Raw genomic sequence first — 220919 nt, forward strand, 5'->3', positions numbered from 1 at the left:
CCCGACCAAGGCCGCTGCCCCGCCGGTGAAGCGCTATCTAGGGAGACACGCTCAAACCCGCAAGCAGTTTTTTCAACAGTGAGGGAAGTTTTCTGAGGAAGACCATTTGCAGGCCTGATCGGGCCGTTTGGCGCAAGATCCGGGGGCCCGCGGATCCCGTTCGGGCAACAATCTGACCCGGGTCCCGAGTGCCTGCCGCGAGCCGCCTCTGAACTGACGCGGGGGCAGGAAAACCTGCCCCCGCGTCACCGATCCACATCCGAGTCGGATCGGGCGGTTCAGTTGCTCTCGCCCGTCACGAAGTTGCGCTCCTGCCGGTATTGCGGCCGGATATTGCCCTGTTCGTCGTAGATCGATTCCTGGTCGCCGATGTTGAAATGGCCGACATCGGGCCCGGCCGTCTTCAGGCGCACGTATCCCAGCACCCGATTCTCGCGATCGGGATCCAGCACCAGCATCTCGCCCTCGTAGACCGAGAACTCGGTCAGCTCCTGAATATTGGTGAAGTGCGAGATGATCATCAGCGGACCGTCGGCGCCGACCGCGTCCCAGGTCGATACGCGGTTGCGCAGGTTGGTCACGTTCGGCGCCCCCTGAAGCGACAGCAGGAGATTCGTCGCCGGATCGGTCTCGATCGCTATGGTGTCGAAGACGCCGGGCTTAGCCTGCTCGTAGCCCTGCTTGATCATGTCGAGCGTCTGCTGATTGCGGCACCACTGGCTGACCACGATCTTGGCGGGCTTGATGTCGTTGAACGCCAGCAGGGCGCCGAAGTCGCGCATGTCCTTGCGCCCCTGCTCGGACAGGATTCGCTGGTCGTCGCAATCGGTGGGACCGACATTGGGAACATCCAGCTTGTCCCAATCGGTCGGGCCGTGGCGCATGAGGAAGACCACGTCGTCGCGCAGGAACATGTCCTCGAAGTTCTGGAGCGGTTCGAATCGTAGGGTGTTGTCGATATCACCGATATCGATCGACCCGTTCGGCATGGGTATCGCCATCTCGCCGACGAATCGCGTGATGGGTTGGACCATGTCCTCGGACGGGTCGGCGGTGGCGGTGCCTGCCAGCGCCGCCAGGACGGCAGCGTGGATCAACGGTCGAAAACCGGTCATGTCCCTTATCCTTTCTCGGCCGGCGACAGTCGCCGGGGCAGCTCGATTCTTGTGGCCAGGAGCACCAGGATGATCACCAGGTAGGCGAGCGGCTTGGCCTCCCAGACCTTCTGGACCATCACGTAGTGGGCGACCCCCAAAACGGAAATCACATATGTGAGTTGATGGAGTCTGCGCCAACGCACAGGTCCCAGCTTGCGGATCGACCAGTTGTTCGAGGTCGCGGCCACCGGCAGCAGCAGGATGAACGCTGCCATGCCGATGGTGATGTAGGGACGCTTGAGAATGTCGGCCCAGACGCGGCCCAGGTCCTGCACGTCCAGCACCAGCCACACCAGCAGGTGGCACAACACGTAGAAGAACGACAAAAGGCCCAGCGCCCGGCGATGCATGACCAGCGAGATGCCCGTCAGACGACGGAAGGGCGTGACGGCCAGCACGATCACCAATGTCAGGATCGCCAGTTCGCCCAGCTCGCGCTCCAGCGCGTTGATGGGTTCGACCCCCATGCCGCCCGTTGCCGCAAGGTAGAGAGACCAGAAGGGGATGGCGCCCCCGACAAGGTAGACCAGCCAGGACGGCACCTTTCGCAGCCCGACATTCGCCCGCTGTGAAAAGGTCATGGCGCGGCCGCCCTGCGACAGGTCGCCGATCTGGCTGCGCGGAAATCCACGTCAGATGTTCTCGGTCGCGGTCAGGTCCATGCCTTCGTAGAGCGACGCGACCTCGTCCTCGTAGCCGTTGAACATCAGCGTGTCGCGCCGCTTGGAGAAAAGTCCCCCGCCCACGCGGCGCTCGGTCGCCTGGCTCCAGTTCGGGTGGTCCACGTTGGGATTCACGTTGGCGTAGAAGCCGTAGACCCCCGGCGCGGCCAGCGCCCAGGTCGTGGGCGGCTGTTCGGCCAGCGCGGTGATCCGCACGATCGACTTGATGCCCTTGAAGCCGTATTTCCACGGCACGACCAGCCGGATGGGGGCGCCGTTCTGGTTCGGCATCGGCTCGCCGTAGATACCGGTCGCCATGATGGTCAGCGGGTGCATGGCCTCGTCCATGCGCAGCCCTTCGACATAGGGCCATTCCAGGATGGGATATTGCTGACCGGGCATTTCCTCGGGGCGCATGAGGGTCTGGAACGCGACGAATTTCGCCTCGTCCTGCACGCCCGCGACGGACAGCAGGTCGGCCAGCTCGAACCCGTTCCAGGGGATCACCATCGACCACGCCTCGACGCAGCGCATGCGGTAGATGCGTTCCTCGATGTCGAACTGGCTGAGGATGTCCTCCATCGAGAACCGGCCGGGATTGTCGACCAGGCCGTCGACCTCGATGCTCCACGGCTCGGTGGTCAGCTGGTCGGCGTATTTCTTCGGGTCGGTCTTGGATGTCCCGAACTCGTAGAAATTGTTGTAGGACGTGATCTCTTCCAGCGAATTCGGCTCGAGCTCTTCCTGGGCGTGGGCACGACCGGCAACACCCAACAGCGATGCGCCGCCCAGACCGGCCATCAGTTGACGGCGGTTCATGTAGACGGAGCGCGGGGTCGCATCGGACCGCGTCAAATCGTTCGTCCAGCGTCGGGCCATGGCGAATTCTCCTTCGTCGTCGGTTGGCGCGTTGCTGTGCTCGCCTGATCAGATAACGCGTGTTAGCAGATTTCCAGTGAAGCAAGCACCCCGACGGCGGGACTGCCAAGCCCGCACTCCGGCCTCCCCGATAAATCGCACACAAATAAGCGTGACTTGACGCGAAAACTGCCGGCGGCTTAGCGGCGCCGTCGATCACGTCAACGCGTGCGCCCGTCGCATCGGCGAGAATACGCACCTTAACAACCAACCTCCGGCCCCCATCTTCTATTCCAAGGACGCACACCGTCCACTCACTAGTCTGGAGGACTTTAAATGTTTCGTAGAACTCTGCTTTCGATGACCGCCGCCGCCGCGATCGCTGCCCCCGCAGCCTATGCCGGCGAGCACTCCATGAACATCGTCGAGACCGCGCAGAACACCGAGGGCTTCAGCACCCTCGTCGCCGCGATCGAGGCCGCCGGCCTTGCCGAGACGCTGTCGGGCGAAGGCCCGTTCACCGTCTTCGCGCCGACCGACGAAGCCTTCGCCGCGCTGCCCGAGGGCACGCTCGACGAACTGCTGATGGAGGAAAACCAGGAGCAGCTGGCCGCGATCCTGACCTACCACGTCCTGCCGCAAGCCGTGATGGCGGGCGACATTTCCGGTGACATGGAAGTCGAAACCGTCAACGGCGCCGAGGCGTCGGTCAGCACCGGCGGTGGCGTGACCTACGAGGGCGCCAATGTCGTCGATACCGACATCGAGGCCAGCAACGGCGTGATCCACGTGATCGATAGCGTCGTGCTGCCGCCCGAAGACATGTAATCGCGCTTGCCCCTCGGGGCGAATGTGGGGCGCACCTTCGGGTGCGCCCTTTTTCGTGCGGTCCCGGTGACGTCCCGGCTCGACGGGGCCGCGGGCTTGTGGTCAGGATGTCGCGGATGAACCGAAGGGGCCCGCCATGCTGATCCTCACCGCGATCATGTCCTACCTTCTGGGGTCGGTTCCCTTCGGGCTGGTCATCGTCCGCGCCATGGGGCTGGGCGATCTGCGCCAGATCGGGTCGGGCAATATCGGTGCGACCAACGTCCTGCGAACCGGCAACAAGCCGGCCGCGCTGCTGACGCTGATCTGCGACGTGGGCAAGGGCGCCTTCGCGGTGATCGTGGCGCGGCTGACGCTGGGACCCGATGCCGCCCTCGTAGCCGGGGCCGCTGCGTTCCTGGGCCATTGCTACCCACTTTACCTGGGATTCAAGGGCGGCAAAGGGGTGGCGACCTTCCTGGGCACCACCCTGGCGCTGGCCTGGCCGATCGGTCTCGCGGTCTGCGCCACGTGGATCGCCGTCGCCGCGATCTTCCGCATCTCGTCGCTGGCCGCGCTGGTCGCCGCCGCGCTGTCTCCGGTCTATGCGGCGATCTTCGGGATGCCGGCCCTGGTGGTGGTCATGGCGGCGATGGCGGCGCTCATCTTCCTGCGGCACCGCGCCAATATCTCGCGCCTTCTGGCCGGGCAGGAGCCGCGGATCGGAAACAAATGACCGACCGCTTCCGCGCGGCATTCGACGCGCTGCCGGAAGGAAGCTTCGACGCCATCTACGATGGTCGCCGCTACGTGGTCGCGAAGACCCGCTTTGCCCAGGGCCGGAGTCACAAGCTCGAGGCGTGGGAGCGGGGTGGAACAGACTACATCAGCCTGAACCTCTACGACCTGTCATCGGGGAAGATGGTGCTGAACCCGTGCGAGATGCCGGCGGAAAACGTGCGCCGCTTCGTCGAAAGGGTTCGGCCGGAGTGATCGCCCCCGCCCTGATGGACGGAGACGATCGGGTATTCGATCAGTTGCAGGGCGCGGTGTAGCGCTGGCCGCTGGGATACTGATAGACGCACTGGCCCGACTGGGTCTGACCGATGTAGTTGCCGGCCGCCGCGCCGACAGCGCCGCCGATCAGCGCGCCCGCGGCGCGATCATCGCTGCCCGACACCGCCGCGCCAGTGGCCGCGCCAACGGCCGCACCGGTCAGCGCGCCCTGATTCTGCACACAGCCGGCGAGAAGACCGATGGTCGGCAGGATAATAAGCAGTTTCTTCATTGGATACTCCAAAGCATGTTCATACTCCGCACATGGTGCAAGGTATCGCGCCGCCCCACCGCGGCAAGCGTCGTCGGCGAAAATCCGCGACATTCCGCCGCGCGGGACCTAGTAGGAGTGCGTCGCGAACACCCGGGTCACGTCTCCGTCCCATTCACCTTCGTAAAGCTGCAACAGCTCATCGGCGGGCACCTGGCCAGACGCCACGCTTTCACGCAGGGCATTCAGGAAGTGGGTCTCGTCCGGGATCAGCCCGCCGGCGCCGGGCCGGGCCCGCGCCTGCAGGCCGGCAGTGGCGATGTCGATGCATTCGCGGGCAACCTCGTGCATGTCGATGCCATCGACCCGGGCCTGCAGCCCGTCCTTCGACGCCGCCACGCGCAACGCCTCGCGCTGCTCGGCGGTCCAGCCCTTGCAGAGATCCCACGCGGCATCGAGCGCGCCCTGGTCGTAGGTCAGCCCGACCCAGAAGGCGGGCAGCGCGCACAACCGGCGCCACGGCCCGCCATCGGCGCCGCGCATCTCGATGAAGCGCTTCACGCGCGCCTCGGGAAACAGCGTGGTCAGGTGGTCGGCCCAGTCCGACAGCGTCGGCTTCTCGCCCGGCAACGCGGGCAGCTCGCCCTTCAGGAAGTCGCGGAATGACTGGCCCAGCGCGTCGATATACTTGCCGTCGCGGTAGACGAAATACATCGGTACATCGAGCGCGTACTGCACCCACGCCTCGAACCCGAAACCGTCCTCGAAGATGAAGGGGATCATGCCGGTGCGGTCGGGATCAAGGTCGCGCCAGATGCGCGATCGCCAGGACTTGTGCCCGTTGGGCTTGCCCTCGAGGAACGGCGAATTGGCGAAAAGCGCGGTGGCCACCGGCTGCAACGCCACGGCCACGCGCATCTTCTGCACCATGTCGGCCTCGGAGCTGAAATCGAGGTTCACCTGAACGGTGCAGGTGCGCCGCATCATCTGAAGCCCCAGCGCCCCGACCTTGCGCATGTAGCCGTCCATCAGCTTGTAGCGGCCCTTGGGCATCAGCGGCATGTCGTCATGGGTCCAGTGCGGCGCGGCGCCAAGGCCGATGAAGCCGACGCCGATCTCGTCCGCGACGGATTTCACCTGCGCCAGGTGGTCGTTCACCTCGTCGCAGGTGCCGTGGATCGTCTCCAGCGGCGCGCCCGACAGTTCCAGCTGCCCGCCCGGCTCGAGCGAGACGTTGGCCCCGTCCTTTTCCAGCCCGATCAGCTTGCCGCCCTCTTCCACGGGCGCCCAGCCGAACCGGTCGCGCAGGCCCGACAGCACGGCATTGATCGACCGCTCGCCGTCATAGGGCAGCGGCTTCAGCGTGTCCTTGCAGTAGCCGAACTTCTCGTGCTCGGTCCCGATCCGCCAGTCTTCCTTGGGCTTGCACCCGTCGGCCATGTATTGCGCCAGCTGATCGTGGTGTTCGATCGGGCCGCCGCCGGACTGGGGAATGGACATGGATGGACGCTCCGCGGTTCAGGTGGGGTGGGAAGTGGGCCGGTGCGTTTGCGAAGTCAATGCAGCAGGCGCGGTTTGTCCGCACCGGGTTTGCGCCAGAGGACGAAGCGGCCGGTCGTGCCGCCGCCTGCCGCGCGGATCGCGGTGGGGTGGTCGGCCCCGGGCAACACGGCCAGCGCGTCGAACATCTTGTCGGCCCCCCGCGCGTCGCCGGGGATGTGCAGGGCCTCGCCCCCCTCGGGCGTGACGATCCAGAAGACGTCCGACTGGTAGGGACCATCGCGCCGCGCCTCGATCTCGACTTGCAGCAGGTGGTCGAGGCTGACGGCGCCGCCGCCATGGCCCGAAAGGTATGTCAGCTGCCGCTCGGTCAGGTCGACCACGCCCGGCCCGGCACCGGTGGCGGGCCGCAGGGCCCGGCTCCACCCCTCGCGCGCGATGGCGAGGCCGCCCAGCACGAAGGCCACGCCGACCCAGCGCAGCACGCCCGGCTCGGTCCAGATCCACCAAGCGCCCAGCGCGGCGGCACCCAGCCCGATGGCGGCCTCGCGCCAGCGCAGGATCGCGGCCAGCGCCTCGGGCCGCAGGAAACTCACGCCCAGTCCCCCAGCGTCGTCTGCCAAAGGGTCAGTGCGGCGACGGCCGCGGTGTCGGCGCGCAGGATCCGGGGCCCGAGGCTGACGGCATGGGCCTGCGGCAAAGCGGCCAGGCGCGACCGCTCACCCTCGGAAAACCCGCCCTCGGGGCCGATGAGCACCGCCCACGGCCCGGCGTCACGGGGCAGGGTCGCGCCCGCGCCGGCCAGCCCCTCGTCGCAGAACATCAGCCGCCGGTCCTCGGGCCAGTGATCCAGCAACGCGACCAGCTTCTCGATCTCGGCCACCTCGGGCACGAAGGTGCCGCCGCATTGCTCGGCCGCCTCGACCGCGTGGGCCTGCAAGCGGTCGCGGCGGATGCGCTCGGAATTGGTGAAATCGGTCTGCACCGGGCAGATCCGCGCGGCCCCCATCTCGGCCGCCTTCTCGACGATGAAGTCAGTGCGCGCCCGCTTGATGGGCGCGAACAGCAGCCACAGGTCGGGCGGATCGCGCTGGGGTCGCACCTGCGCCATCACCCGCAAGGCGCCCTTCTTCTTGCCGGCCTCCACGACCTCGGCATCCCAGCCGCCCGAGCGGCCGTCGAAGACCTCGACAACCTCGCCCGTGCCCTTGCGCATCACGCCGAACAGGTAGTGTGCCTGGTCGGGCGACAGGCGAAGGGTTTGCCCCTCCTGCGGTGGCTGGGCTACATGAAGGCGAATTTTCGATGCCATGGGCGACTTTCACGCGATGAGCGAAACATCCCAGACACAAGGGCAGGTGGCCGATGCCGTCAAGGGCAACTGGGTCGACCGGCTGGCCCCCGCGCCCACCCGTCCCTTCCTGCGGCTCAGCCGCGCGGACCGGCCCATCGGCACGTGGCTGCTGCTGCTGCCGTGCTGGTGGGGGCTGCTGCTGGGGGCGGGGCAGACCGGAACCTTCACCCTGCACGATGCATGGATCGCGCTGGGATGTGCCATCGGTGCCTTCCTGATGCGCGGCGCGGGCTGCACCTGGAACGACATCACCGATCGCAACATCGACGACAAGGTCGCGCGCACCCGGTCCCGCCCGATCCCGTCGGGACAGGTCAGCGTGCGCGCGGCGCTGGCATGGATGGTCGTGCAATCGCTGGTTTCGTTCGGGATCCTGCTGACCTTCAACTGGGCGGCCATCGGGCTGGGCGTGCTGTCGCTGCTGCCGGTCTGCGTCTACCCGTTCGCCAAGCGCTTCACCTGGTGGCCGCAGGTGTTCCTTGGCCTCGCCTTCAACTGGGGCGCGCTTCTGGCCTACACGGCGCATACCGGGTCGCTGGGCTGGCCGGCCGTGGCGCTGTATGTCGCCGGGATCGCGTGGACGCTGTTCTACGACACGATCTACGCCTTCCAGGATGTCGAAGATGACGCGCTGATCGGGGTGAAATCCACCGCGCGGCTCTTCGGCGACGCGCCGCGCCCGTGGCTGCGGGGCTTCATGGTCGCCGCGACGCTGCTGATGGCCCTGGCGGTGATCGGTGCGCTGGCGCCGGGCGGGAACATCCTGGCGCTGGTCGTCGGGCTGGGCGCCCCCTGGGCCTTCGCCTGGCACATGGCGTGGCAATTGTCGCGGCTGGACCCGGGCGACGGCGGTATCTGCCTGCGGCTGTTCCGGTCGAACCGGGACGCGGGTCTTCTGGTTCTGCCGTTTCTTGCCGGTGCCGTCGCGCTCTGATTGCGGCCCGGGCGCCGGGGCGGTAAGCCAAGGCGTTGTCTGAACCAGGGGATCCCACATGGGAAAACGGTCGTTCCTTCCACTGATCCTGACCTTCGGGGTGGCCGGCGGCGCGGCGGTCTTCGCCGCCACGGTCGCGGTCGAACAGATCGAGCAGCAATCCGTGCTGGGCACCCAGCGCGCGCTGTCCCAGGCCGGGCTCGACTGGACCACGGTCGAAGCCGACGGCCTGCGCCTGAAACTGGCCGGCACCGCCCCGGACGAAGCCGCGCGCTTCCGCGCGCTGAGCGTCGCCGGCAACATCGTCGACGCCGCCCGGGTGGATGACCTCATGGCCGTCGAGAAGCGCGACACGGTCGAGGCGCCGACCTTCTCGATCGAGATCCTGCGCCAGCCGGACGAGATCACGCTGATCGGCCTCGTGCCGCAGGACATGGACCGCCAGGCGCTGATCGAAAGGGTCGCCCGCGCCGCCTTCGAGACGCGCATCACGGACCTGCTGGAAGTCGCCTCCTTCCCCGCGCCGCCCACCTGGTCGGACGCGGTGGATTACGGGATCGAGTCGCTCGAAGGCCTGACCTCGGCAAAGGTCTCCATCGGCGAGGCCTCCGTCAGCCTGACGACCCTGGCCGAAAGCGCCGCCGCCCGCGACCGTCTGGAACGGGATCTCGACCGTGCCGCGCCCGAGGGGCTCGACGTGACGCTCGACATCCAAGCCCCGCGCCCCGTGGTCGCGCCGTTCATCCTGCGGCTGGTGAAGGATGGCGAGGGGATGCGCTTCAATGCCTGCACCGCCGGGACCGAGCAGGGCGCCGCGCGGATCCTGTCGGCCGCGCAGGAGGCCGGCGTGCCTGCGGGCGACGATTGCCGCCTGGCGCTGGGGCTGCCCAGCCCCGACTGGGCGCGCGTCGGGGCCCGCGCCATTCGCACCCTCGGCACGCTGGACGGCGGGCAGCTGACCATTTCCGACCTGCAGGTACGGCTCGAAGCGGCGCAGGGCCAGGAGCCCGCCGTGTTCGAGACGGCCGTCTCGGACCTGCGCGCCGACCTGCCCGACGCCTTCACCCTGACCGCGACCCTGCCCGACGACAGCGCGGTCGAGCCCGAAGCCGGGCCCGCGCAATTCGTCGTGACCCGCAGCCCCGAGGGGCTGGTCCAGATGCGCGGCCGCGTGGGGTCCGAGCGGGCCCGCGAAGCGACGCTGGCCTATGCCCGGTCGCTCTTCGGGGTCGAACAGATCGACAGCGATCTCGAGGTTCTGCCGCAAGTGCCCCAGGGCTGGTCGCCGCGGTTGCTGGTCGCGCTGGACAGCCTGTCGATGCTGACCAACGGCGCGGTGATGGTGGACGAGTCCCAGGTGGATATCTCGGGCACCACCGGCACCCGCGACGCGGACGATGAAATCGCCCGCATCCTGGCGGGCCGGATGGGCGAAAGCGGCAGCTTCAGCATCGACGTGTCCTACGACGAGCGCGCCGACCCGACCGCGGCCCTGCCCTCGCCCGAGGAATGCGTCGAACAGATCAACGCGATCCTGACCGAGCGGCAGATCACCTTCGATCCCGGCTCGGCCATCATCGATGCCGAATCGCGCGCCAGCGTCGACGCCATCGCCGACGTGGTGAAGCAATGCGAAGGCGTGCCCATGGAAGTCGGCGGCTTCACCGACAGCCAGGGCCGCGAGGAAATGAACCAGCAGCTCAGCCAGCAACGCGCCGAGGCGCTGCTGGCCGGGCTGATGGCGCGGCGGGTGCTGACGTCGGACCTGGTCGCGCGCGGCTATGGCGAAGAGAACCCGATCGCCGACAATTCCACCGCCGAGGGCCGCGAGGCCAACCGGCGTCTTGAATTCCGGCTGCTGGATGGCGAAGAAAGCGCGTCAGACAGTGCCGAGGACGAGGCCCCGCCGGAATGAGCCCTATCGCATGAGCCGCACCGAATTCATCGTGGTCACGGCCATCATCCTGTTCGTGGCCTTCGCGCTGGGCTGGTTCGCCAACTGGCTGGTGCACCGCCTGACCCGCGTCAGCCAGGCCGACCTGGGCGAGCTCGACAACATGGCGCGGGCGATGCACGACGCCGAACAGGCCCGCGACCAGGCCATCGCCTACCTGCAGGAGCGCGAGGCCGAGATGACGAACCAGCTGCACCAGACCGAGGCCGAGCTGCGCGCCGCCATGGACGGCCTGCGCGATGCCCGCACCGAGGCCGAGGAACTCCGCGCCCATATCGAGCGGATGAACCAGCAGGTCTGACCTGCCCCGATCCGCACCAAGGTCTTGCCGAAACTCATGATGTCGTCATGCCGGACGCTGTCCGGATTGGCGCTCCCGATCGGCCGTATACTCACGCTGCGATGCGGTGCGTCGAGTATTTCTGGACCAGTGATGCCATGGGCGACGCCTGCCGCATCACTGGTCTTCAAATACTTCCAGGACACTCCATAGGCGCCGCGCGACACGGGCAGCGGCGCGGCTACCAGCGGTCCAGCGCCGCCTCGTCGGTGTCCTTGGCGGCGACCCATTCGGCGCCGTCCCCGGTGACTTCCTTCTTCCAGAAAGGTGCGCGGGATTTCAGGTAGTCCATCAGGAAATCCGCAGCGGCGAAGGCGGCGGCGCGGTGGGCGCCGGCGGTGGCGACCATCATGATCTGCTCGCCGGGGCGCAGCTTGCCGTGACGGTGAATGACCAGCACGTCGCGCAGGTCCCAGCGGGCCTGTGCCCGCTCGGCGATCTCGGTCAGGGCCTTGGCGGTCATGCCGGGATAATGCTCGATTTCCATGTGGCGCAGGCCGCCGTCGTCGCGCACCAGGCCCGAGAACGTCACCACCGCGCCGCTGTCGCCCCGCCGGGCGGCGAAGCGGTTCAGCTCGGCGCCCGCATCGAAGGGCTCGGCCTGCACGCGGATATCCATGGCTCAGCCGCCGGTCATGGGAGGGAAGAACGCGACCTCGCGCGCCGTGCCCAACGGCGCGTCGAAATCGGTGAGCTCCTGGTCCACGGCGACCCGCAACGCCTTCAGGTCCTGGAACGCCACCGCGTAGCGATCCTCGCGCGCGGTCAGCTCGGCCACCAGGTCGGCCACGGTGGCGGCGTCGGTCTCGACCCGCTCACGCGGGAGGCCGATACGTTCGCGCAGCCAGGCGAAATAGAGAACGTCCAGGGTCATGCGGGCTCCTTCAGGAACGGCAGGGCCTTGCGGAAATAATCCCACCCGGTGATCAGCGTCAACGCCGCCGCGACCCACAGCAGCGCGAGGCCGACATACCCGGCCGCGTCGCGCGCCTGGGCCAGCCAGAGCAACCCGACCTCGTCGGCGATGGACCCGTCGAGGATGCCGGACAGCGTCGCGTCGTCCATGCCGATGGACCGGTCGATCATGTGATGCAGGAAGATGTCGCGCGAAAACAGCACCGCGATCGCCACCATCTGCGCCGTGGTTTTCCACTTGGCAAGCTTCGTGACCTGCAGCAGCTTGGCGTCAGCGCCAAGGAATTCGCGCAGCCCGCTGACGAAGACCTCGCGGAAGACAATGAAGGTCGCGGGCAGCACCAGCCAGGGCGACATCGAGGAATAACCAACGATCACCAGCAGCGCGATCACCACCATCGCCTTGTCGGCGATGGGGTCGAGCATGGCGCCGAAGCGGCTTTCCTGTTGCCAGCTGCGCGCGAGATAGCCGTCGAACCAGTCGGTGATGGCCGCGCCGAGGAACAGCACCAGGGCGAACCAGTCCGCCCAGGGCCGGGTGAAGTACAGGAACATGACCGCCACGCCGGGCGCGGCCAGCAGCCGCAGGACGGTCAGGATGTTCGGAAGGGTCCATTTCATGGGCGATTGATAGACGTGCGCGCCCTGGGTGGAAAGGGGTCAGGCGAGGGGCGCCGCCCCTCGCGCTCCCCGGAGGTATTTCGGGAAAGATGAAGGAGGCGGTGGCGTGTGACTCGGGGCCGGCTCTTGGTGAATGGGCGAAGCCGCGGCTTGCGCCAAATTGACGGATTATCGGGGCACCGCCCGTTCGGTTCCGGATGCCCTATCTGGGCTCCGCCCGTTCGCGGCTTGATCGCTCCACTGGAGCGATCATCGGCTACGCCGAACCGCCGTGTGTCGGGGCTCCGCCCGTTCGGTGCTGAAATCGCTCCACCGGAGCGATTTCCGGGCGCACCTCACCCCCTTTCATGAAAATGATCGTAGATCTTCTCGGCGAGCGAGGCGCTGATGCCGTCCACGGCCTTCAGGTCCTTCAAGTCGGCGCGGCTGACGGCCTTGGCCGATCCGAAATGGGTCAGCAGCGCGCGCTTGCGGGTGGCGCCGACGCCGGGCACGTCGTCCAGCGGCGTGGCGCTGACAGACTTGGCCCGCCGCGCGCGGTGGGTGCCGATGGCGAAGCGGTGCGCCTCGTCCCGCAGACGCTGCACGAAATACAGCACCGGGTCGTTGTGGCGCAGGGCGAAGGGCTGTTTGCCCGTGCGGTGGAACTCTTCCTTGCCGGCGTCCCGGTCCAGCCCCTTGGCCACGCCCACCATGGCCACGTCCTCGACCCCGTGTTCCTCCATGATCTGGCGCACGGCGCTGACCTGCCCCGCGCCCCCGTCGATCAGCAGCAGGTCCGGCCACAGCCCCTTCTCGCGGTCCGGGTCATCCTTCAGCAGGCGCTTGAAGCGCCGGGTCAGCACCTCTTTCATCATGCCGAAATCGTCGCCGGGGGTCAGGTCGTCGCCCCGGATGTTGAACTTGCGGTACTGGTTCTTCAGGAACCCCTCGGGTCCCGCCACGATCATCGCGCCCACGGCATTGGTCCCCTGGATGTGGGAGTTGTCGTAGACCTCGATCCGCTCGGGCCGGGTCTCGAGATCGAAGGCCTCGGCCAGCCCATCGAGCAGCTTGGCCTGGGTGGCCGTCTCGCTCATCTTGCGCCCCAGGCTTTCGCGGGCGTTGCGCAGGGCGCCAGCGACCAGGTCCTTCTTCTCGCCCCGTTGGGGCACCTCGATCCGGACCTTGCGGCCCAGCTTCTCGGTCAGGGCGCCCGCCATCAGGTCGCTGTCCTCGATCTCGTCCGACAGAAGCAGCAGGCGCGGCGGGTCCTTGGTGTCGTAGAACTGCCCGATGAAGGCCTGAAGCACCTCGGCCGCGTCGGCGCCCGCGCCGGTGCGGGGATAGAAGTCGCGGTTGCCCCAGTTCTGGTTCGCCCGGATGAAGAAGACCTGCACGCAGGCCTGCCCCCCTTCCATGTGGAGCGCGATGACATCGGCCTCGGCCACGCCCTGCGGGTTGATGCCCTGCCCGCCCTGCACGTGGGTCAGGGCGCGGATCCGGTCGCGCAGGGCGGCGGCGCGCTCGAACTCCATGGCCTCGGACGCCTTCTCCATCTCGCCGGCCAGCTGGGCCTGCACGCGGGTTGTCTTGCCCTGCAGGAAGTCCTCGGCATCGGCGACCGAGGCCGCGTAGTCCTGGGCGCTGATCTTGCCGACGCAGGGGCCGCTGCACCGCTTGATCTGGTACAGAAGGCAGGGCCGGGTGCGGCTTTCGAACATGGTGTCGGTGCAGTTGCGCAGCAGGAACACGCGCTGGAGCTGGGTGAGCGTCCGGTTCACCGCGCCGGCGCTGGCGAAGGGGCCGTAATAGCTGCCCTTGTCGCGCTTGGCGCCGCGATGCTTGCGGATCTGCGGATAGTCGTGGCCCGAGACGAGGATGTTAGGGAACGACTTGTCGTCGCGCAGCAGCACGTTGAACTTGGGCTTGAGCTGCTTGATCAGGTTCTGCTCGAGCAGCAGGGCCTCGGTCTCGGTCCGGGTCGAGAGGAACATCATCGACCGCGTCTCGCGGATCATGCGGGCGATGCGCGGGCTGTGGCCGCTGGGATTGGCGTAATTCGCCACGCGCTTCTTCAGGTTGCGCGCCTTGCCGACATAGAGAACCGCCTGCCGCTCATCCAGCATCCGGTAGACGCCGGGCGAGTTGTCCAGCGTCCTTAGGTAGGACTGGATCAGCGCGTGGCCGGTCAGCGGGCTGTCGTCGGTCATCGGGATCTCGCGATTCTGGTGCTGGGCTGCAAGTTATGCGCGGGAGCCACAAGCGAAAAGACGTCCCCAAATTCTGTGGATAACCCTGGGGGCAAACTCAGGGATTGCCGGAAAAAGCCTTTTCTACAGGGGCGTTCGCTGGTTCGCCCAAAAATACAGCAGTATTGTAAAGCGCTGAATTCCATTGGGAAATATTGTATACCGGGCCTATCTCATTGAGGCAGAAGGAAATTATGAAGGATTCGTGACGAATGGGATAACGTAGGGTCATCCGGAGCCGCGCGGCTCGGACCGGAGCTGCAGGACCTGCCCGGTGATCGACGGTGTCGCGATCAGGTATCGCAGGCTGGGCGCAAGGTCCTCCGACGTCAGGGGCAGACGGCTGTCGATGGTGACGAGTCCGGCGTGCGCATCGCCGTTTCGCACATGTGCGGTGTGGTCGGCCGGGACGATCGCGTTGACCCGCAGGCGCGGCGCGAATTGCTGGGCGCCGATCCGCACCATGGACACCAGTGACGCGGCGGCCATCGCTAGGCTTGCCTGATCGGGCGTGGCCGAGTTCGGTGGCTGGTCAATGACGTGGATGATCTGGGTCATGGGTCGTGGGCCATCCGCGTCGTTGCCCGGGGGCAGAGCTTGCCGCGCGAACGCACGCGACAGCGCGGCGAGGTCACGCGGCACGCGAAGAACGGCGTCGTCCAGCCCTTTGTCATCGTCGAGCCGGTCCTCGGTGGTGGTGCCGGTCACACAGATCAGCAGGTCAGGCCAGTTGCCAAGCTCGGCCCGCGCCCGTTCCATCGCTTCGGGTCCGTCGGCGATGCAACAGGGAACGCCACAGGCCCCGGCCACCACGCGCACAAGCGCGGGCGCGTTGCCCGTCACCAGCGCATGGGTCACGCCATCACCAGCCGCGCGAGATAGACTGCATAGGCCGCGCAGAAGATCACGCCCCAGATCCGCCCCATGTACCAGCGGCGGAAGACGAACGGGATGAGCAGCAGGGACGCGCCCAGCATCACCCACAGGTCCAGGGCGAGGAATTCGCGACCGATCGGGATCGGCCCGACGATCGCGGTGATGCCCATGATGGCCAGCAGGTTGAACAGGTTCGACCCGATGACGTTGCCCAGCGCCACGTCGGCCTGCCGCCGTATGGCCGCGATCACCGTCGTCGCCAGTTCCGGCAAGGAGGTGCCGATGGCGACCAGTGTCAGTCCGATCACCGCGTCCGACAGGCCGAACATCTTGGCGATCTCGGTTGCAGATCCGATCAGGATCTGCGCGCCCAGCGGCAGGCCGACCAGTCCGACCACCAGGAAGGCCGCGATTTTCCAGCCGGAAAGCGCGGGATCGGCACCTTCGAGATCCTCGACCAGGTCCTCGACGGGCTCCTTGCGCGCATCGTTGCGCGACGCCAGCCCCTCGCGCAGCTGGTCGCCCAGCACAAGCGCCAGCGCGGCCAGAAGGACGAGGCCGTGCCACCAGGTCAACGGCCCGGCGAAGCACAGCCCGATGAACAGCAGCGTTCCGCCCAGCATGGTGACGAAGCTTTTGCGCGTCTCGCAATCCTTCATCGAGATGCCCGAGATCAGCGCGGGCACGCCCAGCACAAGCAGGATGTTGGCGGTGTTCGATCCCACGACATTGCCCAGCGCGATGCCCGGAACCCCGTCCAGTACCGCACCGACCGAGATCAGAAGCTCGGGCGCCGATGTGCCGAAGGCGACCACGGTCAGGCTGACGATCAGGGCGGGGATGCCCAGCCGCAACGCGAGGTTCACGGCGCCGCGCACCAGCGCGTCGCCCGCAAGCAGGAGGATCGCCAATCCGACGATGGCCCAGACGAAAACCATGCGCTCAGCCCTTTCCGCAGGCGCAGGGGCCCTTGCCCAGGCGATACCGGCCGCAGCGGTCGCATTTCATGGATTGCAGCCGCTTCTGCCCCGGAAAGCGCAGCCTTCCGAACATGGCGAGAACCAGCATGCCGATGAGGAACAGCGATACGATCTTGATCATGCGATCAGAGCCCGAACCGGGCGAAGGCAAGCTTGTCCTCGACCGCGTCCGTTCCCGCGCGCATCAGCGAGGCGCCGAAACGGCTGAGGAAGGGGCGGCGCTGCTTGTACTCGACGAAGCGCGTCTTCTGCCCGAACCGTTCCTTCATCACCGGTGAAAGATGACCGATACCGTCGGCAAGGCCCATCTCGCACGCACGCTCGCCGACCCAGATCTCGCCAGTGAAAAGGCGGTCGTCCGCGGGCAGCTTGGCACCGCGCCGGTCCTTCACGTGGGAGATGAACGACTCGTGGATCTGGTTCTGAAGGTCCTTCAGCCGCGCCACGTCATCGGGGTTCTCGGGCTTGAACGGGTCCAGCATGCTTTTCGACTTGCCCGAGGTATAGACACGCCGTTCGATCCCGTTGCGGGCGATGAACTCCGAGAGCCCGAAACTGGCCGAGATCACGCCGATGGATCCGACGATGGAATTGCGGTCGACGAAGATCTCGTCCGCCGCAGTCGCCAGCCAGTAGCCGCCCGAGGCGGCGACATCCTCGACGAAGGCCACGACCGGCACGCCTTTCTCGTCGGCCAGCCGCCTGATGCGCGCGGCGATCAGCGAGGATTGCACCGGGCTGCCGCCGGGCGAATTCAGCACCAGGGCCACGGCCTTGGGCTTGCCGCGCCGGAACGCGCGTTCGATCAGGCTGGACAGGCCCGCATCGTTCAGCCGCGCACCCGCGCCGCCCGCCGCGATGACACCCTGCAGGCGCACGACGGCCACCAGCGGATCGGAATTGAGAAAGGGGATGAAGCGTTTCATCCGCCTGATGTAGGCGCCACCGCGTCCGAGGCCAAGCCCGCCCCGCGCGACGTCAGTCGCGCAGGCGCCAGCCGGTCCGGAAGATCAGCCCGATGATGAAGATGCAGGCCGCCGTGAACCCCAGGATCGCCAGCAGCGACCAGCCGATGGGCACATCCGCCAAACCGTAGAACGACCACCGGAAGCCCGACACCAGGTAGACCACCGGGTTGAAGTAGGTGACCGTCTGCCACAGCTCGGGCAGCATCGAGACCGAGTAGAACGCACCACCCAGGAAAATCAGCGGTTGCAGCACCAGCAGCGGCACCAGCTGCAACTGTTCGAAGTTGCCCGCCCAGATGCCGATGATGAAGCCTAGCAGGCTGAACGACAGGCAGGTGAGCAGCAGGAACGCCAGCATCCAGACCGGGTGCTGGATCTGCAGATCGACGAAGAAGAATGCCGTCGCGAGGATGATCAGCCCGATCGCCAGCGACTTGGTCGCCGCCGCCAGCACGTAGCCGGCCGTGATCTCGAGGAAGGACGCGGGCGCCGACAGAAGCTCGTAGATCGTGCCGATGAACTTGGGAAAGTAGATCCCGAAGGCCGCGTTGGTGACGGATTGGGTCAGCACCGTCAGCATGATCAGCCCCGGCACGATGAACGCGCCATAGCTCACGCCCTCGACCTGGTCGATGCGGCTGCCGATGGCGGCGCCGAACACCACGAAATACAACGACGTGGACATCACCGGCGCCACCACCGATTGCAGCAGCGTGCGGAAGGTGCGCTTCATCTCGAAGATGTAGATGGCCTTTATGGCGATCAGGTTCATCGCGCGTCCCCCTTGGTCAGGTCCACGAAGATGTCTTCGAGGCTGGATTGCTCGGTGCGCACGTCGCTCATCTGCAGGCCGGCGGCCTGGAGGTCGTTCAGCAGGCGCGTGATGCCCGTGCGATCCTTGCGGCTGTCGTAGTGATAGACGATCTCGGACCCGCCATCCGACAGGGTCAGGTCATATTTCCCCAGGCTCTCGGGGATACCGTTCGCCCGCTCGGACAGCTCGACCACCAGCTGCTTCTTGCCCAGCTCGGCCATCAGCGCCTCTTTCTCGCGGACGAGCTTGATCTCGCCCTTGGCGATGATGCCGATGCGGTCGGCCATCAACTCGGCCTCCTCGATGTAGTGGGTGGTCAGGATGATGGTGACGCCGTGGGATTTCAGATCCTTCATCGTCTCCCACATGTCGCGGCGCAGCTCGACATCGACGCCCGCCGTGGGCTCGTCCAGGAACAGCACCTTGGGCTCATGCGCCAGCGCCTTGGCGATCAGAACGCGGCGCTTCATGCCACCGGACAACTCCTTGGTCTGGGCGTCTTTCTTGTCCCACAGGCTCAGCTGCCGCAGAATGCGCTCCATGTGGGCGTCGTCGCGCGGCTTGCCGAACAGCCCGCGCGAGAAGGTGACGGTGTTCATCACCGTCTCGAACGGCTCGAGGTTGATCTCCTGCGGGACAAGGCCGATCAGGCTGCGCGCGGCCCGGTAGTCATCGACCGTGTCGTGGCCGCCCACCTTCACCTGGCCCGACGTGGCCGTGGCGATACCGCAGATGATCGAGATCAGCGTCGTCTTCCCGGCGCCGTTCGGGCCCAGCAGGGCCAGGACCTCGCCGTCGCGGATGTCGAGCGACACGCCTTTCAGCGCCTCGAACCCGCCGTCATAGGTTTTCTGCACGTCCTTGACGGACACGATGGGGGTCATGGCGCACCTTTCTGTCTGTCCGCCCGATCTAGTGCCCCGGATGGCCGCCGCCAAGCCATGCCATGCGCACACCCCGCGCTGCCGTCCCGCACCTTGCGCTGGAACGACCCCGCGGCCTGTGGCAGGAGCGCGGACATGGAGACACGCGCGCTGATCATCGGGGGCGGCCCCGCGGGGTTGATGGCGGCCGAGCAATTGGCCGATGCGGGCCACGCGCCGCTGGTGGTTGACGCCATGCCGTCGCTGGGCCGCAAGTTGCTGATGGCGGGCAAGTCCGGCCTGAACCTGACCAAGTTCTCGGACGAGGATTTGGCAGAGGTCTACGGCCCCGGCGCCGGACCGATCCCCGCCATGCTGGAGGACTGGGGCCCGGTCGAGCTGGCCGGCTGGGCCGAGGATCTGGGGGTCGAGCTTTTCACCGGGTCGACTGGCCGGGTCTTTCCCAAGGCGATGAAGGCCTCGCCGCTTCTGCGTGCCTGGCTGCGGCGGCTGTCGGACCAGGGGGCCGAGATGCGCACGCGCTGGCGCTGGACCGGTCTGTCCGATGGCGGCTTCGCCTTCGACACGCCCGATGGCCCCCGCGTGCTGCACCCCGAGGTCTGCGTGCTGGCGCTGGGCGGGGCGTCGTGGCGGCGGCTGGGATCCGACGGCGCATGGGTTCCGTGGCTGCGCGCGGCAGGCGTGACGATCGCCGACTTTGCGCCCGCCAATGTGGGCCTGCGCGTGGAGTGGTCCGAGCACATGGATCGCGTGATGGGCCAGCCCGTGAAGGGCACCGCGCTGCACGCGGGCGACGCCGTGCACCGTGGCGAGTACGTGATCTCGAAACGCGGGCTCGAAGGCGGCGGGATCTACGCCGTCAGCCGCGCGGTGCGCGAGGGCGCAGCGCTGCACGTGGACCTGATGCCGGACTGGGACGCGGGAAAGATCGCCAGGCGCCTGCGCGGGGCCAAGGGTTCGCTGCCGAACCGCCTGCGCAAGGGGCTGGGGCTGGATGCTGCGCGCGCGGCGTTGCTGATGGAGTTCGGACAGCCCCTGCCCGACGACCTCGCCCCGCTCATCAAGCGGCTGCCAATCCGCCACGACGGACTGCGCCCGCTGGACGAGGCGATTTCAAGCGCGGGGGGCGTCGCGTGGGACGGGCTGGACCGTCATCTGCAACTGAAGGCGTTGCCCGGCACCTTCGCCTGCGGCGAGATGCTGGATTGGGAGGCGCCCACCGGTGGCTGGCTGCTGACCGCCTGCATGGCGACGGGCCGTGCCGCGGGGCTGGGGGCCGCCCGGCTACTGGGCCGGTAGGGGCGGCGGCGCGCGGTCCTCGTTGATGGGCAGGTGGATGATGGCCGAGAAGGCGCCGACCGCCACGCCCAGCCACCAAACGAAGGTGTAGTTGCCCGTCACGTCGTACAGCCACCCGCCCAGCCAGACGCCGAAAAAGCTGCCCAGCTGGTGCGACAGGAACACCACGCCGTACAGCGTCCCCATGTAGCGCAGCCCGAACAGGTGCGCGACCAGACCCGCCGTCAGCGGCACCGTGGCCAGCCACAGCGCGCCCATGACGAAGGCGAAGGCCAGCACCGTGCCGGGCGTGATCGGGAAACTGATGAACAGCGCCGCCGCCACGGTCCGGCCCGTGTAGATCCCCGCCAGCAGGTACTTGCGCGGGAACCGGTTGCCCAGCCAGCCCGCCGCCAGCGTCCCGCCGATATTGGCGAGGCCAATGAGCGAGATCGCCACCGCGCCCAGCGCGGCGGTGTCCACGATGCCGAGCCCCGCAAGGAACCCCGCGGGATCGATCGACGCGCTCATCTCGGTGACCATCGCGGGGAAATGCGCGGTGACGAAGGCCAGCTGGTAGCCGCACGAGAAGAATCCCACGAACAGCATGACGTAGGACGGATCGCGCGCGGCCCGGCGCAGCACCGCGCCCAGCGATTCCTCGAGCTCGACCTTCGACACCGGCGCGGGGGCGCGCATCATCGGCAGGACCGCGAGGCTGGCCAGGACGGCCGCCGCGAAGATCACGAAGACGGTCTGCCACGGGAAGAAGCCCAGCAGCCACTCGGCCACCGGCGCGCCGAAGACCTGCCCCGCGCTGCCCGCCGCCGTCGCGATCGCCAGCGACATGGCGCGCGTCTCGTTCGACGAGGCCCGCCCGACGACCGCGAGGATCACGCCGAAGCCCGTGCCGGCGATGCCGAAGCCCACGAGCACCTCGAGCAATTGGTGCGCGCCGGGGGTGACCGCGAAACTACTCAGCACCAGCCCGGCTGCGTAGGTCAGCGCGCCCAGGATGATGGCCTTGCGGTCGCCGATCCGTTCGGCGATGGCGCCGAAGATCGGCTGGCCGATACCCCAGGCGAGGTTCTGGATGGCGATGGCCATGGAGAACTCGGCCCGGGCCCAGCCGAACTCCTCGGCCACGGGGATCTGGAACACGCCGAAGCTCGCCCGGATGGCGAAGCTGACCATCAGGATCAGGCAACCGGCGACCAGGACCGGCGTGACGAGGGGCGCGCGCGTGGTTTGCATGGCGCAGCATTGGCCGCAGGCGGCGAGGCTGTCAAAACGCAATCGGTGATGCGTGCCATGCGACGCCGCGAATTATCGCGTTTTCCCTGCCCCGGCACAGGCGTTATGCAAGGGGCATGGATGATCACGACCCAGACCTGATGCGCGCGCGATACGCGCCAGCCCTGCAGGACGAACTGGCGCAGATCGCCGCCGCGTCGGACAGCACCCGTGCCGACCGCGCGCCCGTGACGCTGGACCAGCAGAGCGTCGGACGGCTCAGCCGCATGGACGCGCTGCAGAACCAGGCCATGGCCGCCGGAACCGAGGCTCGGCGCGCCACCCGCACCCGCGCCATCCAAGCCGCGCTGACCCGGCTGGACGAGGGCGAATTCGGCTGGTGCGACGAATGCGGCGAGCCGATCCCGCTGAAGCGGCTGGACCTCGACCCTTGCGCGACACGCTGCGTGGGATGCGCCGGCTGATGGCACAGGATTTCGAGTCGATCTACGACGCCGCCGTTGCGCGGGACGAGGTCCAGGACGACCCGGCCCAGCGCGGCGTTCTGCCCGAGTTCACCCGCATCGCCCAGGCGCTGGACTCGCAGCCGGCGCGGCGCGGCTGGTTTTCACGCAAGCAGCCCGAGGCGGTGAAGGGCCTCTACCTTTGGGGCGGTGTCGGACGCGGCAAGTCCATGCTGATGGACCTGTTCTTCGTTCATGTGGAGGTCGAGGGAAAACGCCGCGTGCATTTCCACGCCTTCATGCAGGAGGTGCACAAAGGCATCACCGCGGCCCGCAAGCGCGGGGTGGACGACGCCCTGGCCCCGGTGGCGGACGACATCGCCGACGGCCTGCGGCTGCTGTGTTTCGACGAAATGCAGATCGGCGACATCACCGACGCGATGATCGTCGGGCGCCTGTTCCAGCGGCTGTTCGACGGCGGCGTGACCGTCGTCGCCACGTCGAACCGCATTCCCGACGATCTCTACAAGGACGGTCTGAACCGCCAGCTGTTCCTGCCCTTCATCGACCTCATCAAGGACCGCATGGCGGTGGTCGAGCTCGCCTCGCCCCGCGACTGGCGGCAGGACCGCATCGCCGGGTCCGACCTGTATTTCAGCCCCGCCGATGCCGAGGCGCGCGCCGCCATGGACGCGCTGTGGGACCGGCTCGCCGACGGGCCGGGCGAACCGATGGAGCTGACCGTGTCGGGCCATTCGGTGGAGATCCCGCGCTTTTCCTCGGGTGTCGGCCGCGCGCGGTTCTGGGACCTCTGCGGCAAGCCGCTGGGCGCGGCGGACTACTTGGCCATCGCCGAGCGTGTCCGGGTCCTGATGCTGGACGACGTCCCGCGCCTGGGGTCCGAGAACTACAACGAGGCGCGACGCTTCGTAACTCTGATCGACGCGCTTTACGAGGCGCGCACGCGGCTGATCCTGTCGGCAGCCGACACGCCGGAAAACCTGTATATCGAGGGCGCCGGATCCTTCGAGTTCGAGCGCACGGCATCCCGCCTGCGCGAGATGCAGAGCGCCGACTGGGGTACGTGAGCCGGTCGCGCCACGGCCACGGGGCGGCGCGGTCTGATCGCTTCGGATGAGTATTTGGAGACCAGTGATGTGAAGCGCGCGCCTTGCGGCTTGTCCGTGCGGCGATCTGCCGAAAGCGCTCAGGCGTTTTCGCGCAGGACCCGGCCGGCGAGGTAGAGCGAGCCGCAGACCAGGATGCGGGCGTGCGGGTCCTGCGCCGCGATGGCGCGAACCGCGTCCAGGACGCTGTCGGCCGTGGTGGCCGCCAGGCCCACGCCGCGCGCGACCTCGGCCGTGCGGTCGGCGGGCAGCGTGTTCGCCTCGCCGGGGATCGACACCGCGGTCAGGCTGTCCGCGTGCCGCGCGAGCGGACGCAGGTATCCCGCGATATCCTTGGTGTTGAGCATCCCGCAGACCAGGTGCGTGCCGCGCGGTGGCAGCGCGGCGAGAGTGGCGGCGATGGCCGCGCCCGCCGCCGGGTTGTGGCCGCCGTCCAGCAGGATCTCGGCCCCCGGCGCCGCGTCGACCAGCGGACCGTGCCGCAGCCGCTGCATCCGGGCGGGCCAGGTCGCGTCGGTCATGGCGGCGGCGCAGGCGGGCTCGGTCAGGCCCAGCGCGCGCAGCGCGGCGATGGCGATGCCCGCGTTTTCCAGCTGGTGTGGCCCGGCCAGCGCGGGCCGCGGCAGGTCGAGAAGGCCGGTTTCGTCCTGGAACACCAGCCCGTCCCGCTCGGGCGCCACGTGCCAGTGCTGACCGTGGACCTGTAGCGGCGCGCCCAGCCGCGCGGCGCGCGCCTCGATCACCTCGAGCGCCGGCTCCGCCTGGCGGCCGATCACCCCCGGCACACCGCGCTTGAGGATGCCGGCCTTCTCGCCCGCGATCTGGGCCAGCGTGTCGCCGAGGAAGGACTGGTGGTCCAGGTCCACCGGCGTGATGACGGTGAGCGCGGGGGTGTCGATCACGTTGGTGGCGTCGAGCCGCCCGCCCAGACCGACCTCGAGCAGGGTGTAATCCGCCGGCGTCCGCGCGAAGGCCAGCAGCGCGGCGGCGGTCGTGACCTCGAAGAAGGTGATGGGTTCGCCGCCGTTCGCCGTCTCGACCTCGTCCAGAAGCGCCGCGAGGTCGGGCTCGGAGATCAGCGCGCCGTTCAGGCGGATCCGCTCGTGGAAGCGCGCCAGGTGGGGCGACGTGTAGGCGTGCACCCGGTGGCCCGCCGACTCCAGCCCCGCCCGGATCATCGCCAGGGTCGAGCCCTTGCCGTTGGTCCCGGCGATATGGACGACCGGGGGCAGCGACCGCTCGGGGTGGCCCAGCTGCGCCAGCAGCCGGTGCATCCGGTCCAAGCTCAGGTCGATCACCTTGGGATGCAGCGCCATCAGCCGATCGAGGATGGCGTCGGAACCCGCCGTCATCCGGCGCACCGGGCCGAAGGGTCGTGGTCCATGGGTGTCAGGACTTCGCGGCTTCGGGCCGCGCCGGTTCGGGCAGGGCCTCGGGCAGGTCGCCCGGGGGCGGCAGGTCGCCCTGGGTCGCGGCGGGCATGCCCCGGATCATCCGCAGGATGGTGATGAGTTCCTCGCGCAGCTCGCGCCGGTCGGTCACCCGGTCGAGCATGCCGTGGTCCAGCAGGTACTCGGCCCGCTGGAAGCCCTCGGGCAACTTCTCGCGGATGGTCTGTTCGATCACCCGGGGGCCGGCGAAGCAGATCAGCGCGCCCGGCTCGGCGATTTGGATGTCGCCCAGCATGGCGTAGCTGGCGGTCACGCCACCGGTGGTCGGGTGGGTGAGCACGACGATATAGGGCAGGCCTGCCTCTTTCAGCATGTCCACCGCGACGGTGCTGCGGGGCATCTGCATGAGGCTGAGGATGCCTTCCTGCATCCGGGCGCCGCCGGCGGCCGAGAACAGGATCAACGGGCAGTTCAGCTCGACCGCGCGGCGCGCGGCGGCCAGGATCGCGTTGCCCACGTACATGCCCATGGATCCGGCCATGAAGCTGAAATCCTGTCCGGCCGCGACGATGGGCACGCGGCCCAGTTCGCCCTCGGCGACCAGCATCGCCTCTTTCTCGCCGGTCTGCTTCTGCGCCTGCTTCAGGCGGTCGGGGTATTTCTTCTGATCGCGGAACTGCAGCGGGTCGGCCGGGGGCGCCTTGACCGGCACCTCCTTGAAGGCGCCGCCGTCGAACAGCGCGCTGAACCGCGCCCGCGGGGTCAACGGCATGTGGTGGCCGCAATTGGTGCAGACGTTCAGGTTCTCGGCGATCTCGCGGTGGAACAGCATGGTCCCGCACTCGTCGCACTTCGTCCAGAGGTTCTCGGGCACCTCGCGGCGCGAGAAGAGCGAGTTGATCTTGGGGCGGACGTAGTTCGAGATCCAGTTCATCGGGCGGCGTGTCCTGCGTCTTGGTATCGCGAATTGACCTAGTGCGCGGTCCGGCGGAATGCAATCAGGGCCTGAGCGCGAAGCGCAGCACGCCCCAGACCAGCGAGACCAGCGCCAGGTCGGCCATGAGCAGCGGCCCGGTGATGGTGACCTCGTCGGCGGCGTAGGGTGTCAGGAACAGCGCGAGCCCGGTGATCGTCCCCTTGGTCGAGATCAGAAGCAGGGCCACGACGTTGTTGGCGAAATGCAGCCCCCAGGCCGCGCCGATGGTGCCGGTCACCACGGTCAGGTCGGCGGCGATCAGCCCGAAGAACGCGGTCGACCCCACGACCGCCCAGGCATTGGCGCCCATGGTGGCGGGATCGAAATGCAGCATCCCGAACAGCAGCGACGGCACCAGCATGTAGATCAACGGCGAGGCAAAGCGCGCGGCCAGCTGTTGCAGCAGGTAGCCACGAAACAGAAGCTCTTCCGCGCCGGTCTGCACCAGCACCCCCAGCAGCGCCAACGGCAGCAGCGTCAGCCACAGGTCGGGGGGTAGGTTGGGCTCGCCGTCGAACTGCACGGTCCAGACGGCCAGCGTCAGGCCGTATATCGCCCCCGTCGTGCCTACCGCGACAAGGAAGTGCCGAACCGTGCGGCCGCGTCGCCCGACCAGGCTGCCCACGCGGCGCCGGTGAAGTAGCCTGACGGCCACGACCGGCCCCAACGCCATGCCGACGAAGGTGGCCAGCAACAGAAGGGTGGCGCGCGGGGTCGTCGGCTCGGCCATGCCCTGGAGCAGGCCCAGCGCCTCCTGTTGGCCGATGACCAGGACAAGCAGGCCGAACAGCGCGGCCAGCCACAGCACCATCGCCAGCACGCAGATGACCAGCCCGAGCACGAGCCGCCAGATCTGGGGCCTGCCCCGGGCCGGGGAGACGAAGGTCTCGAAAGGCATCGTGTCCGGCATGGTTCGGCCGATCCAACTCGTGAGGGTGAAATGGTACCTAGCCCGCCCAACCGTCGGGTGCAAACCGACGCCGGCGCCCGGCCAAATCCCTTGTGTGCAGGCGCACCGTCCCATATGCGATGGAAAACACTGCCTGCCGGAGCGTCACCATGTTGAAGTCGAAAGCCGACAAGTCCAAGCTGCCCAGCCGCCACGTCACCGATGGCCCGGCCCGGGCGCCGCACCGGTCGTATTACTACGCCATGGGCCTGACGCAGGAAGATATCGACGCGCCCTTCGTCGGCGTCGCGACCTGCTGGAACGAGGCTGCGCCGTGCAACATCGCGCTGAACTGGCAGGCCCAGACGGTCAAGCTGGGCGTGAAGGCGGCAGGCGGCACCCCGCGTGAATTCACCACCATCACCGTGACCGACGGCATCGCCATGGGACACGAGGGTATGCGCTCGTCCCTGGCCTCGCGCGAGGCGATCGCCGACACGGTCGAGCTGACCATGCGCGGCCACGGCTACGATGCGCTGGTCGGGCTGGCGGGCTGCGACAAGTCGCTGCCGGGCATGATGATGGCGATGATCCGGCTGAACGTGCCGTCGGTCTTCATGTATGGCGGGTCGATCCTGCCGGGCAAGGTGCCCGAGGGCGCCGACGTGCCCGAGGATTTCGCCACGCGCGACCTGACCGTGCAGGACATGTTCGAGGCCGTCGGCCGCTACCAGGCGGGCGAGATGACCGATGCGCAACTGGCCGTGCTGGAGCGTGTCGCCTGTCCCTCGGCCGGCGCGTGCGGCGGACAGTTCACCGCCAACACCATGGCTTGCGTGTCCGAGGCCATCGGGCTCGCCTTGTTCAACAGCTCGGGCATGCCCGCGCCGTTCGAGTCCCGCGGCCAGTACGGCGAGGCCTCGGGCGGGGCCGTCATGCACCTGGTCGAACAGAACATCCGCGCCCGTGACATCGTCACCCGCAAGTCGCTGGAGAACGCCGCGCGCGTGGTGGCCTGCACCGGCGGGTCGACCAATGCCGGCCTGCACATGCCCGCCATGGCCCACGAGGCCGGGATCGATTTCGATTTGATGGATGTCTGCGACATCTTCCGCGACACCCCCTATTTCGTTGACCTCAAGCCCGGCGGCCAGTTCGTGGCGAAAGACCTTTACGACGTGGGCGGCATTCCGGTCGTGATGAAGGAGCTGCGCAAGGCGGGGCTGATCCACGAGGACTGCATGACCGCGTCGGGTCGCGCCATCGGCGAGGAGATCGACCGGGTCGAACGCGAGGCCGATGGCCGCGTGATCTATCCCATCGACACCCCCATCACCAAGACCGGCGGTGTCGTTGGCCTGAAGGGCAACCTCGCGCCCGAGGGGGCCATCGTGAAAGTGGCCGGCATGAGCGCCGAGCAACAGCTCTTCACCGGCCCCGCCCGCGTGTTCGAATGCGAGGAAGACGCCTTCGCCGCCGTGAAGGCACGGTCCTACCAGGAAGGCGAGGTCCTGGTCATCCGCAACGAGGGCCCCGCCGGCGGCCCCGGCATGCGCGAAATGCTGGCGACCACTGCCGCGCTGTCGGGCCAGGGTATGGGCAAGAAGGTGGCGCTGATCACCGATGGCCGCTTCTCGGGCGCAACGCGGGGCTTCTGCGTGGGCCATGTCGGCCCCGAGGCTGCCCATGGCGGGCCCATCGCGCTGCTGGAAGACGGCGATATGATCACCATCGACGCGATCGAGGGCACCCTGTCGGTGGACCTTCCGGCCGAGGTGCTGGACGAACGCCGCGCCGCATGGTCCGGCCCGCGCGAGACGATCTATGCCAGCGGTGCGCTGTGGAAATACGCGCAGCTCGTCGGCGACACCCGCAAGGGCGCGGTCACACATCCCGGAGGCAAGGCCGAGAAGCACGTCTACATGGATCTTTAAGGCTTCCGTGACACGGGACCACGTGTGGTCGACGGAGGGGCGCAGGCGATGAGGCTCATGGGCAGGCTGGACCGATTGGCCCATCGGCGCGCGCTCAGGCACTGGACGCGGGTCGGTCGCGATGCGGCCGCCCTCGATCCGGAGGTCCTCGGCAAGCTCGGTGACAAGGCGCGTGGCCTGCGCGGGGCGCTGGACCAGGTGATTGCCGCGGCGGAGCGGTCGACCACGCCCGTTTCGGGGCAGCTTGCCCCCGCAGCCGCCGATGACTGGACCTGGCGCCCGGCCGCTTGGGAAGCCGCCCAGCCCGGCGCGACGCTGGTCGCGCCCGCCACCGGCACCCCGCTGGGCACGACGCTCAAGCTGTTCCACGATTGCACCGATCCCACCTTCAGCGCCCGGCAGGAGCTGTCGCCGCCACGCCCTCCGAAAATCGCGCTGGAGTGTTTCCAGTTCGACGGCTCGTTCCTGAGCCTGGTCATGGACCTGCCGGATCACGGCCTGACGGATCTGAAACGGCACCATATCATCGAGGTGCGGATGTGCGCGCGGCGCGAGCGGCCGATCGAGATGCTGGCGCGCCTGAACCTGCGGCACGGCCTCAACACCGAGCAGATCGTGCACGAGATGGCACCGGTTCCCGAGGCCGAGGATACTTGGGGGCTTGCCTTCGACATGGCCTATGCGGGGATCGATCAGGCGCGCATCTCGGGCGCCTGGATCGACCTGATCTTCGACAGCCCCGCCATGAACCGCATCGTCATCCAGGACCTTCTCGTGACCCGCCGCGTGCGGTCCGAAGTCTGACCGGAGAGGGCCGAACGCCATGACCGACATCCAAAGATCCCGCTGGACCGTCAGCACCGCGTCGCTCGACTCGGGGACTTGGCAGGTGACGCTCGCACCGGTCGGCCACGCCGGCGACAGCGCGCCGCGCCTCAAGGCCACCCACCGCAGCCGGCCCGTCGCCCTGCCCGATTTCGAGCGCGCCGAGACCGGCTGGTCCATGCGGCTGCGCCTGCCCGACGCGATGCTGTCCGACGGGGTGCAGACCCTGCTGCTGACCGACGCCGAAACCGGGGCCGCGGTGGGCAGCTGCCACGTCTCGGCGGGGCGCGCGTTGGACGGCGATCTGTTGGCCGAGATGTCGCAGCTGCGGGCCGAGCTGGATCTTCTGAAACGATCCTTCCGCATGCACTGCGCCGACAGCGGCGAATGACGCCGCGTATGGGGTGACAGCTTCGCGCCAGCTGCGCAGACTGCGCCTCACACCGCTGCGGAGGAGCGCCCGATGTCCGACTACCCACACCTTCTGGCCCCGCTCGACCTGGGCTTCACCACGCTGAAGAATCGCGTGCTCATGGGCTCGATGCATACGGGCCTGGAAGAGACAAGGGACTGGAACCGGGTGGCCGAGTTCTATGCCGCACGCGCCCGAGGCGGTGTCGGCCTGATGGTGACGGGCGGCATGGCCCCCAACCGCGAGGGCGGCGTGTTTCCCGGCGCGGCGGGGCTGTTCAACGACCAGGACATCGCGAACCACCGGGTGGTGACGGACCGGGTGCACGACGCGGGCGGCAAGATCGCCATGCAGATCTTGCACGCCGGCCGCTATGCCTATTCCCCCGACTGCGTAGCGCCCTCGGCCATCAAGTCGCCGATCTCGCCCTTCCCGCCCAAGGAACTGGACGAGGACGGCATCGAGAAGCAGATTGCCGACATCGTCACCGCCGCCGCGCGCGCCCGCGAGGCCGGTTATGACGGGGTCGAGGTGATGGGCTCCGAGGGCTATTTCATCAACCAGTTCCTGGTCGAGCACACCAACCATCGCACCGACCGCTGGGGCGGCAGCCTGGAAAACCGCCAGCGACTGCCGGTGGAAATCGTACGTCGGGTGCGCGAGGCGGTCGGTGACGACTTCATCGTCATCTACCGGCTGTCGATGATCGACCTGATCCCCAAGGGCCAGACCTGGGACGAAGTCGTTCAACTGGCCCGCAAGGTCGAGGCCGCGGGCGCCACCATCATTAACACCGGCATCGGCTGGCACGAGGCACGCGTGCCCACCATCGCCACGTCGGTGCCGCGCCGTGCCTTCGCCTGGGTCACGAAGAAGCTGATGGGCGAGGTCGGGATCCCGATCATCACGTCGAACCGCATCAACATGCCCGACGTGGCCGAATCCGTACTGGCCGATGGCTGCGCCGACATGGTCTCCATGGCGCGGCCCTTCCTGGCCGACCCGGACTTCGTGGCCAAGGCCGCGGCAGGCCGGGCCCACGCGATCACGCCCTGCATCGCGTGCAACCAGGCCTGCCTGGACCACACCTTCGGCGGCAAGCTGTCGTCGTGCCTTGTGAACCCCCGCGCCTGCCACGAGACCGAGCTGGTGGTCGGGCGCGCCGAAACCCCCAAGCAAATCGCAGTGGTCGGCGCGGGCCCCGCCGGCCTGTCGGTCGCGCTGACCGCCCGCGAACGCGGCCACGACGTGACGCTGATCGACCGCGCCGACCAGATCGGCGGGCAGTTGAACATGGCGAAGGCCATCCCCGGGAAGGAAGAGTTCATCGGCCTTGTCGACTACTACGTCCGCGCGGTGGACGACGCGGGCGTGTCGCTCAGGCTGGGCACCGAGGCCACGGCGGACATGCTTTCGGGCTTCGACGAGGTGGTGATCGCCACGGGCGTCGCGCCTCGGGACCCGCAGATCCCTGGACAGGACCATCCCAGCGTGCTGGGATATATCGACGTGCTGCGCGACAAGGCACCCGTGGGCAAGTCGGTGGCAGTGATCGGCGCGGGCGGCATCGGCTTCGACACGTCCGAGTTCCTGGTCACCGAGGACAGTCCGACCGAACACCTGCCCGAATGGTTGCGCGAATGGGGGATCGAGGATCCCGCCGACGCGCGCGGCGGGCTCGACCCCGATGGTCCGCACCCCGACGCCCCCGCGCGGCAGGTCTACCTGCTGCAACGCAAGACCGAGCGTCCGGGCAAGCGGCTGGGCAAGACAACGGGCTGGATCCATCGCGCCGGGCTGAAGATGCGCGGTGTCCGGATGATGGCCGGCGTCACCTATGACCGGATCGACGACGACGGGCTGCACATTACCGTGGATGGCGCGCCGCAGATCCTGAAGGTCGACAATGTGGTGCTGTGTGCGGGCCAGGTCCCCCTGCGCGACCTGGCTGACACGCTCGAGTCCGCGGGCACGCCCTGCCACGTCATCGGCGGCGCGGATGTGGCGGCCGAGCTGGACGCCAAGCGCGCCATCGACCAGGGCACGCGCCTGGCCGCCAAGTTGTAGCCCCGCGAAGCCACGAATTTTATTCGGCTTTTTGCCGAGCGCCCTGAAACTTGCCGTCCGGCGCGCGCGTGTTTCGGCTTGGGGAACGATCCGACAATTACCCCCTTATTGTCGGTCCCGCACCGCAATCCTGCCCGATTGTCGGGCCAGATTGTTCCCTGAACCGGAACAGCCAACCAAGGTAAGGCGCAATGGACCGACTGACCGAGATGGAAGCTTTTGCCACGGTAGTGGATCAGGGTGGATTCACCGACGCGGCGAAGAAGATGGGGATCTCGAAATCCGCCGTCTCGAAACACGTCTCGTCGCTCGAGGCGCGGCTGGGGGCTCGCCTTCTGAACCGCACCACGCGCCGGGTCAGCCCGACCGAAATCGGCCTGGCCTATTACGACCGGGCGCGGCGCGTCCTGAACGACGCGGGCGAGGCCGACAGCCTCGTCACCTCAATGCAATCGGCGCCGTCGGGCCTGCTGCGCATCAGCGTCGCAACCGATTTCGGCGTGAACCACCTCAGCCCGATCCTTGGTGATTTCCTGTCGGAATTTCCCGAGATCACCGTGAACATGGTGCTGAACAACCGCTATGTGGAACTGATCAGCGAAGGCTTCGACATGGCCGTCCGCATCGGCGAGCTTGAAGACAGCACCCTGCGCGCCCGCAAGCTGACCGAGACGTCCAAGCGGATGATCGCGTCACCGGCCTATTTTCAGAAGTTCGGGCGGCCGATGAAGATCGACGACCTGAACGAACACAAGCTTCTGCACTATTCCAGCCAGTCCAACGGATCGGTCTGGAAGCTGACTGCGCCCTCGGGCGAGAAGCGGCAGGTCCGCACCGCGGGCTGGCTGTCGGTCAATGACGGGCAGTCGCTGCTGAACGCCGCGATCTCGGGGCTGGGCATCGCCTACCTTCCCTCGTTCCTCTACGCCGAAGCCATGGCGCAGGGTCTCGTGGAAGAGGCGATCCCCGACTTGCCGCAGGAGATGCAGGGCATCTACGCCGTCTATCCGCCTGGCCGGTTCACCCAGCCCAAGGTCCGCGCTTTCATCGATTTCCTGGTGCACGCCTTTGCCGAGAAAGGCCCCGACGCCTGGTGAGGCTTTAGTCAGTACGTAATTCGCACCACCTCGACACGGCGGTTGGCCAGGCGGCCTTCGGCCGTGTCGTTGGTCGCGCGCGGCGCCAGGAACCCGACGCCGTGGGCCGTGACCTGTCCCGGGTCGACGCCGTAGTCCTCGACCAACGCATCACGCACAGCCTGCGCCCGGCGACGCGATAGCGCAACGTTGGGATCCAGCCCCCCTTCCGTATCTGTATGGCCGACGATTGCCACCCGCATCTCGGGCCGTTCGGACAGGTGATCCGCCAACGCCCGCAGCGATGACGACTCGCCCGGGTCCAGCGTGGCCGCGCCGGTGGCGAACAGCAGTCCCTCAAGCACAGCGCGCCCGTTTCGCCGAAGCTCATCGATGACCGTTGCGGAGTCCCCGGCGGCGGACGTTCCGGGGTCCAATGCGGGCGCCTGGGTCCCGCCCACCGGAGACGAGTCCGACACTTCGGGGCTGGCGCCGCCCTCGGGCGCCACGTGGGTCAGCTGCACGAAGGCCGATCCGCCACCGCGGCTGAGCATCAGCGACAGCCGCGCGCCGGTCCCGTGCTCGGCCAGCAAGTAGCGGAAATTCCCCAGGTCCACGTACATCGCGGGCGCCGGCAGCGCGTTCGAGGCGAAGCGGAAATCATAGCCGCCGCACACCCGGTCGCGGCACTCGAACGTGACGGTCCAGCCCTCGGCCTGAAGCTGCGGAACAAGGGCATCGCGCAGCTGCAACGGCGTGATCATCTGCCCCCGCAACTGCCACGCGGTGCGGGTCACGGTGCCCGCGGCGCGCGTCACCGGCACCTGTGCCCCGTCCCACGCCCCGCTGGGCAGCCGGACGCTGGCGCCCTGCTCGACCCGCTCGGCGGTGCGGACGGCGTCGCCCGGCAGGTCCAGCGTGACCGCACCCGCCACGCCCGCCAGCGCCGAAAGAAGCGCCGCCAGGACGGCCGGTCGGATCATCGCGCCTGCGCGTGGTATTCGGGGTTCGGCGCCATCTCCGACGCGCTGGCCACGCGGTTGGTCATGTTGAAGAAACCGGCGACCGAGGCAATGTCCCAGATATCGCGATCGGTGAAGCCCACGTCGCGCAGCCCCTTGCGGTCGGACTCGCCCATCAGGTGCGGCGTCTCGGTCAGCTTGGTGGCGAAGGCCAGCATCGCGGTCTGCCGCGCGTCGAGCTTCGCCACCCGCCAGTTCATCACCATCTGTTCGCCCAGAGCCGGATCTCCCGACAACTGCCGCACCGCCGCGCCATGGGCGACAAGGCAGTAGTAGCACTTGTTCACCGACGAGACCGCCACCGCGATCATCTCGCGCTCGAGCTTCGACAGGCCCGAGTCGGCCAGCATCAGGTCGTTGTAGAGCGCGGTGAAGGCGTTCAGCTTGTCGATGTCGAACGCGTAGGCCCGCAGGACATTGGGCACCATCCCCAGCTTGTCCTGGCAGATGTCGAAGTATTTCTGCGTTTCGGGCGGCAGCGGATCCACCATCGGCAGGTCCAGCGCGGTCGGGGCGTCGTCGTTCATCGGGGCCTCATGGTCTGATGCGGTAGTGGTAGCATGGCTGTTCCGCCATGCCGAGCGAACGGTAGAGCGCGTTCGCGGGATCGTTGGCGCGCGTGACCAGCAGCGTGAGCGTCGTGGCGCCGTTCTTCCGCGCCCAGTGGGCCGCGTGACTGATCAGCGTGCGCCCGGCGCCGTTGCGGCGCAACTTGGGCCGGGTTTCCAGCGCGTGGACCATGGCGATGTCGTCCGCGACGGCGACGAACACCGTCGCGGCGGGCTGATCCCTGGCACGGCCGAGGATGGCGATCTTCGGCACCGTGACCCGCTCCATCACCGCCACACGGGCGGGACCGATGCCGCCCGCCGCCCAGATGTCGCGCTGGATCTGCAGCGGCGGCCACGCGCCGAAGCCGGTGACCGGCGGCGGTGGATCCCCCGCCACCTGCGCGACGGGGGCGTGATACAGAACCGTCGGGTCCACGGTCAGGTAGCCGCGATCGTCCAGGCGCGCGTCCAGGTCGGACCGGTCGGGCCGCACCTGGAACAGCGCCTGCTGGCCCGCGTCGTCCATGGCGGCCTCGGCGGCGGTGATGTCCCGTTCGCCCACCGTGGTGTCGGTGGTGGCGGCCGAGACCCGCTTGCCGCCGCCCGCCCCGTCCCGCAGGGTCCAGGGCCCGTGCTGCCAGCTGCGGAGGGGTGGCCAGGTGGCGGCCAGCGTCGCGTCGATGTCCGCCTGCGGCAGGTTCACTCGGCCGCCTCGGGAAAGTGGGATTTCAGCGCGCCCATAGCCGCCTCGAGCCGGTCCACGTCCGAGCCGCGCACGACGACATTCACGCCGAAGCGGCCCTTCTGTACGAAGGGATAGGAGCCGACGGAAAGGTCCGGGTAGTCTGACGCGACCTGGCCCAGCGCCTCGGCGATGTCGCCCTCGCCCCGCTCCACCCGGATCGTGCGGCTTTCGACGCGCGCGCCGCCGGTCAGCGTCGGCAAAAGGCCCGCGACCATCGCCTCGAAGATCTGCGGCACGCCGGCCATGACGTGGATGTTGCCCAGCGAGAATCCCGGCGCGGCGGAAACCGGGTTGTCGATCAGCGTCGCGCCCTCGGGGATGCGGGCCATGCGCAGCCGCGCATCGTTCAGGGTGCCGCCCTGCCGGTCGTAATGGGCCTGAAGGATCGCGCGCGCATCGTCGCGGACGCCGATGGGCACGCCCTTGGCGCGCGCGATGCATTCCGCGGTGATGTCGTCATGGGTGGGACCGATCCCGCCCGAGGTGAAGACATGGTCGAACGCCTCGGACAACGCGCGCGCCGCCTGTTCGATGGCGTCCGCGTCGTCGGCCACCACGCGCACCTCTCGCAGGTCGATCCCGTGCTCGGTCAGCCGCCCCGCCAGGTGGTGCATGTTGCTGTCCCGGGTGCGACCCGACAGGATCTCGTCCCCGATGACCAGCATGGCGGCGGTTGGGTTGGGCATGGCACGCTCCTTGAGGGTCGGTTGCCAGCGTTGTAGGCCCGGCCCATGCGCTTTCAAACCCCTCTTGTCCGCGCCCGGCTGGTCCGCCGCTGGAACCGTTTCCTGAGCGAGGCGACGCTCGAGGACGGGACGCTGGTGCGCGCCCACTGCCCCAACCCCGGCACGATGATGGGGCTGAACGCGCCAGGCACGCCGATCTGGCTGGAGCCGAACGACGACCCGAAGCGCAAACTGAAATACGGCTGGCGCCTGGTCGAGCTGGGGGACGGCGAATGGTCGGGCATCGACACCGCCGTGCCGAACCGCGTGGTCGGCGAAGCCCTGCGCGCCGGTCGGATCGCCGAGCTGGCCGCCTACCAGGGCGTGAAACCCGAGGTGAAATACGGGCAGAAAAGCCGCGTGGACTTCCTGCTGAGCCAGTCCGGCCTGCCCGATGCCTATGTCGAGGTGAAGAACGTCCACCTGCGCCGCAACGGCGACCTGGCCGAGTTTCCCGATTGCGTCACCGCCCGCGGCGCGCGGCACCTGGACGAACTGGCCGACATGGTGCGCCAGGGCCACCGGGCGGTGATGCTGTACCTGGTGCAGCGCACCGATTGCGCGGCCTTCGACCTGGCGCGCGACCTCGACCCGGGCTACGGCGCGGCCTTCGACCGGGCCCGGGCGGCGGGGGTCGAGGCGATCTGCTACGATACCGCCATCTCGACCGCGGCCATCACCCTGCGCCGCCCGCTACCCATCCGCGCCTGAACCGGCGGCGGGTGGTCAACGCCGCCCCGCGCGCCTATGTTCGCTGCGACGCAAAAAGACGAAAGCCAGACCCGTGGACGACACCAACCGTGGCCGCCTGACCAAGGACGGCATCCGCATCCATCACCCGGACGACTTCGCCGGCATGGCGAAGGCCGGTGCCCTTGCGGCCACCATCCTGGACGAGCTGATCCCCCACGTGCAGCCGGGCGTCACCACCGCCGCGCTGGACAAGATGATCGAGGACCGGATCGCGGCGGCCGGCGCGACCTCGGCCACCATCGGCTACAAGGGCTACCAGCACGCCAGCTGCATCAGCGTGAACCACGTGGTCTGCCACGGCATCCCCGGCGAGAAGGTCCTGAAGGACTGCGACATCCTGAACATCGACGTGACCGTGATCGTCGATGGCTGGTTCGGAGACACCAGCCGCATGTACGTGGCCGGCAAGCTCAGCCGCAAGGCCGACCGGCTATTGCAGGTGACGCACGACTCGCTGATGAAGGGCATCGAGGCCGCGAAGCCCGGCAACACCTTCGGCGATATCGGCCACGCGATCCAGAGCTACGTTGAAAGCCAGCGCATGTCGGTGGTTCGCGACTTCTGCGGCCACGGGCTGGGCCGGGTGTTCCACGCCCCGCCCAACGTGCTGCATTACGGTCGCCCCGGCACCGGTCCCGAGCTGGAAGAGGGCATGTTCTTCACCATCGAGCCCATGGTGAACCTCGGCCGACCCGAGACCAAGGTGCTGGCCGATGATTGGACCGCCGTGACCCGCGACAAGTCGCTGTCGGCGCAATACGAGCATTCCATCGGCATCCGTGCCGACGGGGCCGAGATCTTCACCCCCTCGCCCGCGGGCCGGTTCCACCCCACCTATGGATGACACGTCAGGCGGTCACCGCACGGTGATCTGGAGCCTCTCGGCCTCGAACTTCGTGATCGGGATGGGGGCCTTCGTGCTGATCGGGCTGGTCACGCCCATCGCCGACGACATGGACCTGTCCCCGCCGCGCGTGGGCGCGGCCATGACGACATATGCCATCGCCTACGCGTTGCTGTCGCCGTTCCTGGTGTCGCTGACCGGCGCGCTGGGGCGCCGCCGGGTGCTGGCGCTGGCGATGACGATTTTCGCCGGCGGCAACCTTCTGACCGCGCTGGCGCCGTCCGAGTTCGTTCTGCACCTGAGCCGCGTGGTCGCCGCGGCGGGCGCGGGGATGTTCACGCCCGTCACGTCCTCGGTCGCCGCCGCGCTGGCGCCGCCGCAGGCGCGCGGCCGGGCGCTGGCCAATGTGATCGTCGGCCTGACCGTGGCGCAGGTGCTGGGCGTGCCCGTGGGCAGCTTCGTGGGCTACACCTTCGGCTGGCGGGCCGGCTTCCTGATCGTCGTGGCGCTGGCGCTGCCCTGCCTGTGGCTGATCTGGACGCGCGTGCCCAAGGGGCTGGAGGTCGCGCCCGCGTCCCTGCGCCAGCTGGGCCGCACGCTGCTGGACGGGCCGGTGATCCTTGCGGTGCTGTTCACGGCCAGCTTCCTGGGCTCGGTCTACGTGCTCTACACCTACCTTGCGCCGCTCCTGGAGCAGACCATGGGCTTCGGCCGCAACGGCGTGACCGCCGCGCTGGTGGTCTTCGGCCTGGGCGCGGTGATGGGCAACATCCTGGGCGGACGCATGACCGACCGGTTGGGGCCGGTCCGCACGCTGGTGATCCTCAGCTCGGCCCAGATCCTGGTGATGCCGGTCTTCTCGCTGCTGCCGGTGCCCGCGCCCGCCCTGTTCGCGCTGCTGCTGGTCTGGTCGATCTTCGGCTGGTCCTTCATGGCCGGGCAGCAGGTGCGCATCATCGGGCTGAACCCCGGGGCGGCGAGCGTGATCCTGTCGCTGAACGCAGCGGCGATCTACGTGGGCGCGGCGCTGGGCTCGGCCGTGGGCGCGTCGGTCCTGGGCGGGTTCGGCATCGGTGCGCTGGGGCTCGCGGCGGGGCTGTGCGCGGTCGTGCCCCTTCTCCACGTCCTGGTGTCGCGCTGGATCTCGGGGCGTTGAGCACGCGGCAGACGGTGCGCCGGAGTATTTGAAGACCAGTGATGCAATGGGCCGCGGCGCTTCGACCCCGCCGGGATGCGAGCCGGGCCTCGCGCGCGGGTCAGAGGCCGGCGGCGACCATGGCGCGGGCCAGCTGCGGCACCGTTTTCGTGCTCAGGCCCGCCAGGTTCACCCGGCCGTCGCACACCATGTAGATCCCGTGATCGCGGCGCATGGTGGCGACCTGTTCGGGCGTGGCGGGCAGGCGCGAGAACATGCCCTTCTGCGCGGCGAGCCCGTCGAACCGGTCGGAATTGGTCTGCCGGCGCAATTCCTCGGCGAGGGTGCCGCGCAGGTCGCGGATGCGGTCGCGCATATGCGCCAGTTCCTGCTGCCACGCGTTGCGCAGCGGTCGGTCGGTCAGCACCATGGTCACCAGCCGCGCGCCGTGGTCGGGCGGGAAGCTGTAGTTCTGGCGATTCAGATGCTCCAGCGTGCCCTGCGCGCGCCGCGCCATGGTCGCATCGGGCGCGAGCGCCACGAGCAGCCCCACCCGTTCGCGGTAGAGCCCGAAATTCTTCGAGCAGCTGGCGGCGATCAGCATCTCGGGCAGCTGGCGCGCGAGGTGCCGCAGGCCGGCGACGTCGGCGTCGAGCCCGTCACCGAAGCCCTGGTAAGCCAGGTCGACCATGGGGATCGCGCCGCGGTCCGACAGGATTTTCGCGATACGCTCCCAAAGCGCCATGTCGGGATCGGCGCCGGTGGGGTTGTGGCAGCAGCCGTGCAGCAGCACCACGTCTCCCTTGGCGAGGCCCGCCAGGTCAGCGGCCATGCCGTCCGCGTCGACGGCGCCGGTGGCGGGGTCGTAGTAGCGGTAGGTTCGATGCGGGCGGCCCAGATGCGCGAGGATCGACAGGTGGTTGGGCCAGGTGGGCTCGGGCACCCAGACGGTCGCCTCGGGCGCGGCGAGGCCGACCAGTTCCAGTCCCTGCCGCACGGCGCCGGTTCCGCCGGGCGTGGCGATGGCCGCGCGCCGGTCGCGGCCCGCCGCATCGCCCAGCACCAGGTCACCCAGCGCGGCGGCAAAGGCCGGATCGCCGGCCAGCCCGGTATAGGACTTGGATTTCTGCACTTCCCAGAGCGCCAGCTCGGCCTGCTTGATCGCGCCCATGACCGGGGTGATCCCAGCATCGTCGCGGTAGACGCCCACGCCCAGGTCCAGCTTGTCGCCACGCGGATCGGCGGCGAAGTCCTGCATCAGCGACAGGATCTTGTCCGCGGGCTGTTCGGCAAGCCGGCCCAGCATGGCCTAGGCGTCGCCCGTCGCGACGGGCATGTCCTCGTAGGCGCCCCATTCCGACCACGACCCGTCGTAGAGCGACCAGTCCGCGTGGCCCAGCCGCGCGAGGCCCAGCGCCAGCACCGCCGCCGTGACGCCCGACCCGCAGGTGGTAATCACGGGTCGATCCAGGTCGATGCCCGCAGACTCGAACGCGGCGCGCAGACCGTCCGTGTCCTTCATCGTGCCGTCATCGTTCAGAAGGTGCGTGAAAGGCAGATTCTTCGAGCCCGGGATATGCCCCGCGCGCAGGCCGGGGCGCGGCTCGGGCGCTTCGCCGCGAAACCGCTCGGGCGCGCGGGCGTCGAGGATCTGCGGCTCGGCCAGCTTCTGCGCGGCGGCCACCTGCGTCACGTCCCGTATCAGCGCGTTCTGGCGGCTGACGGTCATGTGCCGGTCGCGCACGATGGGGGCCATGTCCTCGACATTCCGTGCTTCGGCCTTCCACTTGGGCAGGCCGCCGTCCAGCACGGCGACATCCGTCTTGCCCATCAGGCGGAACAACCACCAGACACGCGCGGCCGAGAACAGCCCGGCGCCGTCGTAGACCACCACCTGGTGCCCGTCGCCCACGCCCAGCGCGCGCATCCGCGACACGAATTTCTCGACCGGTGGGGCCATGTGCGGCAGGTCCGACCGCTGGTCCGAGATCTCGTCGATGTCGAAGAACCGCGCCCCCGGGATATGCGCCGCGTCGTACTCGGCGCGCGGGTCGCGCCCCGCGTCGGGCATGTACCAGCTGGCATCGAGGATCCGCAGGTCTGGATCTTCGATATGCTTGGCCAGCCAATCGGTGGAAACCAGGGTTCGGGGATCGTCGCGCATGAAGGGCCCTTGCCGCTAGAGTGTCCGCTTCTGAGTAGAAGAGGCCGCGCCAAGAGGCAATGGCGCAGCGCTTAGCGGGCCATGAGGTTGCGCAGGCCGCCCACCAGAGCCACGAAGGCCGCCCCGCCGGCGAGCGCGACCAGCAGCGCGGGCCACTGCGTATACAGGTCGCCCGAAAGCGCGGGGTCGGCGCCGGGGAGCAGCAGAACCCGCAATTGCTGCGCCAGCCCGCCGCCCGCGACGCCGACGACGGCGTTCACCGGAAATCCGAAATCCAGGCGGCGCACCAGGCGCCCCGCCAGCGCGCCGCCCAGGGCGCCGAGGAGGATGACCGGAAGAAGGGCCATCGCCGGCGCGCTATCCCAGATCCTTCAGCAGCCGCTGCTTCTGGCGTTGCCAGTCGCGCTTGGCCGCGGTTTCGCGCTTGTCGGGGGCCTTCTTGCCCTTGGCGATGCCGATCTTCACCTTGGCGATGCCGCGGTGGTTGAAATAAAGGACCAGCGGCACGAGCGTCATGCCCTTGCGCTGCGTCTCGTTCCACAGCCGGGCCAGTTCGCGCCGGTTGACCAGCAGCTTGCGGCGGCGCCGGTCCTCGTGGCCGAACATCGCGGGGTCGTAGGGCGCGATATAGCTGTTCACCAGCCACAGCTCGCCATCCTCGACCGCGGCATAGCTTTCGGCGATGTTCGACTGCCCGGTCCGCAGCGATTTCACCTCGGATCCCTGCAGCACGATCCCGCATTCCACGTCATCCTCGATGGCGTAGTCGTAGCGGGCGCGCCGGTTCTCGGCGATCACCTTGTAGTTCGGATTGTCCTTGGGCTTGGCCATGGCGACCGAGATAGGGATGCGCGCCGCCGCTGTCCAGCGGCGCGCGGGTTCAGCCCAGCAGGCCCAGCCGTTCCATCTCGGATTTCAGCATCAGCTTGGTGCCGTCCGTCAGCCCGACCAGCGGCAGGCGCACGTCCTCGCGGCAGCGGCCCAGAAGCGACAGGCCGTATTTCGCGCCCACCAGCCCCGGCTCGGCGAAGACGGCCTTGTGCAGCGGCAGAAGCCTGTCCTGCAATTCGAGCGCGCGGGCCCAGTCGCCGTTCAGCGTGGCGGTCTGGAACTCAGAGCAGAGCTTGGGCGCGATGTTGGCGGTGACGCTGATGCAGCCCACGCCGCCATGAACGTTGAAGCCCAGCGCCGATGCATCCTCGCCCGACAGCTGGCAGAAGTCGGGTCCGCAGGCGGCGCGCTGTTCGCTGACGCGCACGATGTCGCCGGTGCTGTCCTTCACACCGACGATGCGCGGCAGCTCGGCCAGGCGCGCCATGGTGTCGACCTTCATGTCCACGACCGACCGGCCGGGGATGTTGTAGATGATGATCGGCAGGTCGGCGGCGTCGTGGACGGCCTTGAAATGCTGGTAGAGCCCCTCCTGCGTGGGCTTGTTGTAATAGGGCGTGACCACCAGCGCGGCATCGGCGCCGACCGAGGCGGCGTGCTGGATCAGGCCGATGCCCTCGGCGGTGTTGTTGGACCCGCACCCGGCGATCACGGGGACCCGGCCGGCCGCCGCCTTGACGACCTCGGCGACCACGGTCTCGTGCTCGTCGTGGCTCAGCGTCGGGGTCTCGCCGGTCGTGCCCACGGGGACGAAGCCATGCGTGCCCTGCTCCACGTGCCAGTCGACCAGACGTTTCAGGGCGTCGAGATCCAGCTGGCCGTCCTTGAACGGCGTGACCAGTGCGACGATAGAACCCCTGAACATGCTGCGTGCTCCCTTGCTGGCGGTGGCGGGCGGCCCCGCGGTTGCGCGCCGCCCCTATACGCGCGCCCGGGCGTGTTGCCAAGTTCGTGTCTTGGCCAAGGCCGGGCCGCGGCATATGTTTCCTCGGATGCTGCTGCGCCCCCTGATCCTTGCCGTCTCGCTTTGGGCGGCCCCGAGCCACGCGCAGGTCGCGGCGCCCGAGCCCATCGCCTCGGACCCGTCCGCGGGCCTGGCCCAGGCGTTCGCCGAGCTGCGTGCGGGCAGCTTCACCGACGCGCTGGACGCCGCCGCGCGGTCGGGGCCTGTGGCGCGCGACGTGATCGAGTGGCTGCGCCTGCGCGAGGGACAAGGCAGCTTCGACGACGCGCTGTCGTTCCTGACGCGCAATCCCGACTGGCCGGGACTCGATCTGCTGCGCCGCCGTGCCGAGTCGAACCTGCCCGACATCATCGCCGATGCCGATGCCGCCGAGCGGGTGCTGGCCTTCTTCGACGGCACGCCGCCCGCCACCGGCCAGGGCACCGTCGCGCTTGTCCAGGCCTACCAGATGCTGGGCCGCGAAGGCGACGCCGAAGCGCAGGCGGCCCTTGCCTGGGTCGAACGGTCCATGACCTCCGAGGCCGAGCGCTGGCTCCTGTCGCGCTACGCCGAACTGCTCGAGCCGCTGGAGCCGCAGCGGATGGAGCAGATGTTCTGGGACGGCGCCGACGTGGCGCTGCGGCGCGCCATCGCGCGCGACAGCGATACCGAGGCCGCGCGGGTGGCGCAGGCGCGGCTGAGCAACCGGGTGCCCGACGACCTGGAGGACGATCCCGGCGTGCGCCACCACGCGTTCCGGCAAGCCATGCGGGGACGCGATTTCGACGAGGCGCAGGACATCATCCTGTCCGCCTCGACCGACGCCGAGGGGCTGGGCCGTCCGCAGGCCTGGGCGCGGGACCGGCGGGACCTGGCACGGCGGCTCATGCGCGCGGGCGAACCGGCGCAGGCCTACGCCGTCGCGTCTTCGCACTGGCTGGAATCCGGTTCGGACTACGCCGACCTGGAGTGGCTGTCCGGGTTCCTGTCGCTGCGCCGGCTGGATCAGCCCGAACGCGCGGTGAGCCATTTCCGGCGGTTCGCCACGGCGGTCGAGACGCCGATCTCGCTGGGCCGTGCGGGCTATTGGACCGGGCGGGCGCTCGAGGCCGCGGGCCGCGAGGACGAGGCGCAGACGGCCTACGGCGTCGGCGCGCAGTTCCAGACCAGCTTCTACGGCCTGCTCGCCGCCGAACGCCTGGGCCTGTCCATCGACCCCACGCTGACGGGGCGCGAGCCTTTCCCGCCCTTCGCCGATGCGACCTTCCGGGGCAGCACGGTGTTCGAGGCGGGTCTGGCCCTGCTCGCAGCCGGGGAGCGTGACCTGGGCGAGCGGTTCCTGACCCACCTGACCGAGAGCCTCGAGAGACCCGATATCGGCACGCTGGCCAATCTGGTCCTGGGTTTGGGCGAACCGCATGTCGCATTGCTGATTGCCAAGCGCGCGGCCCGCGCTGGCCTGACCCTGCCGCACGCCTATTTCCCGGTGGTCGAACTTGGCGTCGAGAATATGCCCGTGTCGGCGGAACTGGCGTTGGCCATCGCGCGCCGCGAGAGCGAATTCGATCCCGGCGTGACCTCGGGCGTGGGAGCTCAGGGGTTGATGCAGCTGATGCCCGGCACCGCGCAGGACGTGGCCCGCGCGCTCAGCCTGCCCTACCAGCGCGCACGCCTTTACAGCGACCCGAGCTACAATGCGACGTTGGGAACGGGCTACCTGGCCGGGCTGATCGACCGCTTCGGCGACAACCCGGTGCTGGTCTCGGCGGGCTATAATGCCGGGCCGGGACGGCCCGCGTCGTGGATCGAGGACAACGGCGACCCGCGCGATCCGGACGTGGACGTCGTCGACTGGATCGAGATGATCCCATTCGACGAGACACGCAACTACGTCATGCGGGTGGCCGAATCGATCCCGGTCTACAGCGCGCGTCTTTCGGGTCGCTCTGCCCCGTTGGAATTCACCGATCTGCTGAAAGGACGCTAGTCAGCTTCAGGATCGGCGGATTCTTGTGGCTCGACGGTGTCGGTGATGCCGATCTCGGATGCGGTGGCCACGGTGCCGACCGCGGCGTTGCTGGGACAGCGTTCGTACTTGAAAGCATATCCGTTCCAGATCAGGAACAGCCCGCCATCGGCTGCGGTCATGAACATGGCCCGGTCGCTCCAGCTGCGCGTCCGGGTCTGCGATTCGCCGTCGATTTCAACCTGTTCGTCTGACGAGCAGGCCATGTCGTAAAGGATGGCTTCCATGTCGCGGACATTAACCGGGGTCGTCATCTCACACCGACTTTCGACACCGAAAAGAACGTTGTCCTCGATCTTCAATGCACTGGCCGGCGTATCGGTGAAGGCGCATTCGGCGGTGGGGTTCGCCCGCCACAAACCATCGTAGGCGCCGGCAATTCCTTGCCCACCGGCGACCAGGCAAAAGGCACAAATCTTGCCGAAATGCTTCATTCATTCCTCCCCTTTGTGGACAATCGGTCGGGAGACCGTTGCCAGTGCTCATTAAGGACAGATAAACACCAGCCAGGCAAATCATACGCCAAATCCTGGAGCACCCCCCGTGAGACCCAGCATCGATACCCGCCGCGGCTTGGACGAACTACGTCAGACGCGTGCAGAAAGCCGGCGTCTATTCTGGGCGGTCGGCGTTTTCAGCCTGTTTGTGAACCTGCTGATGCTCACCGGTCCGCTTTACATGTTGCAAGTCTACGACCGCGTTCTCGGTTCCCGGTCCGAGGCGACTCTGGTCGCATTGACGGCGCTGATGGCGTTCCTGTTCCTTATCATGGGCGTACTGGATTTTGCCCGTGGCCGAATTTTGGCGCGGGTGGGGGCGCGGTTCCAATCCAATCTGGATCGCAGGGTGTTCGCGGCGATGGTGCGCAAGGCCGCCATCGCGCCAGACTCCGAGTCCGAGCAAAATAACCTGCGGGACCTGGAATCAGTGCAGCGCCTCTTGTCCTCTCCGGTGCTGACCGCGTTCTTCGACATGCCTTGGACGCCGATCTTCCTGATCGTGATCGCGATCCTGCATCCCTGGCTCGGGCTGCTGGCGCTTTTCGGATCGCTCGTGCTGATCGGGATCGCCGTCCTGAACCAGATTTACACGATTCGCCCGCAGGCCATGGCCAGCGCGGTCAATATCCGCGCGGAACGGATGTCCGAACAGATCCGGCAAGAGGCCGAGATGGTCCGGTCGCTTGGCATGCAGCAAGCCACGTTCAGCCGCTGGCAGCAACTGCGGGAGAACTCGCTGAGTGAAACCATCTCGGCCAGCGACATGGGCGGACGCTTCACCACGATGACCAAGACCTTCAGGCTGTTTCTCCAATCCTTGATGCTGGGCGTGGGTGCCTACCTGGTATTGCAGAACCAGATGACGGCGGGCGGTATGATCGCGGGCTCGATCCTGCTGGGTCGCGCGCTTGCGCCGGTCGATCTGGCACTCGGGCAATGGGCCCTGGTGCAGCGCGCCCAGCAGGGCTGGCGCAATCTCGCCGAATTGCTTTCGACGGTGGGCGAAGAGCCGCAGCGCACCGCGCTGCCACGCCCCAAGGCCAACCTCTCAGTGAACCAGGTCACGATCATCCCCCCCGGTCAGAACCAGGCATCCGTCCGGATGGTGTCGTTCGACCTGAAACCGGGCGAATCTCTGGGCATCATCGGGCCTTCGGGCTCGGGCAAGTCGACACTGGCCCGCGCCATCGTCGGCGTCTGGCGGGTTGCGGGCGGCAAGATTCGGCTCGACGGCGCATCACTGGACCAGTTCGAACCCGACGTCCTGGGGCAGCATATCGGCTATCTTCCCCAGCGCGTGCAGCTGTTCGACGGCACCATCGCCCAGAACATCGCACGGATGCAGCCCGACGCCCGTGACGAGGACATCGTCGCAGCCGCGCAGAAAGCCGCGGTCCACGAGATGATCCTGCAACTGCCCGATGGCTACGACACGCAGGTCAGCACAGCCGGCGGTCGCCTGTCGGGCGGGCAAATCCAGCGCATCGGTCTGGCCCGCGCCATGTATGGTGATCCCGTCCTCCTCGTTCTGGACGAGCCGAACTCGAACCTCGACAATGAGGGCTCGAACGCCATGAACCGGTCGATGGAAATGTTGAAAGAAGCCGGCGGAGCGGTAATCATCATGGCGCACAGGCCCTCGGCCATCCAGACCTGCGAAAAGCTGCTGGTGATGGATGGCGGGATGCGCCGCGCCTTCGGACCGAAAGAGGAAGTGCTTCGCGAGATGGTCAAGAACCACAAGCAGCTGATCGACGGGCCGCAGGTTGGGGGCGTGTCGTGAAGCCCCCCGCCAAGGCGCCGGTTGGCAAGATCGAGCCCGTCAAGCAACGCCCCGACCAGGCGCGCAAGGCAGCCATGGCCGAGACCAGTCGACGCTGGACCGCGCGCTGGCCGCTGACGGTGGGCGTGCTGGCGCTGACCCTTCTTGTGGGCGGCCTGGGCAGCTGGGCCTTCATGACCGAGATCTCCGGCGCGATCATCGCCACCGGCCAGGTCGAGGTCGAGCGGAATCGCCAGGTCGTCCAGCACCCCGACGGCGGAGTCGTCACCGAGATCCTGGTGAACGAGGGCGATCGCGTCGAGGCAGGCGACCCGCTGATCCTGCTGGACACGGTTCTTCTGAACACCCAGTTGGCCACCGCACGCGGCCAGCTGTCCGAGCTTCTCGCCCGGCAGGCCCGGCTTGAGGCCGAGCGTGACAATGCGGACGAAATCGATTTCTCGGAGCTGATTGAATTCGCCGGCGACACGGAAGAGGCCCAGGAACTCATGCAGGGCCAGTCCAACCTGTTTCAGGCCAGGAACGAGAACCGCACCCAGCTGGTCCGCCAGCTGAACGGGCGCCGCGCGCAGATCGACCGCCAGATCGACGGGATCACCGCCCAGCGCGACGCGCTCGAAGTGCAATTGGGGCTGATCCAGACCGAACTCGAGGATCAGCAGAGCCTTCTCGACCAGGGGCTGACCCAGGCCAGCCGCGTGTCGTCCCTGCGCCGGGAGGAAGCCCGGCTCCTGGGCCAGGTCGGCGAGTTGGAAGCATCTGCCGGCGAGGCGGCCGAGCGCATCAGCGAAATAGAGGTCCAGCTTCTGACGCTGGATACCCAGCGCCGCGAAGAGGCCATCACCCAGCTGCGGGATCTGCAGTTCCGCGAGGTCGAGTTTCGCGAGCGGGCGAATGCCCTGCAGGAACAACTCAGCCGCACCGCCATCACCGCGCCTGTCTCCGGCGTGGTATACGGCCTGACAGTCTTCGCAGAACGCAGCGTTGTCCGGCCCGCCGATCCGATCCTTTACATCGTGCCGCAGGATCGGCCCTTGATCATCGCCGCCCAGGTGGACCCCATCCACATCGACCAGGTCGACGTGGGGCAGGAGGTGTCCGTTCGCCTGTCGGCCTTCGACGCGCGAACCACGCCGGAACTGTTCGGAACGGTCACCCAGGTATCGGCCGACAGCTTCACGGACGAGGGCAGCCGTTCGTCCTTCTACCGCGCTGAGATTGCCCTGAACCCGGGCGAGCTCGATCGCCTGCCACCGGAACGTGTCCTGATCCCCGGCATGCCGGTGGAGACCTTTCTGCAGACCGAGGATCGGACGCCGATCGCCTACCTGGTGAAGCCGCTGACCGACTATTTCAACCGCGCCTTCCGCGAGAGCTGAGACAGGAGAGCCCCCGATGAACACGATCGAGACACGCCTTGCCGACCTTGGGGTCACCCTGCCCGATGCGCCTGCGCCCGCGGCCAATTACGTTCCCTACGTTCAGGTCGGCGACCTGGTGCATGTCTCAGGCCAGATCAGCATGCAGGATGGCCAGATGATGACCGGCAAGCTGGGCGACACCGTGTCGGTCGAGGACGGCGCCCGGGCCGCCCGGGCCTGCGCGATCAGCCTGCTGGCGCAGCTGAAGGCCGCGTGCGACGGCGACATCGACCGTCTGGTCCGGGTGGTGAAGCTGACGGGCTTCGTGAACTCCACCGCCGATTTCACCGACCAGCCCAAGGTGATCAACGGTGCGTCCGATTTCCTGGTCGAGGCGCTGGGCGATGCGGGGCGGCACGCCCGCTCGGCCGTCAGCGCGGGATCCCTGCCCCTTGGCGTCTCGGTCGAGATCGAAGCGATCTTCCAAGTCCGGTGACCCTGCCCCGCACCTTTCTCGATCGTCCCCTGGCGCATCGCGGTCTTCACGACCTGTCCGCGGGCGTGGTCGAAAACAGCATGGCCGCGTTCGAAGCGGCGGCCGACGCCGCCTACGGGATCGAGCTGGACGTCCAGATCAGCGCCGATGGCGTGCCCGTCGTGTTCCACGATCACACGCTGGACCGCGTCACCGACCGTACGGGTCCGGTGAATGCCCTGACCGTCGAAACGCTGGGCAAGACCCGGTTGGCGGGCAGTGACGACACGATCCTGACGCTGGAACAGGTTCTGGACCAGCTAGGCAACCGCACGCCCGTCGTGGTCGAGATCAAGGACCAGTCCGACAGCGCGCTGGCGGGCGCCGCGCTGGACCAGGAGACCGGGCGCGTCCTGCGCGCCGCGCGCGACCGCCACGGCAGCGACGTGGCCGTGATGTCCTTCAACCCGCAGTACATCGTCGGGCTGTCGTGGCTGGGCGAGGATATTCCGCGCGGCATCACCTCGGGCACGATCGACGATTACGCGACCGACCTGCCCGAACAGGTGCGGCGCGACCTGGCCGCGAACCTGTATTACGAGGCCGCCGGCGCCGGGTTCGTCAGCCACAATCACCGCGACCTCGCCAATCCGCGCATCGCCGAGCTGAAGGCAAGAGGTGCCGCGATCCTGTGCTGGACGGTGCGAAATGCATCCGAGGCCAAGACCGCCCTGCGCATCGCCGACAACATCACGTTCGAGGGCTTTCGCCCCGCTTGAACCCTGCGGGCACCGGCCCAGTTATCCACCCCATGGATGACACCCCGATCGAGCTGCGCGCCCATGCCAGCCTGTCCGAAATCGACCCCGCCGAATGGGATGCCTGCGCCTGCCCCGAGGCGGCGGAGGGCCGACCGCGTGATCCGTTCACCACGCACCGCTTCCTGCTGGCGCTGGAAGAGTCGGGTTCGGTCGGGCCCGGCACCGGCTGGCAGCCGCAATACCTTGCCGTGCGGCAGAGTGACCGGCTGATCGCCTGCGCGCCGCTTTACGCCAAGGGGCACAGCCAGGGCGAGTATATCTTCGACCACAACTGGGCCCACGCCTACGAGCGCGCGGGTGGACGGTACTACCCCAAGCTGCAGATCGCCGTGCCCTTCACCCCCGCCACCGGCCGCCGCCTGCTGGTGCGCGAAGGATATGAGGAGACGGGCCGCGCCGCCCTGTTGCAAGGCGCGCTGCGCATCGCCACCGACAACGGCCTGTCGTCGCTGCACATCACCTTCTGCACCGAGGCCGAGGCAATCGCGGGCGAGGATATGGGCCTGCTGCGCCGCGCTGGGCAGCAATACCACTGGCTCGACGACGGCTACGGCGATTTCGGCGGCTTCCTGGCCGCGCTGAGTTCGCGCAAGCGCAAGAACATCCGCAAGGAACGCGCCACCGCGCAGGCCTTCGGCGGTGAGATCGTGCACCTGACCGGCGACCAGATCGAGCCGCACCACTGGGACGCTTTCTGGCGGTTCTACCAGGACACCGGCGCGCGCAAGTGGGGCACGCCCTACCTGACGCGCGACTTCTTCGACCGCGCGCACGAGACCCTGCGCGACGACATCCTGCTGATCCTTGCCCAGCGCGACGGCGTGCCCATCGCGGGCGCCCTGAACCTGATCGGGCGCGAAACGCTTTATGGCCGCTACTGGGGCTGCGTCGAGGATCACAACGCGCTGCATTTCGAACTTTGCTACTACCAGGCCATCGACTGGGCGCTGGCCCACGGCCTGACCCGGGTCGAGGCGGGCGCGCAGGGCGAACACAAGCTGGCGCGCGGCTATCTGCCCGTGCCCACCCATTCGCTGCACTGGATGGCCGACGAAGGCTTTTCGCGCGCCGTCGCCGACTACCTCGAGGCCGAGCGGCGCGCCGTGGACGAGGAGATCGAGGTGCTGACCAGCTACGGCCCGTTCCGCAAGGTTGAAGGAGAGCCAGAATGACCGAGAAACTTGAAAAGGGCGCCCGCGACGAGGCGCTGTCGCCGCTGAAAGACGCCGGCTGGGAGATGGCCGCTGACCGCGACGCGATCACCAAGACCTTCCGCTTCGACAGTTTCGTCGACGCCTTCGGCTGGATGGCGCGGGCCGCGATCCTGGCCGAAAAGATGAACCACCACCCGGAATGGTTCAACGTTTACAACAAGGTAACCGTCACATTGACAACCCATGACGCCGGTGGTCTGTCGCATCTCGATATCGACCTTGCCAACAAGATGGACACGCTCTCGCGATGATCGAAACGATCCTGAACACGCCGCTGATGAACGGCACCTCCTTGGGCGACCTGCTGTCGCTGGAATTCCTGATCGCGCTTCTGGGCGACGTGCTGACCGCCATCGTGATCCTGATCATCGGTTACCTGCTGGGCGGCTGGGCCGGGCGGCGCATCCGCTCGATCGGCACCAAGGGCAAGCACCTGGACGAGACGCTGTTCAACTTCCTGGGCAACATCGTCCGCTACGTCTTCATCGGCTTCTCGTTCCTGTTCGTGCTGAACACCTTCGGGGTGCAGACGACCAGCGTCGTCGCCGTCATCGGTGCCGCCGGTCTTGCCATCGGCCTTGCCCTGCAGGGAACACTGTCGAACGTGGCGGCGGGCGTGATGATCATCTTCTTCCGCCCCATCAAGAACGGCGATTTCGTCGAGATCTCCGGCCAGATGGGCACGGTCAAGGACATCTCGCTGAACTTCACCGAGCTGGCCAGTATCGGCAACGTGCAGATCATCATCCCCAACTCGCAGGTCTGGGGAAACACCATCGTCAACTACTCGGTCTACGAAACCCGGCGGGCGGAGTGGACCTTCGGCGTGGGCTACGGCGCCAACCTGGCGCAGGCCGAGAAGGTCATCCGCGACACGATCATGGCCGACGAACGCTCCATGTCCGAGCCCGAGCCCTTCATCCAGATCAACAACCTGGGCGACTCGTCGTGCGATTTCCTGGTGCGGGTGTGGTGCAACTCGGCGGACTATTTCGGCTACCAGGCCGACATGAAGCGCCGCGTGAAGGAAGAACTCGACCGCAATGGCGTGCCGATCCCGTTCCCCACGCGCACCGTCTGGATGAACGAGGGCGACAGCCCCACGCCCCACCACGGTCTGACCTCGTCCAGCGACGAGGACGTGGTCAAGGCCGACTCCGAGCTGACCTGAGGCCAGACCGGAGACGCGCTATCCTACAGGGTGGCGAGGATCGCCTCGCCACCCGAGGTCTCGCAGACGCCGGGGTTCTCCTCGGCGTGCAGGGTGACGATCTTGTTGTCGTCCACCACCATCGCGTAGCGTTTCGAGCGGTCGAAGAACCCCACGGGCGGCGCGGTGAAATCCATGCCGGCGGCCTTGGTGAACTCGGCCGAGGCATCGCCCAGCATGGTGATCCCCGCCACGTCCGCGCCGGTGGAGTCCGACCACGCCTTCATCACGAAGGGGTCGTTCACCGCCACGCAGATCACGTCATCGATCCCCTTCTCGCCCAGCTGGTCGCGCACCCGCATGAAGCTGGGCACGTGGGCCGAGGTGCAGGTCCCGGTAAATGCGCCGGGCAGGCCGAAGACCACGACCTTCTTGCCGCTGGTCAGGTCGTGCAGCTGCACCTGTTCGGGGCCATCCGCCCCCATCCGCAGCAGCGTGGCATCGGGAAGCGTATCGCCTGTGGTAATGCTCATCGGTTCGTCCTTCCGGTCGGTTGTTGGCACCATATTCCGCCGACGATATACGGTGCCGACACCGATCCGCCAGCGGGGACACTTCAATGACACATATCGTCGTGATCGGCGCCGGCCAGGCCGCCAGCTCGCTGATCGGCACGCTGCGGGCCAAGGGCTTCGGCGGCGCCATCACCCTTGTCGGCGCCGAACCCGTGCCGCCCTACCAGCGCCCGCCCCTGTCGAAGGGATACCTGCTGGGCGACGTGGCCCGCGACCGGCTGTTCCTGCGCCCGGCCAGCTGGTGGGATGACCACGATGTGACGCTGAAACTGGGAACGCCGGCCAGCGATATCGACACGGCGGCGCGCACGGTCCGGGTGGGCGACGAGACGCTGTCCTACGATCAGCTGGCGATCTGCACCGGCCTTGTCCCGCGCGCGCTGCCCGCCGATCTCGGCGGCGTGCTGGACGGCGTGCACACCGTGCGCAGCCTGGCCGACGTGGACGCGATGGCCGACCCGCTGAAGGCGGCCCGGCGGCTGCTGGTCGTGGGCGGCGGCTATATCGGGCTCGAGGCGGCGGCCGTGGCCCGCAAGCTCGGCGTCGAGGTCACGCTGGTCGAGGCCGCACCGCGCATCCTGTCCCGCGTCGCCGCGGACGAGACGGCGGCCTATTTCCGCGACCTGCATCGCGGCCACGGGGTGCACCTTGTGGAGGGCGCCAGCCTTGCCCGGCTCGAGGGCGAGGCGCGCGTCACCGGCGCGGTCCTGGCCGATGGGCGCCGGATCGACTGCGATATCGCCATCGTCGGCATCGGCCTGCTGCCCCGCTGCGCCATCGCCGAGGCCGCCGGGCTCGACGTCGATGGCGGGGTTGCGGTCGACGACCGGGGCCGGACCTCGGACCCGCGGATCTGGGCGGCGGGCGACTGCGCGGCGCTGCCCCTGCCTGGCGGGCGGATGCGGATCGAGTCGGTGGGCAACGCCATCGACATGGGTGCGGCGGTGGCGGCCAACATGCTGGGCGCCGATGCCGCCTACGATCCGAAACCGTGGTTCTGGTCGGACCAGTACGACGTGAAGCTGCAGATCGCCGGGCTGAACACCGGGCATGACCGTGTCGTGGTGCGGCCCGGCGCCCGCGACGGCGAGGGATCGCACTGGTACTTTGCCGGCGACCGGCTGCTGGCGGTGGACGCCATGAACGACGCGCGCGCCTACATGATCGGCAAGCGCCTGATCGAGGCGGGCCGGTCGGCCGACCCCGAGACACTGGCCGATCCCGCGGCCGACCTGAAGGCGCTGCTGCGCGCATGAGGCGGGCGTCGTGAGAATCGTCGGCGGCCGGTTCCGGGGCCGCGCCCTCGCGGCCGTGGGCAAAGGCGATCCTGCCGCCCACCTGCGCCCCACGACCGACCGCGTGCGCGAAAGCCTGTTCAACGTGTTGTCGGGCGGGAAATTCGGCGATCCGGTCACCGGTGCCGCGGTGCTCGACGTGTTCGCCGGGACCGGCGCCCTGGGGCTCGAGGCGCTTTCGCGCGGCGCGGCCGCCGTCACCTTCCTCGAGAAGGGGCGCAAGGCGCAGGCCATCCTGCGCCGCAATCTCGACCTGCTGGGTGTAGAGGCCGAGGCGACGCTGATCTCCCGCGACGCCACCCGCCCCGGCCCGGCGCCCGGCGCCCACGACCTGGTCTTCCTCGACCCGCCCTACGGCACCGGCCTGGGCGAACGGGCCATGACCGCGCTGCTGGACGGCGGTTGGATCGCGCCCGGCGCTCTGGTGGTCTGGGAAGACCCGCGTGCGCCGACGCTGCCTGCCGCACTGACCCAGATCGACCAGCGGCGCTATGGCGACAGCATGATCACCTTCGCCCGCCACGACGAGCCCAACGCCTGACCCGCCGTCCGGGCCCGAACGGGCCGGGAAACCCCATCACTGGTCCGTAAATACTCATGGCCGACCATTTCCGGTCGGGCGCGGCGTCCGGGGTGTCGCGATCCATTCCCACGACCAGCCCGGCCCAGTCCATTCGCTTAACGGCCCATCATCACTGGTCCGAGGATACCTCTGCCGAAGGTCGGAGACTGGCGCGACGCTGCCGTGGTGGCGCCCACGAAAAAACCCCGGCGCGGGAGGATGCGCCGGGGTTCAGTGTTCACCTTGGGGTGCAAGGGAGGAGGAATTACCCCTTGGTGAATTCCGGGTAGGCTTCCATGCCCAGCTCGCTCTGGTCGAGCCCGGCGATCTCGGCCTCTTCGCTGACGCGGATGCCCATCACGCCCTTCAGGATGAAGAACAGGACAAGGCTGACCACGAAGACGAAGATCCCGATGGCCGCGAAGCCGATGATCTGGGTGATGAAGCTGGTGCCGTCGGTGTAGAACGGAACGGCCAGGGTGCCCCAGAAGCCCGCGATCAGGTGGACCGGGATGGCGCCGACGACGTCGTCGATCTTCATCTTGTCCAGCATCGGCACGGTGAAGACCACGATCACGCCACCGATGGCACCGATCCACAGGGCACCGAAGAGCGTCGGGTCAAGCGGCCCGGCGGTGATCGACACGAGGCCGGCCAGCGCGCCGTTCAGCACCATGGTCAGGTCGACCTTGCCGTAGGTCAGCTGGGTCAGGATCAGCGCGGCCACCGCACCGGCCGAGGCGGCCATGTTGGTGTTGGCGAAGATCCGGCCCACGTCGGTGATGTCGCCGACGGTGCCCGCGGCCAGCTGCGAGCCGCCGTTGAAGCCGAACCAGCCCAGCCACAGGATGAACGTGCCGAGCGTGGCGAGCGCCAGGTTCGAGCCGGGCATCGGGTGGATGCGGCCGTCCTTGCCGAACTTGCCAAGGCGCGGACCCAGCACGATGGCACCGGCCAGGGCGGCGAAGCCACCTGTGGCGTGCACCAGGGTCGAACCGGCGAAGTCGCTGAAGCCCATCTCGCTCAGCCAGCCGCCGCCCCACTGCCACGACGCCTCGATCGGGTAGATGAAGCCGGTCAGGATGGCGACGAAGATCAGGAAGGGCCACAGCTTGATGCGCTCGGCCAGCGTGCCCGACACGATCGACGCGGTGGTGGCGCAGAACATCAGCTGGAAGAAGAAGTCGGACGCGACCGACGCGTAATCCAGCGCAGCGGCATCGGCGCCGAGACCCACGGGCTCGAGCGAGGTCGGCGAGATCAGGATGCCGATATAGCCCGCGACGGTCCAGCCATCACCGGGATACATCAGGTTGAAGCCCACGAACCAGTACATGATCGACGCGATGGAGAAGAGCGCGATGTTCTTGGTCAGCTGCGTGGTCACGTTCTTCGACCGCACGAGGCCGGCCTCGAGCATGGCAAAGCCCGCCGCCATCCAGAACACCAGGAAGCCGCCCACGAGGAACAGCAGCGTGGTCATGATGTAGGGGCCGATCTCGTCGAAGCCCGGCGCGGCGGCGTCCTGGGCAACGGCCGCCAGCGGCACGAGCGTGGCCACGGCGGACAGGGGGAGAAGTTTCTTCAGTTGCATTCGTCGTTATCCTTCAGGCTGTGCCGTTTAGATGGCATCGTCGTTGGTTTCGCCGGTCCGCACGCGGATGGCGCTCTGGACGTCCAGCACGAAGATCTTGCCGTCGCCGATCTTGTCGGTCTTCGCGGTGGTCGCGATGGTGTCGACGACCTGATCGACCATGCCTTCGCTCACCACGATCTCGAGCTTGATCTTCGGCACGAAGTTCACGGCGTATTCGGCACCGCGGTAGATCTCGGTATGGCCCGACTGCGACCCAAAGCCCTTGATCTCGGTGACCATCATCCCGCGCACGCCGATTGCGGTCAGCGCCTCGCGGACCTCCTCGAGCTTGAACGGTTTGATCGCTGCAATGATGAGTTTCACGTGTCTGTCCCTTGTCGTTGCGATGAGCCGGCCCACGGGCCTTGCACGTGAGAGAGAGTGAAAGCCCCTGAATCGGCAAGAAAGCGCCCCATGCGCGGACGCCTCAGAAAGGGACAAACGCACAATTTTTGCACAAATTAGTCGGACAGTCTAAAAATTAGGCGGAAACGAATCCGCCATCAGGCTTGCATCCGCGTTCCGCATCGCCAGATCAGGCGCTATGCTCTCGCGAAAGAGCAGGACAGATAAAAGGGATCGGCCATGGCCAGTTCCGGCAAGGGCAAAGGCCCCCTCGTCGCGCATCGCCGCACCCGGCAGGCGAACAAGACAAAGCCGACCAAGCGCAAACCGGCGCGCGCCACCGCGCGGCGGACGCGCCGCCGTGGGCCCCTGGGCTGGATCGCGGCCCTTTTCTCGTGGGTGCTGCGCCTATTCGGGCGTCTCGTGCTGCGCGGCGTGGCGGTTGTCGCACTGCTCGTCGGCCTTGCCACTTTCTATATCTACACGACCCTGCCCCCGGTGACCGAGGTGCTGGATGGCCGTGCCAAGGGATCGGTCACCATGCTCGACCGCGACGGCGACGTTTTCGCCTGGCGGGGCGAACAGTTCGGCGGCCAGATCGATGCGCAGACGATCTCGCCCCACCTGAAGAACGCCATCATCGCCACCGAGGATCGCCGCTTCTACAGCCATTTCGGCGTCTCTCCGCGCGGCATCGCCAGCGCCGTGCGCATCAATCTGCGCGAAGGCCGCGGGCCGCTGTCGGGGCATGGCGGCTCGACCATCACGCAGCAGTCGGCCAAGCTTCTGTGCCTCGGCGTGCCCTATGACCCAGATACGTGGGAGTCCGAGGCCGATTACGAGGCCGACTGCCGTCGCGGGTCGCTGTGGCGCAAGGCCAAGGAGGCGATCTACGCCCTGGCGATGGAAGCCAAGTATTCCAAGGACGAGATCCTGACCATCTACGTGAACCGCGCCTTCCTCGGCGCCGGGTCGCGCGGGTTCGAGGCCGCGGCGCAGCGCTATTTCGGCAAGTCCGCCAACGATGTCACCCCGGCCGAGGCGGCGATGCTGGCCGGCCTTTTGGTGGCGCCCACCCGCTATGCCCCGACCAACGACCTCGAGCGCAGCCAGGACCGCGCGACCCTGATCGTCAGCCTCATGGAGGAACAGGGGTACCTGTCCGAGGCCGAGGCCCAGCGCGCCCGCAACAATCCCGCCGTCCTGTCCGAGGCGGCCGAGGCGCGGGCCGGCGGCTATTTCGCCGACTGGGTCATGGGCGCGGCCCCCGATTTCCTGACGCGCAAGACCACCGAGGACGTGATCCTGCGCACCACGTTCGACCCGCGCATCCAGACGGCGGCCGAATCGGCCCTGCGCGAGGTGTTCGAGACCAAGGTCTCACCTTCGTCGAAGGCGCAGGCCGCCATCGTGGTGATGAGCGCCGACGGCGCCGTGCGTGCCATGGTCGGCGGGCGCAAGTTCAAGGGCGTTGCCGGGCAGTTCAACCGCGCCACCATGGCCAATCGGCAGCCGGGCTCGGCCTTCAAGCCGTTCGCCTATGCCGCCGCGCTGGACATGGGCTATTCGCCGCTGGACCAGATCGTGGACGAACCGATGTCGTTGCAGATCCCCGGTTCGGGTGACTGGTCGCCGCAGAACTATACCCGCGACTTTGCCGGTCCGATGACCATGGCCGACGCCCTGAAGGACAGCCGCAACATCCCCGCCATCAAGGTGACCGAGGCCGTGGGCCGCGACGTGGTGCGCCGGGTGGCCAGCGATTTCGGGCTGGAATCGGACCTGGCCTCGGGCCCCGCGCTGGCCCTGGGCGTTTCCGAGACGACGCTGCTGAACATGACCGGCGCCTATGCCGGTATCCTGAACGGCGGTACCTCGGTCGAGCCCTACGGCATCCTCGAATTGCGGCTGAAGGCCAACGACGAGCCATTGATGGGCCAGGAAGGCGGTCTGGGCGAGCGCGTGATCTCGGAAAATGCCGCGCGGCAGCTGGTCTGGATGATGTCCCGCGTGATCGACGAAGGCACCGGCCAGCGCGCCCGCCTGGACGGGCGCGAGGCCGCGGGCAAGACCGGCACCACGCAGGAGGCGCGCGACGCCTGGTTCCTGGGCTTCACCGCCGATTACGTGGTGGGCGTCTGGATGGGCTACGACGACAACACCCCGCTGACCGGCGTGACCGGCGGCGGCCTGCCCGCCGACATCTGGCGCGAGACGATGGTGCGCATCAATCGCGACGTGCCCCCGCGCCCCCTGCCGATGAGCCCGCCGGCCGGCGTGTCGGGCCAGGGACAGGCGCCGCGCTACGAAGGTCAAAGCGCCGGTGCCCAAAGCGGCGGTCAACCGCAGGGTCAGCCGCGCAACCTCGGCCCGGTGCGACAGCCCAGCGTGGGCGACGTGGCCGACCAGATCATCAACGACGTGCTGGGCAAGATTTTCGGCAACTGACCCGGCGGGTCCGAATTCTCGCAGAGGATTCGCGCGTCCGGCTCTGCCCTAGCTGCGGACCGACGTGCATTTCAGACCGCCGCCCTCGTCGTCGCGGGCCCAGGCGTCGCTGCGCGTGAGGCCGCCGGCCTCGGCGAAGCGGCGACCGTCCTGCACCGCGCCCAGGGCGGGCGTGCCCATTCCGGGCGTCAGCCGCGCGCGCAGGAACGACATGGGGTGGCGGCGCAGGGTCAGGCGCATGGCGACGTAATCCTCGATCACCTGCTCGCCCTCGGTCATCTGCGGCAGGTAGGCGGCGGGCTCGACAATGCCCTCGCCGTCCATGTCCCCGCCGAACAGCGGCAGCGGCTCGGTCCCGTGCAGCGCCTTGGCGGCCCAGATGGCCTCGCGCCGGCTAAGGCCCAGCCCTGCGAAGGCGTCCGCCTCGGCCAGCGCGCGCAGCGACCGCTGGCACAGCCCCGCGCGGCGCCACAGATCCTCGACCTGCACGTAACCGTTGCCGCGCGCCGCGGTGATCCAGTGCGCCTCGGCCTCGCGCATGGCCTTGATCTGGCGGAACCCCAGACGCAGCGCCAGACCACCCTTGGCGTCGGGTTCCATCACGTTGTCCCAGAAGCTGGCGTTGACGCAGACGGGCCGCACCTCGACCCCGTGTTCGCGGGCGTCCCGCACGATCTGCGCGGGGGCGTAGAACCCCATGGGCTGCGCGTTCAGCAGGGCGCAGGCGAAGATGCCGGGATGGTGCCGCTTGACCCAGGCCGAGGCATAGACCAGCAGCGCGAAGCTGGCCGCGTGGCTTTCGGGGAAACCGTAGCTGCCGAACCCCTCGATCTGGGCGAAGCAGCGTTCGGCGAAGTCGCGGTCGTAGCCGTTGTCGCGCATCCCTTTCAGGAAGCGGTTCCGGAACTCGCTGATATTGCCGAGCTTCTTGAAGGTGGCCAGCGCCCGGCGCAGGCGGTCGGCCTCGTCCGGAGTGAAGCCCGCGCCGATGATGGCGATCTGCATCGCCTGCTCCTGGAACAGCGGCACGCCCAGCGTCTTGCCCAGCACCCGGCCCAGCGCGTCCGAGGGGAATGTCACCTCCTCCTCGCCCGCGCGGCGGCGCAGGTAGGGATGCAGCATGTCGCCCTGGATCGGGCCGGGCCGGATGATCGCCACCTCGATCACAAGGTCGTAGAAGGTGCGCGGCCGCATCCGGGGCAGGAAGTTCATCTGCGCCCGGCTTTCCACCTGGAAAACGCCAAGGCTATCGGCCTTGCACAGCATGTCGTAGGTCGCGGGATCCTCGGGCGGCAGGCTGGACAGCGTGTACTCGGTCCGGTGATGCCGCTGGATCAGGTCGAACGCCTTGCGCAGGCACGACAGCATCCCCAGCGCCAGCACGTCGACCTTGAGGATCCCCAGGCTGTCGATGTCGTCCTTGTCCCAGCAGATGACCGTCCGGTCCTCCATGCTGGCATTTTCCACCGGGACCAGTTCGTCCAGCCGGCCCTCGGTGATGACGAAGCCGCCCACGTGCTGGCTCAGGTGGCGCGGGAAGCCGATGATCTGGAAGATCAGTTCAAGCGTCAGGCGCAGCCGCTTGTCGCGCGGGTCGAGCCCGATTTCCGCCATGCGGTGCGCCTCGAGCCCGTTGGTGCCGAAGAACCCCCAAAGCTGCGACGAGAGCGATGCCAGCGTGTCGTCGGTCAGGCCCATGGCGCGCCCCACCTCGCGGATGGCGCGCTTGGCGCGATAGTGGATCACCGTGGCGCACAGCCCGGCGCGGTGGCGGCCGTAGCGGTCGTAAATGTGCTGGATCACCTCCTCGCGGCGCTCGTGCTCGAAATCCACGTCGATATCGGGCGGCTCGTCCCGCGCCTCTGAGACGAAACGCTCGAACACCATGGTCCCGATCTCGGGGGAAACCGAGGTCACGCCAAGGCAGTAGCAGACCACCGAGTTCGCCGCGCTGCCCCGCCCCTGGCACAGGATGTCGCGCGACCGCGCGAAGCTGACGATATCGTTCACGGTCAGGAAATACGGCTCGTATCCCAGCTTGCCGATCAGCGTCAGCTCGTGCTCGAGCAGCTGGGCCACGTGGTCCGGCGCGCCCGAGGGATAGCGCCACTCCAGCCCCTTCAGCGCCAGCCGCCGCAGCCGGTCCGACGCCGATTCGCCGTCGGCCACCTCGGACGGGTATTCATAGCGCAGCTCGTCCAGCGAGAAGGTGCAGCGCGCGGCCAGCGCGGCGGCGCGGTCCCATGCCTTTTCGTGCTCGCCCAGCAGGCGCCGCATCTCGGGGCCCCCGCGCAGGCGCTGCTCGGCATTGGCCAGCGACGCCCGGCCCAGCGCGTCCACCCGCGTGCCGGTGCGGATCGCGGTCAGCACGTCGGCCAGCCGCCGCCGCGCGCCGTGGTGCATCATCGGCCGTGCGCTGGCCACCGTTGGCACGCCCAGATCCGCGGCGGCGCTGGTGGCGCGGGCCCAGCGCGCGGGGTCCTGCCCGTCATAGCGGGGCGACAGGCACAGGCTCACCTGCCCGGGAAACCGGCCCGCCAGCCGCGCCGCCTGCTTGCGCCAATCGGACGGCCCGCCGGGATGGACGATCAGCTCGCAGCCCGAGCCCCAGTCCAGAAGATCGTCAAGACGAACCTGGCAGCTGCCCTTCTCGGCCCGAAGCCGCCCGAGCGAAATCAGGCGGCACAGCCGGCCCCAGCCGTCGCGGTCGCGGGGGATGACGGTGACTTGCAAGTCACGGTCGGTGTCGATGCGCGCCGCCGGGATCAGCCGCGGCACGGTGGTGATGTCTGCGCTGGGCGGCCTGGGCAGGCCCGGTGGCGCGGGCGGGCCGATCAGCTCGGCCTCGGCCCTGAGCTTCACCATGCGCCGCAGCTCACGCGCGCGGGTATGGGCGCGCACGATGCCGGCCACGCTGTTCTCGTCGGCGATGGCGATGGCCGACAGCCCCAGCAGCCCCGCCCGGTCCACGTATTCCTCGGGGTGGGACGCCCCGGTGAGGAAGGTGAAGTTGGACGTGGCCGACAGCTCGACAGATGCGGTGGCGGGGCGACTCATGCCGCCAGTATGTTCTATTTTTGTTCTTCGGTGGAGTCGTTTTGCCGCGCCCCGCGACACGATGCCCCAGACTCTAGCCGTCGGTGTCGCAGGCCCCGCCCGTGTGGCAGTCGGCGACCCGGGCCACCTGCTCTGAATTTGGGTTCTGGAACAGCCATTGCGGGCAGGGGCCGAGATCCAGCACCAGCCGCCCGTCTTCGTGGCGCAGGAAGATCAGCAGGTCGCGATCCTGCGGCGGTGGCTGTCCGCACCACTCGGACAAGCAGGTGATGTTCAGCTGGACGGGCCGCGCAATGGGGCGCGCGAAGCCGTCAGGGCCCAGCGCGCGGCCCCGCATCCGCGCGGCGATGCGCAGATCACGCGAGGGGGTGTGCGAAGAGATCGGGGTTCCGGCCCTGATGCGGCCCAGAACCACCGTGTAGAAATCGTCGGAGGCGTCCGCGTCGAGATAGCTGCGCACCACGTCCGGCGCGCGGCAGGACAGCGCCAGGGCCGGTCCCGCCGCGAGGCAGGCCACCAGGGCGCCGAAGATCGCCGCCCGGATCACAGCCTGTCGCGGAAGGCGGCGAACACGGCGTGGTAGATGTCGCGCTTGAAGGGCACGATCTGGTCGATCAGCGCGTCGGGATCGGTCCAGCGCCACGCCGAGAACTCGGGGTGGTCGGTGTCGATGCGCACGTCATCGTCGCTGCCCCGGAACCGCAGCAGGAACCATTTCTGCTTCTGACCGCGATACTTGCCGCCCCAGACCTTGCCCAGCAGGTCGTCGGGCAGGTCGTAGAACAGCCAGTCGTCCGTCGCCGCCTCGACATCGACAAGGGCGGGCGCGATGCCGGTTTCTTCCTGGAGCTCGCGCAGGGCGGCGGTCTGCGCGTCCTCGCCCGGGTCGATCCCGCCCTGCGGCATCTGCCATGCGCCCGAAGCGTGGTCGATCCGCTGGCCCGCGAAGACGTGGCCGGCCGGGTTGGCCAGGACCACGCCCGCGCAGGGACGATAGGGCAGATCTTCGGCTTTGACGGCCACGCTTACTGGCCGCCCGGGCTCAGCGCCGACAGGCCCTTGAGGATGTCGATGGCATAGGCCAGCTGGTAATCCTCGTTGCGCAGCTCGGCGGCCTCCTCGGCGGCTTCCTGCTCCTGCAGGATGATCTCGCGCTGATCGTCGGTGACCGAGTCGTTGCTGATCGCGCCGCGCAGGTCCGCCTCGGACCGGCGCTGGAAGGGGCTCGTCTCTTCCTCGGACTCGTCTTCCTCGGGGGTTGCGGCGGGCTGCTGCACCACGATGTCGGGCGACACGCCCAGCGCCTGGATCGACCGGCCCGACGGGGTGTAGTAGCGCGCGGTGGTCAGGCGCATGGCGCCCTCGCCCCTCAGCGGCATGACCGTCTGAACCGAGCCCTTGCCGAAGGACTTGGTGCCGACGACGATGGCGCGGCGGTGGTCCTGCAGCGCGCCGGCGACGATCTCGGACGCCGAGGCCGAGCCGCCGTTGATCAGCACGACGATGGGCTTGCCCTCGGTCAGGTCGCCCTCGGTGGCATTCACCCGTTCGCTGTCCTGCACGTCGCGGCCGCGGGTCGAAACGATTTCCCCTTCTTCGAGGAACGCGTCGCTGACCTGGATCGCCTGGGTCAGAAGGCCCCCGGGGTTGTTGCGCAGGTCGATGACGAAGCCGTTGACGTTCTGCATGCCGCCGGCGGCCTCGACCTGCTCTTCCAGGCTCTCGACCAGCTTGGGATAGGTCTGGTCGCTGAAAGTGATGACCCGCAGCACCACGGTGTCGCCCACCAGGCGCGACCGCACCGCCGTCAGCTCGATCGTGTCGCGGATGATCGACACGTCGAAGGGTTCGTCGACGCCCTCGCGCACGACGGTGACGACGATCTCGCTGCCCACCGGGCCGCGCATCAGGGCCACGGCGTCGTCCAGGGTCAGGCCCAGAAGAGACTCGCCGTCGACATGGGTGATGAAGTCGCCGGCCTGCATGCCTGCGGCGTCGGCTGGGGTGTCGTCCATGGGCGACACGACCTTCACGAAGCCCTCTTCCTGGGTCACCTCGATGCCGAGACCGCCGAATTCGCCGCGCGTCTGGGTGCGCATCTTCTGCGCGTCATCGGGCGAGAGATAGCTGGAATGCGGGTCGAGCGAGGTCAGCATCCCGTCGATGGCGGCCTCGATCAGGTCACCCTCGTCGACCTCTTCCACGTATTGCGCGCGGATCCGTTCGAAGATGTCGCCGAACAGGTCCAGCTGCTCGTAGACGCTGGAGCGATTGGCGTTTTCCTGCGCGATCAGCGGCCCTGCGATCTGCGTGGTCAGAAGCACCCCGGCCAGCGTCCCGCCGAGGGCGGCCATTACGAACTTTCTCATTAGCCTCGTCCTATTCTTCCTGCGCGGTGAACCAGTCTGCGGGGTCCACCGGGCCGTCATCCGATCTCAGTTCCACATAAAGCCTTTGTGGCGCCGTTTGACCAGCGCCGGCTTCGTCGCGGGCTTCGTCAGGGGCCGGGGTCTCGGCACCCGGCATCAGGCCCAGCGGCGCATCGGCCCCGACGATTTGTCCGGGCGCACCGTAGACCACGTCGAGCCCGGCAAGAACCAGCAGATAGCCTTCGGCGGGCTCAAGCAGCATCACGTTTCCGTAGTCGAGAAGCGGGCCGCGATACCGGATCGTCGCAGGCCATGGCGCCGTCACAAGCGCGCCCGGCGCGGTGTCGATGACCCAGCCCGGCCGCGTGATCCCCGCCGCGTCGCGGTCGCCGAATCCCAGCCGCACCCGTCCCGCCACCGGCAGGTCCAGGCTGCCTTTCGCGCGCAGGAAATCGGCCGCCTCGGTCGCGGCCGGCCCGGCTGGCAGGTTGGCGGCGAAATCCCGGAGACTGCGCGCATCGGTCGCAAGGCGGGCCATGGCGGTCTCGTCCTCGGCCACGCGGTCGGGACGGTCGACGCGATCGGCCACCGCCTTGGACAGTGCGGCGCGCGCCGTCTGGATCTGGGACAGGCCGTCGGCCAGGTCGGCCTCGGCGCTTTGTTGCACCGCGCGCAGGCTGGCGATGTTGCGAAGGTCGGTGGTCAGCGCCTCAAGCCTTGCGGCCAGCGCGGGCGTCAAGTCGGCCATCAGGATACCCGCGCGGGCCGTGTTCACCGGCCCCTCGGGATGCAGCAGCAGCGACACCTCGGGCGCGCCGCCCATGACCTGCAACGCGCCAAGGAGCCGCCCCAGCTGATCACGCTCGGCATCCAGCCGCGCCGTGATGCGCGCCTCGTCCTCGCCCGCGCGGCGCAACCCGGCGCGCAGGGCGGACAGCCCGTCCTCGTAGGCCTGCACGGTGCGCGTCAGCGCGGCCACCCGGTCGCGCGACGACTCGGCCGCCTCAAGCGACTCGGCGGCCCGCGACAGGGCCTGCGCCGCGCGATCGGCCATGCTGGCCGCGTCGGATTGCGCCACGGCCGGACCGGCCAGGCAAAGCGACAGGCAAAGCGCGCGCAGCATCAGCGGATCAGGCTTTTCCCGGTCATCTCGTCTGGCTGCGGCAGGCCCATGAGCTCCAGCAGTGTCGGCGCCAGGTCCGCCAGCCGGCCATCGGCCAGCGCGGCGCCCTCGGGACCGCCGACCAGCATCACCGGCACCAGGTTGGTGGTGTGCGCGGTATGTGGCCCGCCCGTCTCGGGATCGGTCATGACTTCGCAATTGCCGTGGTCGGCGGTGACGATCATCGCGCCGCCGGCCTTCTCCAGCGCGTCGAGCACGCGGGCAAGACCCTGATCCACCGCCTCGCAGGCGGCGATGGCGGCATCCAGGTCACCGGTATGACCCACCATGTCGGGGTTGGCGTAGTTGCAGACGATCAGGTCGTAGCCCTTCTCGATCGCCTCGACGAAACGGTCGGTGACCTCGGCCGACGACATCTCGGGCTGCATGTCATAGGTCGCGACCTTGGGCGACTTGGGCATGGCGCGATCCTCGCCGTCCTCGGGCGATTCCTTCCCGCCGTTCAGAAAGAAGGTGACGTGCGGGTATTTCTCGGTTTCGGCCAACCGGAACTGGCTGAGCCCGTGCTTGGCCACCCACTCGCCCAGCGTGTTCACCAGCTTGCGCTTGGGAAAGACGGTCGAGAAATAGGCGTTGTGGTCCTGGCTGTACTCGACCATGCCCAGCCGTGCGTTCAGCTGCGGCCGGTCCGAGACATCGAAGCCGTCGAAATCGGGCGCACCGATGGCGGCAAGGATCTCGCGCGCGCGGTCGGCGCGGAAGTTCAGGCAGAAGAACCCGTCACCATCGGCCATGCCCGCGTAATCGCCGATGACCGTGGCCGGGATGAACTCGTCGGTCGTGTCCGTGTCGTAGGCCTGGCTGACGGCGGTGTCCGCATCGGCTGCCGTCGCTTTGCCCTTGCCGGCGACCATCGCGCGGTAGGCGGTTTCAACCCGTTCCCAGCGGTTGTCGCGGTCCATGGCGTAGTAGCGCCCGATCACCGTGCCGATGCGGGCACCTTCGGGCAGGTTGTCCTGCAGGTGCCGCATGAAATTGCGGGCCGATTTCGGCGCCACGTCACGCCCGTCTGTGATGGCGTGGATGACGATGGGAATGTTCGCATTGGCAATGATACGCGCCGCGGCAAGGACGTGGTCCACGTGCCCGTGTACGCCCCCGTCCGAAACCACGCCCATCAGGTGCGCCGTCCCCTCGGATGCGCCCAGGTTGGTGATATAGGCCTGCAAGGCCGGGTTCTCGGCAAAGCTGCCATCCTCGATCGCCAGGTCGATCTGGCCCAGGTCCATCGCCACCACGCGGCCCGCGCCGATATTGGTGTGACCGACCTCGGAATTGCCCATCTGGCCCTTGGGCAGGCCGACGTCGGGGCCGTGGGTGGTCAGCCGCGCCTCGGGGCCCGCGTCGCGGATCCGGTCGAAATTGGGGGTCTTCGCCAGCGCGGGGGCGTTCGCGTCGGTCTCGTCCCGCGCGCCCCACCCGTCGAGGATGCAAAGGACGACTGGCTTCGGTGCGGTCATGGCTTGCTTTCCCGTCTTTGGCTGTGCCGCCGTTCTATCGTGCCGGCCGCCGGGGTGAAAGCGTCGCGCGGCCTATTCGCGATGGTAGGGCGCGCCCGACAGGATCGACACCGCGCGATACAGCTGTTCGGACAGCATCACGCGGGCCAGCATGTGCGGCCAGACCATGCGCCCGAGGCTGAGCCGCGCATCGGCGCGCTTGCGCAAGTCAGGGTGCAACCCGTCCGCGCCGCCGATCAGGAAGGCAGCCGCGGGCCGGCCCTCGTCCCGCCAGCGGGCGAGCAGGTCGGCGAATTCGGGGGAGCTGAGCGTCTTGCCGCGTTCGTCCAGCGCGCAGATCACCGCACCGTCCGGGATGGCGGGGGCCAGCGCGTCGGCCTCGGCCTCCATCCCGCTGGTCTTGCGGGTCTCGACCTCGTGCTCGGCCAGGGGACCGAGCGACAAGGGCCGTCCGGCGCGGTCGAAGCGGGCCGCGTAATCGTCGATCAGGCTGCGCTCGGGGCCGGGCCGTATCCGGCCCACGGCGCACAGATGGACCTTCACCTGGGGGTCAGGCGCGGCCCAGGGCGTCGGTCGGGCCGAGCCACATCTTTTCCAGCTGGTAGAACTCGCGCACCTCGGGTCGGAACACGTGCACGATCACGTCGCCGGTATCGATCAGCACCCAATCGCCGCCGTCCTTGCCCTCGACCTTGCAGAGCCGACCGAAGTCGTGCTTCAGCCGATCGACCAGCTTGTCGCTGATCGACGCGACCTGGCGCGACGAGCGGCCCGAGCAGATGACCATGAAATCGGCCATTTCGGATTTGCCGCGCAGATCGATCTGCACGACCTCCTGGGCCTGGTCGTCATCGAGGGATTTCAGGATTTCCGCCAGCAGCGCATCGGGCTGCAAGGGCGTTTCGGACAGGGGCGCGGACGTGCGCTGATCCGGGTGTGCGACCTGGCTGGTCGCGGTCTGGGTAGCAGACAGGACGATGTCCTCCTTCGTGGCTGCGCCGTCTGGCCACGACGCGGGCATAGGCAAAGGATAATCATCGCGTGGCGCGATTCCAACAGCGGCGTTCGCCGAGATCGCGGACGCAGCGGGTATTTTGCGCCAATTATGCACCTTTCCGCCGCCCATCCGGCCATCCGGCTGGCCCAGCGGCTGTTTCGGGCCACGATAACCCTATGTTAAGCTCTGGAAGTAACGATCAGAACGGAGGCCGCCATGGCCACCATCCTGGGCCCGGGGCTGAACTGGCGGATCTGGTACCATGCCGCCAAGGGTGTGTTTTTCGAGCTGAACAACAACAACCTGGGCCTGATTTCGGCCGGGGTGGCCTTTTACGGCATGCTTGCGATCTTCCCCTCGGTCGCCGCGGTCATCGCGATCTGGGGCTTTTTCGCCGATCCGCTGACCGTTGCCGAGCAGTTGGATGTTCTGCGCGGTTTCGTGCCCGGCGATGCCTACGCCATCCTCGACCAGCAAGTCAGTGCGCTGATCAATGCCAACTCGAGCACGCTGGGATGGGCCACGGTGATTTCGCTGGGCGCCGCCATCTGGTCGTCGCGGGCGGGTGTCGCCGCGCTGATCCGGGGTCTGAACGCCATCTACCGCGAAAGGAACCGCGAAGGCCTGCGCCAGATCGCGGCGGCCTTCGGCGTGACCTTCCTTCTGATCGGTGTCGCGCTGATCGCGCTGGCGTGCGTCGTGATCCTGCCCATCGTGCTGGCCATCCTGCCGCTGGGGCCGATCACGACTTTGCTGATCGCATCCGCGCGCTGGATCATCGCGCTGGGCGTCGTGGTCGGAGCGCTGGGCGTGGTCTATCGCTATGGCCCCAACCGACGACATGCCCGTCCCGGCTGGCTGACGCCCGGGGCGATCGTGGCGATCATCATCTGGGGCGCGATTTCCTACGGGTTCTCGTATTACCTGTCGAACTTCGGCAACTACAACCAGATCTACGGCGCGCTGGGCGCGGTCATCGCGTTGCTCATGTGGCTGTATCTCAGCGCGTTTTCGGTCCTTCTGGGCGCGTCGCTGAACGCCGAGCTCGAGCTGCGCACGCGCGAGGACAGCACCAAGGGTCCCGAGCGGCCCATGGGCGAACGCGAGGCGCGGGTCGCCGACACCCTGATCGAGGATTGAGGCTCAGATCAGGGGGCGCACCTTGCTCTCCATCTCGTCCATGACGGCAAGCTGGCGCAGACCTTCCCGGTCGAAGATACGCACGACACCCTCGGCCCAGCTGGCCAGCCCCCGGTCACGCAGTTTCGCAAGGGTCTTGTTGGTGTGGACCAGTGACAGGCCCAGCGCGTCGGCCAGGTCCTGCTGGCGGAACGGGAAAGAGAATATCCCGTTATCGACACGGCCCAGTTGCCGGAAACGGTCGTGGATGACCACCAATGCCCAGGCCAGGCGTTCCAGGGCGGACCGCTGCCCCACCGTCGCCAGGGCCGAGCCCAGGAAATGCTCCTCGCTGCAGACCAGCCAGGTCATGTCGAAGGCCCGTTCGGGATGGTTGCGGAACAGGGTCCAGATATCCGAGCGCCGGAAAACACATAGCGTCATCGGCGTGGTCGCCTCGATCGAGTAGCCGATATCATCGAGCATGGCGTCCTGCATGCCGATGAAGTCGCCCGGCATCACGAAATTGGTGATCTGCCTCCGCCCGTCTTCCAGCGTCCGGAACCGCACGCCCATGCCGTCCAGCACCGTGAAAAGCTGCGGGCTTTTCGCCCCCTCGATGACCACGGCCTGCCCGGCACTCACGTCGATCTCGCCCACCTTGAAGTGCGACATGAACTCGAGTTCTTCCGGCGAGAGGCTTTCGAAGCCCGGAAGGCGACGAAGTGGGCAGTTGCTACAGTCGGTCGGCATGAAGTTTCTCGTTGGGATACGTCATACTTTAATGCAAGGCTTCTCGCGGTCTATCAAGAAGCGATAAAAGCGCTCGTACCAGACACCATTCCGGAAATTGCCCATGCCGATCGTTCTCATTGTCGAGAATGTTCCCGTCGTTTCAGAAGATATCGCCGAAACCGTTCGAACCCAACTGCCCGACGCCGAGACCATGACCGCCACGTCACTGAAGGATGCGGAGGATATCGTCGTGACCGGAACCGATATCCGGCTCTGCATCGTGTCGGGATCTGCCGCGGCGCCGCGGCTCGAGGGTCTGGCCCGGGCCCTGGCGGAACGCCAGGTGCCCACCGTGGTGATGACCAATCACCAGGTCGTCGTCGACATGTTCGACGAGCGGGCCGAGATCCTGGGCAAGCCGTTCTCGACCCAGATGCTCAGCGACGCGCTGCGCAACCTCAATCTTTCCGACTGATCGCGCGCGCGACCGACAGTCCAAGCATGAAGGCCTGTGCGACATTCGCCGCCGTCAGGGCGCGGGCGCTCGTCTCGTCGGTGGCGGCGTCGGTGGATTTCGTGGGATCCGCCATCTGGCGCGCCTGCTCGCGCGGGATCGCGCGCGGCGGGATCTTGGAATAGGCCAGGATCAGAAGACCGATCACGAAGAAGACGCCGCCCACGATGAGCGACGCGATCAGGCCACCGTAAAGATCGATCAGGTAGATCATGCCGGCGCTGGCGAAAAAGCCGACACCGACCAACGCGAAAAAGCCGCCCAGCGTACCGTACACGGCACGCCGGGCGACGCGCTTGCCCATCAACTGGGCGCGCAGAAGAATCGGGGCGAACACCGATCAGCGGCGGGTCAGGAAGCCGACGATCAGGCCCACCAGGGCGGCGATGCCAAGGGCCGTGGCCGGGTTTTCGCGCACGTATTCCTCGACCTCGTCGACCTTGTGCTCGGCCTCGCTGCGCATGGCGTTGGCCCGGCGGCGCGCTTCGTCGCTGTAGGCGCGGCCCTTGGCGACACCCATGTCCTTGATGGTATCCGTCAGGCGGGCGATGTCGCCCTTCAAAAGCTCGACCTGGCGCGACAGCTCCTCGGTCGACGGCTCCGGCTTGTTGGTGTTCTCAACCATGAAAAAAGTCCCCTTGAACGTCTGAATTCAAGGGGACAATCACTTGGGCTGCGACAAAGTTCCGCAGCGGTTGGGCTCACATCTGTTTGGCCGTCGTTTCGTCGCCATCCGCGGCCAGGCTGGATGCGCGCTCTTCGCCGCGGCGGCGCTTGCGCAGGTGGTGATCGGTCCGCTCCTTGCTGACGATTCCGAAGATCGTCACGGCCCCGAGGGTCAGGAGCGCGAGAAGCACGAGAAGGTAGGTCAGGTCCATAACTGGTCCTTTCAGGTTGCTGGTCGTTGGCTGCCCAATCCACGACAGCGCCCGCCGTTCCGGAACCGCGACGGTCTGTGCGGGTTTGCCACAGGCAGGCACAAAGGAAATATTATGACCATCACCGCACGCACTCTGATGGCCGCCAAGGCCAAGACCGAGGATGGGGATTTCCCGGTGCGCGAGCTGTTCTTCTCCTCGCGTGACTGGACCTTGCGCCACGTGCTGGTCGATCTCGGCGGATGGCTGAGCCGGGAAGAGGTGCTTGTCACCATCCGGCGGTTCGAGAGGCCAGACGACGCCGGCTGGCCCCTTGCCATGTCACGGGCCGAGCTCGACGACGCCCCCATGCTCGACCCGGCGTCCGAGCCTGCGCCCGACCTGCCGCCCGTGGTGATCGGGCCGTTCGGGAACACCTTCTCGCCCCTTCTCGCGGCAACGGTCGGCATGGAGGAGTCCATGCCTGAGACGTCCGGAGACGATGCCCCCTCGGACGTCATGCGCGATGGCAGCGGCCGCGTGTTCCGGTTGGAACGGATGTCCGAGTGGATCGGGCGCGAGACGTTCGGCCCCGAGGGCCCGCTGGGCGAGATCACCGACTTTCGCATGACAGATGATTTTCGCATGACCGACGCCCTGCTGAAGGGCGACGGCATCGTGTCCCTGTCGCGGTTCCGGCGGCTGGCCGACCAGGGCCACGCCGTTTTCGGCTAGACCGGGGCCGCGTCCCGGACCGCGCTGATCTGGTCGCGCGCCTCGTAGCGGGCGGCCGCCGCGTTGACCAACGCCCGGAAGATCGCCCGCTGGCGGTGGGCGTAGAACAGGTGCTCGGGGTGCCACTGCACGCCCAGCGCGAAGGGCGGTTCGACCCGCTCCACCGCCTGGATCATGCCGCCTTCGTCGTGCGCGGCGACCTGCAAACCGTCCCCGAGGACCGACACCGCCTGGCTGTGCAGCGCGTTCACCCGCATGGGCGCCGTGCCCGAATGGCGTGACAGAAGCGTGTCGGGCCGAACGTCGATGTGCTTCTTCGGCAGGATGGTCCAGTGCCGTTCGCTGGCCGTGTAAGTGCCGTAGGCGTCTTGATCGAGCAGCCCGCCCAGCGCGACGTTGATCATCTGCGCACCACGGCAGATGCCCAGGACGGGCTTGCCGGCCGCCATGGCCTCGCCCACCAGGCGCTGCTCCAGCGCGTCCCGCTCGGGGTCGAGCCGGGCGGACGAGATGATCTTTCCGCCGAACAGGTCGGGCGAGATGTCGTCACCGCCGCCGATGATGACGCCATCCACCGCGTCGATGTCGTCGGGCCGGTTGACCCCCCAACGCACCGCACGCCCGCCCGCCAGCCAGACGTTCAGCGCCACCAGCGGGAAGATCCGCCAGCCCGAGCGTTGCGAGGTGGTGACGCCGATCAGGGGTTTCCTCATGGGTGCATCCCGGCGTCGTTCAGGATCTCGGCCGCGCGGTCCCGCCAGCCCCCCGGCAGGTGCAGCACGCCGGAACGGTGGTCCCGCCACGCGGCGCACAGCCGGTCGAGCAGGTCCGCGTCCGCGCCGATCCGCTCGATGGCGCACCAGCGGTTCCATTCCAGCGTGACCGACCAGGCGGGATCGTCGATCCGGCAATCGGGCAGTCGATAATGCCAGGCCGGCCGGGCGGACTTGTGGTCCATCTGCGGAACGGCGGCGACGACGCGGTCGGGCGCGTGCTGCTTCAGGATCGGCAGCAGGTCCAGCGCGTGGTTCCGGCTGGCCGCGTGTTCCAGGTAGGCGTCGGTCAGGGCGTCCATGTCCCAGTCATCGGCCTCGGGCGCGCAGATCGCATCTGTCAGCGCCGCTGGCATGGGGTCGACGAAGGGCAGGATGCGACGGGCCGGATCGATATCCATGCTGTCGCGCAGGCATTCCTCGACCAGGCAGAAGGCGCGCAGGGTCGGCAGGATCGCCGGGACCGACATCGCGGGCAGCGCCACGTTCAGATGCACCCCGAAGCCCAACGCGAACCCGTCCTGCGTGCCCAGCGCGCCGGCGGCGACCAGGGACTCGTTCACCGCCTCGATACGGGCCAGCTCACGCGGTAGCACCGGCTCGGTCACGTATTCCACCGGGATGACCGCGCGGCCCAGGTCGAGGCCCATCTGCGCGATCTTCGACGAGGCGTGATCGCGCAGCTTGGTGTCGAGCAGGATTTCCACCGTGCCCAGGTCCGATCCCTCGACGGTCCATTCGTAGTCGCCGGTCTGCCGCTCGGTCCCGCCAAGGCCATTGGCCAGGATATGGGTGACGGCCCGCTCGTCCAGGCCCCCGAGTTCGACCTCGACGCCGACGCGGCGTGGCGCGCCGTCGTCGGTCTCCGGGCGCGGCAGGTCCTGGGCTTCGGGATGATTCTCGGTCATGGCCTGCCAATCCCGGGCGGCAACGCCCGGTTCCCCGCTCAGACGATTTCGCCCGGAACGCCAGGCAGGGGCATGCCGAACTTGCGGGCCGGACGCACGTCGTAGGGCAGAAGAAAGCTTTCGCGGTTCTCGGGCTGGCGGAACCGGTCTTCCTCGGCCCAGCCGCGGACCTGTTCGATGGCCGAACGCTGCGGATCGAAGGCCCGCTGCCCGGCCCAGTGGGTCAGGGCGCGAGACAGAACGTTGCGCGCGAAATCGCCATCCTTGGTCAGGACGCCGGCCTCGGTGTCCCAGTGCAGCGACCGACCGTTCAGGTTCGCCGACGAGACCAGCGTGCTGCGATCGTCGAAGACACACAGCTTGGCATGGACGTAGATCAGCGGGGCGCCGTCGATCACGTCGCGACCCGGCGGGGGACCGGGCAGTTCGCTGCGCGGCTGGGCGGGCGAGGCGAAATAGGCCCGGTCGCCGAAGGCCTTGGACACCTGTCTCACGCAGCGCGCCTGGAGATACTCGCCGAAGCGCGCATCGACCTTGGTGCGCCGGTGAAAGGCGACATCCTCGGGCGCGGCCGGCAAGACCATGAGCAGTTTGAGATCCGGATGCTGCCCCGCAAGGTCGGACAGGTGCCGGGCCAGCGCGCGGTCGCGGAAGAACTGCGTCTCGAAATAAATCAGATCCCGCGAGGCGGCGGCTTCCTCGAAGATCGTGTCGTTGATCTCGGTCAGCAGCTGGCTGGGCCCGAACGCCGTCAGCGGCCGGTGACGCCGCTTGGACAAGGTCCGCACGAAGCCGCCCTCCCCCGGCGTCGGATCGGCGTCGCCGCGCGTCACGTCGGCCATCGCTTCCAGATGCGCCTCGGCGGCCGCGGCGGCAGGCCCTTCGACGATCATTTGCACGTCGTGCCAGGTCTGTTCGCCCGGGCCGCGGTGCTGCCGCGTGTCGTAGCGGCGCCCGTTCAGGTCCAGCCCGCCGATATAAAGGACGCGCCCGTCCATGACCGCCAGCTTCTGGTGATGCGACACCGGGTGCAGCGGGAACGGCCCGCCGCTGTGTTGTTCGACCAGGTGCTTGGCGCCCACCCGCAGCCAACGATGCGCCCGCCGCAGGTGGCGGAAGCGGGTCAGGCGCGCGGGCGCTTCCAGCCCGTTCAGCGTCTCGCGCAGTTCGGCCAGTTCGCGCGCGACACGCGGCCAGAGCGCAAAGCCGGTCAGCCATCCCACGCGCGCGGGATGCATGGCCGCGCGCGCCCGCAGCGGCGCGGCGTCGGGGCCGGCAAGCTCGGATATCGACGCCATCTGGCGCATGGAAGACCAGCAAACCGCGTGCATCTCGGGCGAGACGATCGGGTCGAAATCCGAAAGCGTCAGGTCGATGCGCACGCCGCGCCGAAGGGTGTGGATCAGCAGGTCGAACCAGTCCTCCCCGATCTCGCGCGCGTTTTCGGAACGCAGCTTGGTCTGCGCGTCGAACACGCGGAAGCCCATGACGATCCGGTCCTGCGCGGCCAGCACGGCCTCTTCGAAGGCGGGAAAGGCTTCCTCTGCCGTCAGCAGCAGCCGGGGGGCGGCCGTGTCTGTCATAGCTCGTCCGTGAATTCGCTGGTGTCGAAGACAAGGGTGACGGTATGGCGTCCTTCCGACTCGCGCACCGTCATCCTGCCGTCCAGCTGCATGACGAACGCCTGCATGAGCTGCGACCCCAGGCCCGAGGCCCCAAGCCCCGCATCGCCGGCGAATCTCGGCCCCAGCGAATTTTCGCAGCAGAGCGTCACCGTGCCTTCGGACTCGGTCAGCCCCAGCTTGATCCAGGGCCGTTCATCCTTTTGCGATCCCACGTATTTGAACGCGTTGGTCAGCGTTTCCGTGACCAGCAATGACAGCGGCACCGCCTGGTCCGGATAGAGCGCCACGGACTGGATGTCGGTCTGCAGGTCGATCGCCCCGTCGCTGACATCCGCGTTGGCGGTGATCTGGTCCACGAGATCGGCGATCAGTTGTGCGCTGTCCACCCGGCTGAGCACGTTGGCGCGATAGAGGTTCCGGTGGATCGTCGCCAGGCCCAGCACGCGGTCCTGCAGGCGGCGGATCAGGCTGCGCGTCTCCTCGGACGTGGTCTTGCGCAACTGCATGTTCATCATCGACGAGATCAGTTGCAGGTTGTTCTTCACGCGGTGGTGGACCTCTTTCAGCAGCACGTCCTTCTCGTGCAGGCTGTTCTCGAGATCGGCCTCATCGCGCAGGATGCGTTCGGTCAACTGCTCGAACGCCTCGACCACCTCGCGCAGTTCGCTGGGCAGGTCGCCGCCGTCGCGGAACGGCAGGACGCGGCGCGTCGTGGTGAAGGCGCGGATGCGCAGCCGCAGCTGGCGGATGTGGCGCACCACCAGCCGGTGCACGGCGAAATAGGCCACCCCGATGCTGACCAGCCACATGAGCAGCGGGAACAGGATCGCGCTGGCCGCTGTCAGCCCCCCCGTCGAAACGGCCGAGGACCGCCAGATCGACATCGCGAAGATCTCGCCGGGGATAATTGGGACGGTGGTGTAGATGTAGGACCTGCCGTCCGGCCCCTCCTCGACGATCTGTCGGGCGCCACCGAAGATCGCGCCTCGGAAACGGTCGAAATCGGGCAACAGGGGCAGAATGTCGGTCATGCTTGCAGCGCTGGCGAGGCTCAGGACCTCGCCCGTCCGCGTCATGGTGAGGGTGGCCAGGGGCGACTCGATCCCGGCCTCTTCGCTTCCGATATTCAGCGGTGCCTGCGGGATCGAGACGCCGAAGAACCCGATCGATCGCCCATCGATACGAACGGGCTCGACGACCGAGACGACGGGCATGCCCGAGACTGCGCCCTGGGACGAAGCGAAGAAGCCGGCATCTTCCGAGATCCAACGACGGTAGACCGGGTTGTCGGACAGGTCCGTGCCGATACCGGAGGACGCGCACCGCACCAGGCCATCGTTGTCCACGTAGCCCGCGAACGACACGGACGGGAACCGCCTGGTGAACCGCACCATGTTGGCCGAGCACGCGTCCTGGTCCTCGAGCGACGTCGCGACGATCTCGGCAGCGATGCGGGCCGCGCCGCGCATCTGCACCAGAGCTTCGCGCTGGTCGGTCACCGCGTTGACCGTGTGCCCGATCAACGCCGCGCGCGCGACCTCGTCGGCATTGTCGATCACGCGGTAGGTCTGCACCATGGCGATGAGGCCAATGGGCAAAAGGGCGAGGCCCAGAAGGGCCACGAGCCGGACATCAAGACGGTCCAGACCGTCAATTCCCCGCCCGCCAGGTAGCATGACTTAGCCCTGCCGCGTATGCGATGTGGTGATGACGGAATCGTTGGTTGAATCCTGGATCACCGGATCTTCGTCCGGGTCCAGCTCCATCAGTTCGGCAAGCCGGCGGCGGCCGCGATTGGCGCGGCTCTTGATCGTGCCGACGGCGACGCCGCACATCTCGGCGGCCTCTTCGTAGGCAAACCCGGACGCGCCCACCAGCATCAGCGCCTCGCGCTGTTCGTCGGGCAGTTTTTCGAACGCCTTGCGGAAATCGTTCATGGCGAGACGCCCGTCATGGTGCGGCTTCTCGGACATGCCCGCGGCCATCACGCCGTCGACATCCGCGACCTCGCGTTTGGCCTTGCGGCGGATCGAGTAGAAGGCGTTACGCTGAATCGTGAACAACCACGCCCGCAGGTTCGTGCCGGGCTGGAACTTGTCCATGTTCTTCCACGCCTTCTCGATGGTGTCCTGCACCAGGTCGTCGGCGGCGGCGGAATTTCGGGTAAGGGACATCGCGAAGGCACGCAGGGCACCAAGGTGTTCGATCAGCTCGTCCCGGGGGTCTTGGATATCATTCATCCGGTTCGACCTGCCCACCGGAACCGGCTTCCTGTTCCTTGAGCTGCTGAAGCAGTCGCTTGAATCGATCAGGCACATCTTCGCCGGCATCCTGGCGATACACACGCCTGAGGTTCTCATCGATCTGGCGCATGACTCTATCGGGCTTCTTTTCTGACGACATAAAGGGTTCGCTGTGCAGGACCTGACGGAATTTCTACTTGGCCCGGAACAAACGCCGCTTCCCGCGTGTTGTTCCAGACAAAATCAGGGACACAGTAATGACTACCAACAACCCCACGCTGGACCTGTCCGATACCATCGCTCAGGACCTGCCTTACTTGCGTCGCTACGCGCGCGCTCTGACAGGGTCGCAAAGGACCGGGGACAATTACGCCGCCGCTACCCTAGAGGCGATTCTGCAAGAGCCTTCTATCTTCCAACGCGATGCCGAGCCAAAGGTTGCACTTTTCAATGCATTCCATCGGATCTGGTCGACCGCGGGCGCGCCCACGGCGGACACAGAGGATCCGCGCACCCGCATGGAAAGCGCCGCGCTGGACCACATGGCCGGGCTGACGTCGAACACGCGCGAGGCGCTTTTGCTGTCCACCATCGAGGGGTTCAGTTTCGAGAACGTGGGCAAAATTATGGGCATCGACGCGTCGGAAGCCTCCGGCCTCGTCGATATCGCAATCGCCGAGATGGAACGCTCGATGGCGGGCAAGGTCATGATCATCGAGGACGAGGCGATCATCGCCATGGATATCCATTCGATCGTTTCCGAAATGGGTCACCAGATCACTGGTATCGCCCGGACCCGGTCCTCGGCCGTGGACCTGGGCGCCAAGGACAAGCCGGACCTGATCCTGGCCGACATCCAGCTGGCCGATAATTCCAGCGGCATCGATGCGGTAAACGATATCCTTGGCCAATTCGGGGATATCCCGGTGATCTTCATCACCGCCTTCCCCGAACGTCTGCTGACCGGCGACAAGCCCGAACCGGCCTTCATGATCGCCAAGCCCTATTCCGAGGAGCAGGTCCGCTCAGCCGTGAGCCAGGCCATGTTCTTCGCCAGCACCGAGTCGCTGAAGGGAACCTGATACCGTCGCGGCCGGCCGCGAGCACTACCGCACAAAAAAAGGGAAGGCCGAGGCCTTCCCTTTTTCTTTCGAGCAGCTTCTGCAGCCTTAGCGGTCGTTCGCCACCTTCATCGCGAACAGGATCAACGACGTCAGCAGGCACACGAAAAAAGCGATCTGCGCCAGGCCCGCTACCGCGCTTGCCAGGCCACCAAAGCCCAGCAATCCCGTGGCAAGTGCAGCCATGAAGAAGATCAGTGCAAGATAAAGCATTCAGGCGCTCCGAAGTGGCGTCTATCAGGTTATGTCATTTGACAAACGACCGCGGCGAGGACCGGTTCCGAGTGAATCCGAAAATCCATGCCGGAACGGTTCATGTGGCTAAAATGTCGCGGCCCGGTCAGTAGTCCCGCTCGAAGAAGATGCCCAGCGAGGTCTCGCCGCTGTTGCTGGCACCGCCGCGCACGGTGATCGAGTTCGTGACGTCGAGATTGAGATTGATCTCGGCCTCGCCAGTCGCGTCGACCGTGACGTCCGTATACAGGTTCTCCGACAGGTAGGCTCCGGCCCGGACACCCACGTTTCCATCCTCGTCAGTCGTAATATCAAGATCGTCCAACCCGGTGCTCTGCCGAAGGTTCCCGATGATTCCGTCGCCGCCCCGGCCCGCCAGGGTCGCGACGGCCGAGGCCAGCTGCGCCGCCTGCAAAGGCGAGATGTTGTCGATCGACCGACCGAACAACAGCCGGGACAGCACCTCGTCCTCGGGCAATTCGGGGTCGGACAGGAAACTGATCTCGGGGCTCAGCGCTTCACCCTCGACCACGATCCGCACGGTCACGTCGCCCGCGTCGGTTTCGGCCACCAGTCGGATCCGGGGCGTGAAATTGCCCGCCAGGGTCACCTGGCCCTCGGTCAGGTTGAGCCGCTGTCCCAGAAGATCCAGACGACCGCGGATCAGGTCGAACTGCCCCGCCGGGATGATATCGGCGGTCGTGCCGCGCACGGTCAGCTGGCCGCCAAGCTCGGCATCCAGGCCGCGGCCCCGCACGAAGATCCGGTTCGGCGCGGAAATCGTCAGGTCGAGCGGATAGGCCACGCCGCCACCGCCCCCCGATCCGGGCTCCTCGATCAGCCCGGCGCGGGCGCGGGTGGCGCGGACATCGGCGGGCTCGTTCCGGTGAACCAGCCCGTCGGGGATCGGTCCCGTCGCACCCAAACCGGTCGACGGAATCCGCAGCTCGGTCTCGCCGATCTGGATGCCGCCGGCGATGCGCGCGCCGCCGGTCAGCGGGCCGTTCACGTTGATTCGGCCGTCGAGCGACGTGGTGTAGAGACGCGGATCTTCGAGCGCGAAGCCCAGGAGTTCGACCAGGAGATCGGCGTTGAACCCGCCGCTGAGGCCGATGGGCCCCGACACGCGCAACTGCCCGCCCTCGGGATTGCTGGCCGTCGCGTTCAGCTGGACCGAGTTGCCGTTCAGCCGCGCCGTCGCATTCAGGTCGGCCAGCGTCAGCGGCACGGAGGGCACGACGAACCGGCCGCCGCCCACCGTGACCTGCCCCGTCACCGACGACAATTGCAGCGGACCGTTCAGCGCCACGTCGAAATTGGCCTGCCCGGTGATCGAGTTCGAGCCGAGGAACGGGTTCGCCAGCCGCAGGGGAGACGATCCGTTCACCCGCAGGTTCGCGCTGTCGAAGCTTTCCGCCACGCGGCCATCCACCTGCGCGGTGATCCCTTGCGGCCCGGTCACGCCGATATCCAGCGTGAAGGACGACCCCGCCTGCCCCGCCCGGCCCTGCGCCGTGACGGGGCCGCTGATCTCGGGAACGAAGGCGCCGAGATTGGCCAGCCGCGCGTTGAAGGTCAGGTTGCTGTTGCCCCCCAGCAGCGTGCCCTGCGCCGAGGCGTCCAGGCCGGGGCTGTCCAGGTTGAAGGTCCGCACCCGGATCGGGGCATCGGCGCCATCGCGGCTGGCGACGGCGGCCAGGGTCGTGCGCCCGGCCAGCAATTGGTCGACCTGCGGGATCCCCACGGCCAGCCGGTTGGCGGTCACGTCGGCCATCACGTCGAAGCGGCTGCCATCGACCGTCCCGCTGCCCTCGGCCGTCAGGTCGACCGCGCCCCGCAGGTCCCGGTTCGCCAGCCGGCGGAAGCGCGACAGGTCGGCGGCGGTCAATTCGACCCGGCCATCGACGCGGGGCGTTTCGGTCAGGTCGGCGACCTCGGCCATGGCCGACAGGTCGACCCCGGCGCCGGTGCCGTCCAGAGACGCCTGCCAGATCTCGCCCACCTCTTCGGCGAACAGGTCGACGCTGCCCGGTCCCGACATCTCGGGCACGATATCGCCCAGGTTCGGGAAATTCACGTTGGCCTGCACGGCGCTGTCACCGGGGCCGTACTGTCCGTTCGCATCCACGCTGATCTGCGGGTTGCTGAGCGTAAGGTTCGGAACGCGGATCGCGTCGCCGTCCTTGCTGGCCTCGGCGGCCAGTTGGGTCAGACCCGCGAACAGGCGGTTGAGCTCGGCCTGGCCCAGCGCGAGGTTGCGTGTCGTCCCCTCGACGGTGCCGCTGGCCTGCGACAGGTCGAACCGCGCCTCGCCCTCGGCCGACAGGTCCACGGTGCCGCCCAGTTCGCGCCGTGCAAGCTCGGAGAAAACCGACAGGTCGTCGACGGCCAGGCTCAGATCGCCGGCGGCAAGGGGTGATGTGTCCTCGGCGTTCAGGTCGGTGACCCGCCCGTCCGCGATCACCCGCGCCCCCGCGCCGGTGGCGTCCAGGTCGACGGTCCAGCCGGTGGCGTCTTCGACCGCGTCCAGGACGACGGAGGCCGGGCCGCTCATGGACGGCACGACTTCGGACAGGTTGGGCATGTCGATCCGCACGTCCACGGTGCTGTTCTGCGGCGCGATGCCCGCCGAGCCTTCCAGCGTGATCTGCGGGTTGCTGACCAGCAGCTCGGGCAGATCGATCTGGCTTTGCAGCTTCGACAGTCGCAGCGCGATCTCGGTCACGCCGCGCAGCAAGCGGTCGGCCTCGGGCTGGTCGATGGTCACGTCCCGCGTCTGGCCGGAAATCTCGGCCTCGACCAGCGAGGTGTCGAGCCGCGCCCGGCCGTCCAGCGCCAGGTCGACCGATCCACCCAGGTCGCGCCCGACGAAGGGGGTGAACTGCGACAGGTCGCGCGCGATGATCTCGGCCGTACCCTCGGCCAGGGGCGAGTCGGCCTCGAGATCCGAGACGGTGACATCCGCGGTGACATCGGCCCGGGCGCCCGAGGCGGTGAGGTCGATCTGCCAGGCCTCGCCCGGGTTCACGGCCTCGAGGGAAACCGTCGCGGGGCCGGCCAGTTCGGGATCGATCCGGCCGAGATTGTCCACCGTCAGATTGATGCGCGCCTCGCCCTGCTCGGACGTGATCCGCGCGTCGCCGGTCAGGTCGATCGCCTCGTTGTCGATGCGCAGCACGGGAACGCGGGTGCCTTCGCTGTCGCGAATGGCCTGCAGCTCGAGCAGTGTTCCGCCGCGCAGAAGCGGGTCAACCTGGTCGATGCCCAGCGCCAGGTCCTGCGCGCTGCCATCCAGCGACAGGTCGAAAGCCTGGTCCTGCAGCGTCGCCTGAAGCGCGACATCCGCCGACAGCCCGCCCGACAGCGGCCGTCCGGCCAGCGCAGCGAAAACGGCCAGGTCATCGGCATCAAGCCGCGCGTCCAGAGCGACCGGGATGTTCTCGCCGTCCGGATCCACCTGGCCCGACCCCTGCAACTGGAACCCCGCACCGGCCAGGCGCAGCGTCTCCAGAAGGATGGGGTCGCCCGCGTCGTAGTCGACCTCGACCCGGCCATTCAGACGGTCGCCCACCGCCTCGGCCAGGCCGGGGTCGTCGAAAGACAGGCCCGCGGCCGAGAAGTCCAGGTCGGCGGTGACCGACAAGCTTTTGCCCGCGCCCGCGATGACGCCGCCGCCGTCCAGGGTGACGTTCGCGATCTCGATCCCGGGCTGGTCCAGGCCGGCGATCTCGATCAGCGCGTTCCAGTCTTCGGACTCGCTGGCATCGAATTGCAGGTCCAGGCCCACGCGGTCGACCTGCGTGCCTTCACCCACGGGAAGGGTCACGGCACCGTCTTCGCTGGCGATCTCGCCCGTCACGTCGAAGAAATCGGGCACGCCGTCGGCGCCGATCCGGACCTGGCCTTGCAGGTCCAGCGACCGCGCCTGCAGGCGGAACTGGTCCAGTGCCACCGCGCCGTCGCTGCCGCGCTGCCCCTCGGCCACCAGCTGGATGTTGGGGCCGAAGAACGGGCGGTATTGCGGGGTGAAGACCGGCGCGATATCGCCCGACAGGTTCGCGACGAAGCGCTGGTCGCCCTCTTCCTCGATCAGCTCGACCGTGCCGTCCAGCCGCGGCTCGCCCGCGGTCTGCAGGGCGATGTCGGCGGTGAAATCCGAAAGCGGGCCGTCGCCCTCGACCCGCAGTTCCAGCGACGGGCGGCCCGGCAGATCGATCAGCGAGGCTACGATGCCGTCCTCGCCCTCGTCGACCAGCAGGTTCACCGACAGGTTGCGGGATTCGTTCTCGTAGCTGCCCGACACTTCGAACACGCCGCGTTCGCCGTCCAGACGTTCGGCGCGGATATCGACCTCGCCCTCGCCGCCGGCCAGCGAGGCCGAACCGTCAAGGCTCAGTTCCGCGGGAACACCGATGACTGTTTCGCCCAGCTCGACCCGGGCCGCGCTGATCTCGCCGATCTGGATCGACACCGGAAGGTCCGGCAACGAGAACGGCTGTGCCTCGGGGTTGGGCACATCGACGGTTTCCTCGCCCTGCGGCAGGCGCGGCACGAGGATTTCCTCGGCCGACAGCTCGTTCACCGACAGGCGCCCGCGCAGCAGCGCCGCGCGGTTCCAGTCTAGCGCGGCGTTGTTCACGGTCAGCCAGGGGCCGTTGTCATCCGATATGACCAGCGATTCGATCGTGGCGCGCGACGACAATGCGCCTTCGAATCCGCGCACGCTGACCTGGAATCCGGGGCCGGACAGCTGATCCTCGATCAGGTTTTCCAGGAAGCCGCCGCCATCATCCTCGTCGGCGTTGTCCTGCGCGGCGACGGGAAGGGCGCAGAGCGTCAGGGCCAGCGCGGCGCGGCGGAGGGTGCGTTTGATCGTCATGCTCTAGAATGCCTGTCCGATGCCCACGTAGACTTCGACCCCGGACGGATCGCCCGGACCGCTCAGCGGAGCGGCGACGTCCAGCCGGATCGGCCCGATGGGCGTGAGATAGCGCAGGCCCAAACCCGCGCCGGAGTGACTGTCATCGCCGCTGGACGGAAAGCCGTCGCGCCCGACGATGCCGTAATCGTAGAAGGCCACCAGCCCGATGCTGTCGGTGATCCCGGCGCGCAGTTCGGCCTGGACGGCGACGAAGGATGCGCCGCCCGACTCGATCCCGTTCAGCATGACGTCCAGCGACTGGTATTCCTGGCCCCGCACGGTGCCGCCCCCGCCCGAGTAGAAGCGGTAATCGTTGGGCACCCGGTCCAGTTCGGCACCAAGGATGCTGCCCCCCTGGACGCGGCCGGCCAGGGTGATGCGATCCTCTTCGCCAAAGCTCAGGTAGCTGCGCGCGTCGAAGGTGGTGCGCACGCCCGAGCCGGTCGAATCGTTCAGCCCGGCGAAGGGCGTGACGTCGAGGTTCAGATACAGCCCGTCCTTGGCGTCCAGCGGCTGTTCGCGCGTGTCGTAGATCGCGGATAGCGGCAGAGTCGCCAGCGCATAGTCGGTGGTGCCGGCGTCGTCCTCGATCTCGCTGAAGCGCAGGCCGAGGCCGTAGGAGATCGTCAGGTCGTCGTTCACCCGCCGCTCGATCCCGATGCCCGAGGACACCAGGTTCGATGAATAGTCGTCCTCGTTCAGTCGCGCGACGCGGCCCTCGATGACCAGGGTGTTTTCCGGGGCGAAGGTGGCCGGACGCTCGAACCGGCCGCCGAAGCTGTAATCGGTGCCGCCCGTGGTCGATCCGCCGATGCCCGCGATCTCGCCGTCGATGCGCAGCCGCTCGGCCCCGCCCAGCAGGTTGCGGTGCAGCCAGAAGCCGGTGAGCGTCAGGCCGTCGATGGACGACAGCTCGGCGCCGAAACCGATGCGCCGCGGCTCGCGCGCGGCCAGCTGCGCGATGATGTCCATGCTGCCATCGGGGTTGATCGTCTCGGCCTCGGTCAGGGCGACCGACGAGAACACGCCGGTGCGGCGCAGGCGGGCCGAGGATTCTTCCAGGTCGGCGGGGCTGAAGACCTGGCCTACCGGAAGCCCGGCGATCTCGCGCAGGCGTTCGGGGCGCACCGCTTCGCTGCCCTGCAGGATCAGGTTGCCGAACGTGACGCGCGGCCCAGGGGCCAGCGCGATCTGAACGTCCAGCGTGTTCGCGTCGTGCTGCGCCAGGACGCGCTGATCGGCGATGTCGGCCTTGGCGTTGCCCTGGTCGCGCCAGCCCGACACGCCGGCCGCCGCCGCGTCGGCGATGATGGGCGACCGGGCCGTCTGGCCGATGGCGAATTCGTCGGGCAGCTCGGTCCCCGGCGCCAGCGGCGCGATCTCGGCGCGCGAGAACAGGTAGCTCGGCCCGGCCTCGACCCGTACCACCACGTCGTTGATCGCGCCGATGCGCGTCAACGGCGAGATGCGGTCGGCCTCGGTCCCGTTGACGAGGATGTTGATGACCCCGCCGTAATGGCCCTGGTTGTAGAGCGACCCGATCAGCCGGCCGTAATCCGCGCGGGCGGCCGACAGGATCTCCTGCGGGTCGGTGACGCCTTCCTCCTTGGCGGCCACCAGCAGCGACGAGTTGCGCAGCTGGTCTTCCAGATCCTCGCCGCCCTGGACGACGAAGGACAGGTTCTCGAAGGCGAATGCGGGCGCTGCCAAAAGGCACAGGGCGCACGAGATCCCTGCGCTGGAACGGTTTACGATCACGACGGCCCCCCGCTTTGTCTACCGCACGATAGGCAATGCGAGGATGAGTTGCCACCGCCCGCGCATCACATTTGCCGTGACGGTCGCACTATTCTTCGACTTCGGCCTTGACCTGCCCCCAGGTGATCAGCGCGAAAACCGCGGTGCCGCCGACCACGTTGCCGAAGAAAACCGGGATAAAGAAGCCGAAGACCGCCTGCCCCAGGCCCATGCCCCCGTGCATCAGCATGTAGGCCATCTCGACCGACCCGGCGATGATGTGTGTGAAGCCGCCTGCGGCAATCAGCCACGTGAAGACGAGGATGATCATGAAGGGATTGTGCGGCTGCGTCGGGATCATCCAGACCACGGCGGCGATCAGGACGCCGGCCGGGATGGCCTTCGCGAACCCTTCCAGCGGCGGCATGGTCGTGGCCTTTTCGCTGATCTCGTGGATGGCGGCCAGGATCTCGGTCGGGAAGGCACCGGAATAGCCCATAAAGGCCGCGGCGATGAAAGCACCCACGACGTTGGCGGCCAGAACGATCAACCAGAGCCGCAGCACCAGCCAGATATACTCGAAGCAGGGATTGGCTATCAGCGGCAGGACGGTGGTGATGGTGTTCTCGGTGAACAGTTGCATCCGCCCCAGGATCACCAGCAGGAAGCCCAGCGTGTAGCCGAGGCTTTCGACCAGCGGGACCCAGGCCGGGCCCTTGGGCAGGTGGGCCAGGAAGATCGCCTCGCCCAGCACCGAGAACGAGATCAGGATACCGGCGGCCAGCCCCGAGAAGATCAGCGACGTCTTCGGGCGCGTGATCTCCTCGGCGCCGTCGCGGCGCACGACCTCGTAGATCAGCGGCGCGGTCAGCCGCTGGGCCTTAGTGACGGACTTTTCTTCCTTGCTGTTGGTATTGGCAGACTGTTCGCTGTCGCGTTTGAAATTCTCTTCGGTCTCGCCCATTCGGGGTTGGTCCTTGTCGATCTGTGGGAACCCGCACTGCGCAGGGCCCGTTCGGCAAGGAAATAGCGCGGAGCCCGAGATGACCAAGGATCATGGACCGTCCGTAAAGGACGACGAAACCTACAAATCCCTGCGCGAAGACGGTGCCTCGAAGGAAAAGGCCGCCCGGATCGCCAATGCCCAGGCCAACGACGACATGGACCCGGGCGAGAAGGGCGGCGAAACGCCCCCCTACGAAGAGTGGACCAAGGACGACCTGTACGACCGGGCGCAGGAGATCGGCGTCGACGGACGGTCGGACATGACCAAGGACGAGCTGATCGAGGCGCTGCGCAAACACTAGCAGCCGCCCCGCGCGCGGGTTAAGTCCGGCACGACACCGCGTCCGAGGAGAGATCATGGCCAATACGCTTTATCAGAACGACCTGCCCGACGGTCTGGACCTGGGGCCGGTCGTCGCCATCGACTGCGAGACGATGGGCCTGAACCCGCATCGCGACCGTCTGTGCGTGGTCCAGCTGTCGGGCGGCGACGGCAACGCGCATCTCGTGCAGGTGGCGCCCGGGCAGGACAGCGCACCCAACCTGGAACGGCTGCTGCGCGACCCGGACGTCCTGAAGCTCTTCCACTTCGGCCGCTTCGACATCGCCGCGATGTACCACGCCTTCGGTGCGCTGGCGGCCCCGGTCTACTGCACCAAGATCGCCAGCAAGCTGACGCGCACCTACACCGACCGCCACGGTCTGAAGCAACTGCTGCAGGAACTGGCGGACGTGGACATTTCGAAGATGCAACAGCAAAGCGACTGGGGCGCCGAAACCCTGAGCGATGCGCAGGTCGCCTATGCCGCGTCGGACGTTCTCTACCTGCACACGCTGCGCAACCGGCTGGACGAGCGCCTGGCGCGCGAGGGCCGGACCGAGCTGGCGCAGGCCTGCTTCTCGTTCCTGCCCAGCCGCGCGCTGCTGGATCTCGAAGGCTGGCCCGAGATCGACGTCTTCTCGCACTGACCGGGCCGAATTGGCAGGTGTTGCCGGGGCGGATCACACCCTATCTATCGGGCATGACCCCGGACACGCACTTCCATGGCCGTCTTTGACAACCGCCATACCCGCCGCGTCGCCTTCCTGAAGGTGGCGCTGCCGCTGGTCGCGCTGGCGATCCTGTCGACCCTGTTTCTCGTGGCCGACCGGCGGGGCACCGGTAACGAGGTGCCGTTCTCCAGCGTCGAGATGGACCGCCTGATCGTCGACCAGCAGATCTCGGGACCGAACTATGCCGCCGTGACCGACGATGGCGGTGCGGTGACCGTGACCGCCCGGTCGGTCTCGCCCGGCGCCGAGGGCACCCAGCGCGGCACGGCCGAAAACCTGCTCGCCACGCTCGAAGACCCGTCGGGCAGCCGCATCGATCTGTCGGCCCCGGGCGGCAATTTCGACCCTGTGACCGGGGACGCCACGCTGAACCAGGGCGTCGCGCTGCGCAGCTCGGACGGCTACCGGCTCGAAGCGGAGGGCTTCGATCTCGACGCCGCGCGGATGCGCGTCACCAGCGAGGGCACTGTCGAGGGCACCGGACCGCCGGGCGACCTGACCGCCGGCAAGCTGACGGTCCGCCGCGAGGACGGGGCCTATGTTCTGAATTTCACCGACGGGGTGAAGCTGGTATACGACCCCAAAGCCGCGAGGGGAGAGTAGCATCGTGAGACGATTTCTGGCCGGTCTGGCCCTTGTCCTTGTCCATGCCGCGCCCGCCGTGGCGCAGGAAACCGCCATCAAGTTCGGCGGGCTGGCGCAGGACACGTCCCTGCCGGTCGAGGTCGCGTCCGATGCGCTGGACGTGAACCAGGGCGACGGCACCGCGGTGTTCACGGGCAACGTGCTGGTCACCCAGGGCGAGATGAAACTGTCGTCGCAGCGGCTGCGCGTGATCTACGGCGATGGATCCGACGGCGCGGGCCGCATATCCGAGCTTCGGGCATCGGGCGGTGTCACGCTGGTCAACGGGGCCGAGGCGGCCGAGTCGCGCGAAGCGGTCTACAACATCGACGCGGGCGAGGTCGTGATGACGGGCGACGTGATCCTGACGCAGGGCCAGAACGCGCTGTCGTCGAATCGGCTCGTGATCGACCTGAACAACGGCACCGGCACCATGGACGGTCGCGTGCGCACCGTGTTCCAGCCCGGCGCCGACTGACATGGACGGCACCCAGGGCGATTCTTCCGCCGGCAGCGGGGGGCTGGTCGTCAGCAACCTGCAGAAAAGCTACAAGCGGCGGCCGGTGATCCGCAACGTCAGCCTGCGGCTTGGCCGGGGCGAGGTCGTCGCGCTGCTGGGTCCGAACGGATCGGGCAAGACCACCTGCTTCTACGCCATCGCCGGGCTGATCGTGCCCGAAGGCGGCCAAGTCATGGTCGACGGGCGCGAGGTCACGTCGCTGCCCATGTATCGACGGGCCCGCATGGGCATCGGGTATCTGCCGCAGGAAATGTCCATTTTCCGGGGCCTCTCGGTCGAGGACAACATCCTCGCCATCCTCGAGCTGACCTTGAAGGACCGCGCCGCACGGCAGGATCGCCTGAACAAGCTGCTGGCCGAGTTCTCGATCGAGCATTTGCGCCGCACGCCCGCGCTTGCCCTGTCGGGGGGCGAGCGGCGCCGCGCCGAAATCGCCCGCTGCCTCGCCGCCGGACCCAAGTACCTGCTGCTGGACGAGCCCTTTGCCGGCGTCGACCCGATTGCCGTGGGCGACATCCGCGCCCTGGTCGCGGGCCTGACGCAGCGCGGGATCGGTGTGCTGATCACCGACCACAACGTGCGCGAGACCCTGTCGATCGTGGATCGCGCCTATATTCTGCACGACGGCACCGTGCTGATGGACGGCCCGCCCGAGGCCGTCGTGGCCGACGAAAACGTGCGCCGGGTCTACCTCGGCGACAGCTTTTCCCTGGGCTGATCGACCCCCCGTGTTTGCAGCTGCAGCGAGGGCAAAGCTTGACAGCGGGACCGCAAATGGCGCCAAATACGTGGGATGAAGAGACCGACCAACATTGGCAATCTTCGCAGACTTTCCTGCCATACCAGAGACTTGACAGGCATTCGCCCCATGGCGAGCGCCGGTTGAGTGCGCGGTTTCCGTCCCGGCGCGATGCCCGGGTCGACCCATGACCATTAGCGAAGGATCCACCATGCGTTACCAGATCAGCGGCAAACAGATCGACATCGGTGAAGCCCTGCAGGCCCATTGCAAGGCCGAGATCGAGGGCGTGATCGCCAAGTATCCCGGTCGTCCGACCGACTGCCTGGTGGTGTTCTCGAAGGACGCGCATGAATACGCCTGCGAGACCGTGGTGCACCTGTCGTCGGGGCTGAGCGTGCAGGCGAAAGCCAAGGAGACCGAGATCTACGCCGCCTTCGACGCCGCGAACGAGAAGATGGAAAAGCAGTTGCGCCGCTACAAGCGGCGGTTGAAGGACCACCATCGCGAACGTCCGAACCCCGTTGAACTCTCGGGAGGCTCCGCGTATATCCTCGCCGCGAATAGCGATAACGACGCGGACGAGCCGGAAACGCTTCAGCCCATCATCGTCGCTGAAATGGAAACCCGCATCCCGTCCCTGTCGGTCGGAGAAGCGGTTATGCAGATGGAGCTGGCTGGCGTCCCGGTCCTGGTGTTCCGGAACGAGAAGCAGGCCAACGGAGTGAACGTGGTCTACCGCCGCGATGACGGCAATATCGGGTGGATCGATCCCAACACAACGTCCTGACCGCGGCGTCAGGCCCAGCGATACAGGCTGACATGACACTTGCAGATTTGCTGACGCTCGAGTCCGTGCGGGTCGTTCCTGCACTCAGCAGCAAGAAACGGCTGTTCAACACGCTTGGCGATCTGGCCGACGAGGTGTTGGGGCTGGATTCCGACCGTGTGAGCGAAGCCCTGCTGGACCGCGAGGGGCTGGGCCCCACAGGCGTGGGCCACGGTGTGGCGCTGCCCCACGCGCGGCTCGACGACCTGGACAAGGTGCGTGGCCTGTTCCTGAAGCTCGAGCGCCCGCTCGATTTCGGCGCCGTCGACCGTCAGCCCGTGGACTTGGTCTTCTGCCTGATCGCCCCCAGCGATGCCGGGGTCGAGCACCTGAAAGCCCTGGCCTCGGTGTCGCGCACGCTGCGCGACCCCGACCTCTGCGCCAAGCTGCGCGCGAACGACCATGCCCAGACCCTGCACGCGGTGCTGACCGACCGCAGCGTGACCCGCGCGGCCTGATCGTCGCCGGTCTGTCGCCGCGTCTCAGGCGCGGTCGCCGAACCCGAATATCATGAAATCCCGCTGGTAGGTGTCGCGCACCGCCCGGTCGACCTCGTCGCACCAGATGGCATCGAGGCTGTGGGGCACCTCGGGCGCGTCGGGGACATAGGCCTTCGCCTTCGCACCCAACTGGGTCGCAAGGCGCGGCAGTTCCTCGGGCAACTCGTCCTCGCGGAACACGCGGTCGGGCAGGACGAACTGGTTCATGCCCTGAAGCGTCGTCGCCTGCGTGGCCCAGGCCGGATCCACCCGCAGGCTGGTCTGCCCGCCCAGGTTGCCGCGCAGGAAATGCAGGAACGACAGGAACGCCGCCCGGTGCGCGTCGGCGTCATAGCCCCGGCCCGGCGCGCCCTCGGGGATCGGCAGCGTATAGCGCGCGCGCAGGATCGCGCGAAGGTCGTCGAAACAGTCGGGTCCGGGCACCAGTATGTGGCGGCAGAAGACGGCGTGGGCCCTGTCGGCGGGGTGCCGCAGGACGGTGAAGCTGCGATGCCCGGGATGGGTGCGCTTCCAACGCCGCAGGCCCTTCTGGTTCAACCCGGTCTCCAGCGTCTCGGGCGCAACATCGTCCAGCTCCGCCAGCCAGCGCGTCACGCTGTCCTCGGGGCCGCCCTTCACGGGCATATAGACCAGCGGCGCGGTGGCGCCGAAGACGTAGGATGGTACGGCGGGCCCCCGCCGCGGCTCGAAATTCGGCGTGCGGCCCAGGCCGAAATGGTCGATCCCGCCCAGTTCGGCGACCATCTCGTCGTAGTTCGTGACCTTGTCCCGCAGGGGCGCGGGGTTTTGCACCTTGGTCCGCTCCGACAGCGCATCCAGCCGCCCGTCCAGACCCAGCCACGCGGCGAGGCCGTTGATGACGTCCAGCGCACCCACGTCTTCGTAATCCAGGTAGAATGCCGTCTGCCCGCTGGATTGCAGGCGGTGCAGCAGCATCCGCTGAAACGCCTGCAACTGCGCCAGGTGCGACGCGAATCCGGCGCTGTCGAACGCCACGCTGGCGCGGCGCGCGTCCTTGGCATCGCCCAGTCGCCACTGGTTCGTCTGGCGGGCGATCTGAAGGCTCACGTAGCTTTCCAGCGGGTTGCGCGTCAGAACCACCTTGGCGCAACGCGGATCGGCCAGGCAGGTCTCGAGCACGCGGGGGTCGTGGTCGTGAAAGAACCGGAATCCCGGCAAGCCGTCGGTCTGCTCGGCCAAGGCCGAGAGCAGCTTGCCCGGATCCCGCTCGCGGTCGTCCAGCGAGACGCCGGCCAGTTCCGACCGGCCCGCATGGCCCACGAAATGCGGGTTGAACGCCTCGCCCCAACACGTGAGACCCGGCAGAAGATTGAGGTTCTCTTCCAGGAAATTCGAGCCGGTCCGCATCTCGGCCAGAACGATGAAACTGTCGAAGGGACGGGCCATGGATTACCGGACGATATAAGGTTTGCGGATCTCGGGCTGCTCCAGTTCCGGGCCATCCCCGGACGAGAAATCGCCCATCATGTAAGGGTTCATCCCCTCGTTCTTGAGGTTCTGCAGGAACTGGCCGAACCCGGTCAGGTCGACCATCCGCGGCGCCTCGGTCAGCTTGCGCGACTGCCAGACGCCGGTCTCCTCGGCGATGCTCTGCAACGGCTCGAGCGGGGATTCCACGAAGTCGGCCATGGACCAGACCCGTACGCGCGCCTTTACGTGCGGGTCGCGTAACAGGTCCACATGCGCGGCTTCGATCTTCTGGAGGCGCGCCGCCTCGCGCCGGACTTCGCTGAAGGGCGCGTCGGACTTGAACAGCGGCACGGCCCAGCACCCGGTGATGATCAGAATCTCGGCGTTGCTGTCATAGGCGATGAACTCGGCGATGCGCTGGTTGTCGCGGGGGCCGAACAAGAACGCCTGCCGGTCGCCCCGTGTGTTCCAGATAAGGTTCGTGAGAAATGCGCGCGGGTTGTAGTCGCGCAGCGACGCGCTATCGGACAGGGCGCCGGCATAGCTGCGCTGATCGTCGGTGAACTCGGCCCGCTCGGGGGCGAACAGGTGTCCGTGGGCGCGGACGCCGGTGGCGCGCTGGAGCCATCCGGGAAAATCGTGGAAAAGGTCGCCGAAGCCTTCGAAGACCGTGTAGCGCGCGCAGGTCCGACCGGACTCGTAATCCTTTGGCGGGAACCGGCTGGCCATGTAGAGCCCGGCCCGACCGCGAACCCGCCGCTCGGTCGCCTTGGTGAAGATGCGGTCGATCTTGCCCGGGTTCGGCTCGGACAGGGTGGCCGAGGCCGGACGGTCGGTCAGGAACGTGTCGTAGAGCCGGTTCGCCTGCGGCCAGATCTTGCGCGCCACGAAACAGTCAGACCGCCGTAGAAGCTGCAAGTGATCGTCGTAGAAGATGTGCGGCTTGCCTTGGAAGTCGAACTTGGACAGCGTCAGCGACCGGCTTTCGACCCGACCGGGATGCAGTCGCACGAGGGTCTGAAAATAGGATTCGTCCGGGATCCAGACCCGGCGGAAATAGCGTTCGAACTCGCCGCGCCGCGGATCCTCGAGGATCGCCTTGAGCGCACGGCGGCTGAGGCACCACCACTGCGATCCCATATGCGGCCGGATGCCATAGGGGATCCGTCGCTGCACGCCCATGCGCCGTTGCAGCCGCACGTAGGCATCGAACAGCCGCCGCTGCCGTTTCCACGAAAACGGGAAGCGCAGGGTGAAGCGTTCGGAATCCAGGCCACCCTTGGTCCACGAGACATCGGCGGTGGTGACGCTTTCGATGAAGCTCGTGTCAGGGCGGTCGGCCAGGTACGTCTTCAGGTCCGCCACGCTGCGCAGCGGCAGGCAGGTGCCCGACACCATGAAGACGTGTTTGGCCTCCGGGAACCGGTCCAGCATGACATCGGCCGCGCGCAGCGTCGCCGAAACGAGCGACCAGGTCCCCCATTCGCAGGCGACGCGGCTGGAAAAGACGATGTTGTCGTGCCGGGCGAGCGCCGTGCGGAACCGCTCGAACCGGGCGGCCGACACGCGCTTGTCCACGTGGATCACCAGGGGGCAGCCGCGATCGGCCCAGTGGCTGGCCACCTGCGCGGCGCGGTCCAGCGCCTCGTGGCACAACATGATGAAACCGACGGTCACGCCCAATTGCCCTTCGACATCAGGCCCAGGATCTCGAGCTGGCGCCAGTTGATGTATTTCTCGGACCATTTGCACCACAGGTCCGGATCGTCGCGCAAGGCGTCGGCATAGGCGCGATACTCGGCCGCGCCGCGATAGTGCTCGGCGCGTGCCACCTCGGCCTGCGACTTCTCGAGGAACGCGTCGAGGAACTTGACGTGCAGCAGGCACCCGCAGGCCTTTTCGCCCCCGCGGTCGTCGAAGACCAGGTTCAGCCCCCGGGGCAACAGCATGTGGGTCGAGCTGACGAAGACGTTGCCGCGCCCCCATTTCACCAGCGGCACCTTGTTCAGGGCCGGCGCGCGGTAGGGCGTTTCGGCGAAGAACTTGCGGGCCCGCGGCCCCCCTTGGATCCACAGCGACGCATAGTCCCAGTTGCGGCTGATCATGTAGTTGCCCGCGTCGAACCACGAGCAGATCTCCAGCGGGTCCTGCCCCGGCTGGTAGACCACGTCGGTCATCGCGCCCTTCGGATACATGTCCAGCATCATCGCGCCGAAGGACCGGATCTCGGCCGCGTCCAGCCAGTCGGTCAGGGCGCGGATCGGTCGCGTGTCGCAGAACGGGTAGATGAAGAACTCGTCCACGTCGACGGTCAGGATCCACTTGCCCAGCCCGTACCGGCGGGCCAGCCAGTTCACCCAGTCGACGCCGAACCGCGCGCGCCGGTAGCTGGCACCGGTCGACCACAGCGACACGTCGGGCTGTTCGGCAAGGTATTCGCACGACCCGTCGGTCGAGCCGTTGTCGACCATCAGGAAATGGCGAATGCCCAGGTCGCGGTAGTATTTCAGGAAGAACGGCAGGCGCTTGATCTCGTCGCGCAGCACGGTGACGACCAGGATATCGCGCGTCTTGATCGCCTGGGTCCGGTCGCGCACGCATTCAAGCTCGCGCCGCTTGCGGATGGCACGCAGGTACAGCCGCCTCCGGCGTGCGCCCCGCTTGTACGCGTCGAGAATGCTCACCTAACGGTCCTGCCCAACATCCATGTCCCGGGCGGCGGACGTATTCTCGCCCCGATCCGCGCCGACCCTGCTCGGGAACGCCTTTAACACATTCTGCCTTAAAGAAACATTCCAGAAGGACGCGGCGCTCATATCCAGCCACCCCGTGACATGAGGCCCAGCGCCTCGAGATGGCGCCAGCCGCGGTACCGGGTCGAATGCGGGGTCCAGAGCGTCGGGTTCTCGGTCAGGGCCTGGTAATACCGGTCGTAGAGCGCGGAGTTCGCGAAATGCTCGCCGCGCTGACGCTCCTCCGCCGACTTTTCCACGATCTGGTCCAGGAACTTGGTGTGCAGAAGAACGCCCGACAGCTCGGCCCCGCCCTCCCCGGAATAGACGCGGTTCAACCGCTGGGGCAGCGCCGCGTGGGTCGAGTTGAGGTAGGCATAGCGCCAGTGCCAGCGGATCAGGGGCACCTTGCCCATGGTCGGCGCGCGGCGCGGATCGTCGGCGAAGAAGGCCCGCGCCCGGGGGCCACCCTGGATCCACAGCGCGTCCTGCTTCGGCTGGCGTCGGATCATGTAATTGCCAGCGTCGAACCAGCCCAGCGCCTCGGTCGGGTCGGTGCCCGGCGGGCAGGCCGCATCCGCCAACCGGCCCTGCGGATACATGTCCAGCATCAGCGCGCCCATGCTGGCGCGGCCGCGCCGGTCCAGCTCGGCGCACAGCGCCGGCAGCGGGCGGGTCTGCCAGTAGGGATAGACCAGCAGCTCGTCCGCATCGAGCGTCAGGCACCAGTGGCCCGAGCCGTGGCGCATCTGGAGCCAGGTGATCCAGTCCAGCCCGAACCGGCTGAGGCGATAGCTGTGATCGGTGGACCAGACCGACACGTCGGCCGCGTCGCGCAGCAGGTCCAGCGATCCATCGGTGCTGCCATTGTCGACGGCCAGCACGTGCGCGACACCCAGCCTGCGGCAATGCTCCAAAAAGAAGGGAAGGCGCGCCGCTTCGTTCCGCAGGCAGATGAAGCCCAGGATGTCGCCCGGCGCGATGGCGTCGGTGCAATCCACGACAGGGCGCAATTGCCGGCGTTTGGCGATGGCCCGCGCCAGGAGCCGGCGCCGGGCAAATCGCCAGCGATAGGCCTGCCAGAGATCCGGTGTACCGCGATGCGTTGCGGGAAGGGGCGGACCGCTTGGATCTCGGGGGCCGATCAAGCGGCGAGGCCTCGCCGCCGAAGGATAACGCCGTGCAAAGGAAGGGAGACGGCGCCGTCACGCAGAAATGGGACGGCGCCCCGCACGCTACTTCCCGAAATCGAGTCCGCGCAGATAGTCGCGGAAATCGGGGCCCAGGTCGTCCCGCGCCATGCCGAAGGCCACTGTCGCCTGAAGGAAGCCGCCCTTGTTGCCGCAATCATACCGCTCGCCGTCGAAGATCAGGCCGGAAACGCCCGGATCCTTGCCGATCTGCGCGGCGATGGCGTCCGTCAGCTGGATCTCGCCGCCGGCACCGGCATCGGTCTCGTGCAGCTCGTCCAGCACCTCGGGGGTCAGGATATATCGGCCGATCACTGCCATGTTGGACGGCTGTTCGCCCATGGGCGGCTTTTCGACCATGCCCTTCACGTTGACCACGTTGCCGTCGCGGTTGTCGATGTCGAGGATACCGTAGGCGCTGGCCGCCTCGGGCTCGACCTCCATCGCGGCCATCATGCAGCCGCCGATCTCGTTATGGGCCTCGATCATCTGGGCCAGGACCGGCTCGTCGGCCATGATGACGTCATCGGGCAGCAGCACCGCGAAGGGCTCGTCCCCGATCAGGCGCCGCGCGCACCACACGGCATGGCCCAGGCCCATGGCCTGCTGCTGGCGCACGTAGGAAATGGCGCCCGACGGCATGTTGGTGCTTTCCAGCACCTCCATGAGCTTGTTCTTGTTCTTCTCTTCCAACGCGTGCTCGAGCTCGGGTGCGCGGTCGAAGTAATCCTCGAGCGCGGATTTCCCGCGCGAGGTGACGAAGATGAAATCGGTGATGCCGGCCGCCCGCGCCTCGTCGATGGCGTATTGGATCAGGGGCCGGTCGACCAGCGTCATGATCTCTTTCGGAATCGACTTGGTAGCGGGCAGAAACCGCGTCCCCAGTCCCGCGACGGGGAAGACGGCTTTGGTGACGGGCTTGACCATTTCATTGTCCTTGTTCGGTTCACGTGCTGCGGCATTCGGCCGCGATACTCGTTGCGGTACGTAACCTGTCTCAGCCGGTCTTCAAATCGACGCCCGGCGCATAGGCAATGAAAAACGGGTTCGCGAACTCGGATTTGCCGTAGCCCAGATCGGTATGATCGTCGAACCGCACCACGCGGCCGCCGGCCCCGATCAGCACGGCATGTCCGGCGGCGGTGTCCCATTCCATCGTGCGTCCGAGACGGGGATAGAAGTCAGCCTCGCCCGTGGCGACCAGGCAGAACTTGAGGGACGATCCGGCACTTTTGGTGTCGGCAGTCGCGTACTTGCCGATGTAGTCGTCGGTCGCCTGGTCCCGATGGGATTTCGACGCGACGACGCGCAGCGCGGAGTTGTCGGGTTGCGAGACCGAGATCGGTGCCAGGTCTCCGACGGTATCGGGGTCGAGCGCGCCGTCCTCCTCGACCGCCTGGCCGTCCGGCAGGGTCAGGAACATCCGCTTCTTCGCCGGGGCGTAGACCACCCCCCGCACCGGCGTACCGTCTTCGACATAGGCAATGTTCACCGTGAAATCGCCGCGGCGCTTCACGAATTCCTTGGTCCCGTCCAGCGGATCAACGATCAGGAACGTGGAAACACTCTGACCGTGCGAAGCCGATTGTTCCTCGGTCACGAGCGGCACGTCGGGAAAGGCCACACGCAATCCGGCCGAGATCAGGTCGTCGGCGGCCCGGTCGGCGGTGGTCACGGGGCTGTCGTCATCCTTGCGGTCGACATCGAAATCGTCGCGGTCGTAGATCTCCATGATCACGTCGCCCGCCTGCAGGGCCAGCCGCCGCATGACGGTGAAAAGCGTGTCGTAATTCAATTCCCAGCCCTCTGTCGCGTTATTGATCGCGCTCGCGACCGACCTTATGGTTCAGCGTCAAGAAAACAACAACATTCCACGGTATAGCCACGGGCAAGCGCGCCACCGCGGCGCGATGGTACAGGCGGAACGGCACCCGATGTTCAAACAAGACGCCAAGGAGACCCGGCTCAAGTCGGCCACGACCGTGGCCGACCTGATCTATCACATGACCGTCCAGTCGGTGCGCAAGACCCACGCCAATGCACTGATGGCGATCGGGCTGAACATCCTGCAGACGGTCATCTTCGTGATGGCGTTCTACCTGCTGTTCGTGGTGCTGGGGATGCGCAGCGCGGCCATCCGCGGCGATTTCCTGCTGTATATCATGACGGGCATCTTCCTTTACATGGTCAACACGCGCACCGTGACGGCCGTGGTGGGGTCCGAAGGGCCGTCCTCGCCGATGATGAAGCACCGGCCGATGACCACGGCTGTCGCCATCGGCGCGGCCGCGCTGGGGTCGCTTTATACCCAGGTGCTGTCGATGATGGTTGTTCTCTACGTCTACCACGTGGGCTGGGGGCCCATCAGCATCCACTACTGGCCCGGCGCGTTCGGCATGGTGATCCTGGCCTGGTTCTTCGGCGTCGCGGTGGGGATCATCCTGCTGGCGATCAAGCCCTGGTTCCCGCAGTTCGCCGCCACCACTGCCACGATCTATACCCGGGTGAACATGATCGCCTCGGGCAAGATGTTCGTCGCCAACTCGCTGCCCGGCTACATGCTGGTCTGGTTCGACTGGAATCCGCTGTTCCACACCATCGACCAGGCGCGGGGATTCACCTTCGTGAACTACTTCCCCCATTTCTCGGACTGGCACTACGCGCTCTGGACCACGTGCGTGCTGCTGCTTCTGGGCATGATGGGCGAATTCTACACCCGCCGGCACGCCTCGCTCAGCTGGGAGGCGCGGCGCTGACACCCGCCACGCGCAGGGTGACGTTGATCCGGCCCCCCTGCGGCAACAGGCTGCTCGATCCGAACCGTGTCCGGTCGATCCCGTGATAGGCCAGCCGCGCGTCGCCGCCGATCACCGCCACGTCCCCCGAGGACAGCCAGACCGATTTCGTCCGCCCCCCGCGTTCGGTCCCGCCCACGCGGAACAGCGCGTCGTCACCGAGCGAAAGCGACAGCACCGGGAAGTCGAACGACGCCTCGTCCCGGTCCTGGTGCAGCCCCATGCGCGCGCCTTCGCCGTAGAAGTTGATGAGGCAGGTGTCGGGGGGCGTCGCGCAGTCCGCCAGCCGGTCCCACAGCGCCAGCAGGCGGTCGGGGATCGGCGGCCATGCCACGCCGGACGGGTGCGCGGGCTCGTAGCGATAGCCGCGACGGTCGCTGACCCAGCCCACCGCCCCGGCCGAGGTCATCCGCACGCTCATCTTCCGGCCGCGTGACGTTTCGGGATGGAACAGCGGCGCGGCGGAAACCACATCGCGCAGGTCCGCGACCAGCGCCTCTTGCGCGGCGTGGTCCAGCGCGCCGGGATGGATCGTGACCCCGTTCAGATCCATTCCGCGGCGCCCCGTTCACACACCCGAAAAAGCTTCACGTTTCTGTGCATTCGCGTCCCCCACATCGCTTGCAGCCCCCAGAGGCCATTCCTATATAGCCGTTCAACGCCGCCCCGCGGGCGCTAAACCGGGAAAATTGGGATCGTCGGTCGGGTGCCGCACCGGGCCAGACCGCACATACATCGCCTAACGAAGAGGACCAGACATATGGCCAAAGTCATCGGCATCGACCTTGGGACCACCAACAGCTGCGTCGCCATCATGGATGGCAGCCAGCCGCGCGTCATCGAAAACTCGGAAGGGGCGCGCACCACGCCCTCGATCGTCGCCTTCACCGAAGAAGAGCGGCTCGTCGGCCAGTCGGCCAAGCGCCAGGCCGTCACCAACTCGGAAAACACCATCTTCGCCGTCAAGCGCCTGATCGGCCGCCGGTTCGCCGACGAAGGCCTGGCGAAGGACAAGAAGAACCTGCCCTACACCATCGTCGACGGTGGCCAGGGCGACGCGTGGGTCCAGGCCCGCGACGAGAAATACAGCCCCTCGCAGATCTCGGCCTTCATCCTGCAGAAGATGAAGGAAACGGCCGAGTCGTATCTGGGCGAGGAAGTGACCCAGGCGGTCATCACCGTCCCGGCCTATTTCAACGACCAGCAGCGTCAGGCCACCAAGGACGCCGGCAAGATCGCGGGCCTCGAAGTCCTGCGCATCATCAACGAGCCGACGGCCGCCGCGCTGGCCTATGGCCTCGACAAGAAGGAATCGAAGACCATCGCCGTGTATGACCTTGGCGGCGGCACCTTCGACATCACCATCCTGGAAATCGACGACGGCCTGTTCGAGGTGAAGTCGACCAACGGTGACACCTTCCTCGGCGGTGAAGACTTCGACATGGCGATCGTCGATTACCTGGCCGACGAGTTCAAGAAAGAGCACGGCTCGGACCTGCGGAACGACAAGATGGCGCTGCAGCGCCTGAAGGAAGCCGCCGAGAAGGCCAAGATCGAGCTGTCGAGCTCCAGCCAGACCGAGATCAACCAGCCCTTCATCACCATGGGGTCGAACGGTCAGCCCCTGCACATGGTCATGAAACTGACCCGCGCCAAGCTGGAAAGCCTGGTGGGCGACCTGATCAAGCGCTCGATCAAGCCCTGCAAGGACGCGATCAAGGATGCCGGCCTGTCGGTGAACGAGATCGACGAGGTCGTGATGGTCGGCGGCATGACCCGCATGCCCCGCGTCGTGGAAGAAGTGACCAAGTTCTTCGGGAAAGAGCCGCACAAGGGCGTGAACCCCGACGAGGTCGTCGCGCTGGGCGCCGCCATTCAGGCCGGTGTGCTTCAGGGTGACGTGAAGGACGTGGTCCTGCTGGACGTGACCCCGCTGTCGCTGGGCATCGAGACGCTGGGCGGCGTGTTCACCCGGCTGATCGACCGCAACACCACGATCCCCACGAAGAAGAGCCAGATCTTCTCGACCGCCGAGGACAACCAGAACGCGGTGACGATCCGGGTCTTCCAGGGCGAGCGTGAGATGGCGGCGGACAACAAGATGCTCGGCCAGTTCAACCTGGAAGACATCCCGCCCGCGCCGCGCGGCCTGCCCCAGATCGAGGTGACGTTCGACATCGACGCCAACGGCATCGTGTCGGTCAGCGCCAAGGACAAGGGCACCGGCAAGGAGCAGAACATCACCATCCAGGCGTCGGGTGGCCTGTCGGACGACGAGATCGAGAAGATGGTCCGCGATGCCGAGGAGAACGCCGAGGCCGACAAGGGCCGCAAGGAGCTGGTCGAGGCCAAGAACCAGGCCGAAAGCCTGATCCACTCGACCGAGAAGTCGCTGGAAGAGCACAAGGACAAGGTCGACCCGACCACCGTCGAGGCCATCGAACTGGCCATCTCGAACCTGCAGGAGCAGCTCGAGACCGACGATGCGGGCAAGATCAAGTCCGGCATCCAGAACGTGACCGAAGCGTCCATGAAGCTGGGTGAGGCCATCTACAAGGCCGAGCAGGAAAAGGCCGATGGCGGCGACGATGACGGCGCCGACGGCCCGTCGGACGCGGATGACGACGTGGTCGACGCCGACTTCGAAGACCTGGACGACGACAAGCGGGCCTCCTGATCGCCCCGTCGCACTAATCGAAGGGTCGGCCTGAGCCATCGGGCCGGCCCTTTACCGTGAAGGATCATTCCTATGGCAAAACGCGATTTCTACGAGGTTCTGGGCGTCTCCAAGGGCGCCTCGGCCGATGAGATCAAGAAAGCCTATCGCCAGAAGGCCAAGGAACTGCACCCCGACCGCAATGCCGACAACCCCAAGGCCGAGGCCCAGTTCAAGGAAGCGAACGAGGCCTACGAGGTTCTGAAGGACGCCGAGAAGAAGGCCGCCTACGACCGCTACGGTCATGCGGCCTTCGAAGGCGGCATGGGCGGTGGCGGCGGCGCGCGTCGTCCCGGCGCCGGAGGCCAGGGCGACTTCGCCAGCGCGTTTTCCGACGTGTTCGACGACCTGTTCGGCGACATCATGGGCGGGCAGCGCCGCGGCGGCCAACGCGCCACGCGCGGCAGCGACCTGCGCTACAACCTGAAGGTCACGCTGGAAGAGGCGCACAAGGGCCTGCAGAAGACCATCACCGTGCCGACCTCGGTGCCCTGCGACACATGCTCAGGATCGGGCGCCGAGGGCGGAGCCGAACCGACGACCTGCCCCACCTGTTCGGGCATGGGCAAGGTCCGGGCGCAGCAGGGCTTTTTCACCGTCGAACGCACCTGCCCGACCTGTTCGGGTGCCGGCCAGATCGTCAAGAATCCCTGCAAATCCTGCGGCGGCGCCGGCCGGGTCGAGAAGGACCGCGCGCTCAGCGTCAATATCCCCGCGGGCGTCGAGACCGGAACCCGCATCCGCCTGGGCGGCGAGGGCGAGGCCGGCTTGCGTGGCGGACCGTCGGGCGATCTCTACATCTTCATCGACGTGACGCCCCACCCGCTGTTCCAGCGCGAGGCCGAGAACCTGTATTGCCGCGTACCGGTGAGCATGACCGACGCGGCGCTGGGCGGCGATATCGAGGTGCCCACGATCGATGGCGGCCGCAGCCGCGTGAAGATCCCCGCGGGCAGCCAGTCGGGCAAGCAGATGCGCCTGCGCGGCAAGGGCATGCCCCACCTGCGCGGCGGCGGCTCGGGCGACATGTATATCGAGCTCGCGGTCGAAACGCCGGTGAACCTGACCTCGAAGCAGAAAGAGCTCCTGCGCGAGTTCGACAAGCTGTCCGAGGACAACAACCCGGAAAGCTCGGGCTTCTTCAAGAAGGTGAAAACCTTCTGGGACGGCCTGAACCAGTAAGACAGAGCCCCGGCCATCGCGCCGGGGCTTTTCGCTTGGTGGACCCGGTGGCGTGCACCGGCCCGCCCCCGCTTAACCTGGCTTTAACCATGCCCGGGCAAGCATCGGGCATGGCGCATGACAGGATCTCTTCCTCCGACCTGCCGCTCTTCGGTCTTGCCGAGGCACAGGCGCAGCCCGCCCGTGGCGACAAGGTGCCGTCCTACCTGCGCGACCATCGCGCCCGGCTGCGCGAGCGGTTCATGGAAGGCGGCGGCGCGCCCATGCCGGATTACGAGCTGCTGGAATTGCTGCTGTTCCGCGCCATCCCGCGCCGCGATGTCAAACCGCTGGCGCGCACACTGATCGACACCTTCGGCGACCTGGGCTGCGTCCTGGCGGCCAGCCCCGCGCAGCTGAAGAAGATCGAGGGTCTGGGCCCCGCCGTTCTGGTCGAGCTGAAACTGGCCGAGGCGATCGCCCACCGCATCGCCCGCGCCCGCGTGATCGGGCGGCCGGTGGTCAGTTCATGGCAGGCGCTTCTGGATTACTGCCACACCACCATGACCAACCGCGCGACCGAGCAGTTCCGCATCATGTTCCTGGACACGAAGAACGCCGTCATCGCCGACGAGGAACAGGCGCGCGGCACCGTCGACCATGTGCCCGTCTACCCGCGCGAGGTCGTCAAACGCGCGCTGGAGCTCGACGCCAAATCGCTGATCCTGGTGCACAATCACCCCTCGGGCGATCCCACGCCCAGCCAAGCCGATATCGCCATGACCGACCAGATCGACCGCGCCTGCCAGGCGCTGGGCCTGACGCTGCACGACCACCTGATCATCGGGAAATCGAACGAACTCAGCTTCCGGGCGCAGGGCTACCTTTAGCGGCCTAGTCCAGCCAGACCTCGACCCTGCGGTTGACGCCGCGGCCCCATTCCACGTCATCGCAAGCCATGGGAAGGGCTTCGCCGAAGCCAACGACGTCCAGCGTGATGCGGCTCGGGTCCATGGTGCGGGCGGCGGTCCGCACGGCATCGCGCACCACCTCGGCCCGGTCGCGCGACAGGCGGCGGTTCGCGACCGCATCGCCGGTGCCGTCGGAAAATCCGGCGAAGGTCAGGCGGCGGTCGTCGAACAGGCCACGCTCCAGGGCCTCGGCCAGCAGCGCGACGTTCGACCGGCTCTGCGCATCCAGCAGGGTCGAGCCCCCTTCGAAGCGAAACGAGATCGTCAGGCGCGACCGCCCTTCCAGCGTCGCGATCATGTCCTTCAGGTCCGACAGCGACACCTCGGTCCCCGCATTGCGGATCGCGTTGGCAAGCCGGGCGCCCTGCGCATCCAATGACACCGCCTGCGGGAACTGGTCGACGAACCCCGCCCGCGCGATCACCGCCTGGGCCGCGGGCGAATTGGCGTAGGCCAGGAAATCGCGCGCCAGTCGCGGCAGGCGCCGCGCGGGCGTGTACAGGAAGATCGGCGTGGTCAGCGGATAATCCTCGGACTTCAGCGCCATGGCATTGGCCGCACTGCGCCGCCCGCACGGCCCGCGCAGATCGACCGGCTGCGCGTTGCCGATATCCGAGAAGGCCGCAAGGCCCAGCGCCAGGGGATCGTCCGAGACCTCGGAGACAAGTGTGCCATCGTCGTCATGCACGACCGTTCCGTCAGGCAGCGCGACGCTCTCCCGCCGCAGGACGCGCCGCATGAAGGACTGGAAAAGCCCGGTCGACGGGCGGGTGATGTGCAGGACGATCGGGCCCGGCTCCTGCCCCAGCTCGGCCCAGTCGGTGAGCCGGCCGGTCACGATACCACGCAGATCTTCGAGCGTGATGTCCGGCAGCGGGTTCTCGACCGCGATGACCGGCACGATCGCGTCCAGCGCCAGGATACGCGACCGTCCAGGATCGGTCAGCGTGCCGCGGCCCGCCTGCCGCGCCAGGACGGCCTCGTCGCGGCTGACCGCGCGGCGCGAAATCACAAGATCGGCCTCGTCGGCGATAAGGTCGGCGAACCCTTCGTCCGACGAATTGAGGTTGAAGATGAATTCGCCCGAGGTTTGCTCGGACCCACGCTCGGCCAGCACGAATGTCCGCTCGCCATTGGTCCCGTCTTCGCGGATCACGTCGTACCCGTTCCGCACGGCAAAGGTTTCCAGGAGGATAGGCAAGAGCGTCGCGCCTACGCTCGCGCTGCCCGAAATGCGAAGCCGGGCGACGAAGTTCAGAAGATCGGGGCAGCCCGGCCCGTCGCAGGTGACTCCGGATCCATCGAGCGTCAGTTCTCCATACTCGGTATCGACGCGGTAGAATTCACCGTCGAAGCCCAGCAGCGTGCCGTCGATGGACAGGCTGCCGTCCCGGGCGCTGAGCGTGACGTCATCGGCGCGCGCCGGCGCGGTAACGATCGCCAGGATGGCCAGCATCCAGGCGAACCCGACCACCAAACACGGCGGCCTCCGATCTCGTGGGCTGGCGCGCGACGTGTGGTCGGCCGCGCCGGTGGCCCTGCTGAATGATGCAGGCAAACCCGGTGCGGCGCCGAGGGTCAGACCAGCTGCCCGTGGCAATGCTTGAACTTCTTGCCCGATCCGCAGGGGCAGGCGTCGTTGCGGCCGGGGTTGCCCCAGGTCGACGGGTCCGCCTCGACGAAGCCGGGCGCGGCGGCTTCGGCCTGCGCCTCGCCCTGCGGGGGCGTGGCCTGTGCCTCGGCCTCGACCTGCTTCCGCTGCTGCTGCATCTGCGCCAGCATCGCCTGCTGTTCCTCTTCGGTCAGCGGGCGGATCTGGGCGAGCTTCTGGGTCACGTCTTCGCGCAGGCTGTCGAGCATGGATTCGAACAGCTGGAACGCCTCGTTCTTGTATTCGTTCAGCGGGTCGCGCTGCGCGTAGCCGCGGAAGCCCACGACCGACCGCAGGTGTTCCAGCGTCAGCAGGTGCTCGCGCCACTTCGCATCGATCGTCTGCAGAAGGATCTGCTTCTCGATCATGCGCATGTTTTCGGGGCCGAACTTGGCGGCCTTCTCGGCCATGAACTCGTCCGACGCGGTATAAAGCCGCTCGCGGATGACCTCGTCGTCGAGGCCGTCTTCTTCGGTCCAGGCGATCACCGGCATGTCGATGCCGACCTTCTCCAGCACGGCCACGTACAGGCCCTCGCCGTCCCATTGGTCGGCATAGGTCTTGGGCGGGATGTACTGGTCGACCAGGTCATCGATCACCTGGTGGCGCATGTCCTGCGCGATCTCGCCCAGGTCCTCGGCCTCCATGATCTCGCGGCGCTGGGCGAAGATCACCTTGCGCTGGTCGTTCATCACGTCGTCGAATTTCAGCAGCTGCTTGCGGATGTCGAAGTTGCGGCCCTCGACCTTCGCCTGCGCCTTTTCCAGCGACTTGTTCACCCAGGGGTGAACGATGGCCTCGCCTTCCTTCATCCCGAGCTTCTGCAGGACGTTTTCCAGCCGCTCGGACCCGAAGATGCGCATGAGGTCATCCTCGAGCGACAGGAAGAACGAGGACCGGCCAGGGTCGCCCTGGCGGCCCGACCGGCCGCGCAGCTGGTTGTCGATCCGACGGCTTTCGTGCCGTTCGGTGGCCAGCACGAACAGGCCGCCGGCCTCCTTCACCTTTTCCTTCTCGTCCGCCGTCTCGGCCGCTATGCGGGCGCGGACTTCCTCGGGGTCGGCGTCGGGATTTTCCGCCAGCGCCTGCATGACCTTCATGTCCACGTTGCCGCCCAGCTGAATGTCGGTGCCGCGGCCGGCCATGTTGGTGGCGATGGTGATGGCGCCGGTCTTGCCGGCATCGGCAACGATCTGCGCCTCCTGCTCGTGCTGGCGCGCGTTCAGGACGTTGTGCGGCAGGTCGGCCTTCTTCAGCAGGTCCGAAAGCTGCTCGGACTTCTCGATCGAGGTGGTGCCGACCAGCACGGGCTGGCCCTTCTCGTGGGCCTTGCGGATGGCTTCGACGATGGCCTGGTACTTCTCGCCGGCGGTGCGGTAGACGGCGTCGTGCTCGTCCTCGCGGGCGATGGGCTTGTTGGTTGGCACCTCGACCACGCCCAGGCCGTAGATCTCCTGGAATTCCTCGGCCTCGGTCAGGGCGGTGCCGGTCATGCCAGCCAGCTTGTCGTAGAGCCGGAAGTAGTTCTGGAACGTCACCTGCGCCAGCGTCACGTTCTCGGGCTGGATGTTCACGCCTTCCTTGGCCTCGATGGCCTGGTGCAAACCGTCGGACAGGCGGCGGCCCGCCATCATGCGGCCGGTGAACTCGTCGATCAGCACGACCTCGCCGTCGCGGACGATGTAGTCCTTGTCCTTGGTGAACAGCTTGTGGGCGCGCAGGCCCTGGTTCACGTGGTGAACGATCGTCGTGGACTCGGGGTCGTAGAGGGTCTGTTCCTCGGGCAGGATGCCGGCGGCGTGCAGGTGCCCCTCGAGGAACTCGTTCCCCTCGTCCGTGTAGGTGACGTTGCGCGTTTTCTCGTCCAGCGAGAAATGCTCGTCCTGCAGGTGCGGGATGACCGTGTCGATGGTCTTGTAGAGCTCGGACCGGTCCTGCGCGGGCCCCGAGATGATCAGCGGCGTCCGCGCCTCGTCGATCAGGATGCTGTCGACCTCGTCCACGATGGCGAAGTAATGGTCGCGCTGGTACATGTCCTTCAGCTCGGACTTCATGTTGTCGCGCAGGTAGTCGAAGCCCAGCTCGTTGTTGGTGGCATAGGTCACGTCGCAGGCATAGGCGTCGCGCTTCTCGGCGTCGGGCTGCTGCGGGTAGACGACGCCGCAGGTGATGCCCAGCGCGTCATAGACCTTGGACATCCATTCGCTGTCGCGCTTGGCCAGGTAGTCGTTCACCGTGACGATGTGCACGCCACGCCCCGTCAGCGCGTTCAGGTAGGCCGGGAAGGTCGCGACCAGGGTCTTGCCTTCGCCGGTCTTCATTTCGGAAATGTTGCCCTGGTGCAGGAAGATGCCGCCCATAAGCTGCACGTCGAAGGCCCGCAGGCCCAGGGCGCGTTTCGCGGCCTCGCGGCAGTTGGCGAAGGCCTCGACCAGCAGATCGTCCAGCGACTCGCCCCCCTCGGCGCGGGCCTTCAGCGACTGGGTCTTTTCCTTCAGCGCGTCGTCCGACAGCGCCTCGTACTCGGGCTCGAGCGCGTTGATCGCATCGACGATCGGCCGCGTGGCCTTCACCTTGCGATCGTTCGGTGTGCCAAAAACCTTTTTGGCGACGGAACCCAGACCCAGCATTGTCTCTCCTGACGGCATCGTGTGTGGGGGACATGCTTGCCCGCATCCGGGCGGGCGCATAATTAGGGCGTCAAGCCGGCCCCCTTTTCAAGCTGTTAGCGATGTAAGGGGCGCCTATCACAGTGTCAACGCCGGGGCCCGCTGGACCCTTGCCACGAAGGACGAAAGCATGAATCGACTGATCCCCATCGCCACCGCCTGCACCCTTGCCATGGGCGCCGCCCTGCCGTCCCACGCGCAGGAGGCCGATACCGTCGTCGCCACGGTGGGCGATACGGCGATCACGCTGGGTCACGTGGCGGCCTACCGCGCGTCGCTGGGCGAGCAGGTGAACCAGATGCCCGCGCAGCAACTTTATGACGCGGTGCTGGATCAGCTGATCTCCATGGCCGTCCTGGCCGACGGCCGCGAGGTCGGCGAGGTCGAGCAGATCTTCATCGACAACGAGCGCCGGTCGCAGCTTGCCCGCGCCGCCGTGCTGGACCTGCAGGAGCAGCCCGTCGAGGATGCCGAGGTGCAGGCCGCCTACGAAGAGATGTTCGGCGATTTCCAGTCGAGCCCCGAATTCAACGCCTCGCACATCCTGGTCGAGACCGAGGAAGAGGCCGCCGACCTGATCGCGCAGCTGGAAGACGGTGCCGATTTCGCCACCCTGGCGCGCGAAAACTCCACAGGCCCGTCGGGTCCTTCGGGGGGCGAGCTGGGCTGGTTCGGCCCGGGCCAGATGGTTCCGGCCTTCGACCAGGCCGTGCAGGAGATGGACGTGAACGCCATCGCCGGCCCGGTGCAGACCCAGTTCGGCTGGCACGTGATCAAGCTGAACGACGCGCGCCAGACCGAGGCGCCGTCGCTGGACGAGGTGCGCGACGAGCTGGCCCAGCAGGTCCTGAGCGAGCGCATCACGAACGAGATCGAGACGCGCCGCGAGGCCGCCGACATCACCATCGCCGAGGATGCCGTCGACCCGTCCGTCATCAACGACCCGTCGATCCTGGCGCGCTGATCCATGCCCGCGCTGTCGCCGCTGGCGCCCGAACGCTTCCCCGAACTGCCCGCCATCGACGGGTTGCGCTTGGCCACGGCGCAGGCGGGCGTGAAATACCGTGACCGGACCGACGTGATGCTGGCGGTCCTGGACCCCGGCGCCACGGTGGCGGGCGTCTTCACACGCTCCGCCACGCGCTCGGCGGCAGTGCTGGATTGCCAGGCCAAGATCGGCGGCGACAGCGACGCTGGCGCGGCGATCCTGGTGAACTCGGGCAATTCCAACGCCTTCACCGGCCGCGCGGGCGAGGCATCGGTCGCGCGGATCTGCGCGGCCGTGGCCCGGGCCTGCGACGTGCCCGAAGACCGCGTTTTCACCTCGTCCACCGGCGTGATCGGCGAACGGCTGCCCGACGACCGCATCACCGCGGCCATCGACGGGCTGGTCGGGGGCCTTGCACCCGGCGGGATCGATGCCGCCGCCCGCGCCATCATGACGACCGACACCTTTCCCAAGGGCGCCGTGCGCTCCGTCGAGATCGGCGGCGAGACGGTGACCATCGCCGGGATCGCCAAGGGCTCGGGGATGATCGCGCCCGACATGGCGACGATGCTGGTCTACATCTTCACCGATGCCAGCATCCAGCGGGCGCTGCTACAGGACATGCTGGGCGACCTGACCGACCGCAGCTTCAACGCGATCACGGTGGACAGCGATACCTCGACCTCGGACACGCTGCTGATGGCTGCCACCAACAAGGGCTCTGCGGTTCACGACCGCCACGGCCCGTTCGAGGACGCGTTGGGTGACCTGATGCTGGACCTCGCCCACCAGGTCGTGCGCGACGGCGAGGGCGCGACCAAGTTCATCCAGATCGACGTCTCCGGCGCCGAGAGCGACGCCGACGCCCGCAAGGTGGCCAGCGCCATCGCCAACTCGCCGCTGGTCAAGACGGCCATCGCGGGCGAGGACCCGAACTGGGGCCGCATCGTCATGGCGGTGGGTAAGTCCGGCGCCGCCGCAAACCGCGACACGTTGCGCATCACCTTCGGCGACATCGAGGTGGCGCGCGACGGCTGGGTCTCGCCCGACTATACCGAGGCGCGGGGCGCCGAATACATGAAGCGCGACGAGATCACCATCGGCGTCGACCTGGGGCTGGGCGACGGCGCGGATACCATGTGGACCTGCGACCTGACCCACGCCTACATCACGATCAACGCGGATTACCGGTCGTGAAGACGGTGCTGGTCTCCGCGGTCGCGCTGATCGACGTGGACGGGCGCGTGCTGCTGGCGCAACGCCCGCCCGGCAAGTCGATGGAAGGCCTGTGGGAGTTTCCCGGCGGCAAGGTCGAGCCGGGCGAAACGCCCGAGGCCGCCCTGATCCGCGAATTGCACGAGGAGCTGGGAATCGACACATGGCAATCGTGCCTGGCGCCGCTGACCTTCGCCAGCCATGGCTACGATGATTTCCACCTGCTCATGCCGCTGTTCGCCTGTCGCAAGTGGCAGGGCCAGCCGACGGCGCGCGAGGGGCAGGTTCTGAAATGGGTCCGCCCGCGCGAGATGCGCGACTATGCGATGCCGCCCGCTGACCTGCCCCTGATCCCCATTTTGAGGGACTGGCTCTAGCGGGCCAGTTCCGGGAAAGTCTGGAGGATATCGTCGCGCGTCAGGCACACCGGAGCCTGAGCCAGGCTCGCGTCCGAGCGTTCCGATTGTCCGCCCAGCAGTCTTTCCAAGATACGCGCCATGTCCCAACTCCGTCCGTGTCTATCAACTTGATAAGAAGCACGGGGGCTGCGGGAAAAGTTTCGCGGGAATTAATGATTTCTTAACTTTTTTGGCTGCTCGCGGGATGGGCGAACGCAAAGGGCCCGCCGGTGGATGCCGGCGGGCCCTTGTTTTTCTGGCGTCGAGCGGGCTCAGAGGTTCCGCTCGACCTCTTCGCGCTCGAAGATCTCGATGACGTCGCCGGGGCGGATGTCTTCGTAGTTCTCGAAGGCCATGCCGCATTCCTGGCCCGACTGGACCTCGGACACCTCGTCCTTGAAGCGCTTGAGAGTCTTCAGCGTGCCCTCGTGGATCACCACGTTGTCGCGCAGCAGGCGCACGCCGGCCGAGCGACGGGCGATGCCCTCGGTGACGAGGCAACCGGCGACGTTGCCGACCTTGGAGACCTTGAAGACCTCCTTGATCTCGGCGTAGCCGATGAAGTTTTCGCGCACCTCGGCCGACAGCAGGCCCGAAGCCGCCGCCTTCACGTCGTCCACCAGGTCGTAGATGACCGAGTAATAGCGGATCTCGACGCCCTTCTGGTTCGCGGTGTTCCGCGCCGAGGCGTTGGCACGGACGTTGAAGCCCATGATCGGCGCGCCGGACGCTTCGGCAAGACCGACATCGGTCTCGGTGATGGCACCCACACCGTAGTGCAGGACGCGCACGCGGACCTCGTCGTTGCCGATCTTTTCCATCGCCTGGACGATGGCCTCGGCAGAGCCCTGCACGTCGGCCTTCACCAGGATGGGCAGCTCGGCCACGTTCTCGTCGGCCTTGGCCTGCGCCATCATCGCCTCGAGCGTCGTGGCGGCACCGGCCGCGGCGCGCTTGTCCTTGGCCTGCTGCTGGCGATACTCGGCGATCTCGCGGGCCTGCGCCTCGGTCTCGACCACGTTCAGGACGTCGCCCGCCTCGGGCGTGCCGTTGAGGCCCAGGACCTCGACCGGGACCGACGGTCCGGCCTCGTTCACGCGTTCGCCCTGGTCGTTCTCCATGGCGCGGACCTTGCCCCACTGTTCGCCGACGACGAAGATGTCGCCGCGACGCAGGGTGCCCGACTGGACCAGCACGGTGGCCACGGGGCCGCGGCCCACGTCCAGCTGCGCCTCGATCACGGCGCCTTGGGCGGCGCGGTTCGGGTTGGCCTTCAGTTCAAGAACCTCGGCCTGCAGCGCGATGGCTTCGAGCAGTTCGTCCAGGCCCTGGCCGGAAATGGCCGACACCTCGACATCCTGCACGTCGCCCGACAGCTTCTCGACGATGACCTCGTGCTGAAGTAGGCCGGTGCGGACCTTGTCCGGGTCGGCGGCCGGCTTGTCGATCTTGTTGATCGCCACGATCATCGGGACGCCCGCCGCCTTGGCGTGATTGATCGCCTCGACCGTCTGCGGCATGACCGAATCGTCGGCCGCCACGACCAGCACCACGATATCCGTCACCTGAGCACCACGCGCACGCATGGAGGTGAAGGCCGCGTGGCCCGGCGTGTCGAGGAAGGTCAGCGTCGCGTCGCCCTGCTGCACCTGGTAGGCGCCGATATGCTGGGTGATGCCGCCGGCCTCGCCCGCGACGACGCGCGCGTTGCGGATGGCGTCCAGCACGGACGTCTTGCCGTGGTCCACGTGGCCCATGACGGTGATGATCGGCGCGCGCGGTTCCATGTCCTCGGGCTTGTCGTCGACCTGGTCGATGACCTGTTCCACGTCCGAGTCGCTGACGCGAACGACGCGGTGGCCGAATTCCTCGATGATCAGCTCGGCGGTGTCGGCGTCGATGGTCTGGGTCTGGGTCGCCATGATGCCGTTCTGCATCAGCGCCTTGACCACGTCGGCCACCTTCTCGGTCATGCGGTTCGCCAGTTCCGAGACGGTGATCGCCTCGGGCAGCTGCACGTCGCGGGTGACCTTTTCGCGGTCCTGCGTCTGGCCCATGGCCTTCTTGCGGGCACGCTCCTGCTGGCGCTTCATCGACGCCATCGACCGCTGCCGGCCGCCTTCGCCGCCGCGCAGGGCCTGGTTCACCGTCAGCTTGCCGGAACGGCGCTTGTCGTCGCCACCCTTCGCAGGCTTGCTGGGCTTGTCGCGCTCGCGCTCGGGCGCCTTCTGGGTCTGTTTCTGCGGCTTGGCTGCGCGCGCCTCGGCCTCGGACGGATCCGGGGCGGGCGCGTTGGCGCGGGCCTTGGCGTCGGCCTCTTCCTGGAGACGGCGGGCGTCTTCCTCGGCCTTGGCCTTCAGGGCCTCTTCGCGCTCGCGCTCCTCGCGCTCTTTCTCTTCCTGCTCGGCCCGGCGGCGCTCACGCTCTTCGGCGCGGGCCTGCTCCTCGGCGGCACGCTTCTCGGCCTCTTCGGTCTCGCGCGCCTTGGCGGCGGCGAGGGCCTTCATGCGGCGCTCGAGCTCGGCGTCGGAAATACCGGCGGGACGCTTCTTTGGGTCACCCCCGGCCGGCGCGGCGGACTTCGATCCTGCCTCGGCCTTCGAGGCCGCCGGCTTGGGCATCACGACCCGCTTACGCTTCGTCTCGACCACGACATTCTTGGTGCGGCCATGGCTGAAGCTCTGCTTCACCTGCCCCGAACGGGGCCCGCTGCGAACACCAAGCGTCTTCTTGCCGTCATTCTCACTCATCGGGTCTTCTTTACCTTTCCGGGAACCGGATCGTTCCCGTCATCTTGCGTTTCGCTTGTCCGAACGCCCGAAAGCCGCACGGCGTCATCCCTGAACAAATCAGCGAGTCTGCCTGCGGCAAGCGCCGCATGTATCACACGTTCGCGTCCGAAGGACAAACCCAATTCCTGAGCCGTCAGGATGTCGAAGAACGATCCCCGACCGCCCGGACGATAGAGCTTGGACTTGCCGCGCTCGGATCCGTCACTGGCTTGCAGAAGGATCGCCGCGCGGTCGCGGTCGAGCCATTCCTTCACCCGTTCGAATCCCGCGACGGCGTCACCCGCCTTGCGCGCCATGCTGATCCGGTCGAGCACCCGGCGCACCAGCGCCTGCTCGACCTCGTCGATCAGCCCGTCCGGCAGGCTGACCTGCCGTTTCGCGCCCTTCGAGAACAGCCGCTTCTTCACGGCCGTGTCGAGCGCGGCACGATCGGCCGCGACATACATCCCCCGACCGGGCAACTTGCCCGCCACATCAGGGTAGATAGTGTCGTCCGGGCCCAAAACAAAGCGGATGAGGCCACGTTTCGGCGAAACCTCACCGCTGACCAGGCACTTGCGCTCGGGGTCGGTTATGTGGGCAGGGCGGCTCAGGCTGGGGCCTCCTCGGTTTCGCCCGCGTCATCCGCGTCGGCGTCTTCGGCGTCGTCTTCCTCGGACGCCAGGTCCTCGGGGTCGACCCAGCCCAGCTGGATCCGCGCGGTCATCACCATGGCCTGGGCTTCTTCCAGGTCCACGCCGAACGGTTCCAGCACGCCGTCATCCTTGTGACGCTCGCCGTCGACCACGGTCCAGCCGCCGGCCAGTTCCCAGTCGGCGCAGGTGGCGAAGTCTTCCAGCGTCTTGACGCCGTCCTTGGCCAGCGCCTCGATCATCTGCGGGGTCAGGCCTTCGAACTGGACGAGGCTATCCTCGACACCCATCTCGCGGGCGGCCTCGAGCGCCTTGGCGTTCTGCGCCTCGATGAAGTCGCGCGCACGGGCCTGGAGCTCTTCCGCGGTCTCGTCGTCGACGCCGTCGATGACCGTCAGCTCGTCCAGGTCGACATAGGCGACTTCCTCGAGATTGGTGAAGCCCTCGGCCACCAGGAGCTGGGCGAAGAACTCGTCCAGGTCCAGGGTGTCGACGAACAGCTTGGTGCGCTCCTCGAACTCGGCCTGGCGGCGGGCGGATTCCTCTTCCTCGGTCATGATGTCGATGTCGAGACCGGTCAATTGCGACGCCAGCCGCACGTTCTGGCCGCGGCGGCCGATGGCCAGGCTCAACTGCTCTTCGGGCACGACGACCTCGATCCGCTCGGCATCCTCGTCGAGCACGACCTTGGTCACCTCGGCCGGCTGCAGCGCGTTCACGAGGAAGGTCGGCATGTCCTCGTTCCACGGGATGATGTCGATCTTTTCGCCCTGAAGCTCGTTCACGACGGCCTGCACGCGGCTGCCGCGCATACCGACGCAGGCGCCGACGGGGTCGATGCTGGAATCGTAGGAGATCACGCCGATCTTGGCGCGCGAACCGGGGTCACGGGCGACGGCCTTGATCTCGATGATGCCCTCGTAGATCTCGGGCACTTCCATCTTGAACAGTTCGGCCATGAACTCGGGCGCGGTGCGGCTGAGGAAGATCTGCGGGCCGCGGACCTCGCGGCGCACGTCCTTGATGTAGACGCGAATGCGGTCGTTCGGACGATAGCTTTCGCGGCCGATCTTCTCGTTGCGGCGCAGAACTGCCTCGCCCGCGCCGATGTCGACGATGACGTTGCCGTATTCCTCGCGCTTGACGACACCGTTGATGATGGTGCCGGCGCGGTCCTTGAATTCCTCGTACTGGCGGTCACGCTCGGCTTCGCGGACCTTCTGCAGGATCACCTGCTTGGCCGATTGCGCGGCGATACGGCCCATCTCGACCGGCGGGACCTCTTCGACATAGGTGTCGCCGACCTTCGGGTCGTCCAGGTACTGTTTGGCGCTCTCGACCGTCATCTCGGCCTGGTAGTTTTCCAGCTCTTCTTCCTCGACCACGGTGCGGACGCGGGTGAAGGTCGCGCGGCCGGTCTTGCGGTCGATGGACACACGGATGTCCATCTCGCTGCCGTAGCGGGACTTCGCCGCCCGGGCGAGGCTTTCTTCCATGGCCTCGACCACCAGGGCGGGGTCGATCATCTTCTCGCGCGCCACCGCCTCGGCGGTCTGCAGCAGCTCAAGCTGGTTGGCGGATGTGATGGCCATGTCAGTGGTCCTTTTGCTCGGGAAGACGGGCGTCGTCTTCGCTGTCGATAATGGTTTCGATCTCGTCGAACTGGCTTTCGTCGATCTGGCCCGCGTCCTTGCGGGATTTCAGCACATCGCGGATCAGGTCGTCGGTCAGCACCAGCTTGGCGTCGTTCAGCCAGTCGAACTGCAAACCGATGGTGCCCTCGTCGATCTCCAGCAGGATCTCGCCGCCCTCGACGCCGGCCAGGATGCCCTTGAACCGGCGGCGGCCGTCGATCAGCTCGTCCGTCTCGATCTTGGCGACATAGCCTTCCCAGGCTGCGAAATCCTTGAGCCGGGTCAGCGGCCGGTCGATGCCGGGCGACGAGACTTCCAGGTTGTAGGCGTCCTCGATCGGGTCCTCGACGTCCAGGTGCGCCGACACGGCGGTCGAGATCCGGCCGCAATCGTCCACCTCGATCCCGCCCTCGGGCTTGTCGGCCATGATCTGCACGGTGGGCGTCTTGCCGCCCTGGTACCGCACGCGCACCAGCTCGAACCCCAGATCCTCGATCACGGGGGTGATGATTTCGGCCAGACGCCGGTCGATGCTGGCCTTTGCGATCAGATCGGACATGATGTCCCCTTCAAGCACAAAAAAACGGGCCCGCGGCCCGTTCGTGTCGTTCGGTGGGCGCCGGGTTTGGACCCCAGCGCGCCGCTGTTGAAACGCATTTAGAGAGTCCGGCCGCGCATTGCAAGGGTCGTGCCGCGCGCCTCAGTCCCGCAGGCGGTCCATGACCTTGACCAGCGCGGCGCTGATCCCCGGCTCGGACAGGGCGTGACCGGCGCGCGGGATCAGCTGGAGGTCCGACGCGGGCCACCGTTCGTGCAGGGCATAGGCCGAGCCGGGCGGGCAGATCATGTCGTACCGCCCCTGCACGATATGGCCCGGGATGTCGGCGATCTTGTGAGCCTGGTCCAGGAGCTGCCCGTCGTAGTCCAGCCAGCCCGCATGGGTGAAATAGTGATTCTCGAGCCGGGCGAACGCGCGGGCGTAATCGGCCGGGCTGTCGCCGCCCGCGCCGTCGTTTTCGATCGAGGCCAGCGTGTTCTCCCACGCGGCCCAGGCCCGGGCATAACGGGTCTGGGTCATCAGATCGTCGCAGAACAGCCGCTTGTGGTAGGCGGCGATCAGGTCGTCCCGTTCGTCCTCGGGAATCAGCTTGGTGAAACGCGCCCACATGTCGGGCCAGAACTTGCCCGCACCGCCGGCGTAGAACCACTGAAGCTCGGCCTGGGTCATCAGGAAGACCCCGCGCAGGATCAGGTGGCGCACCGCCTCGGGATGAGTCTGGGCATAGATCAGCGCCAGCGTCGCGCCCCAGCTTCCGCCGAAGACCATCCAGCGGTCGATGCCCAGCGTTTCGCGGATCAGCTCGATATCGCGGACGAGGTGCCAGCTGGTGTTGTTCGTCACCGATGCGTGGGGACGGGACCGTCCGCATCCGCGTTGGTCGAACAGCACGATGCGAAACACCGCCGGGTCGAAATACCGTCGCATCGAGGGCGAACACCCGCCGCCGGGGCCGCCGTGGAACACCACGACCGGCTTGCCCTCGGGGTTGCCGCACTGCTCGACATAGACGGTGTGACCGTCCCCCACGGACAGCATGCGCTGGTCGAACGGGTCGGTCCGCGGATAAAGAAAGCCTGCGACGCCCTGCTGTGCTGCCATCCGGTTCATTGGTGACCTATATAACCTGAGAAACGGCCTCGCCATGGGGCTTTCGGAAAAAATGAGGCCCGACTTGACCAGCACCGTCGACCCGCAGGAAATCGAGAAGTTCAGCGCCATGGCGGCCGAGTGGTGGGACCCCGAGGGGAAGTTCAAGCCGCTTCACATGATGAACCCGGTCCGGCTGGATCACATCTGCCGCCAGGTTGCCGTGCAGTTCGACCGTGACCGCGCATCGGACGCGCCGTTCCGGGACCTGTCGCTGCTGGATATCGGGTGCGGCGGCGGCCTTCTGTCCGAGCCCATGGCCCGGCTGGGCGCCACGGTCACCGGCGCCGACGCGGCCGAGCGCAATATCGAGGTCGCCCGCGTCCACGCCGCCGAGCAGGACCTCGCCATCGACTATCGCGCCCGGACGGCCGAGGCGCTGGCGGCGGAGGGCGCGCGGTTCGACGTGGTGCTGGCCATGGAAATCGTCGAGCACGTGGCCGACGTGCCCGCCTTCCTGCGCGCGTGCAACGACCTGCTAAATCCGGGCGGCCTGCTGATCGTATCGACCCTGAACCGAACCACGAAAAGCTTCGGTGCGGCCATCCTCGGCGCCGAGTGGATCATGCGCTGGCTGCCGAAGGGCACCCATGACTGGTCGAAATTCATCACCCCGGACGAGCTGGACGGCCACCTCCGCGCGGCGGGGCTGTCGCCCGTCGACCGGACGGGGTTCGTCTTCAACCCCATCACCTGGGGCTGGCGGCTGTCCGACCGGGACTTCGCGGTGAACTATGCCATGACGGCGGTCCGCGACTAGGGCGCGTCGAAGGGGCGGTCGTGGGTCAGGCTGGGCACCTTGCCCCGCGCTTCGGCCACCTGTCCCAGATCGAGGTCCACCATGGTGACGCCGGGCGCGGTTCCCGCGTCCGCGATCACCTCGCCCCAGGGGGCGACGGCCAACGAATGGCCATGCGTGCGCCGCGCACGCCCGGCGCTGGCGGTGTGCTGACCCGTCTGGGCAGCGGCCAGAACGAAGCACCCCGTCTCGATCGCGCGGGCGCGCAGCAGGACCTCCCAGTGGGCCTGCCCCGTCAGCGGCGAGAAGGCGGCCGGCACCAGTAGAACCTCCGCCCCCGCCTGCCCCAGCGCGCGGTGCAGCTGCGGGAACCGCAGGTCGTAGCAGATCGTCAGGCCGAAGGCGGCCAGCGGCGTTTGCGCCAAAACCGCCCGGTCGCCGGGACGGTAGCCGGCCGATTCGCGGTAGGTCTCGGTCTCGCTCACCTGCACGTCGAACATGTGGATCTTGTCGTAACGGGCGGCGATCCCGCCATCGGGTCCGATCAGGAACCCCCGGTTCGCCAGGCGCCCGTCCGCGTCACCGCTGGCGATACCCAGCGATCCGATATGCAGCCAGACGCCCAGCCGCGCCGCGTCTTCGCGCAGGGCGGCCAGCGTCGGGTCGTCTTCCTCGGTGGTCAGCACGCGCTGCTGGTGCGCGCGGTCCGCCGACACGCAATTGGTGACCTCGGGCGTGGTGACGAATTCCGCGCCATCGGTGGCCGCACGCGCCACTAGCCCGCGCGTCACCGGCAGGTTCGCCGCCGGGTCATCGCTGCTGGTCAGCTGGATCAGCGCGGCGCGCATGGCTCAGGCGGCCAGCATCGGGTCCAGCTTGCCCTGCCGTTCCAGCGCGGCAAGGTCGTCGAAGCCGCCCACGTGGGTGCCGTCGATGAAGATCTGCGGCACGGTGTGACGACCGTTCGCGCGGTCCATCATCTTCTGGCGCAGCTCGCCATCGCGCGAGACGTCGATTTCGGTGAAGCCGGCGTCCTTGCTGTTCAGCAGGCGCTTGGCGGCATGGCAGAAACCGCAGAGCGGCGTGGTGTAGATCTCGATCTGGGCCATTTTGGATCCCCTCGGAAAATGCGTGTTTCCCGGTATCTAGGGGTCCTTCACCGCCCGTGCCAGTGTCACCACGTCGACACGCGCCGCGCCGCACGCCAACGCCGCCTCAGCCGCGGCGGCCAGCGTCGCGCCCGATGTCATGACGTCGTCGACCAGCAGGACGGCCCGCCCCCGCAGCACACCGCCATGTTTCGGATGCACGGTCATGCAGCCTTCGAGGTCGGAAAAGCGGCTGGCAAGGGTCTTGCCGTCCTGCACCTGCGTGCGCCGGGTGCGGACAAGGGCGCTTGGCGCGGTCGGCAGGTCCAGCGCGCGGGCCAGCGCCCCGCCAAGCTCGGCCGCTTGGTTGAAGCGGCGCGCCAGCGTGCGGCTCCAATGCGCGGGCACGGGCACCACGAGGCTGTCGTCGCGGACCAACTCCTGCGCACGGCGCGCCATCCACGTCCCGGCCCCGGGCACCAGGTCCAGCCGGTCGCCATGCTTGATCGACAGGACCACCTGCCGCCCCCGGTCGCTGTAGAGCAGGGCAGACCGCCCCCGGCTCCACGGCCGGGCGATGGACAGGCAGTCGTCGCAGGTGACCGGGCGGTCGTCGTCACCGGGCAGCGGTGCTCCGCAGGTGTCGCAGCCAAGGCCCAGGATGAACGGCGTGTCGCGCCAGCACGGCCCGCACAGCGCGCCCACGGTGTCGACGGTCGCATCGCAGGTTGCGCATTGCCGCGGAAAGACGGCATCGATCACCGATTGAACCAGCATGGAAGGTGCTTACCTCCAACCCCATGACCCGCGAGACACGCCGCCTCACCGACCGCGACCGCCTTCAGCAGTCCCGCCGCCGCACCCGCGCCGATGCGCTGTTCCTGCACGGCTATGCCGCGGACCAGCTCGAGGAGAGACTGGAAGAGGTTAACAGAACCTTTACCGCCATCGCCGTGGTGACCGGCCACCCGGAATTCTGGTCGGCGCGCTTCCCGGACGCGACCATCGTGACGGATGACGAGGTTCTGGCGCTGGAGCGTGGACGCCACGACCTGGTCATCCACGCCATGGCGCTGCACTGGGCCGATGACCCGGTGGGCCAGATGGCCCAGTGCCGCCTGGCGCTGCAGCCCGACGGCCTGTTCCTGGGGGTCTGCTTCGGTGGCCAGACCCTGTCCGAGCTGCGCAGCGTGCTGGCCCATGCCGAAAGCATCGTCAGCGGGGGGATCGCCCCGCGCGTGCTGCCCATGGCCGAGATCCGCGACCTGGGTGGCCTGATCCAGCGGGCGGGCCTGGCCCTGCCCGTGGCGGACACCGACCCGATCAAGGTGGACTACGCCGACCTGGCTGCGCTGGTCCGCGACCTGCGCCACATGGGCGAAGGCAACGCCATGGCCGCGCGCGACCCGCGCCCCCTGCCCCGCGCTGTCCTGCGGCAGGCCGCGCAGACCTATGCCGCCAGCTTCCCGGCCAGCGACGACGCCGACCGCATCGTGGCGACCTTCGAGCTGGTGTTCCTGTCGGGCTGGGCCCCCGACGAAAGCCAGCAGAAACCGCTGCGGCCGGGGTCGGCCAAGGCGCGGCTGGCCGATGTACTGGGCACGGACGAGACAAGCCTGCGCGACGATTCGCGCCGGTCAGGCGATTGACCCCCGTGGGAAAGCCTTTATCTGAGCCTGCGTTGTCGAGAGGATGAAGACCATGCTGGATGCACGCGCCCCCGATGGGACCCCGATGTTCATCGAAGAGGGGGCGACCTGCCCCGTTCATGCGCCTGACGACCACCCCAAGATCCCGCCAGCCAAGACCGGCGTGCTTTTGGCCAACCTCGGCACGCCCGACGGCTACGACTACTGGAACATGCGCCGGTATCTGAACGAGTTCCTGTCCGACAAGCGCGTGGTCGACTACTCGGCGTGGATCTGGCAGCCGCTGCTGCAGGCCGTGATCCTGACCAAGCGGCCCTTTTCCAGCGGGGCCGCCTACAAGTCGATCTGGAACGAGGACGCGGGCGAAAGCCCCCTTCTGACCATCACCAAGGCGCAGGTCTCCAAGATCAGGGATCGGCTGGTCGACGCCCATGGCGACAAGGTCATGGTCGATTTCTGCATGCGCTACGGCAACCCGTCGACCCGGTCGAAGGTGCGCGAGATGATCCAGGCGGGTTGCACGCGGATCGTGTTCTTCCCGCTCTACCCACAATACGCCGGCGCGACGACGGCAACGGCGAACGACCAGTTCTTCCGCGCCCTGATGGCCGAGAAGTGGCAGCCATCGGTCCGCACCGTCCCCGCCTATTTCGAGCACCCGAGCTATATCGACGCTCTCGCCAAGTCGGTGGAGCGGGCCTATGGCGCGATGGAGACGAAGCCGGACGTGCTGGTCGCGTCTTATCATGGGGTGCCCCAGCGCTACCTGATGGAAGGCGACCCGTACCACTGCCAGTGCCAGAAGACCTCGCGCCTGCTGAAGGAGCGGCTGGGCTGGGCGGATACCGACATCGTCACCACGTTCCAGTCGCGATTCGGTCCCGAGGAATGGCTGAAGCCCTATACCGTGGAAGAGGTCGCGCGCCTGGCCGAGCACGGCAAGAAGCGCATCGCGGTGATCGCGCCCGCCTTCTCGGCCGACTGCATCGAGACGCTGGAAGAGATCAACGAAGAGATCCGCGAAAGCTTCGAGGAAGCGGGCGGTGAGCACTTCACCTACATCCCGTGCCTCAACGAGGACGACGCCCACATGGACGCGCTGGTCGAGGTGATCGAGGAAAACCTGGCGGGCTGGGTCTGATCGACCCAGGCCATGGGCTTGGGTGTCGTTGGAGCCGTCGCGGCGCCCGAACCCCCTGTTTCAAAAGGAAAACGGCCGGGCACTGGGCCCGGCCGTCTCCAAAAGCGTAATACCGTTCGACTGGATCAGTCGGCAGCGGCAACAGCCACGACGGCCAGCAGCAGCAGCGGGATAACGATCCCGGCCGACGAGCTGGACGATTCTTCAACGACGACGGCCGGCTCCATCATGGGCTCGACCATACCGCCCGCAAACGCACCGGTGGCGGCGACGGACAGGGCAGCGGCAAGAGCAATCTTCTTCATGGTGTATCTCCAGTAATTAGCCTGGTGCCTAGTTTGAAACGAGGCGGCAGCAGGCACCCAAGACTGTACCTCATCGACGGTATAAGCAACATCGACAACGTATTGCAAAGAATTGAAACGCTTGAACGGTTCCCACGCTCCGGCAATTCGTCAAATTAGCAACACTTGGGTTCCGGACTTGGCGAGGCCGTAAAGCTCTTCGATATGGTTGTTGTACAGGCCGATGCAGCCGTTCGACGACCGCCGTCCGATCTTGCGCGTGTCCTGGGTGCCGTGAATCCGGTAATATTGCCACGAAAGATACAATGCGTGCGTTCCCAGCGGATTGTCCGGGCCGGGGCCGATGAAGTCGGGCCACTCGGGATTCCGCTCTTTCATGGCCGGCGTGGGCGCCCAGCTCGGCCCCTCGACCTTGCGGATGACCTCGGTCCGGCCCTTGCGGGTCAGGTCGTCGGTCTGCGGCACCGAGGTCGGATACAGCTTGTAGATCGATTCGTCCTCGTTCCAGTAGTGCAGCGCGCGCGAGGTGATATCGACAAGGATCGCGCCATTGGCCAGCGAATCGAAGTAGGGCCGCCAGTGCAGCGTCCGGAAGCTGGACGCGTTGCGGCGGGTGACGTCCGAGATCTGGGACCGGAATTCGGTCGAATTCGACGTCTGCGCGATGGCGGGCGCCGCCAGCGTGGTCGCTGCCGCGGCTGCGCCGCCCAGGAACCAGCGGCGGTTCAGGATATCCGATGGGTGACGGGTCATGGCGTGTCGCACCTTTGTGATCTTGGCTGCTTCAGGCGTGCAAAATAAGGAGGCCGGCGGATCCTTGCAAATCAAACCGGCGTCAATCCGCGCAACGGCGCCGAAACGGAAAATGGCATCCCGGTCGCGTTACCGCTATTGAGACGCGAAGGGATTACAACGGGTTCGGCATGTATCGAATTTTCGCACCATTGGCCATCGGCGTCGCGGTCCTGTCGGCTTGCGCGGCACCACCACCGCCCGCGCCGCGCGTTGCCGCCGACGGACGACCGCTGCCGCAAGTCTACCGGATCAGCGAAGCGGATTCGGACCGGGTCCAGATCCGGTTCCTCGACGGGATGAACGCCGTGCGCCAGGCCGCCGGTGCCCCGCCCGTTGCGCTGAACGCCGAACTCACGGCCGCCGCGGCCACCCACAGCCGCGACATGTCGGTCCAGAACCGGCCCTGGCATTTCGGGTCGGACGGATCGTCGCCGCTGGAGCGCGTGCGTCGCGTGGGCTACCGCGGCGAGCTGCTCGGCGAAAACATCTCGGAAACCTACGAGACCGAGCTGGAAACCCTGTCGGCCTGGCTCGAATCGCCCGACCAGCGCGACATCATCACCGATCCGCGCGCCCGCGACCTGGGGTTCTCGTGGTTCCAGGAGCCCAGCGGCAAGATCTGGTGGACCATGGTCACCGGCGCCCCGCAGACCTTCGCCCAGGCCAACGGGTTCTGAGCCAGCCTCGCGGGCTGGCCGAGACCCGGTTCAGGGGAAGATGCTGATCGGCGTGCCGTCTTGAACCATGGCGTAGATCTCTTCGATCTCGTCATCGGTGACGGCGATGCAGCCCCAGGTCCAGTCGCCCGTCGCGCCCTTGGGCACGTTCTCGCCCCGGCCGTGGATGAAGATGTCGCCCCCGGCGGGACGTCCCAGACCGCGTGCGACCTCGATATCCCGCGCATTGGGGTACGAGATGCCCACCGACAGGTGATACCGGCTGTTGGGGTTGCGGCGATCGATCATGTAATGCCCCTCGGGCGTCTTGCCGTCGCCTTCGACCTGCTTGTGGCCCTCGGGCGCGAAACCCAGGCCGACATTGTAGACCTTCAGGGGCGTCCCGTTGTGCAGCAATTGCAGCTGACGCGCCTCTTTCAGCAGAACGACGCGGGTGACTTCCGGGCCGTCATAACTGCGGAATTTCGATGGCGCTGCGCATCCCGTCAGGATGACCAGCGACAGCGTGATCAGAACGGATCTGATGATGGACATGGGGTCTGCTCGCCCTTGGATGTGCCTCGATGGCGCGGACCATAGCAAACTCCCACGCGACACCGAATATCCCTTGCCTCTCACATAGGCGTGAGCGGCGGGCACGTTGCAAAATCAGCGCGACAGGTGGGCGACGAGTTCCACGTGGGGCGACCAACGGAACTGGTCGACGACCTTCACCGATTTCAGCCGATAGCCGCCGCGCTGCGCGATCGCCACGTCGCGGGCGAACGTTACCGGGTTGCAGGACACCGCGGCGATCACCGGAACCTCGCTTTGGGCCAGTTCCGCGAACTGCGCCTCGGCCCCGGCGCGGGGCGGGTCGATAACCACGGCGTCGAGGCGGCCCAGCTCCGAGGCCAGCAGCGGGCGCTGGAACAGGTCGCGCGTCTCGGCCTCGAGCGCATGCAGCCCGCCGGCCTTCTGCCAGGCGGCGCGGGTGGCGTCGGACAGGCTGCGCAGCCCTTCGACCGCGACGACTTCGGCCTGGCGGGACAGGGGCAGCGCGAAGGTGCCGCAGCCCGCGAACAGGTCGGCGACACGCTTCGCGTCGCCCACGATGTCTCTGACGGCGCGCCACAGGGCGGCCTCGCCCGACTTGGTGGCTTGCAGGAACGCGCCCGGGGGCGGCACGCAGGCCACGTCGCCGAACATCTGGTGCGGTGGCCGCGCCTGGGCGATGGGGATGTCGCCCCATGTCAGCCGCGCCAGGTCGGCCGTCCCGGCAATGCGCGCCAGCTCTTCCGAAAGGGCGCGATCCGGCTCTTTCCCGCCCGACACCACCACGTCCAGCCCGGCAGGCCCGTGGGTCACGGCCAGCGACAGGGTGTCCTTGCGCCCCGCGCCCGCCGCCACGAGGTCGGAAAGCACCGGCAGGGCCTTCACGATCTGCGGGACCAGCACCCGGCAATGGGGCACGGGCACGATCCGGTCCGACGCCCGTTCGTGGAACCCGATCTCGACCCCGTCGCGGCTGCGCCGGGCCGACAACACGGCGCGCCGGCGCGAGGCGGGCGGCGAGGTCGCGATGCCGGTGATCGGCGCGGGCAGGCCCTGCGCAGCCAGCGCCTGCGCCACCACCCGCACTTTGAACCGTGCCACGAAAGTATCCGAGGCATGCATCAGCGCGCAGGCCCCGCAGCGGTCGTAATGCGGGCAGGCGGGCGTCACGCGCTCGGGCGACGGCGTCACGATCTCGGGGATCGGCATCCGGTCGCCCATGACGCGGCCGCGCACCGTCTCGTTCGGCAGGGCGCGCGGGACAAAAACGGGGCCAGGGGCGATGCCGTCGCCAAGGTGGCCCAGGCGGGTGATGGTCACGGTCTCCATCGGGCGGCCCTAGCCTATTCCGCGGCCTCGGAATAGCCCATGAACCCGCCCGACTGCCGCTTCCAGTAGCGGGCATAGGTGCCGCCCTGCGCCAGCAGCGCCTCGTGGGTGCCTTCCTCGACGATGCGGCCCTGTTCCAGCACCACGATCCGGTCCATCCGGGCGATGGTCGACAGGCGGTGCGCGATGGCCAGCACGGTCTTGCCCTCCATCGCGCGCTCCAGCGCGGCCTGGATCGACGCCTCGACCTCGCTGTCGAGCGCGCTGGTCGCCTCGTCCAGCACAAGGATCGGCGCGTCCTTCAGCAGCGCGCGGGCCAGCGCGATCCGCTGCCGCTGCCCGCCCGAAAGCTTGACCCCCCGCTCGCCCAGATGCGCGTCGTAGCCGGTGCGCCCCTTGAAGTCCTGCAGGTCGAGGATGAACTCGTGCGCCTCGGCCTTGCGGGCGGCGGCGATCATCTCGTCCTCGGTGGCGTCGGGCCGTCCGTAAAGGATGTTCTCCCGCGCCGAGCGGTTGAACATGGCCGTTTCCTGGGTGACCATGCCGATCTGGCGGCGCAGGCTTTCCTGCGTCACGTCGCGGATATCGCGCCCGTCGACGGTGATGCGCCCCCGCTCGGGGTCGTAGAGCCGCAGGAGCAGCGCCACCAGCGTTGACTTGCCTGCCCCCGATGCACCGACGACGCCGATCTTCTCGCCCTGCGCGACGGTCAGGTCCAACTGCTCGATCCCGCCCGCGCCGCGCCCGTAGGTGAACCGCAGGTCCTCGAACCCGATCGCGCCGCCATGGGGCAACGCATCCGCCGCGTCCGCGTCGGTCAGCGTGTGCGGCGGCGTCAGGGTGTTCATGCCATCCTCGACCTCGCCCACGTTGGAATAGATCGCCATCAGCGTGAACGACACCCAACCCGTCATCTGCGCGATGCGGATCGAGATCGCACCGGCCGCGGCGATGTCGCCCGGCGTCGCGATCCCCTGCGTCCACAGCGCGATGGTGCCGCCGATCAGCAGGATCGGCAGGATGCCGGCCAGCGCCATGAGCGAGAAGCGGAAGCCCGCGGTCAGCAGGCCGAAATCCACCACCTTGTCGCGGAACGTGGAAATCGCGCCCAGCGCGGCACGGTCCTCGTGATCGGCATGGGCGAACAGCTTGACCGTCTTGATGTTGGTGATCGTGTCGACGACCTGCCCCGACACCATGGCCCGCGCGCCCGCCCGGGCCTTGGCCCGCACCCGGATGCGCGGCATGAACCAGCGGATCAGGGCAAAGTACCCCACGCACCACACGGCCAGCCCGACCGCCATCCACACGCTGATCGTCGTCAGCAGGAAGACCGAGCCGATCAGGGTCGCAAGAGCGAAGGCCACCACGTTGATCATCTCGGACGCCACGTCGGTGATCGCGCGGCTGGTCTGCATCTGCTTCTGCGCGATGCGCCCGGCGAAATCGTCGTCGAAGAAGGTGACGGCCTGGCCCAGCGTCCAGCGGTGCAGGCGGCTCAGCACCAGCGGGTTCACGTTGGGCGACACGATGACGGCGTTGGCCGTCGCGCTGGCCCCGAACAGGGCCGGGCGGACGACGACGAAGAACAGCAGCGCCCCGACCAGCAGCGTGGCGTTCTCGGCCAGGTATCCCGGCGTCGCGGTCCCGGCGGCCGAGTCGATGATCCAGCCCAGAAGCAGGGCGGTCACCACCTCGGCCCCGCCGGCCAGCGCCGACACCACGGCGGCGATCGACAGCCACGGCCAGGCCCCGGCCAAAGCCCAGCCCATGAACGCGCCCAGCGTCCGCGGCGGGGGGCCGTCGGCGGGCGCGAAGGCGTCGATCAGGTCGGAAAGCGGGCGCAAAAGGCGCGTGGGGCTGAAACGGTGCAATGACATTCCGGGCAACATAGGCGATGCGTCCGCGATTGCGCGCACGATCCCGTGTTCAGGTCAAAGAAAGACGGCCAACGCCGACAGCGCAAGCGCGGCGGCCATGATCCGCAGGAAGACGGCCCAGGCCGCGTCGCTGGACAACAGGGCCGTCAGCAGGTGGCCCGCACCCGTCCAGAACAGGCAGACGCCGAGGTTGATCCCCGCGAAGGCAGCGCCCAACCGCGCGCCTTCGGCAAGGGGCGGTAGGCCCGCGGCATAGCCCGACGCGGCGGCCAGCGCGACGGCCCAGACCTTGGGGTTGACCCACTGGAACAGCACCGCCTCGACCAGCGTGAAGGGCCGGTCGCGGCCTTCGACACGCGGCCGCCGGGCGCGGCGGGCCAGACCCCAGGCCATCCACAGGATCCACGCGCAGGCGGCCAGTTTCAGACCCCATTCCAGCGCCGGGCGCCCCAGAAGGACCGCGCCGATGCCCGCGCCCGTCAGCCCCGCCGTGATACCCACGCCCAGCGCGACGCCCGCCACGTGCGGCAGCGTCCGCGCCATGCCGAACCGCGCGCCCGAAGCGGTCAGCAGGATCACGTTGGGGCCGGGCGTGAAGAGACCCGCGAAGACGAACAGGTAAAGCGGGTCGATCATCCCAGCAGGTCGTCGCGGCTGGCCGTCATGCCTGACGCGATCCAGCGGCGTTCCAGCTCGGCCAGCTTGCGGCCGATCTCGGGGCCCTTGTAGTCGCCCGCCAGATCGGCGCCGCGCACGGGAAACCGCGCAGTCGCACCGCGCGCAATCCGGTCGCCCAGATCGGCCGGTAGCGGCGCAGAGAAGCTGGCCGCGCGCAACAGCTCGACATCGCGGGCGGTGTCGGCCCCGTGACGCCAGGCCAATTCCGCCGTGCCGGCCTCAGCCCCGATCCCGTCGCGCAGCAGCGCCAGCCGGGCCGCCTGCTTGCGTGACAGGCGCAGCCGTTCGGACGCCTCATCCCCGCCCAGCACGGCAAGCCGGCTCAAAGGGTCCGGCGCGGCTTCGAGCGTGCCTTCAAGGTGGACGAGAACCGCCAGCAGTCCGGGATCGGCCCCGGGAAGGATCCGCGCAAGGATCCCCGATTGCGCCATCGAGGCGACAGCGGGCGCCGGGTCGGGCGCGGAGAGAAGCTTCAGCGTTTCGGCGCCGACCCGTTCCGCCGAAAGCTGCTCCAACCCCTCGGCCAGCGCGGCGCAGGCGGCCAGCGCCTCGGCGTCGACGCCGTGCTCGGGGTCGCCGTACCAAGCGTGGAACCGGAAATAACGCAAGATGCGCAGGTAATCCTCGCGGATACGCTGTTCCGCGTCACCAATGAACCTGACCCGCCGGGCGTGAAGATCCGGCAGGCCGCCCAAGGGGTCCAGCACCGTGCCGGTCGCATCGGCATAAAGCGCGTTCATGGTGAAATCGCGCCGGGCCGCGTCCTCTTCGATCCGGTCGGAAAACGCGACCGTGGCGTGACGGCCGTCTGTGTCCACGTCCTTGCGGAAGGTGGTGACCTCGTAGCCCTCGCCCTCCACCACCACGGTGACGGTGCCGTGGTCGATGCCCGTGGGCACCGGTTTCAGGCCCGCGGCCTCGGCCAGGGCGATGACCCGCTCGGGCACCGCGTCGGTGGCGATGTCCACGTCATCCACCGGCGCCCCGATCAGCTGGTTTCGCACGCAGCCGCCCACCGCCAGCGCCTGGTGGCCCGCCCCGGTGAGCGTGGCCAGGACGCGCTGGGTGCCGTCATCCGCCAGCCACTGTGCGCCAGTGATCTTCATGCCGATACCCTCTGCGCCAGTCCCCGCAGGATCCGCGCGGTGGCGCCCCAGATGTAATAGGGACCGTAGGGCACGGTGTAATAGAGCCTTTGCTGCCCCCGCCAACGGCGCGACTGAACGCTGAACCGCGCCGGGTCGGTGACGTGGTCGAATGGCACGTGGAAGATCTCGGCGACCTCGCCGGGTTCGGGGCGCGGCTCGAACGGGCGGGTGATGAACCCGAGGACGGGATGCATGGCGAAGCCCGTGACCGTTTCGTGGGGCGGCAGCGCGCCGATGATCTCGACCGCGTCGCGCGGCAGGCCGATCTCTTCCTCGGCCTCGCGCAGGGCGGCATCGGTGGCGTCCCGGTCGCCGGGGTCGATCTTGCCGCCCGGGAACGCGATCTGGCCGGGATGCTGGCTGAGCTGGGACGACCGCTTGGTCAGGATCACGCTGCCGGTGCGAACGCAGACGGGCACCAGCACGCCGGCCCCGCGCAACCCCGTGGTCCGGGGCCGCGCGGGCGCGTTCAGATCGAAATCCGACGACGGCCCGGTGTCGCGCGCCAGCGCGGCCTGCAGCCGGGCGCGCAGGTCATCCATCATCGCCCGGTGCGATTTCCGCCTCGAACCCCAGCGTGCGGGGGTCGAACTCGTAATGAGCGCCGCAGAACTGGCAGTCGGCGGTGACCTTGCCATCCTCGGTCGTCATGTGCGCGATGTCGCGGGCCGAGTAGATCGACAGGCTCTGGCGCACGCGATCGGCCGAGCAGGTGCATCCGAAAGTCACCGGTTGCGCGTCGAACACCCGTGGCTTTTCCTCGTGGAACAGGCGCACCAGCAGGTCGGTGGGCGCGACATGGGGGCCGATCAGCTCGGTCTCTTCCACGGTGTCCAGCAGCATGTTCGCGCGCTTCCAGTTCTCGGCCTCGTCGCCATCCAGGACATCCTCGGCCTGCATCACGCCCGCGTCGCCCGAGCCGCCTTCGCCCTTGGCCATCAGCGGCGACGCCTTGGGCATGTGCTGCAGCATGATGCCGCCCGCGCGCCACGCGGTCAGCTGGCCCGGCTCCTGTGCCTGCCCGAAGGCGGGGGCGAACCGGGTCGGCAGCTGCTCGGACTGGGCGAAGTAGGTCTCGGCGCAGGCCGACAGCGACCCGCCGGCGATGGGCGTGATCCCCTGGTAGGGGTGGGTGCCGTCGCCCTGGTCCATCAGGACCGCGAAATAGCCCTTGCCGATCTGGCTGAAAGGGTCGACCCCCGATTGCAGCTTGTCGGCATCGTAGCTGGCATAGGCCCGGATCTGCGCGGGCGAGCCGTCGGCGCCCGGCGCGTAGTAGTCGGTGGCGATCAGCCGGGCGGGCCCGTCGCCGCGAACCTGCAATGACAGTTTCCAGCGCAGCTTGATGGTCTGGCCGATCATCGCCGTCAGGAGCGTAGCTTCGGCGACCAGCGCTTCGATCTCGGGGGGGTAGTCGTGCTGCTCCAGCACCCGCTCGAGCGTCGAGTCAAGCCGCGCGACACGGCCGCGGATGTCCGAAGCGTCAAGCTGGAAGGGCAGGACGGTATCGTCCCAGGCGATTTTCGTGCTGAGTGTCATGGGCTTCCTTTGCCGGATGGCGTTGGGCGTCAGCCCGCTATATAGGGCCGGGACACAAATCCTTGAACCCCGGGGGACCCGCCGCGATGATCCCGCGTTTCGACCTGCCGCCCGAAGCCGACCGCCGCTACGTGTTCCGGCCCGGCGCCTATGCCGTGTTGCTGCGAGGGCGCGACATCCTTCTGACCCGCCAGAACGGGTCCGACCGGGCGCTGCAACTGCCCGGCGGCGGCATCGATCCGGGCGAGACGCCGCTGCGCGCGTTGCACCGCGAGGTCTTTGAGGAAACCGGCTGGCGCATGGCGGTGGACCGGCGGCTGGGCAGTTTCCGCCGCTTCGCGTTCATGCCCGAATACGGGATCCACGCCGAGAAGCTGTGCCACATCTTCCTGGGCCGCCCCGGCCTGCGCATCGGGCCGCCGGTCGAGCCGGATCACGATGCGGTCTGGATGGATGCCGACGAGGCGGTGACGCAGCTGGACAATGCGGGCGACGCCTATTTCCTGGCGCGGTTCCTGCGCTCAGGCCGGGGCGCGGTCGATCACCGCCATTGACACGTCGTCGGGCGGGTCGCCGCCCTCGAGCAGGGCCGCAAGCTCGCCGCGCAGGGCCTTGAGCAACCCGCGCCCCGGGGTCCGCCAGTGACGGGCCAACAGCCGGGCGAGACCATCCTCGCCCAGCAGCCCGCCGCCGGGATCGGGACATTCGGTGACCCCGTCGGAATGGATCAGCAGCCGGTCGCCGGGCAAAAGGCTCACGGACACGGTTTCGAACGCCGCGTCCTCGACCAGGCCCACCGGCATGCCGCCCTGGCCAACCGGGCTCAGACCACCATCGGCGCGGACGAGGATGGGGTGCGGATGCCCGGCCTGGCACAGATCGACCCGGCCACTGTCGAAATCGACTTCGGCAAGAATCATGGTGGCGTAGTGGTCGGTCTGGAATTCCGACAGGAACATCCGGTTCAGCCGCGCGCAGATCATGTCGGGTCGCCGCATGGCCACGCGGCCCCCGCGCCGCTCCAACGCGACGTTCTTGCCCGGGTCCCCGCCCGTCAGCCAGCCCGAGACCCGCGCGGCAACGAGGGCCGAGGCCACCCCGTGACCCGAGATATCGAGAGAGAAGACGCCATGCCGGGTGTCCGAGATGGGAAAGCCGCCGACGAGATCGCCGCCCACGGGACCCGAGGGCTGCAACAGGTAGGACACCGATCCGCCCGCCAGCCGGGCAGAGCTGCGCGGCACCAGTGACATCTGAAGCTTGCGCGCCTCGGCCAGGTCGCGGTTCAGCGCATCGTTCAGCCGCTGAAGGTCCGACGCGGCGCGGCAGGCCTCGCGGCTGCGCAGGACCAGCTCGCGCTCGATCCGGACCACGCGGGCGGCGGCATGCAGACGCGCCAGCAGCTCGTCGGGGCTGACCGGCTTGGTCAGGAAGTCGTCGGCCCCCGTTTGCAGCGCCATGGCGATCTCGTCCTTGCCGCGCTTGGCCGTCAGGACGATGAAATAGACGTATCGGTCATCGCCGAAGCTGCGGACCCGGGCGCACAGGTCCAGGCCGGACAGGCCCGGCATCATCCAGTCGCTGAGAATGATATCCGGCGGATCGGTCCGGCAGAGGATCAGCGCCTCTTCCGCCGAGCCCGCCTCGATCACGCGATATTCGCTGCCCGAGAGGCTTGATGCCAACATGCGCCGGTGAAGCCGGCTGTCGTCGACGATCAGCAAGGTCAGGGTCGGTCGGCGCGGGGGCGTCAGGCCCTCATTCGCCGGACGGGTGGCTTCCTTGGGCACAGCGCCGGTGGATCCTTTCGCGGTCACACCGGGTCTAGCGGTCCGATCCTAAGGAATGGTGAAGGCCGTATTGACCGATCCTTTACGGACGGCTGCTATCCTGAGCGGTGATGACCGGCGAGAGTGATCTTCTGAACCTTGAAACCGTCGCCCTGCTCCAGCGGGAATTCGCGCCCGCGGTCCTGGCCGAACTGGTGGACCTGTTCGCCGTCGAGGCCGCGCCGATCCTGGCGCAGATCGACAGTGGGCATGATCCATCGGCCGCCGACTTTCACAGCCTGCGCGGGGCCGCCCTGGCGCTTGGTCTGACCGGTGTGGCGGCGGCCGCGCAATCCTGCGAGGAGCGGATCGCGGCCGGCCGCCCGGCCCAGACGGAGGGCTTGCGTGGACTCATCGATCGGTCGGTCGCCGCCCTGTGCGACCGGATCGGCGCGGATCAGACGAGGAAGTCTGCCAACGTCTCGTCCTCGGTGATGTCACGATAGACGAAGTCGGCCGCGTCGAGCTTGTCGAACAGGGTGGCGAAGTTCTCGGGCCGCGAGGTTTCGATCCCGATCAGGACGGACCCGAAATTGCGCGCGGATTTCTTCAGGTACTCGAACCGGGCGATATCGTCCTCGGGGCCGAGCATCTCGAGGAAATCACGCAGGGCGCCCGGCCGCTGGGGCATCCGCAGGATGAAGTACTTCTTCACGCCGCCATAACGCTGGGCGCGCTCCTTGACCTCGGGCAGCCGCTCGAAATCGAAGTTCCCGCCCGAGGTCACGCACACCACCGTCTTGCCCCGGATCTCGTCCGCCATCTGCGGCAGCACGTCCAGGGCCAGCGCCCCTGCGGGCTCGAGGACAATCCCCTCGATATTCAGCATCTCGATGATGGTGGCGCAGATCCGGTCCTCGGGCGCGGTCAGCACCCGCTCGGGCGGCACGTCGCGCAGCACCTCGAAGGTCCGCGCGCCGATCCGCGCGACAGCCGCGCCGTCCACGAAGCTATCGACCTTGGGCAGTGTGACCAGCTCGCCCTTGGCCAGCGCGGCGGTCAGGCTGGCGCCGCCCGTCGGCTCGACCAACCAGATCGGCATCTCGGGCGCCATCTGGTCAAGATAGCGTTTCATTCCCGACGACAGGCCGCCGCCGCCCACCGGCAGGATCACCATGTCCGGCGCCCGTTCCATCTCCGACAGGATCTCGACCGCGACCGAGCTTTGGCCCTCGATCACGTGGTCATCGTCGAAGGGCGACAGGAAATGCCCGCCCCGCTCGGCGCAGAATGCCTGCGCCGTTTTCAGCGTGTCGTCGAAATAGTCGCCCACCAGCCGGATCTCGACCGCGTCACCGCCGAAGGTTCGGGTCTTCTCGACCTTCTGCGCGGGTGTCGTGACGGGCATGAAGATCACGCCCTTCACCCCGAAATGCCGGCAGTTGAAGGCGACGCCCTGCGCGTGGTTGCCCGCGCTCGCGGCGACGAACAGGTTCTGGTCGGGATCGGCCTCGCGCGCCTTGCGCATGGCGTTGAACGCGCCGCGGATCTTGTAGGACCGGACTGGGCTGAGATCCTCGCGCTTCAGCCAGATGTCGGCGTCGTACTTGGCGCTGAGGTAATCGTTGCGCTGCAAGGGCGTGGCGGGAAACAGCCCGCGCAGCCGGGCCGTCACGGCCAGGGCGGTATCTGCGAAATTGCTCATGGTCAGCAGCTATGCCCGCCCGACGTCCCTGCGGCAAGGCCACCTTGCGATTGGCCCCGAAAGCCTCTACCCACGCGACGATTTGACCCGTGATGGAGACTTGGCCCATGTCCGCCCCGAAAAAAGTGGTGCTTGCCTATTCCGGCGGGCTCGACACCTCGATCATCCTGAAATGGCTCCAGACCGAGTATGGCTGCGAGGTCGTGACCTTCACCGCCGACCTGGGCCAGGGCGAAGAGCTCGAGCCGGCGCGCAAGAAGGCCGAGCAGATGGGCGCGAGCGACATCTACATCGAGGACCTGCGCGAGGAATTCGTGCGTGACTTCGTTTTCCCGATGTTCCGCGCCAACGCGCTGTACGAAGGGCTGTATCTGCTGGGCACCTCGATCGCGCGGCCGCTGATCTCCAAGCGGCTGGTCGAGATCGCGGCCGAGACGGGCGCCGACGCCGTGGCCCACGGCGCCACCGGTAAGGGCAACGACCAGGTGCGGTTCGAGCTGGCCGCCTATGCCCTGAACCCCGACATCAAGGTGATCGCCCCCTGGCGCGAATGGGACCTGTCGAGCCGCACGAAGCTGATCGACTTCGCCGAGAAGCACCAGATCCCGATCGCCAAGGACAAGCGCGGCGAGGCACCGTTCAGCGTGGATGCAAACCTTCTGCACACCTCGTCCGAGGGCAAGGTGCTGGAAGATCCCGCCGTCGACGCGCCGGACTATGTCTACCAGCGCACGACCAACCCCGAGGATGCGCCCGATCAGCCGCAATATGTCGAGATCGGGTTCGAGCGGGGCGATGCCGTGAGCATAGACGGCCAGGCCATGTCGCCGGCCGAGATCCTGACAAAGCTGAACGAGCTGGGCGGCGCCCATGGCTGCGGCCGCCTGGACCTTGTCGAGGGCCGGTTCGTCGGGATGAAGTCGCGCGGCATCTACGAAACGCCGGGCGGTACGCTGCTGCTCGAAGCGCATCGCGGGATCGAACAGATCACGCTTGACCGCGGGCAGGCGCACCTGAAAGACGAGCTGATGCCGCGCTACGCCGAGCTAATCTACAACGGCTTCTGGTTCTCGCCCGAGCGCGAGATGCTGCAGGCCGCCATTGATCACAGCCAGCAGCACGTCACCGGCACGGTGCGGCTGAAGCTGTACAAGGGGTCGGTGCGTTGCGTCGGTCGCTGGTCGGATCACAGCCTCTATTCCGAGGCGCACGTGACCTTCGAGGACGATGCCGGCGCCTACGACCAGAAGGACGCGGCCGGATTCATCCAGCTGAACGCGCTGCGGCTGAAGCTTCTGGCCGCCCGCAAGCGGCGTCTGGACGGCTGAAACGAACGGGGGCCGCGTCTGCGCCGCGACCCCCTAGAGCCAACGTGACAGGGACGTTGACCCTGATCCGTACTTGACGACAACTCGTTACATCGCGGGCTCCCGAAACACGGGCGGCCGGATCGGCCGGAAAACGATCGCTGCCGATCTTGCTTCCCATGAGGGTGAGTCGCTTCGACCGACAGAGGCACAGGCGGTGTCGCCGCCGCCTATGCCCAAGACCATTTTCAGCCCGCATCTTTGCGGGATCACCTGCAGTCACGTAGGCAAGGCGACAAAGTTTCGGGCCGTCGCAAAAAAAATTTTGACGTCGATCGCGGGGCCATGACGGGGCCTGTTCGCCCCCTGAAACAGCCGCGCCGGCGCATGACAGCGCTTCACCCTTGCGTGACAACACGACCCATTTCATTGAAACCGATCCCGCTTGTCGCGACCTTTCCCGTCAAAAGGGAGATCACGATGATGAACGGATTTGCGAAAACGAAATACGCGGCACTCGGCGCCGCCGCGCTGCTCGCCACTGCCCTCGGGGCCCCCGCGGCCAAGGCCGAGACGGCCCTGGTCGCCGGTGGCTGTTTCTGGTGCGTCGAGGCCGATTTCGAGAAGGTCAAGGGCGTGAGCGAGGTCGTTTCGGGCTTTGCCGGCGGCGATGTCGCGAACCCGACCTACAAGCAGGTCACCGGCGGCGACACGGGTCACCTGGAGGTCGCGCAGATCGAGTTCGACGAAAGCCAGGTCAGCTACGCACAGATCATCGACCTGTTCCTGCGCTCGATCGACCCGTTCGACGCGGGCGGACAGTTCTGCGACCGGGGCGAAAGCTACTCGACCGCGATCTTCGCCCTGAACGACCGCCAGGCGCGGATCGCGCAGGAACGGGTTGCCGCGGCCGAGGCCGAACTGGGCCGCAAGATCGTGACGCCCGTGCGCGGCGCGGCCGAATTCTATCCGGCCGAGGACTACCACCAGGACTACTACAAGGGTGACGACCTGGTGCTGACCCGCCGCGGCCCGAAATCGAAGGCCAACGCCTATGATTTCTACCGCGATGCCTGTCGCCGCGACGAACGGGTTCGGGATATCTGGGGCAATGACGCCCCGTTCACGGGCTGAAGCGAGCCGTGCCGCGGCGCGTGGGCAACGGGTCCCGCGCGCCGCAACGCATCATCGCATCCGCCACCTCGGGTCGCGGCGCGTGGACACGGGCGGCGGCTGTGGATATGACCGGCCCATGGCCGAGCCCGCACCAGACACCGCCCCGACGCCCGCACGCGACGCCCGCGCCATCGCGCGGGACGTGTTGCTGACGGAAAGCGACGGCCTGCGCCAGTTGGCCGACAGCCTGAGCCCCACCATCGCCGAGACCGTGGCCCAGCTTCTGCAGACGCCGGGCCGCATCATCGTGTCGGGCATGGGGAAATCGGGCCACGTGGCCGCCAAGATCGCCGCCACGCTCGCCTCGACCGGCAGCCCGGCGCAGTTCGTCCATCCCGGCGAGGCCAGCCACGGCGACCTGGGCATGATCACCCGCAGCGACGCGGTGATCCTGATCTCGAACTCGGGCGAAACCCGCGAACTCGGCGATATCATCGCCCACACCCGGCGGTTCCGCGTCCCCATGGTCGCGATCACCCGGCGGGCCGAGTCGACCCTCGCGCAGCAGGCCGATCATTTGCTGCTTCTACCCGACGCGCCCGAGGCCTGTGCCATCGGCATGGCACCGACCACATCGACCACGATGACCATGGCGCTGGGCGACGCGCTGGCCGTCGCCCTGATGGAGGCGCGGGGCTTCGACCGCGACAGCTTCCACGTCTTCCACCCGGGCGGCACGCTGGGCGCCCAACTTCTGAGCGTCAGCGCCGTGATGCATCGCGGGGGCGCCCTGCCCGTCGTGGCGCCGGACACCCCCATGGGCGAAGCGCTGATCGAGATGACGGCGAAAGGCTTCGGCGTCGCCGCGGTGGTGTCGGACGGACGGCTGCGCGGCGTCATCACCGACGGCGATTTGCGGCGGAACCTCGAAGGCCTGATGGGCCGCGTCGCGGGCGACGTGGCGACGCCGGACCCGCAGACCATCGACCCCGAGGCGCTTCTGGCCGAAGCGCTGGGCATCATGAACGAGCGCAAGATCTCGGCCCTGTTCGCCGTCGACGGCGACGGGATTCTGCAGGGCCTTGTCCATATCCACGACGCATTGCGGGCAGGTGTGAAATGAGCGTGACCGTCTTCATTCCCGCGCGCTATGCCTCGTCGCGCTATCCCGGCAAGCCGCTGGTGGACCTGACCGGCGCCACCGGCCGCAAGGCGTCCCTGATCCAGCGCAGCTGGGAGGCGGCGCAGGGGATTCCCGGCGTCGACGACGTCTATGTCCTGACCGATGACGACCGGATCGCGGATGCCACCCGTGCGTTCGGCGGCGCGGTCCTGATGACGTCCAGCGCGGCCCGGAACGGTACCGAACGCTGTGCCGAGGGGCTGGCCCAGCTCGACACCGCGCCCGAGATCATCGTGAACCTGCAGGGCGACGCGCCGCTGACGCCCGCCTGGTTCCTCGAGGCGCTGATCGCGCATATGCAGGCCAACCCGGACGCGCAGATGGCGACGCCCGTTCTGCGCACCGATGCCGAGACGCTGGAAAACTTCGTCACCGACCGCAAGGAAGGCCGCGTCGGCGGAACCACGGCGGTCATCCGCGGCGATGGCACCGCTCTGTATTTCTCGAAAGAGGTGCTGCCCCACGTGGCAAGCCTCACCAAGCCGCCCGAGGTCTGGCACCACGTGGGCGTCTATGCCTACCGTCCCGCCGCGCTCGACGCATATGCAGGGTGGCCCGAAGGCCCGCTCGAGCGCGCCGAGGGGCTGGAGCAGCTGCGGTTCCTGGAAAACGGCTGGCCCGTTGCCTGCGTCCCGGTGGACGCGCGCGGCCGGGTGTTCTGGGAACTGAACAACCCCGTGGACGTGGCCCGGATCGAAGCCGTGCTGAAAAAGGAAGGCATCGCATGAAGACCGTTACCATCGGCGACATTTCCGTCTCGAACACGGCGCCCTTCGCGCTGATCGCCGGGCCCTGCCAACTCGAGTCGCTGGATCACGCCCGGATGCTGGCCGAGCGGATCGCCACCGCCGCCGACGCCGCCAACCGGCCGTGGATCTTCAAATCGAGCTACGACAAGGCCAACCGGTCGTCGCTGAAGGGTAAGCGGGGCCTCGGGATGGACGAGGGCCTGTCGATCCTGTCGAAGATCAAGGCCGAGTTCGGCGTGCCGGTCCTGACCGATGTGCACGGCCCCGACCAATGCGCCCCGGTGGCCGAGGTCGTGGACGTGCTGCAGATCCCGGCCTTCCTGTCGCGCCAGACCGACCTGCTGCTGGCCGCGGGCGAAACCGGCGCCGCGATCAACGTGAAGAAGGGTCAGTTCCTTGCCCCGTGGGACATGGAGAACGTGGCCGCCAAGATCGCTTCGACCGGGAACGAGCGGGTGATGCTTTGCGAACGCGGCGCGTCCTTCGGCTATAACATGCTGGTCTCGGACATGCGGTCGCTGCCGATCATGGCGGGAACCGGCTATCCGGTCGTCTTCGACGCCACCCATTCGGTTCAACTGCCCGGCGGACAGGGCAGCGCGTCGGGCGGACAGCGCGAATTCGTCGAGCCCCTGGCCCGCGCGGCGCTGGCCGTGGGCGCGGCCGCGGTCTTCATCGAAACCCACGAAGATCCCGACAACGCCCCCAGCGACGGACCCAACATGGTGTTCATCGACAAGCTGGCCCCGCTGCTGCAAGGGCTGGCCGCGATCGACGATCTGACTAAGTCCCGGTGAAAGACACACCGGAGGAACTCCCATGAAAACCGAAGAGACGGACCAAGGCACCTTGGAGACCTGGACCGTGGACGAGGTGGCAAAAGCGCTCGACGCAGGCGAGATCGCGCTGATCGACGTGCGCACCCCGGCCGAGTACAGCTTCGAGCATATCGAGGGCGCGCTGCTGTCGCCCCTGTCGCATTTCCGCGCGGACCGACTACCGTCGCAGCAGGGCAAGCGGCTGGTCTTCCACTGCGGCAGCGGCGTGCGGTCCGAAAAGGTCGCGCGCAAGTGCCTCGAGGCCGGGATCAGCCCCGTGGCCCACATGGAGGGCGGCTTCGGCGCGTGGAAATCGGCAAAACAGCCCCACATCGCCACCGACATGGCGTCGGGCGGTCTGAAGCGGGTCGAGGCCGGCTGAGACTCAGCCGATATCCACCGCCGCGATGGCCGCCATGTTCAGGATGTCGGTCATGTTCGATCCGGTGGACGCGATCTGCACGGGCTTGCGCAGGCCCGTGAGGATCGGGCCGATCACGGTCGCGCCCGCCATTTCCTGCATCAACTTCACCGAGATAGATGCCGAGTGCCGTGCGGGCACGACCAACACGTTCGCCGGGCCGGACAGGCGGCAGAACGGATAATTCTTCATGGCCTCGGCGTTCAGCGCCACGTCGACCGTCATCTCGCCATCGTACTCGAAATCGACCCCACGCTTGTCCAGCACGTCCGGCGCGACATGCATCTTCTCGGCGCGCTCGGACACGGGATAGCCGAAAGTCGAAAAGCTGACGAAGGCCACCCGCGGCTCCAGCCCCAGCCCCCGCGCGACATCGGCGCCGCGTTCGGCGATATTGGCCAGGTCGTGCTGGTCGGGCCATTCATGGATCAGCGTGTCCGCGATCAGCACGATCCGGCCGCGCGACAGGACGGCGGTGATCCCCACGGCGCCATCCTCGGGCCGCGCATCGAACACGCGGTTGATCAGCTCCATCACCTGCGCGGATTTCCGTGTCGCACCGGTGACCATCCCGTCGGCGTGACCATGAGCCAGCATGAGGGCCGAGAACACGTGCCGGTCCCGCGCCGCCATCCGGCGAATATCGTGCGAGTCGAATCCGCGCCGCTGGAGCCGTTCGTAGAGGAAGGCCTTGTAGGTCGAGAGATGCTCGGTCGTGGCGGCGTTGACGATCTCGATGCTGTCGATGGCGGGTTCGAGCCCTTCGGCCCGCAGAAGCTCTCGGATCTCGGGCTCGCGGCCCACGACCACGGATTCGCCCATCCCCTGCCGGGCATAGGCCACGGCGGCCTTCAGTACGCGGATATCGTCGCCCTCGGCAAAGACAATGCGGGCCTGTTTCGCCCGGGCGCGGGCATAGATACCTTCGAGAATCGACGCGGTGGGGTCCATCCGCTGTTTCAGCGTGGCCTCGTAGCCGTCCATGTCGATGATGGGCCGCCGCGCCGCGCCGGTGTCCATCCCCGCGCGTGCCACCGCAGGCGGCACCTGCCAGATCAGGCGCGGATCGAACGGCGTCGGGATGATGTAGTCGCGCCCAAATTTCAGTTTGCGACCATAGGCGACGGCGACCTCGTCAGGCACATCCTCGCGCGCCAGCGCGGCCAGGGCTTCAGCGCAGGCGATCTTCATCTCGTCGTTGATGGCCCGCGCGTGGATATCCAGCGCACCCCGGAACAGGTAGGGAAAGCCGAGGACGTTGTTCACCTGGTTGGGATAGTCGCTGCGCCCGGTCGCGACGATCACGTCCTCGCGCACGGCGTGGACATCCTCGGGCGTGATCTCGGGATCGGGGTTCGCCATGGCGAAGATCACGGCCTCTTTCGCCATGGACATGACCATGTCCTGCGTGACGGCGCCCTTGGCCGAGCAGCCCAGGAACACGTCGGCCCCGTCCAGCGCCTCGGCCAGCGTGCGCGCGTCGGTCTTGACGGCGTGGGCAGATTTCCACTGGTTCATGCCTTCGCTGCGGCCCTGGTAGATCACGCCCTTGGTGTCGCAGGCGATGCAGTTCTCGTGCCGTGCCCCCATGGATTTCAGCAGCTCGAGGCACGCGATGCCCGCCGCCCCCGCACCGTTGAGCACGATCTTCACGTTTTCGATGCGCTTGCCCGAAAGATGCAGCGCGTTGATGAGGCCGGCGGCGCAGATCACGGCCGTTCCGTGCTGGTCGTCATGGAAGACGGGGATATCCATCTCTTCCTTCAGGCGCTGCTCGATCATGAAGCACTCGGGCGCCTTGATATCCTCGAGGTTGATGCCCCCGAAGGTCGGCCCCATCAGTCGCACGGCGTTGCAGAAGGCGTCGGGGTCTTCGGTATCCAGCTCGATATCGATGGAATTCACATCGGCGAAGCGCTTGAACAGCACCGCCTTGCCTTCCATCACGGGCTTCGAGGCCAGCGCGCCAAGGTTGCCCAAGCCCAGAACCGCCGTCCCGTTCGAGATCACGGCGACGAGGTTGCCCTTGTTGGTGTAGTCGTAGGCGCGGCCCGGCTCGGCCGCGATCCGGTCGCACGGCACGGCGACGCCCGGGGAATAGGCAAGGCTCAGGTCACGCTGGGTGGCCATGGGGACCGACGCGGCAATGTCGAACTTGCCCGGCCGCGGTTCCATGTGGAACTGCAAGGCCTCGTTGTCGGTCACTTTCTTCTGGGTCATCGGTCGCGTCTCCTCCGGCGTGGCGCAATTCGTGGCACAGGCCCCCGGGGGGTTCCACTGCAAAAACCGCCCCTTCATGCCCCGCGCCGCATTGGCTAGGGTGTCGCGACCTCGCGCCGGGAAACACGCCATGAACACCGCCAAACCCGCCGTCACGCCGATGATGGCGCAATATCTCGAGATCAAGGCAGGCCACGAAGGGGCTCTGCTGTTCTACCGGATGGGCGACTTCTACGAGCTGTTCTTCGACGACGCGGTCGCGGCGGCGGCGGCGCTGGACATCGCCCTGACCAAGCGGGGCAAGCACCAGGGCGACGACATTCCCATGTGCGGCGTCCCTGTCCACGCCGCCGAGGGCTACCTGCTGACGCTGATCCGCAAGGGGTTCCGCGTGGCGGTCTGCGAACAGACCGAGGATCCGGCCGAGGCGAAGAAGCGCGGATCGAAATCCGTCGTGCGGCGCGAGGTGGTGCGGCTGGTCACGCCCGGCACGCTGACCGAGGACACGCTACTCGATGCGCGGCGGCACAATTTCCTGGCGGCCTATACCGCCATGCGCGGCGACGGTGCGCTGGCGTGGTGCGACATGTCCACGGGCGAACTGTCGGTCACGCCCTGCCCGCCCGTCCGGCTGGGCCCCGAACTGGCCCGCCTCGCCCCGCGCGAAGTCCTGCTGAACGAGGCGCAGGAGGCTGATTGGGCCGAGATCGTCACTGAATCCGGGGCGTCACTGACCCCGCTATCGCGCGGGTCGTTCGACAGCACGGGCGGCGCGGCGCGGCTCTGCCGGGTGTTCGACGTGGCGACGCTGGATGCGTTCGGCACCTTTTCGCGCCCCGAGATCTCGGCCATGGCGGCGCTGGTCGACTACCTCGAGATCACCCAGAAGGGAAAGCTGCCGTTGCTGCGCCCGCCCCGGCGCGAGGATGCCGATGGCGTCATGCAGATCGACGCCGCCACCCGCGCCAACCTGGAGCTGACGCGCGCGCTGTCGGGCGGGCGCGATGGATCGCTCCTGTCGGCCATCGACCGCACCGTGACGGCGGCGGGCGGACGCCTGCTGGAACGGCGGCTGACCGCTCCGTCCCGTGACCTGGCGCTGATCCGGTCCCGCCACGATGCCATCGCCGCCGCCGTGGACGCGCCCGACCTTGCGCAGGCCCTGCGGGAACAGCTGCGCCACGTCCCCGACATGGACCGTGCCCTGTCGCGCCTGTCGCTGGAACGTGGCGGACCGCGCGACCTGGCTGCCATGCGCGACGGTCTGGCCCGCGCGGCCGAGATCGCAGACCGCCTGGCGGGCGGTCCGGCGGATCTGCTGGATACCGGGCTGGAATCGTTGACCGGCCACGAGGATCTGATCGACCGTCTGTCCGATGCGCTGGTGGCCGAACCGCCGATCCTGGCCCGCGACGGCGGCTTCATCGCGCCGGGCTTCGATTCGGCGTTGGACGAGGCCCGCAGCCTGCGCGACGAGGGGCGCGGCGTCATCGCCGGGATGCAGGCCGATTTCGTGAAACAGACCGACATCTCGTCGCTGAAGATCAAGCACAACAACGTGCTGGGCTATTTCATCGAGGTCACGGCCACCCACGCCAAGAAGATGCTGGCCGAACCGCTGTCCCAGACCTTCATCCACCGCCAGACCACGGCCAACGCGGTGCGCTTCACCACCGTCGAGCTGAGCGCGCTGGAGACCAAGATCCTGAACGCGGGCGGCCGCGCGCTGGAGATCGAGAAACGGCTGTTCGCCGAGCTTTCGGTACAGGTCCTGGACCACGCCGGCCCCATCGGCGACACCGCCCGCGCGCTGGCCGCACTGGACGTGACCACCGCCATGGCGGACCTGGCGGTGGGCGCGAGATGGTGCCGCCCCGACATGGTGTCGGGTCGCGATTTCCAGATCACCGGCGGCCGCCACCCGGTGGTCGAACAAGCACTGCGTCGGCAAGGCGGCGTGCCCTTCGTGCCGAACGATTGCGCGTTGTCGGATGGAGCGGACAGCGCCGCGCTCTGGCTGCTGACCGGGCCGAACATGGCCGGTAAGTCGACCTTCCTGCGCCAGAACGCGCTGATCGCCCTGCTGGCGCAGATCGGCTCCTACGTCCCCGCCGATGCGGCGCGGATCGGCGTCGTCAGCCAGCTGTTCAGCCGTGTGGGCGCGGCGGACGACCTGGCGCGCGGACGCTCGACCTTCATGGTGGAAATGGTCGAAACCGCCGCGATCCTGAACCGCGCCGACGACCGCGCGCTGGTGATCCTGGACGAGATCGGGCGCGGAACGGCCACCTATGACGGATTGTCCATCGCTTGGGCGACGCTCGAACACCTGCACGATGTGAACCGTTGCCGCGCGCTGTTCGCCACCCATTACCACGAGATGACGCAACTGGCCGACCGGCTGAGCGGCGCGCAGAACGCGACCATGTCGGTCAAGGAACACGACGGCGAGGTCGTGTTCCTGCACGAGGTGCGCAAGGGCGCCGCCGACCGGTCATACGGGGTGCAGGTGGCCAAGCTCGCCGGCCTGCCCGCGGCGGTGGTGTCGCGCGCGCGGGATGTTCTGACGATGCTGGAAAAGGGCGAGGCCGAGGGCCGCAAGACGACCCTGATCGACGACCTGCCGCTGTTCTCGGTGGCGGCGAAACCCGCGCCGAGCGCCCCTGCGACAGACCCGGTGGCCGAGCGCCTGTCGCAGGTCCAGCCCGACGAATTGAGCCCGCGCGAAGCGCTGGACCTGGTCTACGAACTGCGTGCGCTGGCGGCCGGGTCGAAATGACAGCGCCCCGGACTCGATCCGGTGCGCTGCAAAAATTCGGTACGGAGGCGGGTCGCCTCAGCCTTTCGGAGTCGAGCTCACACCGACCTTGGCGGCGCGCAGCAGCCGGTCGTGAAGCATGAAGCCCTCGCCAGTCACCTGAATGATCTCGCCGGCCTTCGTGCCGGGCACCGGGGCCTCGAACATCGCCTCGTGAACGTTGGGATCGAACTTGTCGCCGACCTCGGGCGCGATCATCTTGATGCCATGCTTCTGGAACACGCTCAGAAGCTCGCGCAGGGTCAGCTCGATCCCCTCGATCAGGGCCGCGTTCGCCTCGCGCTGCTCGTCCGAGATCGACCCGACCGCGCGCTTGAGGTTGTCGAACACGGGCAGCATGTCGCGGCTCAGCTTCGAGCCGCCGTAATTCTCGGCCTCGCGCCGGTCACGGTCGGACCGCTTGCGGCTGTTCTCGGCATCCGCGAGGGCGCGAACGAACTTGTCCTTGTACTCGTCCCGTTCGGCGCGCAGCTGCTCGAGCTCTGCGCTGTCGACGGTCACGTGGCTTTCCACCGTCGCGTCATCGCCTTCGGGGCCATCGACATCGTCCAGCGGGCTGGTGCCGGGATTGTCGAGATCGAAGACGTCATCCTCCTGCGACTTCACGCGCGGCTTGCGCTTGACCTTGTCGGCCTCGGAGGTGTCGCCCTTCAGCATCTCTTCGATCGCGGCTTCGATGTCGCTTTCGTTTTCTTTCGCCATGTTTCACCCGGTTATCGTTGGCCCGACAGCAATTTGCCGACCAGTTGCGCTGTATAGTCCACGATGGGCACGATCCGTCCGTAGTTCAGCCGCGTGGGGCCGATCACGCCAACCGCGCCAATGATCTTTCGGTCAGCGTTCATATATGGAGAGACCACCAAAGAGGAACCCGAAAGTGAGAAGAGTTTGTTCTCGGAACCGATGAAAATTCGAACACCTTCGCCCTCGTCCGTCAGCTCTAGGAACTCGGCGATGTCGCGCTTGCGTTCCAGATCGTCGAACAGGTTGCGGATGCGGTCGAGGTCCTCGGCGGCGGTGCCTTCGTCCAGCAGGTGCGACCGGCCGCGCACGATCAGGCGTTCGTTCGGCTCGCCCGCGTCGTCCCAGATCGCAAGACCCGACTCCACCAGCGTCTGCGCCAGGGCGTCCAGCTCCTGCCGGTGATTCGCGATCTGCTTGGCCATACCGCTGCGCAACTCGGTCAGGGTGCGGCCCGCCGCGATCGCGTTCAGGAAGTTCGCGGCCTCGCGCATCGACGACGGGGTCTGGCCGGGTGGCGGCGCGAAGACGCGGTTCTCGACATGGCCATCCTCGAACACAAGCACGACCAAGGCACGGTCGGGCCCGAGCGATACGAACTCGATATGCTTGATCGGCGCTTCGTGCTTCGGCGCCAGAACAAGGCTCGCCCCGCGGGTGGCGCCCGACAGGGCCGATCCGACGCGGTCCAGCAAGGTCGACACGTCGCGTTCGTTGCTGGTGAGACTGGTTTCGATCTGGCGGCGGTCGCTATCGTCGAGATCCCCGACCTCGAGCAGCCCGTCCACGAACATCCGCAGGCCCAGGTTCGTGGGCATCCTTCCGGCCGAGACATGCGGCGCGTTCAGCAGGCCCATGTACTCAAGATCCTGCATGACATTGCGAATGGTGGCGGCGCTGACCTTCTCGGTCATGTCGCGGGTCAGGCTGCGAGATCCCACCGGGCTGCCTGTTTCCAGGTAGCCCTCGACAACGCGGCGAAAGACTTCGCGCGTGCGGTCGTTCATCTGCGCCATCATGTCGTGGCGTTCACTGGCGGATTTCTGGTCGCTCATTTGCATCGGTGGTAACAGTCTTGCACCGGGATCGCACCGGTGCCAATCACGCGGAGCACGCAAAAACAGGAGCTTTCATGCGCCCTTCCGGTCGAAACCTAGACACGATGCGCCCGATTTCAATCGAGACGGACGTCACCCGCCATGCCGAGGGCTCTTGCCTGATAAAATGCGGCGACACCCATGTCCTGTGCACCGCGTCGCTGGAAGAGCGCGTGCCGCCCTTCCTGCGCAACACCGGGCAGGGCTGGGTCACGGCGGAATACGGGATGCTGCCCCGCGCCACCCACACCCGCATGAACCGCGAGGCCAAGCGCGGGCAGTCCGGCCGCACGCAGGAGATCCAGCGCCTGATCGGGCGGTCCCTGCGCGCCTGTGTCGACCGCAACGCCCTGGGTGAACGGCAGATCACGGTGGATTGCGACGTCATCCAGGCCGATGGCGGCACCCGTTGCGCCTCGATCACCGGCGGATGGGTCGCGCTGCGGCTGGCCGTGAACAAGCTGATGAAGGCCGGTGACATCGTGACCGATCCGCTGACCGATCACGTCGCTGCCGTCAGCTGCGGCGTCTACGCCGGGCAGAACGTGCTCGACCTCGACTACCCCGAGGATAGCGAAGCGGGCGTGGACGGCAACTTCATCCTGACCGGCGCCAAGCGCCTGATCGAGGTACAGATGAGCGCCGAGGGCGCGACCTTCACCCGCGAGCAGATGAACGGGCTTCTGGATCTCGCCGAAAAAGGCGTGGACGAGCTGGTCGCCGCCCAGAAGAACGCGGTGGCCTGATGCGCCGTTTCACGGGCGAAACGCTGGTGGTCGCGACCCACAATCGCGGCAAGCTGGAAGAGATCCGCGATCTTCTGGCGCCCTACGGCGTCTCGACCACCAGCAATGCCGACCACGACCTGCCCGAGCCGGTCGAGGACGGCACCACCTTTGTGGAAAACGCGCGGATCAAGGCCCACGCGGCGGCAAAAGCGACCGGCCTTCCTGCGCTGTCGGATGACAGCGGGCTCGAGATTGTCGCGCTGGGCAATGCCCCGGGCGTTTATACCGCCGACTGGGCCGAAACGGGCCAGGGCCGCGATTTCGACATGGCGATGCGTAAGGCCCACGACGCGCTGATCGCGAAGGACGCACCCCAACCCTGGCGCGCGCAGTTCTGTTGCACGCTGGTCCTCGCCTGGCCCGACGGTCACGACGAGGTCTTCCCGGGCACCATGCCGGGCCAGATCGTCTGGCCCATGCGTGGTGAGCAGGGCCACGGCTACGACCCGATCTTCCAACCGGACGGATACGACCAGACCTTCGGCGAAATGGACCGGTGGGAGAAGAACAAGATCTCGCACCGCGCCGATGCGTTCCGCAAGCTGATCGCGGGTTGCTTTGACTGAACCCGCTTTCGGCATCTACGTCCATTGGCCCTTCTGCCAGGCGAAATGCCCCTACTGTGATTTCAACAGCCACGTGGTCGCGCAGATCGACCACGATGCCTGGCGGCGCGCCTATCGCGCCGAACTTGCGCGCATCCGCGACATGACCGGCCCGCGCAATGTTGCCTCGGTCTATTTCGGTGGCGGCACGCCCAGCCTGATGGAGCCGCAGACGGTCGAGATGATCCTGGCCGATATCCAGCGCCATTGGCAGATGACCAATGACGTGGAAATCACGCTCGAGGCCAACCCAACCTCGGTCGAGGCCGACCGCTTCCGCGATTACCGGCTTGGCGGCGTGAACCGCGTCTCCATGGGCATCCAGGCGCTGAACGATCCCGACCTGCAGCGGCTCGGACGGCTGCACTCGGTGGCCGAGGCGCGGGCGGCGTTCGATATTGCCCGCAACACGTTCGACCGCGTCAGTTTCGACCTGATCTACGCCCGTCAGGACCAGTCTCTGCCCGCATGGGAGGCCGAGCTGCGCGAGGCATTGACGATGGCGGCCGATCACCTGTCGCTTTACCAGCTGACCATCGAGCCCGGCACCGCCTTCGGCGATCGCTTCGCCCGCGGCGGCCTGCGCGGACTGCCGGACGAAGATCTTGGCGCGGATATGTTCGAGCTGACCCAAGCGCTGACGGCGGAGGCCGGGCTGCCCGCCTACGAGATCTCCAACCACGCCCGCCCCGGTGACGAGTCGCGCCACAACATGGTCTACTGGACCGGCGGTGATTATGCCGGGGTCGGTCCCGGCGCGCACGGTCGCCTGACACTCGCGTCGGGACGAGTGGCCACGGAGACTGAGACGGCGCCGCTCCACTGGTTGCGCGGCGCGCTTGACGGTAAGGCACCCGAGATCATCTCGCCGCTCTCCACCGAGGATCAGCTGGGGGAACGGCTGATGATGGGGCTACGGCTCCGGGACGGGATCATCGTGGACGATCTGCCCCTGAATGATGATTTAACGAGCAAAATCAATAGCTTGGTGTATGACGGTTTACTGACGGCTTCTGCCGGCCGGGTCCGGACAACCGACCGCGGTCGCCCCCTTCTGAATGCGATCCTGCGCGAGCTGTTGGCCTAGTCACCGCCGCCCGACAGCATCCGGCAAAGGTCGTCCAGCTGGTCCAGCGACTTGTAGCTGATGGTCAGCTTCCCATTCTCGCCATCCGAACTGTGATCGACCGACACCTTCATCCCAAGGTTCGCGGAGAGATCCTGCTCCAGCGCCCGCGTGTCGGCATCTTTCTCTTTGGGAGCCGCCGAGCGGGTGGATTTGGCGGGCTTCGGGCCCTTCGCCAGCGCCTCGGCCTCGCGCACCGAAAGACCCTTTTTCACGATCTGCTGGGCAAGCGCCTCGGGGTTCTCGGCGGTAATCAGCGCCCGCGCGTGCCCGGCGGTCAATTGGCCGGAGGCCAGGTAGGACTGCACGCCCTCGGGCAGGTTCAGAAGCCGCAGGGTGTTGGCGATGTGCGACCGGCTTTTGCCCAAGGCCTCCGCCATTTGCTCCTGCGTGCGGCCGAAACGGTCCATCAGCTGCCGATAGCCCGCCGCCTCATCCACCGCGTTCAGATCGGCGCGCTGGATGTTCTCGATGATGGCGACTTCCAGGACCTCGGTATCGTCGAACTGCCGGATGATCGCGGGCACTTCGTGCAGCTGCGCCATTTGCGCTGCGCGCCAGCGACGTTCGCCCGCGACGATCTCGTATTCCTCGGGCTTGCTCGGATGCGCTCGCAGGATAAGCGGCTGGATGACACCCTTGGTCGAAATCGACGCGGCAAGCTCTTCCAGGCTTTCCGCGACGAATGTCCGCCGCGGCTGATCCGGGTTCGGATGGATCCGCTCGATTGCGATCTGCACCTCGGCGCGACGCGGGTTTTCGCCCTGCTGCGGCGCGTCCCCGACATCCGCCATGAGGGCTGACAATCCACGACCCAGCCCGCGACGTTCCTGCTTGCGTTCCATACCCTGCCCTTTCGTTATTCTTAGACCGCGCGGCTGGTCAGCTCGTGCGCCAGTTCGCGATACGCGATGCTGCCCTTCGACATCGGGTCGTAATCCAGAACCGGCTGCGCGTAGGACGGCGCCTCGCTGACGCGAACATTGCGCGGCACGATCGTCTTGAACACCAGTTCGCCCAGCGTGTCCTTGGCGTCGGCGAGAACCTGCTGCGCCAGACGGTTGCGGCCGTCGAACATGGTCAGGACGACGCCCTCCATCCGCAGATCCGCGTTTGCGGACTGTCGGACCTCGCGCATGGTCAGCATCAGTTGCGACAAGCCCTCGAGCGCGAAGAACTCGCTCTGCAACGGGACCAGAACGGAATGCGCCGCGACCATCGCGTTCACGGTCAACAGCGACAGCGACGGAGGGCAGTCGATCAGAATGAAATCCAGATCCAGAGTTTCGACGTCTCTCGCATTCAACGCGTCTTTCAAAAGAAAGGATCGCTTGCGATTGGAGTACATCTCGATATCCGCAGAGCTCAGATCCGGCGTGGCCGGAACGATCCGCAAGTTTTCGTAAGCTGTCGGGGCAAGGACTTCGGACAGCGCGCGTCCTTCAAGCAGCAACTCGTAGGTGGTCAGCTGGCGATCCTCGGGCTCGATCCCCAGACCGGTAGAGGCATTCCCTTGCGGGTCCAGATCGATCAGGGCCACGCCGTACCCATCTTCGGCCAACGCGGCGCCGAGATTGATCGCCGTTGTGGTTTTGCCCACCCCGCCCTTCTGGTTCACGATTGCGATGATCTTAGGCGACCGGCGGCGGTCAGACATCTTGGATATCCTTGATTCTCAGAACAACCGAACCCGCGGAAATCTCGCTGGGCAAGATCTCGACATCGAAGCGGAAATCCATCCTAGCCCGTTCGATTTCCTCTTGGAAGCTGTTCCCCTTCGGAAACAGGCAAAGACTGTCCGGTCTGCCGTGGTAACGGGCAAAGCCCAGAAGCGTGTGCAAAGGCGCGAGAGCTCGGGCGCTGACGATGTCGGCCGCCTGCTGTGACGCTGCTTCGATGCGCTCCGCGAGCACCCTCAGTCTTAGGTCTTGTCGCGTTGCCATATGGCGCAGAAAAGTTGCTTTGCGCTGGTCGGACTCGACCGCGACGAACTGCGTGTTCTCTTGCTTCCGCATGATCGCAGCGACAACGACCGGAAGGCCGCCCCCGCTCCCCAAGTCCACCCACTTGGCGATCTCAGCCGGCGCAGCCTTAACTACCTGGATGGAGTCCGCGATATGGCGTTCGGCGATGTCTGCCGTGGTGGACCGACCGATGAGGTTTATTTTCGCGGTCCAGCGAAGCAGCTCTTCCGCGAAATCTTCTAGGCTTTCGGATGTTTCACGTGAAACATTCGGATAAGTCATCCGTGGGTTCCGGTTTTGGCCTTCACCCGCAGCGCCAAGAGAATCGCGTTCAGACCCGCCGGCGTCATGCCCTCGATCTTGCTGGCATGCGCGATTGTCGTCGGCCGGGCACTTTTCAGCTTATCCTTCAACTCCGATGAAAGTCCGTGAACGCCAGCGAAATCGAAGCCACCGGGAATCTGCGTTGCTTCGTCCCGGCGGATCGCCTCGGCCTCGCGGGTCTGGCGATCCAAGTAATTTGCGTAAACGGCCTCTTTGGAAATCTGGTTCAGGTCTGCCGAGGAGAACGACGAGACGTTCGGCACCAATTGCTTGATGTGCTCGATCCCGACGGACGGGATGCTGAGAAGCTCGAGCGCCGTTCTACGCGCACCGTCGGAGGACAGGGCAACTCCCACGGCATTAACCTCCTTGGGCGTAAAGGCCTCCGAGGACAGGACTTCCCGCAATTGCGCCAAGCGGTCCATCTTGGTCTCAAAAGCCTGCCGCCGGTGTTCCGCCACGAGACCCCGCGCGATCGCCAGAGGGGTCAAGCGCTGGTCGGCGTTGTCCGCGCGGAGTTGAAGGCGGAACTCGGCGCGGGAGGTGAACATGCGATAAGGCTCGGACACCCCGCGGGTCACCAGATCGTCGATCATCACACCGATGTACGCCTCGGTCCGCGAGAATTTGACCGGCGCATCGCTGCTGACTGCGGCCACGGCATTCAGTCCAGCGACCAGGCCTTGCGCCGCGGCCTCTTCGTATCCGGTGGTTCCGTTGATTTGACCCGCGAGGAACAGACCCCCGAGGGCGCCGAGCTGCAAACCGTGGTCCAGGGCCTGCGGGTCAACGTAGTCGTATTCGATTGCGTAGCCCGGTTGCAGGATTTTCGCCTGCTCGAGCCCCCGGATCGATACAACATAGGCCTCCTGGATATCGACAGGCAGCGACGTTGAGATCCCGTTCGGATAGACGGTTGGATCGTCCAAACCTTCTGGTTCCAGGAAGATCTGGTGCGAATCCTTGTCGGCGAATCGACCGATCTTGTCCTCGATAGACGGGCAATAGCGCGGTCCCACACCACTGATGTTCCCGCTATACATGGCGGAACGCGACAGGTTGGCGCGAATGATGTCGTGGGTTTCGGTGTTGGTGTGGGTGATCCCGCAACTGACCTGCCGCGCCGCCGGGCGATCGGACATGAAGGACAACATCACCGGGTCATCGTCGCCCGGCTGGCTTTCCAGACTGTCCCAATCGATGGTTCGACCATCAAGCCGCGGGGGCGTGCCCGTTTTCAACCGACCCATGGGGAGATCCATGGCATACAGTCGTTCCGCGAGTCGCAGCGCGGCGTTCTCACCCTGGCGTCCACCGCTCCGTTGTTCTTCACCAATGTGAAGGACACCGTTCAGGAAGGTTCCGGTCGTCAGGACAACTGCATCCGCATCCAGGGTGCTTTCATCCTCCAGGACAACGCCGGTGACGCGATTATCCTTCAGGACAAGATCGACGACCTGCCCTTCCACCACGCGGATATTCTCGTGCCTAGCGATGGAGCTTTGTACGGCGTGACGATAGCGGGCGCGGTCCATCTGTGCGCGAGGGCCCTGTACGGCAGGCCCCTTCCGACGATTCAGCAGTCGGTACTGGATCCCTGCATAGTCCGCGGCGACGCCCATGATCCCGCAGAGCGCGTCGACTTCGCGGACCAGGTGACCTTTGCCTAGACCCCCGATCGCGGGGTTGCAGGACATGGCGCCGATTGCATCGGCCTTCAATGTCACGAGCTTGACCTCGGCGCCCGCGCGGGCAGCTGCGCTGGCGGCTTCGACGCCGGCATGGCCACCCCCAACGACGACGATGGACGGCTTGCGATGTTTCACGTGAAACATTTTATTTCCCGATGCAGAAACGCGAAAAGATATCACCCAGTAGATCGTCCACATCGACGCGGCCGATCAACATTTCAAGGTCCGCAATCGCCCGCCGAAGATATTCGGCGGCCAGAACGCTGTCGCCGATCTCTGTAAGCGTCGCCCGCGATTCGGACAAGTCGGACAGCGCGCTTTGCATCGCCTGCGCGTGCCGATCGCGAATAGCGGTCGATGCCTTGGCAACGCGGCTGAGGAGGATTGTCGTCAGCCGATCGATCAGATCGCTGACGCCCTGCCCCGTGAGACCGGAAATATCGCCCTGACCCTGATCCGCTTTACCGACGAGGACGATGTCGTCGTCCTGGGCGAGCGCCGGTCTGTCCTCACCATTCCCAACAAGGAACACGCGCAGATCAGCCTCGGCCGCGCGGTCACGGGCACGCGCGATTCCAGCGGCCTCCAGCGGATCTTCGGTTTCCCTCAGGCCGGCCGTATCGAGGAATAGCACGGGCACGCCCTTCAGATCCGCCCGCACCTCGATCACGTCGCGCGTCGTGCCCGCGATTTCCGAGGTCAGCGCGACGTCTCGCCTGGCGATCGCGTTGAGAAGCGTGGATTTCCCGGCATTGGGTGCCCCCAGGATGGCGATTTCGAACCCATCCCGGATGCGTTCGGACGCCCCGAAGCCGTTAACCTCGTGCTGCAATGCTGCGGTCACGGTATCCATGTGGGCCAGGACGTCGGGCGTGACATCCACCGGGACTTCTTCGTCGGCGAAATCGAGGGTCGCCTCGATCAAGGCCGCGGCTTCCACCAGGTGGCGCCGCCATTCCAAGACCTTTCGGGACAGGTCACCGGACAGCACCTTCTGGGCTTGCTGGCGCTGGAACTCGGTCTCGGCCTCGACAAGGTCGGCGAGTCCTTCGACCTGCGTCAGGTCCAGGCGGTCGTTTTCCAGCGCGCGGCGCGTGAATTCGCCCGGCCCGGCAGGCCGAAGGCCGTCGATCCGCCCCAGCGCCGACAGGATTGCCGCGACGACTGCGCGGCTGCCATGGCATTGAAGCTCGACGACCGTTTCGCCGGTAAAGCTGGCGCCCTTGTCGAACGCCAGGACCAAGGCTGTGTCCAGAACTTCGCCATTAGGATCACGCAGCACACGTAGGGCCGCGCGGTGCGAGGGGGGCAACGATCCGCAAAGGGAACTGCCCGCCTCGAACGCGCGGGGTCCCGACAGACGGATGACCGAGACGCCCGCTTTGCCCGGCGCCGTGGCCTCGGCAAAGATGGTGTCCATGGCCAACCTGTCAGGTGTTCATCGAGTCGAAGAACTCGGAATTGGTCTTGGTCTGCTTAAGCTTGGACAGCAGGAACTCGATCGCGTCGGTCGTGCCCATCGGGTTCAGGATCCGCCGCAGCACGTAGGTCTTCTGCAGGTCCAGCTTGTCGACCAGAAGCTCTTCCTTCCGGGTGCCGGATTTCAGGATATCCATGGCCGGGTAGACGCGCTTGTCGCTGACCTTGCGGTCCAGCACGATCTCGCTGTTACCGGTGCCCTTGAACTCTTCGAAGATGACCTCGTCCATCCGGCTGCCGGTATCGATCAGCGCGGTGGCGATGATGGTCAGCGACCCGCCCTCTTCGATATTCCGTGCGGCGCCGAAGAACCGCTTGGGCCGTTGCAGCGCGTTGGCGTCCACACCGCCGGTCAGCACCTTGCCCGAGCTGGGAACGGTGGTGTTGTAGGCGCGGCCGAGACGCGTGATCGAGTCGAGCAGGATCACGACGTCGCGCTTGTGTTCAACCAGGCGCTTGGCCTTCTCGATCACCATTTCCGACACAGCCACGTGGCGCGTGGCGGGCTCGTCGAAGGTCGAGCTGACGACCTCGCCCTTCACGCTGCGCTGCATGTCGGTGACTTCCTCGGGCCGCTCGTCGATCAGCAGCACGATCAGGTAGCACTCCGGGTGGTTCGCCTCGATGCTGTGCGCGATGTTCTGCAGCAGCACGGTCTTGCCCGTCCGAGGCGGCGCCACGATAAGCGAGCGCTGACCCTTGCCGATGGGCGACACCAGGTCGATGATCCGGGCCGACTTGTCTTTGACGGTGGGATCCTCGATCTCCATCTTCAGACGCTCGTCGGGATAGAGCGGCGTGAGGTTGTCGAAGGCGACCTTGTGCCGGGCGCGCTGGGGATCTTCGAAGTTGATCGACTCCACGTCGACCAGCGCGAAGTATTGCTCGGTATCCTCGGGGCCACGGATGACGCCCGATACCGTGTCGCCGGTGCGCAGCGAATAGCGACGGATCATGTCGGGGCTGACATAGATGTCGTCGGGACCAGGAAGGTAATTGGCCTCGGGCGAGCGCAGGAAGCCGAAACCGTCCTGCAGCACCTCGAGCACGCCGTCGCCACCGATGACCCATTCCTCGTCCGCGCGCTCTTTCAGGATCGAGAACATCATCTCGCCCTTGCGCATGGTCGACGCGTTCTCGATCTCGAGCTCTTCGGCGAGCGTCAGCAGGTCCTTGGGGCTTTGCGCCTTGAGGTCCGCCAGGTTCACGCGATCCTGGGTCATGGGAAATCCTCGTGCCGCCGCGAACGGGCGGTCATCATGTCTTTGGCATAGGGAACAGGCTGAACCGGACGGCCAGCAGTTTTCCGTTACGCGCGCCGACCGGTTTTGTCAACGATGGCTCAGATCGGCCGGACGATCACCGAAACGACGATGACGATCAGCAACAGCGTCGGCACCTCGTTCATCATCCGGTAACGGCGCCCGCTGGTCGACAGGTCCCCGGCCGCGAGACGCTTGCGTTGTCCCGCGCACCACATGTGGAACCACGTCATGGCGATGACCGCCAGCGCCTTGGTCCAGGGCCAGACGGCCGCCCAATCGACCACTCCCGGCAATCCCGCCATGTAGAGCCCGCAGAGCCACGTCACGATCATGGCGGGGTTCATGATGACCTTCAGAAGCTTCCGCTCCATCGTCACTAGCATCGCTGCCTTGTCGGGGGCGTCCTGACCCTGCTCGACGTGGTACACGAACAAGCGGGGCAGGTAGAACAGGCCGGCCATCCAGGCCGTGAAGGCCACGATGTGAAGGGCCTTGATCCAAGGGTAAAGCGCGAAGAGCAGGTCTGACATGCGCCCCTCTTAATATAATAAATATTTTTAAGAAAAGTGGTGTTTGTTAGTAGGGGCCGTGGATAACCGGGATAACTGAGTTGTCCGGCCCTTATCCCCACGAGAGGACAGGATCTGGTGGTTCATCCCATGGACGCGAATATGTCTATATTTTTATTTATTTTCAATGCATTATAAAAGATCTGCCATGTGATCAGAACGGTGGATAACTTCCCGGCGGACCGGAATAACCCGTTTCTGTCCCTCCCGCGATCGTGGGGTTCGCACACGGGGATGAAACCGGGCGGCGGGTGGTGTAGATCGCCGCTTATCCGGCGGCCGACACGTTTCCGCGGATTCACCCTGTCTTCGCCCGACCCTTATCCCGGACTTATCCCATGAACCTCATCCTCGCATCCGGCTCGACGATCCGAGCGCAGTTGCTTCGGCAGGCTGGCCTGAACTTCGAGACAGTGGTCGCACGCATTGATGAAGAGAGTGTGAAACTTTCCCTAGCGGCCGAAGGCGCCGCCCCGCGGGACATCGCCGACGCGCTGGCCGAGGCCAAGGCGCGCAAGGTATCGCTGAAGAATCCCGGAGCGCTGGTGCTGGGGTGCGACCAGGTGCTGTCGCTGAAGGGCGAGATTCTATCGAAGCCGCGCGATCCCGATGATGCCCGCGCCCAGCTGCGCCGCCTGTCGGACATGCGGCACAACCTGCTGTCCGCCGTGGTCGCATACGAGGACGGAGAGCCGCTCTGGCGCTTCGTCGACACCGTGCGCCTGTCCATGCGGGCGCTCAGCGACGATTACGTCGACGACTACGTGTCGCGGAACTGGGACAGCATTCGCCACAGCGTGGGCGGATACAAGCTCGAGGAGGAGGGAATGCGCCTGTTCCGCGCCGTCGACGGCGACTATTTCACGGTGCTGGGCCTGCCGATGATCCCGCTCTTGTCGTGGCTGATCGACCGGGGCAGTTTGACCGTATGACAGACGAAAAAATCCCCGTCGCCGGCGTCATTGGTGCGCCCATCGCCCACTCCAAGTCCCCTGCCCTGCACGGCTACTGGCTGAAGCGGCACGGGCTGCGCGGGCACTATGTTCCGCTGCATGTCGAGCAGTCGGACCTTGCGCAGGTCCTGCGCACCCTGCCCCGAATGGGGTTCCGCGGGGTGAACGTGACCATCCCGCACAAGCAGTCGGTGCTGGACCTGGCCGATCACGTGACCGACCGCGCCGCCCTGATCGGCGCCGCGAACACGCTGACCTTCCGCGACGACGGGCGGATCCACGCCGACAATACCGACGGGTTCGGCTTCATCGAGAACCTGCGCCAGAACGCGCCGGACTGGCGCGCGTCGGACGGGCCCGCGGCCCTGTTCGGCGCAGGCGGCGCGGCGCGGGCGGTCATCACCGCGCTGATCGACGCGGGCGTGCCCGAGATTCGCATCACAAACCGCACCCGCACCCGGACCGAGGCGCTGCGCAAGGAATTCGGCGCCAAGCTGACGGTTTACGACTGGGTGCAGGCCGGCAACACGCTGGATGATGCCGCGACCGTCATCAACACCACGTCTCTGGGCATGACCGGCAAGGCCGATTTCCGGGTGCCGTTGGATGGGTTGTCGCGCGACGCATTGGTCACCGACATTGTCTATACCCCGCTTGAAACCGCCCTGCTGGAACACGCGCGCATGCGCGGCTGTCGCACGGTCGACGGGCTGGGTATGCTGCTTTACCAGGCGGTTCCGGCTTTCGAGCGGTGGTTCGGCGAACGCCCCGAGGTGGACGAGGACGTTCGGCAGGCCGTTCTTTCAGCATGAGCCGACCGTTCCTGATCGGGCTGACCGGCTCCATCGGCATGGGCAAGTCGACGGCCACCGCAATGTTCCGGGACATGGGCGTGCCGGTCTGGGACGCCGACGCCGCGGTGCACCGCCTGTATGCCGAAGGCGGGGCGGCAGTCGATCCCATGCGCGCCCTGCACCCCGCCGCGATCAGCGACGGTGCCGTGGACCGCGCCGCGCTGAAGGAATGGATCGCGACCGACCCGTCCGCCCTGCCCCGGATCGAATCCGTGGTGCATCCGCTGGTGGCCGAGGATCGCGCGGCCTTCATCGACGCGTGCGATGCCGATATCGCCGTCCTCGATATCCCGCTGTTGTTCGAGACCGGATCGCCCGACGCGGTCGACCTTGTCGCCGTCGTCTCCGCCCCGCCCGACGTGCAACGCGACAGGGTGCTGTCCCGACCGGGCATGACCGAGGATCACTTCGACCGCATCCTGTCGAAACAGATGCCGGACAGCGAGAAGCGTGCCCGCGCCGACGTGATCATTCCCAGCTTGAACATGGACGATACGCGGGCGACCATTGCCACGCTGATCGACGACATCCGGAAAGGCCGCCATGCGCGAAATCGTTCTTGATACCGAAACCACCGGGTTCGAGCCCGAGCAGGGCGACCGGATCGTGGAAATCGGTGCGGTCGAGCTGATGGGGCATGTGCCCACGGGACGGACGTTTCACGAGTACATCAACCCGAAGCGTTCGATGCCGCAATCGGCCTTCGAGGTGCACGGGCTGGGCGACGATTTCCTGCGCGACAAGCCCGTCTTCGAGCAGGTGGGCCAGGCGTTCCTGGATTTCGTGGGCGACGCCAAGCTGGTGATCCACAACGCCGCCTTCGACATGAAATTTCTCAATGCCGAACTGGGCTGGATGGGCGCGCGGCTGCTGCCCATGGATCAGGCCGTCGATACGCTCGCGATTGCACGGCGACGTTTTCCCGGGGCGCCTGCGTCGCTGGACGCGCTGTGTCGGCGTTTCGGGATCGACAACTCGAACCGTACGCTGCACGGCGCGCTTCTCGACTCCGAGATCCTGGCCGACGTGTATCTCGAGCTTATCGGGGGGCGTCAGCCGGATTTCGGCCTGGGATCGGACGAAGGGTCGAAGGACGACGGCCAAATGCGTGATACGTGGCGTCCGCGCCCGCGGCCCAGGCCGCTGCCATCGAAGCTGACGGAAGAAGAAAGCGCCGCCCACACGGCCTTCGTGGCCAAGTTGGGCGACGCTGCAATCTGGTCCAAGGCCTGACGGCCGACCGGGTTCAGTTGGCGGGCGTATCCGTCGCCTGCGCCTGTTGGGCTGCTTGGCGCTGAGCAATGCCCTGGCGGTAGAGCGCGACGAAATCGATGGGCTCGAGGTTCAGCGCGGGGAAACCGCCGTCGCGGGTGACGTCGGACACGATGCGGCGGATGTACGGGAACATCAGCCGCGGGCCCTCGATCAGCAGGAACGGGTGCAGTTGTTCCTCGGGCACGTTTTTCGCCTCGAACACGCCACCGTATTCCAGCTCCATCAAGAACAGAGTCTCTTCCGAGCCCTTGTTCTTCGACGTGATCTTGAACTTGCCGATGACCTCGTACTGGCCGCTGTCCTCGCCACGCTTCTTCGCGTCGAGGCTGACCTGCACGGACACATCCGGCTTTACCTCGCCCGAGACGGTCTTGGAGACCAGGATGTTCTCAAACGACAGGTCACGGATGAACTGGCCCAGCGGGCGCAGTTGCGGCTGCGCGGGGGTCTGTCCGTTGGCGTTGTTCTGCGGGGCTGCGGTCGTATCTTGCGGTTCGTTTTCAGCCATGGGGCTCCTCCGGGAAAATTCTCGTCGCTTAGCTAGCAGATGGCTATGAGCGCCTCAATGCCGTGTCCAGCCGGACGGACGGCGGTTCGGATCGGGGTCCTTGATCTCGACTTCCTCGTAGTCGCCTTCGATCACGCCGTCGCGTCTCGGCTGCCCACCGCGCCGCCGCGGATCCGGACCGGGGCCCTGCGGGCCGGGGCCTTGGGTGAATTGCCGCACCTCGATCCGGTCTCGCAGGAACCGGAACACGGCGCGCCTGACGGCCGGCACCAGAAGCGAGAACCCGACGGCGTCGGTAAAGAAGCCCGGTGTCAGCATCAGAGCACCGGCGAACAGGATCATGGCGCCCTGCGCCAGGGACTCGGTCGGATCACGCAAGTCGTTGAAAGACCGACGGATTTCGTTCATCGCCAGCGCGCCTTGCGATCGGACCAGCGCGGTGCCCGCAAGGGCGGTCAGCACGACGATCGCCAGGGTCCAGCCAAGGCCGATAAAGCCACCGATCTGTATGAACAGTGCGATCTCGATCAGCGGAATGCCGACGAACAGCGCAAACAACCACATGGCGGGCTCCTTCACAGGCGGGGGGCCGGTGGACTCGACCCTTTCGTGACCCTACATAGGGAGCAAGCCCGGGGTATGCCATGACGCGCCCCCGAAAACGCGGATTCGAGGTCCCATGAGTTCTGCCGTCATCCAGTTGCTGGTACTTGCCGGTATCGCGATTTTTCTGATCCTGCGCCTGCGCAATGCGCTCGGCACGCGCGACGGGTTCGAGAAGCCACCCCTGACCCGCGAGGAGACCGAGAAGTCTCTCGGCCGCGGTCGTCGTGATTTCGAAGTCATCGAGGGCGGCCCGGACCGGGACATCACCGATCACGTCGAGGAGGACTCGGAAAGCGCCAAGTCGCTGGCGGGCATGAAGATCGCCGAGCCGGGCTTCAACGTGGGCGAATTCCTGGGTGGCGCACGCGGCGCCTACGAGATGATCCTCGGCGCGTTCGAGAACGGCGACATTTCCGAGGTGCGCGGATTTCTCGACCCCGACGTGGCCGAGGCGTTCGACCAGGTCCTGGCTGATCGCAAGGAAAAGGGCCTGACCGTGCAAAGCGAGATCGTGGGCGTCCGCGATGTCGAACTGTACGAAGCGCGGTACGATCGCGACACCAAGGAGGCCGAGCTGACCGTTCGTTTCCTGGTCGAACTGACGGTCGCCGTGCGAGACAGCGCGGGCGAGATCATCGAGGGCGACCCGAACGAGATCAAGCGCCAGCGCGATACCTGGACGTTCGCCCGCACCATGGGCTCGGACGACCCGAACTGGGTGCTGGTCGCGACGGGCGAGTGATGCGGCGGCTTCTGGCCGCGCTATTTCTGACCGTGCCTCTCGTGGGCACGGCTTTCGCAACCGAGCCGCCCCGGCCCGAGCCGACCCGCACGATCCTGCGCTTCGACGATCTGAACGGCTGGGCGCAGGACGACCACGGCGCGGCACTGGACGTTTTCCTGAACACCTGCGGCGACATGCGCGATCTGGACTGGCTTGCCCTGTGCCGTGTTGCCGCCGACCAGACCGACGCCCGCCGCTTCTTCGAGATCTTCTTCCGACCGGTCCTGATCGAGGACGGTGAGCCGATGCTGTTTACCGGGTATTACGAGCCCGAGCTTCGCGGCTCGCGCTATCGCGGCGGGCCGTATCAGTACCCGCTCTACCGGGTCCCGGACGAGGCGCGCGAGGGGCTCTGGCTCAGCCGTGCCGAGATCGAGGAGGGCGATCTGCTTGCCGGACGCGGGCTCGAGATCGCATGGATCGATGACCCGGTGGACGTATTCTTCCTGCAGATCCAGGGGTCGGGCCGCGTGCGGCTGGACGACGGCACCGCGCTACGCGTGGGGTATGGCGGCAAGAACGGACACGACTACCGTTCGATCGGAATGGAACTTGTGCGTCGCGGCGAATACGAGCCGCACCAGGTCTCGGCTCAAGTGATCCGAAGCTGGGTGCGCCGGAACGGCGAAGAAGGCCGGCGGCTGTTGCACCACAACCCATCCTACGTGTTTTTCCGTGAAGTGACCGAAGTTCCGGCCAATCGCGGACCGCTGGGCGCGATGAACCGCTCGATCACCGACCTGCGGTCGATCGCGGTCGATCCAGCCTACGTCCCCCTCGGCGCGCCGGTATGGATCGAGAAGGGAGGAAAGGATCCGCTGAAACGCCTGACCATCGCGCAGGATACGGGGTCGCAGATCAAGGGCGCACAGCGGGCCGACATCTTCTTCGGCACCGGCGAAAAGGCGGGCCTACGTGCCGGACGCGTGAAGGATACGGGCCGCATGATCGTCCTGCTCCCCATCCAGCGGGCGCTGGCGCTGGCCGAGGAATTCTGATGTCCCGCCGCAAGGAACCCCGCCGGCTGCGCCCCGACGAAGAGGCGTTGTGGCAGCAGGTCGCCCGCCAGACCGCGCCGATGCATCCTGACCGGCGGTCCGAGCGTCCGGCCCAACCGGCAACGCCGCCGAGGGCCGGCACCGCCAAGGCCCCCGCGCGTCCCCACACCGACCTCAGCGGTTTTCGCATCGGCGGGGCCGCACCGCAGACCGCGGCGCGTCACGACCTGCACCCCGGCCTTTCGGACCAGCTGCGCGCGCAGCCCGTTCGGATGGACGCGAAAGCCTTCGGCCGGATGAAGCGCGGCAAGCTGCGGGTCGAGGCGCGGATCGACCTGCACGGGTTGACCCTGGCCGAGGCGCATCCCCGGCTCAACGGCTTCATCCTCGACGCCCACGCGGCGGGCAAGCGGCTGGTGCTGGTCATCACCGGCAAGGGCCGGGATCGCGACACCGACGGCCCGATGCCCATGCGGCGCGGGGCCCTGCGCCACCAGGTCCCACAATGGTTGGGGCAGGGGGCCTTGCGCAACGCCGTGCTGCAGGTGACCGAGGCGCATCGCGCCCATGGTGGCTCAGGGGCGTTCTACGTGTACCTGCGCCGCCCGGGGAAGTGATCCGGCGGACCGTCCCACGCCCATGGCGACCAAGCCTGCGGCGAACAGCATGTAGGCGGCGATCCCAAGCATCTGCTGCGGCAGGTCGAAGCCCAGGTCGATAAGCGCCCCGGTCAGCGCGGGGCCGATGGCCGTGCCCAGCACCATGATAGCGGTGGCCAGCGCCTTGATGGCGCCCAGGTGCCGCGTGCCGTAAAACTCGGCCCAGAAGGCGTTGGGTACGGTGTTGTTCAGACCTTGCGTGAAGCCCATCAGCCCGATGAACACCGCGGCCCAGGGCAGCGACGGCGCGAAGGCCAGCCCGGCGAAGCCAAGGGCCATGGGCAGCACGACGGTCGGCATCAGCCGCGCCGTTCCGATCCGGTCCACGATCCAGCCAGAGCCGAACATGGTCACCGTCGCGCAGGCGGTGAAGATCGGGAACAGCGCGACAAGGCCCACATGGCTCCAGCCCTTGGCGTCGGCCAGGTGCACCTGGTGGAAGAAGAAGGCGGTGCCGAAGGCGGCGGGCGCCAGCAGGGCAGGGACCATGAGCCAGAACAGACCGTGCCGCAGCATCATGGCGCGTGACCAGTGCAGATCGCGCATCCCGAAGCTTTGGTCGTCCATCGCAATGGATTGCGGCGTGCGTTCCAGCCGCAGCAGCGGCAGCAGCACCGGCACGAAGGCTAGCACGCCGACAGCGGACCACATCCACAGGCTGCGCCACGGGATGTCCGCCATCAGCGCCACGAAGATCAGCGGCAGGAACGCCTCGCCCAGCGACACGCCCAGCTTGCTGATCGAAAGGGCCTTGCCGCGCGACATGACGAACCAGCGGGCCATCGCCACCGTCGCGACCAGCGTCGCCATGCCTTGCCCGCAGAAGCGCAGGGCGAACACGGTGAAGACCAGCGCCCACCAGCTTTGCGCCATCGCCATCGACAGGCACGCCGCCGCCAGCAGGATCAGGACCAGAGGCCCCAGCACCCGCACCCGGAACGTGTCGGTCAGGATGCCGGTCCAGACCATGACAATGGCCGAGGCCGTGGTGCCCACCGAGTAGAGGAATCCCCAGTCGCCGTTCGACAGCCCGAACTCGTCGCGGATCTGCCCCGCGAAGACCGAGATGAAGAAGGTCTGCCCGAAGGACGAGCAGAAGGTCAGCAACACGCCCACGGTGAGAAAGGGCGCATTCGCGCGAAGAAAATTCAAAAAACCCATGGCCCGCTATCGCGCCGGACGCGGGCAATGGAAAGACCCGAAACGGGGACCCGGGTCAGATTCCGCGCTGCCCGGGCCGGTACAGCAAAGGCCTACAGCACGTAGCGCGACATGTCGGTCGAGCGGCTGAGTTCGCCCAGGTGGTCCTCGACGAAGGCGGCATCCACCGTGATCTCGGTGCCTGCCTTGTCGGGCGCCTCGAAGGACAGCTCCTCGAAGGTGCGTTCCATCACGGTGTAAAGGCGCCGGGCGCCGATGTTCTCGACCGACTGGTTCACCTCGGCCGCGATGCGGGCGAGCGCGGCGATGCCGTCCTCGGTGAAGGTGATCTTGACCTCCTCGGTGCCCATGAGCGCGGCGTATTGCCGGGTCAGGGCGTTGTCGGTTTCGGTCAGGATGCGGACGAAGTCCTCTTCGGTCAGCGCGCGCAGCTCGACCCGGATGGGCAGGCGGCCCTGCAGTTCGGGCAGCAGGTCGCTGGGCTTGGCCACGTGGAACGCGCCGCTGGCGATGAACAGGATGTGGTCGGTGCGGATTGGCCCGTGCTTGGTCGATACCACCGTGCCCTCGATCAGGGGCAGCAGGTCGCGCTGCACGCCCTCGCGGCTGACCTCGCCGCCGCGGGCGTCCTGCCGGGCGCAGACCTTGTCGATCTCGTCCAGGAAGACGATGCCGTTCTGCTCGACCGCCTCGACCGCGGCCTTGGTGACGGTTTCGTCGTCCAGCAGCTTGTCGGCCTCGTCGCTGAGCAGCAGGTCATAGCTGTCGGCGACGGTGACGCGCTTGCGGACCGTGCGGCCCTGGAAGGCTTTTCCGAACAGATCGCCCAGGTTCATCATGTTGCCGCCGGGCTGCATGCCGGGGATGTCCATGCCGCCCATGGGGTTCGACGTTTCACTGACCTCGATATCGATCTCGGTGGCGTCCAGCTCACCGGCGCGCAGCTTCTTGCGGAACATCTCGCGCGTTGACTCGCGGGCATTCTCGCCGGCAAGGGCCTCGATCACGCGATCCTCGGCCCGGGCCTCGGCGGTGGATTTCACCTCGTCGCGCATGTGATCGCGGGTCATGGTAATGGACTGTTCCACCAGGTCACGGATGATCTGCTCCACGTCCCGGCCGACATAGCCGACCTCGGTGAACTTCGTGGCCTCGACCTTCAGGAACGGCGCACGGGCCAGCTTGGCCAGGCGGCGGCTGATCTCGGTCTTGCCGACGCCGGTGGGTCCGATCATCAGGATGTTCTTTGGATAGACCTCGGCCTGCATCTCGGGCGCCAGCTGCTTGCGGCGCCAGCGGTTGCGCAGAGCCACCGAGACCGCGCGCTTGGCGTCCTTCTGGCCGATGATGAAGCGGTCGAGCTCCGAGACGATTTCGCGGGGGGTCAGGTCGGTCATGCGCGGTCCAGTGCCGTTGAGTGTTGCGCATACCTAGTCATCGGCGCGCACCGTGCAACCGGCATGGCGACCGGTTGCACCATGGCTCAGGCCCGCCGGACGCTGTCGGGCGCGTTCTCCAGCGCGTCCTCGTCGGCCTTTTCGCGGCCCCAGAACACCCCGCGCTTGCCTTCGCCGGCCCGTTCGAGCAGCGCGTAAAGCGCCGGGATGATCAGGATCCCCAGGAAGGTCGCCGCCGCCATGCCGCCCAGCGCGGCGGTGCCGATGGCATTGCGTGCCGCGGCGCCCGCACCGGTGGCAAGGACCAGTGGGACCATGCCGAAGACGAAGGCCAGCGCCGTCATCATCACCGCGCGATAGCGTTGCCGCGCGCCGAGGATCGCGGCCTCTGTGATGGGCATGCCTTCCTTGTGTCGGGCTGAGGCGAATTCGACGATCAGGATCGCGTTCTTCGCCGCCAGACCCACTAGCATCACCATGCCGATCTGGGCGTACAGGTTCGCGGTGAACCCGGTCAGCAGCAGCGTCACGGCGGCGCCGGCCATAGCGACCATGACCGAAAGCATGACGGCCAGCGGTTGCAGCCAGTTCTCGAACTGCGCCACGAGGAAGAGGTAGGCGAAGATGAAGGCCAGAACGAAGGCATAGACCGCCGCGTTGCCGGCCTGCTGCTGCTGGTAGGACGCGCCCGAGAACTGGTAGCTGTAGCCATCGGGCAGCTCGGCCTCGGCCACCTCGACCAGCGCCTGCAGCGCCTCGCCCGACGATGCGCCCTGGGCGGGGTTGCCGCTGATCGACGCGGTGGTGAACAGGTTGAAGCGCGGCAGGATATAGGGCCCGAACTCGGTCCGCAGGGTCGCGATGTCGCTGATCGACACGTTATCGCCTGCCGCGTTCTGGACGTAGAGCGAGGTGATATCCTCGGGCTCGGACCGGAAGGGCGCGTCGGCCTGGATCCGTACCTGGTAGACGCGGCCCTCGTAGATGAACTGGTTCACGAACCCGGTGCCAAGGGTCTGTCCCAGCGTGGAATAGACATCCGCCACGCTCAGCCCCAGTTGCGCCGCGCGGTCGGCGTTCACGTCGACGAAGATGCGCGGCACGTCGGCCGAGAACGTCGTGCGCACGCCGCCGATCTCGGGGCGCTGGTTGGCCGCCTGCACGAACGAACGCGCGACCTGCGCGACCTCTTCGGCGGGCTGGCCCTCGGTCGCCAGAACCTCGAAGCTCAGGCCGCCGACGCTGCCGGTGCCGGGGATCGCGGGGGGCGGGAAGGCGGCGATCTGCACGCCGGGGATCGTCTGAAACTGCGCATTCAGCTGCCCCAGTATCGGGAACAGGTCGCGCCGCGTGCCCCATGGCTTGAGTGTCGCGATGGCGATGCCCACCGAGGACCGCGACCCGCCGAGAAAGCTGAAGCCAGCCACCTGGATGACCGAGTCCACGCCGTCGGTGTCCAGGATGATGTCGCCGATCTCGCGCATCGTCTCGGTCGTGCGTTGCAGGGACGCGCCGTCGGGCAGGGACACGTCGACGAAGATGGCGCCCTGGTCCTCGGACGGGACCAGTTCCGTCGGCAGCGAGGTATAGGCCCAGCCGGCCACGGCGATGGCCGCGCCCAGCGCCGCCAGGGTCAGGATGCCCTTCGTCACGAAGAACTCGACCACCCGCGCGTAACCGTTGCGGGCCTTGTCTAGCCCCCAGTTGAACGGCTTGAAGACCGCCCAGGGCTTGCCCGTGCTTTGCAGAAGCCACCCGCACAGCGCCGGGGTCAGCGTCAGCGCCACTAGAGACGACAGCAGGACCGAGATCGACAGCGTCAGCCCGAATTGCCGGTAAAGCTGCCCCGACAGGCCCGGCAGCAGCGTCGTGGGCAGGAACACGGCCAACAGGACCAGCGTGGTCGAAATGATGGGCCCCGTGATCTCGCCCATGGCCTTGGTCACCGCCGCCCGGCCGGTCAGGTCGGATTCCTCCATGATGCGGCGGGCATTCTCGACCACCAGGATGGCGTCGTCCACCACCAGCCCGATGGCGAGGATCAGCGCCAAAAGCGTGATGACGTTGATCGAGAACCCGATGGCCAGCAGCAGCGCGAACGTTCCGATCAGCGACACGGGAATGGCGATCAGTGGGATGATCGTGGAGCGAAATCCCTGCAGGAACACGAACACCACGACCACGATGATCCCCGCCGTCAGCAGCAGAGTCTTCAGGATCTCCTCGATCGTGATCCGGACATAGTCGGTCGTGTCGTAGATGACCTCGTAGCTCAGCCCCTCGGGAAACGAGTCCTGAAGCCGGTCAAGCTCGCCCTGCACCTGCTCCATCGTGTTCAGGGCATTGGCGCCCGGGGCCTGGTTCACCTGCACGGTCAGGCTGGGCCGCTCATTCAGGAACGAGTTGCTGGAATAGTCCTGCGACCCGAGCTCGACCCGGGCGACGTCGCGCAGCCGCACGATGCCGCCGTTTTCGCCCGATCGCAGGATCACGTCCTCGAACTGCGCGGGGTTCGAGAACCGGCCACTGGACGTTACGGTATAGACCAGCGCCTGTCCGTCCACGGCGGGTGCGGCGCCCACCTGCCCCAGCGCGGCGGCCAGGTTCTGGCTGCGCACGGCATTGGTGATATCGGCGGGCGACAGGCCCAGCGCGCTCATCTTGCCGGGGTCGGTCCAGATCCGCAGCGCGTAGTTCGACGGTCCCAGCACCGATGCGTTGCCCACGCCGTTGATCCGTTGCAGCGCGGTGGTGACGTTGGTCGAGACGTAGCTGGCCGCGTCGATCAGGCTCAGGTCACTCTCGGCGTCCACGGGGAAGGCAACGGCGGCCAGGAAGTTCGGGCTTTGCGTGGTCACCGTCACACCCTGGTCAACGACCGAGGTCGGAAGCTGCGGCGTGGCCAACTGCACGCGGTTGCTGACATTGACCTGCGCGATGTCGGGGTCGGTGCCGATCTCGAAGGTGATCGACAGCGAATAGGTCCCCTGGTTCGACGACGAGGATGACATGTAGATCATCCCGTCCACCCCGTTGATCGCCCGTTCCAGCGGGGCGCCGACGGTTTCGGCCAGCACGGTACTGTCGGCGCCGGGGTAGGCGGCGCTGACCTGCACGGTCGGGGGCGAGATGTTGGGATATTGCGTGATCGGCAGCGCGAAGACCGAGATGCCGCCCGCGATGACCAGCACGAGGCTGATGACCGCGGACAGCCGCGGCCGGTCGATGAACAGTTTCGAAATCATTGCCCCGGGGCCCCGTCCATGCCCGTGCCCCGGCGCGGATCGACCGTCGCGCCGTCCTGCAACCGCATGGAGCCGCGGGTGATGACCCGTTCGCCACCCTCGAGACCCGATGTCACCGCGACCATGCCGGGCATGCGGGCCGCGGCGGTTTCGATCGGCAGGCGCGTCACCGTGTCGTCGTCGCGCACCACCCAGACGGCGCGCCCGTCGCGACCCAGCTGCACCGCGGCCTGCGGGATCACGGGCAGTTCGGGCGGATCTGCCTCGGTCACCCTCAGCGTTACGTTCTGGTTCGGCAGAAGCAGGCCGTCGGGGTTGGGAAACTCCACCCGCACCTCGACCGTGCCGGTCTGCGGATCGACGCTGTTGCCGACGAAGGACAGCGACCCGGCGGCGTCGTAGGGCGATCCGTCGGGCAGGATCAGGTTGAGATCGTATTCCGAGATATCAGGCGTGTCGTCCCCGGCCGAAGCGGACCCGGCTTCCGCAGTTGTTTCGCCGCTGGTTGCCTTGGTGTCGTCGCCGATCGGGGCAGTGTCGCCCTGACCGATGCCCAGCCGCTGCCACGCGATCAGGCGGTTCTCGCCCAGCGCGAAGACCCCCCAGATCGGGTCCATCTGGATCAGGTCGGCCAGAGGTCCCTCGGCCGCGCTGACATAGTTGCCGCGCGTCTCGAACGGCTCGGACATGCGGCCGTCGATGGGGGCTTCGATCGAGGTGTAGTCCAGGTCCAGCTGCGCCTGCCGCACCGCCGCTTCGGCCTGCAAGAGCGCGCCGCGCGCCTGCTCGAACGCGGCCTGGCTTTCGTCCAGCACCGCCTCGGCGATGGTGCCGGATTCGCGCAGGCCGCGGTCCCGTTCCAGGCTGCGTTCGGCGTTTTCCAACCGCGCCTGTGCCGCTGCACGCTGCGCCTCGGCCGATTGTAGCGCCGCGTCGTATTGCGCGGTGTCGATCTGGAACAGAAGGTCGCCCTCGGCCACGTCCTGTCCGCCCTGAAAGGCGACCTCGTCGATGAAACCGGGCACGCGCGCCTGGACCGAGACACGTTCGATCGGCTCGATCCGGCCCAGGAACTCGAACACCTCGCCGACCGATCTCTGCTCGGCCACCTCGAAGACCACGGCGGGGGGCGCCTGCTGGCCCTGGCCTTGCTGCTGGCCTTGGGCCTGCGCCTCGATCCCCAGCAGTTCGCCGATGAAGGCGGGGACCGGGACCTCGCCGACGAGCGGCAGCTCGATGGACGGGTCGGAGGCGGACGATTGGTCCTGCTCCTGGGCGGGAACGGCGAATGCGGTGGCGATCAGCCCGGTTAGGGCTGCGGCCGAGAATAGTCTGGAAGTCACGGGGACGGATCCTGGCGGCAGGTGCGGTTGCCCAGTGATCTAAGCGGGGCCGTGCCTTTGTCGAAAAAAACGTCCCGGCGGGAACCGGCCTGCACGCTTCGCAACCCCGCGCCGATTGGCGGTCCGGGATTACTCCGGAACAGTGATTGAAATCTTTTTCTTTTCGCGGTCTAGCCGAAGATTTGCCGGGACCGTCCGCGATGGTACATCATGGCCGAAGAAATTGGCTGGACGAGCTTCTAGTGAAAGCCGGACCGATGCGTCCCAACCAGCCGCCCCTGAACACGCTGCCCAACCACAGTATCGACTGGCTTTGCCTTGCGATACTGGTGCTGGCCTTGATCTACGCCGTCGCACAACTGTTCGTGACCGGCCAGTCGAACAGCGAACCCGACTACTTCGCGGCCGCCGTGTCGGTGGCTTAGCGGCCGGGATCCAGGCTGATCCCGCTGCTGTCCAACAGACCGGCCATCAACGCGAACGTATCCTCGTCGCCGGGCACGTCATGCGGCCCCTGGGTGAGGAACGGATCGACCCGCGCGGCCAGCTCGATCGCGTGGTCGAGATCGGGATTGCTGCCCGGCTTGTAGGCCCCGATCCGCACCAGTTCGGCCATGTCCTCGTAACTCGCCAACGCGGCATGCGCGGCGCGGCGCACCGCGTTCTGCGCGTCGGTATGCGCAGCGGGCAGGGTCCGCGACACCGATGTCAGCACGTCGATGGCCGGATAGCGTCCCTTTTCCGCGATGGCCCGATCCAGCACGACGTGCCCATCGGTGATCCCGCGCACCGCGTCGGCGATCGGGTCGGACATGTCGTCGCCGTCCACCAGCACGGTGAAGATCGCGGTGATATCACCCGCGTCGCCCGACCCGGGGCCGGCCCGTTCCAGAAGCTGCGGCAGTTCCGAAAACACCGTGGGCGGATAGCCCTTGGTCGTCGGCGGCTCGCGGCTGGCAAGACCGATCTCGCGCTGGGCCATGGCGAAGCGGGTGACGCTGTCCATCAGCAACAGCACGTGCTTGCTACGGTCGCGGAAATGCTCGGCCACCGCCATGGCGGTCCACGCGGCCTGGCGGCGGGACAGGGGCGCCTCGTCGCCCGTCGAGACCACCAGCACCGACCGCGCCAGACCTTCTTCGCCCAGGTCGCGGGTGATGAAGTCCTGCACCTCGCGGCCGCGTTCGCCCACCAGCGCCATGACCACGACGTCTGCCTCGGTCTCGCGCGCGATCATCGCCATGAGGGTCGACTTGCCCACCCCCGAGCCCGCGAAGATGCCGATGCGCTGACCCTGGCAAAGCGGCGCGAAGATATCGAGCGCACGGATGCCGGTGCGCAGTTTCGGCCCGATGCGGCGACGGGCGAAGGCATTGGGCGGTTCGGCACGAGTGGGCCGGGACCGCGGTCCTTCGTGCAGGTGGCCCTTGCCGTCGATAGGCTGCCCGGCGGCGTTGATGACCCGGCCCACCCAGCGGTCATCGGGGCGGATCGCGTCGCTGACCGGATCGACCTCGACCGTGTCGCCCGCGCTGACCCCCTGCCACGACCCGAAGGGCAGAAGCTCGGTTCCGCGGGGGCCGATGCCCACGACCTCGGCCCTGACGGCGCCGCGGCGGCCGCGCACGATGCAGCGCGCGCCGATGCCCACCGCGCGCTCGATTCCCGTGGCCGTCAGGCTGATGCCGGTGATCGACGCCACCTCGCCGCTGATCCGCGCCTCGCCGGCGTTGCGCGCAAAGCTCGTCAGTTCCGAGAAGGTCGTGCTCATGAATAAATCCTAGACCGACGAGGCTATTCATGGCATTTAAAGGATAGATACAGGATAAAATCAAGATGAGCATCACCGATCTATCCTTTTTCAACTTGGCGTCCGACCGGCTGAGCTGGCTTTCGGCGCGCCAGAAGGTGACGGCGGAAAACATCGCCAACGCCAATACCCCCGATTACCGCGCCAAGGATGTCAGCAGCTTCGCCGAGATGTTGCAGGGCAACCGCACCGGCAACGTGCGCCTGGCCACGACGGACCCGCGCCACATCACTGGATCGGGTGGGCCGGTGAACGCGAACGTCCGCGAGGGCACCGACCGCGCATCGGTGATCCGCACCATCGACGGCAACGGCGTGGACCTGGAAGACCAGGCCATCCGGGCGGCCGAGATCGCCGACCAGCACCGGCTGGCGACCGAGCTCTACCGCAAGGGGTTCGAGATGCTGTCGATGTCGGTGAGAAAGAGGTAACGAGACATGGATCCGCTCAGCGCCATCGCCCGCATCGCCGCCTCTGGCATGACCGCGCAGACCGAACGTCTGCGCATCGTGTCGGAAAACGTCGCCAATGCCGACAGCACCGGCACGACGCCCGGTTCCGATCCCTATCGCCGCAAGACCGTGACGTTCGAGCAGATGCTCGACCGCGACACCGGTGCCACGGGGGTCGAGATCGGCCAGGTGGGTCGCGACGACAGCCCGTTCCAGCTGCATTTCGACCCCAGCCACCCGGCGGCCAATGCCGATGGCTACGTGAAGCGGCCGAACGTCGACCCGGTGCTCGAGATGGCGAACATGCGCGAGGCATCGCGTAGCTACGAGGCCAACATGAACCTGTTCGAAGCCGGCCGCCGCATGCGCGGCCAGATGCTCGACCTGCTGAAGTAAGGGGCGCGCGATGACCGATCCGTCCATGATCTCGTCCGGCCTGGTGCGCGGCGCCTATGCGTCGTCGCGCTCGCTGCAAGGGGGCGAGTCGAACGCGGCCAAGGACGCCGCTTCGGGTTTTGCCGAGATGGTGCAGGATGCGGCGCAGTCCGCCGTGGAAAAGGTGCGCAGCGGCGAAGAGGTCGCGGCCGCCGGATTGCGCGGCGAGGCCGGCACGCAGGAAGTGGTCGAGGCCGTCCTGGCGATGCAATCCACCGTCGAAGTCGCCGTGTCCGTGCGCGACCGCTTCGTCGAGGCCTACCAGGAAGTGCTGAGAATGCCGATCTGATGACCGAGACGCAGGCCTACGACATCCTGTCCGACACCGTGTGGGCCGTGCTGCTGGCCTCGCTTCCGGTGCTGGCGATCGCGCTGATCATCGGCCTGGGAATCGCGTTTTTCCAGGCGCTGACGCAGATCCAGGAAATGACGCTGACCTTCGTGCCGAAGATCGTGGCGATCTTCTTCGGCCTGCTGCTGTCGATGCCCTTCATGTACGCGACGCTGAACGGCCTTTCGGACACGATCTTCGACCTGATCCGCCGGGGCGGGCTGTGAGGCTGCTGGCCGTCACCCTGCTGGCCCTCGCGCTGGCCGTTCCCGCGCAAGCCGCCGATGGCTGGCGCGCCTTCTACGGCGCGAAACCGACCGCCCAGTCCGGTCAGACCGTGCGCCGGGGCCACAACATGACCGCTTCCGAGGCGACCGGTCCGCACGATACGGCCGAAATCGCCGCTGGGACCGTCTGCCTGCGTGAAATCCTGGCGGCACAAACCCGACACAACATCCCCAACAACCTGCTGCTGGCCATCGGTTTGCAGGAGGCGGGCACGACCCATCGCGGCAAGACCACCGTCTGGCCCTTCGCCGTCAACGCGGCAGGTGAGGGCCGGCTGTTCGACACCGAGGCCGAGGCGCAGGACTTCGTCCGGTTGCGCCAGTCGCAGGGCGTGAACTCGATCGACGTGGGCTGCATGCAGATCAACCTCCGCTGGCATCCCGATGCCTTCGCCGACCTGGACGAGGGCTTCGATCCGCAGCTGAACGTGGAATATTCCGCCCGTTTCCTGAAGCGCCTGGCGGTCGAGCTGGGCAGCTGGCGCGCGGCCGCGGGCGCCTATCACTCCCGCGCGCCCGAATTTCGCGACAAGTACCTGGCGCGGCTGGACGGCAATGTGGCGCGCGCGCAGTCCCGCGTGGCCGAGATCCGCGAACGCGTGGCCGCCGCGCCGCCCTATCGTCGTCGCAGCGCCCCCTCGGCCCATTTCGGCGTGGTGGGCTGGGGCGCGCAGCTGGGCGGCGGCGGACGCGGCACGCTTTATTCCGGGGGCGAGGTCAGCCCCCTGCTTGCGAGCGTGAACAGATGAGCATGGCGCCCGATACCATCGGCGCCCGTTTCCTGCGTCTCGGCGTGGGCAAGGACGTGGGCTTCGCGCTGGCCGTCATCATGGTGCTGGCGATCCTGTTCCTGCCGCTGCCGCCCCTGCTGCTGGACCTCGGGCTGGCCCTGTCGCTGTCGGTCAGCGTGCTGATCCTGATGGTTGCGCTGTGGATCCCGAAACCGCTCCAGTTCAACTCGTTCCCGACGCTGCTGCTGGTCGTCACCATGCTGCGGCTGTCTCTGAACGTCGCCTCGACCCGGCTGATCCTGTCGGAGGGGCACACCGGCATGTCGGCGGCGGGGGGCGTGATCGAAGGCTTCTCACGCTTCATCGTGGCGGGCAACTTCGTGATCGGCGTGGTGATCTTCGTGATCCTCGTCGTCATCAACTTCGTGGTCATCACCAAGGGCTCGACCCGGATCGCCGAGGTGTCGGCGCGGTTCTCGCTTGACGCCATGCCCGGCAAGCAGATGGCGATCGACGCCGACATGGGCGCCGGGCTGATCGACGAGGACGAGGCCCGCCGCCGCCGCAAGGATCTGGAGGACGAAAGCGCCTTCTTCGGCGCCATGGACGGTGCGTCGAAATTCGTGCGCGGCGACGCGGTGGCCGGCATCATCATCGTGCTGATCAACGTGCTGGGCGGCATCGCCATCGGCGTGCTCCAGCGCGGCATGCCCGTTGGCGATGCGGCCAACGTCTTCACCTCGCTCACCATCGGCGACGGGCTGGTCAGCCAGATCCCCGCGCTGGTCGTGTCGCTGGCCGCGGGCCTGATCGTGACCAAGGGCGGAACCGAGGGCGCGGCGAACGAGGCGGTGCTGGGCCAGCTGTCGAGCTTCCCAAAGGCCATGTACATGTCGGCGGGCATGCTCTTTTGCATCGGCCTGCTGCCAGGATTTCCCACGCTGATTTTCTCGATGCTGGCGGCCGGGCTCGCCGGTATGGGCTATGTCCTGCAGGACGCGGCCACCGCCCGCGCCGCCGTGGCCGAGCGCGAGGCCGCCGCGAAGGACGCCGCCGCGGCGGCCCAAAGCGAGGAGAAGGCCGACGACCCCGCCAAGCTGGACGAGCTGCGGCTCGTGATGGGCGAGGGGCTTCTGAGCCTCGCGGGAAAGACCGGCGCGATCCTGCCTGGCAAGATCAAGTCCCTGCGCAGCCATTTCGTCGAGGATTTCGGCTTCCACATGCCGTCAGTGCGCATCCGAGACGACGCTACACTGCCCAGCCGGACCTACGTGGTCGAGATCCACGGGGTCGAGGTCGCCCGGGGCGAGATCCGGGCCGAGGGGATGATGGTCATCAACCCCGACGGCGCGCCGCTGGACCTGCCGGGCGAGGCCACGAAGGAACCGACCTTCGGCTTGGATGCGCTGTGGGTGGACGACAAGACCGCGCAGGAGGCCGAGCGGCGCGGCCTGACCGTGGTCGATCCCGAAAGCGTGCTGATCACCCACCTGACCGAGATCGTGAAGGACAACATGTCCGACATCCTGACCTACGGCATGGTCAAGGACCTGATCGACGGGATGGACCGCAATTACCAGAAGCTGGTGACCGACCTTCCGGCCACCAGCCCCGCGATCCTGCTGCAACGGGTGCTGCAGAACCTGCTGCTGGAACGCGTGTCGATCCGCAACCTGCCCCTGATCGTCGAGGCCATCGCCGAGATCGCGCGCCAGACGACCAATGTCGACCTCGTGCTCGAGCATGTGCGCAAGCGGCTGTCGGCGCAGATCTGCAAGGACCTGATGGGCGACGACGGGTTCATGCCGGTCATCACCATGTCGCCCGCCTGGGAGACCGAATTCATCGAGGCGATCCGCGTCACGGGCGACGAGCGCAACTTCGTCATGTCGCCCAAGCGCGTGCAAGAATTCGTCCTCGCCGCCCGGCAGGAGATCCAGTCCTTCGCCACGCAGGACCGCTGGCCGCCGATCATGGTGGCGCCCGAGGCGCGCCGCTTCGTGCGGTCGATGCTGGAACGGGTCAGCCCCATGACGCCCGTGATCTCGAACGGCGAAATCCACCGCAAGGCGGCACTGAAGACCGTCGCCACCATCGGGTCGTGACCCGATGAGCTGGCTCGAGGCCTTCGCGACATCCACCATCCTGGGATTCTTCGTGGTCTTCGCCCGGCTGGGATCGGCCCTGATCTTCATGCCCGGTTTCGGTGAAACGGCGATCCCCGTGCGCGAGCGTCTTCTGATCGCGCTGGTGCTGGCCGCGTCTCTGTATCCCGTCATGGGCATCGGCCCGATGGAGGAGGGGCGGCCCATGGCGCTGGCGCTTCTTTTCGGGGCCGAGGTAACGGTGGGGCTGTGGATCGGGCTGGTGGCGCGGACGTTGCTGTCGGCGCTGCAGTTCGCGGGCTACCAGATCGCGCTGATGTCGGGCCTGGCGAACGCGCTTGCCCCCAATGTCGGCGCCTTCCAGGGGGCCACGTCGCTGGCCGCGATGCTGCTGATGGGGGCCGTGGCGCTGATCTTCATCACCGACCTGCATCACCTGATCATCGGCTCGCTGGTCATGTCCTACGAGGTTTTCGCCGTCGGGCAGCTGCCCATCGCGGGCCTTGCCGACCAGTTTGCCCGCGCGGCGCAGTTGAGCCTTTACATCGGGCTGTCCATCGCCGCGCCGTTCTTCGTCGCGGGCGTCGTGCTGAATATCGGCATGGGTCTGGCCAACCGCATGATGGCGACGCTCCCGGTGTTCTTCGTCGCCCAGCCTTTGCTGATCGCGGCGGCGCTGGGCCTGATGGTTTTGGCGATCCCGGCGATGATGATGGGTTTCCTCCAGCCGTTCTCGGACTGGCTGACGACGTTCGGGTTCTGAGCCATGTCTGACGATCAGGACAAGTCACAGAAGACAGAGGAACCGACCGACAAGAAATTGCGCGACGCGCGCAAGAAAGGCGACGTTCCGCAGTCGCGCGAGACCGGGACGGCGATGGTGGTGTTCGCGCTGCTGATGGGCGTGATTTTCGTCGCGCCGGCCGCGATGACGCGGCTGTCCGGTCTCTATCACGGCCTGATCGTGCAATCGGGGCAGATCGGTCTCGGCACCCACGCGGCCGGCGTGCGGGACGTGGGCGGCGTGATGTATTCCCTATCGGTGGGGTCTTTCCTGGCGTTGGCGCCGCTCCTGGGGATCATGGTCGCCGCCGCGCTGTTCGGGGTCATGGTGCAGGGCGAGACCGTCGTCGCGCTGGAACGGATCAAGCCCAAGCCCGAGAAGCTGAACCCGCTGTCGGGCTTCACGAAGCTGTTTTCACCCGATGCGCTGGTCGAGTTCGGCAAGAACATGGGCAAGGTGCTGATCGTCGGCGTGATCTCGGGCTGGGCCCTGATGGATTTGGCCGGCCGACTGGCCCAGTCGGAATCGCTGGTGCCCGAGACGCTGACCGCCGAAACCGGCGCCTCGGTCCGGTGGATCCTGTTGATCACCGCGTCGGTGCTGGTGCCCATCGCGCTGGCCGACATCCTCTGGAAGCGGTCGTCGTGGAAGAAGAAGCAGATGATGAGCCTGAAAGAGGTCCGCGACGAGCACAAGGACAGCGAGGGTGACCCGCAGATCCGCGCCCGCAGGGCCGAGCTGCGGATGGCCCGCGCCCGCCAACGTATGGCGCAGGCGATCCCGACGGCCAGTGTCGTTCTGACCAACCCGACCCACTACGCCGTCGCGCTGAAATACGAGCAGGGCGTCGACCAGGCGCCGTTCTGCGTCGCCAAGGGTGCCGACCACATGGCCGCCCGGATCCGCGAACTGGCCCGCGAACACGAGGTGCCCATCGTCGAGAACAAGCCGCTGGCCCGCGCGTTGCACGCTGCGGTCGAGCTCGACGACCAGGTGCCGGTCGAACACTGGCAGGCGGTGGCCGAGATCATCGGCTTCATCATGGGCCTGAAACGCGACAGCCGCCTTGCCCCGCCCGAAGGCTCGCGCCTGCGGGAAGAGCTGTAGACACGGCACCAGGCGGACGAATTTCCCCAGACTGGATATCGAAACATCCAGATCGGAAGGATTGCGGCGCACCTATCTGCCGACTTGATCATTACCCTCGCAACGGTGGGCCCGGCACGGGCTCACAGGGGGAGGAGATCAGTATGAACCTGTCGAAACCGGATCGCATGGCCGGAGGTCCCGCGTGAGCCGCGTCGGCTTCGCCGGGCTGGGGCGGATGGGTGGCCACATGGTGCGCAACCTGTCGCGCGCGGGGCATGATCTCGTCCTGTGGAACCGCTCGCCGGACAAGGCCCAGGCGCTTGCGGCCGAGATTGGATGCGCCGTCGCCGATAGCCCCGCCGATCTCGCCTCGAAAGCGGACGTGGTCATCACGATGCTGGCCGACGATCCGTCGTCCCTGGCCGTTCACATGGGTCCTGACGGTCTTTTCGCCGGGAACGGCGCCACGATCTTCGTCGAGATGGGCACCATGAGCCCCGATCACATCGCCGATCTCGCCGCGCAGGCGCCGGAAGGAACGCAGGTCATCGACGCCCCGGTATCGGGCGCGACCCAGGCCGCCGCCGACGGCGCGCTGATGATCATGGCGGGATGCACCGATGCGGACGCAGACCCCCTGCGCCCGCTTTTCGACGCCATGGGCAAGCAAACCATCTGCCTTGGCACGGTCGGGTCGGGCGCGGTGATGAAGCTGGCCGTCAATTCCCTGATTCACGGTATCAACCAGACCCTGGCCGAGGCGATGACCCTGGCCGAGGCCACCGGGATCGCACCCGAGAAGGCGTTCGACGTGATCGAGGCGTCGGCGGCCTGCGCGCCCATGCTGAAATACCGCCGGCCGCTTTACCTGGACGAGGCCGCGCACGACGTGACCTTCACCGTCTCGCTGGCCGAGAAGGACATGTCCGTCACAGCGGCGCTGGCCGACCGGCTGGGCATCGCGATACCGCAGGGTAAGGTGACGCTCGCCAAGCTGTCCGAGGCCAGCGCCGCCGGTTTCGCCGAGCGGGACATGGCATCGATCCTTAATTTCATGCGGGAGAAGAACAAATGAAGGCAGCCCTGTTCGTCGGCGGCTGGGAAGGCCACACGCCGACCCATTTCGCGGACTGGTATGAAGCCCTGCTGAAGGACAACGGCTTCGAAGTCGCGATCTACGACACGCTCGAACCGCTTGAACGTCCCGAGGATCTTGCCGATCTGGACCTGATCACGCCCATCTGGTCCTCGGCCCGATCGGGCCACCAGGAAGAGTTCGGCAACATGACCAAACCGCAGGAGGACGGCCTGCTCAAGCTGATCGGCAACGGGTGCGGTCTTGCCGGGTGGCACGGTCACATGGGCGACGCGTTCCGCGACCGGCCGACCTATCACTTCCTCATCGGCGGACAGTTCGTGGCCCACCCGCCGGGATGGCCCGACAACCTGCAACCGCGTGAGGATTACATCGACTACGACGTGACGATCTGTAAACCCGGTCACCCGCTGGTCGAGGGCATCAAGAGCTTCCGGATGCGGTCCGAGCAGTATTACATGCTGGTCGACCCCTCGAACGAGGTGCTGGCGACCACCACCTTCTCGGGCGATCACCTGTGGTGGATCGAGGGGACCGTGATCCCCGTCACCTGGACCCGGCGGTGGGACAGGGGGCGCGTCTTCTACTGCTCCATCGGCCACGAGCTGGACGATCTGAAGGTGCCCCAGGTCACCGAAATGATCCGCCGCGGCGCGATCTGGGCGGCCGAGGGAAAGGCTGCGGCGGGCTGAAGGCGGCCCGGGGCTACTGAAGCTTCAGCCCAGACAGGTTCTGGTCGCCGGGCAGGCGCGAGCGTTCGAGGATGATCTTCGAGATCGCCCGCGCGCGGTTCAGGTTCAGCTTGCCCAGGATCTGGGCCGCGTCACGTTCGGGCATGGCCGACAGAACCAGCGTCGCGGTTTCGATATCCATCTCGTCCATGATGCCCGACGCGATCTCGGGCTTCATGTTCTGATACAGCGCGACGAGCTTGGTCAGGTCTTGGTTATACGCCTCTTCCACCCGTGCGATCTGGCCCTCGATGGCGTCGCGCAGGGTGGCCAGCCGCTCGCGCTCGGCCCGCAGGCTGTCCTCGGCCAGCTGCGCCTCGGCCTCGCGGTCGGCCATTTCCTGGCGCTGGCGGTTCAGAAGCTCGCGTTCCTCGGCAATGGCGGCGACGATGGCATCCGAGCTTTCGCAGACCGGCGCATCGATGATCGACTTGGCGGCGGGCTGCGCGGGAAGGGCTTCCTCGGCGGCGAATGCCTGGCCCGACCGGGCGATCCCGTCGGTGAGGGTCGGCATCAGGACCGCTGCCGCCTTGACCCCGACGACGCAGAGAAGACCGGCGATGACCAGTTTCGGGGGGCTCATTCGCATCACGACCCGTCCTTTTCGTTCGATTTTCCATCCCGCGTCATGTCGAAGAACGTGCGCACGAGGTCAGATTTCCCGTGCGGGCGAGGGGGCGCGGCCTTCCTCGCCGCCTTGGGGCTTTCCGTCTGACGCGGGGTCGCGGACGACCCGGTGTCGGCCTTCGCCGGACGATCGCTCAGGTCGCGCAGGGCGGCGACGGATTGGGCCGAGCGGTCGACGGCGTCCGAGAACTCCCCGACCATCGGCTGGATGTCCCGCAGCGCGGCCATCAGGGCTTTCAGCTTGCGGTCGAGCAGGTAGGCGTAGCCGATCGTGCCGACCAGCAGCACCAGGATCACGGTATCAATCAGTCCGGGAAACATGCTTCAACGCCTCCTCGCTCGTGACAAGTCGTTCGGTCACCCGCAGCGCCAGGGACCCGTTCGCCCGGTGCCCGAAGGCGCCGCGCAGGGCGGGCGTGCCGTTCACGGTGCCGGTGATCGGCTCTTCCGGCGTGACACCCAGGTCGATCACCTGGCCCTTCTGCCACGCCAGCACCTCGCTCAGGGACACGCGGATATGGGTCAGGACGGCGGTCAGCTTCAGCTCGGCATCGGCGATGGTCTGGCCCATCTCGCTGTCCCAGCCACCGGGCCCTTCCTCGAGCCCGCCGTGGAACGGTGCGGCCAGGATGCCGCGCACCTCGCCGAAGCTGCCGTAGGGGATCAGCAGGCTGACATGACCGCGCCGGCCGTCCAGGTCGATGGCATAGCGCGCCAGGAAGGATGGCGTGCCGGGTTGAGCGAGAACCAGCGCCTTGGGCATGGTTTCGACCAGATCGTGCTCGAACGTTGTCTCGAGTACGTGGCCAAAGCAATTCTGAACCACGTTCAGCACCAGTTCGGCCACCTTCAGTCCGATCGACCGTTCGATGGCGGTAAAGCTGCGCGGTTTCCAGTCGCCCGGCTTGCCCTTGGATCCGCCCAGCATCAGCTCGAGCACCGAGAACAGAAGGTCCGGCTCGACCACGCAGGCGACCCGGCCGGTCCACGGATGCGCCTTCACCACGCTGATCAGGCAGGGCTGCGGCAGGGTCTCGACGGCGACGTCGCAGCGCATGTCCTGCCGGCTTTTCTCCTCGATCTCGGGAAGGATCGACAGGAAGCTCTTGAACGCCAGCGGCAGCGCGATGGCGAACCGGTCGAGGATCATGTCCAGCGTGGGAAGCTGCTGGGGGTTCTCGCGCGCGTGGCGAATGATCTCTTCTTCCAGGTGCAGGGTCATTGGATCACCAGGTCGGAAATCAGGATGTCGCGCGGTGCGTCGGTGTGGCCCACGGCACGCGCCCGGCGCAGAAGCTCGGATTTCAAGAGCGCGATCCCGCGCGCACCCTGAAGATCGGCCACGTTCAGCGAGCGCAGGAAGCTCTGGAACGCGTCCCGGATATAAAGCTCGCGCGCGGTCAGTTGCGCCGCGCCCGGTGCGGTTTCGTCGAACACCATGAGCAGGTTCACCTTCAGGAACCGGCTGGTCTGGCGTCCGTCGGCGGTGGTGTCGGTGACATTCACGATCATCTCGGGGAACGGCATCAGCGGCATGTCGCTTTGCGTGATCTGCGGCGCGTCGGGCCCACCTTCGCCGTCCTGACCGCCGTCGGATTCGTCCGCGTGGTCAGTGGAATTATCCTTGGCCTGTTCTTGCTCGTTCTCTGCGGGATCGCCGCCCAGGCCGACGATGGCCATGGCGCGCTCGGGCCCCACGGCCAGCACCGCGCCGCCCGCGACGAGAACCGGCGCCAACAGCGCAATAATCGGTATAAGGAGCTTTTTCTTCATCGCTCGACGTATTTCCGACGCAGTCCGGTTGCAGGCTTTGGCTATGTCCCGATCGTCACGATATTCTCAAGTTTTGCAAGGACAGAAATTTTTATCCTTGCTTGTGCGACCCTTTTGCCGGAGCCTACAAAGAAAAAGAGGCAGGTTCGGGGCGACAGATGAAAGATCTGATCGAGAACATGAAGGCGCTGGGCGCGCGCCGGCTGGCCATGCTGGGCGTGGTCGGTGCCGTGATCCTTGGCGGCGTCCTGTTGGGCGCGACCACGGTTTTCGCGCCGGTCTACACGCCGCTCTACTCGCAAGTGTCTCCCGCCGCCGCGTCGCAGATGGTCCAAAGCCTTGAGCAGAGCGGCATCCCCGTGCGGCTGTCGCGCAACGGCGACATCATCTCGGTGCCCGAGGGGGACCTGGCCCGTGCGCGCATGGCCATCGCCGACAGCGGCCTGCCCAGCGAAGGCACACCGGGGTGGGAGCTGTTCGACGACATGTCGGGCATGGGCATGAACACATTCATGCAACGGGTGAACAAGCTTCGCGCGCTGGAGGGCGAGCTGGCCCGGTCGATCCAGACCATCAACGGGATCGAGGCCGCGCGCGTGCACCTTGTCCTTCCCGAGCGCGAGGCATTCTCCCGCGAACGGGCGCAGCCCTCGGCCTCGGTCATCGTGCGCACGGGACCGAACCGGTCGCTGTCGCGCCGTCACGGCCAGGCGATCCAGGCGCTGGTCGCCTCGGCCGTTGCCGATCTCGACACCAGCGGGATCACCGTTCTGTCGGCCACCGGCGAGACGATCGTGGCGGAAGAGGATACCGGAAGTTCCGACACGTCGCTGACCAGCCAGCGCGCCGAGATCGAGGAGCGGCTGGAAGCCAGCGTCGCGTCGATCCTGAACGCGCGCGTGGGTCCCGGCAACGCCCGGGTGCGGGTGAGCGTCGACCTGACCAACGAACGCGAGGTGCGCCGCACCACCAGCTATGACCCCGGCCAGCAGGTCGCCCGCTCGGTCGAGACGCGCAGCCAGTCCTCGGACGAGACCGACCCCGCCGACGGCGCCGTGGACGCGGGGAACAACATCCCCGAGGCCCTGCAGGACGAAGGCGGGGGCGGGCAGGGGACCCGGTCAACCAACTCGAGCGACGAGATCATCAACTACGAGATCGGCACGGTGCAGTCCGAAACCGTGCGCGAACCCGGCGACATCGAGCGCATCACGGTCGCCGTTCTGGTCAACGGTCTCTACGAAGAGGTCGACGGCGAGACGGTGTTCAACGACCGCAGCCCCGAAGAGCTGGCGCGTCTGGAAAACCTGGTGAAAACGGCCATCGGGTTCTCGGCCGATCGCGGTGACGAGGTGCAGATCGACAGCCTGGAATTCCGTGGTTACGACGGTGACCTGACCATGCCCACGGGCGGCGGGGTCGGCGGTTTCGTCAGCGACAACGCCACCACGATGCTGCGCGCGGTGTTCGGCCTTGCCGCCATCGCCATGGTCCTGTTCCTCGGCCGTCAGCCGTTGCGCATGGTGCTGGATGCTGCCCTGCCGTCGCCGGAGTTCGCCGGGGTGCCCGCCGGGGCGCTGGAGGGTGGCGGACCGTCGCAAGCCGATGGCGGACAGGGGCAGCGGGCCCTGCCACAGGGCCAGTCGGCCCCGCGACAGATCACGGGCCCGACGGCGGACGATCAGCGTCAACTGGCGGGTGAGGTCCTGAATTTCGACGATCCGCGCGGCAAGGAGTTGGTCCAGGTAGCTTCCGTCGATGGCGGCGTGGCGCGGTCGCAGCTGAAAACCGTCAGCGCCATGGCCGAGCAGTATCCCGACGAGGCGCTGCGCGTCCTCAACTCCTGGCTGACCGAGAGGTAACGTTATGATTTCCGCCATGCGGCTCCAGAATTTCGACGAGGATCCGGCCAAGGCCGCGCGCCGCGCGTCCGCCGGCAAGTCCTACGACGAGGATGAAACCCGCGAGATGGTCCGCGCCGCCTACGAGCGTGGCATGCGCGAAGGCCGCAGCCAGGGTCATGCCGAGGGCCGCGCCGAGGCCGAGGGCGAGATGGACGCGGCCCTTGCCGAAAGCCTTCAGGCCACCGCTGCGCAACTGGACGAGCTTGCGCGCGGCGCGGGCGATCACCGGGCCGCGCTTGAGGCGCAGGTGCTGGAATTCACCCTGTCGGTCTGCGACGCGGTCTTCCCCGAGCTGGTGGCCAAGATGTCCGCCGAACGCGTGGGCGCGCAGGTGCGCCGGGCGCTGAAGATGGCCATCGGCAGCCAGGCCATCCGCATCCGCCTGTCGCCGCAGACCAAGGACGTGCTGGCCCGCGAGCTGGGTCACCGCATGGAATACTACCGCATCGAACAGGCCTGCCGGATCGACGCCGACCCGGACCTGGCGCCCGGCGACGTGCGCATGGAGTGGGACAGCGGTTCGCTGGAATACGCCTACGAGACCGTGACGGGCCTGATCCTGGAAGAGCTGCGCAAGACCCACGCCGCCAGCCAGGCCGCACAGAAGGAAAGGGGCAAAAATGGCCGCTGAGAAACCGGAAACCGATGAAAAGGCGAGCGCGAAGGACACGGCGGGGGCCAAGCCCACGGGCGCCGAGGCCGCCGTCATGCAGAGCCTGGATGACCATCCCGAGGCCGAGGGCAACCTGCCCGCGGTGATCGAGGCGGCCGCGCAGGACAGCCGCGCCGTGAAGGCGATGCTGAACGTGGGGCTCGAGGTGGTGGTCGTGCTGGGCTCGACCCGGATGCCCATCAACCAGCTGCTGGAGCTTTCCCGCGGCTCGATCGTCGAGCTGGACCGCAAGATCGGCGCCCCGGTCGAGCTGCACGTGTCCGAACGGGTCGTTGCGCGCGGCGACCTTGTGAAAGTCGGCGAGGACCGGCTGGGCGTCAGCCTGACCCAGATCGTCAAGGACCACGTGGGCGACTGATGCAGGCGCGCCTCGGCATAACGCTGGGCCTTGGCCTGGCGCTGTGGGCGGGGCCTGCCCTGGCACAGGACGCCGGCGGCTTGCTGCAGGACCTGTCCGACGTGCTGTCGGATGCCGAGGCCGGCAGCGACGACGCGGCCAACCTGTCGGGCCGTATCCTCCAGTTCATCGCGCTGGCCACGATCCTCAGCCTCGCGCCCGGGCTTCTGATCGTGATGACCAGCTTCACCCGCTTCGTGGTGGTCCTGTCGATGCTGCGCTCGGCGCTGGGCCTGAACCAGACACCGCCCAACATCGTGCTGACCTCGCTGGCGCTGTTCATGACGTTCTTCGTCATGCAGCCGGTGTTCGAGGACGCCTACGAGAACGGGGTCGAGCCGCTGCTGAACAACGCGATCATGGAGGAACAGGCCATCCAGAGGATCGGCGAGCCGTTCCGCGGCTTCATGTTCGTGAACACCCGTCCCGAGGATTACCGCCTGTTCCTGGACCTGACCACCGAGGAAGGCGCCGAGGCCCTGCCGATGCCCGAAGTGGCCGAGGACGCGTCGTGGCGGATCCTCGTTCCGGCCTTCATGATTTCCGAGCTGCGCCGCGCCTTCGTCATCGGCTTCCTGATCTACCTGCCCTTCGTGGCGATCGACCTGGTGGTGGCGTCGGTGCTGATGAGCGCGGGCATGATGATGCTGCCCCCGGTTCTGATCTCGCTGCCGTTCAAGGTGATCTTCTTCGTGCTGATCGACGGCTGGTACATGCTGGCCGGCAGCCTGATCGAAAGTTACGCGCCGCTGGCCGGCGGGTGAAGTAAAGGAGTTTCCCCATGTCGACCGCAGTTGCGACCCGCGCCGTGACCGAGCCGATCAAGCTGGGCAACCGGACGCTGAAGGGCCCGACCAAGGCAGCCATCGTTTTCCTGTGCCTCGGCGAAAAGGTCGGGTCCGAGCTGATGCGCAAACTCGACTCGACCGATATCGAGCTCATCACGCGGGCGATGACAAACCTGGGCTCGATCCCCTCGGAGGTCGTCGAGGCTGTGCTGGGCGAATTCATCGCGCGGGCTGCCGAAGGGTCGCGTGCGGTGGTCGGCTCGATCGCGTCTGCCGAGGCGATGCTGAAATCCTTCCTGCCCGAAGAAGAAGTGGCCAACATCCTCAGGAGCGCGGGTAACAAGCCGGGGGAAGGCGACATCTGGCGTCGCTTCGCCGCGCTGAACGAGAACGTCATCGCGAACTACCTGAAGGGCGAGCACGATCAGACGGTGGCCGCGATCCTGAACAACGTGGATACCTCTGTCGCGGCGAAGGTCCTGCCGCTCCTGGGACCCGAGCGAATGTATGACGTGGCCGAGCGGATGATCGTGCTCGAGCCGCTGACCATCCAGGTGATGCGCCAGATCGAGGAAACGCTGAAGGAAGACATCATGTCCGAAGGCACCTCGGGCAGCGCAAGCCAGAACCAGCAGCGCATGGCCGAGCTGTTCAACAAGCTCGACATCGCGGCGTTCGAGGACCTGTCCGAGCAACTCGACGCGCGCATTCCCGAGACGTTCGAGGCGATCAAGAAACGCATGTTCGTGTTCGAGGACTTCTCGCGCCTCCCGGCCACCGACCTTGCGATGGTCATGCGACAGCTCGATGGCGACCTGTTGCCGCTGGCCCTGCGCGGCGCGAAGAAAGAGCTGCGCGACCAGATGCTGGAATGTCTCCCGCAGCGGTCGCGCCAGATGCTGCTGGACGAAATGGCACAGATGGGACCGGCCCGCGGCCGCGACGTGCGCGCGGCGCAGTCGGCCATGATCGACACGGCCAAGACCATGGCCGACGAAGGCATGATCGAACTGCCGAAGGCCGGCGAGGAAGAGGACGAGTTCTTCGAGTAACGCTGCTAGCGATACCGGCTGGCGCTGCCCATCCGCTGTATCGCGTCGATATCGATCAGCACCGGTGCAAAGCCGTTGGAAAGGTTCACAGCGCCCTGCATCAGGGTCAGCGTGGGCGACGACGCGGGTTGAACCGGGTTCAGTGCGTCATGGATGGCCATGAACTTGCCCACCAGCTTGTCGACCTTCTCGGGATCCTTCAGGTCTTCGAGGTCGAACTTCGCCTTGAAGATGGAAACCTGCTTGTCGATGTCCAGCTGAACGATCTCTTTCGGCAGGCCAAGGGCGGTGCGCATGAATTCGGACACGTCGCGGTTCTTGAGCACGTCGAACCAGTTGTCGATCTTGCTCACGCGATTGCGGAATTCCAGCACGAGTCCGGCGCCACGGCTGCCCTCGTCGGCGTTGTTGATCAGCATGCGCTCGGCGAACCGGTCCACGATGCCCTGTTTCCAGTCCTCGCTCAGGACTTTGACGCTCAGCTGGGACTCGGGATTGAAGGCGAAGGCCTGGTGCAGTTCGCGCAGACGGGGATCGGTCAGCCGGTTCACCAGCGCTTTGGGGTCGCTGATGTCCGACTCCAGCATCTTGCGGATCATTGCCTTTCCGAAGATCTGATCTTCCAGATCGAAGGCACGCATGACGAAGGTATAGACCTCGGTGTCCTCGACGAAATCGGCAGGCGAGCGAATGTCGCCGACACGCTCCTCGAAGGCTTCGATCTGGCGCGCGTTCAACGCGTCGCGCCGGATCAGGTCAAGCTGTTGGGGCCGGGTGCTGTCGACCAGACGGACCGCCAGAGGCGTGCCGAGCCCCGCGAGCGAGATCATCCCGCCGCCGCGCGCCCGGGCTCTGCCTCTTTCGGCCGATGCACGGGTCCAAGTGCGAGAAGCTCGGCCTCGTAGGACAGGACCGGGCGAAGTTTCGACAGCGCCTTGTAGAAGTCGCCAGCCGAGACATGGGTGGCGGCTTCCATGATGTGGCCGCGGGTTTCCGCGCCGAAACAGGTGGCCAGCTGGGCCAGCTGCCGCTGGATCTCGGGGATCAGCTTGTCACGCGTGTTGGCGCGGATCAGGGCCGTCTGGACGAAATAGTAGGTGCGCGACACCGGCGTGGCGGCGGCGCTTTCGTCTATCAGGTCCTTTTCGCGGATGATGTCGGCGTGGTTCTCGAAGACAAAGCTGTGACGGCGGTCGCTGTTGCGGATCACGCAGCCGTTCACGACGACGCATTCGCGGGGGCGCAGGGTGACTTTGAGCATGACTCAGGCCTCCTCGAGCTTGGCGGGCGCCTGTCCGGCCAACCCTGCAATGATGTTCGAATTGACCTCGACCAGCGCGCCGATGCGCGCCTCGCCGGCCAGGGCTGCCTGACTCTGACGGTCGACCCACAGCGAGATCGAGATCAGCTGCGCCTTGAGCGCGTCGGGAATGGTGTTGCCGGGCGTGGCAAGATCGTTGCGAAGTGCGGCCCAGATGGTCTGGTTGCGCTGCAGGGCGTCGCGCAGGCCATCGGCAAGGATCGCGAGGCGATCGGACTTGTCAGTGGCGGCGTCGAATTTCTTGGCGTGGCGCTCGATCTCGTGCGTGGCCTGCGACAGCACGCGACGTTCGACCTGGCGGGGGGATTCGCTTTCGCGGATCGTTTTTTTGTAGGCAGCGAGGCTCATTCTGATCCCAACCCTTTATTTCTGTTCGCTGGTCCGACGTGAGCCGGCCCGCCCAGGGGGCGGGCCGGACCCTGTGTCTTAGCGGAACAGGCTGAGGATGTTCTGCGGCGCCTGGTTGGCAATCGACAGCGATTGCGTCGCCAGCTGCTGCTGAACCTGCAGCGACTGAAGCCGTGCGGCTTCCTCTTCCATGTTGGCATCGACCATCGCGCCGACACCCGCGTCCAGATTGTCCACCAGGTTGGTGAGGAACTTCTGCTGGGTCTCGATCGCCTTTTCGGCCAGGCCCAGATCGGTCGCCGCATCGATGGCGCTCGACTGGATTGTCTCGGCCGACGCCAGGGCGCCGTCGAGGAAGGCCGCACCGGTGGTTGCGTTGCCGCCGTTGGTGGCAAAGCCCGTCGCGATCAGTTCGAAATCCTCGGCCAGGACGCTCAGGTCGACGGTGTCGACATCAAGCGTCGTGGTGGCCAAAGAGCCCGAACCACGCGACACACCGGTCACGATGGTATTGGTTTCGGTCACGCCGACGCCGGCCGTCACCACACCGGTGGTGGCGTCGATGGTGCCCGCGGTGCCGACGGTGCCGGCAGAGTTCACGTAGTCCGACCCGTTGAACGTCGACTGGCTGATGGTCGTTTTCATCTGCTCGACGAGGTTCGTCAGTTCGGCTTCGACCTCTTCAAGGCCACCTTCTGCGCCTTGCGCGAACGCCACACGCTCGACGAATTGCGTTGCAAGATCCTTGAACGAGTCGGCGCCTAGGCGTCCGGTCGCGATGGAGTTCTTGGTCAGCGTCAGGCTCTCGTTGATCGCCTTGTACATCGAGCTGTCGCCCTTCATCGTCTCAGAGATCGAGAAGTACGACGCGTTATCCTTCGCCGAGTTTACCTTCAGACCGGTCGAGATACGACCTTGGGTGTCATTCAGGTTGCTGTTGATGTTGCGCAGGGTCGACAGCGCAGACATGGCGGAGTTGTTTGTCAGGATAGAAGACATGGTAGTTACCCATACTATTCTTAGTATTTAATGCCGTCCTTCTGACAGCTGCGGAATTCTTTCCGCTACGTTCGCAGTTTACTAACCTTTGTGGCCGGAATTGGACCGCATTTAGAAAACTTTGTTCATCCCCGCGCCGGGTGCGGTTTTTTCGGCACGCTTTTTGCCGGTTGGTCCGTATTTTCCATTGATTGTCAGGGCTTTGCGCGCCTCGATCACTTCTTTCGCGGCGGTGCCGGTGGCCTCCATCGCGGCCGTCAGTCCGACCGCGTTGCGGTCGAGCAACTGACGCAGGCCGAACAGTCGGTCACGGCTTATGGCGCCGGGATTCTCGGAAAGGGCGTTTTCCAATTCCGCGCCCTGAGTTTCTTTTTTCTGGCGTGTTTCCACCAGCGTTTCGAAATCGCCCCGCTCCATCGCCGCGATTTCGCGTTTCAGTGTCGTCTCCAGCGCGTCAAGCGCGCGTCCCGCGCGGCTCATGTCGCACCGCCCTGGCGGTAGCGGGCGATGGCGCCCTCGATCTGCGCGGCGATCCCGGTTCCGTCGCCGCGGGCCATCTCGGCGCCGATGGCGTCGGACAGGAAACTGCGCCAGGTTTCCTCGGCGTGGCCGCCGCCGAACGTGCCGGTTTTCACGGTCGCCATCATGCTGTCGACCATCTGTCCCAGCATCATGGCTTCGAATTCGCGCGCGGCCTCGCGGGCCGCCGGATCGACCGGGGCCGGGGACGCGGACATCCGCGGTCCGGCGATAGATGTGATGTTGCTGAACTCCATGGCCCCCGCCTTTCCCGGCTCAGATGATTTCCAGATCGGCGTGCAACGCGCCCGCCGCCTTGATCGATTGCAGGATCGAGATCGTCTCGGTCGCGCCGACGCCGATCGCGTTCAGCCCGTCGACCAGCGCCTGCAGGCTGACGGACCCGTCGATCACGGCGAACTTGCCGAGGGCCTCTTCCACCGAGACCGAGGTATCGGGGACGACCACGGTCACCCCGCCGATGCTCAGCGGTTCGGGCTGCGACACCTGCGGAGTCTCTTTCACCGACACGGTCAGACCACCCTGGCTGACGGCCACGCGGTCGATCCGGACGTTGGCGCCGATGACGATAGTGCCCGACCGCGCGTCGATGACCACGCGCGCGACCTGGTCGGGCTGGACCATCAGCGGCTCGATGCTGGCGATGGTTTCGGCGATGTCGGCCTTGGGCGCGGTGTGGATCTGTACCGTGCGGCTGTCCAGCGCGCGTGCGGTGCCCGATCCAAGGGAGTCGTTGATGACCTGCTCGATGCGTTGCGCGGTGACGAAATCGGGATTGCGCAGGGCCAGTTTCACGCGGTCCAGTTCGGCGAAGGCAAAATCGACCTCGCGTTCCACCGTGGCGCCGTTCTCGATACGCGCGCCGGTGGGCACGCCCTCGACGATGGAGGCATTCAGCCCCTGCGCCGCGAAGCCGGCCACGGCGATGGGGCCCTGGGCCACGGCGTAAATCTCGCCATCCGCGGCGCTCAGCGGCGTGACGATCAGCGTGCCGCCCCGCAGGGAGGTGGCGTCGCCCATGGACGAGACAACCACGTCGATGGTCGACCCCATGCGTGCGAAGGGCGGCAGGTTCGCGGTGACCATGACGGCCGCGACATTTGCGGTGCGCATGTCCTCTTCGCTGAGGTTGCCGATCCCCAGCCGCTCGAGCATTCCCTCGATGGCCCGCTCGGTGAAGGGCGAATTCCGCAGGCTGTCGCCGGTGCCGTTCAGTCCCACGACCAGGCCGTAACCGACAAGCTGGTTCGACCGGACGCCTTCGACGGTGACGATATCCTTGATGCGGACCTGCGCCTGTGCTGGCGCGGTCCCGGCGACGAGGGTGACGGCAAGGGCCAGGAGAAGGCGGATCATGCTCAAACCTTTCGTCACAGGAAGTTCAGGAAGGACAGGCGCGACAGGCGCGCGGTGACGGCGTAGTTCGCCTCGAGCTGGCTTTGCAGCAGGGTCAGACGGCTGGCGGCGTCGTATTGGTCAACGCCCTCGATGTTCTGGCGCTCGCGCTGCAGGAAGGCGCCGCGCGTTTCCTGGGCGTCGGCGACATCCCCCACGCGGTCGCGGCGCAGACCGGTTTCGACCTGCAACTGCGCAACGCCGGCCAGCCCGTCGGACAGGGCGCTGGTCGCCTCTTCCATCCATGCCGCGTAGGCGTCGGGGTCGGCGATCTCGGTCACGTCCACAGCCGAGACCATGGCCAGGCCGCGAAGCAGGTTGCGCATCGCCGGATCGTCGGCCTGAAGAGGCTGCGACAAGGTCTCGGTCTCGGACAAACGGAACGAGAGATTGGGGTTGACGTTCCCCGCGCCATCCTGCTGCGGCGTGCCGTTATAGAAGGTGTTCTGGAAATTATGCGCGGCGGTCGCCGACGTGCCGTCGAATGCGGCCCTGAGGGCGTCGATCTTGGCTTGCGCGTCCGCCGCGTCGCCGATGGCGCCGCCGGTGATGTCGTCCAGAACCGATTGCGGTGTGACACCCGAGTTGGGAGAAACATCGCTCCAAGGCGTCAGGGGCACCTGGTTCGTGGCGGTTCCGGACAGCGCGTAGCTGCCATTGTGGCGGATGGCCGAGGCGTTGGTGATCGTGGCGATCGCCGCTTGGGCGATGGTGGACAATGTCCGCGCTGTGGCCTCGGGCCGGTTCACCGAGAAGACGGCGATGTCCATGACCTCTTGACCGGCCTCGCGGATCGACGCCAGCGAGGACTCGATCTGCTCCAGCCGTCCGTCGAGCACGCGGTTCTGGACCAGGAAATTCTCGTTCCGCTCCAGCTGCGTCCGGATGGCCAAAGCGTCGGCGCTGCGTGCGCCCAGGCTGTCCCAGGGGTCGGACCGCAGACCGGTCGTCACCTCGCGCGAGGTGGCTTCGATCTGGGTCGTCAGTTCGGCCGCGATCTGGCGCTGGCGCAGCGACGTAAGGGCGGTCGGAACGGTGCGGGCGATTTCTGCCATCTCACTCTTCTCCTCAGAACGCGGCCAGAAGGTCGTCGACCATCGAGCTCAGTGACGACAGGACCTTGGCGTTGGCGGAATAGGCCTGCTCGATCTCCAGGAGCTTCTGCAGTTCCTGGTCGACATTCACGCCCTCGATCTCGCCCCGCGCGGATTCGAAGGCGCGCAGGGACACGGTGGCCTGCTCGGCGTCGGCGCGGGCGCGGACGCCCACCTTCTGCTGATCGCCGACCATCGAGGCCGCATAATCTGACAGTCTCTGGGGTGATCCCAGGCCAGTTTCGGGCGCAACCGCGAAGGGCGTGTCGAGAGCGCGGATAAAAGCGTCAAGCTGGGCCGCGTCGCCCGCCGGGCCCTGAGCCGCCGCCCCCATGCCATCGCGCAAACGCCAAAGCGCTCCGCCCGTCTCGGGGCGCACGGCGTCGTTGACGGCCAGCCGTCCCGCCAAACCGTCCAGATTGGCGGCGTTGAAGGCATTCCCGCCATCCGTGAACAGCCCCGCGGCCCCGGCACCAAGCGACTCGTCCGCGTCCTCGAACGCCTGGACTAGGGCCGACGCCATCTCGTCGAGTTGACGTTCCATCTGGGGAAGATCTTCGCTCAGGAGGGCAAGGTTCCCGGCAATCCCGCCGCTGGAAAAACCGCGTGCGCCGTCGCGGGCCGGGGTGATGTCGATATCGCCCGCCATGATCGTCAACCCGACGAAGGAGACCTCGACCGCATCGGTCTGGACCAGAAGCTCGGTGCCCTCGCCGGTCTGCACGTTCACCCGTCCCGTCGCGTCGTAGCGGGCCGTGATGTCCATGTGCTCGGACAGGCGCGACAGCTCCAGGCTGACTTGGTCCATGATGTCGGGTGACGACCCGATGCTGCTGCCCGGAGTGATCTGGGCGTTCAGCTGTGCCAGTGTCTGCAACGACCGATTGACCTGTTCGACGCGGGTAAAGGTGTCGTCGCGGGTCGACGCGCGGACCTGGTCGAGGTTCATGGAGGCATCGTTCAGCGACCGCACCAGCCCGTCCGCCCGGTTCAGCACATCGCGCTGCACCGATGTGTCGGCCGGGTTGTTCATCAGCAGGTCCATGCCGGCGGTGAAAGTCGATAAGCGGGCCGCGGGCGACAGGGCGTCGTTCGGTTCGCCCAGGCTGGTCAGATAGCTGTTCAGCATTTCGGCCCGGGTTTCGTGGTAGGACACGTCCGACTGGGCCGACCGGCTCATGCCGACCAGACGCTCGTCCACGCGGCGGACCACCTGCACATCGACGGTGCGTCCGTCGCCGCCCGCCCCGACCGAGGTTTGCTCGACCCCCCGGCGCACATACCCCTCGGTCTGTGCATTGGCGATGTTCGCAGACACCAGGCCGGCGCGCAGTTCGGTTGCGCGCAGCCCGGATTGCGAGATGAGGAGAGAGGACGAGATGCTCATTCAGTTTGCCTTTTACCGCTTGATACGCAGGGTCTCGTCCAGCATCTCGTCGCTGGTGGTGACGATCTTGGCGTTCGACGAATATGCGCGCTGGGTCTGGATCAGGTCGGTCAGCTCCTGCGCGATGTCCACGTTGGAGGATTCCAGCGCGCCGCCCTCGATCGTGCCCGCGGTGCTGCCCGCTTCGGCCAGGCGCAGTGCGCCCGACGCGATGGTCGGAGAATAGGCGTTGCCGTTGACCGACCGCATCAGGTTGGGGCTGGTGACCTGGGCCAGCGGGACCTCGAAAAGGGCGCGTCTCTGCCCGTTGTCGAACAGCCCGTAAAGAACGCCGCCGTCGCCCATTTCCGCCCGTACGAGGCTTCCGGTCGCAGCGCCGTCCCCATCGAAATCGGGCGCGGTGTAATCGCCCGAGAACTGGGTCAGGCCCGTGAATGTGCCCGGTGCGCCGAAGTTGAGTTCAATCGTCTGCGGCACGGCTCCGTTGGCGATCGTGATGGTAGCGACGCCCGTGGCGGGGTCGATGGGCAGGGTCCCCGCCGTATAGGTCGCCGGCGCACCGGCCAGGGCGCCGCTGTCCGTGAAGCTCATGCTGGCGGTGCCAAAGTCGGTGCCGTCGGCCCCGGTCACCGTCATCGACCACTCGTTCGCGTTCGCCGTGGGCTGCCACGACAGCGATAGCTCATCCGACCCGCCAAGCTGGTTGACGTAGCGCATGGTCGACACGAACGGATCGCCTGGCGTGGCAAGCCCCGTTGTCTGCGCGGGCAGGTTGGCCCCGATGTCCACGCGATTGGTCGCCGAGCCGGGGGTCTGGAACTGTCCGACATTCACCGTGCTGAGGCTGGCCACGCTGTTGCGGTCCACCGCGCCGACTTCACCCTGGGCGTCGGTCTCGAACCCCGAAAGGTAGTATCCGGCCGAGTTCACGAGATTGCCCTCGTTGTCGGGCTGGAAGGACCCGGCGCGCGTCAGAAAATAGTTCGACTGGATCGGATCGTTGGGCTGACGCGACACCACGAAGAACCCTTCGCCCGAGATCGCGAAATCGGTCAGCCGCCCGGTGGCCAGCAGGGTACCGTTGCTGTCGATCTCGGCCCGTTCAACCGCGCGCACGCCGGCCTGGGTGTCGGTGGTATTCTGAGTGACGAAATCCGAGAATGTCCGGCGAAAACCCACGGTGTTGGCGTTCGCGATGTTCGACGAGATCTGGCTGGTCTTCGACGAGTTGGCCGACAGGCCGCTGACGCCGGTTTGCAGTGCGTTCGAGATGCTCATGATTCGTTATCCTTGCTGGTCTTGAGGAAGCGACCCGTGGATGGCCTGAATGTGTCGTTACTTTGGATTCTTTGCGCGAGTGACTTCAGGGCCGCACCCCGTCGGTGAGGGTGGCGGCCGCGTCGCTGGCCCGCGCTGCGCGCTCAAGCGATGCCAGCGTGCCGGCGTTCGACAGGACACGGCGCGCGGGGTCTTCGGGGGGCGCCAAGGCGCGGGTCAGGCTCTGGGCGATCTCGTCCCATTCCGGTAGCTCGGTCAGTTGCGGGATCTCGGCGCTCAGCCGGGCCACGGTATCGGGTCTCTCGCTGCGATAGGCGGCGATCATCAGGCGCACGGCGTCGCGAAATGCGAAGCTGTCCGGGCGCGCATCCCAGTAGTCGGAATAGAGACTGTGGGCGGTTTCGAAATCTTCCGCCTCGAACGCGCGTTCGGCCCGAGTCCGCAGCGCGCGGGCGCCGCCCTCGACCGGGGCGATGCCGCCACGCGCGGCCAGTTCGCCCAGCAAAGCCGCCAGATCGGGGTCGTTGACGGGAAGGGGCAGAGCCGACGCCAATTCGGATGCCGCGTCGATCCGATTGCTTTGCAGGTAGGCCGCAAGCTCGGTCCTGATCAAGGCCCGTGCAAGCTCGGGCGCGGGGTCCATGGCGCCAAGCTCCTCGGCGACAACCATGAGTTCGCGCAGGTTCCGGGCCTCGCGCGCGGCGGCGGCTGTCATCCCGCGGTCGAGAAGGATTTCGGCCAGCCGTCCCGCATGGGCGTGGAACATGCCGTCCAGTCTCCACTCCGCTTCGATACTGCTGTGCCCGTCGAGAAATGCACTGAGCCCGATCTCTCCGCTGGCGCCCGCCCCGTAGAAGGCGGCGACCATGGTTTCGGCCCGTGCGCGCGTGTTGTTGCGCACCGCCGGATCGTCGAAATCACGCAGGATTTGCGCCAATGCGGACAGCGCGCCCAGCGGGTCGCCCGCCTCGCGCGCGACCTCGGCCAAAAGGGACAATCCGTCCAGCGCGACCTCGTCGCCGCGCCAGGCCCAGCGGATCTGGTCCAGAAGGGCACGCTGCTGATCCGGTGCCAGAGTTCCGGTACTGCGACCCAGGCGAACCAACGCGATGCGGGCCCGCTGGGCGTCGGCATCGTCGCCCCGCGAAGCGCGCAGGTAACCTTCGAAAGCTGTCAGCGGATCGTCGCGAAGCTCGGCCACGCGACCGAGCCGCAGCCAGTATCCGGGCTGATCGGCAAGTGCCGGGATGTCAGGGTATGCGGCGGCCAGCGCGGCGCCCGTGTCCCAATCCTCGGCCGCGATGGCGATGTCCAGGAGCGTCGGCAGAACCAGGGACCGCAGCTCGACCGGCAGACTGGGCAACGAGTCCTGCGCGGGCTTCAGAAGTGCGCGCGCCGCGTCGGTGCGCCCCATCTCCTGCGCTGCGTGGGCGCGCAGGGCCGCGGCGTCATCCCATCCCTCGGTCGCGTCGAGCAGGGCGGCATCATCCCGGTCCCCATCCAACATCGAAAGCGTAGCGTGAAGGACCGAAAGCCGGGTCTGCGTGTCCGCCGGCAGTTTATTATTGCGCAATTCTTCTACAATCGATCGCGATTCGGGAATCATGCCGCGGGACAGGTAGAGTTCGGCCAGCCCGACCATCGGCTTGATCGCGTCGCGATCCCCGTTCAGATCACTCAGAAGGGCGCGCTCTCTATCGAGAAAATCAACGTTTCCAGCGTCTTGTAATGCGATGGGTCCGGTGGGCGCGGGCAGGGTCACGGCCCCCGCCGGAAGGGCCGCCCATGCAAAAACACAACATGCCAGACGCATAAACATATCAGGACGATTTCATTTATTCTTGAATTCGTCTAGGGATTAATCCATGAATTGAAGGACAGTGTTGCAATTAATCCTTGTGATGCCAGTCCGACCGGGTGCCGGCGCAGGAGGCCTGCAATGAGCGAAACAAGTTACGTCGGTCTGTCCCAGCTGCGTGTTCTGCAACGCAAGCTGGACATTACCGCGAACAACATTGCCAACGCGAACACCGCCGGATTCAAGGGTGAACGCCCGGTTTTCGAGGCGGTCGAAGGCACGCGGGCCACGGGCCCTTCGGACACGCCGTCCAGCTTCGTGCTGGACCGGGGATCCTATATCGACACCTCGGCCGGCGCGATCATGCGCACCGACAGCCCGCTGGATATCGCGCTGGGCGGCGAGGGCTGGCTGCAGTTCCGCACCCCCGAAGGCGAACAGGGATTCGGCCGCGACGGGGGCCTTTCGCTGGACCCCGAGGGCACGCTTGTCACCAGTGCAGGGGCTCAACTGCTCGATGCCGGCGGCGCGCCGATCGTGGTTCCGCCGGGCGCCGGCCAGATCTCCATTGCGCGCGACGGGACGGTGACCACCCAGAACGGCAATGCGATCGCGCGCGTCGGCGTCTTTGACGTGCCGGACATCCAGAGCTACCGCCGTCTCGGCAACGGCGTGCTGGTGCCCCCGGATGGCGGCGCCCCCCAGGCCGACGAGTTGGAGAACCCGGTGGTTCTGCAGGGGATGCTCGAGTCCTCAAACGTGAACCCCGTGCGCGAGATGACGCGACTCATCGACGTGCAACGTGCCTACGAGCGCGCGAACGCCATGATCGACAATGCCGACAACCTGCAGCGCGACACGCTGCAGCGCATCGGCCGGTCGTAACCAGGAAGGATCGACAGGATGAAAGCCCTTGGAATCGCAGCCACCGGCATGATGGCCCAGCAGACCAATGTCGACGTCATCTCGAACAACATCGCCAACGCGAACACGACCGGCTTCAAGTCGTCGCGCGCGGCCTTCCAGGACCTGATCTACCAGTCCATGGAGCGCGCCGGCGCCGCCACCTCCGAGGCCGGCACCGCCCGGCCCATCGGTGTCGATATCGGCCTGGGCGTGCAGACGGCAGGCACCGTGCGGCTGAACACCCAGGGCGGGCTGGTGCGCACCGACAACCAGACGAATATCGCCATCGACGGGCAGGGGTTCTTCGAGATCGAGATGCCGGATGGCACCCCCGCCTACACCCGCGACGGCACCTTCCAGCTGTCCGCCGAAGGTGAGTTGGTGACGATGCAGGGCTACCGCGTGCAGCCCGGGATCGTCTTCCCCGAGAACACCGTGTCGATCGAGATCAACGAGGAAGGCACCGTCCTGGCCTACGAGGACGGGGATCCCAACGCGATCGAGCTGGGCCAGATCACCATGGCGAACTTCATCAACCCGGCGGGCATGCGCGCCGTGGGCGACAACTTCCTGCTGCAGACCGAGGCCTCGGGCGAGGCGCAGGTCGCGGTGCCGGGCGATCCGGGCTTCGGCGTGCTGCGACAGGGATTTGTCGAGTCGTCGAACGTCGACGTGATCCGGCAGATCACCGATCTGATTCAGGCGCAAAGGGCCTACGAGATGAACTCGAAGGCCATCGAGACCGCCGACCAGATGCTGAACGCCGCGAACCAGGTGCGGTGATGCGGCTGCTGACGATCCTCCAGGTCGCCATGGCGATCCTGCTGCTGCAGGCGACCGGCGCCTTTTCGGCGCCGCTGGAAGTGCTGATCGAGGAACGCGCGCGCCAAAGCTACGGCGCCGAGCTGCACGAGGCCGGGCAGTTTGCGATCACCGTCAAGGATCCGCCGGTCGAGGACGTGGTCATGCTGGCCGACTTCTGGATGGATCCCGTCACCGGGCAGTTCCTGACCAACGCCGTCTTTCCCGACGGTGACGTGCGGCGCCTGTCCGGCCTCGCGCTGATCACCCTGCCGGTTCCGGTGCCCGTGCGGCGTATCATGCCGGGCGAAATCGTGACCGAAGCCGACCTGGACGTGGCCGACATGCCGCTGGGCCGTGTCGGCAGCTTTGCCGTCACCGACCGTGCCGCGATCGTCGGGATGGAGGTGCGGCGGATGCTGTCGCCCGGACGACCCGTGCAGGTCCAATCCGTGATCGAGCCGCGCGTCATCGAACGCGGCGACCGCGTGGAAATCAGGTTCACCGACGGCGCCCTGTCGCTTACCGCGCCGGGCCGCGCGCTCGCCGATGCTCATCGCGGGCAGGACGTGCGCATCGTCAACCTCGTCAGCAACAAGCCCGTGAACGGCATCGCCGCCGCAGAAGGCATCGTGGAGATCGTGAGATGAGTCCCAAGACCCCCCTGTTACTGGTCTGCCTGCTGGCGGGATGCTCCGCCGGACAGCATTTCGGGCGCGATCCGCACACCTCGGACCTGGTGCTGTCGCCGCAGACCATGCCCGAGGTCGCGCGCGTCTCCGTCCCCATGCCCGAGGCGGTGCAGGCCCCCACGCCCGTGGGCGCGGCGCGTGCGTCGCTCTTTGCCCGTTCGACCGACAGCCTGTTCTCCGACCAGCGGGCGGACGACGTGGGCGACATCCTGACCGTCATCATTTCCATCGACGACGAGGCGCGGCTGCGCACCGCCTCGGACCGTGAACGCGGCGGCAGCGCCTCGGCCGGGTTCCCGACCTTCTTCGGGCTGGCGGGACGGATCGCCGAGCTTGTCCCCGGTTTCGACGATCTGCCCGCCGGCGAGGACGTGATCGAGGTCGGGGCGCGGTCTTCGGCTTCGGGCGAGGGGTCCATCGCCCGCAACGAGGAGATCAACCTCAAGGTCGCCGCGCTGGTGGTGCAGAAGCTGCCGAACGGCGCGCTGGTGGTCGCGGGACGCCAGGAGGTCAAGGTCAACAACGAACTGCGCGAGCTGCGCATGGCCGGGATCGTCCGGCCCGCCGACATCCGCAACGACAACACGATACCCTATGAGCGTATTGCAGAGGCGCGGATCGCCTATGGCGGGCGCGGGGCCCTGTCACGGACCCAAAGCCGCGGCTACGGAGAGGACGCGATGGACATAGTCTTGCCCTATTAATTCGTCCTTCCGCCACCGGATCTGACAGGATCCGCCGCATTGATCGGCCACCTTCGTCGCCACACGCGACCCAGGGGGCCTTTCTCGCATGAAATTGACGATCGTGATTCTAGGCGTCCTGGGCCTGTCGCTGGTCGGCGCGGGATACGGTGCCGCGACCGTGCTGGCCCCGCCGCCGGCCGAAATGGAATCCCACACGCCCGAGGCGGATGAGACCCACGCGACCGAGACACCCAAGGAAGAAGCGCACGGTCCCGAGCCCGTCGCCTCCAAGGACAGCTACGAGGTCGCCCAGGATCGCCTTCTGGTACGGATCGGCCAGGTGAACGTGCCGGTCCAGAAAACGCGGATCGTGTCCTACGTGGTGGCCGATATTGCCCTCAAAGCCGTTGATGCCCGCGCGGCAGATATTCTGACCCGGGTCGAATCCGCCGTCCGTGCGCGTGACGTGATCCTCGCCGAGATGCACGCCCTGGCAGAACGACCGATCCTGCGCGGCGTCAATATCGACGACCGGGCGCTGGGGACCGCGCTGACCGAAGCGCTGAAGCCCGAGTTCCCGGGCGTCGAGGATGTGGTCTTCGTCAACCTGCTGAAGCAGGACGTGCCGCGGATGTAATCGAACCCGCCGGGTTCAGATCCACCGCTCCGATATCTGCAATTCGTGGTGCGGCCTAGCGGACGCTGCGCACGGCGAGGGAATTGACCTGTGCGCCTGTCGCAAGGTGCAAAGAGGCGCCGGTTTGCGCGAAGCTGACACCTTCGACGCGGGTGCGCGCCAGCGTTTCCGACGAAACCTGCGCGCCTTCCGAGTCCAAGGCCGTCAGTTCGACCCTCAGACTGCCCGGGGGCACCGGAAGGCCCTGGCTGTCGCGCCCGTTCCAGGTCAGGTCATGGATTTCGCCCGCATTCGCGGCGCCGAGATCGAGCTCGCGCACGAGGGCGCCGTCCGACGCCAGGATTCTCGCGGTGACCGAAGCGGCATCTTCACCAAGCTCGAAGGCGGCGCCGAAACCCGCTTCGTCCAAGGTCGCCGTGTCCGATGCGACCAGCACGTCGCGGCCCATCAGATCGAGATCGGAGCGGGCGGTGGCGCCTTGGAGCTGTTCTAGGACGGCTTCGAGATTGCGGTTGGTGGCGACGCCCTGCTCGACCTGGCTGAGCTGCGCCAGCTGCGACACGAACTGGGTCGAATCCATCGGTTTCAACGGATCCTGGTTCGAGATCTGCGCGGTCAAAAGGGTCAGGAACTGCTGATACTGTTCGTCCAGCTTGTCCGATGCCTTCTGAGCGGCGGTCTGGGACGTGGCCCCGGCACTGGCTTGGGTCGCTGTGCTGTCGATCATCGTCGGCTCCTTCAGGTGAGGATATTCAGGCCGCGCGCGGAGGGGATGCGCGCGACGGGAGACAGTGTGTCTTCGGGCGCGGCGGGATCACTGCCCAGCACGGCGGCGTCGCGGGTGAACGGCCCGTCGCGGTGGGGTGTCCCTTGACCGTTGCCCCGGTCAAACCCCTGAAAATCAAGGTCAGCGGCGTCGGTTTCCAGTCCGCGCGCGTGAAGGGCCTGCATCAGCGCGTCGCGGTCGTTGCGGATCATGGCGAGCACCGGGGCCTGCTCGGCGCGGACGACGATCTGAAGGCGGCCGGCTTCGGACTTGGCGATCTCGATCTCGAGCTCGCCAATGCCGTGGGGGCGCAGTTCGATGCGCATCTTGCCATCACCGATCTCGGCCGAGCGGATTTGGCGCGCCACGTGCTGTGGCAACTCGGGTGAGGGTGCTGTCGGTGTCGGGGGCGCCGGAGCCGTGGCCTGCGTCGGGAGCGGTTGCTGCGGACGGGGGGCGAATTCGGACGGCGGGAGGGGCGCGGGTCCTCCGTCGATCGGCGGCTGGGCTGCGGCACCGCCCGTGCTCTGTTGGGCCACGAATTGTGCAAACCCCGTCGGCATGGCGTCGGACTTGGGTGCAGCAACCGGCATAGGCTGTGCGCCCTGCGGCATAGGCTGTGCCCCGTCCGGCGCAATCTGTGCAGCCGTCGGTGCGGATTGTGCAGCGTTCGGCACGGGGTGTGCACCGGCTGTCGGCTCTTTGGTGGACACCTGCACAGCGACCGGAACGGTCGATTGCGTGCCGGTCTGTCCCGTGGCGGCTTGCAGGGCGAGCGGGCTTGAGGCGGCGACCTGGGGTCTGCCGGTGGCATCCGACCGCTCGGGGCCGCGCGGGGCGACGGGCGCGATACCCATCGGGGGCGAGAACGCGGTGGGCGTCAGTGCGGCGAGTTTGGGCGCGATGAGCCGGGTCAGTGACTGGGCGAGGTCCGTGCCTTCGGGCAGGGACAGCGCGCCGGTGACCTCGGCCTGCACGGATCCGTCCAGCGCCGCGATGGCCGCGGCAAGCTGCGTGCCGAGCGTTTCGGCATCCGGCACTCCGCCATCGCCCATTCCCTCGATCCCCGCAAAAACCTGCTCTCGCAATTGGTCGAACAGCTCGGTGGGCAGGGCCGACAGCACTTCGGCCAGCATGGTATCTAGCGCGTCGGAGTCCGTCTTGGGAGTGCCGGTCTCGCCGGTCGTCGTGCCCTTCTCGGCGGAGCCGGCCACCCCGGCCACCAGAGCGTCGAATCCGGTGGCGGCCTGGGCGATAGTATTGCCGGACGGCCCGCTTGCCGCGTTGCCCGCCGTGGGGGAAAGAATGTTCATGCGACGCTCACGGCATCAGTTGATCCGGGACCGGGCATCCCCATCCGCCGGGCTGCGGTTTGCCATGGCATAGCGCGTCGCGATTTCGGTGCTGAGGTCCTGGAACGACAGGCGCGCCCGGCTCGCAGGCAGCGACGGACGCCCACGGGCCGCATCGGTCCGCGGTGCGTTGCCACGGACGGTTCCTGCGCGCGACCAATGGGCCCGGAACAGGTCGGACATGCCCTTACAGAAAGACACCGGATCGAGCCCCAGCGCGCGGGCGGCGGCGCCTTCGGCCTTGAGCGCATAGAGAGACGCAAGCTCCATCAGCACGGCATCGCGCCGGGCCGCCGGAAGGGGCGCGCGGGCGACCATGGCGATGGCGAGCTCCGCCACCGCCTGGCCTGCCGCGTGGGACAGATCGTCGATTGCAGCCTCATGGCGGATCAGAATGACGGCACCGTAGGGAACATCGACGTCCAGCTCTTCGGCAACGGCGTCGCCCAGCGTGATGCCCGACACCAGATTCGTGTCTTCGGACAGGGCGCGGGGTTGGGCCATGGTATCGTCGATGGTCAGCAGCACGCAGTTGACCGGCACGAAATGGGAAAGAAGCCGATCAAAGGTTTCCGCCCGGCACGGCGCACACGGACGCACCGCACCATCCCACAGAGCGTGGAGAAGGGTTTTCATTGTCATTGTGACCGCCTGTATGGTCTGCCTTTATGCCGCGCCTTATTTTTGTTCTGACGCGATTGCTCTGAACATGGCGAAATGCTGCCGACAAATCCAACCATTACGAGCGGGTCTTTACCTGACGCGTCGAAAACGTTGCGACTTTGTCACGGGCGACCGGAAAGACGGCGGCCGAGAAACGATTTCTGTGTATAAATCGCCCGGGAAATCCAATCACCTTGCGAATTCACGCGCGCCTTTCCAGGGCCTGTACACTCACTGCGGCGCGCGAAGTCCCATCAGTTGACGGCGTTGGAGATCCGGATCGAGATTCGGCGGTTCTCGGCTGCGAAGGGGTCGGCCAGGTTGGCGGGCTGGGTCGCGGCCACGCCGCTGACGCCCCCGATCTGCGTGACATCGACACCGGCTTCGATCAGTAGCCGCCGCGCCACGTTGGCCCGGTCGGCCGACAGTTCCCAGTTCGAGTAGCCGGAGCCGTCGCCGAACTGCGTCGCATCGGTATGACCGATGATCTGCACCGCGCCGTCTTCATCCGCCAGCGATTCGCCGATCGCCAGGATCAGCGCGCGGGCGTCGGGGCGGATGTCGGATCGGCCCCGGGCGAACAACGACCGGCGCTCCACGTCGACGACCTCGACGATCATGCCGTTCCCATCGCGGCTGAGTTTCACCGACGCCGCCAGCTCCTCGGGGAGGTCGGCCTGTTCCAGCCGTTCGAGGATCTCGGTGCGCATCTGGTCCAGCCGTTCTTCCGCGGCGGCCTCGGCCCGTTCGCGGGCTTCTGCCTCGGCCTGCTCCTGTTCGGTGCGGCGATTGCTTTCATCCAGCATCTGGGCGGCAGGGTTGGCGGGATCCTCGCTCGAGGGCAGGTATTCGACCACGACATCGGGCGGCGTGTCGCGCATCCGGCTGTCGAAGACGCGCAGGGGCGAGCCCTCGCCGAAAGAGGGCCCGGCGCGGCCGCCATCGGCCGGCCCGCCATCCAGCAGCGCCCCGGGTGACACCATGGGGCGCAGGTCCGACCCGTCCCCGGCGGCCTTGCCGGTTTCCGACACGGTCGGCGTGAAATAGTTGGCCAGCCCGCGCAGCTTTTCCTCGTCGGATGCGGCGAGGATCCAAAGCAGAAGGAAAAAGGCCATCATCGCGGTCATGAAGTCCGCGTAGGCGACTTTCCAGCCGCCACCGTGGTGACCTTCGTGCCCGTCTTCCTCGACGCGCTTGATGATGATCGGGGCGTTCGTTTTGTCAGGCATGACGGCGGCCTTTCACTGGCACCGGCTGGACCGGCGTGTCAGGAGGCGCTGCGGCCGCTACGCTGGCTTTCGCGCTGGTACGTGCCGAGCCCGGCCTTGCGGGCATACTCGGCCTTGCGCTCGGAATAGGACGGCGCAACCAGCGGCATCGACGCGGGCAGGTTGAACGCCGCGCGGTATTCATCCTCGGTCATGTCGTGCTCGGCGCCCAGGTGCCGCTTGAGCATCTTGAAGCCCTTGCCGCAGCACAGGCAGTAGATCTTGTCGTTGGTGACGGACTGCTCGACCGGCAGCGCGGGGGTGCGCGGGATCGCGAGGCCCGCGGCGGCGGGCTGGGTCACGGCCGGTTGCGCCGGGATGGCGGTGCCGCCACGCAGGCGATGCACGAATTCGATGATCTGGTCTTGGGTAACATCGCTGCGCTGGGCGTAGCCCGCGGCAATGATCGCGATACAGTCGTCGCTGAGGGGGGAAATGGACATCAGAATGCCTCCGATAGACGATTGATCATGCATTCTGCAATCATGGGTGCCGGAACACCGCGCTGCGATCCGTTTCGTTCTTGTAGGACCGCATCAATACTTGATCTACTCTACAGATATTCTTGTCCGTTTCAACTTAATCTTGCCACTATTTTCCGGTTACCGAGTTTGTTGCGCAGTGAACACGTCAAGCCCGGGCGCGCGGCCCGACCAGAGCGACCCGTCGGCGTCATCGGTAACGGTGTGCGCGACCATCGCGCTGAGAAATCCGGTGGCGACAAGGCTCATCGCCGCGAGAAACGGCACCCGCAGGCCGTGGCCCAGGCGGCGGGTGACGGCGCGGGCGCCGTGGGGCAGGGGGAAGCCCAGCGGTTTCGACGGCGTGACGAAGAGGCCTGACTGCAGCACGGCCACCCGCGCGCGCCGGGGGGTGTCCGTTGCGAAGTCGGCGGGGAACAGCTCGGCCGGCATGTCGATGGCGGTAAAGCGCAGGTCGGTGCTGCCAAGCGCCGCGGCGGGGACGTGGATCGACCCCAGGTCGTCCCGGAGCATGACGTCGCGGACAAGGTGCGGAACGCCGTTCGACGTGTCGCTTTCAAGGCGGATCCGTTCGCCCACGCGGCGCAGCGTGGCGCGCAACTCGACCGGTGGGGCGGGCGGCGCCGGCGGTGCGGGCGTTTCCGGCGCGGCAGTTTGCGGCGCCCGGTATCCCTTGGGCGGTGACGGGGACGTAGGCGGGACCGGGCTGCGCCGTTCGGCCAGGGGGAAGATCTTGCGGACCGACCGGCGGGCGGACAGCGAGCGGGACCCGTGCGACGACGGGTCGACATCGGCACAGACCTCTTCCGGGTCGAGCCCCTCGTCCCGGGCGAAGCGGAAGTTCAGGTCGTAGTCGACGGCGCGCTCCAGCAGGTCGGCGTCACGGCTCAGGATCCGCAGCAGGGCCGATTCCTGCGAGAACAGCAATGACCGCTCGGGGAAGCCATCGACCGCGGGGTTTGTCTCGAACCCGCCCATGGGGCGGTCCAGAACCCGGGCGATGCGCGCCAGAACCGTGTCGGACTCGTCCTCGTGAAACAACACGAATTCGCACGTGCCCTCGGCATCCAGGCAGACGGCCAGGCGGATGTCCTCGGGCCAGTCGCGCGCGGCCTGCGCCACGTCGGCCGGATCGTAGAAATAGGCGAACGCGTCCAGGGGGTCCTGGGCATCGCCCTCTTTTCTTGCAGAAACAGCACTATTCATAACGGTGCCCTTCGTTTTGGCCGATTTATTCTTGATTTATCCTTCTACATCAAGATTTTTATCTTCAGAACCGTCGATCACATGGACAGGCGCTGCACTTATGACACTCATCCTTGGAATTCTGATCGTGTTCGGCTTGGTCTTCGGTGGCTTCATGCTGTCGGGCGGCAAGATGGACATCGTTATTTACGCCCTGCCCTACGAAGGGATGATGATCGGTGGCGGGGCCATCGGGGCCTTTGTCATCGCCAATTCGTTCGGGGTGGCCAAGCAGTCGGCCAAGGGCATCATCCGCGTGATAAAGGGGCCGCAGTGGAAGGCGCAGGATTACAACGACCTGCTGAGTCTGATGTACGAGCTGGCCCGCGTCTATCGGCAGAAGGGCATCGTCGCCATGGACCCGCATGTGGAGGACCCGCACAGCTCGGAGATCTTCCAGCGCTATCCGAAGATCCTGAAGGATCACTTCGCCATCGACCTGATCACCGACAGCTTTCGCATGGTATCCATGCAGTTCGATGACCGTTACCAGATGGAAGACCTGGTCAACCGCAAGATCAAGAAGCACCACCACGAGAGCCTGGTTCCGGCGAGCGCGATCCAGACCATGTCCGACGGCCTTCCCGCCATCGGCATCGTCGCGGCGGTGCTGGGCGTCATCAAGACCATGTCCTCCATCGACCAGCCGCCCGAGGTGCTGGGCAAGATGATCGGCGGTGCGCTGGTTGGTACCTTTCTGGGCGTGTTCCTGGCCTATTGCATGGTCGCCCCCATCGCCGGGCGCCTGAAGCAGATCGAGGAAGAGGACGGCGCCTTCTACGCCGTGATCCGCGAAGTGATCGTGGCCATCGTCTCGGGCCATCCGCCGTCGGTCGCGGTCGAGATCGGGCGCGGCAACATCCCGACGGTCAAGCAGCCCGACTTCTCGACGGTGGAAGAGGCGCAGCGCGCCCTGCCGGCGGCGTGATCCGCGCGGCCGTCCTTCTGGTCCTGTTGTCGGGCGGGGCGGCCTTCGCCGCCGCGCCCGAAGCGCCGCCGACCGACGGGACCGATGCGGCCGAGGAAGACGCCGCACGGGGTCTTCCCGCGTCGATGCGCAAGCACGGCGTCATCGGGCATATTCCGTCGGAAGGCGATTACAACATTCTCGACCCCGGCATCCTGACCGACATGCGGTCGGCCCTGATCTTGCTGGGTGAAGGCGCGGCCGAATGAGCCGCAAGCGCGGATCGGGGCTCGAGACCCTGATGCGCCTGCGTCGCCACCGGGTGCAGGAGATCGGGCGCGAGCTGGTCGATCTGGACGCGGCGATCAGGCGGCACGAATCCGACAAGCGCGCGCTGGCCGAAACCCGCTTTGAACGGGCGGACCAGGATCTGCCCGAGGCCGCCCGGTTCACCGCCGATTTCGTCCGCCACGCGGGTGAATTGCTGCGCGCGCAGGAAGCCGAGATCGAGAAGCTGGAAGAGACCACGCGCGAGGCGCAGGCGCAGTTGCGCGATGCGTTCATCGACCTAAAGCGGATCGAGTTGACGCACAAGGCGCAGCAGGCCCGCGAGCGGCGCCAGCGCGACCGCCGCGAGACACAGGTGATCGAGGAACAGACCCTGATGCGCTGGGGCCGCGACGATTGAGCCGCGGCCCCGGGAAGCGATCAGGCCGAGAGGGTTTCCACCGTCAGGTTGCCGTTGGTGTAGACGCAGATATCCGACGCGATATCCATGGCGCGGCGGGCGATGGCCTCGGCGTCCATGTCGCTGTCCATCAGCGCGCGGCCGGCGGCCAGGGCATAGTTGCCGCCCGACCCGATGGCCGCGATGTCATGCTCGGGCTCGAGCACGTCGCCCGCGCCGGTAATGACATAGAGATCCGACCCGTCCGACACGATCAGCATCGCCTCGAGCTTCTGCAGGTACTTGTCGGTGCGCCAGTCCTTGGCCAGCTCGACCGCCGCGCGCTGCAACTGACCGGGCGTCGCTTCAAGCTTGGTCTCGAGCCGTTCGAGCAAGGCAAAGGCATCGGCGGTCGATCCCGCGAAGCCGGCGATCACCTCGCGGCCGCCCGGGCTGATCCGGCGCACCTTGCGCGCGGTGCCCTTGATGACGGTGTCGCCCAGGCTCACCTGTCCGTCGCCCGCGATCACCACGCGCCCGCCCTTGCGCACGCCGACGATGGTGGTGCCGTGCCAGCCGGGAAAGTCGGTATCGGCCATGAAAGCTCCTTTCGGGAATTCGGTTGGCTTTCATATGGACCCGGGCCGACGGCTTGCCAACCGGCGTGCATCGCGGAGGCGCGCCATGGCTGACGCGCGCGTGCTGCGGATCTTCTACCACCGGCAATTGCTGGAGCGTGCGCGGGCGGGCGGGCACAACTACACCAACCGGATCGACGCGGCGCTGCGTTCGCGCGGGTGGCGGGTGGAATTGTGCCTGGACTCCGACGCGGCGCGGGTGGCGTCGCTGGCGCGGCCGGGACGGTCGCTGTTCCACATGGCTCCGCCGCTGGGCGCGCGGTCGCTGACCACGCGGCTGGCCTACTGGTATCCGTTCTGGCGGATCGAGGCATCGGCGAAGCGGTGGGAATGGGACGTCGCGCAGGCAAGGTTCGACCCCGAGGCGGTGGATCCCGAGGCGGCCGCGCGGTTTCGCACCTGGCGGCGGGGGCAGCACCTGAAGGGCGTGCAGGCGACCGGCGACGCCGTGTTCGTCCCGCTTCAGGGTCGTTTGCAGGAGGCCCGGTCGTTCCAGACCATGTCGCCGCTGGCCATGCTGGAGCAGACGCTGGCCCATACCGGCCCGCGCCGCGTGGTGGCGACCCTGCACCCGAACGAGACCTATTTGACGGCCGAGCGCGCGGCGCTGGACGATCTTGCCGCCCGCCACCCGCGATTGCAGGTCAGCGACGCGCCCGCGGACCGGGTGCTGGGCGAGAGCGGGCTGGTGGTCACCCAGAACTCGTCGGTGGCGCTGCTGGCCTACCTGCTGGACCTGCCGGTGATCCTGTTCGGACAGATCGACTTTCATCACATCGCTTTGAACGTGGCCGAGCTGGGCGTGGCCGGGGCTTTCGCCCGCGCGGCGGACCACCGCCCCGATTGCGCGCGCTACCTGTTCTGGTTCTTCCGGATGAACGCCATCGACGCGGCGGCCGAGGATGCCGAGGCGCAGATCCTGCGCCGCTTCGCCGATCACGGTTGGACGTTCTGAGCCCGCAACGCAAAAGCCCCGGCGCGATGGCCGGGGCTTGAGGAATTCCGCGATCGGGGCCGGATCAGATCGATTCGGTGATCCAGTTCTGCAGCGCGGCCTTGGGGGCGGCGCCGATCTTGTTGCTGACGACCTGGCCGTCCTTGAACAGGAACAGCGCCGGGATGCCGCGAACGCCCATCTGGGCGGGGGCGTTGGGGTTCTCGTCCACGTTGACCTTCACGATCTTAACGCGGCCTTCCATCTCGGACGAGATCTCTTCCAGGGCGGGGCCGATCTGTTTACAGGGGCCGCACCATTCGGCCCAGAAATCCACCACCACGGGCAGGTCTGCATTCTTCACTTCGGCGTCGAAGGTGTCGTCGGTGACGGCTACGGTGGCCATTGGTCTCTCCTTCAGGAACGGTCGTTCCGAGATAGGGACCGGCAGCGGACGGGTCAAGATTGCCCGGCGCGGGCGAAGGCGGTTCGCACCAGCTCGGGGGGGAGCGGCATCAGCCGCGCGGTCGCGGTCCAGAGCAGCGCCGTCTCGATCCGGCGGCCGGGATAGATGGCCGCCAGCGCGGCGTCATAGGCGCCCATCTGCCGCAACAGGCCCTCGGGCACGGTCTGGGGCGTGTCGGGCACCTGTGCGTTCGACTTGTAGTCCACGGCCAGCACCCGGTCAGGGTTGACCAGAAGGCGGTCGATGGCGCCGGTCAGGGCGCGACCATCGGGGAGGCGTCCGGCGATGGGCACCTCGGTCAGCGCGTCGGGGGCGAAGAGATCGGCCAGCCCGGGCGCGTCGATGACGGTTCGCGCGGCGGCCAGGCGGTCGTCGCGCTCGGCCTCGCCGAGGTCCGGCAGCAGCGCGGCGGCGACACGGTTCCAATCGGCGCGGGGCGCCTGGGGCAGGTATTCCAGCAGCAGGTGCAGGTCGGTGCCGCGCGCGCGGGCCGCGTCACTGTCCAGCGCATCGGCGGGGACTTCGTCCGACAGGACCTTGGCGCCGCCCAGGTCCGAGGGCCGCAGCAGCACCGGCGCGGCGGGCGGCGGACCGGCGGGCGTGTCGATCCAGCCGGGAAGGTCGTGTTGGGGCGTCTGAGGGTCACGGGTGGGGTGCTGCACCTCGGTCAACCCGGTCCAGTCGCCCGTGGCGAACCGGAGCCCGTCGCCCGCCGGCGTGTCCAACGGCGCGGTATCGAGCCTTCCCAAGCCCGCTGCCAGCTGGGGATACCACCGGCCATCGGTCTTCTCGGCATCCCCTGCGCCGCAGAGGATCAGCCAGAACTGTGCGCGCGTCATCGCGACGTAGAGCAGGCGGTCCCGCTCGGCCGCCGCGGCCTGGTCCAGCGTCGCGTGGGCGTCTTTCAGCACGGCCGGGCGCACATCCTTCCCCTGTTTCAGCAGCCGTCCCGTCCCGTCCGGCACGGGCCAGAGCGGATCGTCGATATTGCGCGGCTTGCCCGTGGTGTCGGGCAGGATGACGATGGGCGCCTCGAGCCCCTTGGCCCCGTGCACCGACATGATCCGCAGGTTGCCGCCCGCCGATTCCGACTGCCGCTTGATCGCGATGTCGTCGCTGGTCAGCCACGACAGGAAGCCGGTGAGGCTGGGGATCTCGGACCGCTCGTAGCCCAGCGCCTGCGACAGGAGCGCGTCGATCGCCTCTTCGCATTCGGGGCCGAGGCGCCCCACCAGCCGGGCCCGACCCCCGTGGCGCGTAAGGATCCGGTCGATCAGCTCGAACGGGCGCAGGAAATCGGCCTGCCGGCGCAGGTCGTCGATGATCGCCATGGTTTCGGGATAGGCGTCGCGCCCGTCGCGCAGGGCGTGCCACAGGATGCGGCTGCCGCGATGCGCCGCCAGCGTGAAGAGGTCCTGTTCGCTCCATCCGAAAAGCGGCGAGCGCAGGGCTGCGGCCAGCGAAAGGTCATCCTCGGGCGTGGCGAGGAAGGACAGCAGGGCAGCGATATCCTTGACCGCCAGTTCGGCCATCAGGGTCAACCGGTCGGCCCCTGCCACGGGGATGCCGCGCGCCTTGCAGGCCCGGATCGTCAGGTCGAACAGCGGCCCGCGCGATCGGAACAGGATCAGGACATCGCCCGCCTGCACCTTGCGGCGTTCGCCGTCGCGCGCGGGGTCGGGGATGGTCTCGGTCCCGATCATGGCGGCGATGGCATCGGCGACATGACCGGCGAGGATCGCGCGTTCGTCCCGCGGGGACACGCGGTCCAGCGGATCGTCGAAATCGGTGGGCGGGTCGGTGTCGGGTTTCGGCACCGCGGGCCAGAGATCGACGCGACCGGGCAGCTGGTCGCGGAAGGCGATATGCTCCATCCCCTGCCCGTCGAACACCGCGTCCACGGCCCGCAGGATCGCGGGGGCGGAGCGGAAGGAATGCAGCATGTCGCGCCGGTCCATCCGCCCGTCGCCCAGCTGGGCGGAGAACCGGTCGTGCATCCGGTCGAAGCCCTCGGGGTCGGCGCCCTGGAACGAATAGATCGACTGCTTCTTGTCGCCCACGACGAACAGGGTGCGGCGGGTCGCCTCTTCGGTCCCGTCGCCGGCGGTGATCTCGCCCGCCAGCGCCTCGATCATCTGCCACTGGGCCGGGGAGGTGTCCTGCGCCTCGTCCACCAGGATATGGTCGATCCCGCCATCCAGCCGGTAGAGCACCCAGCGCGCCACGTCGCTGCGTGTCAGCAGGTCGCGCGCGCGCAGGATCAGGTCATCGAAATCCAGCCAGCCACGCGCGGTCTTGGCCCGCTCGTAAAGCGGCAGAAAGGCGGCCGCGAAGTCCTGCAGGGCAAGATTGCGGGCGACCTCGGCCAGGCCCATGCGCGCGTCCCGCGCGGATTCAACCCGCGTCATCAGGTCGTTCAGCGCGTCCACATCTGCGGGGTCCATCGCCTTGCGGCAGCCCGCCGTTGGGATGCTTCCGATCTTGGCGCTGAAGGGTTCTTTCGCGCTTGAGCCTGTCAGGAGGATGGACTCGAGCGCCTCGCAGGCCACAAGCGTCCCGGTGCCCGCCGCGCGCAGCTTGTCGGCATTGCCCTGGTCCGTCGGCTTGTCGCTGGCGGCCATGGCCGTGACCACCCGGTCGATCAGGTCCACCGTGCCCGGGTCGAAGACCTGCGAAACCAGCCGATCCTCGGTCAGCGTCTCGGGGATCTCGAACAAGCGGCACAATTCGGGGCGATCCAGCGGCGCGCGAAAATGGTCGCGCTGGGCGACAAGCGCCGCGACCGTGCTGCCGATGTCCGAGCCGCCCAGGGCCCTGGCCAGCGCGCGCACCGTGTCGGGCTGCCGTTCGGCCAGGTCCTCGAGGCAATCGCCGCGCAACAGCTCGCCGCTGCGGTCGTCCATCTCGGCGAACTGGGGGCTGACCCCGGCTTCGACAGGGAAGCGGCGCAGCAGGATGGCGCAGAACGAGTGAATGGTCTGGATGCGCAGGCCGCCCGGCGTCTCGACCGCCTTGGCGAACAGCCGCCGGGCGGCGGACAGCGCGTCGTCGGTGACGGTTCCACCGCCGGTCAGGCGCTGCAGCGCCGCGCGCAGGTCGGCGTCGGGCAGCATCGACCAGCCGCCCAGCGTCTTGAACAGCCGGTTCTGCATCTCGGACGCGGCGGCCTTGGTGTAGGTCAGGCACAGGATGTTCTGGGGCGCCGTGCCGCCCAGCAGCAGCCGCGCAACCCGGTCTGTCAGCACCCGCGTCTTGCCCGACCCGGCATTGGCCGACAGCCAGGTTGAGCGGTCGGGCTGTGCCGCCGCGATCTGGCGGCGGGTGGCGTCGTCGATTGAGGGGCCCGTCATGTGAGCTTTTCCGGTGTGGCCGGGTCCGAGATGTCCCATTCGCCGTAGCGCGCCAGGTGATCGAAATCGAAGGCGTAGACCATGGTTTCCATCGCCCGCCGCGACTGGAAGCCCTTTTCGGGGTCTGCATAGGCCTGAAGCAGCCGTTGCAGCATCTGCGTGGCCTCGTCCGGGTCCAGCCGAACCTGCTTCTCCTTCGGGTCTTCACACCGCAGCGGGAACAGGCGCCACTTCGCGGGGCTGCCCAGCTGCACGTGGCCCGCGTGCGAGACCTCGCGCGCCGGCAGGTCGGTGAAGGCGCCGGCCTCGGCCATGGCGGCTTCGATCAGAACCTGCGGGTCGTAGTGGCGGATCTGCTTGTCGGTGGGCGCGGTCCCGGTCTTGTAGTCCAGAACGACCAGCGTGCCGTCCTCGTGCAGGTCGATCCGGTCGGCGGTGCCGCGCAGGGTGACATCGGTGCCCGGCACCCGCCATTCGCCCCGGATCTCCAGCCCCGCCGGGCGGGTGACGGAGCGGTGCGCGGCGTCGGCATCGACGAACCAGGGCGCCACCTGTTCCAGCCGCGTCAGCCAGTTCAGGCGCGTGGCGACCCACGGCACCTCGGTCTTGAAGTGCGCGCGGGCGAGGTCGACCAGTTTCGCGGCGGCGTCGGGATCATCGGGGGCGACGGTCTGGACGTAGTCCTCGAAGATCGCGTGGGTCGCGGTGCCACGCAGCCGCGCGTCGGGGTCCTTGCGCAGCGGGTCGAGCGCGCGAAGCCGCAGCACCCGGCTGGCGTAGATGGCGTAGGGGTCGCGCACCAGCTTCTGGATGTCGGTGACGCTGAGCCGGGTGGGACGCGCGGCGGCGGGCGGGCAGGGCGCGGGCCGCGGTGTGGTGGGCACCCGGGTCACCCGCGCCTCCATCCCCTGCGCGTGGTCGAGCCAGATCCGCCCGCGCCCGCGCATCTGCGACACGGCGTCGGGGCCCCCGGTGCCGGGCAGGCCCGCCATCAGGTTCAGAAGCCGGTTCAGCCAGCGCGACATGACGGTTTCCGCCTCGGCGTCGCGTGTCGCGCGGGTCATCAGGACCTCGCGTCCGCAGACTGCCTGCTGGAAATCGTGCGCCGACAGGCCGATGCTGCGTTCAGGAGACAACAGGCCCAGTTCCGCCCGCATCCGGCGGTTCAGCCACGGATCGGGGCCGGGCGGTTCGGGCCATGTGCCCTCGTTCAGGCCGCCCAGAACGACCACGTCGGCGCCCTGCACCCGCGCCTCGAGCGTACCCCAGATCAGGACGCGCGGATCGGCGGTGACGGCATCGCGGACGGGTCTTGCGCGCAGGATGGCGTCGATCAGCGCGCGGTAGTTGGCGAGTGTCATTTCGCCCCCTGCCGCCGCCTGCTCGGACAACGTGCCGATCTCGGCCAGCGCAGCTTCTCCCGCGGTCTCTTGCCACAACTCGCCCGTACTTGCGCCCGCCGGGCCGCGCGCCAGGGCCTCGGTCAGGGCGACGTGATAGGCGACCATGTCGGCCAGCGGCCCGGTGGTGCAGTCCTCGGCGGCCAGCACCGTGTCGCAGATCCAGTCCAGCCACGCGTCCGCGCCCTCGATCCCGGCGGTTTCGGCCCATTGCCGCAGGTCGTCGGCGGTGGGGCGCGGCGGGCCGGCACGGCGCAGCCACAGCTCCAGTTCGCGCGTGCGGCGCAGGTGGGGGCCGCGATCGGCGCCGGTATGGACCAGCGGGTGCTTCAGCACGGTCAGCAGCGTCTCGGGCGTCGCCGCGCGGCCCAGCAACCCGGCGGTGTGGCGCAGCAGGCGCCCCGGCGCCGAGAGCGACAGGGGCTGCCCCGCGCTGTCGTCCGGGGTGATGCCCCAACGGTCCAGCGCGGCGGTCACCTGCCGGGCAAGCGTCCGGTCGGGGGTGATGAGCGCGGCGGTCTGTCCCGCGTCCACCGCCGCGCGCAGACGCAGGGCGATGGCCAGCGACTCGGTCCGGGGATCGGGCGCTTCGAGCAGGCCAAGACCCTGGCTCGCCACCATGAGGTCGCCCAGGCCAGGGCCGTCGCGCAGCCATCCGTCGGTGACCGGGGCCGGGCGCAGGGCCATCGAGACCAGGGCGCGACGGGCCGGAACAGGGTCTGTTTCGGTCCAGCGCGCCACCGACCGGGGCGGCACGTCCAGCGCGCGGGCCAGGTCGGCAAAGCGGTATTGCGGGTGGTCCTCGGCGCCGGTGTCGCGGGCCAGCCCGTCCCACAGGTCCGGCCCCATTTCGAAATCGAAACCGGGCAGGATAACCGCCCCCTGCGGCAGGCGCGCCACGGCCTGCATGAGCAGGGATGTCGTGCCGCGCGACCCGGTGGAGCCCGCGATGAGGATCGGGTCCGAAGGCGGCGTTGCGGCCCAGCGGCGGATCAGGCCCTCGACCAGCTGACGCTGGCGCGCGTCGGGATCGGGCGTCGCGCCGGGCTGGAAGTAGCGTTGGACAAGGTCGATGAAGGCCAGCGCGCGTTGCCAGTGGCCGGACTGGTCGCTGATATCCAGGTCGCGCAGGGCGCTTGGGCCGACGCCTTCGACCTGCATTTCCGACATGAGCGAGGCAAGGCTGTCGGCCAGGTCATACGCGGCGCTTTGGGCCGCGAGGTCGGGCGAGGTCTCCAGCAGCCGGGCGGTCAGCTGGGCCAGTTCCAGGCGCCGGCCCAGCGGATGGGCGGGCTGCGGCAGGCCCGCCATCACCGCGTCGGCGCCCGGGTCGGTGATCAGCTCGACCCGGGGCAGGATGCGCAACGGCCGGTCGACGAGCCGTGCGATGACCGCCGACTGCATCCGGGCGCTGTTGACGATCAGGCGGACGCGCGCCCAATCCTCGGGCGCCCGATCCTGCATCCGCGACTCCAGCCCCGCGACCAGTTCGGCCGCGAAATCGGCGCCCGGGGGAAGGCCGAACAGGCGTGGGGTGTCCTGCGGTTCAAACATCGCGCAACAGGGCCTCCGCCGCCGTGATTCCCTCGGGGTGGCCCACATCGGCCCAGTGGCCGGGATGCTCGATCCCGTGCAACGCGCCGCGTGCGGCGAGGTCGGTCCAGACCTGCGATAGCGAGAAGACGGCGTGGGGGTAGTCGCGCAGCACCGCCGGGTCGATGATCTGCGCGCCGGTGAAGACCAGGTCGCCGCCACGCGACAGGTCGCCTTCGGGGGACATGGCAAAGTCGCCTGCGCCGTCACGGCCACGGGTGCGGGCAAGCGGCACGGTCATCAACAGCGCGCCCATGCCGGGGCGCCACGACTGCGCCAGCGCGGCCAGCGGGTTCGGTCCCGTCCAGACCGCGTCGGTATTCAATGTCATCACCGGACCATCGCCCAGCAGCGGCAGCGCGTGGCGCAGGCCCCCGCCGGTGTCGAGGATCTCGTGCGTTTCGTGCGAGGCCGCGACATCGCGGGAAAGCAGGTGCGGGATGATGGCGTCGGGCTTGTAATGCACGTTCGCCACCAGCCGGGTGGCCCCGGCGGCGCGGCACAGATCGATGGCGTGGTCGATCAGCGGACGACCCGCGACCTCGACCATGGGCTTGGGCCGGTCCTGGGTCAGCGCGCCCATACGCGTGCCGAACCCCGCCGCGAACAGCATCACGGGAAAGGGAAAGGCTCCGGTCATCGGGCGGGCGCCGGGATCAGTGACAGCACGCGGTCGCGCACGTCGTGCAGCGCGGGATGGTCGAGATCGCATTGCAGGTCGGCCCAGACGCGGGGCAGGTGGGCGAGGTATCCGGGCTTGCCCCGATCCTGCGCCAGCCGCGCAAAGATCCCGAGGATCCGCAGGTGGCGCTGGGCGGCCTGCGCGGCATAGGCGGCGCGGAATTCTGCGGTGTCCAGCCGGCGGGCGCGGGTGAAGCGGTCGATCATCTCGTCCTCGATACCCGGCGCCGGGCTGCGCCGCGCGTCCTGCAACAGCGAGGCGAGGTCGTAGGCCGGGTGCCCCGCCACCGCGTCCTGGAAGTCGAGCACGCCGAGCCGCGCGAGACCCCGTTCATCGGGGCGCCACAGCAGGTTGTCGGCGTGATAGTCCCTGTGAACGAGGACCGGGATGCCGTCGTCGTGGCGGGACAGGCACTGTTCCAGCGCCGATTCCAGCTCAAGCCACGCGGGCGAGGGAGGGTCGTCCTGGCCCAGGTAGTGTTCCCAAGTGAGCCGGATCGCGCGGGCCATCTCGGCGGGGCCATAGCGCGGCAGGGCCGCCGGTGGCGGCGCCGATTGCATCTGCACCAGCGCGTCGGTTGCAGCGGCGTAGAGCGGTTTCTCAAGACTGGCGTCGTGGGCCACGAGACGCGAGACCAGCCGGTCGCCCAGATCCTCGAGCAGCAGGAGCCCCGCGTCGAGATCGGCGGCCAGCGCGGCGGGTGCGCCAAGACCCAGCCCGCGAAGATGGTCGCCCAGACGCAGGAAGGCGTCCTGCCGTCCGCAGGTTTCGGGCGGCGCGTCCATCAGGATGACGGTCGCACCGTCGCGCGACAGGCGGAGATAGCGACGGGCCGAGGCGTCGCCGGCCAGGTCCATGCGCACGGCGTCGCCCCAGCCTGCGCCCCGCAGGAAAGCGTCGATCTGCGGCACGCGTTCAGTCACGGAACGCGGCCTCGATCGCGCCAAGCCGGGATGCATCCCAACCGCTGAGCGTCACACTGCGGCCGGTGTCCTGCATGGCAAAGGCCAGCCATAGCGCGCCCCTTGGCACCCGGTCCTCGAGCCGGTCGGGCCACTCGATAAGCGTGAGAGCGGTCTCGAACCCGTCATCCAGCCCAAGCTCGGCCAGTTCGGACGCGTCGCCCAGCCGGTAGAGATCGGCGTGCAGGATGTCGAGCGGCCCGGCGATGTAGGCCTGCACCAGCGTGTAGGTGGGCGACGGCACGTCCTCGGGCGGGCGATGGGGCGCCTGCAGGGCCTGGATCACGCTGCGGGCAAGGTGGCTTTTGCCGGCGCCCAGCGGCCCTTCGAGACACAGGCAATCGCCCGGCCCCACAAGCGTGGCCAGCACGTGGCCGAGCCGGGTGGTGGCATCGGCGTCTGACAGGTCAAGCGTCAGGTGGGGGGCGGTGGTCATGGGGGCACCATTACCGCCCGCCTGCCGGGCTTCAAGCGGTTAGGCTTTCAACCGCGCGGCAACTTCGGCGGCGCCGCGCAGTGGCGTGATCCGGGCCCGGCGCTGTGGCGGCGCGGCGGGGGTGAACCGCACCATCGTCATGGCATTGGGAAGCGATCCGAAGGTCAGCTTCAGCGGCGTGCCCGCCGTGGTGACGATGGTCGCGGTCCAGTCGCGCGCCTCGGCGCCGCGCAACATGTGATTGCGCAGCTCGGTCCAGCAGGGGTGGGGTTCGGACTTGGCCATCCAGTCGCCCAATGCGTCGCGCGCTGTGATCTGTGTCAGCGTGCTTTCGGTGTCCACGCCCCAGAGCGTATCGTAAGCCGTGTTGGTCAGCACCAGCGTGCCGATCTCGTCGAAAACCGCCACGGCGTCGGGCAGCGCGTCCAGCGCCGCGCGGGTGGTGGCGATTTCACTGCGGAATCGGCGCGTCAGGCCGACTTCGGCACTGATATCCTCGACCAGCAGGGCGAAGGCGCCGTCGGGCTGCGGACGGCCGGTGACCCGGAACGTCCGCTCACCGGCAAGGTGCCACAGCTCGCAATAGGTGCCGTCGCTGGCCGCGCGTTCCACGTTCAGCACGTGGTCACGCCAGCTGCTGTAGTCCTTGGGCTCGGGCATCATGTTGCGCGACCGCAGCGCGTCGAGGAACGAGTCGAGCCCGGGGCGCGACAGCAGCAGGTCGATGGGCAAGGTCGTGAGGTCCGTCAGGGCGGGGTTGAACATGACAAGCTTCCGATCGCGGTCGAAAAACGCGATGCCCACGGTCAGCTGCGCGAAGGTGCGGGAGAAGGCCTGGATCGACTCGGACAGCGACGTTTCGGCCCGCACCAAGGCGTCGACGGGCAGGGCCGTGACGAACAGGTCGGCCCCGACCCGCGAGAGGTGACAGTCGAACCACCGCTCGCCGCCGTCGGGGTCCGTGAGCGACAAACGCTGGATGTCACCCTCGTCCGGGTCCAGGCATGGGAATACCCGGTGCGGCGGCCAGGCCGTCGCCGGGCTTTCGGAAACCCCTTCGACCAGGGCGAGATAGGCCCGGTTGACCCACGTAACCGTGCCTTGCGGCCCCTGGCGCCAGGCAGCGTAGGCCATCGCATCGCCCAGCGCGCGCAGGCTTTCCAGCTCGGCCCCCAACGACGCATGGGCCCCGCGGTCCAGCGTCACGACATCGGTCTCGGCCGAGACGAGCGACAGGCGCACGCAGGACCCTTCATTGCGAAGCTGCAGTGCGCTCGATCGGTCTTGCGAGGTCAATGTCGCGGACTTCAGGCGCGGCATCTCGAGCATGGTGCGAGAGAAGTCGGGAAAGAGCCGGCCGAGATGACCAGCAAGGCCGCGATAGGAGACGCGACCCTCGCCGAGCTGCGCCACGTAGTCCCGGGCGGGGCCGGTGGTTTCCACCACCGCCGCGCGCTCGACGATGAAGGTGGTCGCGGTCGGGTCGTCCTCGAGCAACAGGGACTGGCTGCGCCGGTCCCCGGCCATCCGATGAGCGATGAAGGCCGCACCGGCCAGTGCCGCGGCCAGCGAGACCACGGCACAGATTAGCACCAGATCGACAACCGTCATAGATATCCCCCGTCCGAAACGACACGTTAACGATCAGCCTTTTCGGTTAAGGCTTAACGAAGCGTTAAATCTTCCGAGAAAGGGGCTTTTTACTCAAATGTCCGTCGGTTGGTTGTCGCCCAGCGCGCCGCGGCCGCCGCTTTCTGCTGCCAGTGCCGCGCGCGACCAGCGCAGGGTGACGATGGCGCCGGTGCGGGTCCGGTGCGGCGAC

225 protein-coding genes and 1 pseudogene (1 of these 226 running past the window's edge) are annotated in these 220919 nt (G+C 67.2%); 94 read left to right on the top strand and 132 right to left on the bottom strand.

Annotated features, from left to right (window positions below):
* Positions 1-278: 278 nt before the first annotated feature.
* Genes BMX96_RS06935 through msrP form a run of 3 tightly spaced genes read right to left on the bottom strand, consistent with a single transcriptional unit; the run spans position 279 to position 2698 of the window.
* Positions 279-1115, bottom strand: coding sequence for a SixA phosphatase family protein (locus BMX96_RS06935; protein WP_091844859.1), 837 nt, complete (start codon positions 1113-1115; stop codon positions 279-281).
* Between the two features lie 5 nt (positions 1116-1120).
* Positions 1121-1738 carry a protein-methionine-sulfoxide reductase heme-binding subunit MsrQ gene (msrQ, locus tag BMX96_RS06940; protein ID WP_091844860.1) on the bottom strand — a complete coding sequence of 206 codons (618 nt, stop codon included), beginning with the start codon at positions 1736-1738 and terminating at the stop codon, positions 1121-1123.
* Positions 1739-1789: 51 nt separating this feature from the next.
* Entirely contained in the window at positions 1790-2698 is a 909-nt protein-coding gene (gene msrP / locus BMX96_RS06945; RefSeq protein WP_073126567.1) for a protein-methionine-sulfoxide reductase catalytic subunit MsrP, read from the bottom strand.
* A gap of 315 nt (positions 2699-3013) precedes the next feature.
* Here msrP and BMX96_RS06950 point away from each other — a divergent pair, with 315 nt between their 5' ends.
* The 3 genes from BMX96_RS06950 (at position 3014) to BMX96_RS06960 (ending at position 4477) form a co-directional block, all read left to right on the top strand.
* Entirely contained in the window at positions 3014-3505 is a 492-nt protein-coding gene (locus tag BMX96_RS06950; RefSeq protein ID WP_073126568.1) for a fasciclin domain-containing protein, read from the top strand.
* Positions 3506-3641: 136 nt separating this feature from the next.
* The gene (gene plsY / locus BMX96_RS06955; protein ID WP_091844861.1) at positions 3642-4220 is read left to right on the top strand and encodes a glycerol-3-phosphate 1-O-acyltransferase PlsY; all 579 of its coding nucleotides are present in this window, start codon (positions 3642-3644) and stop codon (positions 4218-4220) included.
* On the top strand, positions 4217-4477 hold the full coding sequence (locus BMX96_RS06960; RefSeq protein WP_091844862.1) for a hypothetical protein: 261 nt from the start codon (positions 4217-4219) through the stop codon (positions 4475-4477). Before plsY ends, BMX96_RS06960 begins: the two co-directional genes overlap by 4 nt.
* A gap of 40 nt (positions 4478-4517) precedes the next feature.
* Here the strand turns inward: BMX96_RS06960 and BMX96_RS06965 are convergent, their stop codons facing one another.
* The 4 genes from BMX96_RS06965 to BMX96_RS06980 all read right to left on the bottom strand — a co-directional run bounded on the left by BMX96_RS06965 (position 4518) and on the right by BMX96_RS06980 (position 7563).
* A complete protein-coding gene (locus BMX96_RS06965) occupies positions 4518-4772 on the bottom strand; it encodes a glycine zipper 2TM domain-containing protein (protein ID WP_073126575.1) in 255 nt (84 codons plus the stop codon).
* 108 nt (positions 4773-4880) lie between these two features.
* Positions 4881-6251: a glutamate--cysteine ligase gene (locus BMX96_RS06970; RefSeq protein ID WP_091844863.1), complete on the bottom strand. Its 1371-nt coding sequence runs from the start codon at positions 6249-6251 to the stop codon at positions 4881-4883.
* A 56-nt stretch (positions 6252-6307) separates the two neighbouring features.
* Complete coding sequence (locus BMX96_RS06975; RefSeq protein ID WP_073126579.1) at positions 6308-6847, bottom strand: hypothetical protein; 540 nt, start codon at positions 6845-6847, stop codon at positions 6308-6310.
* Positions 6844-7563: a 16S rRNA (uracil(1498)-N(3))-methyltransferase gene (locus BMX96_RS06980; protein WP_091844864.1), complete on the bottom strand. Its 720-nt coding sequence runs from the start codon at positions 7561-7563 to the stop codon at positions 6844-6846. The genes BMX96_RS06975 and BMX96_RS06980 overlap by 4 nt, the downstream gene beginning before the upstream one ends.
* A gap of 16 nt (positions 7564-7579) precedes the next feature.
* On the opposite strand from BMX96_RS06980, the gene ubiA reads away from it, so the two are divergent.
* The 3 genes from ubiA to BMX96_RS06995 are packed head-to-tail and all read left to right on the top strand — an operon-like array spanning position 7580 to position 10794.
* The gene (gene ubiA, locus BMX96_RS06985; protein WP_091845233.1) at positions 7580-8539 is read left to right on the top strand and encodes a 4-hydroxybenzoate octaprenyltransferase; all 960 of its coding nucleotides are present in this window, start codon (positions 7580-7582) and stop codon (positions 8537-8539) included.
* Positions 8540-8597: 58 nt separating this feature from the next.
* Complete coding sequence (locus BMX96_RS06990; RefSeq protein WP_091844865.1) at positions 8598-10454, top strand: OmpA family protein; 1857 nt, start codon at positions 8598-8600, stop codon at positions 10452-10454.
* Positions 10455-10464: 10 nt separating this feature from the next.
* Complete coding sequence (locus BMX96_RS06995) at positions 10465-10794, top strand: hypothetical protein (protein WP_091844866.1); 330 nt, start codon at positions 10465-10467, stop codon at positions 10792-10794.
* 220 nt (positions 10795-11014) lie between these two features.
* Here BMX96_RS06995 and BMX96_RS07000 read toward each other — a convergent pair whose 3' ends face one another.
* The 10 genes from BMX96_RS07000 to BMX96_RS07040 all read right to left on the bottom strand — a co-directional run bounded on the left by BMX96_RS07000 (position 11015) and on the right by BMX96_RS07040 (position 19122).
* The gene (locus tag BMX96_RS07000; protein WP_091844867.1) at positions 11015-11452 is read right to left on the bottom strand and encodes a molybdenum cofactor biosynthesis protein MoaE; all 438 of its coding nucleotides are present in this window, start codon (positions 11450-11452) and stop codon (positions 11015-11017) included.
* Between the two features lie 3 nt (positions 11453-11455).
* A complete protein-coding gene (gene moaD, locus BMX96_RS07005; RefSeq protein WP_073127494.1) occupies positions 11456-11701 on the bottom strand; it encodes a molybdopterin converting factor subunit 1 in 246 nt (81 codons plus the stop codon).
* A 2-nt stretch (positions 11702-11703) separates the two neighbouring features.
* The gene (gene pgsA / locus BMX96_RS07010; protein WP_091844868.1) at positions 11704-12369 is read right to left on the bottom strand and encodes a CDP-diacylglycerol--glycerol-3-phosphate 3-phosphatidyltransferase; all 666 of its coding nucleotides are present in this window, start codon (positions 12367-12369) and stop codon (positions 11704-11706) included.
* Positions 12370-12704: 335 nt separating this feature from the next.
* Positions 12705-14561, bottom strand: coding sequence for an excinuclease ABC subunit UvrC (gene uvrC / locus BMX96_RS07015; protein ID WP_073126592.1), 1857 nt, complete (start codon positions 14559-14561; stop codon positions 12705-12707).
* Between the two features lie 267 nt (positions 14562-14828).
* Positions 14829-15458 carry an SDR family oxidoreductase gene (locus BMX96_RS07020; RefSeq protein ID WP_091844869.1) on the bottom strand — a complete coding sequence of 210 codons (630 nt, stop codon included), beginning with the start codon at positions 15456-15458 and terminating at the stop codon, positions 14829-14831.
* Positions 15455-16414 (bottom strand): calcium/sodium antiporter, encoded by a 960-nt coding sequence (locus BMX96_RS07025; RefSeq protein ID WP_091844870.1) that lies wholly within the window; start codon positions 16412-16414, stop codon positions 15455-15457. Before BMX96_RS07025 ends, BMX96_RS07020 begins: the two co-directional genes overlap by 4 nt.
* A 4-nt stretch (positions 16415-16418) precedes the next feature.
* Entirely contained in the window at positions 16419-16577 is a 159-nt protein-coding gene (locus BMX96_RS19600; protein WP_175481676.1) for a hypothetical protein, read from the bottom strand.
* A 4-nt stretch (positions 16578-16581) separates the two neighbouring features.
* Positions 16582-17382, bottom strand: coding sequence for a S49 family peptidase (locus BMX96_RS07030; RefSeq protein ID WP_091844871.1), 801 nt, complete (start codon positions 17380-17382; stop codon positions 16582-16584).
* Between the two features lie 52 nt (positions 17383-17434).
* Positions 17435-18196: an ABC transporter permease gene (locus BMX96_RS07035; protein ID WP_091844872.1), complete on the bottom strand. Its 762-nt coding sequence runs from the start codon at positions 18194-18196 to the stop codon at positions 17435-17437.
* Positions 18193-19122, bottom strand: coding sequence for an ABC transporter ATP-binding protein (locus BMX96_RS07040; RefSeq protein WP_073126604.1), 930 nt, complete (start codon positions 19120-19122; stop codon positions 18193-18195). The genes BMX96_RS07035 and BMX96_RS07040 overlap by 4 nt, the downstream gene beginning before the upstream one ends.
* 135 nt (positions 19123-19257) lie before the next feature.
* Here BMX96_RS07040 and BMX96_RS07045 point away from each other — a divergent pair, with 135 nt between their 5' ends.
* Entirely contained in the window at positions 19258-20421 is a 1164-nt protein-coding gene (locus tag BMX96_RS07045; RefSeq protein ID WP_091844873.1) for a TIGR03862 family flavoprotein, read from the top strand.
* Here the strand turns inward: BMX96_RS07045 and BMX96_RS07050 are convergent.
* Positions 20407-21654 carry an MFS transporter gene (locus tag BMX96_RS07050; RefSeq protein ID WP_091844874.1) on the bottom strand — a complete coding sequence of 416 codons (1248 nt, stop codon included), beginning with the start codon at positions 21652-21654 and terminating at the stop codon, positions 20407-20409. The genes BMX96_RS07045 and BMX96_RS07050 overlap by 15 nt on opposite strands.
* Positions 21655-21770: 116 nt before the next feature.
* On the opposite strand from BMX96_RS07050, the gene BMX96_RS07055 reads away from it, so the two are divergent.
* Together BMX96_RS07055 and zapE are read left to right on the top strand one after the other, a co-directional pair.
* Positions 21771-22118 carry a TraR/DksA family transcriptional regulator gene (locus BMX96_RS07055; RefSeq protein WP_091844875.1) on the top strand — a complete coding sequence of 116 codons (348 nt, stop codon included), beginning with the start codon at positions 21771-21773 and terminating at the stop codon, positions 22116-22118.
* Positions 22118-23185 (top strand): cell division protein ZapE, encoded by a 1068-nt coding sequence (gene zapE / locus BMX96_RS07060; RefSeq protein WP_091845234.1) that lies wholly within the window; start codon positions 22118-22120, stop codon positions 23183-23185. Before BMX96_RS07055 ends, zapE begins: the two co-directional genes overlap by 1 nt.
* A gap of 119 nt (positions 23186-23304) precedes the next feature.
* On the opposite strand, the gene BMX96_RS07065 is transcribed toward zapE, so the two are convergent.
* From BMX96_RS07065 to BMX96_RS07075, 3 genes are all read right to left on the bottom strand, one after another.
* Positions 23305-24576: a bifunctional folylpolyglutamate synthase/dihydrofolate synthase gene (locus BMX96_RS07065; RefSeq protein WP_091844876.1), complete on the bottom strand. Its 1272-nt coding sequence runs from the start codon at positions 24574-24576 to the stop codon at positions 23305-23307.
* 37 nt (positions 24577-24613) lie between these two features.
* Positions 24614-25549 (bottom strand): acetyl-CoA carboxylase, carboxyltransferase subunit beta, encoded by a 936-nt coding sequence (gene accD / locus BMX96_RS07070; protein WP_091844877.1) that lies wholly within the window; start codon positions 25547-25549, stop codon positions 24614-24616.
* Positions 25550-25613: 64 nt separating this feature from the next.
* Complete coding sequence (locus tag BMX96_RS07075) at positions 25614-26501, bottom strand: CPBP family intramembrane glutamic endopeptidase (RefSeq protein ID WP_175481677.1); 888 nt, start codon at positions 26499-26501, stop codon at positions 25614-25616.
* A gap of 149 nt (positions 26502-26650) precedes the next feature.
* Here BMX96_RS07075 and ilvD point away from each other — a divergent pair, with 149 nt between their 5' ends.
* The 5 genes from ilvD (at position 26651) to BMX96_RS07100 (ending at position 32815) form a co-directional block, all read left to right on the top strand.
* Positions 26651-28414, top strand: coding sequence for a dihydroxy-acid dehydratase (ilvD, locus tag BMX96_RS07080; protein ID WP_091844879.1), 1764 nt, complete (start codon positions 26651-26653; stop codon positions 28412-28414).
* Positions 28415-28471: 57 nt separating this feature from the next.
* Positions 28472-29218 carry a DUF6478 family protein gene (locus tag BMX96_RS07085; RefSeq protein WP_091844880.1) on the top strand — a complete coding sequence of 249 codons (747 nt, stop codon included), beginning with the start codon at positions 28472-28474 and terminating at the stop codon, positions 29216-29218.
* 19 nt (positions 29219-29237) lie between these two features.
* Complete coding sequence (locus BMX96_RS07090) at positions 29238-29630, top strand: hypothetical protein (RefSeq protein WP_091844881.1); 393 nt, start codon at positions 29238-29240, stop codon at positions 29628-29630.
* A gap of 72 nt (positions 29631-29702) precedes the next feature.
* Entirely contained in the window at positions 29703-31718 is a 2016-nt protein-coding gene (locus BMX96_RS07095; RefSeq protein WP_091844882.1) for an NADPH-dependent 2,4-dienoyl-CoA reductase, read from the top strand.
* A 191-nt stretch (positions 31719-31909) separates the two neighbouring features.
* Positions 31910-32815, top strand: a complete 906-nt coding sequence (locus tag BMX96_RS07100; RefSeq protein WP_091844883.1) for a LysR family transcriptional regulator — start codon at positions 31910-31912, stop codon at positions 32813-32815.
* 8 nt (positions 32816-32823) lie between these two features.
* Here BMX96_RS07100 and BMX96_RS07105 read toward each other — a convergent pair whose 3' ends face one another.
* From BMX96_RS07105 to BMX96_RS07120, 4 genes are read right to left on the bottom strand one after another with little or no spacing between them, the layout of a single operon-like run.
* Positions 32824-33777, bottom strand: coding sequence for an OmpA family protein (locus BMX96_RS07105; protein ID WP_091844884.1), 954 nt, complete (start codon positions 33775-33777; stop codon positions 32824-32826).
* Positions 33774-34343, bottom strand: a complete 570-nt coding sequence (locus BMX96_RS07110) for a peroxidase-related enzyme (protein WP_091844885.1) — start codon at positions 34341-34343, stop codon at positions 33774-33776. Before BMX96_RS07110 ends, BMX96_RS07105 begins: the two co-directional genes overlap by 4 nt.
* Positions 34344-34350: 7 nt before the next feature.
* Entirely contained in the window at positions 34351-35070 is a 720-nt protein-coding gene (locus tag BMX96_RS07115; protein WP_330220635.1) for a GNAT family N-acetyltransferase, read from the bottom strand.
* Positions 35067-35798 carry a competence/damage-inducible protein A gene (locus BMX96_RS07120; RefSeq protein ID WP_091844886.1) on the bottom strand — a complete coding sequence of 244 codons (732 nt, stop codon included), beginning with the start codon at positions 35796-35798 and terminating at the stop codon, positions 35067-35069. The genes BMX96_RS07115 and BMX96_RS07120 overlap by 4 nt, the downstream gene beginning before the upstream one ends.
* A gap of 45 nt (positions 35799-35843) precedes the next feature.
* Between BMX96_RS07120 and sfsA the strand changes: the two genes are divergently transcribed.
* From sfsA to BMX96_RS07135, 3 genes are all read left to right on the top strand, one after another.
* On the top strand, positions 35844-36548 hold the full coding sequence (sfsA, locus tag BMX96_RS07125; protein WP_091844887.1) for a DNA/RNA nuclease SfsA: 705 nt from the start codon (positions 35844-35846) through the stop codon (positions 36546-36548).
* 73 nt (positions 36549-36621) lie between these two features.
* On the top strand, positions 36622-37434 hold the full coding sequence (gene map, locus BMX96_RS07130) for a type I methionyl aminopeptidase (RefSeq protein WP_091844888.1): 813 nt from the start codon (positions 36622-36624) through the stop codon (positions 37432-37434).
* A complete protein-coding gene (locus BMX96_RS07135; RefSeq protein WP_084140510.1) occupies positions 37427-38590 on the top strand; it encodes an MFS transporter in 1164 nt (387 codons plus the stop codon). Before map ends, BMX96_RS07135 begins: the two co-directional genes overlap by 8 nt.
* A 100-nt stretch (positions 38591-38690) precedes the next feature.
* Here BMX96_RS07135 and BMX96_RS07140 read toward each other — a convergent pair whose 3' ends face one another.
* The 5 genes from BMX96_RS07140 to dapA all read right to left on the bottom strand — a co-directional run bounded on the left by BMX96_RS07140 (position 38691) and on the right by dapA (position 42489).
* A complete protein-coding gene (locus BMX96_RS07140; protein ID WP_091844889.1) occupies positions 38691-39875 on the bottom strand; it encodes an amino acid aminotransferase in 1185 nt (394 codons plus the stop codon).
* 3 nt (positions 39876-39878) lie between these two features.
* Positions 39879-40733 carry a 3-mercaptopyruvate sulfurtransferase gene (sseA, locus tag BMX96_RS07145; RefSeq protein ID WP_091844890.1) on the bottom strand — a complete coding sequence of 285 codons (855 nt, stop codon included), beginning with the start codon at positions 40731-40733 and terminating at the stop codon, positions 39879-39881.
* Between the two features lie 71 nt (positions 40734-40804).
* A complete protein-coding gene (locus tag BMX96_RS07150) occupies positions 40805-41080 on the bottom strand; it encodes a hypothetical protein (RefSeq protein WP_091844891.1) in 276 nt (91 codons plus the stop codon).
* Between the two features lie 10 nt (positions 41081-41090).
* A complete protein-coding gene (smpB, locus tag BMX96_RS07155) occupies positions 41091-41564 on the bottom strand; it encodes an SsrA-binding protein SmpB (protein ID WP_091844892.1) in 474 nt (157 codons plus the stop codon).
* Between the two features lie 49 nt (positions 41565-41613).
* Complete coding sequence (dapA, locus tag BMX96_RS07160) at positions 41614-42489, bottom strand: 4-hydroxy-tetrahydrodipicolinate synthase (protein ID WP_091844893.1); 876 nt, start codon at positions 42487-42489, stop codon at positions 41614-41616.
* Positions 42490-42616: 127 nt separating this feature from the next.
* Here dapA and BMX96_RS07165 point away from each other — a divergent pair, with 127 nt between their 5' ends.
* Complete coding sequence (locus BMX96_RS07165; RefSeq protein WP_091844894.1) at positions 42617-44554, top strand: lytic transglycosylase domain-containing protein; 1938 nt, start codon at positions 42617-42619, stop codon at positions 44552-44554.
* Here the strand turns inward: BMX96_RS07165 and BMX96_RS07170 are convergent.
* A complete protein-coding gene (locus BMX96_RS07170) occupies positions 44551-45027 on the bottom strand; it encodes a hypothetical protein (protein ID WP_175481678.1) in 477 nt (158 codons plus the stop codon). The two genes, BMX96_RS07165 and BMX96_RS07170, sit on opposite strands and share 4 nt — an antisense overlap.
* A 109-nt stretch (positions 45028-45136) precedes the next feature.
* On the opposite strand from BMX96_RS07170, the gene BMX96_RS07175 reads away from it, so the two are divergent.
* The 7 genes from BMX96_RS07175 (at position 45137) to BMX96_RS07205 (ending at position 51918) form a co-directional block, all read left to right on the top strand.
* Positions 45137-46876: a type I secretion system permease/ATPase gene (locus BMX96_RS07175; protein ID WP_091844895.1), complete on the top strand. Its 1740-nt coding sequence runs from the start codon at positions 45137-45139 to the stop codon at positions 46874-46876.
* A gap of 74 nt (positions 46877-46950) precedes the next feature.
* On the top strand, positions 46951-48255 hold the full coding sequence (locus tag BMX96_RS07180) for an HlyD family type I secretion periplasmic adaptor subunit (RefSeq protein WP_091845236.1): 1305 nt from the start codon (positions 46951-46953) through the stop codon (positions 48253-48255).
* A gap of 16 nt (positions 48256-48271) precedes the next feature.
* Entirely contained in the window at positions 48272-48733 is a 462-nt protein-coding gene (locus BMX96_RS07185) for a RidA family protein (RefSeq protein WP_091844896.1), read from the top strand.
* The gene (locus BMX96_RS07190) at positions 48730-49491 is read left to right on the top strand and encodes a glycerophosphodiester phosphodiesterase family protein (protein WP_091844897.1); all 762 of its coding nucleotides are present in this window, start codon (positions 48730-48732) and stop codon (positions 49489-49491) included. The genes BMX96_RS07185 and BMX96_RS07190 overlap by 4 nt, the downstream gene beginning before the upstream one ends.
* Before the next feature lie 32 nt (positions 49492-49523).
* Positions 49524-50705, top strand: coding sequence for a GNAT family N-acetyltransferase (locus BMX96_RS07195; protein ID WP_091844898.1), 1182 nt, complete (start codon positions 49524-49526; stop codon positions 50703-50705).
* Positions 50702-50998, top strand: a complete 297-nt coding sequence (locus BMX96_RS07200) for a 4a-hydroxytetrahydrobiopterin dehydratase (protein ID WP_091844899.1) — start codon at positions 50702-50704, stop codon at positions 50996-50998. Before BMX96_RS07195 ends, BMX96_RS07200 begins: the two co-directional genes overlap by 4 nt.
* On the top strand, positions 50995-51918 hold the full coding sequence (locus tag BMX96_RS07205) for a mechanosensitive ion channel family protein (RefSeq protein WP_091844900.1): 924 nt from the start codon (positions 50995-50997) through the stop codon (positions 51916-51918). The genes BMX96_RS07200 and BMX96_RS07205 overlap by 4 nt, the downstream gene beginning before the upstream one ends.
* 23 nt (positions 51919-51941) lie before the next feature.
* Here the strand turns inward: BMX96_RS07205 and BMX96_RS07210 are convergent, their stop codons facing one another.
* A complete protein-coding gene (locus BMX96_RS07210) occupies positions 51942-52430 on the bottom strand; it encodes a peroxiredoxin (RefSeq protein WP_091844901.1) in 489 nt (162 codons plus the stop codon).
* Positions 52431-52516: 86 nt separating this feature from the next.
* Here BMX96_RS07210 and BMX96_RS07215 point away from each other — a divergent pair, with 86 nt between their 5' ends.
* Positions 52517-53728, top strand: coding sequence for an NAD(P)/FAD-dependent oxidoreductase (locus BMX96_RS07215; protein WP_091844902.1), 1212 nt, complete (start codon positions 52517-52519; stop codon positions 53726-53728).
* A gap of 10 nt (positions 53729-53738) precedes the next feature.
* The gene (gene rsmD, locus BMX96_RS07220) at positions 53739-54308 is read left to right on the top strand and encodes a 16S rRNA (guanine(966)-N(2))-methyltransferase RsmD (RefSeq protein ID WP_091844903.1); all 570 of its coding nucleotides are present in this window, start codon (positions 53739-53741) and stop codon (positions 54306-54308) included.
* Between the two features lie 286 nt (positions 54309-54594).
* Here the strand turns inward: rsmD and BMX96_RS07225 are convergent, their stop codons facing one another.
* Positions 54595-55923, bottom strand: coding sequence for an ammonium transporter (locus tag BMX96_RS07225; RefSeq protein ID WP_175481679.1), 1329 nt, complete (start codon positions 55921-55923; stop codon positions 54595-54597).
* Between the two features lie 27 nt (positions 55924-55950).
* On the bottom strand, positions 55951-56289 hold the full coding sequence (locus tag BMX96_RS07230) for a P-II family nitrogen regulator (RefSeq protein ID WP_073126667.1): 339 nt from the start codon (positions 56287-56289) through the stop codon (positions 55951-55953).
* Between the two features lie 261 nt (positions 56290-56550).
* On the opposite strand from BMX96_RS07230, the gene BMX96_RS07235 reads away from it, so the two are divergent.
* Positions 56551-58758, top strand: coding sequence for a transglycosylase domain-containing protein (locus tag BMX96_RS07235; RefSeq protein WP_091844904.1), 2208 nt, complete (start codon positions 56551-56553; stop codon positions 58756-58758).
* 48 nt (positions 58759-58806) lie between these two features.
* Here BMX96_RS07235 and BMX96_RS07240 read toward each other — a convergent pair whose 3' ends face one another.
* From BMX96_RS07240 to rsfS, 8 genes are all read right to left on the bottom strand, one after another.
* Positions 58807-61815, bottom strand: coding sequence for an error-prone DNA polymerase (locus BMX96_RS07240; RefSeq protein ID WP_091844905.1), 3009 nt, complete (start codon positions 61813-61815; stop codon positions 58807-58809).
* Positions 61816-61888: 73 nt separating this feature from the next.
* Positions 61889-62362: a hypothetical protein gene (locus BMX96_RS07245; protein ID WP_091844906.1), complete on the bottom strand. Its 474-nt coding sequence runs from the start codon at positions 62360-62362 to the stop codon at positions 61889-61891.
* Entirely contained in the window at positions 62359-62838 is a 480-nt protein-coding gene (locus tag BMX96_RS07250) for an RNA pyrophosphohydrolase (protein ID WP_073126673.1), read from the bottom strand. The genes BMX96_RS07245 and BMX96_RS07250 overlap by 4 nt, the downstream gene beginning before the upstream one ends.
* 2 nt (positions 62839-62840) lie before the next feature.
* The gene (locus BMX96_RS07255; RefSeq protein WP_091844907.1) at positions 62841-64184 is read right to left on the bottom strand and encodes a S41 family peptidase; all 1344 of its coding nucleotides are present in this window, start codon (positions 64182-64184) and stop codon (positions 62841-62843) included.
* A gap of 10 nt (positions 64185-64194) precedes the next feature.
* Positions 64195-65307 carry a murein hydrolase activator EnvC family protein gene (locus BMX96_RS07260; RefSeq protein WP_091844908.1) on the bottom strand — a complete coding sequence of 371 codons (1113 nt, stop codon included), beginning with the start codon at positions 65305-65307 and terminating at the stop codon, positions 64195-64197.
* A complete protein-coding gene (gene gpmI, locus BMX96_RS07265) occupies positions 65307-66827 on the bottom strand; it encodes a 2,3-bisphosphoglycerate-independent phosphoglycerate mutase (protein ID WP_091844909.1) in 1521 nt (506 codons plus the stop codon). Before gpmI ends, BMX96_RS07260 begins: the two co-directional genes overlap by 1 nt.
* A gap of 72 nt (positions 66828-66899) precedes the next feature.
* Positions 66900-67370, bottom strand: coding sequence for a 23S rRNA (pseudouridine(1915)-N(3))-methyltransferase RlmH (gene rlmH / locus BMX96_RS07270; protein WP_091844910.1), 471 nt, complete (start codon positions 67368-67370; stop codon positions 66900-66902).
* A gap of 7 nt (positions 67371-67377) precedes the next feature.
* On the bottom strand, positions 67378-67848 hold the full coding sequence (gene rsfS / locus BMX96_RS07275) for a ribosome silencing factor (RefSeq protein ID WP_175481680.1): 471 nt from the start codon (positions 67846-67848) through the stop codon (positions 67378-67380).
* A 192-nt stretch (positions 67849-68040) separates the two neighbouring features.
* Here rsfS and BMX96_RS07280 point away from each other — a divergent pair, with 192 nt between their 5' ends.
* On the top strand, positions 68041-68964 hold the full coding sequence (locus BMX96_RS07280) for a YihY/virulence factor BrkB family protein (protein WP_091844911.1): 924 nt from the start codon (positions 68041-68043) through the stop codon (positions 68962-68964).
* A gap of 3 nt (positions 68965-68967) precedes the next feature.
* Here BMX96_RS07280 and BMX96_RS07285 read toward each other — a convergent pair whose 3' ends face one another.
* Complete coding sequence (locus BMX96_RS07285) at positions 68968-69696, bottom strand: Crp/Fnr family transcriptional regulator (RefSeq protein WP_091844912.1); 729 nt, start codon at positions 69694-69696, stop codon at positions 68968-68970.
* Between the two features lie 103 nt (positions 69697-69799).
* Between BMX96_RS07285 and BMX96_RS07290 the strand changes: the two genes are divergently transcribed.
* Positions 69800-70153 carry a response regulator gene (locus BMX96_RS07290; RefSeq protein ID WP_091844913.1) on the top strand — a complete coding sequence of 118 codons (354 nt, stop codon included), beginning with the start codon at positions 69800-69802 and terminating at the stop codon, positions 70151-70153.
* Here BMX96_RS07290 and BMX96_RS07295 read toward each other — a convergent pair.
* The 3 genes from BMX96_RS07295 to BMX96_RS19605 form a co-directional block, all read right to left on the bottom strand.
* Complete coding sequence (locus BMX96_RS07295; protein ID WP_091844914.1) at positions 70137-70529, bottom strand: hypothetical protein; 393 nt, start codon at positions 70527-70529, stop codon at positions 70137-70139. The two genes, BMX96_RS07290 and BMX96_RS07295, sit on opposite strands and share 17 nt — an antisense overlap.
* Positions 70530-70532: 3 nt before the next feature.
* On the bottom strand, positions 70533-70817 hold the full coding sequence (locus tag BMX96_RS07300; RefSeq protein WP_073126693.1) for an ElaB/YgaM/YqjD family protein: 285 nt from the start codon (positions 70815-70817) through the stop codon (positions 70533-70535).
* 76 nt (positions 70818-70893) lie between these two features.
* Entirely contained in the window at positions 70894-71070 is a 177-nt protein-coding gene (locus BMX96_RS19605; RefSeq protein WP_175481681.1) for a hypothetical protein, read from the bottom strand.
* Between the two features lie 114 nt (positions 71071-71184).
* On the opposite strand from BMX96_RS19605, the gene BMX96_RS07305 reads away from it, so the two are divergent.
* Positions 71185-71784, top strand: a complete 600-nt coding sequence (locus BMX96_RS07305; RefSeq protein WP_091844915.1) for a hypothetical protein — start codon at positions 71185-71187, stop codon at positions 71782-71784.
* On the opposite strand, the gene BMX96_RS07310 is transcribed toward BMX96_RS07305, so the two are convergent.
* Genes BMX96_RS07310 through BMX96_RS07335 form a run of 6 tightly spaced genes read right to left on the bottom strand, consistent with a single transcriptional unit; the run spans position 71781 to position 77463 of the window.
* Complete coding sequence (locus BMX96_RS07310) at positions 71781-72497, bottom strand: gamma-glutamyl-gamma-aminobutyrate hydrolase family protein (RefSeq protein ID WP_091844916.1); 717 nt, start codon at positions 72495-72497, stop codon at positions 71781-71783. The two genes, BMX96_RS07305 and BMX96_RS07310, sit on opposite strands and share 4 nt — an antisense overlap.
* Complete coding sequence (locus tag BMX96_RS07315) at positions 72494-73465, bottom strand: amidoligase family protein (protein WP_091844917.1); 972 nt, start codon at positions 73463-73465, stop codon at positions 72494-72496. The genes BMX96_RS07310 and BMX96_RS07315 overlap by 4 nt, the downstream gene beginning before the upstream one ends.
* Positions 73466-73503: 38 nt before the next feature.
* Complete coding sequence (locus BMX96_RS20125; RefSeq protein WP_091844918.1) at positions 73504-75048, bottom strand: phospholipase D-like domain-containing protein; 1545 nt, start codon at positions 75046-75048, stop codon at positions 73504-73506.
* On the bottom strand, positions 75045-76712 hold the full coding sequence (locus BMX96_RS07325) for a sensor histidine kinase (protein WP_214606836.1): 1668 nt from the start codon (positions 76710-76712) through the stop codon (positions 75045-75047). The genes BMX96_RS20125 and BMX96_RS07325 overlap by 4 nt, the downstream gene beginning before the upstream one ends.
* A gap of 57 nt (positions 76713-76769) precedes the next feature.
* Positions 76770-77330: an RNA polymerase sigma factor gene (locus BMX96_RS07330; protein ID WP_073126705.1), complete on the bottom strand. Its 561-nt coding sequence runs from the start codon at positions 77328-77330 to the stop codon at positions 76770-76772.
* The gene (locus BMX96_RS07335) at positions 77323-77463 is read right to left on the bottom strand and encodes a NepR family anti-sigma factor (RefSeq protein WP_236736993.1); all 141 of its coding nucleotides are present in this window, start codon (positions 77461-77463) and stop codon (positions 77323-77325) included. Before BMX96_RS07335 ends, BMX96_RS07330 begins: the two co-directional genes overlap by 8 nt.
* Before the next feature lie 127 nt (positions 77464-77590).
* Here BMX96_RS07335 and BMX96_RS07340 point away from each other — a divergent pair, with 127 nt between their 5' ends.
* Positions 77591-78415: a response regulator gene (locus BMX96_RS07340; RefSeq protein WP_091844921.1), complete on the top strand. Its 825-nt coding sequence runs from the start codon at positions 77591-77593 to the stop codon at positions 78413-78415.
* Positions 78416-78502: 87 nt separating this feature from the next.
* On the opposite strand, the gene BMX96_RS07345 is transcribed toward BMX96_RS07340, so the two are convergent.
* The 4 genes from BMX96_RS07345 to BMX96_RS07360 form a co-directional block, all read right to left on the bottom strand.
* Positions 78503-78667: a DUF1328 domain-containing protein gene (locus BMX96_RS07345; RefSeq protein ID WP_091844922.1), complete on the bottom strand. Its 165-nt coding sequence runs from the start codon at positions 78665-78667 to the stop codon at positions 78503-78505.
* A gap of 127 nt (positions 78668-78794) precedes the next feature.
* Positions 78795-83567, bottom strand: coding sequence for a translocation/assembly module TamB domain-containing protein (locus BMX96_RS07350; protein ID WP_091844923.1), 4773 nt, complete (start codon positions 83565-83567; stop codon positions 78795-78797).
* A 3-nt stretch (positions 83568-83570) separates the two neighbouring features.
* The gene (locus BMX96_RS07355; RefSeq protein WP_236736994.1) at positions 83571-85319 is read right to left on the bottom strand and encodes an autotransporter assembly complex protein TamA; all 1749 of its coding nucleotides are present in this window, start codon (positions 85317-85319) and stop codon (positions 83571-83573) included.
* A 136-nt stretch (positions 85320-85455) separates the two neighbouring features.
* Positions 85456-86310, bottom strand: a complete 855-nt coding sequence (locus BMX96_RS07360) for a formate/nitrite transporter family protein (protein WP_091844924.1) — start codon at positions 86308-86310, stop codon at positions 85456-85458.
* Positions 86311-86389: 79 nt separating this feature from the next.
* On the opposite strand from BMX96_RS07360, the gene BMX96_RS07365 reads away from it, so the two are divergent.
* The 7 genes from BMX96_RS07365 to BMX96_RS07395 all read left to right on the top strand — a co-directional run bounded on the left by BMX96_RS07365 (position 86390) and on the right by BMX96_RS07395 (position 90574).
* The gene (locus BMX96_RS07365) at positions 86390-86653 is read left to right on the top strand and encodes a DUF7218 family protein (RefSeq protein WP_091844925.1); all 264 of its coding nucleotides are present in this window, start codon (positions 86390-86392) and stop codon (positions 86651-86653) included.
* A 55-nt stretch (positions 86654-86708) separates the two neighbouring features.
* Positions 86709-87320, top strand: a complete 612-nt coding sequence (locus BMX96_RS07370; RefSeq protein ID WP_091844926.1) for a ribonuclease D — start codon at positions 86709-86711, stop codon at positions 87318-87320.
* Between the two features lie 75 nt (positions 87321-87395).
* Complete coding sequence (locus tag BMX96_RS07375; RefSeq protein ID WP_073126719.1) at positions 87396-88007, top strand: hypothetical protein; 612 nt, start codon at positions 87396-87398, stop codon at positions 88005-88007.
* Between the two features lie 4 nt (positions 88008-88011).
* On the top strand, positions 88012-88506 hold the full coding sequence (locus BMX96_RS07380; RefSeq protein ID WP_091844927.1) for an LptA/OstA family protein: 495 nt from the start codon (positions 88012-88014) through the stop codon (positions 88504-88506).
* Position 88507: 1 nt separating this feature from the next.
* Positions 88508-89266 carry an LPS export ABC transporter ATP-binding protein gene (gene lptB, locus BMX96_RS07385; protein WP_091844928.1) on the top strand — a complete coding sequence of 253 codons (759 nt, stop codon included), beginning with the start codon at positions 88508-88510 and terminating at the stop codon, positions 89264-89266.
* Positions 89267-89498: 232 nt separating this feature from the next.
* Complete coding sequence (hpf, locus tag BMX96_RS07390) at positions 89499-90077, top strand: ribosome hibernation-promoting factor, HPF/YfiA family (protein WP_073126726.1); 579 nt, start codon at positions 89499-89501, stop codon at positions 90075-90077.
* Positions 90078-90109: 32 nt separating this feature from the next.
* On the top strand, positions 90110-90574 hold the full coding sequence (locus tag BMX96_RS07395) for a PTS sugar transporter subunit IIA (RefSeq protein ID WP_091844929.1): 465 nt from the start codon (positions 90110-90112) through the stop codon (positions 90572-90574).
* A 24-nt stretch (positions 90575-90598) separates the two neighbouring features.
* Here BMX96_RS07395 and BMX96_RS07400 read toward each other — a convergent pair whose 3' ends face one another.
* The 6 genes from BMX96_RS07400 to cysQ form a co-directional block, all read right to left on the bottom strand.
* Positions 90599-92023, bottom strand: a complete 1425-nt coding sequence (locus BMX96_RS07400; RefSeq protein ID WP_091844930.1) for a nodulation protein NodH — start codon at positions 92021-92023, stop codon at positions 90599-90601.
* Between the two features lie 3 nt (positions 92024-92026).
* Positions 92027-93724: a DUF5927 domain-containing protein gene (locus BMX96_RS07405; RefSeq protein ID WP_091844931.1), complete on the bottom strand. Its 1698-nt coding sequence runs from the start codon at positions 93722-93724 to the stop codon at positions 92027-92029.
* Positions 93721-94731, bottom strand: coding sequence for a glycosyltransferase family 2 protein (locus tag BMX96_RS07410; RefSeq protein WP_073126733.1), 1011 nt, complete (start codon positions 94729-94731; stop codon positions 93721-93723). The genes BMX96_RS07405 and BMX96_RS07410 overlap by 4 nt, the downstream gene beginning before the upstream one ends.
* A 128-nt stretch (positions 94732-94859) precedes the next feature.
* Positions 94860-95927 (bottom strand): glycosyltransferase family 2 protein, encoded by a 1068-nt coding sequence (locus BMX96_RS07415; RefSeq protein WP_407944656.1) that lies wholly within the window; start codon positions 95925-95927, stop codon positions 94860-94862.
* Between the two features lie 87 nt (positions 95928-96014).
* Entirely contained in the window at positions 96015-96896 is an 882-nt protein-coding gene (gene galU / locus BMX96_RS07420) for a UTP--glucose-1-phosphate uridylyltransferase GalU (RefSeq protein WP_091844932.1), read from the bottom strand.
* Between the two features lie 70 nt (positions 96897-96966).
* Complete coding sequence (gene cysQ / locus BMX96_RS07425; RefSeq protein WP_091844933.1) at positions 96967-97764, bottom strand: 3'(2'),5'-bisphosphate nucleotidase CysQ; 798 nt, start codon at positions 97762-97764, stop codon at positions 96967-96969.
* A gap of 139 nt (positions 97765-97903) precedes the next feature.
* Between cysQ and BMX96_RS07430 the strand changes: the two genes are divergently transcribed.
* Positions 97904-98725, top strand: coding sequence for an ABC transporter permease (locus BMX96_RS07430; protein WP_091844934.1), 822 nt, complete (start codon positions 97904-97906; stop codon positions 98723-98725).
* On the opposite strand, the gene BMX96_RS07435 is transcribed toward BMX96_RS07430, so the two are convergent.
* On the bottom strand, positions 98703-99317 hold the full coding sequence (locus tag BMX96_RS07435) for an alpha-ketoglutarate-dependent dioxygenase AlkB family protein (RefSeq protein WP_091844935.1): 615 nt from the start codon (positions 99315-99317) through the stop codon (positions 98703-98705). The genes BMX96_RS07430 and BMX96_RS07435 overlap by 23 nt on opposite strands.
* 207 nt (positions 99318-99524) lie before the next feature.
* Here BMX96_RS07435 and dnaK point away from each other — a divergent pair, with 207 nt between their 5' ends.
* The 3 genes from dnaK to radC all read left to right on the top strand — a co-directional run bounded on the left by dnaK (position 99525) and on the right by radC (position 103531).
* Complete coding sequence (gene dnaK / locus BMX96_RS07440) at positions 99525-101441, top strand: molecular chaperone DnaK (protein ID WP_091844936.1); 1917 nt, start codon at positions 99525-99527, stop codon at positions 101439-101441.
* 72 nt (positions 101442-101513) lie between these two features.
* A complete protein-coding gene (gene dnaJ, locus BMX96_RS07445) occupies positions 101514-102662 on the top strand; it encodes a molecular chaperone DnaJ (RefSeq protein WP_091844937.1) in 1149 nt (382 codons plus the stop codon).
* 89 nt (positions 102663-102751) lie between these two features.
* On the top strand, positions 102752-103531 hold the full coding sequence (gene radC / locus BMX96_RS07450; RefSeq protein ID WP_236736995.1) for a RadC family protein: 780 nt from the start codon (positions 102752-102754) through the stop codon (positions 103529-103531).
* A gap of 4 nt (positions 103532-103535) precedes the next feature.
* Here radC and BMX96_RS07455 read toward each other — a convergent pair whose 3' ends face one another.
* Positions 103536-105086 (bottom strand): phosphate ABC transporter substrate-binding/OmpA family protein, encoded by a 1551-nt coding sequence (locus tag BMX96_RS07455; protein ID WP_330220637.1) that lies wholly within the window; start codon positions 105084-105086, stop codon positions 103536-103538.
* A 104-nt stretch (positions 105087-105190) separates the two neighbouring features.
* A complete protein-coding gene (secA, locus tag BMX96_RS07460) occupies positions 105191-107893 on the bottom strand; it encodes a preprotein translocase subunit SecA (protein ID WP_091844940.1) in 2703 nt (900 codons plus the stop codon).
* A gap of 169 nt (positions 107894-108062) precedes the next feature.
* Between secA and BMX96_RS07465 the strand changes: the two genes are divergently transcribed.
* Genes BMX96_RS07465 through BMX96_RS07475 form a run of 3 tightly spaced genes read left to right on the top strand, consistent with a single transcriptional unit; the run spans position 108063 to position 110512 of the window.
* Positions 108063-108896, top strand: a complete 834-nt coding sequence (locus tag BMX96_RS07465; RefSeq protein WP_091844941.1) for a peptidylprolyl isomerase — start codon at positions 108063-108065, stop codon at positions 108894-108896.
* 3 nt (positions 108897-108899) lie between these two features.
* Complete coding sequence (argJ, locus tag BMX96_RS07470; RefSeq protein WP_091844942.1) at positions 108900-110117, top strand: bifunctional glutamate N-acetyltransferase/amino-acid acetyltransferase ArgJ; 1218 nt, start codon at positions 108900-108902, stop codon at positions 110115-110117.
* On the top strand, positions 110114-110512 hold the full coding sequence (locus BMX96_RS07475; protein WP_091844943.1) for a (deoxy)nucleoside triphosphate pyrophosphohydrolase: 399 nt from the start codon (positions 110114-110116) through the stop codon (positions 110510-110512). Before argJ ends, BMX96_RS07475 begins: the two co-directional genes overlap by 4 nt.
* On the opposite strand, the gene BMX96_RS20055 is transcribed toward BMX96_RS07475, so the two are convergent.
* From BMX96_RS20055 to pip, 6 genes are all read right to left on the bottom strand, one after another.
* A complete protein-coding gene (locus BMX96_RS20055; RefSeq protein WP_269085880.1) occupies positions 110509-110634 on the bottom strand; it encodes a hypothetical protein in 126 nt (41 codons plus the stop codon). The two genes, BMX96_RS07475 and BMX96_RS20055, sit on opposite strands and share 4 nt — an antisense overlap.
* 171 nt (positions 110635-110805) lie before the next feature.
* A complete protein-coding gene (infB, locus tag BMX96_RS07480) occupies positions 110806-113283 on the bottom strand; it encodes a translation initiation factor IF-2 (protein ID WP_091844944.1) in 2478 nt (825 codons plus the stop codon).
* Positions 113280-113918: an RNA-binding protein gene (locus BMX96_RS07485; protein WP_091844945.1), complete on the bottom strand. Its 639-nt coding sequence runs from the start codon at positions 113916-113918 to the stop codon at positions 113280-113282. The genes infB and BMX96_RS07485 overlap by 4 nt, the downstream gene beginning before the upstream one ends.
* On the bottom strand, positions 113915-115549 hold the full coding sequence (gene nusA, locus BMX96_RS07490; protein ID WP_091844946.1) for a transcription termination factor NusA: 1635 nt from the start codon (positions 115547-115549) through the stop codon (positions 113915-113917). The genes BMX96_RS07485 and nusA overlap by 4 nt, the downstream gene beginning before the upstream one ends.
* A gap of 1 nt (position 115550) precedes the next feature.
* Entirely contained in the window at positions 115551-116150 is a 600-nt protein-coding gene (gene rimP / locus BMX96_RS07495) for a ribosome maturation factor RimP (RefSeq protein WP_073126770.1), read from the bottom strand.
* Positions 116151-116291: 141 nt separating this feature from the next.
* Complete coding sequence (gene pip, locus BMX96_RS07500; RefSeq protein WP_091844947.1) at positions 116292-117260, bottom strand: prolyl aminopeptidase; 969 nt, start codon at positions 117258-117260, stop codon at positions 116292-116294.
* A gap of 52 nt (positions 117261-117312) precedes the next feature.
* Here pip and ubiG point away from each other — a divergent pair, with 52 nt between their 5' ends.
* Positions 117313-118059 carry a bifunctional 2-polyprenyl-6-hydroxyphenol methylase/3-demethylubiquinol 3-O-methyltransferase UbiG gene (gene ubiG, locus BMX96_RS07505; RefSeq protein ID WP_091845241.1) on the top strand — a complete coding sequence of 249 codons (747 nt, stop codon included), beginning with the start codon at positions 117313-117315 and terminating at the stop codon, positions 118057-118059.
* Here ubiG and BMX96_RS07510 read toward each other — a convergent pair.
* From BMX96_RS07510 to BMX96_RS07520, 3 genes are read right to left on the bottom strand one after another with little or no spacing between them, the layout of a single operon-like run.
* Entirely contained in the window at positions 118056-118886 is an 831-nt protein-coding gene (locus BMX96_RS07510) for a carbon-nitrogen hydrolase family protein (protein WP_091844948.1), read from the bottom strand. The genes ubiG and BMX96_RS07510 overlap by 4 nt on opposite strands.
* Before the next feature lie 3 nt (positions 118887-118889).
* Positions 118890-119147, bottom strand: a complete 258-nt coding sequence (gene grxC, locus BMX96_RS07515) for a glutaredoxin 3 (protein WP_073126776.1) — start codon at positions 119145-119147, stop codon at positions 118890-118892.
* A 36-nt stretch (positions 119148-119183) separates the two neighbouring features.
* Positions 119184-119903, bottom strand: a complete 720-nt coding sequence (locus BMX96_RS07520; RefSeq protein ID WP_091844949.1) for a ComF family protein — start codon at positions 119901-119903, stop codon at positions 119184-119186.
* Positions 119904-119926: 23 nt separating this feature from the next.
* Between BMX96_RS07520 and BMX96_RS07525 the strand changes: the two genes are divergently transcribed.
* On the top strand, positions 119927-120775 hold the full coding sequence (locus BMX96_RS07525) for a methyltransferase domain-containing protein (RefSeq protein ID WP_091844950.1): 849 nt from the start codon (positions 119927-119929) through the stop codon (positions 120773-120775).
* 52 nt (positions 120776-120827) lie between these two features.
* Positions 120828-121916: a ferrochelatase gene (hemH, locus tag BMX96_RS07530; protein ID WP_407944657.1), complete on the top strand. Its 1089-nt coding sequence runs from the start codon at positions 120828-120830 to the stop codon at positions 121914-121916.
* A 125-nt stretch (positions 121917-122041) separates the two neighbouring features.
* Here hemH and BMX96_RS07535 read toward each other — a convergent pair whose 3' ends face one another.
* Positions 122042-122221 (bottom strand): hypothetical protein, encoded by a 180-nt coding sequence (locus BMX96_RS07535; RefSeq protein WP_073126783.1) that lies wholly within the window; start codon positions 122219-122221, stop codon positions 122042-122044.
* A gap of 150 nt (positions 122222-122371) precedes the next feature.
* Positions 122372-122974 (bottom strand): L,D-transpeptidase, encoded by a 603-nt coding sequence (locus BMX96_RS07540; RefSeq protein WP_091844951.1) that lies wholly within the window; start codon positions 122972-122974, stop codon positions 122372-122374.
* A gap of 170 nt (positions 122975-123144) precedes the next feature.
* On the opposite strand from BMX96_RS07540, the gene dalA reads away from it, so the two are divergent.
* Positions 123145-123693 carry a divisome-associated lipoprotein DalA gene (gene dalA, locus BMX96_RS07545; protein ID WP_091844952.1) on the top strand — a complete coding sequence of 183 codons (549 nt, stop codon included), beginning with the start codon at positions 123145-123147 and terminating at the stop codon, positions 123691-123693.
* A gap of 30 nt (positions 123694-123723) precedes the next feature.
* On the opposite strand, the gene BMX96_RS07550 is transcribed toward dalA, so the two are convergent.
* The 7 genes from BMX96_RS07550 to hslO form a co-directional block, all read right to left on the bottom strand.
* Positions 123724-124227: a L,D-transpeptidase family protein gene (locus BMX96_RS07550; RefSeq protein WP_091844953.1), complete on the bottom strand. Its 504-nt coding sequence runs from the start codon at positions 124225-124227 to the stop codon at positions 123724-123726.
* A 114-nt stretch (positions 124228-124341) separates the two neighbouring features.
* Complete coding sequence (locus BMX96_RS07555) at positions 124342-125556, bottom strand: class I SAM-dependent RNA methyltransferase (protein ID WP_091844954.1); 1215 nt, start codon at positions 125554-125556, stop codon at positions 124342-124344.
* Positions 125557-125570: 14 nt separating this feature from the next.
* Positions 125571-127436, bottom strand: a complete 1866-nt coding sequence (locus BMX96_RS07560) for an ABC transporter ATP-binding protein (RefSeq protein ID WP_091844955.1) — start codon at positions 127434-127436, stop codon at positions 125571-125573.
* 54 nt (positions 127437-127490) lie between these two features.
* On the bottom strand, positions 127491-128072 hold the full coding sequence (locus BMX96_RS07565) for a LysE family translocator (RefSeq protein WP_091844956.1): 582 nt from the start codon (positions 128070-128072) through the stop codon (positions 127491-127493).
* Positions 128069-129220 (bottom strand): CCA tRNA nucleotidyltransferase, encoded by a 1152-nt coding sequence (locus tag BMX96_RS07570; protein ID WP_091844957.1) that lies wholly within the window; start codon positions 129218-129220, stop codon positions 128069-128071. Before BMX96_RS07570 ends, BMX96_RS07565 begins: the two co-directional genes overlap by 4 nt.
* Complete coding sequence (locus tag BMX96_RS07575; RefSeq protein WP_407944658.1) at positions 129217-129804, bottom strand: CoA pyrophosphatase; 588 nt, start codon at positions 129802-129804, stop codon at positions 129217-129219. The genes BMX96_RS07570 and BMX96_RS07575 overlap by 4 nt, the downstream gene beginning before the upstream one ends.
* Positions 129797-130801 (bottom strand): Hsp33 family molecular chaperone HslO, encoded by a 1005-nt coding sequence (hslO, locus tag BMX96_RS07580; protein ID WP_091844959.1) that lies wholly within the window; start codon positions 130799-130801, stop codon positions 129797-129799. Before hslO ends, BMX96_RS07575 begins: the two co-directional genes overlap by 8 nt.
* Positions 130802-130887: 86 nt before the next feature.
* On the opposite strand from hslO, the gene BMX96_RS07585 reads away from it, so the two are divergent.
* On the top strand, positions 130888-131355 hold the full coding sequence (locus tag BMX96_RS07585; RefSeq protein ID WP_091844960.1) for an NUDIX hydrolase: 468 nt from the start codon (positions 130888-130890) through the stop codon (positions 131353-131355).
* Here BMX96_RS07585 and BMX96_RS07590 read toward each other — a convergent pair.
* Positions 131323-132591 carry a PP2C family protein-serine/threonine phosphatase gene (locus BMX96_RS07590; RefSeq protein WP_236736996.1) on the bottom strand — a complete coding sequence of 423 codons (1269 nt, stop codon included), beginning with the start codon at positions 132589-132591 and terminating at the stop codon, positions 131323-131325. The genes BMX96_RS07585 and BMX96_RS07590 overlap by 33 nt on opposite strands.
* Positions 132592-132701: 110 nt before the next feature.
* Between BMX96_RS07590 and BMX96_RS07595 the strand changes: the two genes are divergently transcribed.
* Positions 132702-133076, top strand: coding sequence for an Hpt domain-containing protein (locus BMX96_RS07595; RefSeq protein ID WP_091844961.1), 375 nt, complete (start codon positions 132702-132704; stop codon positions 133074-133076).
* Here the strand turns inward: BMX96_RS07595 and ilvA are convergent.
* Positions 133028-134275, bottom strand: a complete 1248-nt coding sequence (gene ilvA / locus BMX96_RS07600) for a threonine ammonia-lyase IlvA (protein ID WP_091844962.1) — start codon at positions 134273-134275, stop codon at positions 133028-133030. The genes BMX96_RS07595 and ilvA overlap by 49 nt on opposite strands.
* 107 nt (positions 134276-134382) lie before the next feature.
* Between ilvA and BMX96_RS07605 the strand changes: the two genes are divergently transcribed.
* From BMX96_RS07605 to BMX96_RS07630, 6 genes are all read left to right on the top strand, one after another.
* Positions 134383-135603: an argininosuccinate synthase gene (locus BMX96_RS07605; RefSeq protein ID WP_073126807.1), complete on the top strand. Its 1221-nt coding sequence runs from the start codon at positions 134383-134385 to the stop codon at positions 135601-135603.
* Between the two features lie 459 nt (positions 135604-136062).
* Positions 136063-136716, top strand: a complete 654-nt coding sequence (gene msrA, locus BMX96_RS07610; protein ID WP_407944659.1) for a peptide-methionine (S)-S-oxide reductase MsrA — start codon at positions 136063-136065, stop codon at positions 136714-136716.
* Between the two features lie 118 nt (positions 136717-136834).
* Positions 136835-137821 carry a KpsF/GutQ family sugar-phosphate isomerase gene (locus tag BMX96_RS07615; protein WP_091844963.1) on the top strand — a complete coding sequence of 329 codons (987 nt, stop codon included), beginning with the start codon at positions 136835-136837 and terminating at the stop codon, positions 137819-137821.
* Entirely contained in the window at positions 137818-138609 is a 792-nt protein-coding gene (locus BMX96_RS07620) for a 3-deoxy-manno-octulosonate cytidylyltransferase (protein WP_073126812.1), read from the top strand. Before BMX96_RS07615 ends, BMX96_RS07620 begins: the two co-directional genes overlap by 4 nt.
* Positions 138606-139427, top strand: a complete 822-nt coding sequence (gene kdsA / locus BMX96_RS07625) for a 3-deoxy-8-phosphooctulonate synthase (protein WP_073126814.1) — start codon at positions 138606-138608, stop codon at positions 139425-139427. The genes BMX96_RS07620 and kdsA overlap by 4 nt, the downstream gene beginning before the upstream one ends.
* Positions 139428-139449: 22 nt before the next feature.
* A complete protein-coding gene (locus BMX96_RS07630; protein ID WP_073126816.1) occupies positions 139450-139830 on the top strand; it encodes a rhodanese-like domain-containing protein in 381 nt (126 codons plus the stop codon).
* Between the two features lie 3 nt (positions 139831-139833).
* Here BMX96_RS07630 and BMX96_RS07635 read toward each other — a convergent pair whose 3' ends face one another.
* Positions 139834-142089 (bottom strand): NADP-dependent malic enzyme, encoded by a 2256-nt coding sequence (locus tag BMX96_RS07635; protein WP_091844964.1) that lies wholly within the window; start codon positions 142087-142089, stop codon positions 139834-139836.
* A 130-nt stretch (positions 142090-142219) separates the two neighbouring features.
* Here BMX96_RS07635 and mutS point away from each other — a divergent pair, with 130 nt between their 5' ends.
* Positions 142220-144868 carry a DNA mismatch repair protein MutS gene (gene mutS, locus BMX96_RS07640; RefSeq protein ID WP_236736997.1) on the top strand — a complete coding sequence of 883 codons (2649 nt, stop codon included), beginning with the start codon at positions 142220-142222 and terminating at the stop codon, positions 144866-144868.
* Positions 144869-144925: 57 nt separating this feature from the next.
* On the opposite strand, the gene BMX96_RS07645 is transcribed toward mutS, so the two are convergent.
* Both BMX96_RS07645 and hrcA read right to left on the bottom strand, forming a co-directional pair.
* Positions 144926-145609, bottom strand: a complete 684-nt coding sequence (locus tag BMX96_RS07645) for a nucleotide exchange factor GrpE (protein WP_091844965.1) — start codon at positions 145607-145609, stop codon at positions 144926-144928.
* 11 nt (positions 145610-145620) lie between these two features.
* Complete coding sequence (gene hrcA, locus BMX96_RS07650; RefSeq protein WP_073126822.1) at positions 145621-146703, bottom strand: heat-inducible transcriptional repressor HrcA; 1083 nt, start codon at positions 146701-146703, stop codon at positions 145621-145623.
* Positions 146704-146780: 77 nt separating this feature from the next.
* Between hrcA and rph the strand changes: the two genes are divergently transcribed.
* The 3 genes from rph to hemW are packed head-to-tail and all read left to right on the top strand — an operon-like array spanning position 146781 to position 149225.
* On the top strand, positions 146781-147491 hold the full coding sequence (gene rph, locus BMX96_RS07655; RefSeq protein ID WP_073126824.1) for a ribonuclease PH: 711 nt from the start codon (positions 146781-146783) through the stop codon (positions 147489-147491).
* A complete protein-coding gene (gene rdgB, locus BMX96_RS07660; RefSeq protein ID WP_091844966.1) occupies positions 147491-148099 on the top strand; it encodes an RdgB/HAM1 family non-canonical purine NTP pyrophosphatase in 609 nt (202 codons plus the stop codon). Before rph ends, rdgB begins: the two co-directional genes overlap by 1 nt.
* Positions 148092-149225, top strand: coding sequence for a radical SAM family heme chaperone HemW (gene hemW, locus BMX96_RS07665; protein ID WP_091844967.1), 1134 nt, complete (start codon positions 148092-148094; stop codon positions 149223-149225). Before rdgB ends, hemW begins: the two co-directional genes overlap by 8 nt.
* On the opposite strand, the gene BMX96_RS07670 is transcribed toward hemW, so the two are convergent.
* The 7 genes from BMX96_RS07670 to BMX96_RS07700 form a co-directional block, all read right to left on the bottom strand.
* Positions 149222-150109 carry a ParB/RepB/Spo0J family partition protein gene (locus BMX96_RS07670; RefSeq protein ID WP_091844968.1) on the bottom strand — a complete coding sequence of 296 codons (888 nt, stop codon included), beginning with the start codon at positions 150107-150109 and terminating at the stop codon, positions 149222-149224. The two genes, hemW and BMX96_RS07670, sit on opposite strands and share 4 nt — an antisense overlap.
* A 20-nt stretch (positions 150110-150129) precedes the next feature.
* Positions 150130-150921 carry a ParA family protein gene (locus BMX96_RS07675; RefSeq protein ID WP_091844969.1) on the bottom strand — a complete coding sequence of 264 codons (792 nt, stop codon included), beginning with the start codon at positions 150919-150921 and terminating at the stop codon, positions 150130-150132.
* Positions 150914-151510: a 16S rRNA (guanine(527)-N(7))-methyltransferase RsmG gene (gene rsmG, locus BMX96_RS07680; RefSeq protein WP_091844970.1), complete on the bottom strand. Its 597-nt coding sequence runs from the start codon at positions 151508-151510 to the stop codon at positions 150914-150916. Before rsmG ends, BMX96_RS07675 begins: the two co-directional genes overlap by 8 nt.
* Positions 151507-153387: a tRNA uridine-5-carboxymethylaminomethyl(34) synthesis enzyme MnmG gene (gene mnmG / locus BMX96_RS07685; protein WP_091844971.1), complete on the bottom strand. Its 1881-nt coding sequence runs from the start codon at positions 153385-153387 to the stop codon at positions 151507-151509. Before mnmG ends, rsmG begins: the two co-directional genes overlap by 4 nt.
* 1 nt (position 153388) lies before the next feature.
* The gene (gene mnmE, locus BMX96_RS07690) at positions 153389-154663 is read right to left on the bottom strand and encodes a tRNA uridine-5-carboxymethylaminomethyl(34) synthesis GTPase MnmE (RefSeq protein WP_091844972.1); all 1275 of its coding nucleotides are present in this window, start codon (positions 154661-154663) and stop codon (positions 153389-153391) included.
* A gap of 10 nt (positions 154664-154673) precedes the next feature.
* Entirely contained in the window at positions 154674-155945 is a 1272-nt protein-coding gene (gene rho / locus BMX96_RS07695) for a transcription termination factor Rho (protein WP_073126844.1), read from the bottom strand.
* A 119-nt stretch (positions 155946-156064) separates the two neighbouring features.
* A complete protein-coding gene (locus BMX96_RS07700; protein ID WP_091844973.1) occupies positions 156065-156517 on the bottom strand; it encodes a CopD family protein in 453 nt (150 codons plus the stop codon).
* A 377-nt stretch (positions 156518-156894) separates the two neighbouring features.
* Here BMX96_RS07700 and BMX96_RS07705 point away from each other — a divergent pair, with 377 nt between their 5' ends.
* Genes BMX96_RS07705 through dnaQ form a run of 4 tightly spaced genes read left to right on the top strand, consistent with a single transcriptional unit; the run spans position 156895 to position 159596 of the window.
* Positions 156895-157488 carry a Maf family protein gene (locus BMX96_RS07705; RefSeq protein WP_091844974.1) on the top strand — a complete coding sequence of 198 codons (594 nt, stop codon included), beginning with the start codon at positions 156895-156897 and terminating at the stop codon, positions 157486-157488.
* Positions 157485-158321, top strand: coding sequence for a shikimate dehydrogenase (locus tag BMX96_RS07710; RefSeq protein WP_091844975.1), 837 nt, complete (start codon positions 157485-157487; stop codon positions 158319-158321). Before BMX96_RS07705 ends, BMX96_RS07710 begins: the two co-directional genes overlap by 4 nt.
* Entirely contained in the window at positions 158318-158926 is a 609-nt protein-coding gene (coaE, locus tag BMX96_RS07715; protein ID WP_091844976.1) for a dephospho-CoA kinase, read from the top strand. The genes BMX96_RS07710 and coaE overlap by 4 nt, the downstream gene beginning before the upstream one ends.
* The gene (gene dnaQ / locus BMX96_RS07720; protein ID WP_091844977.1) at positions 158907-159596 is read left to right on the top strand and encodes a DNA polymerase III subunit epsilon; all 690 of its coding nucleotides are present in this window, start codon (positions 158907-158909) and stop codon (positions 159594-159596) included. Before coaE ends, dnaQ begins: the two co-directional genes overlap by 20 nt.
* Before the next feature lie 13 nt (positions 159597-159609).
* On the opposite strand, the gene secB is transcribed toward dnaQ, so the two are convergent.
* Both secB and BMX96_RS07730 read right to left on the bottom strand, forming a co-directional pair.
* Complete coding sequence (secB, locus tag BMX96_RS07725; protein ID WP_091844978.1) at positions 159610-160146, bottom strand: protein-export chaperone SecB; 537 nt, start codon at positions 160144-160146, stop codon at positions 159610-159612.
* A gap of 54 nt (positions 160147-160200) precedes the next feature.
* A complete protein-coding gene (locus BMX96_RS07730) occupies positions 160201-160710 on the bottom strand; it encodes an FxsA family protein (protein WP_073126860.1) in 510 nt (169 codons plus the stop codon).
* Positions 160711-160825: 115 nt separating this feature from the next.
* Between BMX96_RS07730 and BMX96_RS07735 the strand changes: the two genes are divergently transcribed.
* From BMX96_RS07735 to BMX96_RS07745, 3 genes are read left to right on the top strand one after another with little or no spacing between them, the layout of a single operon-like run.
* Entirely contained in the window at positions 160826-161494 is a 669-nt protein-coding gene (locus BMX96_RS07735; protein WP_091844979.1) for a Tim44/TimA family putative adaptor protein, read from the top strand.
* Positions 161494-162534: a murein transglycosylase A gene (gene mltA / locus BMX96_RS07740; RefSeq protein WP_091844980.1), complete on the top strand. Its 1041-nt coding sequence runs from the start codon at positions 161494-161496 to the stop codon at positions 162532-162534. The genes BMX96_RS07735 and mltA overlap by 1 nt, the downstream gene beginning before the upstream one ends.
* Positions 162534-163151 carry a Smr/MutS family protein gene (locus BMX96_RS07745; protein ID WP_091844981.1) on the top strand — a complete coding sequence of 206 codons (618 nt, stop codon included), beginning with the start codon at positions 162534-162536 and terminating at the stop codon, positions 163149-163151. The genes mltA and BMX96_RS07745 overlap by 1 nt, the downstream gene beginning before the upstream one ends.
* Here BMX96_RS07745 and BMX96_RS07750 read toward each other — a convergent pair.
* From BMX96_RS07750 to BMX96_RS07765, 4 genes are all read right to left on the bottom strand, one after another.
* Positions 163110-164354, bottom strand: a complete 1245-nt coding sequence (locus tag BMX96_RS07750) for an MFS transporter (protein WP_091844982.1) — start codon at positions 164352-164354, stop codon at positions 163110-163112. The genes BMX96_RS07745 and BMX96_RS07750 overlap by 42 nt on opposite strands.
* A gap of 92 nt (positions 164355-164446) precedes the next feature.
* Positions 164447-165751, bottom strand: coding sequence for an ATP-dependent protease ATPase subunit HslU (gene hslU, locus BMX96_RS07755; protein WP_091844983.1), 1305 nt, complete (start codon positions 165749-165751; stop codon positions 164447-164449).
* A gap of 86 nt (positions 165752-165837) precedes the next feature.
* Positions 165838-168996, bottom strand: coding sequence for an efflux RND transporter permease subunit (locus BMX96_RS07760; protein WP_091844984.1), 3159 nt, complete (start codon positions 168994-168996; stop codon positions 165838-165840).
* Positions 168993-170339, bottom strand: a complete 1347-nt coding sequence (locus BMX96_RS07765) for an efflux RND transporter periplasmic adaptor subunit (protein WP_175481683.1) — start codon at positions 170337-170339, stop codon at positions 168993-168995. Before BMX96_RS07765 ends, BMX96_RS07760 begins: the two co-directional genes overlap by 4 nt.
* Positions 170340-170596: 257 nt before the next feature.
* Between BMX96_RS07765 and BMX96_RS19610 the strand changes: the two genes are divergently transcribed.
* Entirely contained in the window at positions 170597-170764 is a 168-nt protein-coding gene (locus BMX96_RS19610; protein WP_175481684.1) for a hypothetical protein, read from the top strand.
* On the opposite strand, the gene BMX96_RS07770 is transcribed toward BMX96_RS19610, so the two are convergent.
* Positions 170761-172110 (bottom strand): FliI/YscN family ATPase, encoded by a 1350-nt coding sequence (locus tag BMX96_RS07770; RefSeq protein WP_091844986.1) that lies wholly within the window; start codon positions 172108-172110, stop codon positions 170761-170763. The genes BMX96_RS19610 and BMX96_RS07770 overlap by 4 nt on opposite strands.
* A 65-nt stretch (positions 172111-172175) precedes the next feature.
* Here BMX96_RS07770 and flgB point away from each other — a divergent pair, with 65 nt between their 5' ends.
* The 10 genes and pseudogenes from flgB to BMX96_RS07820 all read left to right on the top strand — a co-directional run bounded on the left by flgB (position 172176) and on the right by BMX96_RS07820 (position 180151).
* Positions 172176-172580 (top strand): flagellar basal body rod protein FlgB, encoded by a 405-nt coding sequence (gene flgB, locus BMX96_RS07775; protein WP_091844987.1) that lies wholly within the window; start codon positions 172176-172178, stop codon positions 172578-172580.
* Positions 172581-172586: 6 nt separating this feature from the next.
* A complete protein-coding gene (gene flgC / locus BMX96_RS07780) occupies positions 172587-172997 on the top strand; it encodes a flagellar basal body rod protein FlgC (RefSeq protein ID WP_073126882.1) in 411 nt (136 codons plus the stop codon).
* Positions 172998-173007: 10 nt separating this feature from the next.
* Positions 173008-173325 (top strand): flagellar hook-basal body complex protein FliE, encoded by a 318-nt coding sequence (locus BMX96_RS07785; protein WP_073126884.1) that lies wholly within the window; start codon positions 173008-173010, stop codon positions 173323-173325.
* Positions 173325-173594: a flagellar biosynthesis protein FliQ gene (gene fliQ, locus BMX96_RS07790; protein WP_073126886.1), complete on the top strand. Its 270-nt coding sequence runs from the start codon at positions 173325-173327 to the stop codon at positions 173592-173594. The genes BMX96_RS07785 and fliQ overlap by 1 nt, the downstream gene beginning before the upstream one ends.
* On the top strand, positions 173591-174403 hold the full coding sequence (locus tag BMX96_RS07795; RefSeq protein WP_091844988.1) for a transglycosylase SLT domain-containing protein: 813 nt from the start codon (positions 173591-173593) through the stop codon (positions 174401-174403). Before fliQ ends, BMX96_RS07795 begins: the two co-directional genes overlap by 4 nt.
* A complete protein-coding gene (flhA, locus tag BMX96_RS07800) occupies positions 174400-176490 on the top strand; it encodes a flagellar biosynthesis protein FlhA (RefSeq protein ID WP_091844989.1) in 2091 nt (696 codons plus the stop codon). The genes BMX96_RS07795 and flhA overlap by 4 nt, the downstream gene beginning before the upstream one ends.
* Positions 176491-176494: 4 nt before the next feature.
* Positions 176495-177253 carry a flagellar biosynthetic protein FliR gene (locus tag BMX96_RS07805; protein WP_073126892.1) on the top strand — a complete coding sequence of 253 codons (759 nt, stop codon included), beginning with the start codon at positions 176495-176497 and terminating at the stop codon, positions 177251-177253.
* Between the two features lie 3 nt (positions 177254-177256).
* Entirely contained in the window at positions 177257-178381 is a 1125-nt protein-coding gene (locus BMX96_RS07810) for an EscU/YscU/HrcU family type III secretion system export apparatus switch protein (protein ID WP_091844990.1), read from the top strand.
* Positions 178382-178556: 175 nt separating this feature from the next.
* A pseudogene (locus BMX96_RS20180) lies at positions 178557-179438 on the top strand (NAD(P)-dependent oxidoreductase); the annotation flags it as partial.
* Positions 179435-180151 (top strand): ThuA domain-containing protein, encoded by a 717-nt coding sequence (locus BMX96_RS07820; protein WP_091844991.1) that lies wholly within the window; start codon positions 179435-179437, stop codon positions 180149-180151. The pseudogene BMX96_RS20180 and the gene BMX96_RS07820, both read left to right, overlap by 4 nt.
* A 13-nt stretch (positions 180152-180164) precedes the next feature.
* Here the strand turns inward: BMX96_RS07820 and BMX96_RS07825 are convergent, their stop codons facing one another.
* The 4 genes from BMX96_RS07825 to BMX96_RS07840 are packed head-to-tail and all read right to left on the bottom strand — an operon-like array spanning position 180165 to position 182590.
* A complete protein-coding gene (locus tag BMX96_RS07825) occupies positions 180165-180773 on the bottom strand; it encodes a MotE family protein (RefSeq protein WP_073126900.1) in 609 nt (202 codons plus the stop codon).
* 5 nt (positions 180774-180778) lie between these two features.
* On the bottom strand, positions 180779-181138 hold the full coding sequence (locus BMX96_RS07830; protein WP_073126902.1) for a hypothetical protein: 360 nt from the start codon (positions 181136-181138) through the stop codon (positions 180779-180781).
* The gene (locus BMX96_RS07835) at positions 181119-182039 is read right to left on the bottom strand and encodes a flagellar motor switch protein FliM (protein WP_091844992.1); all 921 of its coding nucleotides are present in this window, start codon (positions 182037-182039) and stop codon (positions 181119-181121) included. The genes BMX96_RS07830 and BMX96_RS07835 overlap by 20 nt, the downstream gene beginning before the upstream one ends.
* Positions 182036-182590 (bottom strand): flagellar basal body-associated FliL family protein, encoded by a 555-nt coding sequence (locus tag BMX96_RS07840; protein WP_091844993.1) that lies wholly within the window; start codon positions 182588-182590, stop codon positions 182036-182038. The genes BMX96_RS07835 and BMX96_RS07840 overlap by 4 nt, the downstream gene beginning before the upstream one ends.
* A 158-nt stretch (positions 182591-182748) precedes the next feature.
* Here BMX96_RS07840 and fliF point away from each other — a divergent pair, with 158 nt between their 5' ends.
* Genes fliF through BMX96_RS07865 form a run of 5 tightly spaced genes read left to right on the top strand, consistent with a single transcriptional unit; the run spans position 182749 to position 187404 of the window.
* Positions 182749-184452 (top strand): flagellar basal-body MS-ring/collar protein FliF, encoded by a 1704-nt coding sequence (gene fliF, locus BMX96_RS07845; protein ID WP_091844994.1) that lies wholly within the window; start codon positions 182749-182751, stop codon positions 184450-184452.
* Positions 184453-184468: 16 nt separating this feature from the next.
* Positions 184469-185125 carry a FliH/SctL family protein gene (locus BMX96_RS07850; RefSeq protein WP_175481685.1) on the top strand — a complete coding sequence of 219 codons (657 nt, stop codon included), beginning with the start codon at positions 184469-184471 and terminating at the stop codon, positions 185123-185125.
* Positions 185115-185525: a FliM/FliN family flagellar motor switch protein gene (locus BMX96_RS07855; RefSeq protein ID WP_084140522.1), complete on the top strand. Its 411-nt coding sequence runs from the start codon at positions 185115-185117 to the stop codon at positions 185523-185525. The genes BMX96_RS07850 and BMX96_RS07855 overlap by 11 nt, the downstream gene beginning before the upstream one ends.
* Entirely contained in the window at positions 185525-186328 is an 804-nt protein-coding gene (gene fliP / locus BMX96_RS07860; RefSeq protein WP_073126914.1) for a flagellar type III secretion system pore protein FliP, read from the top strand. The genes BMX96_RS07855 and fliP overlap by 1 nt, the downstream gene beginning before the upstream one ends.
* A 17-nt stretch (positions 186329-186345) precedes the next feature.
* Positions 186346-187404: a flagellar motor switch protein FliG gene (locus tag BMX96_RS07865; RefSeq protein ID WP_091844995.1), complete on the top strand. Its 1059-nt coding sequence runs from the start codon at positions 186346-186348 to the stop codon at positions 187402-187404.
* Positions 187405-187409: 5 nt separating this feature from the next.
* On the opposite strand, the gene BMX96_RS07870 is transcribed toward BMX96_RS07865, so the two are convergent.
* From BMX96_RS07870 to BMX96_RS07920, 11 genes are all read right to left on the bottom strand, one after another.
* Positions 187410-188234, bottom strand: a complete 825-nt coding sequence (locus BMX96_RS07870) for a DUF1217 domain-containing protein (RefSeq protein ID WP_091844996.1) — start codon at positions 188232-188234, stop codon at positions 187410-187412.
* The gene (locus BMX96_RS07875; protein WP_091844997.1) at positions 188231-188665 is read right to left on the bottom strand and encodes a flagellar biosynthesis repressor FlbT; all 435 of its coding nucleotides are present in this window, start codon (positions 188663-188665) and stop codon (positions 188231-188233) included. The genes BMX96_RS07870 and BMX96_RS07875 overlap by 4 nt, the downstream gene beginning before the upstream one ends.
* 3 nt (positions 188666-188668) lie before the next feature.
* The gene (locus BMX96_RS07880; RefSeq protein ID WP_091844998.1) at positions 188669-189073 is read right to left on the bottom strand and encodes a flagellar biosynthesis regulator FlaF; all 405 of its coding nucleotides are present in this window, start codon (positions 189071-189073) and stop codon (positions 188669-188671) included.
* Positions 189074-189151: 78 nt separating this feature from the next.
* Positions 189152-190072, bottom strand: coding sequence for a flagellin N-terminal helical domain-containing protein (locus BMX96_RS07885; RefSeq protein ID WP_091844999.1), 921 nt, complete (start codon positions 190070-190072; stop codon positions 189152-189154).
* Between the two features lie 111 nt (positions 190073-190183).
* Positions 190184-190552 carry a hypothetical protein gene (locus tag BMX96_RS07890; RefSeq protein WP_091845000.1) on the bottom strand — a complete coding sequence of 123 codons (369 nt, stop codon included), beginning with the start codon at positions 190550-190552 and terminating at the stop codon, positions 190184-190186.
* Positions 190549-190848, bottom strand: a complete 300-nt coding sequence (locus tag BMX96_RS07895; RefSeq protein WP_091845001.1) for a rod-binding protein — start codon at positions 190846-190848, stop codon at positions 190549-190551. The genes BMX96_RS07890 and BMX96_RS07895 overlap by 4 nt, the downstream gene beginning before the upstream one ends.
* A 19-nt stretch (positions 190849-190867) precedes the next feature.
* Entirely contained in the window at positions 190868-191968 is a 1101-nt protein-coding gene (locus tag BMX96_RS07900) for a flagellar basal body P-ring protein FlgI (RefSeq protein WP_091845002.1), read from the bottom strand.
* A gap of 14 nt (positions 191969-191982) precedes the next feature.
* Positions 191983-193062, bottom strand: a complete 1080-nt coding sequence (locus BMX96_RS07905) for a flagellin (protein WP_091845003.1) — start codon at positions 193060-193062, stop codon at positions 191983-191985.
* A 13-nt stretch (positions 193063-193075) separates the two neighbouring features.
* Positions 193076-194488 carry a flagellar hook-associated protein FlgK gene (flgK, locus tag BMX96_RS07910; protein WP_091845004.1) on the bottom strand — a complete coding sequence of 471 codons (1413 nt, stop codon included), beginning with the start codon at positions 194486-194488 and terminating at the stop codon, positions 193076-193078.
* A gap of 12 nt (positions 194489-194500) precedes the next feature.
* Positions 194501-195766, bottom strand: coding sequence for a flagellar hook protein FlgE (locus tag BMX96_RS07915; RefSeq protein ID WP_091845005.1), 1266 nt, complete (start codon positions 195764-195766; stop codon positions 194501-194503).
* Between the two features lie 85 nt (positions 195767-195851).
* On the bottom strand, positions 195852-197273 hold the full coding sequence (locus BMX96_RS07920) for a hypothetical protein (protein ID WP_139210010.1): 1422 nt from the start codon (positions 197271-197273) through the stop codon (positions 195852-195854).
* A 432-nt stretch (positions 197274-197705) separates the two neighbouring features.
* Here BMX96_RS07920 and flgF point away from each other — a divergent pair, with 432 nt between their 5' ends.
* The 5 genes from flgF (at position 197706) to BMX96_RS07945 (ending at position 201286) form a co-directional block, all read left to right on the top strand.
* Entirely contained in the window at positions 197706-198449 is a 744-nt protein-coding gene (flgF, locus tag BMX96_RS07925) for a flagellar basal-body rod protein FlgF (protein ID WP_091845007.1), read from the top strand.
* A gap of 18 nt (positions 198450-198467) precedes the next feature.
* On the top strand, positions 198468-199253 hold the full coding sequence (flgG, locus tag BMX96_RS07930) for a flagellar basal-body rod protein FlgG (RefSeq protein ID WP_073126945.1): 786 nt from the start codon (positions 198468-198470) through the stop codon (positions 199251-199253).
* Positions 199253-199921, top strand: coding sequence for a flagellar basal body P-ring formation chaperone FlgA (gene flgA, locus BMX96_RS07935; protein WP_073126947.1), 669 nt, complete (start codon positions 199253-199255; stop codon positions 199919-199921). The genes flgG and flgA overlap by 1 nt, the downstream gene beginning before the upstream one ends.
* On the top strand, positions 199918-200667 hold the full coding sequence (locus tag BMX96_RS07940; RefSeq protein ID WP_091845008.1) for a flagellar basal body L-ring protein FlgH: 750 nt from the start codon (positions 199918-199920) through the stop codon (positions 200665-200667). The genes flgA and BMX96_RS07940 overlap by 4 nt, the downstream gene beginning before the upstream one ends.
* A gap of 88 nt (positions 200668-200755) precedes the next feature.
* Complete coding sequence (locus tag BMX96_RS07945) at positions 200756-201286, top strand: hypothetical protein (RefSeq protein WP_091845009.1); 531 nt, start codon at positions 200756-200758, stop codon at positions 201284-201286.
* Positions 201287-201341: 55 nt separating this feature from the next.
* On the opposite strand, the gene BMX96_RS07950 is transcribed toward BMX96_RS07945, so the two are convergent.
* The 6 genes from BMX96_RS07950 to BMX96_RS07975 form a co-directional block, all read right to left on the bottom strand.
* Positions 201342-202013, bottom strand: a complete 672-nt coding sequence (locus BMX96_RS07950; RefSeq protein ID WP_091845010.1) for a flagellar hook assembly protein FlgD — start codon at positions 202011-202013, stop codon at positions 201342-201344.
* 11 nt (positions 202014-202024) lie between these two features.
* Positions 202025-203365, bottom strand: a complete 1341-nt coding sequence (locus BMX96_RS07955) for a flagellar hook-length control protein FliK (RefSeq protein ID WP_091845011.1) — start codon at positions 203363-203365, stop codon at positions 202025-202027.
* A gap of 15 nt (positions 203366-203380) precedes the next feature.
* A complete protein-coding gene (locus BMX96_RS07960; RefSeq protein ID WP_139210012.1) occupies positions 203381-204040 on the bottom strand; it encodes a hypothetical protein in 660 nt (219 codons plus the stop codon).
* Between the two features lie 281 nt (positions 204041-204321).
* Positions 204322-205296 carry a flagellar motor protein MotB gene (locus BMX96_RS07965; RefSeq protein WP_091845013.1) on the bottom strand — a complete coding sequence of 325 codons (975 nt, stop codon included), beginning with the start codon at positions 205294-205296 and terminating at the stop codon, positions 204322-204324.
* Between the two features lie 38 nt (positions 205297-205334).
* Positions 205335-205778 carry a Ros/MucR family transcriptional regulator gene (locus tag BMX96_RS07970; protein WP_091845248.1) on the bottom strand — a complete coding sequence of 148 codons (444 nt, stop codon included), beginning with the start codon at positions 205776-205778 and terminating at the stop codon, positions 205335-205337.
* A 159-nt stretch (positions 205779-205937) separates the two neighbouring features.
* The gene (locus BMX96_RS07975) at positions 205938-207023 is read right to left on the bottom strand and encodes a hypothetical protein (protein WP_091845014.1); all 1086 of its coding nucleotides are present in this window, start codon (positions 207021-207023) and stop codon (positions 205938-205940) included.
* A 100-nt stretch (positions 207024-207123) separates the two neighbouring features.
* On the opposite strand from BMX96_RS07975, the gene motA reads away from it, so the two are divergent.
* From motA to BMX96_RS07990, 3 genes are read left to right on the top strand one after another with little or no spacing between them, the layout of a single operon-like run.
* On the top strand, positions 207124-207990 hold the full coding sequence (gene motA, locus BMX96_RS07980; RefSeq protein WP_091845015.1) for a flagellar motor stator protein MotA: 867 nt from the start codon (positions 207124-207126) through the stop codon (positions 207988-207990).
* Entirely contained in the window at positions 207987-208238 is a 252-nt protein-coding gene (locus BMX96_RS07985; RefSeq protein ID WP_091845016.1) for a hypothetical protein, read from the top strand. The genes motA and BMX96_RS07985 overlap by 4 nt, the downstream gene beginning before the upstream one ends.
* Entirely contained in the window at positions 208235-208657 is a 423-nt protein-coding gene (locus BMX96_RS07990) for a hypothetical protein (RefSeq protein ID WP_091845017.1), read from the top strand. The genes BMX96_RS07985 and BMX96_RS07990 overlap by 4 nt, the downstream gene beginning before the upstream one ends.
* A 20-nt stretch (positions 208658-208677) precedes the next feature.
* On the opposite strand, the gene hslV is transcribed toward BMX96_RS07990, so the two are convergent.
* Positions 208678-209235 (bottom strand): ATP-dependent protease subunit HslV, encoded by a 558-nt coding sequence (gene hslV, locus BMX96_RS07995; protein ID WP_073126975.1) that lies wholly within the window; start codon positions 209233-209235, stop codon positions 208678-208680.
* Between the two features lie 85 nt (positions 209236-209320).
* Between hslV and BMX96_RS08000 the strand changes: the two genes are divergently transcribed.
* Positions 209321-210229: a hypothetical protein gene (locus BMX96_RS08000; RefSeq protein ID WP_091845018.1), complete on the top strand. Its 909-nt coding sequence runs from the start codon at positions 209321-209323 to the stop codon at positions 210227-210229.
* A gap of 64 nt (positions 210230-210293) precedes the next feature.
* Here BMX96_RS08000 and trxA read toward each other — a convergent pair whose 3' ends face one another.
* The 8 genes from trxA to regB all read right to left on the bottom strand — a co-directional run.
* Positions 210294-210614, bottom strand: coding sequence for a thioredoxin (gene trxA, locus BMX96_RS08005; RefSeq protein WP_073126979.1), 321 nt, complete (start codon positions 210612-210614; stop codon positions 210294-210296).
* A gap of 53 nt (positions 210615-210667) precedes the next feature.
* Entirely contained in the window at positions 210668-214024 is a 3357-nt protein-coding gene (gene addA / locus BMX96_RS08010; RefSeq protein ID WP_091845019.1) for a double-strand break repair helicase AddA, read from the bottom strand.
* Complete coding sequence (addB, locus tag BMX96_RS08015; protein WP_091845020.1) at positions 214021-216978, bottom strand: double-strand break repair protein AddB; 2958 nt, start codon at positions 216976-216978, stop codon at positions 214021-214023. The genes addA and addB overlap by 4 nt, the downstream gene beginning before the upstream one ends.
* The gene (locus tag BMX96_RS08020; protein WP_236737000.1) at positions 216971-217657 is read right to left on the bottom strand and encodes a nucleotidyltransferase family protein; all 687 of its coding nucleotides are present in this window, start codon (positions 217655-217657) and stop codon (positions 216971-216973) included. Before BMX96_RS08020 ends, addB begins: the two co-directional genes overlap by 8 nt.
* A complete protein-coding gene (locus tag BMX96_RS08025) occupies positions 217654-218622 on the bottom strand; it encodes an aminoglycoside phosphotransferase family protein (RefSeq protein WP_236737001.1) in 969 nt (322 codons plus the stop codon). The genes BMX96_RS08020 and BMX96_RS08025 overlap by 4 nt, the downstream gene beginning before the upstream one ends.
* Positions 218615-219097 (bottom strand): tRNA (adenosine(37)-N6)-threonylcarbamoyltransferase complex ATPase subunit type 1 TsaE, encoded by a 483-nt coding sequence (gene tsaE, locus BMX96_RS08030; protein WP_091845021.1) that lies wholly within the window; start codon positions 219095-219097, stop codon positions 218615-218617. Before tsaE ends, BMX96_RS08025 begins: the two co-directional genes overlap by 8 nt.
* Positions 219098-219136: 39 nt before the next feature.
* Positions 219137-220708 carry a PAS-domain containing protein gene (locus tag BMX96_RS08035; RefSeq protein WP_091845022.1) on the bottom strand — a complete coding sequence of 524 codons (1572 nt, stop codon included), beginning with the start codon at positions 220706-220708 and terminating at the stop codon, positions 219137-219139.
* A 93-nt stretch (positions 220709-220801) separates the two neighbouring features.
* Positions 220802-220919: the final stretch of a sensor histidine kinase RegB gene (regB, locus tag BMX96_RS08040; RefSeq protein ID WP_091845023.1), read on the bottom strand. Its footprint extends 1310 nt past the window's final position; 118 of the gene's 1428 nt are visible here — the last part of the coding sequence; its start codon lies beyond the right edge, outside the window; it ends in the stop codon at positions 220802-220804.

It is taken from the genome of Palleronia pelagia, assembly GCF_900110115.1.
Lineage (GTDB): Bacteria > Pseudomonadota > Alphaproteobacteria > Rhodobacterales > Rhodobacteraceae > Palleronia > Palleronia pelagia.

Bases quoted from the DNA above. Each gene is read 5' to 3' on its own strand.
- BMX96_RS06935 (WP_091844859.1), bottom strand. From the start codon at position 1,115: ATGACCGGTTTTCGACCGTTGATCCACGCTGCCGTCCTGGCGGCGCTG.
- msrQ (WP_091844860.1), bottom strand. From the start codon at position 1,738: ATGACCTTTTCACAGCGGGCGAATGTCGGGCTGCGAAAGGTGCCGTCC.
- msrP (WP_073126567.1), bottom strand. From the start codon at position 2,698: ATGGCCCGACGCTGGACGAACGATTTGACGCGGTCCGATGCGACCCCG.
- BMX96_RS06950 (WP_073126568.1), top strand. From the start codon at position 3,014: ATGTTTCGTAGAACTCTGCTTTCGATGACCGCCGCCGCCGCGATCGCT.
- plsY (WP_091844861.1), top strand. From the start codon at position 3,642: ATGCTGATCCTCACCGCGATCATGTCCTACCTTCTGGGGTCGGTTCCC.
- BMX96_RS06960 (WP_091844862.1), top strand. From the start codon at position 4,217: ATGACCGACCGCTTCCGCGCGGCATTCGACGCGCTGCCGGAAGGAAGC.
- BMX96_RS06965 (WP_073126575.1), bottom strand. From the start codon at position 4,772: ATGAAGAAACTGCTTATTATCCTGCCGACCATCGGTCTTCTCGCCGGC.
- BMX96_RS06970 (WP_091844863.1), bottom strand. From the start codon at position 6,251: ATGTCCATTCCCCAGTCCGGCGGCGGCCCGATCGAACACCACGATCAG.
- BMX96_RS06980 (WP_091844864.1), bottom strand. From the start codon at position 7,563: ATGGCATCGAAAATTCGCCTTCATGTAGCCCAGCCACCGCAGGAGGGG.
- ubiA (WP_091845233.1), top strand. From the start codon at position 7,580: ATGAGCGAAACATCCCAGACACAAGGGCAGGTGGCCGATGCCGTCAAG.
- BMX96_RS06990 (WP_091844865.1), top strand. From the start codon at position 8,598: ATGGGAAAACGGTCGTTCCTTCCACTGATCCTGACCTTCGGGGTGGCC.
- BMX96_RS06995 (WP_091844866.1), top strand. From the start codon at position 10,465: ATGAGCCGCACCGAATTCATCGTGGTCACGGCCATCATCCTGTTCGTG.
- BMX96_RS07000 (WP_091844867.1), bottom strand. From the start codon at position 11,452: ATGGATATCCGCGTGCAGGCCGAGCCCTTCGATGCGGGCGCCGAGCTG.
- pgsA (WP_091844868.1), bottom strand. From the start codon at position 12,369: ATGAAATGGACCCTTCCGAACATCCTGACCGTCCTGCGGCTGCTGGCC.
- uvrC (WP_073126592.1), bottom strand. From the start codon at position 14,561: ATGACCGACGACAGCCCGCTGACCGGCCACGCGCTGATCCAGTCCTAC.
- BMX96_RS07025 (WP_091844870.1), bottom strand. From the start codon at position 16,414: ATGGTTTTCGTCTGGGCCATCGTCGGATTGGCGATCCTCCTGCTTGCG.
- BMX96_RS19600 (WP_175481676.1), bottom strand. From the start codon at position 16,577: ATGATCAAGATCGTATCGCTGTTCCTCATCGGCATGCTGGTTCTCGCC.
- BMX96_RS07030 (WP_091844871.1), bottom strand. From the start codon at position 17,382: ATGAAACGCTTCATCCCCTTTCTCAATTCCGATCCGCTGGTGGCCGTC.
- BMX96_RS07035 (WP_091844872.1), bottom strand. From the start codon at position 18,196: ATGAACCTGATCGCCATAAAGGCCATCTACATCTTCGAGATGAAGCGC.
- BMX96_RS07040 (WP_073126604.1), bottom strand. From the start codon at position 19,122: ATGACCCCCATCGTGTCCGTCAAGGACGTGCAGAAAACCTATGACGGC.
- BMX96_RS07045 (WP_091844873.1), top strand. From the start codon at position 19,258: ATGGAGACACGCGCGCTGATCATCGGGGGCGGCCCCGCGGGGTTGATG.
- BMX96_RS07050 (WP_091844874.1), bottom strand. From the start codon at position 21,654: ATGCAAACCACGCGCGCGCCCCTCGTCACGCCGGTCCTGGTCGCCGGT.
- BMX96_RS07055 (WP_091844875.1), top strand. From the start codon at position 21,771: ATGGATGATCACGACCCAGACCTGATGCGCGCGCGATACGCGCCAGCC.
- zapE (WP_091845234.1), top strand. From the start codon at position 22,118: ATGGCACAGGATTTCGAGTCGATCTACGACGCCGCCGTTGCGCGGGAC.
- BMX96_RS07065 (WP_091844876.1), bottom strand. From the start codon at position 24,576: ATGACGGCGGGTTCCGACGCCATCCTCGATCGGCTGATGGCGCTGCAT.
- accD (WP_091844877.1), bottom strand. From the start codon at position 25,549: ATGAACTGGATCTCGAACTACGTCCGCCCCAAGATCAACTCGCTCTTC.
- BMX96_RS07075 (WP_175481677.1), bottom strand. From the start codon at position 26,501: ATGCCGGACACGATGCCTTTCGAGACCTTCGTCTCCCCGGCCCGGGGC.
- ilvD (WP_091844879.1), top strand. From the start codon at position 26,651: ATGTTGAAGTCGAAAGCCGACAAGTCCAAGCTGCCCAGCCGCCACGTC.
- BMX96_RS07085 (WP_091844880.1), top strand. From the start codon at position 28,472: ATGGGCAGGCTGGACCGATTGGCCCATCGGCGCGCGCTCAGGCACTGG.
- BMX96_RS07090 (WP_091844881.1), top strand. From the start codon at position 29,238: ATGACCGACATCCAAAGATCCCGCTGGACCGTCAGCACCGCGTCGCTC.
- BMX96_RS07095 (WP_091844882.1), top strand. From the start codon at position 29,703: ATGTCCGACTACCCACACCTTCTGGCCCCGCTCGACCTGGGCTTCACC.
- BMX96_RS07100 (WP_091844883.1), top strand. From the start codon at position 31,910: ATGGACCGACTGACCGAGATGGAAGCTTTTGCCACGGTAGTGGATCAG.
- BMX96_RS07105 (WP_091844884.1), bottom strand. From the start codon at position 33,777: ATGATCCGACCGGCCGTCCTGGCGGCGCTTCTTTCGGCGCTGGCGGGC.
- BMX96_RS07110 (WP_091844885.1), bottom strand. From the start codon at position 34,343: ATGAACGACGACGCCCCGACCGCGCTGGACCTGCCGATGGTGGATCCG.
- BMX96_RS07120 (WP_091844886.1), bottom strand. From the start codon at position 35,798: ATGCCCAACCCAACCGCCGCCATGCTGGTCATCGGGGACGAGATCCTG.
- sfsA (WP_091844887.1), top strand. From the start codon at position 35,844: ATGCGCTTTCAAACCCCTCTTGTCCGCGCCCGGCTGGTCCGCCGCTGG.
- BMX96_RS07135 (WP_084140510.1), top strand. From the start codon at position 37,427: ATGGATGACACGTCAGGCGGTCACCGCACGGTGATCTGGAGCCTCTCG.
- BMX96_RS07140 (WP_091844889.1), bottom strand. From the start codon at position 39,875: ATGCTGGGCCGGCTTGCCGAACAGCCCGCGGACAAGATCCTGTCGCTG.
- sseA (WP_091844890.1), bottom strand. From the start codon at position 40,733: ATGCGCGACGATCCCCGAACCCTGGTTTCCACCGATTGGCTGGCCAAG.
- BMX96_RS07150 (WP_091844891.1), bottom strand. From the start codon at position 41,080: ATGGCCCTTCTTCCGGTCATCCTCCTCGGCGCCCTGGGCGGCGCGCTG.
- smpB (WP_091844892.1), bottom strand. From the start codon at position 41,564: ATGGCCAAGCCCAAGGACAATCCGAACTACAAGGTGATCGCCGAGAAC.
- dapA (WP_091844893.1), bottom strand. From the start codon at position 42,489: ATGTTCAGGGGTTCTATCGTCGCACTGGTCACGCCGTTCAAGGACGGC.
- BMX96_RS07165 (WP_091844894.1), top strand. From the start codon at position 42,617: ATGCTGCTGCGCCCCCTGATCCTTGCCGTCTCGCTTTGGGCGGCCCCG.
- BMX96_RS07170 (WP_175481678.1), bottom strand. From the start codon at position 45,027: ATGAAGCATTTCGGCAAGATTTGTGCCTTTTGCCTGGTCGCCGGTGGG.
- BMX96_RS07180 (WP_091845236.1), top strand. From the start codon at position 46,951: ATGGCCGAGACCAGTCGACGCTGGACCGCGCGCTGGCCGCTGACGGTG.
- BMX96_RS07185 (WP_091844896.1), top strand. From the start codon at position 48,272: ATGAACACGATCGAGACACGCCTTGCCGACCTTGGGGTCACCCTGCCC.
- BMX96_RS07195 (WP_091844898.1), top strand. From the start codon at position 49,524: ATGGATGACACCCCGATCGAGCTGCGCGCCCATGCCAGCCTGTCCGAA.
- BMX96_RS07200 (WP_091844899.1), top strand. From the start codon at position 50,702: ATGACCGAGAAACTTGAAAAGGGCGCCCGCGACGAGGCGCTGTCGCCG.
- BMX96_RS07205 (WP_091844900.1), top strand. From the start codon at position 50,995: ATGATCGAAACGATCCTGAACACGCCGCTGATGAACGGCACCTCCTTG.
- BMX96_RS07210 (WP_091844901.1), bottom strand. From the start codon at position 52,430: ATGAGCATTACCACAGGCGATACGCTTCCCGATGCCACGCTGCTGCGG.
- BMX96_RS07215 (WP_091844902.1), top strand. From the start codon at position 52,517: ATGACACATATCGTCGTGATCGGCGCCGGCCAGGCCGCCAGCTCGCTG.
- BMX96_RS07225 (WP_175481679.1), bottom strand. From the start codon at position 55,923: ATGCAACTGAAGAAACTTCTCCCCCTGTCCGCCGTGGCCACGCTCGTG.
- BMX96_RS07235 (WP_091844904.1), top strand. From the start codon at position 56,551: ATGGCCAGTTCCGGCAAGGGCAAAGGCCCCCTCGTCGCGCATCGCCGC.
- BMX96_RS07240 (WP_091844905.1), bottom strand. From the start codon at position 61,815: ATGAGTCGCCCCGCCACCGCATCTGTCGAGCTGTCGGCCACGTCCAAC.
- BMX96_RS07255 (WP_091844907.1), bottom strand. From the start codon at position 64,184: ATGAGAAAGTTCGTAATGGCCGCCCTCGGCGGGACGCTGGCCGGGGTG.
- BMX96_RS07260 (WP_091844908.1), bottom strand. From the start codon at position 65,307: ATGCTGCGCGCGCTTTGCCTGTCGCTTTGCCTGGCCGGTCCGGCCGTG.
- gpmI (WP_091844909.1), bottom strand. From the start codon at position 66,827: ATGACCGCACCGAAGCCAGTCGTCCTTTGCATCCTCGACGGGTGGGGC.
- rsfS (WP_175481680.1), bottom strand. From the start codon at position 67,848: ATGCCCGCGTCGTGGCCAGACGGCGCAGCCACGAAGGAGGACATCGTC.
- BMX96_RS07280 (WP_091844911.1), top strand. From the start codon at position 68,041: ATGGCCACCATCCTGGGCCCGGGGCTGAACTGGCGGATCTGGTACCAT.
- BMX96_RS07285 (WP_091844912.1), bottom strand. From the start codon at position 69,696: ATGCCGACCGACTGTAGCAACTGCCCACTTCGTCGCCTTCCGGGCTTC.
- BMX96_RS07290 (WP_091844913.1), top strand. From the start codon at position 69,800: ATGCCGATCGTTCTCATTGTCGAGAATGTTCCCGTCGTTTCAGAAGAT.
- BMX96_RS07300 (WP_073126693.1), bottom strand. From the start codon at position 70,817: ATGGTTGAGAACACCAACAAGCCGGAGCCGTCGACCGAGGAGCTGTCG.
- BMX96_RS19605 (WP_175481681.1), bottom strand. From the start codon at position 71,070: ATGGACCTGACCTACCTTCTCGTGCTTCTCGCGCTCCTGACCCTCGGG.
- BMX96_RS07305 (WP_091844915.1), top strand. From the start codon at position 71,185: ATGACCATCACCGCACGCACTCTGATGGCCGCCAAGGCCAAGACCGAG.
- BMX96_RS07310 (WP_091844916.1), bottom strand. From the start codon at position 72,497: ATGAGGAAACCCCTGATCGGCGTCACCACCTCGCAACGCTCGGGCTGG.
- BMX96_RS07315 (WP_091844917.1), bottom strand. From the start codon at position 73,465: ATGACCGAGAATCATCCCGAAGCCCAGGACCTGCCGCGCCCGGAGACC.
- BMX96_RS20125 (WP_091844918.1), bottom strand. From the start codon at position 75,048: ATGACAGACACGGCCGCCCCCCGGCTGCTGCTGACGGCAGAGGAAGCC.
- BMX96_RS07330 (WP_073126705.1), bottom strand. From the start codon at position 77,330: ATGAATGATATCCAAGACCCCCGGGACGAGCTGATCGAACACCTTGGT.
- BMX96_RS07335 (WP_236736993.1), bottom strand. From the start codon at position 77,463: ATGCGCCAGATCGATGAGAACCTCAGGCGTGTGTATCGCCAGGATGCC.
- BMX96_RS07340 (WP_091844921.1), top strand. From the start codon at position 77,591: ATGACTACCAACAACCCCACGCTGGACCTGTCCGATACCATCGCTCAG.
- BMX96_RS07345 (WP_091844922.1), bottom strand. From the start codon at position 78,667: ATGCTTTATCTTGCACTGATCTTCTTCATGGCTGCACTTGCCACGGGA.
- BMX96_RS07350 (WP_091844923.1), bottom strand. From the start codon at position 83,567: ATGACGATCAAACGCACCCTCCGCCGCGCCGCGCTGGCCCTGACGCTC.
- BMX96_RS07360 (WP_091844924.1), bottom strand. From the start codon at position 86,310: ATGGGCGAGACCGAAGAGAATTTCAAACGCGACAGCGAACAGTCTGCC.
- BMX96_RS07365 (WP_091844925.1), top strand. From the start codon at position 86,390: ATGACCAAGGATCATGGACCGTCCGTAAAGGACGACGAAACCTACAAA.
- BMX96_RS07370 (WP_091844926.1), top strand. From the start codon at position 86,709: ATGGCCAATACGCTTTATCAGAACGACCTGCCCGACGGTCTGGACCTG.
- BMX96_RS07375 (WP_073126719.1), top strand. From the start codon at position 87,396: ATGGCCGTCTTTGACAACCGCCATACCCGCCGCGTCGCCTTCCTGAAG.
- lptB (WP_091844928.1), top strand. From the start codon at position 88,508: ATGGACGGCACCCAGGGCGATTCTTCCGCCGGCAGCGGGGGGCTGGTC.
- hpf (WP_073126726.1), top strand. From the start codon at position 89,499: ATGCGTTACCAGATCAGCGGCAAACAGATCGACATCGGTGAAGCCCTG.
- BMX96_RS07395 (WP_091844929.1), top strand. From the start codon at position 90,110: ATGACACTTGCAGATTTGCTGACGCTCGAGTCCGTGCGGGTCGTTCCT.
- BMX96_RS07400 (WP_091844930.1), bottom strand. From the start codon at position 92,023: ATGGCCCGTCCCTTCGACAGTTTCATCGTTCTGGCCGAGATGCGGACC.
- galU (WP_091844932.1), bottom strand. From the start codon at position 96,896: ATGGTCAAGCCCGTCACCAAAGCCGTCTTCCCCGTCGCGGGACTGGGG.
- BMX96_RS07430 (WP_091844934.1), top strand. From the start codon at position 97,904: ATGTTCAAACAAGACGCCAAGGAGACCCGGCTCAAGTCGGCCACGACC.
- BMX96_RS07435 (WP_091844935.1), bottom strand. From the start codon at position 99,317: ATGGATCTGAACGGGGTCACGATCCATCCCGGCGCGCTGGACCACGCC.
- dnaK (WP_091844936.1), top strand. From the start codon at position 99,525: ATGGCCAAAGTCATCGGCATCGACCTTGGGACCACCAACAGCTGCGTC.
- dnaJ (WP_091844937.1), top strand. From the start codon at position 101,514: ATGGCAAAACGCGATTTCTACGAGGTTCTGGGCGTCTCCAAGGGCGCC.
- radC (WP_236736995.1), top strand. From the start codon at position 102,752: ATGCCCGGGCAAGCATCGGGCATGGCGCATGACAGGATCTCTTCCTCC.
- secA (WP_091844940.1), bottom strand. From the start codon at position 107,893: ATGCTGGGTCTGGGTTCCGTCGCCAAAAAGGTTTTTGGCACACCGAAC.
- BMX96_RS07465 (WP_091844941.1), top strand. From the start codon at position 108,063: ATGAATCGACTGATCCCCATCGCCACCGCCTGCACCCTTGCCATGGGC.
- argJ (WP_091844942.1), top strand. From the start codon at position 108,900: ATGCCCGCGCTGTCGCCGCTGGCGCCCGAACGCTTCCCCGAACTGCCC.
- BMX96_RS20055 (WP_269085880.1), bottom strand. From the start codon at position 110,634: ATGGCGCGTATCTTGGAAAGACTGCTGGGCGGACAATCGGAACGCTCG.
- infB (WP_091844944.1), bottom strand. From the start codon at position 113,283: ATGAGTGAGAATGACGGCAAGAAGACGCTTGGTGTTCGCAGCGGGCCC.
- nusA (WP_091844946.1), bottom strand. From the start codon at position 115,549: ATGGCCATCACATCCGCCAACCAGCTTGAGCTGCTGCAGACCGCCGAG.
- rimP (WP_073126770.1), bottom strand. From the start codon at position 116,150: ATGTCCGATCTGATCGCAAAGGCCAGCATCGACCGGCGTCTGGCCGAA.
- pip (WP_091844947.1), bottom strand. From the start codon at position 117,260: ATGAACCGGATGGCAGCACAGCAGGGCGTCGCAGGCTTTCTTTATCCG.
- ubiG (WP_091845241.1), top strand. From the start codon at position 117,313: ATGAGGCCCGACTTGACCAGCACCGTCGACCCGCAGGAAATCGAGAAG.
- BMX96_RS07510 (WP_091844948.1), bottom strand. From the start codon at position 118,886: ATGCGCGCCGCGCTGATCCAGCTGACCAGCAGCGATGACCCGGCGGCG.
- grxC (WP_073126776.1), bottom strand. From the start codon at position 119,147: ATGGCCCAGATCGAGATCTACACCACGCCGCTCTGCGGTTTCTGCCAT.
- BMX96_RS07520 (WP_091844949.1), bottom strand. From the start codon at position 119,903: ATGCTGGTTCAATCGGTGATCGATGCCGTCTTTCCGCGGCAATGCGCA.
- BMX96_RS07525 (WP_091844950.1), top strand. From the start codon at position 119,927: ATGACCCGCGAGACACGCCGCCTCACCGACCGCGACCGCCTTCAGCAG.
- hemH (WP_407944657.1), top strand. From the start codon at position 120,828: ATGCTGGATGCACGCGCCCCCGATGGGACCCCGATGTTCATCGAAGAG.
- BMX96_RS07535 (WP_073126783.1), bottom strand. From the start codon at position 122,221: ATGAAGAAGATTGCTCTTGCCGCTGCCCTGTCCGTCGCCGCCACCGGT.
- BMX96_RS07540 (WP_091844951.1), bottom strand. From the start codon at position 122,974: ATGACCCGTCACCCATCGGATATCCTGAACCGCCGCTGGTTCCTGGGC.
- dalA (WP_091844952.1), top strand. From the start codon at position 123,145: ATGTATCGAATTTTCGCACCATTGGCCATCGGCGTCGCGGTCCTGTCG.
- BMX96_RS07550 (WP_091844953.1), bottom strand. From the start codon at position 124,227: ATGTCCATCATCAGATCCGTTCTGATCACGCTGTCGCTGGTCATCCTG.
- BMX96_RS07555 (WP_091844954.1), bottom strand. From the start codon at position 125,556: ATGGAGACCGTGACCATCACCCGCCTGGGCCACCTTGGCGACGGCATC.
- BMX96_RS07560 (WP_091844955.1), bottom strand. From the start codon at position 127,436: ATGTCATTGCACCGTTTCAGCCCCACGCGCCTTTTGCGCCCGCTTTCC.
- BMX96_RS07565 (WP_091844956.1), bottom strand. From the start codon at position 128,072: ATGATCGACCCGCTTTACCTGTTCGTCTTCGCGGGTCTCTTCACGCCC.
- BMX96_RS07570 (WP_091844957.1), bottom strand. From the start codon at position 129,220: ATGAAGATCACTGGCGCACAGTGGCTGGCGGATGACGGCACCCAGCGC.
- BMX96_RS07575 (WP_407944658.1), bottom strand. From the start codon at position 129,804: ATGGATGACCTGCGCGCCCGGCTGCAGGCCGCGCTGGCGCGCGACACC.
- hslO (WP_091844959.1), bottom strand. From the start codon at position 130,801: ATGACACTCAGCACGAAAATCGCCTGGGACGATACCGTCCTGCCCTTC.
- BMX96_RS07585 (WP_091844960.1), top strand. From the start codon at position 130,888: ATGATCCCGCGTTTCGACCTGCCGCCCGAAGCCGACCGCCGCTACGTG.
- BMX96_RS07595 (WP_091844961.1), top strand. From the start codon at position 132,702: ATGACCGGCGAGAGTGATCTTCTGAACCTTGAAACCGTCGCCCTGCTC.
- ilvA (WP_091844962.1), bottom strand. From the start codon at position 134,275: ATGAGCAATTTCGCAGATACCGCCCTGGCCGTGACGGCCCGGCTGCGC.
- BMX96_RS07605 (WP_073126807.1), top strand. From the start codon at position 134,383: ATGTCCGCCCCGAAAAAAGTGGTGCTTGCCTATTCCGGCGGGCTCGAC.
- msrA (WP_407944659.1), top strand. From the start codon at position 136,063: ATGATGAACGGATTTGCGAAAACGAAATACGCGGCACTCGGCGCCGCC.
- BMX96_RS07615 (WP_091844963.1), top strand. From the start codon at position 136,835: ATGGCCGAGCCCGCACCAGACACCGCCCCGACGCCCGCACGCGACGCC.
- BMX96_RS07620 (WP_073126812.1), top strand. From the start codon at position 137,818: ATGAGCGTGACCGTCTTCATTCCCGCGCGCTATGCCTCGTCGCGCTAT.
- kdsA (WP_073126814.1), top strand. From the start codon at position 138,606: ATGAAGACCGTTACCATCGGCGACATTTCCGTCTCGAACACGGCGCCC.
- BMX96_RS07630 (WP_073126816.1), top strand. From the start codon at position 139,450: ATGAAAACCGAAGAGACGGACCAAGGCACCTTGGAGACCTGGACCGTG.
- BMX96_RS07635 (WP_091844964.1), bottom strand. From the start codon at position 142,089: ATGACCCAGAAGAAAGTGACCGACAACGAGGCCTTGCAGTTCCACATG.
- mutS (WP_236736997.1), top strand. From the start codon at position 142,220: ATGAACACCGCCAAACCCGCCGTCACGCCGATGATGGCGCAATATCTC.
- BMX96_RS07645 (WP_091844965.1), bottom strand. From the start codon at position 145,609: ATGGCGAAAGAAAACGAAAGCGACATCGAAGCCGCGATCGAAGAGATG.
- hrcA (WP_073126822.1), bottom strand. From the start codon at position 146,703: ATGAGCGACCAGAAATCCGCCAGTGAACGCCACGACATGATGGCGCAG.
- rph (WP_073126824.1), top strand. From the start codon at position 146,781: ATGCGCCCTTCCGGTCGAAACCTAGACACGATGCGCCCGATTTCAATC.
- rdgB (WP_091844966.1), top strand. From the start codon at position 147,491: ATGCGCCGTTTCACGGGCGAAACGCTGGTGGTCGCGACCCACAATCGC.
- BMX96_RS07670 (WP_091844968.1), bottom strand. From the start codon at position 150,109: ATGGAACGCAAGCAGGAACGTCGCGGGCTGGGTCGTGGATTGTCAGCC.
- BMX96_RS07675 (WP_091844969.1), bottom strand. From the start codon at position 150,921: ATGTCTGACCGCCGCCGGTCGCCTAAGATCATCGCAATCGTGAACCAG.
- rsmG (WP_091844970.1), bottom strand. From the start codon at position 151,510: ATGACTTATCCGAATGTTTCACGTGAAACATCCGAAAGCCTAGAAGAT.
- mnmG (WP_091844971.1), bottom strand. From the start codon at position 153,387: ATGTTTCACGTGAAACATCGCAAGCCGTCCATCGTCGTCGTTGGGGGT.
- mnmE (WP_091844972.1), bottom strand. From the start codon at position 154,663: ATGGACACCATCTTTGCCGAGGCCACGGCGCCGGGCAAAGCGGGCGTC.
- rho (WP_073126844.1), bottom strand. From the start codon at position 155,945: ATGACCCAGGATCGCGTGAACCTGGCGGACCTCAAGGCGCAAAGCCCC.
- BMX96_RS07700 (WP_091844973.1), bottom strand. From the start codon at position 156,517: ATGTCAGACCTGCTCTTCGCGCTTTACCCTTGGATCAAGGCCCTTCAC.
- BMX96_RS07705 (WP_091844974.1), top strand. From the start codon at position 156,895: ATGAACCTCATCCTCGCATCCGGCTCGACGATCCGAGCGCAGTTGCTT.
- BMX96_RS07710 (WP_091844975.1), top strand. From the start codon at position 157,485: ATGACAGACGAAAAAATCCCCGTCGCCGGCGTCATTGGTGCGCCCATC.
- coaE (WP_091844976.1), top strand. From the start codon at position 158,318: ATGAGCCGACCGTTCCTGATCGGGCTGACCGGCTCCATCGGCATGGGC.
- dnaQ (WP_091844977.1), top strand. From the start codon at position 158,907: ATGCGCGAAATCGTTCTTGATACCGAAACCACCGGGTTCGAGCCCGAG.
- secB (WP_091844978.1), bottom strand. From the start codon at position 160,146: ATGGCTGAAAACGAACCGCAAGATACGACCGCAGCCCCGCAGAACAAC.
- BMX96_RS07730 (WP_073126860.1), bottom strand. From the start codon at position 160,710: ATGTGGTTGTTTGCGCTGTTCGTCGGCATTCCGCTGATCGAGATCGCA.
- BMX96_RS07735 (WP_091844979.1), top strand. From the start codon at position 160,826: ATGAGTTCTGCCGTCATCCAGTTGCTGGTACTTGCCGGTATCGCGATT.
- mltA (WP_091844980.1), top strand. From the start codon at position 161,494: ATGCGGCGGCTTCTGGCCGCGCTATTTCTGACCGTGCCTCTCGTGGGC.
- BMX96_RS07745 (WP_091844981.1), top strand. From the start codon at position 162,534: ATGTCCCGCCGCAAGGAACCCCGCCGGCTGCGCCCCGACGAAGAGGCG.
- BMX96_RS07750 (WP_091844982.1), bottom strand. From the start codon at position 164,354: ATGGGTTTTTTGAATTTTCTTCGCGCGAATGCGCCCTTTCTCACCGTG.
- hslU (WP_091844983.1), bottom strand. From the start codon at position 165,751: ATGACCGACCTGACCCCCCGCGAAATCGTCTCGGAGCTCGACCGCTTC.
- BMX96_RS07760 (WP_091844984.1), bottom strand. From the start codon at position 168,996: ATGATTTCGAAACTGTTCATCGACCGGCCGCGGCTGTCCGCGGTCATC.
- BMX96_RS19610 (WP_175481684.1), top strand. From the start codon at position 170,597: ATGCGTCCCAACCAGCCGCCCCTGAACACGCTGCCCAACCACAGTATC.
- BMX96_RS07770 (WP_091844986.1), bottom strand. From the start codon at position 172,110: ATGAGCACGACCTTCTCGGAACTGACGAGCTTTGCGCGCAACGCCGGC.
- flgB (WP_091844987.1), top strand. From the start codon at position 172,176: ATGAGCATCACCGATCTATCCTTTTTCAACTTGGCGTCCGACCGGCTG.
- flgC (WP_073126882.1), top strand. From the start codon at position 172,587: ATGGATCCGCTCAGCGCCATCGCCCGCATCGCCGCCTCTGGCATGACC.
- BMX96_RS07785 (WP_073126884.1), top strand. From the start codon at position 173,008: ATGACCGATCCGTCCATGATCTCGTCCGGCCTGGTGCGCGGCGCCTAT.
- fliQ (WP_073126886.1), top strand. From the start codon at position 173,325: ATGACCGAGACGCAGGCCTACGACATCCTGTCCGACACCGTGTGGGCC.
- flhA (WP_091844989.1), top strand. From the start codon at position 174,400: ATGAGCATGGCGCCCGATACCATCGGCGCCCGTTTCCTGCGTCTCGGC.
- BMX96_RS07805 (WP_073126892.1), top strand. From the start codon at position 176,495: ATGAGCTGGCTCGAGGCCTTCGCGACATCCACCATCCTGGGATTCTTC.
- BMX96_RS07810 (WP_091844990.1), top strand. From the start codon at position 177,257: ATGTCTGACGATCAGGACAAGTCACAGAAGACAGAGGAACCGACCGAC.
- BMX96_RS07820 (WP_091844991.1), top strand. From the start codon at position 179,435: ATGAAGGCAGCCCTGTTCGTCGGCGGCTGGGAAGGCCACACGCCGACC.
- BMX96_RS07825 (WP_073126900.1), bottom strand. From the start codon at position 180,773: ATGAGCCCCCCGAAACTGGTCATCGCCGGTCTTCTCTGCGTCGTCGGG.
- BMX96_RS07830 (WP_073126902.1), bottom strand. From the start codon at position 181,138: ATGTTTCCCGGACTGATTGATACCGTGATCCTGGTGCTGCTGGTCGGC.
- BMX96_RS07835 (WP_091844992.1), bottom strand. From the start codon at position 182,039: ATGACCCTGCACCTGGAAGAAGAGATCATTCGCCACGCGCGCGAGAAC.
- BMX96_RS07840 (WP_091844993.1), bottom strand. From the start codon at position 182,590: ATGAAGAAAAAGCTCCTTATACCGATTATTGCGCTGTTGGCGCCGGTT.
- fliF (WP_091844994.1), top strand. From the start codon at position 182,749: ATGAAAGATCTGATCGAGAACATGAAGGCGCTGGGCGCGCGCCGGCTG.
- BMX96_RS07850 (WP_175481685.1), top strand. From the start codon at position 184,469: ATGCGGCTCCAGAATTTCGACGAGGATCCGGCCAAGGCCGCGCGCCGC.
- BMX96_RS07855 (WP_084140522.1), top strand. From the start codon at position 185,115: ATGGCCGCTGAGAAACCGGAAACCGATGAAAAGGCGAGCGCGAAGGAC.
- fliP (WP_073126914.1), top strand. From the start codon at position 185,525: ATGCAGGCGCGCCTCGGCATAACGCTGGGCCTTGGCCTGGCGCTGTGG.
- BMX96_RS07865 (WP_091844995.1), top strand. From the start codon at position 186,346: ATGTCGACCGCAGTTGCGACCCGCGCCGTGACCGAGCCGATCAAGCTG.
- BMX96_RS07870 (WP_091844996.1), bottom strand. From the start codon at position 188,234: ATGATCTCGCTCGCGGGGCTCGGCACGCCTCTGGCGGTCCGTCTGGTC.
- BMX96_RS07875 (WP_091844997.1), bottom strand. From the start codon at position 188,665: ATGCTCAAAGTCACCCTGCGCCCCCGCGAATGCGTCGTCGTGAACGGC.
- BMX96_RS07880 (WP_091844998.1), bottom strand. From the start codon at position 189,073: ATGAGCCTCGCTGCCTACAAAAAAACGATCCGCGAAAGCGAATCCCCC.
- BMX96_RS07885 (WP_091844999.1), bottom strand. From the start codon at position 190,072: ATGTCTTCTATCCTGACAAACAACTCCGCCATGTCTGCGCTGTCGACC.
- BMX96_RS07890 (WP_091845000.1), bottom strand. From the start codon at position 190,552: ATGAGCCGCGCGGGACGCGCGCTTGACGCGCTGGAGACGACACTGAAA.
- BMX96_RS07895 (WP_091845001.1), bottom strand. From the start codon at position 190,848: ATGGAGTTCAGCAACATCACATCTATCGCCGGACCGCGGATGTCCGCG.
- BMX96_RS07900 (WP_091845002.1), bottom strand. From the start codon at position 191,968: ATGATCCGCCTTCTCCTGGCCCTTGCCGTCACCCTCGTCGCCGGGACC.
- BMX96_RS07905 (WP_091845003.1), bottom strand. From the start codon at position 193,062: ATGGCAGAAATCGCCCGCACCGTTCCGACCGCCCTTACGTCGCTGCGC.
- flgK (WP_091845004.1), bottom strand. From the start codon at position 194,488: ATGAGCATCTCGTCCTCTCTCCTCATCTCGCAATCCGGGCTGCGCGCA.
- BMX96_RS07915 (WP_091845005.1), bottom strand. From the start codon at position 195,766: ATGAGCATCTCGAACGCACTGCAAACCGGCGTCAGCGGCCTGTCGGCC.
- BMX96_RS07920 (WP_139210010.1), bottom strand. From the start codon at position 197,273: ATGTTGGATGGGGACCGGGATGATGCCGCCCTGCTCGACGCGACCGAG.
- flgF (WP_091845007.1), top strand. From the start codon at position 197,706: ATGAGCGAAACAAGTTACGTCGGTCTGTCCCAGCTGCGTGTTCTGCAA.
- flgG (WP_073126945.1), top strand. From the start codon at position 198,468: ATGAAAGCCCTTGGAATCGCAGCCACCGGCATGATGGCCCAGCAGACC.
- flgA (WP_073126947.1), top strand. From the start codon at position 199,253: ATGCGGCTGCTGACGATCCTCCAGGTCGCCATGGCGATCCTGCTGCTG.
- BMX96_RS07940 (WP_091845008.1), top strand. From the start codon at position 199,918: ATGAGTCCCAAGACCCCCCTGTTACTGGTCTGCCTGCTGGCGGGATGC.
- BMX96_RS07945 (WP_091845009.1), top strand. From the start codon at position 200,756: ATGAAATTGACGATCGTGATTCTAGGCGTCCTGGGCCTGTCGCTGGTC.
- BMX96_RS07950 (WP_091845010.1), bottom strand. From the start codon at position 202,013: ATGATCGACAGCACAGCGACCCAAGCCAGTGCCGGGGCCACGTCCCAG.
- BMX96_RS07955 (WP_091845011.1), bottom strand. From the start codon at position 203,365: ATGAACATTCTTTCCCCCACGGCGGGCAACGCGGCAAGCGGGCCGTCC.
- BMX96_RS07960 (WP_139210012.1), bottom strand. From the start codon at position 204,040: ATGAAAACCCTTCTCCACGCTCTGTGGGATGGTGCGGTGCGTCCGTGT.
- BMX96_RS07965 (WP_091845013.1), bottom strand. From the start codon at position 205,296: ATGCCTGACAAAACGAACGCCCCGATCATCATCAAGCGCGTCGAGGAA.
- BMX96_RS07970 (WP_091845248.1), bottom strand. From the start codon at position 205,778: ATGTCCATTTCCCCCCTCAGCGACGACTGTATCGCGATCATTGCCGCG.
- BMX96_RS07975 (WP_091845014.1), bottom strand. From the start codon at position 207,023: ATGAATAGTGCTGTTTCTGCAAGAAAAGAGGGCGATGCCCAGGACCCC.
- motA (WP_091845015.1), top strand. From the start codon at position 207,124: ATGACACTCATCCTTGGAATTCTGATCGTGTTCGGCTTGGTCTTCGGT.
- BMX96_RS07990 (WP_091845017.1), top strand. From the start codon at position 208,235: ATGAGCCGCAAGCGCGGATCGGGGCTCGAGACCCTGATGCGCCTGCGT.
- hslV (WP_073126975.1), bottom strand. From the start codon at position 209,235: ATGGCCGATACCGACTTTCCCGGCTGGCACGGCACCACCATCGTCGGC.
- BMX96_RS08000 (WP_091845018.1), top strand. From the start codon at position 209,321: ATGGCTGACGCGCGCGTGCTGCGGATCTTCTACCACCGGCAATTGCTG.
- trxA (WP_073126979.1), bottom strand. From the start codon at position 210,614: ATGGCCACCGTAGCCGTCACCGACGACACCTTCGACGCCGAAGTGAAG.
- addA (WP_091845019.1), bottom strand. From the start codon at position 214,024: ATGACGGGCCCCTCAATCGACGACGCCACCCGCCGCCAGATCGCGGCG.
- addB (WP_091845020.1), bottom strand. From the start codon at position 216,978: ATGTTTGAACCGCAGGACACCCCACGCCTGTTCGGCCTTCCCCCGGGC.
- BMX96_RS08020 (WP_236737000.1), bottom strand. From the start codon at position 217,657: ATGACCGGAGCCTTTCCCTTTCCCGTGATGCTGTTCGCGGCGGGGTTC.
- tsaE (WP_091845021.1), bottom strand. From the start codon at position 219,097: ATGACCACCGCCCCCCACCTGACGCTTGACCTGTCAGACGCCGATGCC.
- BMX96_RS08035 (WP_091845022.1), bottom strand. From the start codon at position 220,708: ATGACGGTTGTCGATCTGGTGCTAATCTGTGCCGTGGTCTCGCTGGCC.